Raw genomic sequence first — 168,677 nt, 5'->3', positions numbered from 1 at the left:
GGCCGACCCGCAGCGCCATGGGAAAGACGATCTGCGTGAGATCCTGCCCCCATGTCATGCCAAGCGAGCGCGCCGCACGGCGGGTGACCGAAGGCACCGCCTCGATCGCGCCGCGCACGATCTCGGTGCAATAGGCCGAGGTATAGAGCGCCAGCACGATGCAGGAGGTCACGAAGGGCGAAATCCCCCAGCCCGCGATGGCCTGAAAAGCGTTGGCAAGGATCAGTTGGATCAGCAGCGGAACCGAGCGGAAGATATCCAGCACGAAGGTCAGCGGCAGCGCCGCCCATGGGCTGATCTGGCTGCGCAGCACCCCGAAGAACACCCCCAGCAGCGTGCCGCCCACCACCGCGAAGGCGGTGACCGAAAGCGTCACCCCCGCGCCTTTGAGCATGAACAACAGGTCGTTGAAGGTCAGAGCCGTATCAAACATCTATTCTCTTCCTTCAGTAGCGAAACAGGCGGGCGGCAAGCAGCCGTGCGCCAAGCATCACGGTCTTGGCGATCACGTAGTAGATCACCGCCGCCAATGCGAAGAATTCAAAGGTTCGGAAGCTGCGCGCGTTGAGGTCTTGCGTCACCCCGGCGAGATCCGAATTCAGCCCCACCGTGACACCCAGAGAGGTCATCAAGATCGCCCAGATCATCTGGTTCGTCGTCGGCAGGAACGAGATGCGGAACATCTGCGGCAGGATGATCAAGCGAAACGCCTTGGCCTGCCCCATGCCCAGTGACCGCCCGGCGCGCAGCTGCGTGCCCGGAATGGCGCGCATCGCGCCGCGGAACGTCTCGCAAAGGTAGCCCGCGTTGTTGAAGGCGATCCCGGCCAGCAGCGCGGCGTAGGGGCTGAGATAGATCCCGAAAGACCCGAGCCCGAAATGCGCCATGTAAATCTGAAACAGCGCCGGCGTGTTGCGCGCCACTTCGACCCATGCGGTCGCAGGCGCCCGCAGCCAAGCCGATTTGGCATCCCGGCCCACGGCCAGCAGCACGGCGATGGCAATGCCGATGAGCATCGACAGGATCGATATTTGCAGCGTGACCAGCGCGCCTTCCAGCATCTCTGGTAAGGCGCGAAAGGCCTGTCGCCATTGAAAGGTATAGTTGCCCATCTCTTGCTCCGATCAGCGGTTATCGGCAGGGGGGCCGCAGGTCGCGGCCCCCGCATTCATCAGCGATAGGCTTTGGCGATGGTCAGATCCGGCGCCTCGCCGCCGACCCATTTGTCGAACAGTTCCTGATAACGGCCCGAGCGCACCTGCTGGTTCACGAAGAGGTCGAGGTAGTTCAGCAGACCGTATTCCTGACGCAGGCCGATCAGACCGACATAGTCCACGTCGAACGGCGCATCGCCCGCGATGGTCAAACCGTCGAACTTGCCGCTCGCCACGATGGAGGAGGCCACGGTGGAGGTCACGACCGTCGCGTCGATCTGGCCTTGGGCCAACGACAGGAAGACGTCCGCTTGGCTCTGGTAGGAACGGAAGCTGCCTTCGTCCCATGCGTCGACCTGCTCTTCCAGCGCGATGGCTTCGAAAGTGCCCGCGACGGAGCCCACGGTCTTGCCCTTGAGGCTTTCAAAGCTGTCGACGCCCGCGTCTTCGCGGGTCAGCACAACGTTGGTGAAGGCGAAATAGGGCACCGAGAAACCAACGGTCTTAGCGCGCTCCAGCGTGTCAGAGGTGGAGGCAACACCCACATCCGCACGGCCCGAGACGAGGGCGGGAATACGGTCGGGGAAGGGCGTCTCCACGATCTCGGCTTCGACGCCAAGGGCGGCGGCCAGGTCATTGCAATAGTCCACATCGAAGCCAACGGGCGTATTGCTGTCATCGCGCGAGCCCATGGGCGGGAAGTCCAGCACCACGGCGCAGCGCAGCGTGCCCGAAGAAATGATGTCGTCCAGTTTGTCGGCCTGAGCGGCTGTGCCGATCACGGTCGCAGCCACGAGGCTCCCGGCGAGTTGCGTGAATTTCATAGGTATCTCCCTCTTGGGTTGGTCGCCCCCGACTCTCTCTGGACGGGGTGCGGGGTGGTATGAAGGAACAATGTCTTCATTAAAAATACAATATGTATTTTTAACTTTTACCGGCATGTCGACATATTTTTGATACATTCCAGCCTGGCCAGCATGGTCGCGAAAGAGCAGCCGGTCGGGCTGCCCCCACGGCGTAACAAATGCGAAAAGCCGGGCGCGCGGCCCGGCTTTTCCGATCTTAGATTATTCCGCCGCGTCTTCCGGGAGCAGCGCCTCGGGCAGGTTCTGATAGGACACGGGCCGCAGGAAACGGCGGATCGACAGGGTGCCCACGCTGGTCGCGCCGAAGTTGGTGCTGGCCGGATACGGCCCGCCATGCACCATGGAATCCACCACCTCGACCCCTGTCGGGAAACCGTTGGCCAACAGGCGACCCGCCTTGCGCTCCAGCACCGGCATGAGGTCGCGCGCGGCGTCGACATCCGCGTCATCCATATGCAGGGTGATGGTCAATTGCCCGTCCAGTTCCAACGCCAGCGCGCGCATCTCTTCGAGCGAAGAGACCCGCACCACCAAGCCTAGAGGGCCGAAGACCTCTTCGTGCAGCGTCGGATTGGCCTTGAACTCTTCGCCCGTGGTTTCGAAGAGGGCAGGCGCGGCGGTGCGGCCTTCGCTGTCGGCCAGATGCACCTGGCGCAGGCTTGGCGCGGATTTGAACTTGTCCCGCCCTGCGCAATAGGCCTCCGCGATACCGTCTGTCAGCATGACCTGCGGGGCCACGTCTTGCAGCGCTGTTGCCGCGTTCTGCACGAAGGCGTCGGCGCCCGGCCCGTCAATCACCACGGCGATCCCGGGATTGGTGCAGAACTGGCCCGCGCCCATGGTCAGCGATGCCGCCCAGCCCTTGCCAAGCTCCTCGGCCCGTGCCGCCATCGCGGCGGGCAGCATGAACATCGGGTTGACCGAGCCCAACTCGCCAAAGAAGGGGATCGGCTCTGGCCGCGCGGCGCAGAGATCGAAGAGCGCCCGGCCCCCGGCGAGCGAGCCGGTGAAGCCCACGGCCTTGATCAGCGGATGCTGCACCACGGCCTGCCCCACGGCGCGGTTGCCGCCTTGGATCAGCGAGAAGACCCCGCGCGGCATGCCGCAGCTTTCAACCGCGGCATGGATCGCTTCGGCCACGATCTCTCCGGTGCCGGGATGGGCGGAGTGGCCTTTGACCACGACCGGGCAGCCCGCCGCCAGCGCCGCTGCGGTGTCACCGCCCGCCACGGAGAAAGCCAGCGGGAAGTTCGACGCGCCAAAGACGGCCACGGGGCCGATGGGGCGTTGGACCATAGTTATCGCGGGCCGCGGGGCGGGCTGGCGGTCGGGCATGGCGGCATCGAAGCGACGGTCCAGATAGTCACCCTTTTCGATATGCGCCGCGAAAAGGCGGAGTTGGCCCACGGTCCGGCCCCGCTCCCCTTCGAGCCGCGCTTCGGGCAGGCCGCTTTCTTGGCTGCCGATCTCGGTGATCTCGGCCCCGCGGGCGTCGATCTCATCGGCGATGGCGTTGAGGAATTTGGCGCGGGTCGCGCGGCTGGAATAGCCATAGTCCCAAAACGCAGCTTCGGCGGCTTCGCAGGCTTGGTCGACCAGTTCCACCGTGCCGACCGAGAAGTCATGCGCAGGCCCATGGGCGGGGCTAGAGCTAAAGCGATCATCCGTGGCGATCCATTCGCCAGCGATCAGGTGTTTGCCGTGGGGAGTAAAGGCCATCTTCTATCCTTTCTTGCGGGCCGCGGCCCGGTGTCAGCTTGCGTCTCTCCGCATCTGCATACATGATGTATGCATGATTGCAACCCAAGCCCTGCGAGGTTTCAGATGGCCGACACAACCCTCTCTCACGATGACCTGACCGCGATGGTCATTCGGATTTTCCAAGGCGGGGGCCTGTCGCCCCTGAATGCCGCCGCCCTCGCGCGGGTGATTGTCGCGGGCGAAGGCGATGCCTGCAAATCCCACGGCATCTACCGGATCGAAGGCTGCCTGCGCACGATCAAGGCGGGAAAGGTGGTGCCCGACGCCGTGCCACAGGTGCATCATGACGACAGCGCCGTGGTGCGCGTGAACGCAGGCGGCGGCTTCTCCAACGCGGCCTTCGAAGCAGGCGCGCCGGTGCTGGCCGAGCGTTGCCGCACCACCGGAATCGCCGCCATGGTGATCAACGATTGCACCCATTTCGCCGCCCTCTGGCCCGAGATCGAGGCGCTGACCGAGATGGGCCTTGCAGCCATGGCCATGTGCCCCAGCTATGCCAGCGTCGCCCCCTCGGGCGGAACCGACCCCTTGATGGGGACCAACCCTTTCGCCTTTGGCTGGCCCCGGGAAGGGGGCGACCCTTACGTTTTCGATTTCGCCACCAGCGTCGCCGCGCGGGGGGAGATCGAATTGCACCGCCGCGCGGGCACGCCCCTGCCCGAAGGCTGGGCCATCGCACCCGATGGCAGCCCGACGACCGACCCCGAAGCCGCCCTCGCCGGGGCTATGCTGCCCTTCGGCAGTCACAAGGGATCGGCCATCTCGACCATGATCGAATTGCTTGCCGGGGTGATGATCGGTGACCTGACCAGCCCTGAAGCGCGCGATGCCTTGGGCTCGCTCACCCTTGCGCCCGCCCATGGCGAATTGATCATCGCCTTCGACCCCAAAACGTTTGCCGCAGGCCGCCCCGGCGACCCCTTCGCGCGGGCGGAAACCCTCTTTGATGCGATCACCGGGCAAGGGGCGCGGCTGCCCTCGCAGCGCCGGTTCAAGGCGCGTGCCGAGACGCGGGCCAAGGGGATTCCCCTGACGGAGGCCGAGATGCGCAGTCTTGAGCGTTTGCTGGCCGAAGGGCTCGACGCCGTCTGACCCCCACCGCGCGCCGCCCTCCCGCGGGGGTGGGGCGCGATCCCGCCCAAACACGCCTCAAAGCGCCGCAAAATCTTGCCACCATCGCAGGGCGATTGTCACAAAAAAAGAGCCGATCCTACGGAAATCAAGGCGAAAATTTGTGCAGCCCCCGCCGCGCAGCAGCCGGATCGGCGGTTTTCCGCGCTGCCCTGCGGCAATCCGCTGATAGTTGCAATATCAAGTTTCCAGCCTCCGCAAAAAGATTAGATAGGGGAAAAATTGCACACTCTTAACGTGTCTTCTGAGGTATTGTTTTGCCGAATTTCCCGACTGCACGACCGATTGAACAGCGGTCCGAAACCCTAGAACGCCGCCAGTTCCTCACCCTCTCCGCCGCGTCCTTTGCCGCCGCGCTCATGCCGCGGCACAGCGCGGCGCAGGAGGTGCCCGCCGCCTCCTTCACCTTCGACGCACTGGTCGAAGATATGCGGCGATTGGCCCAGACCTCCTATGTGGCCCCGAAGCCGGTCGAAGGCTTCCTTGCCGATCTGGATTATGACGCCTACCAGCGCATCCGGTTCCGGCCCGAGCAGGCCCGCTGGCAGGAAAAGGGCGTGGCCTTCAGGCTGCACGCCTTCCACCCCGGCTGGCTGTTTAAGGAAGCGGTGAAGATGAACGAGGTCCGGGGCGACGCGGTGGAACCGATGGGCTTTACCACCGCCGATTTTGAGTATGACGACGAAGAACTCGCCAAGTCGATCCCGCCCAATGCCGAGATGCCGGGCGTCGCCGGTTTCCGCCTGCACACCCCGCTCAACCGGGCCGATATTTTCGATGAATTGATCGTCTTCCAAGGGGCGAGCTATTTCCGCGCCTTGGGCAAGGACACGCTCTATGGTCTCAGCGCGCGGGGATTGGCCGTCAACACCGGCCTGCCCGAAGGTGAGGAATTCCCCCGCTTCAGCGAGGTTTGGCTGCGCCGCCCCGAACCGGGTGACGATAGCGTCACGATCTATGCCGCGCTCGACAGCCCTTCGGTGACCGGGGCCTATCAATTCGTGATCACACCGGGCGAAGACACCACCGTCGAAGTCACCATGCGGCTCTTCCTGCGCGAAGACATCAAACAGCTTGGCATCGCGCCGCTGACCTCGATGTTTTTGCACAATGGCGCGGATAAGGGCAATTTCGACGACTTCCGCCCCGCGGTGCATGACAGCGAAGTCTTGGTGCTGAACACAGGCAAGGATACCACCCTCTGCCGCCCGCTGAACAATCCGCCGCGTTTGGCGAGTTCCTATTTCGGGGCGCAGAGCCCGCGGTCTTTCGGGCTGGCGCAGCGCAATCGGGACTTTGAGCATTACCTCGACGCGCAGGCCCATTACGAACGCCGCCCCTCGCTGATGATCGAACCCATGGGCGACTGGGGCAAAGGCACGCTGCGGCTGGTCGAGATACCTTCGGATCTGGAAGGCAATGACAACATCGTGGCCTATTGGATCCCCGAAGGGGAGACCCGCGCGGGCGATGAACTGGCCTACGGCTACCGCATGCACTGGGGGATGACCCCGCCGGGCGCGACGCCGCAGACCCTTGGCCGCGTGGTGCGGCTGCGCTCGGGCCATGGCGGGGTGGCGGGTGTTGAGGCAGACACCGAGACCCGCAAATTCGTCATCGACTTCGCCGGCGGACAGCTCAGCGATATGCCGAGCGACGCCGAGCTTGAACCCGTCACCAGCGCACAAAACGGCGAGATCGTGGAGGCGATCCTAAGCCGGGTGGATGGCAGGGACGAATGGCGGCTGGTGCTGGAACTGCGCGCCGAGCCTGACGCCATCGTCGAAATCAAGGCAGTTCTATCGGGATATGACCGCAATCTGACAGAGACATGGGTGTACCAATGGATCAACGCATGACCCTTCAAGACGCGACGACCCCCACTTCTGCAATGGCTGGCGAGGCCGAGAACTGGATGCCGCCCGCTGCCCCGCTTGCGATGCCACGGCAGAGCTTGGAACGGCGCGGCCATCTGGCCGGGCTGGCCGACCTTGCGCGGGCATTTCTGCTGCGGCGTAAGGCCTGAGCACCATGACACCCCAGCACAGGCAGATCGCGGCGGATGGCCCGACCCGTTTTGCACGGGCGGTCGCCCTGCTGTTGTCGCTCGGCGCCGCAGCCCTTGCCGCGACCCTTTTGGCCGAGGCTGCGGCGCGAGATGGGTTCAGCGGCTGGGACGGCCTCCGGGCCTTGCTCGTTTTCGCCACCACCGCTTGGTTGGCTTGGGGGGCGTTGCTGGCGCTGATCGGGCTTTTCGGCGGCAGATCGACGCCGCCCCGCCCCGCGCTTGAGGCACCGCAGCCGCGCACGGTGATCGCGGTGCCCATCTGCAACGAAGACCCGCTTACCACCTTCGCCCGCATCGCCGCGATTGACCGCTCCGTCGCCCGGGCCGGGGTTACGGCGGATTTCGTGGTTCTGTCGGACACACGCGATGACGCGCTGGCCGGGAAAGAGCAATTCGCCTTCGCCCGCCTGCTGCGCGAGACCGAGGGCCAAGGCCGCATCTTCTACCGCAGGCGGCAGGACAATGCGGGCCGCAAGGCGGGCAATATCGAAGAGTTCATTCGCAGCTACGGCGGGGCCTATGACTTTGCCGTGATCCTTGACGCCGACAGTCTGATGGAGGGCGAGACGATCCGCGCCATGATCGCGCGGATGCAGGCCGATCCGCAGCTGGGGCTCTTGCAGACCCTGCCCAAGATCATCGGCGCGCGGTCTTTCTTTGGCCGCGCCTTGCAGTTCGCCTCGTGGTTCCATGGGCCGATCTTCACCCGTGGCCTTGCCCGCATGCAGGGGGCCACGGGGCCGTTTTGGGGCCATAACGCGATCATCCGCGTCCGCGCCTTTGCCGAAAGCTGTGGCCTGCCCGAACTCTCTGGCCCGCCACCCTTGGGCGGGCATATCCTGAGCCATGATTATGTCGAGGCGGCCTTGCTCGCCCGCGCCGGTTGGAAGGTCGAGGTGGATGAGACCTTGGGCGGCTCCTTTGAGGAGGGCCCCGAAAACGTCCTTTCCTTCGCGCGGCGCGAGCGGCGCTGGTGCCAAGGCAACCTGCAACATGCGCGGCTGATCTTCGCGCCCGGCTTGGCGGGGTGGAGCCGCTTTGTCTTTTTGCAGAATGTGACCGCCTATGTCGTCTCGCTTCTCTGGGCGGCCTTTCTGATCACCTCGGCGATCAGCACGCTCTACGCGCCGCCGCCGGAGTATTTTCCCGGCCCCTATCAGCTTTTCCCCGTCTTCCCCGATACCAGCGCGCGCGAGATCACGCTGCTGGCCTTGGGCGTGCTGGGGCTGTTGGTGGTGCCAAAGCTGCTGATCCTGATCCATGCGCTTCTCACCGACCGGGCGCGCGACTTTGGCCGTGCTTTGCGGATGGCGCTCTCGGTGCTGACCGAGATCGTGCTAACCACGCTTCTGGCCCCTTTGATGCTGCTCTACCACAGCCGGGCAGTGATGCAGGTCCTCTCGGGCCAAGACGGCGGTTGGCCCGCCAACCAACGGAACGAGGGCCAGTTGAGTTTGGCCGATGGCTGGGCTGCGGGCCGGTGGATCGTGTTCATTGGCGCGGTGATCCTCGCGGCGGTGCAATGGGTCGCGCCCGATCTGACCGTCTGGCTGCTGCCCGTCGCGGTCCCGATGCTGCTGGCCCCGCTGCTCATCGCCTGGACCTCCCGCCCCCTGCCCCGCAGGCTTTTCGCCGTGCCCGAGGATGCCGCGCCGCGCGATGTCGTCGCGGAATACGACAGTATCTGCGACGTTTGGCGGCTGACGTGGAATGACGAACATCTGATGCCAGAACCCAAAGCGGCGGATCTGCCCCATGCCACCGCCTAACACCGGGCTGTCGCCCGCCGCGCTGGCTGCCGGCGCGGCTCCCAAATCCGCCCGCGATCCGCGCATCGACCTGTTTCGCGGGCTGGCGCTGGTGATGATTTTCATCAACCACGTCCCGGGCAACCCCTATGAGGCCCTGACCATCCGCAACCTCGGTTTCGCCGACGCGGCAGAGGCGTTCTTCCTCATGTCCGGCATCGCCGCAGGCTTGGCCTATACGCCCCGTTTCATCGCGCGAGGCAGGGTGCGTCACGGCCTCTGGCGTGCCATCGCGCCCCTGTGGAAACGGGCGTGGTCGCTTTATGTGGTGCAGCTCCTGCTCTCAGCAGTGGCCTTAGCCATCTTCGCCGCCGCCTTCCAGATCACGACAGAGGCCGCCTTCCTGACCAAGATCAACATGCGGCAGCTCTTTCAAAACCCGACCCAAAGCGTGATCGGGATACCGCTTTTGACGCATCAGTTCGGCTATGTGAACATCCTGCCCGCCTATTCGGTCCTGCTGATCTGCGCCCCGGCGGCGATCATGCTAGGGCTGCGCTGGCCGCGCCTGCTTCTCGCGCTGTCGCTGGTGCTTTGGCTGCTGACCGGTGTCTTCCGGCTTAACCTGCCGAACTACCCCAACCCGGGCGGCTGGTTCTTCAACCCCTTCGCATGGCAAGCGATCTTTGTCTGCGGGCTGCTGGTGGGTCTGAGCCAGCGGCAGGGCTGCCGCTTTTTCCCGAACTCGCAAGCGCTGTTCTGGCTGTCCGCCGCCGTCCTGCTGGGCGTCTTCGCATGGCGCTATGTGCCGGGTTTGGGCCGTTTCCTGAACCTGCAAATGCATCATTTGAGAGAGGCCGGGGTGCCCTTCAACATCACTTCGCACGACAAGACCTATCTCTCCGCCCCGCGGTTCGTTCACATTCTGGCCTTGGGATATTTCCTGTCACAGTTGCAGACCGTCACCCGCCTGTCGGCCCATGCCCTGGCCAGCCCGGTTCGGTTGATCGGGCGGCATGGTCTGCTGGTCTTTGCCAGCGGCACCGTTCTGGCGCTGATCTGTCAGGTGGCGATGATGGCGCGGCCAGAGGCGCAGTGGATGCCGTGGGTTCTGCCTCTTGTCGGAACGGCGGCGCTCTATGGCATCGCTTGGATTGCAGAGACCTCGCGGCAGGTGCTTGCCGCACCGGCTGAACCCGCACCCGTCTCGCTTAAAGCACCAACCGCCGAAGCCACCCCCTAGCCTTTACGAACGCTGGTCGTCGCTCCGCCCCCATTTGCGCCACGCAAGCCATGCAAGCCCCAGCCCGCCCGCGATCAGCGCCATGTGCCGCGGGCGAATGCCGCGCCCGGTGGCGGTGTTTTCGCCCGGATGGTAGCGCGGGTCGAGCAAGCGGGTATTGGCGAGGAATCCACCGACGACAGTCTCGCTGCCCCGGAACACCGCCCGCAGGCCACGGCCCTTCTTGCGGTTGAGGGTTTCGATGGTCCCGATCATCGACTTCTTCTCTTCCATCACCTCGGCCACACGTTCGGGCGGCAGCCCGAGGTGCTCGGCAATCAAGCGGGTTCTGAACCCTTCGATCACCTTCGCCGGGTGTTCGATCGCGACGTCACACTCGGTATCAAACCCCATGGAACGGTTGTTGAGGTTGCTGGAACCAAGACGCAAAAGATGATCGTCGATAATCATGATCTTCGCATGAACATAGATCGGCTCCCCCTCCTTGGTGACGGGGAAATAGATGCGAAAGCGGTTCTGGTGATCCGCGCGTTTTAGCTCTTCGACGAGCCGCTCCCGCAGGACATGCATGGCGTCATCTTCCAACTGGGATTCCGCATCGCGCGGGTTGATGATGACGATCTCCGGCCCATCCTCTTCGGCCAACCTGGCTTTAAGCGCATCGCAGACCGAAGCGGCGGCGAGGTACTGCGATTCAATATAGATATAGTCACGCGCCGATTGGATCCCCGCGATATAGAGGCGTTCGATCTCATTGATCAGCGGCTCTTCGTCGAAAGGCGGCTCGGTCCGGGCGATGCCCACCTCGACGCCTTCGGCATCAATCGGCAGGTCTTCGGGCCATTCGGACATGGGCGCATCCTCAGGCCGCGCGATCTCATCCCCCGTGGCGCGGAACCAACGCCGACGCGAAAGCTCACCCAAGGCCGCGGCGGCGGGGCCTGACATGGCCGAGGTTGCGTCATGCCAAGGGTCAGAGGGCGTGCCATCCTTGCGCAGGCGGCGCGGGTCGTTCGGCAAGTGATCGGGTGTGTCCCAGCGGTCCTCGGTCGCGTCGATCCCGCCGCAGAAGGCCAGAGCGTCGTCGGCCACGACAATCTTTTGGTGGTGGCAGGCGCCGAAGGGGTGATGGCCGTCCAACGCAAAATGAATCCGGTCGCCACCGAAAAGGCTGAGCGCTAACGAGGGCACCAACCGTCCCGGCGCGGCCAGCACAGCGCCGTTCCATTTCAGCAGGTAGACATGAAGATCCGGCGTCCGCTCCACCACCGCCTCGACAAAGGCGCCAAGCTGGTTGGGATAGCCGTCGGGTGCGTTGCCGTCTTCGTCACTTTCGCCCGGCAGCATCTCAAGCTCGAAATCGAAATCCCAGCCGATCAGCATCAGCTGCTGCCGCGCCCCGAGGAAAATCTCGCGCAGGACCCGGAAATAATCCGCCGCATCGACGATAAGGCCGAACCGATCGGCCCGGGCGACGCGCCATGTGGTCTTGTCATTGAACAGGCTTTGGCTGTTCGCCCCTTGGGTCGACGCCGCGTGGTTCGTCTTAGCCAGTTCCAAATCGCCCTGCACGTTTTTGCCCCTTTCCACTCGATGCTACAGGACTAAACGCGCATTGTAGCGCGAAGTTGCATCCATGCGTAAATATCGGGCGGGCTCAGACCGGTTGCGCCTCAGACAGCTCGGCCTGCAGCCGGGCTTCTTCGGCGGCTTTGGGCGTGGTGAACCGCGCCAGCAGGAAATAGGCGACCGGGGTGAGATAGAGGGTCGAGAGCGTGGCCATGCCCAGCCCCCCGACGATCACCCAGCCAAGCGCCTCGCGCGCCTCGGCCCCCGCGCCCGCCGAAAGGATCAACGGCACGCCGCCCAAGACGGTCGAGGTCATCGTCATCATCACCGGACGCAGCCGGATGGTGGAGGCGCCAAAGATCGCCGCGTGGATATCCGCCCCCTGATCGCGCAATTGGTTGGCAAATTCGACAATCAGAATACCGTTCTTGGCCATGATCCCGATCAACATGACCAGCCCGATTTGGCTGTAAACGTTCAGGCTCTGCCCCGTCATCAGCAGCGCGAAGATCGCGCAGGCCAGCCCCAAGGGCACCGTGGCCATCACCACGATGGCAGAGATGAAGCTTTCGAACTGCGCGGCGAGGACAAGGAAAACCACGAGGATCGCAAAGCCGAAGGTCACGAAAAGCCCCGAACTGGTTTGATCCAACGCGGCGGCCTCGGCCAGCGGCACGATCAGGTTTTCATCGTCCAACACCTCCTGCCCCACCGCGCGCACCTGTTCCAACGCATCGCCCAATGACAGGCCCGGCGTCAGCCCGGCGGAAATCTCGACTGAGCGGTTCTGGCCCTCCCGGTCCAACTCGGGCGCGACGGCGCGTTCTTCGAGGATCACGAAACTGGCTAGCGAAATCATCTGCCCGTTGCCCGATTGGACAAAGACGTTCTCAAGGTCGCGCGGGTCGTTCACCGGGTCCGAGGTCGACAGCATCTGCACGCCATAGCTGGTGTCGTCGATAAAGACCGATGCCACCTCGCGCCCGTCGAGCATCGCCTGCAAAGCCTGCCCCAGCCCGGTGATGTCGACGCCGAGGTCAGCGGCCAGCGTCCGGTCGATCTGCACGAAAAGCTGCGGCTGCGTGCGTTCATATTCCAGCCGCACCTGCCCCATCGCGGGGTTCGCGCTCAACCGGTCCACCATCGCCTGTGCGACTTGCGACAATTGCTCGTAGTTGTTGCCTGTGATGGCGAAAGACAGGCCGCGCCCCGCGCCGCGAATCCCGAGGGAGTTCGGCTGAATTGCAAAGGCCCGCACGCCCACGATGCCGCGCAGCTTGCCGTTGATCTCGCCCACAATCTCATCTTGGCTGCGCGCACGGTCTTCCCAACCGGCGAGCGTGAACACCATAAAACCCCGATTGTCCGCGCCAAACCCGGTGATGGAGAAGATATTCGTCACCTCTCCGGCCTCTTGCAGCGGGGTGATCAGGTCTTCGATCTCGCGCATCTTGCTTTGCGTATAATCAAGCGAGACGCCCTGCGGGGCCGAGACGCTGAGCAGCGCTACGGCGCGATCTTCGCGCGGGGTCAGCTCTTGCCGAATCTCGCCCGAGACCAGCACCGCCGTCAGCGCGACGAAGGCCGCGATCAGCACCACGACATAGGGCATCGCCAGCGCCCATCTGAGGGTCGCCGCATAGGCGCGGTAAAGCAGGTTGCCAAGCCACACGACAGGGCCGCGCGGGTTCTCTGCCGCGGGTTTGGTCAAAAGGCGGCTCGCCAAAACTGGACAAAGGCTGAGCGCCACGACCGAGGACAGCATCACCGCGATGGCGAGGGTAAAGCCAAACTCCCGAAACAGCCCGCCCGCCTGTCCGGGCAGGAACGACAGCGGGATAAAGACCGCCGCCAGCGTGGCCGTGGTGGTCACCACGGCAAAGAAGACCTGCGATGTGCCCAGCACCGCCGCCGCGCGCGGCCCCATGCCCGCCGCCCGTTGGCGCACGATATTCTCCAGCACCACAATCGCGTCATCCACGACCATCCCGGTGGCCAGAACCAGCGCCAGCAGGGTCAGGATATTGATCGAAAAGCCCACCAGATAGATCGCCGCCAAAGTGCCGATCAGCGCCACCGGTAGGGTCAGCGCCGGGATCAGCGTGGCGCGGAAATCACGCAGGAAGACAAAGATCACCGCCACCACGATGCCCACGGCAAAGGCCAGCGTTGAGAGCACCTCGCGGATCGAGCCTGAGATAAAGGTCGCATCGTCCGAGGTGACGAAAATCCGCACGTCCTCGGGCAGGGTTTCGTTCAACTCCCCCACCACGGCGCGCACATCGCGCGAGATCTCAAGCGTGTTCGACGTGGCCTGCCGGATGATGCCAATGCCGAGGCCCAATTGCCCATTGGCACGCAGGATCGTCTCCCCTTCGGCGGGGCCAAGCGTGACGCTGGCGACATCGCCGAGCCGGACGTTCTGCTTGATCTCCATCGCCTCGAACGCCTGTGTGGTGACGACGCTGGCCGTGGTGCGCACGTTAATCGACTGACGGTCGCCCGCCAGATCGCCCGCGGGCGCATCATAGGCCACATCGGCCAAGGCGCGCTGGATATCGCCCAAGGTCAGGCCCCGGCTGGCCAGTTCCAACTGGTCGATATCGACGCGGAAAAACGGCTCACGGTCGCCGTAGACCTGCAAATCCGCCACCCCGTTGACCGAGATCAGTCGATCTTCGACGCGGTCCTGCACCAGTTTGGTCAACGCCTCCGGCGAGCGGCCCATGGAGGTCACGGCGATGCGCATCACCGGCTGGGCATTGGCATCGGCCTTGACGATCTGCGGCTGGTCGGCCCCTTCGGGCAATTGGTTCACAATCCGCGCCACCGCATCGCGCACATCGGTCGCGGCCACGTCGATGTCGGTGCTGTCGTTGAACTCCAAGGTGACCCGGCTGCGCCCGAAGCGCGAGTTCGATGAAATCGCCCGCACGCCCGAGACCCGGCCCACGGCTCCTTCGATCCGCCCCGTAAGCTCCTGATCGACGGATTCCGGGGAGGCGCCCGAGAAGGTCGTGGTGACCGTGACCACGGGCCGGTCGACATTGGGCAGCTCCCGCACCTCCGCACCGAAAAGCGCGGCGATACCTGCCAGCACGATCAGCGCGTTCAGCACGAAAGCAAGGATCGGGCGACGCACGAAAAGCGCGGTGCCCGAGGCGGTGCTCGCGGGCGGCGTGGCGTCCTCGGTCGGGGCCGCGCTCATAGGGTTGTCTTCTCAGTCGGGGCGGCATCTGACTGCACGCTGCCCGCGCGGTTGACCTCGCGCACCTCGCCGCCTTCGCGCAGGGTTTGCACGCCTTCCGTCACCACCACATCATCGGCGGTCAGATCCTCCGACAGCACGAGCACGGAATTGCTGTTGCGCTGCGCGATCTCGACCGCGACTTGGTGCGCCTTGCCCTCCCGTACCGTCCAGACAAACGGCCCGTCCGAGGACCATTGCACCGCCAGCGGCGGGATCGCCAGAAACGGATCGCCGACAAAGGTCAAGCTGACCGAAAAGGCCATGCCCGCGCGCAGCTGGTCCCCTTCGTTCGGCACGCGGCCCTGCACCAGAAGCGTGCGGCTGGCACGGTCGATCACGCTGTCGATGGCGCTGACTTCACCCGTCAGGGTCAAATCGCGCATGCCAAGCGGGGTGACGGTGATTTCCTTGCCCAAGGAGAGTTTGCTCACCACCCGCTCAGGCACGCGGAAATCGATCAGGATCTCGCTGCGGTCGGTGATGGTGGCGAGTTGATCCTGCGCATTGACGCGGTCGCCTTCTTCGATATCGGTGATCCCCACCCAACCCGAGATCGGCGCGAGGATGCGGCGTTGCGACAGATCGAACTGCGCTTGGCTGAGCGCAAGCTCGGCGCTTTGCAGGGCCAGTTCCGTCTCGCGCAGGCGCACTTCGCTGACCGCGCCGGTGTTTTGCAACCGCTCCACGCGGTCTTGCTCGGTCTGGGCGTTTTCAAGCTGCAATTCGGCTTGCTTCAGGGCGATCTGCTCGGCCTCATTCTCCAACAGGGCCACAACGGTGCCCGCCTCGATCAACTGCCCGGCGGGCAGGTTGAGATCGGTGATGACCCCCACGGCGTTGGAGCGCAGCGTGACGGAGCGGCGCGCGCGCCCGTCGCCGATGGCGGTGATCCGGTCGGCCAAAGTCTCTTCGCTGACCCCGGCGGTGACGACCAGCGACGGCCCGCCGCCGCCCCAGCCCCGGCCAGAGGCCTGTGGCGCCTCCGCGACCTCCTCGATCCCCAGAAGATCGAGCAAGCCGGTCTCCGCCACATAGGGGCGGGAGGCGGGGACATAGGTTAACATCGCGTAGAGACCCGCAACGAGAACCAGCAGAAATACGAAAAATTGGCGCAGGGCTTTCACGGGGGATGCGCTTTCAAAATATGTTACGAGGCGCATAATTGAGCATCGGCCCCAAAAAGGCACGTCAATTCTGCTTGATCACTGGCTGGGCATTCCCCGAAGGGGCCGCTGGCTGCTATCACTATGGCGCGGAAGTCTGCCCGGTGGAAGGGCAATGGGGTTGATTACTAGAAATTCCGTTTCCGCCGCACATATTCTGGCCCAAGCCGGATCGAAGACCAAGGGGACATCATGCGCGCGACGGTTCTACCACTGGCGACACTGCTACTGGGCTTTTCGCTTTTGCAGATGAGCAACGGGTTGCAGGGCACGCTTTTGGCCGTGCGCGCGGGGCTTGAAGGGTTTGGCGGGGCGACCACCGGCCTTATTATGTCGGGTTTTTTCGCGGGGTTGAGCGTGGGCTCCTTCGTGGCACCCCGGCTGATCAGCGGGGTGGGCCATATCCGCACCTTTGCCGCACTCGCCTCTGTCGCGTCGGCGGCGGCGCTGATGCATTTGGCTTTCATCGACCCTTGGGTCTGGATCGCCGTGCGCTGCCTGACCGGGTTCGCTTTTGCCGGGTTGATCATCGTGACGGAAAGCTGGCTCAACGCTTCGGTCAGTTCCGCGCAGCGGGGCAAATTGCTCGCGGTCTACGGCATGGTCGGCATGGCCTCAGGCGCGGCGGGGCAGTTCCTGCTGAACCTCGGGGATCCGGCTGAGTTCATCCTCTTCGTGCTCGTCTCCATCGTGATGTCGCTGTCGCTGGTGCCAATTTCGCTTAGCCGTGTAGAGGGGCCGCGCTCGGAAGGCGCGCAGGAGCCGCCGTCGCTGCGCCGACTGTGGGGGCTGTCGCCCTACGGGGCGGTCAGTGCAGGGCTGGTCGGGGCCTCTATCGGGACGTTCTACGGGCTGGCACCGCTCTTCGCACAGGAGATGGGCTATACCCAATCGCGCATCGCCCTGCTGATCGCGGCCTTCACCATTGGCGGGCTGATGCTGCAATTCCCGTTGGGCTGGGTTTCCGACCGGATGAGCCGCCGGGGCTTGGGCGTAGGACTGGCCGCGGCGGGCGGTGCTTTGATGATGCTGACCCTGCCGATCCCCGCGCCTTCGGGGTCGATGCTGCTGGTGCTGGGCTTTGCCATTGGCGGGCTGGTTCTGCCCGCGCAATCCATCGTCATCGCCCATGTCAACGACCGCGCCCCCGGCTCGGCGGTGGTGGCCGTCTCGGGCGGGCTGGTGCTGATGCAAGGGATTGGCGCCGCGATCGGGCCGCTGCTGGCGGGTGTGCTGCTGGATACACTCGGGCCGCGGGGCCTGCCACTGGCGCTTGGCGGCTTTCAGTTGACCATCGTGGCATGGGGGCTGCTGCGCATGACCCTGCGCAGCGATCCCGAAACCCAAGAGCGTCACGCGGCACCGCCGCTAACCCCCAACTTTGTCGAAGGCGAGCTGAGCCGCGAGGAATAGCGCGGCTTAGCTCTGGGGCCAGCTCTCTGGCACGTTGCTGCGCAGCTCTTCCAGCCACGGGGTGGCAACGGAGTCCGACGGGGCGCGCCAGTCCCCGCGCGGCGACAATGCCCCCCCGGCGCTGACCTTGGGCCCATTCGGCAGGGCCGAGCGCTTGAACTGGCTGGTGGCAAAGAAGCGGTGCAGAAATTTTTCGAGCCAGTGGCGGATCGTCTCCAGATCATAGGCGTTGCGTTTGCCCTGCGGAAAGCCCTCGGGCCAGCGCCCTACCTCGACATCATGCCAAGCGTGCCAGGCCAGAAAGGCCACTTTTGACGGGGCGAGCCCGTAGCGCATGGTGTGGAAGAGAAAGAAGTCGTTCAGCTCATAGGGGCCGATCATCGACTCGGTGCTTTGAATCTCTTCATCTTCGCCCGCGGGCACCAGTTCGGGCGAAATTTCGGTGTCCAGAATGGCTTGCAAGACCTTGTCCGTCTCAGCGTCAAACTGGCCCGAGCGGGTGGCCCAACGGATGAGATACTGGATCAGCGTTTTCGGGACGCCGGTGTTCACGGCATAGTGGCTCATCTGGTCGCCCACGCCATAGGTGCACCAGCCAAGCGCCAATTCGCTCAGATCGCCGGTGCCGATGACAAAGCCCTGCCGCTGGTTGGCGAGCCGGAAGAGATAATCGGTGCGCAGCCCGGCTTGGACGTTTTCAAAGGTGATGTCATAGACCGGCTCCCCGTCCGAGAAGGGGTGATCCATATCCTCAAGCATCTGCCGGGCGGCGGGGCGAATGTCGATCTCATCCGCGGTGATCCCCATGGCCTGCATCAATTTCCACGCGTTGGATTTGGTGCCCTCGGAGGTGGCGAAACCCGGCATGGTAAAGCCGAGGATCCGGTCGCGCGGGATGCCCATACGGTCACAGGCTTTTGCCGCCACGATCAGCGCATGGGTCGAATCCAACCCGCCGGAAATGCCGATGACCATGGTCTTGCCCTTGGTCGCCTCAAAGCGGCGGCGTAGCCCTTCGACCTGAATATTGAACGCTTCATAGCAATCTTGGTCAAGATGGCTTTCGCGGTTCGGCACATAGGGGAAACGACGCACGGGGCGGATCAGCCCGGCGTTCTCGTGATGCGGTTGATGGGCAAAGGTCACCCGGCGGAATTCCGGCGCGCGGTGCCGCGCGGCGTCATGGAAACTGCCCGTTCGCATCCGCTCAGACTGGATACGCCCGCAATCTACATCGGCGATGGTCAGCTCCGGCTCCAGCGGGAAACGGGTGGATTCGGCCAGAAGATCGCCCAACTCATGGATCATCCCCTGCCCGTCCCACGCCAGATCGGTCGTACTCTCCCCCGGCCCGGCGGCGGAGTACACATAGGCCGCGAAGGCGCGCATGGATTGCGACCGGCACAGCAGGTGACGGTCAGAGGATTTGCCGATCACGATATTGGACGCCGAGAGATTGGCGAGGATCAAGGCGCCCCCGAGAGCCGCATCCGCCGAGGGCGGCGCCGGCGTCCAGAGGTCTTCGCAAATCTCGGCATGGAAAATCAGACCGGGCAGGTCCGTCGCCTCGAAAATCAGGTCATCGCCAAAAGGCACTCGCCGGCCCGCGACGGTGATCTCTCCGCCGGTGTCACGGCCATGGGCGAACCAGCGTTTCTCATAGAACTCGCGGTAATTGGGCAGGTAGGACTTCGGCACCACGCCGAGCACCTGCCCGCGTGAAATGGCAATGGCGCAATTGTAAAGCCGCCCCTCACGGCGCAGTGGCGCGCCGAGCAGGATCACGGGGGTCATCTCGGCGCTGGCCTCGATCAGGTCACCAAGCGCCTCTTCCACCGCCGTTAACAGGGCATCCTGCATGTGGAGATCGTCGATGGCGTAGGACGAGAGTGACAGTTCGGGGCAAACCAGCAAATCCACCCGCGCCGCATCGGCCCGGCGCATTTCGTCCAGCAGGCTGTCGCGGTTGAAAGCCACATCGGCGGGCCGCACATGCGGCGTGCAGGTCGCCACCCGGACAAAGCCATGACGGTGGTAGGCGGTAAAGGCGGCGGCTTGGCTTTTGCTCACGTCAGGCTCTCCTCCAACATATCCAAAATCGTTTCAAGGCATCGCTGCCGGATCGCATCCCGGCCAATGGCACCAAAGGACTCGGCCCGATGAACCGTGTTACACCCCTCGCGTGCAAGCGCAAAATGCACAAGCCCCTCTTCATCCTCGGCGCTGCCCGGCCCGGCGAACCCGGTGGTCGAGACGGCAATCTGCGCGCCGGAACGGTCCTGCGCGCCTTCGGCCATTGCAATCGCCACGGGGCGCGAAACCGCGCCGCAGCGGTCCAAAAGCGCCCGATCGACGCCCAACAGCTCATGCTTGGATTGATCCGTATAGGTGACGAAACCCCGCTCGAACGCGTGGGAGCACCCTTCAATATCCGTCAGCAACGCGGCGACCAGCCCGCCGGTGCAGCTTTCCGCCGTGGCGATGTGAATGTCGCGGTCGCAAAGCACTTCCAAAACGGATTTCGCGCGATCTGCGATGTCGGGCTGCGCTAGGGGGTCACTGTTCTGCATCTTCGCTCCGCAAATTGGTGCCTTGTTAAGCAAAACCCCCGCAGGCCGCTGTGGTTCCTTGCGTTGACCCGCCGCAAACCGCCTGCTTAACATTGCAAGAAACCGAAACGCACCTCTGCATATGGGACCGAAGCGATGATTGATTTCTACACATGGACCACCCCCAACGGCCGCAAGGTCTCGATCCTGCTCGAAGAATTGGGAATCGACTACAATGTGCACGCCATCAACATCGGCAAGGATGAGCAGCACGCGCCCGAGTTTCTAAAGATCAGCCCCAACAATAAAATCCCCGCCATCGTGGACCATGACACTGGGGTAAGCCTGATGGAATCCGGCGCGATCATGATCTACCTCGCCGAGAAATATGGCCGTTTCCTGCCCGAGGGTCAGGCCGGGCGGGCCGAGGTGATGCAATGGTTGATGTGGCAGATGGGCGGCTTTGGCCCCATGGCCGGGCAGGCGCATCACTTCTTGCATTTCAACCCCGGCAAGGCGGCCTATGCCGAAGAGCGTTTCGGGGCTGAGGTCAAACGGCTTTACGGCGTGCTCGACAAACAGCTTGAGGGGCGGGACCACATTTGCGGCGAATATTCCATCGCGGATATGGCCTGCTGGCCTTGGGTGTCGCGCTATGAATGGCAGCAGATCGACCTTGCCGACTATCCCAATGTGCGTGCGTGGTATCAGCGCCTGCGCGCGCGAGATGCGGTGCAAAAGGGCTACCATGTGCCCAAGGTGATGGGCGAGATTCCCGAGGGCTGACATCCGCCCCCCGCCGCGGTTGCAACGTAGGCGGGAACCAAGAGACAAGTTGAACGGTTGCACTCCCGAAGGCAGTGCTGCCACGCGCGTAGGCTGCCCGTTTCACGAATGGGGGGCAGTATCGTGACGCTTGATCTCAAAGGTGTATCCTTGCGCGGCTGTCGGGCACTGCCATGAACAGTGCGCCGCGTTTCGACCCTTTTCCGCCCCAGTCGCAAAGGGATATCCTTTCGCAATCTGCTCGAAAGGCCCTGCGCCACGCGGCACGGGCCGAGGAGGCGGGCGCCGCCCCCATCAGCGGCTCTATCGACATTCTGCGTGACGCGGGGCTGATGCTGGAAGATGGCGCCACGGCCCCTTTGCGCACCGCCCATGCGCTGATGCAGATCGGTGCCGCCAACCTCAGCGTCGGCCGTTTATGGGAGGGCCACGTCAACGCGCTGCGCCTGATCCGCCTATACGGCAGTGCGGCGCAGGCGGAGCGGGCGAAACAGGTGATCCGGCAGGGCGGGCTTCTGGGCGTTTGGGGGGCCGATGGCAGCAATCCGGCGCGTTCCGAAAAGGGTGTTTTGAAGGGTGAGAAGATCTTCGCTTCCGGCCTCGGCACTGTGACCCATACGCTCGTCTCGCTCAATTCCGGCCCCGAGGTGCAGCTTGCGCTGATCGATGTGACCGACCCCGCCCGCGGCGATGCCTCGCAATGGGACATGCTGGGGATGCGGGCAACGGCCTCGGGGACCTATGATTTTTCCGGCCTGCCTCTTGAGGATGACGCGCTTATCGGCGCCCCCGGCGACTATCTGAAAGAGCCGCATTTCGTCGGCGGCGTCTGGCGGATCGCAGCGCTTCAGGCGGGCGCCGCGGCGGGGTTGATTGATGCGGCAGCCACTGCGCTGCGGGACATGGACCGGCTTGAGGCCGAGGCCCAATTGAGCCGCCTGATGCAGGTGCTGATGCGGGTCTGGGCTGGTATGGCATTGGTCGAACGCGCCGCTCTCGCCGATGCGGATGACCGCGCGGAGGAGACCCTCGTCAGCACCGCCATCGCCGCGCGGATTTATACCGAGGAGGTCGCCCTCGACGCGATCAAAGCGGTGGAGCAAAGCCTCGGGTTGCGCCATTTCACCGGAACCTCCGAGACGGGCCGCATGGCGCGCGATCTTTCGGTCTATCTGCGCCAAGCCGCGCGCGACGCCTTCCTACAACGCGCCGCTCGCCATGCGCTTTCGAGTGACCAGACGGTTTGGGGTGTCTTTGGATGAGCCATAACGCCCCCCTCGCCGAGGCTCTGTCGGGCCGCGAAAAGATCGTGGTACTGGCGCCGCACCCGGACGACGAAACACTCGGCTGCGGCGGTCTTTTGGCCCGCGCTTTCGCAGGGGCCGGGGCGCATGTCATCTGCCTGACCGATGGCGGCGCAAGCCACCCCGGTTCCCGCGCATGGCCCCCGGCCCGATTGGCCGAGACGCGGCGCGCGGAATTGGCAGAGGCGCTCGATCTCCTTGGTGGCGGCGCGGCGGATTTGACATGGCTCGGCCATCCCGACAGCCAATTGCACGAGGTGCCTGCCGACGCCATCCTGACCGAGCTGATGCAGGTGATCGACGCGCAAACGGCACGTCACATCTTCGTCCCGGCCCGCGAGGACAAACACTGCGACCATAAAACCACCGCGTCACTGGCCGACGGCCTGCGCGCGCAGCGCCCCGATCTGCATTTTCATAGCTATCCGGTGTGGAGCCGTTTCGATGATCCGAACTTCGCCGAGAACACAGCAGGCTACGCCCCCCTGACCCTCGACACCGCCGCCTATCGCGACGCCAAGAGTGCTGCGATCCGCGCGCATCGCAGCCAGCTTGGCCAAGTCGTGCAAGACGATCCCGAGGGGTTCGTTCTGCCCGAGTCGATGATCAACCTCTTCGCGCAGCAAGACGAAATTTTTTGGAGGATGCCGTGATGGGTGTGGGGTTGGATCATCTTCAAGGTCTCTATGCCGAGACGAGCGATCCTTGGGGGTTCGAACATAGCGCCTATGAGCAGGCCAAATTCGCCGCGACGCGGGCGGCGCTTTCGCAGGATGGCTACCGCTCGGCCTTTGAACTCGGCTGCGGCAATGGTCAATTGGCACGCCACCTGATCGACATCTGCGCGCGCTATACCGGGATGGATGCGGTCGCCAGCGCCCTGACCGCCGCGCGCAAAGCGGTGCCGGAGGGGCGCTTCGTCCAAGGGTTCTATCCCGGCCCCCTGCCCGAGGGGGACTTCGATCTGCTGATCCTCTCCGAAGTGCTCTATTTTCTGGATCATGCGGGGCTGGACCAACTGGCGACCGACATCGCGACCCGCTGGCCGAAGGCCGAGATCATCTGCGTGACTTGGCGCGGTGACACCGGCAATCCGTTGCAAGGGGAGGAGGCGCTGAACGGCTTTGCCAAGGCGCTCGACACCCATGCCTTCACCTGCGTCAGCGCGACCGAGGACTACCGCATCGACCGCGCCTTTCCGGAGGGTGACAGATGAGTTTCGAGCGCTGGAAAGACACCGCAATCATCATCCCCGCCCGGAACGAGGCGGAGCGGATCGGCGATTGCCTCACCGCCCTTGCCCCCCAGTGCAACGACCGTGTCCACGTAATCCTTGTGGTGAACAACACCGATGACGACACCGCCAAGATCGCCACGGCGGCGGCGGGGCGGCTTGGCATCGACCTCACCGTGCTCGATCTCACCTTCCCCCCCGGAATGGGGGTCGGCGCGGCACGGCGGAAGGGCTGCGCCGTGGCCTTGGAACAGATGCCTCATCTGCGCCAGATCCTGACCACCGATGCCGATTGCCGCGTCAGCCCCGATTGGGTCGCGCGCAGCATTCACCACCTCCAACGCTTTGACGCCCTCTGCGGCAGGGTCACGCTGAACCCCGAAGAGGCCGCCTGTTTGGCGCAGCAAGACCCAATGCTTGAGGCCCATGAAATGACTTACCGCCGCTTGGTGCTCACGCTCTACGCGCGGCACGCCCCGAACTGCGCCGATTTGCAAGGCAGCCACGGCGAAGCGCCGGGGGCCAGCCTTGGCTTCACCCGCGATGCCTATGAGGCCGTCGGCGGTTTCGCCCCAATCCCCTGTGGCGAGGACCGCGCGATCATCCGTGCCCTGCGGGCCGCGGGCCGCCGGGTGCATCACGCGAATGATGTCTGGGTCGAAGCCTCTTGCAGGCTTGTCGGGCGGGCGGCAGGCGGCATGGCCGATACGCTGCGCAACCGGCTGAGCGGGGCGGGCTATCTGGCCGATGACTGTTTGCCGGATGCGGGCTGCTTGCTGGAGAAACTGCGCCGGGGGGGTTTGGGCTGCTGGCCGGTGCAGGTGCCAGAGGCTGAACGCATTCCGGTCGATGAACTGCCCGCGCATATCGCGCTGCTGCGGGGCTTTTTGGACAAGTCCGCGGTCCGTGAGACAGCCGCTCCCCTCGCATTGGAGGCCGCAGATCTCCCCCCGCGCGAGAACTTTCCTGCCCGCCCGGCAAAAGCATCGGAACCCCTCGCCGCGGGGGTGGTTGAACTCTCATAGGGTCGGGCAATCACCGCCGGCTCTGGAGCGGTCCTCTCGGCCCGCCACATATTAGCAACAAATCCTCCCGATTATATTCCGGGGGCGCTGTGGAGAAAGATCATGACAGACAAAGAACTTGGCAAAGGCGGCGAACCCCGCCAGCAAACCACGGACCGCGAAAAGACGATGACGACCGCGCAGGGCGGCCCGATCGCGGATGATCAGAACTCACTCAAAGCAGGTCCGCGCGGCCCGGTCTTGATGGAAGACCACGTATTCCGCGAGAAGATGTTTCATTTCGACCACGAGCGCATTCCAGAGCGTGTCGTTCACGCCCGCGGCTACGGCGTCCATGGGCATTTCGAGCTAAAGGAAGCGATCCCCGAACTGTCCTGCGCCGATATCTTCCAGCGCGTCGGCGAAAAGACCCCGACCTTCACCCGTTTCTCCACCGTGGCAGGCAACAAGGGCTCTTTCGATCTGGCCCGCGACGTGCGCGGGTTCGCGACGAAGTTCTACACGCAAGAGGGCAACTGGGACCTCGTCGGCAACAACATCCCCGTGTTCTTTATCCAAGACGCGATCAAGTTCCCCGATCTCATCCACTCCGTCAAACCCGCCCCTGACCGTGGCTTCCCGCAGGCCCAGTCGGCGCATGACAACTTCTGGGATTTCGTCTCGCTCTCACCCGAGGCGATCCATATGACGCTGTGGCAGATGTCCGACCGGGCGATCCCGCGCTCCTTCCGCTTTATGGAAGGCTTCGGCGTGCATACCTTCCGGCTGGTCAATGCCGAGGGCAAATCGCATTACGTCAAGTTCCACTGGAAGCCCAAGCAGGGTCTGCAATCGGTGGTCTGGAACGAGGCGCTCAAGATCAACGGCGCGGACCCGGATTTCCACCGCCGCGACATGTGGGATGCCATCGACGCGGGCGACTACCCGCAGTGGGATCTGGGCATTCAGGTCTTTGACGACGAATTCGCCGATAACTTCGAGTTCGACATCCTCGACGCCACCAAGATCATCCCCGAAGAGCAGGTGCCGGTGCGCATCATCGGGACGCTGACGCTTGACGCCAATGTCGACAACTTCTTCGCCGAGACTGAGCAGGTGGCCTTTTGCACCCAGAACATCGTCCGCGGGATCGACCACACGAATGACCCGCTGCTACAGGGGCGGAACTTCTCCTACCTCGACACGCAGCTTAAGCGTCTCGGCGGGCCGAACTTCACCCATATCCCGATCAACGCGCCGAAATGCCCGTTCCACCACTTCCAGCAAGACGGGCATATGGCGATGCACAACCCCAAGGGCCGCGTGAACTACGAGCCCAACAGCTGGGGCGAGGATGGCGGCCCGCGCGAGAACCCACAGATTGGTTTCCAGAGCTACCCGGCAGAGGTCGAAGGTACGAAACAGCGCGTGCGCTCCGAGACATTCGCCGACCACTACAGCCAAGCGCGGCAGTTCTACATCAGCCAGACCGAGATCGAGCAGCAGCATATCGCGGCGGCCTATACCTTCGAGCTGTCGAAATGTCAGGAAGAGCGCATTCGCCTGCGGATGCTCTCGCATCTGATGAACGTGCATGACGATCTGGCGAAACAGGTGGCCGAAGGCTTAGGCGTGACCGAGATGCCGGACCCCGCCAAACCCGCGCGGGAGCCGATCACCGATCTGCCGCCCTCGGATGCGCTCAGCATTCTGAAGAACGCGCCGAACAGCTTCGCGGGCCGCAAGTTGGGTCTGTTCCTGACCGAAGGCGCGGATGCCTCGGTGGTGGAAGCCTTGGAAAAATCCTTTGCCGATGAGGGCGCGATGGTCGCCATCGTGACGCCGCATATCCAAGGGGTGACCCTCTCGGACGGCAGCACCCGCGAAGCGGATGAGAAGATCGACGGTGGCCCGTCGGTGGTCTTTGACGCGGTGGCCTTGGTCTTCGGTGAAGAGAAAGCCGATAAGATCGCCAAGAACAAACCGGCGCAGGATTTCGTCTCGGACGCCTTTGCGCATAACAAGTTCATCGCTTGGACCACAGCCGCCGATCCGCTGCTCAACGCCGCCGGGATTGAGAAGGACGAAGGGACGATGGAGGTCTCTGCCGATAATGCGAACGCGTTCCTTCAGACCTGCCGCAAACTTCGGTTCTGGCAGCGCGAAGAAAAGCTGAACTGGGAATAAGAAGACACCGGCCGGAGCAGAAATGCTCCGGCCCTTTTTCTAGCGCCGATGCACCTGCGATGAGGGTGAAATGGCGTTCGCCGTGTCCTGCAGGCGCGGCAGAATCTCGGCCCTGATCCGCTCCCGCGTCCAAGTATGCGCCGAGACCGAACATTGCACCGCCGCAAAGGCCCGCCCATCGGGGCCGGTAATCGGACAGGCCACCCCGATCTCGGACAAAATCATCTGATCGCTGGAGATCGCATAGCCCTGCTGCACGGCCTCACCGATGCTGTTGCGTATCGTGGCGCGGTCCATCGTGGTGCGCGCGGTGAAGGGTTTGAGCGGCCAAGTCTCGATCGCGTCTTCCCGGTCTTCGGGCGAGAAGGTCGAGATGATCGCCCGCCCCGCCGACGTCGAAAGCGCAGGCAGCCGCCGTCCGATCACCGTCGCCGCGAAATAGGTCCGCTGGCAGGGCAATCGGCTGACGTAGATGATGTGATCGGTCGAAAGCTCGGCGAGGTTCACCGTCTCCCCGATCTCTTGGCTGAGGTCGATCAGCTTGGGAATCGCCTGCCCCACCAATTGATCCGACCAGTAATAGGCATAGGCCAGCTCCAACCAAGCATGGGACGGGCGGTAGCGCCGCGTGGCCGGATCCTTTTCCAACATGCCCTCGATATGCAGCGTATTCGCCAGCCGCTGAACCGCGCTTTTATCCAATCCGCTGCGCGCGGCAAGCTCGACCAGTGACAATTCCGTATGCGATTCATCGAAGGCGCGGAGCAGCCGCAGCCCCTTGGCAAGCGACCCGACGTAGAGGGTATTTTGCTTCTTTTCCAATCACCTACCCCGAAATCTGGCCCAATTGTTCAAACCGGGGCTTGACGTATGTCGATCTGATTGCGTTTATTAATCGTATTGCGATATAAAGTATTATTATATGATACGGTACGCAAGTCAAAAAGATACGGAACCGAATTCGTTAACCAGCAGGGGAGTTGACCATGAAATCCACGGTCCTGAAATCAACCATCACCGGGCTTGTTCTGGCCGCCGCCACGGGCGCGGCTTGGGCGGACAAAGCCAATGACACGCTGAATGTCGCCTTCACCAAAGAGCTTGAGAACGTCGACAGCTACTTCAACTCGTCCCGCGAAGGCGTGGTGCTGCAACGCGCGGTCTGGGATGGTCTGATCTACCGCGATCCGGTCACCAACGAATACATGGGCAACCTCGCCACCGAATGGGAATGGATCGACGACACGACCATCGAATTCAAACTGCGCGAAGGCGTGAAATTCCACGACGGCTCGGACTTCACCGCCGATGACGTGGTCTTTACCGTGAACTACGTCGCCGATGAGGCCAATGGCGTGAAAACGCAGCGCAACGTGAACTGGATGAAATCGGCTGAGAAGGTCGACGACTACACCGTGCGCATCATGCTGAAAGAGAAGTTCCCGGCGGCGATTGAATTCCTCTCCGGCCCCGTTTCGATGTATCCCAGCGACTATTACGAAGAAGCCGGCCCCGAAGGCATGGGCCTGAAACCCGTCGGCACCGGCCCTTACAAGGTGACCGAAGTCGTCCCCGGCCAGCACTTCAAACTGGAAGCCTATGAGGGCTACCACGACAGCCCCAAGGGCAAGCCCAGCATCAAGAACATCGACATCCGCACCATCCCGGATGTGAACACGCAGATGGCGGAACTGTTCAGCGGCTCGCTTGATCTGATCTGGCAGGTGCCATCGGACCAAGCCGAGAAACTGGCCGAGCGGGATGAGTTCCAAGTCTCCAACGAATCCACCATGCGCGTGGGCTATCTGACGCTGGACGCGGCGGGCCGCTCCGAGGACAGCCCCTTTACCGACGTGCGCGTGCGCAAGGCCGTGAACTATGCGATCAACCGTCAGGAACTGGTCGACGCGCTGCTCAAAGGCAAATCCAAAGTCGTCTACACCCCCTGCTTCCCCAGCCAGTTCGGCTGCGACGAAGACGCGGCGGTGAAGTATGAATACAACCCCGAGAAGGCCAAGGAATTGCTGGCCGAGGCGGGCTACGAAGACGGTCTGACCATCGACTTCTACGCCTACCGCGACCGTGAATATGCCGAGGCGATCACCAGCTACCTGAACGCCGTGGGCATCGATACCAACTTCAAGATGTTGCAGTATTCCGCCCTGCGGGAGCAGAACATGAAGGGCGAAACCGCCGTGTCGTTCCAGACATGGGGCAGCTATTCGATCAACGACGCCTCCGCCATGGTCAGCCAGTTCTTCAAACATGGCTCGCTCGACTACGCGATGGACGACGAGACGCTCGAATACCTCAACATCGCCGACAGCTCGACCGACCCCGAGGTCCGCAAAGAGAACTACTCCAAGGCGATCGAACGCATCACCGAGGAAGCCTATTGGGCGCCGATGTTCTCCTACAACACCAACTACGTGACCACCAATGAGGTGGAATACACGCCCACAGCCGACGAAGTCCTGCGCTTCACCACGGCCAGCTGGAAGTAAACCAATCGGCGGGGGCGCCGTGATCGGTGCCCCTGCCCTTCTCCCCTTCCGCACCCAACCCAGACCCACGCGGCAGGCCCTCGCCTGCGGCGCAGCCTCAAGGTAGTTGCACCCGTGCTTCAATTCATTCTCAAACGATTGGGACTGGCCCTTCTCGTGGCCTTCACCGTGTCGTTTATCAGCTTTAGCCTGCTGTTCCTGTCGGGCGACCCCGCCGCCGCGCTGGCCGGTGAAACCGCCAGTGGCGAAGATATCGAGGCCCTGCGCCGTCTCTATGGTTTTGACCGGCCCATGCTGGTGCAGTATGGCGAATGGCTGTTCTCGGCCCTTCAGGGCGATTTCGGCGAAAGCTACTATTTCCGCCTGCCCGTCGCCTCGCTCATCGCCGACCGATTGAGCGTGACCATGACGCTCGGCGTCTGCGGGATCACCTTCGCGTTGCTGACCGCCGTGCCCTTGGGCGTGGTCGCCGCGATCCGCCCCAATTCGATCATCGACCGTGTGGCGCTCTTCATCTCGGTTGCCGGTCAGGCGATGCCGAGCTTCTGGTTCGGCCTCATCCTGATCGTGGTCTTCGCCATCCAACTGGGCTGGCTGCCGCCTTCGGGCACCGACACATGGCGGCATTTCATCCTGCCGACCGTGGTGTTGGGCTATTACGCCATGCCCGCCATCATGCGTCTCACGCGCGCGGGCATGCTGGACGTGTTGAACTCCGACTACATCCGCACCGCGCGGGCCAAGGGCGCGAACGAGCGCCGGGTGCTGTTCCGCCATGCGCTGCGCAACGCGATCATCCCGGTGGTCAGCCTCGCCGCCGTGCAGATGGGCTTCATGCTGGGTGGCTCCATCGTGGTCGAGTCGATCTTCGCGCTGCATGGCGCGGGCTATCTGGCGTGGGAGAGCATCGCGCGTAACGACCTGCCCACGGTGCAGGCGCTGATCCTGATCTTCTCGATGTTCTACATTGTTTTCACCTTCCTCGCAGACGTGCTGAACGCATGGCTCGACCCCCGCATGAGGAGCAGCTGACATGGCCACGGCAAGCACACATGACAGCCTTTTGGACGAAATCACCGGCCCGACCCCCGGCCAGATGCTGCGCAAGCGCATCTTTGGGCACCAAGGTCTGCTGATCGGGGCGGTCGTTCTGATCATCCTCACGATCATCGCGATCCTCGCGCCCTGGATTGCACCGCATGATCCCTATGCCCAAAGTCTGATGACCCGGATGGAGCCTCCCGTGTTCATGCGCGGCACATGGGAGCATCCCTTGGGCACCGACCATCTGGGCCGCGATTACCTGTCGCGCCTCATCTACGGTGCACGGATTTCGCTGCTGATCGGGGCCGTGGCGGCGCTCATCTCGGGCCTGATCGGCACCGCCATGGGCGTGGCTGCGGGCTATTTCGGCGGCAAGGTCGACGCGGTCGTCACCTTCCTCATCAACGTGCGTCTGGCGATGCCGGTGGTACTGGTGGCACTGGCCGTGGTGGCGATCCTTGGCGGATCGCTGCAAGTGGTGATCATGGTGCTGGGCCTGCTCCTGTGGGACCGTTTCGCGGTGGTCATGCGCGCCTCGACCATGCAGGTGCGGCGGCGCGAATATGTTGCCGCGGCACAGGTCATCGGCGCCTCCACCCCGCGCATCCTCTTGTCCGAGATCATGCCCAACATCGCCAACAACCTGATCGTCGTCGTGACGCTGGAGATGGCCCATGCGATCCTTCTGGAAGCCGCACTGTCCTTCCTCGGCCTTGGGGTGCAACCGCCGACGCCGAGCTGGGGGCTCATGGTCTCCGAAGGTAAGAACATGATGCTGTTCGAGCCGTGGCTCGTGCTGATCCCGGGCGCCGTGCTTTTCGTGCTGGTGCTGGCGATCAACCTGATGGGTGACGGTCTGCGCGACGTCACCGCCCCCGAAAACCGGAGCTGACCCATGACAGAACCACTTCTGAGCGTCCGCAACCTGCGGCTCGACATTCCCACGGGCGGCGGCACCCTGCATGCGGTGCGCGGGATCGACTTCGACCTTAACCGTGGCGAAACCCTGTGCATCGTCGGCGAAAGCGGCTCGGGCAAATCGCTCACCTCGCTGGCGCTGATGGGGCTCTTGGGCAAATCCATCAAACGCCGCGCAGATCGGATGACCTTTGACGGGACCGAGTTGACCACCGCCAGCCAAGGCCAGATGCGCAAGCTGCGCGGGGCGCGGATGTCGATGATCTTCCAAGAGCCGATGACCTCGCTCAACCCCGCCTACACCATCGGCGACCAATTGGCCGAGGCGCTGCTCTTGCACCGCAAGGTCAGCCGCCAGCAGGCGCGGGACCGGGCCATCGAGCTTTTGGAAAAGGTCGGCATCACCGCCGCCGAGAGCCGTTTGTCGCAGTACCCGCACCAGCTCTCGGGCGGGTTGCGCCAGCGCGTGATGATCGCCATGGCGCTTATGTGCGAGCCGGAACTGATCATCGCGGACGAGCCGACCACCGCGCTCGACGTGACCATTCAGGCGCAGATCCTGCGACTGCTCCACGATCTGGGGCGCGAGATGAACATGGCCGTGATCCTGATCACCCATGACCTCGGCGTCGTGGCGCGGGTGGCCGATAAGGTCGCGGTGATGTATGCGGGCGAACTGGTCGAGACCGGCCCGGTCGGAGACATCTTCAACGCGCCCTCGCACCCCTACACCCGCGGACTGCTGCGCTGCATCCCGCTGCCCGGCAAGACCGACCGCGGCGCGAAACTGGGCACGATCCCGGGCATCGTGCCCTCGCTCGTGGGCGAGGTTGAGGGCTGCGTCTTCCGTACCCGCTGCCCCCATGCCGTCGCCGAATGCCGTGGCGACATTCCCAAACGCGAGGACGGCAACCACGCCTTCCGCTGCATTTTCCCCGATGGCAAACGCCAGTCCGAGAAGGAGCTGACCGTATGAAGGACAGCGTAAACACACCCCCGGTGCTGGAGCTTTCCGGCGTCAGCAAGACCTACCGGGTGAAACAGGGCATGTTCGGCAAGGTCAAACCGCTCACGGCGGTGAATGACGTGTCGCTACAATTGGGCAAGGGGGAGGTGCTGGGCCTCGTCGGTGAATCCGGCTGCGGCAAATCCACCCTCGCCAAAATCCTCTTGGGGCTGGAGCAGCCGACCGCCGGTCACGTCAAGATCGACGGCGAAGAGATCACGCAGCAGGGCCGTCTGGCGCTGGCGCGGCGGATCCAGCCGATCTTTCAGGACCCCTATTCCTCGCTCAACCCGCGCAAGAGCATCTATGACGTGATCTCTCTGCCGCTGCGGGTGCACAACATCGGTGACGAGGAGAGCCGCAAGAAAAAGGTCAAAGAGATCCTCGACGTGGTGGGCCTGCCGCAACGGGTGATCAACACCTACCCCAGCCAGATGTCGGGCGGCCAGCGCCAGCGTGTGGCCATTGCCCGCGCGCTCATCATGAAGCCCGAGGTGGTGATCTGCGATGAGCCGACCTCGGCGCTGGATGTGTCGGTGCAAAGCCAGATCCTCAACCTGCTGGGCGAGCTGCGCGAGGAGTTCGGCCTGACCTATCTCTTCATCAGCCATGATTTGGCGGTGGTCGAACATCTCGCCACCCGCGTGGCGGTGATGTATCTGGGCGAGATCGTCGAGCAGAACTCGGTCGCCGGGCTCTTTGACGCGCCGCGTCACCCTTACACCAAGGCGCTTTTGAAATCCGTGCTGACGCCCGAACCCGGTTTGGGCGTGCCGGACACGCAGCTTGGCATGGCCTACCCGAACCCGATCGCGCCGCCGCCCGGTTGCCATTTTCACCCGCGCTGCCCGCGCGCGACGGATCTGTGCAAGCAAAAGGCGCCGCGTCACACCCCGATCCCGCAGGGGCATGTCGCCTGCCATCTGCACGATCCGGAAACCCCCATGTACGAACAAGAGTAATCCCATGTCATCGAACCTGTCGCACAGCAGTCAAACCCGCAAAACCGTCATCGAAACCGAACATGGCGTCGTCGCCGCGCAGCATCGGTTGGCAGCAATCGCGGGGGCCGAGGTGCTTGCGGCAGGGGGCGATGCGGTGGATGCGGCTGTGGCCACCTCTTTCGTCATCGGCGTGTTGGAACCTTGGATGAGCGGCCCTGCGGGCGGCGGGGCGATGATGCTCTGGCGCGCCGAGGAAGCCCAAGCCCATGCACTGAACCACGGCATGCGCAGCCCCGGCGCGCTTGATCCGGCGAATTATCCGCTGAGCGGGCGGGGCAAGGCGGGCGATCTCTTCCCGTGGGAGCATGTGGAGGGGGACCGCAACGTCCAAGGCGCCACCGCCATCGCCGTGCCCGGCGTGGTCGACGGGCTGGGCCAAGCGCATGAACGTTTCGGCAAGATGCCTTGGGCCGAGCTGCTTGCCCCAGCGGTTGAACATGCCCGCAAGGGTCTGTTGGTGGATTGGTATGCCGCGTTGGTCATCGCCTCTTGCACGCGCGCCCTTGCGCAGGATGCGGATGCCGCGGACCTCTTTCTGGAAGACGGGCAGTGGCCGACGATCAGCGGCTGGACCGCGCTGGCCGAGAAACGGCTGGACCAATCGCGCATGGCCGACAGTCTTGACCAGATCGCGCGGCACGGGGCGCGCGCGCTCTATGATGGTGACCTCGGGGCCGCGATGGCGCGGGATGTGCAGGACAAGGGCGGCTGCCTCAGCCACGACGACCTGCAAGCCTACCGCGCCGAGTTCAGCGCGCCGCTCGACTTTGCCTACCGCGACGCGCGCTTCCATGTTGTGCCGGGGTTGACCGCCGGGCCGACCTTCCGCGACACCTTTGCTTCCCTCGCGACCGAAGACCTCGGGAACGTCCCCGGCCCCGACAGCTATGCCGCCATGGCCGAGGCGCTCAAAGGCGCCTATGCCCGCCGTCTGGGCTCCATGGGCGACACCGGCGAAAGCCCCGAGGCACCGGGCTGCACCACGCATTTCTCGGTCGTCGACCGTCACGGGAATATGGTGGCGCAGACGCAGACGCTCCTGTCGATCTTCGGCTCCCGCGTCGTCTCTCCCTCCACCGGCTTTTTGATGAACAACGGCATCATGTGGTTCGACCCGGTTCAGGGCCGCCCGAACTCGCTGGGCCCGAACAAGCGCTGCCTGATGAACGTCTGCCCGGTGATCGGCGAACAGGGCGACAAACGCTTTGCCTTCGGCGCTTCCGGCGGGCGCAAGATTTTGGGCGCGGTGGCGCAACTGTCCTCCTTTGTCACCGATTTTGACATGTCGCTCGAAGACAGTTTCCACGCGCCGCGCATTGACGCTTCGGACGCCAACCAGCTCATCGCCGATGAAAGCCTGCCGCGCGATGTGCTCGACCGGCTGCGCGAGAACAATGAGGTCGCCGAGACCAAACGCACGATCTTCCCCTACGCTTTCGCCTGCCCCGCAGGCGTGATGCGCGCGGGCGGGCAGAATTCCGGCTGCACCGAGATTATGTCGCCTTGGGGCGACGCCATTTCCGAAGATATGACAAAGGACATTGAAGCATGACCCGCGATCAAGCGATCGAAGCGATCTCGACCTATTTCGATGAGGGGACATTCCAAGCCGAACTGGCCAACCTCGTCTCGTACGAGACCGAGAGCCAGAACCCTGACCAAGCCCCCGAACTGAAACGCTATCTGGTCGAGACGATGGAGCCGCGGCTGACGGCGATGGGCTTTGCCTGCAGCTTTCACGACAATCCCGACCCGCGCGGCGGCCCCTTTCTGGTGGGCGAGCGCCGCGAGGGGGATGACCTGCCGACCGTGCTGACCTATGGCCACGGCGACGTGATCCGCGCCCAGACCGACCAGTGGCGCGAGGGGCTGCATCCTTTCAAACTGGTCGAAGAGGGCGACAAGCTTTATGGCCGCGGCACCGCCGACAACAAGGGCCAGCACCTGATCAACATCGCCGCCATCGAAGCCGTGCTGAAAACCCGCGGCAAGCTCGGCTTCAACTGCCGCATCGTGATCGAGATGAGCGAGGAGACCGGCAGCGCGGGCCTGCCCGAGTTCTTTGCCGAACACCGCGAGGAACTGACCGCCGACGTGCTCATCGCCTCGGACGGGCCGCGGCTGCAACCTGAAGTGCCGACCATGTTCATGGGCTCGCGCGGGGGCGTGTCGTTTGATCTGATCGTCGACAAACGCGAAGGCGCGCATCACTCGGGCAACTGGGGTGGCTTGCTTGCCGATCCGGCAATGATCTTGGCGCAGGCCCTGTCGACCATCACCGACAAACGCGGACAAATCCAGATCCCCGAGTGGCGGCCCGACAGCCTGACCCCCTCGGTCCGCGCGGCGTTGAAAGATCTGCCGATCGAAAGCGACGATGGCCCCGCCATCGACAGCGATTGGGGCGAAGAAGACCTGACCCCGGTCGAGCGCGCCTACGGCTGGAACAGCTTTGCCATCCTCGCGATGAAAAGCGGCGTGCCCGAAGCGCCGGTCAACGCGATCTCGGCCCATGCGACGGCCACCTGCCAATTGCGCTATGTGGTCGGCACCGACCCCGAAGACATCCTGCCCGCCCTGCGCCGGCACCTTGATAAACAGGGGTTCGAGGATGTCCGGATCGAACCGCATGACCGCGGCTTTTTCCGCGCGACGCGGCTGGATGCGGATCACCCTTGGGTCAAATTCGTGGCCGACTCTCTGACGAAAAGCGCCGGGAAAGCGCCGCATATCCTGCCCAACCTCGCAGGCTCGCTGCCTAATGACAGTTTCAGCGATATCTTGGGTCTGCCCACCGTCTGGGTGCCGCATTCCTACCGCAGCTGTTCGCAGCACGCGCCGGATGAACATGTGCTGAAACCCGTCTGCCGCGATGCGCTGCGGGTGATGGCGGGCGTGTTCTGGGACTTGGGCGAAGGCAATACGCCGCCGCGCGCCGCCTAAAACTGCCGGGCGGGGGCCGTGGCCCCTGCCCGCTACATTGCTGCGCGGATGCAGGCTTCGAGGGTTTCCGCCTCAAGCACGCAAGGGTTCGCACGCATGGAGGAAGAGGCCGCCGCCTCGCGGGCCGTCTCGCCCAGATCCGCATCTTCGGGGATCCATTGGTTCAACCGCTCCAGCCCCCAATCATCGAGCAAGGCGGTCAGCGCGTCGAACGTGCCTTCCTCAGGCAGGTCGAACCCATCGGAGAGCCACATCTGCACTTCCGTGAAGCGGGCCGAGACCCCGAGCGCATCCGCGTTCGCGGCCAGAACCGGCCCCAACAGCCGCCCGCAGATCAGCCCATGCGGCGCGCCGAAACGCCCGCCGATCACACCTGCCAGCCCATGCACGGCCCCGAGGCCCGCATTGGCCAGTGCCAAACCGCCCGAGAGGCTGACATAGGCCAGCGCATCCCGCGCGGCTGGATCCTCTCCCGCAGCCAGACGTTTAAGCGCGGTGATGCCCTGCGGGATCGCGGCGCGGCAGAGCGCATCTGTCAGCGGGTTGGCTTTGCTGGACAGATAGGGCTCGATCACCTGCACCAGCGCGTCGAGGCCGGAGCCCAAGGTCACCCCACGCGGCGCGCCATCGGTCAGCGCCGGGTCGACCAAGGCCAGACGCGGCAGCATACGGTCGTCGCGCAGGCTGACTTTTCGCGCGGCCTCCGGCACGGCGATGACGGCGTTTTTGGTCACCTCGGCTCCGGTGCCTGCGGTGGTAGGGATCGCGATCATCGGCAGCGGGTCGGCCTGCAAGGGCCTGCCCCCGCCCACGACTTCGAGATGCTCCATCACGTCGCACTCCGACGGGATCAACGCCGCTGCCGCCTTGGCAAGATCGATCACCGCGCCACCGCCCACGCCCAGCACCACATCCGCGCCGCGCCCCGCCGCCACGGCGGCGCGCACGTCGTCGACCGACGGCTCGCCACTGCTGCGCAACTGGCTCACCTCGCAGCCCGCCGCCGCCAAATCGCGCACCAGTTCATCGACCCATGCGACCGAACCGCCGCGCAGCAAAAGCACCTGCCGTCCATAACCCCGCGCGGCTGAGGCCGCTTCACCCGCGACCCCGCGCCCAAAGCGGATGCGCCCGGCGGTGGCGAAACCGAAAGGGGACATCCTCTGCATCAGAACTGCAACGTCGCCTGAACAGCCCGCTGCCAAGCGCCGTATTTCTCTTCGCGCGCGGCCTCGTCCATCTGGGTTTCAAACCGCCGGTCGAGCGCCCATTCGCGGGCGAAACCCTCCATATCGGGGTAGATGCCCGCCCGCTGCCCGGCCAGCCACGCGGCCCCAAGCGCGGTAGTCTCCAGCACATCGGGGCGGTCCACCGAGGCGCCGATCACGTCCGAGAGGAACTGCATCGCCCAGTCACTGGCGCTCATCCCGCCGTCGACGCGCAGGGTCGCAATCTCGCCCGGCTGGCCTTGGGCGGCCCAATCGGCCTGCATGGCTTCCAAAAGGTCGCGGGTCTGGTAGCCCACGCTTTCGAGAGCCGCCCGCGCGAGCTCCGCAGGGCCGGAGTTGCGCGTCAGCCCATAGATCGCGCCGCGGCATTCGGCGTTCCAATAGGGCGCGCCGAGGCCCACGAAAGCAGGCACCAGCACCACGTTCTGATGCGGATCGGCCTGCTCGGCCAGAGCCTGAGTCTCGCCCGCCTCGCGGATCATCTTGAGCCCGTCGCGCAGCCATTGCACCACGGCCCCGGCGACGAAGATCGAGCCTTCGAGCGCATAGGTCGGTTTGCCATCAAGCTGGTAGGCGATGGTGGTGAGCAACCGGTTGGTCGAGGTCACCGCCGTCTCGCCCGTGTTCAGCAGGGCAAAACAGCCGGTGCCATAGGTCGATTTCATCATGCCGGGCTGGAAACAGGCCTGCCCGATGGTCGCGGCCTGCTGGTCGCCCGCGACGCCGAGGATTGGGATCTCGCGGCCAAAGAGGTCGGGCCGCGTGGTGCCGAAATCGGCGGCGCAGTCCTGCACCTCGGGCAGCATTTCGAGCGGCACGTCGAACATCTTGCAGATCGTCGTGCTCCAGCGGCCTTTGTGGATGTCATAGAGCATGGTGCGGGCGGCATTGGTGGCATCAGTCACATGTCGCGCGCCGCCGGTGAGCTTCCAGATTAGATAGCTGTCGACGGTGCCGAAAAGCAGCTCGCCCGCCCGCGCCCGTTCGCGCGCGCCTTCGACATTGTCGAGGATCCATTTCAGCTTGGTGCCCGAGAAATAGGGATCGGCCAGAAGGCCGGTGCGTTCGGTGATGATCTTGTCGTCGCCGCTTTCGCGCAGCGCGCGGCAGAAATCGGCGGTGCGGCGGTCTTGCCAGACGATGGCGTTATGGACCGGCTTGCCGGTTTTCGCGTCCCAGACCAGCGTCGTCTCGCGCTGGTTGGTGATGCCGATGGCGGCGATGTCATCGGGGCGCAGACCGGCCTTTTCGATCACCGCGCGGCAGGTGCCAGCGGTGGTCGACCACAGATCGCCCGGATCATGCTCAACCCAGCCGGAGCGAGGGAAATGCTGCGGGAACTCTTCTTGGGCCGTGGCGGCGACCTTCATGTCGCCGTCAAAGATGATCGCCCGCGAGGAGGTGGTTCCCTGATCAATGGCGAGGATATGGGTCATGGCGCGGCCCCCGGATGTTGGATGAAACGAAAAAGGGGCCGGAACGCTGCTGCGTCCCGGCCCCCGAAAGTTTGGCTTACTGCCAGGACTTGATCAACTCTTCGTAGCTGATGGTCTCGGGCTCGGGGTCTTCGTTGTCGAGCTTGGCAACGGGCGAACCTTCCTGCTCAAGCCAGTAGGAGGCTTCACGCTCTTCGTTCATTTTCGGACCCAGATCACCTTGGACGCCTGCGCGCTCAAGACGTTCCATGACCTTTTCCTGCTCGGCGCAGAGGCTGTCGAGCGCTTCCTGAGGTGTTTTCGCACCCGACATCGCGTCGCCGATGTTCTGCCACCACAGCTGCGCCAGCTTGGGGTAATCCGGCACGTTCGTCCCTGTGGGCGACCATGCGGTGCGCGCGGGCGAACGGTAGAATTCCACCAGACCGCCGAGTTTCGGCGCGCGTTCGGTGAAGCTGTCGTGCTGGATGGTCGACTCGCGGATGAAGGTCAGACCGGCATGGGCCTTTTCCACGTCCACGGTTTTCGAGGTCACGAACTGCGCATAGAGCCATGCGGCCTTGGCGCGGTCGACGGGCGTGCTTTCCATCAGCGTCCAGCTGCCCACGTCTTGATAACCAACCTTCTGGCCTTCTTTCCAGTAGGCGCCATGCGGGCTGGGGGCCATGCGCCACTTGGGCGTGCCATCTTCGTTCAGCACGGCCTTGGCGCTGTCGTTCACCATGTCGGCGGTGAAGGCGGTGTACCAGAACATCTGCTGGGCGATGGCACCCTGCGCGGGCACCGGACCGGCTTCGCCGAAGGTCATGCCAGCGGCTGCGGGGGGCGTGTACTTCTCAAGCCATTCGATGGACTTGGTGATCGCATAGACCGCCGCCGCATCGTTGGTGGCACCACCACGGGTCACACAGGAACCGACCGGCTGCGAGTTTTCGTTAACGCGGATGCCCCATTCGTCGACCGGCAGGCCGTTGGGCTCACCCACGTCGCCGCCGCCCGCCATGGAGAGCCACGCATCGGTGTAGCGCCAGCCAAGGCTCGGGTCTTTCTTGCCGTAGTCCATGTTGCCGTAGACTTCGACGCCGTCGATGGTGCGGCCGGTGAAGAATTCGGCGATGTCTTCGTAAGCGGACCAGTTGACCGGCACGCCCAGGTCATAGCCGTATTTCTCTTTGAACTCGGCCATCAACTCAGGATCGGTGAACCAGTCCTGGCGGAACCAGTAAAGGTTCGCGAACTGCTGGTCGGGCAGCTGATACAGTTCGCCATCGGGCGAGGTGGTGAAATCAAGGCCGATGTAGTCATCGAGATCGAGACCGGGGTTGGTCACGTCCTTGCCTTCGTTCGCCATCCAATCGGTCAGGCTGCGCGCCTGCTTGTAGCGCCAGTGGGTGCCGATCAGGTCAGAGTCGTTGATATAGGCGTCGTAGATGTTCTCGCCCGACTGCATCTGCGTTTGCAGCTTTTCAACCACGTCGCCCTCGCCGATCAGGTCGTGGGTGATGTTGATGCCGGTGATCGCGCTGAAGGCCGGCGCCAGCACATTGGCTTCATATTCGTGGGTGGTGATGGTCTCGGACACGACTTTGATGTCCATGCCTTTGAACGGCTCGGCAGCGTCGATGAAGAATTGCATCTCCGCTTCCTGCTCTTCGCGGCTCAGCGCGGAGCGTTCGATTTCCTCGTCGAGGAACTTCTTCGCGGCTTCCATATCCGCGAATGCTGGCCCGGCGAGCAGACCGAGCGTGACCGCCAAAGCGGTACTCGATTTCATGACAGATCGTTTCATTATGTCCTCCCTAGACATTTGGTCGTGTCGTATGGCGGCCCCGGTTGCCCGGGGTCCGCCGTGATAGCGCCTAGACCCAGCGAAATACGGCTGCGGCATAGGCAAGGCAGACCAGCAGCGCATAGGGCTGCGGACCCGCCTCGAAACCCAGCCAGATCAAATTGATAAAGGCCGAGCCGAGAAGCGTGATGAACAGACGGTCACCACGGGTTGTCTCAATCCTGAGGATGCCCACACGGGGCGTCTCAGGGAATTTGATCGCGAGGATCGTGAAGGTCACGAGTAACAGCGCGATGACACCGAAGAAGATCGCGGTGGGCATGGTCCAAGCCATCCAAGACATGGGCGGTCTCCTCTCTTATACCCGCCCGAGGGCAAAGCCCTTGGCGATGTAGTTGCGGACGAAATAGATCACCAGCGCGCCCGGCACGATGGTCAGCACACCCGCCGCGGCCAAGACGCCCCAGTCGAGGCCGGAAGCGGAGACCGTACGGGTCATGGTGGCGGCGATGGGTTTGGCGTCGACGGAGGTCAGCGTGCGCGACAAGAGCAGTTCCACCCATGAGAACATGAAGCAGAAGAAGGCCGCGACCCCGATGCCGCTGGCGATCAGCGGGGTAAAGATGCGGATAAAGAAACGCGGGAAGGAATAGCCGTCGAGGTAGGCCGTCTCGTCGATCTCTTTCGGCACGCCGCGCATGAAACCTTCGAGGATCCAAACCGCGAGCGGCACGTTGAACAGGCAGTGTGCCAGCGCCACGGCGATATGCGTGTCAAAGAGATTGACCGAAGAATAGAGCTGAAAGAACGGCAACGCGAAAACGGCGGGCGGCGACATGCGGTTTGTCAGCAGCCAGAAGAACAGGTGTTTGTCGCCCAGAAACGTGTAGCGCGAGAAAGCATAGGCCGCCGGCAGCGCCACGGCGAGCGAGATCACCGTGTTCATCACCACATAAATCAGACTGTTCACATAGCCCATGTACCAGCTCGGATCGGTGAGGATCTTGGCATAGTTCGCCAGCGTCAGGTCCCGCGGATAGAGCGAGAAGGACCCGAGGATTTCGGCGTTGGTCTTGAGGCTCATGTTGATGAGCCAATAGATCGGCAGCATCAGAAACAGCAGGTACAGCGTCATCACCACCACCGAGCCCTTGGGCCGGAAGCGGCTGCGCCGGGTGCGTTTGGCAGCGGTCACGTCACCCGGAATGGGCGCGGCGCCGGGGGCTTGCACGGTTGTGTCGGTCATCACACACCATCCCTTTTGTCGAGGTTGACCATCACGGTGTAGAACACCCATGAAATCAACAGGATCACGAGGAAATACATCAGGCTGAACGCCGCTGCGGGGCCGAGGTCAAACTGGCCGATGGCCATTTTCACCAAGTCGATCGACAGGAAGGTCGTGGCATTGCCCGGCCCGCCGCCGGTCACGACGAACGGCTCTGTATAGATCATGAAGCTGTCCATGAAGCGCAGCAGAATGGCGATCATCAGCACGCCCGCCATCTTGGGCAGTTCGATGTAGCGGAACACGGCCCAACGGCTGGCTTGGTCGATCTTGGCCGCCTGATAGTAAGCGTCTGGAATGGATTGCAGACCGGCATAGGCCAAGAGCGCCACCAAAGAGGTCCAGTGCCAGACGTCCATCACCACAACCGTGATCCACGCCGAAGTGATGTCTTGGGTGTAGTTATAGGTGATACCCAGCTTGTCGAGCGTATAGCCCAGAAGGCCAATGTCGACCCGGCCAAAGATCTGCCAGATGGTGCCGACCACGTTCCACGGGATCAGCAGCGGCAGGGACATCAGGACAAGGCAGAAGCTGGCCCAGAACCCGTTTTTCGGCATGTTGAGCGCAACAAAGATGCCGAGCGGGATTTCAATTGCCAGAATGACGCCCGAGAAGATCAACTGACGGCCAAGCGCGTCCCACATCCGGTCGCTGTCGAGCATGTCGGAAAACCACTCGAGCCCGGCCCAGAAAAACTCGTTCCGGCCAAAGGTGTCTTGCACCGAGTAGTTGACCACGGTCATCAGCGGGATCACGGCCGAAAAGGCCACGAGGATCAGCACCGGCAGGACAAGGAACCATGCCTTTTGGTTGACGGTCTTGTTCATGCGGCCTCTCCCTCTGCGCTGATGCGCCAGTCGTCGTCATAGACGTTGATGCCCGCCGGATCGAAACTGATCGCGGTGTTTTCGCTCGGCACCGACGCGCCTTCTTCGGCGATGGCGCTGACCTGCTGGCCTGCGACGTCGAGACGGATGATCTTGTGACGGCCCACATCCTCGACACGGGTCACCTTGGCCGGAAGGCCCAGACCTTCGCCATTGATCCGAACGAATTCGGGCCGGACGCCCAGTTGCGTTTTCTGGCCCTTGGGGGCGTAGGTCTTGTTCAAATTGACACTCGTGCCCGCGACCTGCGCCGCATTGCCCGCGATCTGCGCGTCAAAGAGGTTCATCCCCGGCGAGCCGATGAAATAGCCCACGAAAGTATGGGCAGGCCGCTCGAAAAGCTCTTGCGGCGTGCCGATCTGCACCACGCGGCCATCATACATCACCACCACCTTATCGGCGAAGGTCAGCGCCTCGGTCTGGTCGTGGGTGACGTAGATCATCGTGTGGCCGAATTCGTGGTGCAGCGATTTGAGCTGCGTGCGCAGTTCCCACTTCATATGGGGGTCGATCACCGTGAGCGGCTCGTCGAACAAGAGCGCGTTCACGTCTTCGCGCACCATGCCGCGGCCCAGCGAAATCTTCTGCTTGGCATCTGCTGTGAGGCCCCGCGCCTTGCGGTTCAGCTCATCCTCCATGCCGATCATCTTGGCGATCTGCTGGACCCGGGACGCAACATAAGAGGCATCCGCGCCACGGTTGCGCAGCGGGAAGGCCAGATTGTCATGTACAGTCATCGTGTCGTAAACGACCGGGAACTGGAAAACCTGCGCGATGTTGCGCTCGGCGGTCGGCGCATGGGTGACGTCTACGTCATTGAATAGGATGCGCCCCTGCGAAGGCTGCAAAAGCCCCGAAATGATGTTGAGCAACGTAGATTTCCCACAGCCCGAGGCGCCCAGAAGCGCATAGGCTTCGCCGTCGATCCAATCGTGGTTCAATTCCTTGAGGGCGAAATCATCCTCACCGCTGGGATTGGGCAGATAGGAATGGGCGAGGTTATCAAGCGTGATCTTGGCCATTATGCCGCCTCCGCATAGGGCGCGGCCGAGACGAGCGCCCCGTTCGCGTCAAACAGGTAGATATGCGCCGGGTCCAGATAAACCGGCAGGGGCTGGCCGGGCTGCAAATGCTGGATGCCATGCACCAGACCGACCCATTTCGCGCCGTGGTAATCGAGGTGGATAAAGGTCTCCGACCCCGTGATCTCGGTCACGTTCAGCACCGCGTCAAAGCCGATGGCCTCGGGCGCTGCGCGCTTAGCGTGAGGTGGTTGGGGCGGAAACCGGCGGTATATTCGCCGTCGCGCAAGCTCGCCATCGTGGCGGGCGCCGCCATCTCACCGCCGTCGAACCGCAGCGTGTCGCCCGATTTGGTCATGCTGAGGAAGTTCATCGGCGGGTCAGAGAACACCCGCGCCGTGGTCGCATTCTCGGGCCGGCGGTAGACGCTCGGCGTCGGGCCGAATTGCGTAACGCGGCCTTCCCAGAGCGTCGCGGTATTGCCGCCCAGAAGCAGCGCCTCTTCCGGCTCGGTCGTGGCATAGACAAAGATCGACCCAGCCCGTTCAAAGATACGCGGGATTTCGGCGCGGAGTTCTTCGCGCAGCTTGTAGTCGAGGTTGGCCAACGGCTCATCCAAGAGCACCAGCCCGGCATTCTTGACCAGCGCGCGTGCCAAGGCGCAGCGCTGCTGCTGGCCGCCCGAAAGCTCCAGCGGCTTGCGGTCAAGCATCGGGGTGAGCTGCATCAGCTCGGCGGTTTCGCGGACGGCACGATCAATCTCATCCTTCGACTTGCCCACCAGCTTCATCGGAGAGGCGATGTTGTCGTAAACCGTCATCGAGGGGTAGTTGATGAACTGCTGATAGACCATGGCGACCTTGCGGTCCTGCACCCGCATGCCGGTCACGTCTTCGCCGTTCCAGATCACCTGCCCCGTGCCCGGCACATCGAGCCCCGCCATCAGCCGCATCAGCGACGTCTTGCCCGAGGATGTAGGGCCCAAAAGCACGTTCATCGTGCCCTTTTCCAAGGTCAGGTCGGTCGGGTAGATATGCGTTTGGCCGCCTACCGTCTTCGACACGTTCTTCAGGATCAAACTCACGTTCGACCTCCCCTCATTCCGCCGCAGAGGCGGCTTGTTTCGCCGCGCGCATCTGCATCCATTCATCAAGACGCGCGATCTGCGTCTCGTCCATTCGCAGGCCCAGCTTGCTGCGGCGCCAGACGACGTCCTCTGCGCTGAGGGCATATTCCTTGTTCATCAGCCAAGCGGCCTCGCGCGCGGTGAGGGTGGCCCCGAAATGCTCGCCCATATCCGCCAGCGTCTTGGCCTCGCCCGCCATCGCCCAAGCATCCGTACCATAGGCGCGGATCAGCCGTGCCGCCCAGCTTTCATCCAGAAAGTCATAATCCGCTTTCAGCCGCGCGATCAACTGCGCCACGCCGTCCACCGGGAAATCACCGCCGGGCAGGGCAACGCCCGCAGTCCAATGGCCCGACAGCCCGTCGAAATGCGGCGCGATCAACTCCAGCGCGTCTTCGGCCAGTTTGCGGTAGGTCGTAATCTTACCGCCAAAGACATTGAGGATCGGCGCGCCGCCGGTCTTGTCGACCTTGAGGGTATAGTCCCGCGTCGCCGCCGTGGCGCTGCTGGCGCCATCGTCATAAAGCGGTCGCACGCCGGAATAGGTCCAGACGATGTCTTTACGGGTGATGTCCTGCTTGAGATAGCCGTTCACGAAGTCGATCAGGTAGTCCTGCTCTTCGGGCGTGCATTCCGGGGTGACGGACGGATCAGGATGATCGGCGTCGGTGGTGCCGATCAGGGTGAAATCCTGCTCATAGGGGATCGTGAAGATGATCCGCCCATCGGTGCCTTGGAAGAAATAGCATTTGTCGTGATCGTAGAGCCGCTTGGTCACGATATGGCTACCGCGCACCAGCCGCACCCCTTCGGAGGAGTTCAGCCGCGCGGTGTTGTGGATAATGTCGCCGACCCACGGGCCGCCCGCGTTGACCAGCATCTTGGCATGGATCACCTCGCGCTGGCCATCCGCGCCATGCTCTACCGTGACCGCCCAGCCATCGGCGCTGCGGTCGGCAGAGACGACTTTGGTCCGTGTCATGATGCGCGCGCCGCGCAGTTCCGCGTCGCGGGCGTTCAGCACCACAAGGCGGGAGTCTTCGATCCAGCAGTCGGAGTATTCAAAAGCCTTCTCGAACCGGTCCTCCAGCGGCGCCCCTTCGGGCGTGCCGCGCAAGGACAGGCTGCGTGTGGAGGGCAGGATTTTACGCCCGCCGAGGTTGTCATAGAGAAACAGGCCCAGTCGGATCAGCCATGCCGGGCGGCGGCCCCGCATCCACGGCATGAACAACCGCAGCAGCTTAGAGGTCGGCGTGTCGCCCTCGAACCGCATGTCGCGGTGATAGGGCAGCACGAAACGCATCGGCCAAGAGATATGCGGCATCGCCTTCAGCAGCACCTCGCGCTCGGTCAGCGCGTGGCGCACGAGGCCGATCTCGAAATACTCAAGGTAGCGCAGCCCGCCGTGGAAAAGCTTGGTCGAGGCCGAAGAGGTCGCCGAGGCCAGATCGTTCATCTCGGCCAAGGTCACGCTCAGACCCCGGCCTGCCGCGTCGCGCGCAATCCCGGCGCCGTTAATGCCACCACCGATGACGAATAGATCGACCGGGGCAGCGGCCATATGGCTATCGGGCTGTTGGTTCACGATCCGGCCCTCCCCCAGCTCAGACTGTCCAATTTGGGGCAGTGTTACGAAACGACTCTCATCTGCACAAGAATTATTTTCGTTTATGTTCGTTTCTCCAGCATAGCGAACATGTTAAACGTGTCTTGCTGCGCGATTGCTTGCGTTAGCCAAAACACTGGAGATAATGCGCCAACAGCAGGCAGGAGCGACGCCCATTTCACAGACATTCCGCCATCCCGACATCCTTGAAATCGCCCGGCGCGAAGGCAAAGTCACCGTCGATGGGCTGGCCGAACATTTCGGCGTGACCCATCAGACCATCCGCCGTGACCTTACGGAACTGGCCGACAGCGGTAAGCTTGAGCGGGTCCATGGCGGCGCGGTGCTGCCCTCGGGGGCCAGCAACATCGGCTATGCCGAGCGGCGCAATCTGCATGAAGAGGCCAAGAATCGCATCGCCCGCGCCTGCGCCGAACATATCCCCGACGGCTGTTCGGTTTTTCTAAATATCGGGACCAGTACCGAGGCCGTGGCCCGCGCCCTGCTTCACCACCGCGATCTGATGGTGGTGACGAACAACATGAACGTGGCCAATATTCTGGTCGACAATCCCGAATGCCGCATCGTGCTAACCGGCGGCGCACTGCGCCGGATGGACGGCGGTCTGGTCGGCAATCTAACGATCGAGACGATCCGCCAATTCAAATTCGACATCGCGGTGATCGGCTGTTCGGCAATGGACGCGGATGGTGATCTGCTCGACTTCGACATCGAAGAAGTCGGCGTCAGCCAATGTATCATCGCGCAGTCGCGCAAGACTTTTTTTGGTGACCGATCATTCCAAATTCAAACGCTCCGCCCCCGCGCGCATTGCCTCGGCGCGGGAGGTGGATATGTTCTTTACCGATCTGGCGCTGCCTGCGGGCCTTGCCGAGAAATGCAGCGGTTGGGAGACCGCGGTGGTCTATGCGCCGGAAGAGTGACCCCCGCCGCTAGGCGTCTGTCCATTCCCGCGCCCGGGGCTTGACCACGAGCGTCGGCTTGCAGGCTTTCAAAGCGTCGACGAAATGCTGGCTCCAGAGGTTCACATCCGTGGCCCGCACCTGCGCCATGCAGCTGGCATGGCGGCGCTTGCGCTCTTCCAGCGGCAAGGCGAGCGCGGTCTTGAGCGCTTCGCTCATGTCTTCGATGTCATAGGGGTTGACCTGAATCGCATCCGTCAGGTCCTCGGCAGCGCCGGCCATATGCGACAGGATCAGCACACCGGGGTCTTCGGGGTCCTGCGCGGCGACATATTCCTTGGCCACAAGGTTCATCCCATCGGCAAAGGGCGTCACGATCCCGACCCGCGCCCGGCGATAGAGACGGGCCAAAAGGTTGCGATCAAGGTTGCGGTGGATATAGCGCAGCGGGGTCCAGTCGATCTCTCCATGCTCCCCGTTCACGCGACCGACAAGCTCTTCCAACTCGTAGCGCAACTCGCGATAGGCAGCGACTTCCTCCCGGCTGGGCGGGGCGATTTGGACCATGCTCACCCGGCGTTCCCGCTCATCCCGGGTTTCGAGATAGCGGCCAAAGGCGCGGAAGCGGTTGGGCAGACCTTTGGAGTAATCCAGCCGGTCGACGCCGATCACGATGTCACCCGCCATATCGTCGGCCAGACGGTCCTGCGCGCTGCCGCCCTGCGCGGCCTTCACAAAGGTCTCCACGTCGATGCCGATGGGGAAAGACCGCAGCGCCACCGCGCGGGAGCCGCATTTGATCGTGCCATCCATTAGGAATTCGGAATCAGTTTCAGCCCGGAACATTTCAAGACAGCGGGCCACATCGGCGCGGGTTTGCAGGCCCACAAGGTCATAATCCGCCAGCCAATGCGCCAGATTGGCCTCCCGCGGGAGGGCGCCCATATCGCCCAAGGCGGGGAAGGGAATATGCAGGAAAAACCCGATCTTACCGGTGAAGCCCAGCTTGCGCAGCTCTGTGGCGAGGGGGAAGAAATGATAGTCGTGAACCCAGATCATATCGTCCGGCTCGGCCACCTCCATCACCTGCCGGGCAAGGCGCGCGTTGACGGCGCAATAGCCCCGCTCGAACCCGCGGTCGAGCTTGACCAGATCGCCGCGGCGGTGACAGACGGGCCAAAGCACCGAGTTCGAGAAGCCGAGGTAGAAATTCTTGTAATCTTCGGGGGTTAGGCTAAAGCTTAGCCGGGTGTAATTGCCCTGATCGCCATATTCGCTGAGACTGTTGGCGGGGGTTTCCGTGGTTTCGGGGTGCGACCCGATCCAAATGCCGCCGATCTTGCGCAGGGTTTCATGCAGCGCATAAACCAGCCCACCGGAAGGGGCGGCCTCCGATGGGATGCGATTTGAGATTACAATTAATCTGCCAGCCATTTTATGCCTCGGGAACAATCATTTTCGGTCGCCGAGCCTGATTAGGCGGAACGCCGACCACCACTAACGGTTTAATGGTTTAGGTCGGTAAAGGTTCCCAGCTTGAGCGCCTTTGGTCAAATCTTTTGCAGGTGCAGAATGGCCTAGGGCCGGAATTAATTTCTCAGCGCCCAAGAAAGAACCACGCGACCCCCACAGGCAGCAGCGACATCAGGATCATCGACAGGATCACCACCCGCCCGTCGCGCATCAGATAGCCGGCCGCGAAGATGGCGATCATCGCCGACGCGATGGAGCCGGAAGTGGGCACGACCTCCATGAAGGGCATGAACATCGAGAGGGCCATCACCATGAACAGGGGCAGGTAAATCCACGGGCGGTGCAGGATGAAGGTCGAGCGCTCATGCAGATAGCGGTCCACGAAATCCACCGGGCGGCGCAGCCATCGCACCCCCTCGCGGAGTTTCTTCGCGGCGATGTCGCGGCGCATGACGAAACCGGGCAGCCAGAGGCTGTCGCGGCCAAAGATCATCTGCACCACCAGAAACAGCACCACCAATCCGATGAAAGCCGTGATCCCCGGAATGCCGCTGGCGGGTGAGGTTGAGATCAGGCTGAAAGCAAGAATAGTCGAGGCAAAGGAATGTTTGCCCAGACAATCAATGATCTCTTCCACGGTGATTTGCCGATCCGCGCCGCCGGAAAGATGCTCCATTTCATCTAGGACGCCGCTGAGGGTTGGCCGACCTGTATCGCTCATGAAATTCTGGTCCTTCTAACGTCGGGCGACAGCGCTACTCATGTTAACAGCGCTACTCATGTTAACAATGCGTGAGCGCGGTGAAAGTTCGCCCGAATTGTCAATTCAAGTTCACGTCTTCGCGCGCAGAAAGGCCAGCAGCCCCCGTTCGGCTTGGGTCATATCGTCGATATCGGGCGGGTCCGGCAAGTCTTGCGGGGTCTGGCAAAGTTCGATCACCTGCGGATGGATATAGCTGTTACGCGCGATGGTGGGCGTGTTGTGCAGCCGTTCGGCGGCGGCTTCGGCCATGGCTTTGATGCTGGGCTTGTCCTCTTTCAGCGCCACGTCGAAGGCGGCGACGGACCCGGCCCAAGTGCGAAAGGTCTTGGCCGAGAAGCCTTCGGTGCCAGCGGCCTCGGCGATGTAATCGTTCAGCGCGGTGGAGGTCAGACTGCGCGGCTGCCCCTCCTCGTCGAGCCATGTCAGCAGGTCCGCGCCGGGCAGGTCGCGAATTTTCTCCAGCGCACGCATCAGGGTGCGGTTGGCGATCTGGCGGCGGACCCGTTTGCCGCCCTTCGCCATGAAAGACGCCTGCAACTTCCCATCGCGCAGGACCAGATGCCGCCGTTTCAGGGTCAGCGTGCCATAGGTCCGGTTGGTTTCAGCATAGACCTGATTGCCGACGCGCAGCGACAGCCGGTCGATCATCGCCACGGCGGCGGCCAGCGCAAAATCACGTTCGCCCAACTCCTCCTTGAGATCACGGCGCACGCGGCGGCGGATGCGCGGCAGGGTCTCGGCAAACTCGGGCAGGCTTGCGTATTTCTCCTGCGCCTGCGCCTCGGACCAAAGCGGATGGTAACGGTATTGCTTGCGGCCCCGCGCATCGAAGCCGGTCGCCTGAAGGTGACCGTTGTCATAGGGGCTGATCCAGACCCGCTCATATGCCGGGGGCACGGCCAGTTTCACCAGCCGCGCCCGCTCGGCCTTGTCCTTGATGCAGCGGCCATCGGGCGCGTGATAGGAAAAACCCCGCCCGCAGCGCCGCCGAGCGATGCCGGGTTTGCTGTCGGGGTAGTACCTGAGCGTCGACGGTGCGGTCATCTGGGGTTCCGATTGCGATAGGCGGGGTGGCGTCTGGGGCCTGCCCCCGTTTTGATCAACGCGGGCGCATCGGCTGGGTTCCCGCGGCGCACATCGCGCATCTCTGCGCAGTTGCAGCATAAATCCGTTGATTTCGCTGCGCTGGCGCATAGGTTTCTGGGGGAACGCCCGTGCAACGAAACGGATAGACCGGCCCCTATGGATAGCACCACCCTGTCGCCCCGCAATCTGCCGCCCGTGATCCCGGTCGAGCGCCATGCGTTCTTCCTTGATCTCGACGGCACGCTCGCCCCCATTGTCGACAACCCCGAAGACGCCTGTCTGCCGGAGGCGACCCGCCATCTGCTGACCCGTCTCGTCGCAAAGACCGATGGGGCGGTGGCGGTGATCTCTGGCCGGGCCATGGCGGATGTGGACCGTATCTTGGGCGCGCTGCGCCTGCCGGTCTCGGGATCGCATGGGCTGGAGCTGCGGCTCAGCACCGCGGACGATCACGCGCCGGAGCAGAGCGCGGGCATCCCCACCCCGGTCATCGACCGGGTCGAGGAATTCGCCGTGCTGCATGGGGTAACATCCGAGCGCAAGCCCGGCGCGATCGCGCTGCATTACCGCAAGGCCCCGGATCAAGAAGACGCCTGTCGCGGCTTCGTCGATACGCTGGTCGGCGAAGACTCCAGCCTGCGCGGTCTGCATGGCAAGATGGTCAGCGAGGTCGCCTTGAAAGGTGTCGACAAGGGCGGCGCAGTGGCGCGGTTCATGGCCTCTCCCGCCTTTGCGGACCGCCTGCCCGTGATGGTCGGCGATGACGTGACGGATGAAGACGGCTTTCGCGCGGCGCAGGCCATGGGTGGCTTTGGCATCAAGATCGGCCAAGGCCCGACCGAAGCCCAACATCGCATCGAAGACGTGGCCGGTTTTGCCGATTGGCTGGAAGAGATTTTGCGCTGATCCGGCCCGCCCGGCAGGCGCATCATGAATAGAAAAGAGGGACTTATGGATCTGGGTGTCATCGGGAATTGCGCGGTTGCGGCGCTGGTCAGCCGCGAAGGGGCCATCAACTGGTTCTGCCTGCCGCGTTTCGACGGCGATCCGGTTTTTCATAGCCTGATGGGCCATGGCGCGGGCCAAGAGGGCGACGGGGAATTTGCCGTCGAACTCGAAGACATGACCGAGAGCGAGCAGAGCTATCTGCCCAATACCGCGATCCTGCGCACCGTGTTGCGCAGCCCCAAAGGCGCGGTCGAGATTGTCGACTTCTGCCCCCGTTTCACCGCCTATGGCCGCAGCTTTCGCCCGCAGATGCTGGTGCGGCAGGTGCGGCGTATCGAAGGCTCTCCCCGTGTGCGGATGCGGCTGAAGCCGCGCTTTCAATGGGGGGAAGTGGCCCCCACCCTCACCCGCGGCTCCAACCATGTGCGTTTCGTCGGGCCAGAGCAGAACATGCGCCTGACCACCGATGCGCCGATTGATCATGTGCTCGACGGGCGGATGATCAATCTCGAAGGTGAGATGACCTTCATCCTCGGCCCCGATGAGACCCTGTCGGACAGCCCTGAGCAGATCGGCACCACCTTCCGCACCAAGACGACCCGCTATTGGCAGCGCTGGACCCAGCGTTTGGCGATCCCTTTCGAGTGGCAGGAGGCCGTCATCCGCGCCGCGATCACGTTGAAACTGTGCAGCTACGAGGCCACGGGCGGGGTGATCGCCGCGATCACCACCTCGCTGCCCGAAGCACCGGATTCTGGGCGCAACTGGGATTACCGCTATTGCTGGGTCCGCGATGCGTTTTTCACCGTGCGCGCCCTCAACAGCCTCGCCGCCACCCGCACGCTGGAACATTATTTCCAATGGCTGATGAACGCCGTGGCCGATGCCGAGGGCGGGCATATCCAGCCGGTGCTGGGGCTGGGGCTTGAGACGGCGCTGACCGAACGTATCTCGCCTAGTCTACAGGGATTTCGTGGCATGGGTCCGGTGCGGATCGGCAATCAGGCGCATGAGCATTTCCAGCATGACACCTATGGCAATATCATCCTCGGCGCCGCCCCGGCATTTTTCGATCACCGGCTGCCGATGAACACCGGGCGCACCGCCTATGAGCAGTTGGAGCCGCTCGGCGAACAGGCCTGGGAGCTGCACGACCAGCCCGATGCGGGCATCTGGGAATTGCGCAGCCGGGCGCGGATTCACACCTCGTCGTCGTTGATGTGCTGGGCCGCCTGCGACCGTCTGGCCAAGATCGCACGGCATCTGAAATTGGACGACCGCGCCGCCCTTTGGGCCGAGCGGGCCAAGGTGATCCGCGACAAGATCCTCGACAACGCATGGTCCGAGGAACGCGGCGCCTTTGTCGAAAGCTTCGGCGGCAGCACCCTCGACGCGAGCGTTTTGCTGATGGGCGAGGTCGGCTTTCTGCCGCCGAAAGACCCGCGATTCATCGCCACGGTCGAACGTCTTTCCGAAGTGCTGGGCCGCGGCCCCTTCATGTTGCGATACGAAGAGGCTGATGATTTCGGCGTGCCGGAGGTGGGCTTTAACGTCTGCGCCTTCTGGCGCATCGACGCGCTGGCGCGGATTGGCCGCGAAGAGGAAGCGCGCAAACTGTTCGAAGAGCTGCTGGAGGCGCGCAACCACCTTGGCCTGATGTCCGAAGACACCGCTTTTGCCACTGGTGAGGGCTGGGGCAACTTCCCCCAGACCTACTCCATGGTCGGCATCATCAACGGCGCCATGCGCCTGTCGCGCCGGTGGGAGGCCGAACTTTAACGCGCAAGCAGCAGCCGCAGCCCCAAAAGCCCCAGCACAGCCGAGGCGATGCGGTCGAAATAGACCTTCGCGTGCAGGTAGCCTTGGCTGACGGCAGGGCGGCTCATGCCGAAGGCCAATGCGGTGTAGAAGGCCAGTTCGATGATCAGGTGATTGGCGACGATCAAGAGGTTCTCGCTCAGCCGCATCCCTTCGGGGAAGATGACGACCAGCACCGCGGCGGCGAAAAGCACCGATTTGGGGTTCAGGATATTGATCATCAGCCCCTGCCGAAACGCATGGCGGGCGGGTGTCACCGTGCTTGTCACCGGTGCCCGCGCCCCGCGCCACATGCCGTAGGCCACATAGAGCAGGTAGGCTGCGCCCACGGTTTTCACGATGGCATAGGCCCATGGGAAGGCGAGGAAGACGGCCTCCAACCCCAAGAGCGCGGCGAGGGTCCAGAACGACGCCACAAGGCCGAGGCCAGCCCCCACGGCAACGCCCGCCTGCCGCCCCGAACTCAGCGTCGTTTTCAACGCGATCAGAAAGGCCGGGCCGGGGCTGAGGATCGACGCGATGAGCGCGATGTTGAAGGCGATGAGATGTGATAGTTCCATGGCAGCGGTCCCCTTGACTGCGCCCAGCTAGGCGCGGTGCTGACCTTTGGTCAACTGCGATGCGGGCGCCGGAGGCCGCTCTGCGCATGATCCGCCCCGCGACCGCTTAGAAAACGGGCATCTCACACGAAGGATCGAACGGTCGCGATGGCCCCGTCGAGCGCCTTGCCATCCGCATCCTGCAACGCCGCCTCGCGCAGCCGCGCGATCCACTCCGCCGCGTCGTCACGCCCGCGCAGCAGGTCGACGGCATTCATCACCCGGTCGAACTTCCCCAGACCCCGCGCGTGGGTGTCAGAATAGCCCTTGATCAGGCGGCGGCATTTCAACAACTCCACGGCAAGGACGTAGTCACTCTCCACCTCGGCCAAACAACGGCGCAGCCAGTTCTCCAGATGCGCGACCTCGAGGGCATGGCGGTGGGTGCGCAACCGGTAGCCCTTCAGGCCGCCGAGGAAATGCAGCATCAGGAAGGCGGGCAGCCGGTCGGTGCGCAGACGGCGGCCCTTGTCGAACCAGCGGTTCAGCCGGGCCATCCACGTCTCGCTCGCCTCCACCTTAGCGCCGAGCCGCGCGGGCATGAGCCCCGCGATCTCTTCGGCGCGGGGGTGGAAATATTCGGTCAGTTGCAGCAGGTTCTCGTCGCCCGCGCGCATCTCTTGACGGATGTGCGACAGACGCGGGGCGCGGGTCTTGAGGTCCGCCACGCGGATGATGTCGTCATAGGCCATGGCATTGGCGATGTATTTCGCCGCCGCCGCCGAGAGCGCCCAGCCCTGCGCGGCATCATCGCGGGCCAACACGGTATCGAGCCGGTCGAGATACAGCGCGCCATAGGCGCAGTCCTGAAAGTTCACCACCTTGGCCAGCCCGGCGAGCGCGAGGTCCCGCACCGGCTCGGGCAGGCGGTCGGCCCGGTCCACCAGCGCGGCCCATTCGGCCTGCAACTTCTCCGGCCCGACGAGGCTGAACGGTTTGATCTCTTCCTCGGGGGTCTGCGGTGTTTCGGGCAGCTTGCCCTGCGCCGCGTCAAAGCCCACGGCGAAGGCGCGCAGCGAGGGCTCCACCCCCTTGCCGCCGGCACGGATCGCATTCTCATAGGCCTCACGTGGAAACGGCAGCGCGCCGGAGCCTGCAAGCGCGCCGAAGAGCGAGGCCGAGATGACCGAACCCGCGCCGACGGCCAGCCCCTCCATATCTTCAAGCACCAGCTTATGCGCCGCGATCTCGGCCGCCGCGCGGACTTCATCGGCGTCGGCGATGCCGTCGCCGGGTGCCATCTTCTCGCTCACCGCCAGCGCGCGGTGGGTCGAGCCGATCAGCGTCGTCCGGTCCGGCGTCACGAAGCCGCGCATCACGGCGCGGCCCACTTCCATCATCTCGGCGGCGACCAGCACGTCCACGTCGCCCGCCGCCGGGGCCAGCGCGAAGACCGGGTCCAGCGCGCCCTTGGGGGCCATTTCGACGTAGTAGATCGTGGCCCCCGTGCGCTGCGCCACGCCGGCGACCGAGGTCGCCTGACAAACGTAGCCCTCGGCCCGGGCCATCGCCTCGATCCAGCCGGTGAGCACGCCGCCCCCCTGCCCGCCCACGGCCATGACGGCAAGCTTGATGATCTTCTCGACCCGCGCATCGGGGGTCTTTTGCGGCAGCACCATGTTCATGTCGCCACTCCTTCGTTGCGCAGCCGTTTCGCATCGCGTCGGTCTTGCAACCAGCGAATGATTTGGCCGGTCTTTTCGGCCCGCCAACGCTCGAACTTCGTCGGGTTGTGCACCACGTCGGCCTGATAGAAGGACGGGCAGAGCACGGCGGTATCCGCCACCTCACCACAGTTGCCGCAGCCGACGCAGGTCTGGTCGATATGCGCCACCGGGTCGTCGCGCAGCGGATCATCGAGCCGTTTCAGCGACAGCGAGGGACAGCCCGAGAGACGGATACAGGCGTGATCGCCGGTGCAGACATCCGCATCGACGCCAAAGCGCGGCACCTCCATGCGGCGGCCGTCCCTAATCGCCTGATTGCGTTTCGGCTTCTCGCGGCGCTGCTTGTTGAGCATGCATTCCGAGGAGGCCACGATGACCTTCGGCCCCTTGTAATCGGTGGTCAGCGCCTCGCGCAGAACCTCGCGCAGCTTGCCCACGTCATAGGTCCGGTCGATCTGGCGCACCCATTCCACGCCGACGCCCTTGAGCGCCTTGGAGATCGGGTTGTTCGTGCTTTTCGTGTCGTTATGCGCGCGCGACGACATCACGTCCTGCCCGCCGGTGGCGGCGGAATAGTAGTTGTCGACGATCACCGCGACGCTGTCGGACTTGTTGAACACCATGTTGCCGATGGAGGTCGACAGACCATTGTGCCAAAACCCCCCGTCGCCCAAGATCGAGATCACCCGCTTGTCGCCGCCGCCATCAAAGGCCGCATTGGAGGCGGGGCCGAGGCCATAGCCCATGGTCGAGCCGCCGATCTCGAAGGGCGGCAGGCAGCCGAAGAGATGGCAACCGATGTCGCCGGTGATCTGGTGCTTGCCCAATTCCTGCTCGGTCAGTTTCATCGCCGCGAAGATCGGGCGTTCGGGGCAGCCGGTGCAGAAGCCCGGCGGGCGGATCGGCACGGTTTGCGACAGGTCCGGGATCGCGGGCGCCTCGGCATTGGGCGCGCGCACGGCACCGGGCAGCATCTCGGGCGCCGCGATCTTGAGGAAGGCCGCCAGACCATCCAGCAGCACCTGCCCGGTGTATTCCCCGGCCATCGGCAGCACGTCCTTGCCGTGCAGCTTCACCCGGCGGTCGAGCTTGTAGAGGTAGGAGCCAAGCTGCTGTTCGATGTGGTCGGGCTGGCCTTCCTCGACCACCAGCACATGCTCCTTGCCCGCGCAGAAGTCGTCGAATTCATCGCGCAAAAGCGGGTAGGTGACGTTCAGCACGTAGAGCGGCACCTCGGTCTGGCCGTGTATGTCGGCGAGCCCCAGCCGCTGCAATGCCCGGATGACAGAATTATACATGCCGCCCTGCACCACCATGCCCAGGGGCGCCTTCTCGGGGCCGAAGAATTCGTTGAGCTTGTTGTCGCGGATGAATGTCTCCGCGGCCGGCCAGCGGTTCTCGATCTTGTCCTTCTCGTGGAGGTAGGACATCGGCGGCAGCACCACGCGGTTGAAATCCGACTGCGGGTTCGCCGCCGCTTCGGCCACGGTGAGCGGCGGGCGCTGGTTGTCGCGGGTCTCGAAACTGCCCGTGACGTGGCAGGACCGGATGCGCACCATCAGCATGACCGGGGTGTTGCTGGCCTCGGACAGCTCGAACCCGTCCTTCACCGCCTTGGTGATCGAGGGCAGGTTCGGGCGCGGGTCGAGCATCCAGAACTGCGATTTCATGGCAAAGCCGTGGCTGCGCTCCTGCATGATCGAGGAGCCTTCGCCGTAGTCCTCGCCCACGATCACCAGCGCGCCGCCGGTCACGCCCGACGAGCTGAGGTTCGCGAGCGCGTCCGAGGCCACGTTGACCCCCACCGGCCCCTTGAAGGTCACCGCCCCCCGGATCGGATAGTGAACGGACGCAGCCAGCATCGCCGCCGCCGCGGCCTCGGAAGCATTGGCCTCAAAGCGCACGCCCAGCTCGCCCATCAGCTCCTCGGCGTCGGCCAGCACGTCCATCAGGTGGCTGATCGGCGCACCCTGATAGCCGCCGACGTAGCCCACGCCGTTCTCCAAGAGCGCCTTGGTGATCGCAAGGATGCCCTCGCCGGTGAAGACGTCGCCGTCTCCCTTGCGCAGATGTTCCACCTCTGCCTTGAACGAACGTTCGGCCATCGGACCCTCTCAGAAATCGTGTTTTCGAATGTTGCGCAGCATGGTCTGCAAGGTGGCCACAAAGGCCGCCTTCTCCTCGGTACCGATGCCCTTGAACATCGCCTCATAGGCCTGCGCCATATGCGGCCAGAGCCGCGCATATGCCTCGCGCCCCTGATCGGTCAGGTAGACCCGCGTGGCGCGGCTGTCGTTGGCATCGGTCTCGCGCCGGACCAGACCGTCGCGCACCAGCGCGTCGAGCGCGCGGCTCAGCGTCGATTGCTGCACCACCGCGTAAACCGCCAACTCGCGGATCAGGATGCCGTCGGTCACCGACAGCACCGCGAGCGAGCGCATCTGCGGCGTGGTCAGGCCAAGTGCCGCCATCTCCGCCGACAGGGCGGCATTGTACCGCCCCATGATCCGGTTCATCAGATAGGGCGCGAAGTTATCGAGCCCCATCCGATCCAGCGGCGCGTTCTCGGCCCCGGAAGGTGGTGTATCCGTCACCGATCAGCCCTTCGGCACCAGTGCCAGCGCCCGAATGGGGCTGCCGGTGCCGTTCTTGATCTTCAACGGCGCGGCGATCAGGATCGCCCCCTTCGGCGGCAGTTTGTCGAGGTTGGCCAGTGACGCCAGACCAAAACAATTGTTCTTATGCAGCAGGTTATGCGCCGGATAGGGCGGCTCCATCCCGCCCGCTTGCCCCGCATCGGTGCCGATGCACTGCGTGCCCCAGCCGACGATCTTCTTCTCCATCAGGTACTGGATCGCATCCGGGGTCGGCCCGGGGCTGTGCGGCCCGGTCTCATCGGCGTTGAGGAACCGCGCCTCGTCATCGACGCGCGCGTCCCAATCGGTGCGCATGACGACCCATTCGCCTTCGCCGATCTCACCATACTCGGCTTCCCATTCCTTGATGCCCTTGGCATCAAGCAGGAAATCCGTGTCTTCCTGCGCCTGCTGAGAGCAGTCGATCACATTGACCGGGGCGACCAGACGCTGCACGTCGAGCGTATCAGTGAAGCCGTCGTCGTAATCCTTGCCGGTGATCCAATGATGCGGCGCGTCGAAATGCGTGCCCGAATGTTCACCCAGCACCATCCAGTTCCAGGCAAAGAAGGGGCCGTCTTCGTCATACTCGCTGATCTTGTGAATCTCGACCTTCGGCGTCGGCTTGGCGAAATCGGCGGGCAGTTGCAGGATCGGCGTATCCGGCCCCAAAACGCCTGAGCAATCGACGACCTCAACCCCGCCCGAGGCGAGCATCGCGCCGAAATCACGCATTAAATCCGTAGCACTCATTTCAATTAATCTCCCTCAAATGGCGCACCCACTCCCGATGCGTTGTCCCTGCAAAGATGCTAGTCACATTTATATGCGTTTGCAATTATCTTCTTCGAAAGGCTTGCTACGAACGCAAAAGGCCCGCCGCAAATGCGACGGGCCTGCCCAGCCGGGGAGAGGTGGCTAAGGAGATTAAGCGGCGTATTCGGCGACCGCCCCGCCCTGCTGGCTCCAATCGGCATACCATGTGCGGAAAAGCTTATACTGCGCCTCGGCATAGCCGCGCTGGCTGTCGGTCAGCGCGTCGGTCTCATTAAAATGCAATGCATATTCCGCATGGCCTTCGAGCACCATCAGATGCTTATAATAAAGCACGAGGTCCGGCCCCTCGTCGAAGGAGGACAGAACACCAAGGGCCGCATCAAGCTCCTGTGCCCGCTGGCGCGCTTCGGCATCGCCCGCTGCCGCAGCTTGGCTGAGGGCAACCAGATGCAACACTTCGCGCGGCAGCACATTGCCGATCCCGGTGATCGCGCCAGTTGCGCCGCAATTGACAAAACCGTGGAAGACGGTGGTATCCACACCGATCATCAGCGTGACCTCATCATCCCGGCTGGTGATGTTCTCCGCCGCATAGCGCAGATCATCCGCGCCGCCGAACTCCTTGAAGCCGACAAGGTTGGAATGTTCGGCCCGCAGCGCAAAGAACAGATCGGCCCGGGTGGCGAAACCGTAATAGGGGCTGTTGTAGATCACGGCAGGAAGCTCAGGCGCCGCCGAGAGAACCTTTTTGAAGTGATCCTTCTGCGCGGCAACCGAGGTGCCGCGCGACAGGATGCGGGGGATCAACATCAGCCCCTTTGCGCCAACCTTTTGCGCATGGGCCGCATGTTCGGCGGCCAGCTTCGTATTCACGGCCCCCGTGCCCACAACCACCGGCACGCCCGCCTCAACAAGGCGCTCGACGCCTTCCATCCGCTCTGCATCGGTCAGCAGCGGCCAATCACCCATGGACCCACAGTAGACCACCGCGCTCATCCCATCGGCGATCAGCTTTTCGCCCATACGCACCAAAGCGTCGAAGTCAGGTTTCCGGTCTTCGGTGCAGGGGGTCATCAGGGCCGGGATGCAGCCGGAAAAAATCGAAGGGGTCATATATCTCTCCATCATAGAAACCGGCCGCGATACCGCCGGGCTTGGCTGCATCTTAGCTATTGTATTTTATTTGTCGACATAAAATCTGCACAGCCCCTATGACGGCCCGATAAAGGCGCGTTTACCTATAATTAAAGGTCGATCTGCTGCCGCCGATCCCGCGAAATCAGCGCCTGAATCTGCCGCACGATCTGATCCGCATGGGTCGCGGCCAAAGAATCCGCTAGGCCGATGTCGCGCGCCTCGATGGCCGCGATCAGATCCTCATGCTCCTGCACATACTCACTGGGAAGCTGATCGTCGAAGGACTGGTAATACATCCGCAGCAACCGGCGCCCTTCATCCAAAAGCCGCAGACAAAGCGATTCGTAATAGGGGTTTCGCCCCGCCCGGGCGATCTCGGCATGGAACTCCCGGTTCGTCGCGATCATCGACAGCGCGTCCTGTGCCGACACGGCCTTGGCGAACTCCACCTGCCGCGCGCGAATATTGGCCATATCCGCCGGCGTATGAAACTGCGCCGCAAGACGCGTGGTGACACGGTACATCAATGTCATCGCGTCAAAGAAAGTGTGCAGGTTCATGAAGTCGATATTCGACACCACGGTCGAACGGTTTGGCAGCGTGGTCACCAACCCCTCGCTAGCCAACCGCACCAAAGCCTCGCGGATCGGCGTGCGCGACATCGACAGCCGCTCGGAAAGACGAATCTCGTCAATCGGACTGCCCGGCAAGAGGGTCAGATCGAGTATCTCATCGCGCAGGATGGAATAGACAAATTGCGCCCCGGACCCGCGCTTGCGTTCCGCCGTTTTAGGTTTGCTGGTCATGCGGGGATGCCGCCCTTTCGATGTTCATGGCTCCCCCTCGATAAAGCAACAAATCCCCCGCCCTACAATAGCGCTATAGCCCCCAAAGCGCGCCACCCCCCTTCATTTCATCCTTTCTCAAATACCTTCCGCACTCTCCCCAAGCGCCACCCCGCGCCAACCGCGCACCCAACCGCCGCAACAAATCGCCCAAAAATCAGGCGCCAACGCCGATATATCAGGCACAATTCCCGCCAAAAGACTGACCTCAAATGGCTTTTTCAAAAACTGCAATCGCCGGATTGACAGCAAGAAAGTTGCAACCGCATACTCGACCAATCTGATATTGGTTCAAGAAAGCGGTCCATTGCCCAGCCCCGACACCGGTCCCGACAAGGTTTTGCTCGAAGTGCGCGACTTCAGCCTGCGCTTTCGCGGCGCGCCGAGCGACCAGATCAACCATGTGAATTTTACCGTCCACCCGGGCAAGACGCTCTGCGTCGTCGGGGAAAGCGGTTGTGGGAAAAGCGTGACCTCGCTGGCGATGATGGGCTTGCTGCCGGCCGGTGCGGCGACCATCCGCTCGGGCGAGATGGTTTTCGAAGGTCAGAAGCTCGACATCGCCGACCACACTGCCATGCGCAAGCTGCGCGGCAGTCGGATGACAATGATTTTTCAAGAGCCCATGACCTCGCTCAACCCCGCCTTCCGCATCGGCGACCAGATCACCGAAGCCGTGCTGGCCCATAGCGACGCCAGCAAGTCCGAGGCTGAGGACAAGGCGCTGGCGATCCTCAAGCGGGTCGGCATTCCGGCGGCAGAAAAGCGAATGCGCGACTACCCGCATCAACTCTCCGGCGGCATGCGCCAGCGGGTGATGATCGCCATGGCCTTGGTCAACGACCCCGCGCTCTTGATCGCGGATGAGCCGACGACCGCCCTCGACGTGACCATTCAGGCGCAGATCCTCGAATTGATCCGCGACCTTCAGGCCGAGACCGATATGGGCACGATCATGATCACCCATGACCTTGGCGTGGTGGCCGAAATCGCGGATACCGTGGCCGTCATGTACGCGGGCACGATCGTCGAAACCGGCCCTGCGGAACGCATCTTTAACGACCCGCAGCACCCCTACACGATCGGCCTCATGTCCTCGATCCCGCAACTCAGCGGTCCGCGTGGACGGTTGGCGACCGTGCCGGGCATGGTGCCGACGACGCAGAACATGCCCCAAGGCTGCCGTTTTGCCACGCGTTGCCCCTTCGCCCAGCCCATCTGCGCGCAGGAGCCGCCGCTTGCGCCGCTGGAGGGGGGGCATGCCGTGGCCTGCCATTTCGCCCCGCTGGAGACACATCTGGAGCAGAGCGCATGAGTGACACAATCCTGACAGCGCGCGGGCTGAAGAAACATTTCAAAACCTCGGGCGGCGGATTGGCCAAAGGGGCCACGGTCAAGGCGGTCGATGACGTTTCCTTTGACGTGCGCCGGGGCGAGACCTTTGCCATCGTCGGCGAATCCGGTTGCGGCAAATCGACCCTTGCGCGGCTGCTGATGCGCTTGCTGACGCCGACCGAGGGCGATGTGAAGTTCGACGGGGCGGATGTGCGCAGCCTTTCGGGGCGCGATCTGACCGCCCTGCGCCGGGACATGCAGTTCATCTTTCAAGACCCCTTCTCATCGCTCAACCCGCGCATGAGCGTCGGCAAGCTGGTCGGTGAGCCGCTGGAGACCCATTTCCCCCAGATGTCCGCTGCCGAGCGGCGCGGCAAAGTGGCCGAACTGCTGGCCAAGGTCGGTTTGCGCCCCGAACATGCCGAACGCTACCCGCATGAATTCTCGGGCGGCCAGCGGCAGCGAATCGGGATCGCGCGGGCGCTGGCCTCGGCCCCGAAACTGGTGATCGGGGATGAGCCGGTCTCGGCCCTCGACGTTTCGGTACAGGCGCAGGTGATCAACCTGCTTGGCGATCTGCGCGATGAATTGGGGCTCACCTTGGTCATCATCGCCCATGACCTCGCCGTGATCCGCCATATGAGCGACCGTGTGGCGGTGATGTATCTGGGGCAAATCGTCGAACAGGGCGATGTCGACACGGTCTATAACCATCCGCGCCACCCCTATACCCGCGCGCTCTTGTCGGCCATTCCGGTGGCCGCCCATGGCGCGCGCGCGCCGCAGACCGCACTTGAGGGTGAGATGCCCAGCCCGGCGAACCCGCCCGCAGGCTGCCGCTTCCACACCCGCTGCCCCTTTGCCAAAGAACGCTGCGCGAGCGAGCCGCCCTCATTGCGCGAGACCCGCGCGGGCGAGGGCCATGTCGCCGCCTGCCATTACTTCGAAGAGATCGCCGCCGCCACGCCGGACCTCGGCCTTGCCGATGCGCCCGAACGTGCCCCCGGGGCCGCCGCGCGCTTTGCGCTTTACCAAGACGCCATGCGGGACCGGACCACGCTCCGCCCCCGCCAAAACCAAGAATAACAGGCTGAACCAGACTCATTGAAACGACAGGAGAGTTCGACATGACACTGACCAAAATGACACTTGCCGCTGCATTGCTGGGGGCCACGACCCTCGGCGCGCAGGCGGCTGACCTGCGCATCGCGCTGCAATCGGACGCCGATGTGCTGGACCCCGACCAGTCGCGCACCTTCGTGGGCCGCATCGTCTACGCGTCGCTCTGCGACAAGCTGGTGGACATCACACCCGACCTCAAAATCATCCCGCAGCTGGCGACCGAATGGTCCTTTTCCGAAGACGGCAAACAGCTGACCATGAAACTGCGCGACGATGCGGTCTTCCACGATGGCACGCCCTTTGATGCCGAGGCCGTGGCCGCCAACATCGACCGCAGCCAAAACATGGAGACTTCGCGCCGCAAGTCCGAACTTTCCTCCATCACCGGCGTCGAAGTGCTGGGCAGCCATGAGATCCGCTTTGATCTGGCCGATGCCGATGCCACGCTGATGGCGCAATTCGCCGACCGCGCAGGCATGATGGTCTCCCCCACCGCTGCTGAGGCCGCGGGCGATGACTTTGGCCTGAACCCGGTCTGCTCTGGCCCCTACCAGTTCAAAGAGCGTGTGGCCCAAGACCGTATCGTGCTTGAGAAATTTGCCGAATATTACGATGCCGAGGAATACCACTTCGACACCGTCACCTATCTGCCGATCCCCGACACCACCGTGCGTCTGGCGAACCTGCAATCAGGTGACATCGACATGCTTGAGCGTCTGGCCGCGACCGACCTCGCGCAGGCCGAAGGTGACGACAGCATCAACGTGGAAAGCGCCGTGTCGCTCGGCTATCAGGGCATCACGATCAACGTGGCCAATGGCGAAAAGGGCGACAACCCTTGGGGCAACGACAAACGTCTGCGTCAGGCGCTGAGCTATGCGATCGACCGCGAGGCGATCAATCAGGTCGTCTTCAACGGCGCCTTCGCCGCGGGCAACCAGCCTTTCCCGCCAAACTCCCCTTGGTACAGCACCGACTATCCCGTGCCTGAGCGTGACGTGGAAAAAGCCAAGGAACTGCTGGCCGAAGCGGGCTTTGCCGATGGCATCGACCTTGAGGTACAGGTGCCCAACACCACGATTCCGCTGCAACTGATGCAGGTCGTCCAATCCATGGCAGCCGAGGCGGGGATCAACATCTCGATCACCTCCAAGGAATTCGCGACGCTGCTGGCCGACCAGTCGGCGGGTGACTATCAGGCGAGCCAGATCGGCTGGTCGGGCCGGGTGGACCCCGATGGCAACATCCACCAGTTCATGACCACCGAGGGCGGGATCAACGATTCCAAATATTCGAACCCCGAAGTGGATGAGCTGCTCGACAAGGCGCGCAAGTCCAACGACCAAGACGTGCGCCGCGAGAGCTATACCGCTGCCCGCGCGATCCTGAACGAAGAGATGCCGATCGTGTACCTCTACCACCAGACATGGATCTGGGCGCTTGATTCCGACATCACCGGTTTCACCCCCTATCCTGATGGCATGATCCGCCTTGCGGGCATGAAAAAAGAAGAAGGCTAACCCTTCTGCATCCGCACCGCCGGGCCGGTCCCGGCGGTGCCCCTCCCCTGAGCGAGACGTTTCAAAATGCTGTCCTTCATCCTGCGCCGTCTGGTGATCGCGATCCCGACGATCATCCTGATCTCGGTCTTTGTCTTCACCCTGCAAAAGCTGCTGCCGGGCGACCCGGTGCTGGCCATGGCCGGCGAAGAACGCGACCCGCAGGTGCTGGAGTTCCTGCGCGAGAAATACCGCCTGAACGACCCGATCCCGGTGCAATATTTCACTTGGATCGGCAACGCGCTGACCGGTGACTTGGGCATTTCGCTGCGCACCAACCAGCCGGTGCTGGAGCTGATCGGAGAGAAACTGCCCGTGACCATCCAACTGGCCACGATGGCAATGATTTTTGCCCTGTTGATCGGCGTGCCTGCGGGCATCTTCTCTGCCGTCAAGAAGGGCACCGTGACCGATTATGTGGCCAATGTCGTGGCGCTGTCGGGCCTGTCGATCCCGAACTTCTGGCTGGGCATCATGCTGATCCTGCTGGTCTCGGTGAAATGGAAACTGCTGCCCGCCTCGGGCTATGTGCCGCTGAGCGAAGACCCCATCCGCTCCATCACCGTGATGATCATGCCCGCTTTCGTGCTGGGCACGGCGCTCGCGGCCACACTGATGCGCCACACCCGGTCGGCCATGCTGAGCGTCCTGAGCAGTGACTACGTCCGCACCGCCCGCGCCAAGGGTCTGGTCGAGCGGCGGGTGATCCTGAAACACGCCTTTCGCAATGCGCTGACGCCGATCGTCACGCTGACCGCCCTGCTCTTTGGTGAGCTGATCGCGGGCGCGGTGCTGACCGAACAGATTTTCACCATCCCCGGCTTTGGCAAGCTCGTGGTCGATGCCGTGTTCAACCGCGATTACGCCGTGGTCCAAGGCATCGTCCTCGTCACCGCCGTCGGCTTCATCTTCATGAACCTGCTCGCCGATGTCGCCTATGTGCTGCTGAACCCCCGCCTGAGGAAGCAATAATGGCTCAACCTGCCACCCCCATCACCATCGACGCCGAAAGCACCGCCGATCCGGTCCTCTCCGCCCGCCCGGAAAACCGGGTTTGGAAGAAGTTCCGCACCCATCGCAGCGCCATGCTGGGCGGCGTGCTGGTGGTCTTCTTCTGCGCCATCGCGCTTTTGGCCCCGCTGCTGCCGATCCCCGACCCCGCCGCCACCGATTGGGGCGCGGTGCGCAAGGGGCCTTCGGCAGCGCATTGGATGGGCACCGATGAGTTGGGCCGCGATGTGCTGAGCCGTCTGGTCTGGGGCGCGCAGGCCTCCCTGCTGGCCGGGGTCGTCTCGGTCGCCATCGCCCTTGGGCTTGGCGTGCCTTTGGGCATCGTGGCGGGCTACTTCGGAGGCTGGACCGACGCGGTGATCTCGCGCTGCACCGAAGCATTGCTCGCGGCACCTTTCCTGATCCTCGCCATCGCGCTTGCGGCCTTCCTCGGGCCGAGCCTGACCAACGCGATGATCGCCATCGGCATCTCGGCCACGCCGATCTTCATCCGCCTGACCCGCGGTCAGGTGCTGAGCGTCGCCGCCGAGGATTACGTTGAAAGCGCCCGCGCCATTGGTCTGAGCACGCCGCGCATCCTGCGCCGCTATATCTTCCCCAACGTGCTGCCGCCCGTGTTGGTGCAGGCCACGCTGACCGTCGCCACCGCCATCATCGCCGAGGCGTCGCTCTCCTTCCTTGGTCTTGGCCAGCAGCCGCCGGCGCCCTCTTGGGGGTCGATGCTGAACACGGCGAAGAACTTCCTCAATCAGGCGCCTTGGATGGCGCTTTGGCCCGGCATCGCGATCTTCATGGTTGTGCTTGGCTTCAACCTTCTGGGCGACGGGCTGCGCGACGCGCTCGACCCACGCGAACACTGACCGGAGACGACATGACCCCCTTCACCACCCGCCCCGAGATCCGCGGCTCCTTTGGTGTCACCACTTCGACCCATTGGATCGCCTCGACCGTGGGGTTCGGCATCCTTGAAAAAGGTGGCAACGCCTTTGACGCCGCTGTCGCCGCGGGCTTTGTCCTGCAAGTGGTCGAGCCGCATTTGAACGGCCCGGCGGGCGACCTGCCGATCATCTTTCACGACGCGGAGAAACAGACGACCAAGGTTGTCTGCGCCCAAGGGGTCAGCCCCGCCGCCGCCAAGCTGGAGCATTTCGAGGCTCTGGGTCTCAAGTTGATCCCCGGTTCGGGTCTTCTCTCTACCGTGGTGCCGGGGGCATTCGACGGCTGGATGCTGATGCTGCGCGACCATGGCACGATGGGTCTGCGCGAGGTGATGCAACCGGCGATCGACTATGCCCGCGACGGCATCCGGTGCTGCCGCGCGTGTCGAACACCATCAAGGGGCTGGCCGAATATTTCGCCGCCGAATGGCCCAGCTCCGCCGCGGTCTGGACGCCCGGCGGTGCGGCGCCTGAGCCGAACGCCAACTTCAAGAACCCCGATCTGGCCGCGACCTATGAGCGTTTGGTCAGCGAGGCCGAAGCCACAAGCGAAGACCGCAGCGCACAGATCGAAGCGGCGCGCAAAATCTGGTCCGAAGGTTTCGTGGCAGATGCGATTTTCGACTATCTCGAAGATGCCTGCGTGCATGACGTGTCCGAGCAAAAGAACAGCGCCCTTCTGGCGCGCGAGGACATGGCCAAATGGCAGGCCAGCTACGAAGACACGCTGACCTACGAATACCACGGCTGGACGGTGCATAAGACCCACGCTTGGTCGCAAGGCCCGGTGTTCTTGCAGACCCTCGCCATCCTCAAACATTTCGATCTTGCCGCGATGGACCCGATGGGCGCCTCCTTTACCCATACGGTGATCGAGGCGATGAAACTCGCCTATGCCGACCGCGAGGCCTATTACGGCGACCCCGAGCAGAGCATCATCCCGATGGAAGAACTGCTTTCTGATGCCTATAACGCGGAACGCGCGAAGCTGGTGAACGGCAAGGCATCGCTTGAGCAGCGCCCCGGCGTGATCGCGGGGCTGGAGCATCTGGCCGAGCGCTATATCGAACGCGCGGCCCGTGATTTCGGCGTTCAGAACGCAGCCCCGCAAGAGCCGACGATGGCGCATTTGACCGAGAAACGCGGCGATACCGTGCATCTCGATGTGATCGACCGGTGGGGCAATATGGTCTCGGCCACGCCCTCGGGCGGGTGGTTGCAGAGCAATCCGGTGGTGCCGGGGCTTGGCTTTCCACTGAACTCCCGCGCGCAGATGTTCTGGCTTGAGCGGGGTTTGCCCACCTCCCTCGCCCCCGGACGGCGTCCGCGCACCACGCTGACCCCCTCTTTTGCCGAACATGCCGATGGGCGGCAGTTGGTCTTTGGCACGCCGGGCGGCGACCAGCAGGACCAATGGCAGCTGATCTGGTTCCTGCGTTTCGTGCACCACGGCCTCGACCTGCAAGAGGGGATGGACGCACCGCTGTTCCACACGCTGCACTTCCAAAGCAGTTTCTTCCCCCGCCAAGCCCTGCCCGGCGAGATGATGATCGAACCCAATGTCGGCCCCGCAGTGATCGACGCGCTGCGCGCCCGGGGGCATATCGTTACCGTGGCCGAGCCATGGTCGGTGGGCCGAATGACCGCTGCGCTGCGCAACCCTGATGGCAGCCTTCACGCCGCCGCGACCCCCCGCCTGATGCAGGCCTATGCCGTAGGACGCTGACCCATGACCTATTCCATCATTGCCCGTGATCCGGACAGCCAAGAGATTGGCATCGCCGTGGCCAGCCGTTTTTTCGCCTGCGGTGCCGCCGTGCCCTACATCGGGCGGCGCGTCGCCGTGGCCACACAGGCTTTCGTCAACCCGCTCTGGGGGACCGAAGGCCGGCGCATGCTGGAAAGCGGCGACCCCGCCGAAGCACTGCTGAAGGAATTCGCCGCCCGCGATGCGGGGCGCGACATCCGCCAGTGTCACATGCTCGATGCCCAAGGAAACTTCGCCGCGCATACCGGCGCGGGCTGTGTCGATTGGGCCGGGCACCGTGTGGGGACCATTCACTCCGTCGCGGGCAATATGCTGACCGGGCCGGAGGTGGTGGAGGCCACGTTCGAGACCTACGCCGCGCGCCATGACCTGCCGATGGCCGAACGTCTGCTCGCCGCCATGCGCGCGGGCGAAGAGGCGGGCGGCGACATGCGCGGGCGTCAAGCGGCGGGGCTGGTGATCCACCGCGGACAGGACCACGCTTATCTCGACCTGCGCGTCGATGATCATGGCGATCCGCTGAGCGAACTTGACCGGCTGTTCGACGTCGCCGGAGAGCGCTATCTCCATGTGGCCGAAGCGATGCCGAGCCTCGACAATTTCTCGGGCACCTCGGACCGCGCGCCGATTGATGCGGCGATCACCCGCGCCGAAGAGGCCCGCAAGGCGGCGGGCAAGCCCAGCCGGTCGCTGGCGACAGATTTAGAGACAAAGAAAGATTAACCATATGAACGCGCTCGATTTCAGCCAGCTTCTGCCCCTTCTCGCCATTGCGGTTTCCGCCGGGGTCTTTGGCGGCATCCTTGCGGGGCTGCTTGGTGTGGGCGGCGGCATCGTGATCGTGCCCGCGCTTTATCTTGCGCTGTCGACGGCGGGGATGGACCCGGCGATCACCATGCAGGTGGCGGTGGGCACCTCGCTTGCGACAATCGTCTTTACCTCGCTGTCCTCGGGCTATGGTCACTTCAAACGCGGCGCGATTGATATGGACCTTTTGAAACTCTGGGCGCCGTCGCTGCTGATCGGCGTCGTGATCGGCGCGCTTCTGGGGGGCTATGTCTCGGGGCTGATCCTTGTCGGCGTCTTTGCCACCGTGGCCGCACTCGTTGCCCTCGATATGATCTTTCGCAAAACCAAGGACGACCCCACGCCGCGCGGCTTTGCCAAACCGATCTGGGCGATTCTCGGCGTCGTCACCGGCGGGCTGTCGGCGATGATGGGCATCGGGGGCGGCACCATTGGCGTGCCGTTGTTGAACTTTCTGGGCTACGACATCCGCCGCGCCGTGGGCACCTCTGCCGCGATCGGTTTCATCATCGGCCTGCCCGGTGCGGTGGTCTATGCGCTCACCGGCCTCGGGGCCGAGGGGCTGCCGCCCTTCTCGCTAGGCTATGTGAACCTTGCGGCGGCGGCCATCATCATTCCGCTCACTTCCAGCTTTGCCCATGTAGGTGTGAAACTAGCCCATAGCATCCCGCGCCGGGCGCTTCGGTTTGCCTTTGGAATTTTCCTAATGGTAACCTCTCTGCGTATGTTCATTGATTTATTTGAAGCGTTTTCCAACTCATGACACAGACCCCCCAGTCCGCCCCAAGTGAAGATGAATTGGCCGAGCGGCTGCGCGGAGCGATCCGCCAGGGGGACATCCTGAACGACGGGCGGATGCCGCCCGAACGGGCGCTGGCCGAGCATTTCAGCGTGAGCCGGGCGCGGCTGCGGCTGGCGCTTGGCCTGTTGCAAGAGGACGGCACGATCTACCGCCGCCACGGCCAAGGCACATTCGCCACACCGCCGCCCGCGACCAATGCCGACAGCCTGCGCCACCTTGCACGACAGGTCACGCCAAGCGACGTGATGGAAGTGCGGCTAGAGGTTGAGCCTGCCCTTGCCGCCCTCGCCGCCGACCGCGCCCGCCCGCAAGAGATCGAGCGGTTGGATCAGTTGATGCGCGCCACGCTGAACCTCAGCGACCCGGACGCCTATGAGGCGGCGGATGACATGTTCCACTACAAGATCGCCGAGATGGCGCGGAATCCGCTGTTCCTTACGGTCTACGAATCCATCCGCGCGGTGCGCCGCGAAGTGGCATGGACCTCGCGCCGCCGCACCTATCACGCCCCCGAAACGCTACAGGTTCTGGGCGAGCAGCACATGACCCTGAACGACGCCATCGCCCGGCGCGATACGCTTGGCGCTGCCGCTGCGATGGAGCAGCATTTGCTGACCGTTTCCAAAACCCTGCTGCGCGACCGGGTGCGCAAGATCGAACTCGATCTCTGAAGCCCCCGTTTCGACTGGTTAAACCGCGCACTGGCCTTCCTCGCTTTGCGGTGGGAGATGTTACAGCTTTGAGACAATTTTGTCCGCCGACGCGCCGGAACAGCTTGCAAACGAAACTGTTCGATGTTCGTATCTGCGCATTATTGTATTTCGCGCCAGATGCGCGGATTCTCAGGGAGGAGAACGCAATGTCTCATAAATACCTATTCGCCGCAGGTCTCACCGCGGCCTTCACACTGACGGGCAGCCTTGCCTTCGCGCAAGAGGATTGCGAGCGCGGCGCCTTGGACAAGATGTTCTGCGACGCCGATGGCGATCTGGTCGCCGATGCGCCGACCGATCCCGATATGCTGAAAGACCCGTCGACGCTGGTCTTCGCCTATACCCCCGTCGAAGACCCGGCGATCTACGAGGACATCTGGACCCCCTTCATCGCGCACCTTGAGGACGTGACCGGCAAGGACGTGCAGTTCTTCGCCGTGCAGTCGAACTCCGCCGAGGTCGAGGCGATGCGTTCGGGCCGCCTGCATATCGCCGGTTTCTCCACCGGTCCCACGCCCTTTGCCGTGAACCTCGCAGGCGTTGAGCCCTTTGCCATCATGGGTGCCGAGGACGGTCAGTTCGGCTACAAGCTGCAGGTCTACACACAGGCCGACAGCGACATCAAGGAGATGAAGGATCTGGCCGGCAAGCGCATCGCGCATACCTCGCCGACCTCGAACTCCGGCAACCAAGCGCCGCGCGCGCTCTTCCCCGATCTGGGCGTCGTGCCGGGTGAGGATTACGAAGTGACCTATTCGGGCAGCCACGACCAGTCCATGCTGGGCGTCGTCGCGGGTGACTATGACGCGGCCCCGGTGGCCTCCGAAGTGGTCGACCGTATGGCCGAGCGTGGTCTCTACGACCCCGAGGACGTGCGCATCGTCTGGGAAAGCGATCCCTTCCCGACAACCTCCTACGGTGTCGCGCATGACCTCGCGCCCGAGCTGAAGGAAAAGATCAAGGAAGCCTTCTTCTCCTTCGACTTCGAAGGCACAGCCCTGGGTGAGGAATTCGCGGGCGTGAGCAAGTTCGTCCCGATCACCTACAAGGACCAGTGGGCGGTGATCCGTCAGATCCAGAAGGCGAACGGCGTCGAGTACACGCCGCAGGGCCTCGCGGCTGAATAATCGTTCAACACCGGGGGCGACCAAGCGGTCGGCCCCACGTTTAAGGTACATTAAATGCTGAAAATCTCCGACCTCGTGAAACGCTATGGCAGCGGTGATCCGGTGCTGAAGAACCTCGACCTGACGATCGAGGGCGAAAGCGTCGTTTCGATCATCGGTTCCTCCGGCGCGGGCAAATCGACGCTGCTGCGCTGCATCAACCGACTGGTGGAGCCGACCTCGGGGTCGATCATGCTCAACGGCACCGAACTGACCAACCTGCGCGGCAAAAACCTGCGCGCCGCGCGGCGCAAGATCGGCATGGTGTTTCAGGGCTTCAACCTCGTCGACCGCCTCACGGTGATGGAGAACGTCCAGTCCGGTCGCTTGGGCTACATCTCGACATGGTCCGCCGTGACCCGCCGCTATCCCAAAGCCGACATCCGCCGCGCCTATGAGCTGATGGAGCGTGTCGGCATCGCGCAATATGCCAACACCCGCGCCGACCAGCTTTCGGGCGGTGAACGCCAGCGCGTCGGCGTGGTCCGCGCGCTGATGCAAGACCCGGACATTCTGCTGGCGGATGAGCCGACCGCCTCGCTCGACCCCAAAACGTCAGAGCAGATCATGGGCCTGCTGCGCGATCTGGCCGGGGAGCTGAAACTGCCGGTGCTGATCAACATCCACAACGTGACCGAGGCCAAGGAATACACCGACCGTATCGTCGGCATGCGCTATGGCCGGATCATCTTCGACGACAAGCCGAGCAAGCTCGACCAAGCGGCGATGGATCAGATCTACGCGGGCAGCCCCCATGCGGACCGCGCCAAAGATGGGGCCGCGGCATGAGCGCGCCGCGGGACAGTTGGAAAAAACCACCCTTCATCGCCAACCCGGTGCTGCGGTGGGCGGTGATCTTGGGCGCGGTGGCCTATTTCGGTTGGGTCGGTCTGACCATGCCGATTGACTGGAACCGCGTCGCCGAAGGGCTGGGGCGCGCCGGGCGCATCTTCGGCGGGGCCTTCCCGCCCAGTTTCGAACGCTCGGGCCTGTTGATCGACGGTTTTCTTGAGAGCCTCAAGATCGCCATCCTCGCCACCGCGGGCGGCGTGCTTTTGTCGATCCCCATCGCTTTCATGTCCGCGCGCAACGTGGCACCCAAGCCGATCTTCTACCTTGGCCGCGCCATCATCATCGTGGCGCGCAGCTTTCACCCGGTGATCGTGGCGATCCTCTTCGTCAAGGCCGTGGGCTTTGGCCCCTTTGCGGGTGTGCTGACGCTGATCGTCTATTCCATCGGCTTCGTCGCCAAGATGCTGGCCGAACGGATCGAGGAGATCGACTTCGGTCAGGTGGAGGCAATGCGGGCCGCCGGTGCGCCCTATTTCTCGACCCTCGTCTACGCGATCTTTCCCCAGATCATGCCGCGGCAAATCGGTCTCACGATCTATCAGCTCGACAGCAACCTGCGCGCCTCAGCGGTGGTGGGCATCGTCGGCGCGGGCGGCATCGGGGCGACGCTCGCCAATGCCTTTGGCCGCTACGACTATGACTTCGCGCTGGCGATCACTATGGTCATCGTCGGTGTCATCCTTGTTTCCGAAGCCGTCAGCGGCGTGATCAGAAAGCGCATCCAATGACGACGATTGCAGAGAAATTCGGCCGCGACGACTGGACCCGTTTCACCCTGCGCCAACGCCTCACGCGCTACGGCGTGCTTCTGGGCTGCGCCCTCGCCATCGCATGGGCGCTCACTTCGATCGAGGTCATTTGGGCCTGGGTCTGGGGCGCGCCCGAGCAGATTGGCGACCTTTTCGGTCGCATGTATCCGCCCGACCCCAGCAACCTCGACACCATCCTCAAGGTGCTTTGGGACACGGTGAACATCGCCACTTTCGCGACCACCTTTGCGGTGCTGCTGTCACTGCCGGTGGCCTATATCGCGGCCCAAAACACCACGCCCAATCGGGCCACGCTCTGGCTCGGGCGGCTCATTCTCGTGACCTCGCGGTCGGTGAACACGATCATCTGGGCGCTTCTCTTCGTGGCGATCTTCGGCCCCGGCGTAGTGGCGGGGATCCTCGCGATCATGTTCCGCTCCATTGGCTTCATCGGCAAGCTTCTGGGCGAGGCGATCGAGGAGATCGACCGCCGCCCCGTGGAGGCTCTGGAGGCCACCGGCGCATCACGCTTCAAGGTCATCGCCTATGCCATCGTGCCGCAGGTCATGCCGACCTTCTGGGCTGTCTCGATCCTGCGGTGGGACATCAACCTGCGCGAATCAACCGTTCTGGGCCTCGTCGGCGCGGGCGGCATCGGGATCATCCTGCAAGGTGCCATCGACACCTTCAACTGGCCCGAGGTCGCCACGATCCTCATCGCGATCATCGTGTTGGTGATCATCGGTGAGGTGATCTCGGCCTTCCTGCGCCGCCGCATCCTGTGAGTCTCGCCATAGACTCTGCGCAGGCGCTGGCCGAATACCAGCGCCTGCGCCCCCGCCTGCCCGCCTGCGACAAGCTTGGCCATGGGGCGGAGGCCGCCCGTTTCCTCGATATCGTCGCGCCCTATGAGTTGATCCTGTTCGACGCCTATGGCGTGCTGAACGTCGGCGAAACCGCGATCACGGGGGCCGCGCAGACCATCGCCGCTCTGCGCGAGATGGGCAAATCGGTCATGGTCGTCAGCAACTCCGCCGCCTATCCCAAGGGGCATATGATGGACCGCTACGCGCGGCTTGGCTTTGATTTCGCAGCCGACGAGGTGGTCACCAGCCGCGAGGCGCTGCTGCACCGCGTCGCCGAAGAGCCCGCGCGCCGATGGGGCGTGATGCTGAATCCCGATAAGGACATGGGAGAGATCGCCGACCTCGGCGCGACCGTTCTGGCGGATGATCCGGCAGTCTATGACCGGGCCGAAGGGTTCCTCCTCGTCGGGGCGGATGGGTGGACTGAGGCGCGGCAGGCCCTGTTGGAGGCCAGTCTGAAACGCCAGCCCCGGCCCGTCTTCGTCGGCAACCCCGATCTCGTCGCCCCGCGTGAGGATGGTCTTTCGCTCGAACCCGGCTGGTTCGCGCATCGTCTGATCGACGCGACCGGTGTGGCGGTGCATTTCTGCGGCAAGCCCTTCCCCGATATCTTCGATCTGGCCCTCGCTCGGGCAAAGCCCGTCGATCCGGCGCGCGTGCTGATGGTCGGCGACACGCTGCACACCGACATCCTCGGCGGCGCGCAGGCGGGTTTCGCCACGGCACTGGTCACCGGCCACGGCTCCCTCTTGGGGTTGGAGGTTGCTGCGGCGATCCAAAGCTCGGGCATCGCGCCCGATCATATCGTCACGGAAATTTAGCGGCGCTTTGCTGTGGATTCATTGTCCACAAAGCGCCCCACCCCCATTGCCATTCTGAACATCCGCCGCTAGCAGTTTTCGTGACCTTGTTAATAAGATCGCTGGAGGATACAAAATGTTCAAAATCACCAAGCCCACCGCAATTTTCGCCACTTTGGGCGCGCTCACCGGAGGAGCCCTGAGCGCCGAGACCGAAGTCAAGATCGGCTACGCCCTTGCCCCCGACAGCCACTACGGCGTCGCGGCGCAGAAGTGGCAAAAGGTCGTCGAGGCCGAGACCGACGGCAAGTTCAGCTTCCGCCATTTCCCCTCCTCCGGTCTGGGCGGTGAGCGCGAGGTCGTCGAAGGCCTGCAACTGGGCACCGTCGAGGCGACCATCGTCTCCACCGGCACGCTGAGCAACTTCGTCCCCGCCACCGGTGTGACCGACATCCCCTTCCTGTTCCGCAGCCTCGACCACGCGCGCCGCGTGCTTGACGGGCCGATCGGTCAGGACATCTTGGCTGAGTTCGACGGCGCGGGCATGGTGGCCTTGGCTTGGGGCGAACAGGGTTTCCGCCACATCACCAACAACCGCAACGCCATTGAGACACCCGAAGACATCGCGGGCATGAAGCTGCGCACCATGGAAAACCCGGTGCACCTCGAAGCCTTCAACGCCGCTGGTGCCGCCCCCACGCCGATGGCCTGGCCCGAGGTGATCAGCTCGCTGCAACAGGGCACCATCGACGGGCAAGAAAATCCGCTCTCGGTGATCGTCTCCGTGAAGCTCGACGAGGTGCAGAAGTACCTGACCCTCTCGGGCCACGTCTATTCGCCCGCCATGCTGCTGGTCTCCAAACCCTTCTGGGAGGGTCTGTCTGATGAAGACAAAGCCGCCTTCGAGAAAGGCGCGACCGAGGCCGTCTCCGCCATGCGCGCCTTCGTCGATGACGTGGAGCAAAGCGGTGTCGAGACGCTGAAAGAGCGCGGCATGGAAGTGAACGAACTGAGCGAAGAGCAGAAGGCCGCTTTCCGCGCCTCCATCGAGAGCGCCTATGAGGGGTACTACGAGACCTACGGCAAAGAGCTGATCGACCAGATCGCCGCGACCGAGTAAGCGCCGCGACGGAAAGACGGACGGCCGGGAGCAGTGCTTCCGGCCGTTTTGCACGGGAGGGAAACCATGCGCAGATTGGAACAGCTATTCGTCAAGGTGAACGCCGCCGTGGTGATCGCCTGTTTGACGGGGATGGTCTTGGTCGTGGGGGCCAATGTCGCCCTGCGGTTCAGCACCAACCATTCGCTGTCGTGGTCCGATGAATCCGCCCGTTACCTGATGATTTGGATGGCCTTTCTGGGGGCTGGCCTTGCCCTGCGGCAGGGCGGCCATGTGGCCATCACCAATCTGCATGATGTGATGAACACGCGGATGCAGCGCATCCTGCGCGGGGTCATCATTTTGATTTTGCTGTTCTTCTTTGCCTTCATGGTCAAAGTCGGCTGGGACTATATGCAGCGCGCACAGTATCAGATGACCCCGGCGATGCGCCTGTCGTTCCGCTATGTCTATGCCGCCATGCCGGTCGGATTCACGCTGCTGATCGTACATCTGTTGCTGATCGCACGGCCCTTCATCATGGCGGGCCGCTATCACCAGCCCGAAGGTCAGACCGAAAACATGCCGGGAGCCGCCAATGGCTGAGATCCTCTTCATCTCGCTTTTCGTGCTCATGGTGCTGGGGCTGCCCGTCGCCTTTGCCATGGCCATTTCCGTCTTTGCCGCCATCGGTCTGGGCAGTTCCTACCCGCAGATCGTGGTGGTGAAGGAGATGTTCTCGGGCCTCGACAGTTTTCCACTGCTGGCCGTGCCCTTCTTCATCCTCGCCGCCGAGATCATGACCGGCGGGGCGATCACCCACACGCTTTTGCGTTTCGCGGCGCAATTCGTGGGCCATCTGCGCGGGGGGCTGGGCTATGCCAATGTGATCTCTTCGACCATGTTCGCAGGCATCTCCGGCTCGGCCCTGGCCGATGCGGCGGGCCCCGGCGCGATGATGATCCGCATGATGGAGAAAGGCGGCTACGACCGCTCCTACGCCGGGGCGTTAACGATCTCTTCCGCCGTGGTGGGGCCGATCATCCCGCCTTCGATCGTGATGATTATCTATGCCTTGCAGGATCAGGAAGTCTCGGTCGGGTCCCTGTTCATGGCGGGTGTCATTCCGGGGCTGCTGCTCGCCGGAGGGAGCCTTGCGGCCAACGGTTGGGTCAGTTGGAAACGCGATTACCGCAGCGATGAGGCCCGGCCCGAGCGTGCGCAGATGTGGCGCAACAGCCTGATGGCGCTGCCCGCGCTTGGGCTGATCGTGCTGATCGTTGGCGGTATCCGGGGTGGCATTTTCACCCCGACCGAAGCGTCGGTCATCGCCGTGTTCTATGCGCTGTTTTGCGGGTTCTTCGTCTACCGCGCTTTGCGCCTGCGCGATTTGCCGGGGTTGATCCTACGCGCGGCGCTGATCTCATCCGCGGTGTTGCTGATCCTTGGGGCCGCGCGGGCTTTCGCATGGGTCTTGGTGATCGAAGGCGTGCCGCAGTTTCTGGCCGAGACGATCATCGCGTGGGAGCTTTCGCCGATCCTGTTTCTCTTGGCGGTCAATGTGCTGTTGCTGCTCTTCGGCCTCTTCATGGATCCGCTGCCGGGGGTGATGATCCTCGTCCCGATCCTCGCGCCGATCAGTCACGCGCTCGGCATCGCGCCGGATCATTTTGCCATCGTGGTGATCGTGAATCTGACGCTGGGGCTGACGACGCCGCCGGTGGGGAGCCTGATCTTCGTGGTCTCCTCGGCGGTGAACCTGAAGCCCGCCGCACTGATCCGCGAGATGCCGCCGTTCTTTTTGGCGAATTTCGTCGTGTTGATGTTGCTGACGTTTGTGCCAGCTTTGAGCACTTGGCTACCGAGCATCAGCGGCTTCTAACTAGGTTCCGCCCGGCTAAAAGCCGGGCAGCACCACCCCGCGGGCCGGCGCTGCCCTCAGCGTTCAATCACTCCGTCTGAATCCAAACCGCCTTGGTATCCAGATACGCCTGCAGGTGCTCCACGCCACCCTCCTTGCCGTAGCCCGACATCTTCAGCCCGCCAAAGGGCACCGCCGGGTCGATCGCGTGGTACATGTTCACCCAGACCGATCCGGCCTTCAGCTTCTTCACCGACCGATGCGCCACCCCGAGATCGCGGGTGAAGATCCCCGCCGCCAGCCCGTAGGGCGTGGCATTGGCGCGGGTCACGACCTCCTCCATCGTGTCGAAGGGCAGGACCGAGATCACGGGGCCGAAAATCTCCTCCCGCGCGATGGTCATCTCGTCTTTCACATCGGCAAAGATCACCGGTTCGAGGAAGTTGCCGCCCGCGTAGCCCGCCCCCTCGGGCCGACCACCGCCGGTGACCAGCCGCGCGCCCTCGGCCTCGCCCTTGGCGATATAGTCTTCGACCTTCTCGGTCTGCACGGCATTGATGAGCGGGCCGAGATCGGTGCCTTCGTCAAGGCCATGCCCGATCCTCAGCCCCCGCGCGAAGGCGGTGAGCTTCTCGATAAACTCATCCTGAATCTCCCGCGCCACGAAGAGCCGCGAGCCCGCGATGCAGATCTGGCCCGAATGCGCATAGACCGCCATCGCCGCCACCGGCACCGCCTTGTCGAGGTCGGCATCCTTGCAGATGATCAGCGGCGACTTGCCCCCAAGTTCCAACGTGATCCGCTTGAGGTTCTCCACCCCGGCCCGGGCGATGGTCTTGCCGGTCGCGGTCGAGCCGGTGAAGACCACCTTGTTCACGTCCGGATGCTCGGCCAGCCGCGCCCCGGCCTCGCGGCCCGTGCCGGTGACCACATTGACCACGCCATCTGGCACGCCCGCCTCTTGCATTAGCCGCGCGATCATCAAGGGCGTCAGCGGCGCATCTTCGGAGGGTTTCAGAACCACGGTGCAGCCGGTGGCCAGCGCCGGGGCGATTTTCCAGATCGAGGCGGCGGTCGGGGCGTTCCACGGGATGATCGCGCCCACCACGCCGACCGGCTCGCGGGTGGTGAAGGACAGCATAGACTGCGAGATCGAGTTTTCGATCACGTCACCATGCAGCGCCACCGCCTGACCTGCGTAGAAGCGCAGCATCCCGATCACCCGCCGCTTATTCCCGAGCGTCCGTGCCAGCGGCAGCCCCATGTCGGCGGTGTCGGAGACACAGAGCTTCTCCCAATCTCGCTCCATCACATCGGCGATGCGCAACAGCACCTCCTGCCGGTCGTAGGGGGTGAAGGTGGACCAGACGCCTTCGAAGGCCCGGCGCGCGGCATCCACGGCCAGATCGACATCCCGCGCCCCGCCGCGCGGCACTTCCGCCAGCTTGCGGCCAGAGGCGGGATCTTTCACCTCGATCACCGCGCCGGAGTACGCGGGCACGTCCTGACCGTCGATGAACATCGGGCAGAACTGCCCGTGGTAAAGCGTTTCGGCAATCTGGTGGGGGTCGCGGGTCAAAGTCATTTCAGCCTCATTCCATTAATGCGCCATTCCTATCAATCGAATTGTCGGTTTCAAATATACAAAGCCCTGTTTGACCAAGAAAATCCGGCCCTGCCGCGTTGCACCGTGCCGGGCGGATCGCTAGAACTTTCCCCAAGGGAACCGCCGCAAGTGTGGCGGTGGCAAGCGAAGGAAAATCCATGAAAATCGGTATGATCGGTGTCGGCCTGATGGGCCACGGAATTGCCCGCAACGTGATGCGGCGCGGGGGTTTTGCGCTTGGCTATTTCGACCACCCCGGCAACCAGCCGACCGATGAGTTGGACGGGCTGGGGGCCACCGCCTTTGACAGTCTGAGCGATCTGGCGGCCGCATCCGACGTGATCATCCTCTGCGTTACCGGCTCGCCGCAGGTCGAAGGGATCCTGACCGGAGAGGGCGGCGTCATCGTGGGGTTGAAGCCGGGTGCTGTGGTCGTCGATTGCTCGACCTCCCTGCCCGCCTCGACGTTGAAGATGGCCGAGGCGGTCAAGGCGGCGGGGGGCGATTTTGTCGATGCGCCGATGACCCGCACCGCGCAGTTTGCCCATGAGGGCAAGCTGAACCTGCTCGTCGGCGGTGACGCGGCCACGGTCGAAAAGGTCTCTCCGGTGCTCGCCGCCTTCACCGAAGAGGTCAAACATGTGGGCGCGGTCAGCGCGGGCCATCGGCTGAAACTGCTGCACAACTATGTCTCGGTCGGCTTCATGTCCCTGCTGGCCGAGGCGGCTGCGCAATCGGCAGATGCGGGGATCGATCCGCAGAGTTTCGTGGATGTCTTGGCGGGCGGCGGCGGTGCCAGTGTCGCGCTTGATCGGCTGTCGCCCTTCATCACCAGCGGCGACCGCGAGGCGCTGCCCTTCGCGATCAGCAATGCGCTGAAGGATTTCGACTATTACCGCCAGATGTCCGCCCAAGCGGGCGCGCAGGTCGAGATTGCCGATGGGGTCTATCGCGCCCTATCCCAAGTCGTCGAAAAGGGCGCGGGCGATGCCTATGTCCCTGAATTGGTGCAACATTTCCGCAAGGGTTAAGCTTGAGGGGTCAGAGCGTCAGCGTCCCGATGCTCGACCCGCCGCAGACGAAGAGCGTCTGGCCGGTGACGAAACTATTGGCCGGATCGCAGAAGAAGAGGAAGGCGTTGGTCACGTCCTCCACCTGCCCCAACCGCCCCACGGGGATGCGCTTGGCCAGCGCCGCTTCGCGTTCGCTTTCTTTCGGGATGATGCCCCAAAAGTTATCCGTCTGCACCGGGCCGGGGGCCACCACATTGACGGTGATGCCATGCGGCGCAAGCTCCAGCGCCCAAGTGCGCGCCATGCCGATCATCCCCGCTTTAGAGGCTGAATAGGCCGTACGCGTCGGCGCACCCAAGGCGGCGCGAGAGGCGTTGAACATCACCCGGCCAAAGCCGCCTTCTTTCATCGCGGGCAGGAAGGCTTGCAGCAGTGTCAGGGCCGAACCGAGGTGCAGTTGGGCAAGGCCGGTGATGTCTTCGGGCTTGGCCTCCTCAACCAGATTGGGCCAGATCAGCCCCGCGTTATGCACCAGATGGGTCACCTCATGGCGCGCGGCGATATCCGTAGCAACGGCGGCGACGGAGGCGGGGTCGAGCAGGTCGGCTTCGATATGCTCGCAGCCTTCCGCCTCCCATTCCGACTTGCCTCGGGCGATCGAGATCACGCGATAGCCGCGTTCCAGCAGGCGCTGCGCCAGATCGGCGCCGATGCCCTTGCTGCCCCCGGTGATGACGGCGGTGTATTCGGTCATACTCTTTCTCCCGGTATCAGCGCCAGTACCCGCAAGGGGCTGCCGGTGCCGCCTTTGATCTTAAGCGGCGGTGCGATCAGCATGGCCCCGGTGGGCGGCAGTTGGTCGAGGTTGCACAGGCATTGCAGCCCATATTTCCCCGCCCCATGCAGCAGGTAATGCGCCGGGAAGGGCGGGTCGTAATGCATCCCCTGCCCCGCGTCGGTGCCGACCGTTTCCGTGCCAAAGCCGCGAATGCCGCGCTCTAGCAGCAGTTCGATGGCGGCGGGGGTGGGGCCGGGCGAATGGGCGCCATCTTCGCGCATGTTGAGGTAATCCGCGCCGCTGCGTTTCGACCAATCGGTGCGCATCAACACCCAAACGTCGGCGGGGATCGGCCCGTGCTGGGCCTCCCAATCGCGGATGATCTCGGGCGTCAGCTCAAAGTCGTCGTTCTGCGCCGCCCCCGCCGAGCAGTCGACCACCACGACAGGGCCGATGAAGGCTTCGGGCGGGATTTCATCCACCGCGCCATGGGCCACGTCCTTGCCCGAGACCCAGTGAATGGGCGCATCGAAATGGGTGCCGGTGTGTTCGTTCAGCGTGAGGTTATGCCACTTCCACGCCGGTCCACGGTGATCATAGGCCGAAACCTCCTCCATCCGGAACCGCGCACATTGGCCGAACTCTGGCGGCAGGACGATGACCGGGAAGTCCGGGTCGAGCCGATGGGTCAGATCGACGACCTTTGCCGCACCGCTTGCCAGTGCTTCGGCCAGTGTCGTAATTGCATCGCTCATGCGCCGCCCCCCCGCGTTTCGCGTTCCATCAAGGCCGGATCGTCCAGCCAGCGGGCCAGCGCATCTTTGGCCACGTCACCGCAGGCTACCTCTTCCAACCCATCGACCAGCCCGCGAACCACTGTCCGCGCCAGCGCGCGGGGGGCGACTTTGGGCGGCGGCAGAGGTTGGTGCCATTCGTCATCAACGGGGCCGGTGTAGACATTCATCACCCGCAGCCCCGATCCGGCAAATTCCGCCCGCATCGTCTGGCTGAGCGACCGCGCCGCCGCTTGTGAGGCATCGAAACCGCCGAAACCCGCCTCGGGTGCCAAGGCCCCGACCGACAAGAGATTGACCCAAGCCACCGCCGAGTTCACCCCATCTGCCGTGCGCGCGGCCATCGCGGGGCCAAAGCCCTGCGCCAATCGCATCAGGCCCAGCACATTGGTCTCCATCCCCTCGCGGGCAAAGATCGTGTCACTGCCCAGCACCCCGCCGGGGCGGATGAATTGGGCGGTGTTGATCAGGATGTCGACCTTGCCACCGATCTCTGCCGCGAGGCGCGAGACGGAGGCCCCATCGGTGACATCAAGCGGCATGAGGCTGACGCTCTCCATCCCCTCGAAGGCCGCGCGGCCTTCCCACCGGCGCCAATGTTCCGGCTCGCCCAGGAATATCTCCGCCGCGCCAGCGCTCAAAAGCGCTTGGGCCAGCGCCAGGGCCAAGGGCGAACGGGCATCGGTGATCAACACCCGCCGATGTTTCGGATCGCTCGACATTTCGCGCAGCATTGGATCGTCTTGCATCAATTCGCTTCCCTCTCGCGGCAGGGCCACCATGACCCCCTGCCCGGCCCGGTCCAGTTTCAACGCCAGCCGCACCGCATCACCGCGCCCGACTTCGCCATGCAAATGGCACACCGCCACCGGCCCCGCGGCCAGTTGCACCGTGCCGATGCGCCAGGGCAGCCGCTCGCGAAAATACGGGTCGGGCGAGACGCGGATCGTGGTTTCGGCCAAGACCTCGCCCGCGCGGTCCGTCTCGCGCCAATCCAGCGCGACGGACAGGCATTTGCAGCAGGCATCGCGCGGGGGGTATTGCACCGCCCCACAATCGGCGCAGTGTTGCAAGGCGAAGGTGCCGCGCCCGGCGGCGATGGCAAGGCCGAGGGCCGCGCGCGACCGCTGCGCGGGCGGCAGCGTCGGCACCCTGCTGCGCTTTTGCGGGTTCTTCTTTCGGGGCGGGGTCAGTGGGTCAGTCATGGCGCGCCCCCTTCGATGATCGCCGCGGCAGAACAGACGCCCCGGTCATAGTTGATCATACCAAAGCCCGAGACCAAGGCCCGCCGGGCGTTGGCCACCTGTGTGCCCTCGGCCTGACCGGTCACCTGCCGGATCGCCTCGACCAGCCCCAGATAGCCGCCCGCGGCCCCGGCTTGGCCGACCGACAACTGCCCGCCCGAGGTGTTGTGGGGGAAATCGCCGTGGATCGTCAGATCCCGCCGCCGGGCAAAGGCGGCCCCCTCCCCCTTGGCGCAGAACCCGAGGTCTTCGAACTGCATCATGGAGATCACTGGGTAGTCGTCATAGGTTTGCAGCAGATCGACCCCCTCCGGCCCATGGCCCGCCATCTCGTAGAGCTCACCGATATCCACGCCCCAGCCGCCGCGCAGTTGCATCGGGTCTTCGGGGTAGGCGTTGTGCCCCTCGATGGTGCCGCTGATCCGCGCGAAGGGCAGGTCGCGGCGCAGGGCCTCATCCTCGCGCATGACCAAAAACGCCTCGGCCCCGGCGCAGGGCATGACGCAGTCGAACAGCGCGATGGGGTCTGAGATCATGCGCGCATTCAGGTATTGGTCAAGCGTCAGCGGGGTTTTCATCAGCGCATCGGGATAGCAAAGCGCATTGGCGCGTTGCGCCACGGCAATTTGGCCAAAGTCCTCTCGCGTGGCGCCGTATTCCTGCATGTAGCGGTCCATCAGCAGGGCGAAACTCGCGTTCGGGCCGCCGAAACCATAGGGAAAGGTTGCGTCCATCGAAAAGCGCGAAAAGCCGCTGAGCAGGCTGCGAAAGCTGTCGATCCGGTTCGCGTCCCCCGCCACGCAGGCCACCAGATCCACGTCGCCCGCCTGCACCGCCCGCGCCGCGCGGCGCAGCGCGATGAGCCCGCTGGCCCCGCCCGTCGGCACGGTATCAAGCCAACGCGGGCTGAGCCCCAAATGCTGGGTCAGCCCGACCGGCGTGTCCGGCGCAAGCGAGAAGCTGGAGACCGAGAACCCGTCCAGTTCGCCCGGCGCGATCCCCGCCTTGCCCAGCATCGCGCGCAGCGCGCGGGCGATCCACCAATGGGCGGTCTCATTGCTGTAGCGGGCATAGGGCACCGAGGTGGGCGCCGCGAGGACGACGCCGTCATAGCCCCTGCGCCTCATGCCGCCGTCCGTTTCTTTAGCCCGCGCAGGTCTTGCGTGGCGGGATCGTCCAGCAGGTCGGCGGCCAGCGTTTTCAACACCCCGCGTTGGAGTTTCTGCGTCGCCGTCAGCGGCAGCGCCTCAACAAAGGCGATGAAGCCGGGGGCTTTGTAATAGGCAAGTTGGGTCAGGCACCATTCGGTGATTTCACGGGCCAAGACGGCAGGGTCAGCACCGGCGTCCTTTGGCACGATACAGGCGAAAACCTCATCCCCGCGCACCGCGTCAGGCACGGCGGCCACGGCGGCGCTGGCCACGGCGGGGTGGCGCATCAGGGTCGATTCCACCTCGACCGCCGCGATGTTCTCGCCCGAGCGGCGGATCACGTTTTTCTTGCGGTCGACGAAATACATCGCACCATCCGGCGCGCGGCGCACGATGTCGCCGGTGTGGAACCAACCGCCCGCCCAAACCTCATCCGTGGCCTCGGCATTTTTGAAGTAGCCCGCAAAGAACCCGCGCCGGGGTTCGGCACCGGCGCGGCGCACCAGCAATTCGCCTTGATCGGCCTCTTGCCCGGCATCGTCGAGCAGCCGGACCTCCAGCCCCCCTTCGGGCGCGCCGAGGCAGCTTTCGCCCACGCGGCGCGGTTCGCGGTTGGCGCAGATCACGGCCCCCGCGCCGGTTTCGGTCATGGCCCAAGCCTCGACCAATGGAAAACCGAAACGCGCCTCGAAGGCGGCGTGCAGTTTCGGGTCCACCCCCGCGCCGAAGCCAAAGCGCACGGCATGGTCGCGGTCGGCTTCGCTTGCTTCGGCCCCCATGAGCATCGAGGGCATCACGCCAAGGTAGTGCAGACAGGTCGCCCCCGAGGCCCGGACCGAGGCCCACCAGCTGCGGGGGTGGAAGCGGTCGAGCGCGGTCAGGCAGCCGCCCACGGCGATCATCGCCATGAAGGAATAGGCCATCGCGTTCATGTGAAAGATCGGCAGCGGCGTGATCATCCGCTCGCCGTCTTGCGAGAGGGCGCAAAGCCCGCCGGTGTCAGCGTACCACCGCCCGGCGTCGAGGAAATAGGTGTTCGTCAGGATGCAGCCCTTGGGCTGGCCGGTGGTGCCTGAGGTGTAGAGCAATGCGGCCTCGGCCTCCTCTGCCCCGCCTTGCCGTGTCGCGATGGTCTCACGCGTTGCGGGCGCGGGCAAGGGATCCCCCGGTGCGATCACCGGCATGTCGCGCCCCGCTTGCCGTGCCGCCGCGCGCAGATCCTCACCCCGCGCGGGGATCGCCACGGCCAAGACCGGCTCGGCATGGTCGATCATATAGCTCAGCTCTGCCGCGCGCAGATCGGGGTTCACCGGCACGACCGACAGTCCCAGACCGTTCAGCGCCAGCCACCAGAGGAAGAAGACCGGGCGGTTCTCCATCAGCAGCATGACACGTTGGCCGGGCAGATAACCCGCCGCCGAAATGCGCTTGCGCAGGGCGGCAACCTCGCGCGCGGCTTCGGCATAACTCACCTCCCCCGCCGCGATGCCGTAGATATCCGCCGTTTCCGGCAGGACATTCAGAAAGCCCCGTTCGGGGTGCCGCGCGGCGGTGTCTTCAAAGGCCGCGTGGACCGTTCCAGTCTCTGCCCCGATCATGGCAGCAACTGGATGTTGCGGAAGGCCGCGTCGCAATTCACGATATCGACCCGTTTGTTGGCGATGCGGAGCCGCCCCTCGACCAGCGCTAACTCATGCCGCGCGGTGACGGCGAGCAATTGCTGCTTGTCCAAACGGGTTTCGACGTAATGCATGAAGGTGGTCGTGACGAAACGCCCTGCCTCCGTGTCCATCTCATCCACGAAAGGGCGCTGGATCACATGGTGGCAGCGGCTTTTGGGTTTCTGGCTGAAGGTGCGCGCGCCGTTCAGACGTTCGACGCGCAGCTTGAGCATGAACATATCCTCATACATCAACGAGGTCTCGTTGATCGGGTCTTTTTGCTGATAGTCCAACGGCATCCAATAATGCCCATCCGGCAGCCAGAGGTTGAGCCATTCGGTATAGCGCCCCTCGTCCAACATGCGGACTTCACCATAGATGAAGTCGATCAGGCTTTCGCGCGTCACAGTCATTCCGCCGCCTCCGTCTTTTGGCCCATGGTCATGAACTTGACCCACGCGTGGAATTGGTTGCGCATCTGGCGTTCGGTTGTGCCGTTCTCGACTGCTTCGACCTCGAAGTCTTCGTCCTCTTCGATCAGGCGCTGGATGTTCACCCATTCCAGCCCGTCGACCATCAGCCCTTCCTGCGCGCGCTCGTACATCTCCAGATCGTCATGGCCGACGATGGAGGTGGGCGCGTTGATCATGCGGTTGTACATCGCGGTGCGTGCGGTCAGCTCATCGGGCGCGTCGACGAGGCGGTAGATGTAGCTTTCCACCACGGTCCGGTCGGCGGCGATGGGGATGAAGACCCGCAATTGCTGGATCGGCCCCTTGATCATGATGTTGGGGAAATAGACCGTGTTGTGGCGGTTCTCATCGAGGATCGCCTTGGCCTTCTCCTCTCCATAGCTGTCGCAGAGCGCTTCGAAATAACCGGGGATGGCGGAATAATCCGAGTGGATAGAGTGGTTTACGCCAGTGTGCCCATGCCCGTTGGGCCATGTGCGGATGCCCATGCCTTCGAAGAAATCGTAAGGCGACATGAAGGGGGCGATGATCTCCATCGCGGGGGGTTTAGGCGCGTCCTCGGGCAGGCCCAGTTCTTCGTAGAGCTTCACCGCTGTCCCGGCAGAGCTTTCATGCGCCACCATCGGGTGACAGGTGTCGGTCTGGTTTTCGACCAGCATCTTCCAGTTGCAATGATGCATGTAGCGCAGCGGCGGGCCGACCACTTCGAGCCGTCCGGCGGGGGAGCGGTCAACCATATTGTCGAGCGAGGACAGGCTTTCGCCAAAGAACTCTTCAAAGCTCATACCCTCTTCGGCCAGCCGCGCAAAGATGAAGCCGCGGTAGTTTTTCACATCGCCGACGCTGCGCATCCCCTTGCCGCTGTCGGTCTCTTCCAGCCCGGTGTTCTGGTAGCCCTTCTTAAGCGGGATCGCCAAGAGGCAGCCATCGGTCTTGAAGCTCCATGCGTGATAGGGGCAGCGGAAGAATTTGCCGGTGTTGCCCTGCCGGTCGATCACGATCTTGGTGCCTTTGTGGGGGCAGCGGTTCAGCAGGACATGGATGTCGCCCGTGGAATGGCGCACCTGAATGACGGGCTGGGTGCCGATATGGGTGCTGAAATAATCGCCCTTGTTCGGGGTCTGGCTTTCATGGCCGACAAAGACCCAGGCATTGGCGAAGAGATGCTTCATCTCCTGCTGGAACACCTCTGGGTCGGTGTAGATATCGCGGTGCACCTGATGTGGCTGCACGAGGGCGGCCAAGGCCGCCGGGCTGTCGTAACGTCCCATGAGTTCCTCCCTCAGATGTCGAGCACAAGGCGCGGAGATTTCGCGCGGCTGACGCAGATTTGCATGACATTGCCCGCCGCGCGCTCGGCCTCGGACAGGACCACGTCGCGGTGATCGGGGGTGCCGCTGAGCACATCGCATTGGCAGATGCCGCAGTCGCCGCGCTGGCAGTCGTACATGACATCGACACCGCCCGCCTCCAGCACGTCGATGATCGACTGGCCGGGGGGGGATGGTGAAAACCTCCCCGCTTGAGGCAACCTCAACCTCAAAGGCGCTGTCGCCCTCTTGCTCCTGCGGCGCGTCGAAGAGTTCGAAATGGATGCGCTCGGCGGCGACGCCCGCGGCTTCGGCTTTCGCCTTGGTCGCTTCGATCAACCCTTTGGGGCCGCAGACATAGAGATGCGCTTGGGGCCCAAGGCTGTCGATCACCGCGCCGAGGTCGAGCGCCGTCGCGTCATCATCGCAATGCAGATGCAGCGCCTCGCCGAAACTCTCGCGCAGGGCATCGCGGTAGGCCATAACGGGCGCGCTGCGGCCCGTATAGTGAAAGGTGAAGTCCTGCCCCGCGGCCTTGAGCGTCGCCGCCATCGAGATCATCGGCGTGATGCCAATCCCCCCCGCCAGCAGCACGGCGGGCGCGTCCGGGGACAGGGGGAAATCGTTCTTTGGCGCGGCGCAGGTGATCTCTGCCCCCGGTTTCAGCCCGTGCATATGGGTCGAGCCGCCCTTGCCCTCGGGCTCGCGCTGAACGGCGATGCGGTAGCTTTCGGGGGCCTCGGGGATCGGATCGAAGGTGATCAGGGAATAGGCGCGGCTGTCGCCATCGGGCAGATCGAAAAGCACATGCGCCCCGGCGTCCCAATGCGGCAACGGGTTGCTGTCGGCGGCTGCAATCTCGAATTCGCTGATGCGATCGGTCAGCGCTGTGACCCTGCGCACGATGGCGTTGATCTTCGACATGTGATGTCCTCCCCTGCCAAACAATATGATTTTTCATATAGTTTTGGTCAAGGGTTTTCTTGCCAAGCGCGAATTTGCCCGCCATTTAGAGAGGCCGAGGCGCAAGGAGCCCTCTTTCCATCAAAGGGTTAATTGGTGTGACGCAGCAAAAGACCGACGCAACCGCCCAAAAGGAGACGGGTCAGGAGGGGGGATTCGTCTCGGATTACCTGCTGTATCTGTTGGCGGCGGCCAGCGATGTGGCGAGCGCGCAGTTCCACGCGCAGGTGCGCAAGGCGGGGCTGCGGGTGCCGGAATGGCGCGTGTTGGCCTGCCTGTCGGACACTGATGGCGCGATGATCACGCAACTCGCGCGCCGGGCGCTGGCCGAACAATCCCGCCTCACGCGGATCATCGCCCAGATGGAAGAACGCGGCCTGCTGCTTCGCCGCAGCGATCCAGCCGATGGCCGCCGCGTGCGGGTGTATCTGACCGACGCGGGCCGCGCGCTGGCCGCCGAACTGGTGCCGCAAGCGCGCCGCCATGAGGCGGCCTTGATGGAAATGCTGAAGGGCAACGAGGGGGCGCAGTTGAAACCGGCGCTGAAATCGCTCCTCGCCGCCTTGGACGACACGGGCGATCTTCGCGGCTGATCAGCGCCCTTGCCCCGGGCGCAAAAAATGGTTCCAATCGTGCTGTAAATGTGAATACATGAAAAAGCATATACTTGGCTATACGGGTTTGGGAGAACCCCGCCAAGGCATATCGAACGGTATGGGGAGGAGCCCAAAATGACCAAATTCACCAAGTTTCTCACGACGAGTGCGCTTGCGCTCTGCACCGCGACCGGCGCTTTCGCCGCCGAGACGCTGACCATTTCCACATGGCTGCCGCCAAGCCACCCGGTCAACACCGGCATGTTCACCCAATTGACCGACATGATGGCCGAGGCCAGCGATGGGCTGATCGAGACCGAGTTGAAAAACGGCCTCGCCCCGCCGCCCGCGCAGATGGACCTGCTGCTGGACGGTGCCGCCGATATCGCCATTCTGTTCCACGGCTACACGCCCGGTCGTTTCGTCGGCACGAAACTGGTCGAAATCCCCGGCTACGAAGGCAACGCCGAGGCCGCATCGGTCGCCCATTGGCGCCTGCATGAGGCGATGCTGTCTGAATTGGACGAGCACCGCGGCGTGAAGGTGATCGCGCTCACAACCCACGGGCCGGGGCAAATCCACTCCAACAAAGAGGTCAACACCCTCGACGATCTGCAAGGGCTGAAAACCCGCCTCGGCGGTGGTGTCTCGGCGGATGTGGGGGCGGAGCTTGGCCTCGTCGGCATTCAGGTGCCCGCGCCCAAGGTTTACGAAACACTCGATTCCGGGGCCGCCGATGCCGTGGCCATGAACATGGGCGAGCGGATCAGCTTCAAGCTCAACGAAGTGGCCAAGAACGTCTATGAGATGCCCGGCGGCTTCTACCGCGGTTCCTTCTCGGTCATCATGAGCCAAGAGACCTTCGACAGCCTGCCCGAAGACGTGCAGCAAAAGCTCGACAGCGAAGTCTTTGGCGAGACGGCGAGCCGCATGATGGGTGCCGTCTGGGACCAGAGCGACGTTGACGCGCGTGAGGCGACCGAGGCCGCGGGCGACAACAAGATCGTCACCGCCTCGGAAGAGGATCAAGCCCGCTTTGCCGAGATGGCCGCCAAGGTGCGCGACAAGGTGATCGCAGAGCTCGACGAGGCCGGTGTCGATGGACAGGCCGCCTATGAGATGATGCGTGAGGAAATGGCGAAGGCCAGCCAGTAACCCCCACCGCCAAAGGGGCCGGGCGCAAACGCGGTCGGCCCCCAGCCAGGGAACCGCCATGCGCTCTTTAATCCGCCTAACCACCGCCCTCTCGGCCCTGCCGATGACGATGGCCTCTCTCGCGCTCTTCGCGCTGATGGTGCTGACCTTTGCCGATGTCATCATGCGGTCGGTCTTCAACGCGCCCATCGAAGCTGCGACCGAGCTGATCCGTATCGGCATCGCGCTGATCGTTTTCTCTGCCCTGCCGGTCCTGTCGGGCCGCGAGGGGCATATCGCCGCCGATCTTTTGGACCGCCCCTTTGAAAACTGGGGGCTGCAACGCTGGCGCGACGGGCTGGTGACTTTGGGCTGCGGGGTGATGCTGTGGTTTCCGGCGGGGCGGGTCGTCGACCTCGCCTACCGCGCGCTCAGCTATGGCGACGTGACCGAATATCTTGAAATCCCGACCTTCTACATCGGCATGTTCATCGCGGTGATGACCTATCTCACCGCTGTCGTGCTGATCCTGCGCGGGCTTCTGCGCCTCTTTGCGCCGCAACTTCTGGACCCTGCCACATGATCGCCTCTGCCATCGGCTTTGCCGCCGTTTTCGTCCTCGTCTTGCTGCGCTTGCCGATTGCCTTTGCCATGGGCCTCGTCGGGATGATCGGGCTGGTCTATGAGACCAGCTACCGCGCATCGATCTCCATGGTGTCGCGGCTGATCATCGACACCAGCCAAGACTACGGGCTGTCGGTGATCCCGCTCTTCATCCTGATGGGGCTTTTCGTCAACAAAGGCGGGATCAGCCGCGAGCTTTACCAAGTCTCTAACGCCTTTTTGGGCCACTTCCGGGGCGGTCTGGCGATGGCCACCATCGTCGCTTGCGGGGGCTTCGCCGCGATCTGCGGCTCATCGCTCGCCACCGCCGCCACGATGTCCAAGGTCGCCATGCCGGAGATGCGCAAATACGGCTATTCCGACAGCCTCTCGACCGCCTCCATCGCCGCCGGGGGCACGCTCGGGATCCTGATCCCGCCGTCGGTGATCCTCGTGATCTATGGCTTGCTGACCGAGACCTCCATCGGCGCGCTGTTCATCGCGGGCATCGTGCCGGGGGCATTGGGCATCCTGCTCTATCTCTGCGCGGTGCGCTTTTCCGTCGCCATGAACCCCGAAGCCGGCCCCGCCGGCCCCCGCGCGACATGGGGAGAGCGGCTGCGCGCGCTCAATCACGTCTGGTCGGTGCTGGCGCTTTTTGCGCTGGTCATCGGCGGGCTCTATGGGGTCTTGGACTTCTGGCCGATCCACCTCGCCTTCTCCCCGACCGAGGCCGCGGGCATGGGGGCGGCGGGGGCCTTCCTCATCGCTTGGGCGCGCGGCGGGCTCAGCTGGCGGGGCCTGCGTGAAGTGCTGGAGGAGACGACGCTCACCTCGGCCTCGCTCTTCTCGGTGTTGATCGGGGCGTGGATCTTCTCCAACTTCGTGAACCTCGCGGGGCTGCCCGAAGGGCTGCTGGCCACCGTCACCGCGCTCGACCTCGGGCCTTGGGTGGTGATGGGGCTGATCCTTCTAATCTACATCGCGCTCGGCTGCATTTTCGAGAGCATGTCGATGCTGCTGCTGACGGTGCCGATCTTCTTTCCGCTGGTCACGAGCCTTGGCTTCGATCCGGTCTGGTTCGGCATCATCGTCGTCGTCGTGACCGAGATCAGCCTGATCACCCCGCCGGTCGGCCTCAATGTCTTTGTCCTTAAAGGGGTGGTCGGCGATGTTTCCACCGGCACGATCTTTCGCGGGGTCACCCCGTTCTGGCTTGTCGATATCCTGCGGCTGATCCTGCTGCTCGTCTTTCCCGCGCTGGTGCTGTTCCTGCCGGGTCAGATGTAACCCCCTGCCCTCTCAGCCTCATCGCGCGCGCCTGTTTGCACTTCGACAGGCGCGGCGCGATAGTGCGGCCAAATCACCAAGGATGAGGCCAGCATGAACATCGACCTACTCAAAGACCTTTGCGAAACCCCCGGCGTTCCGGGGCGCGAACACCGCGTGCGCGATCTGATCACCCGTGAGATCGAAGGGCTGTTCGACCATGTGGAGACCGACGCCATGGGCTCCCTCCTCTGCCGCCGGGATGCGACGGCGGGCGACGGCAAGGCGCCCAAGATCATGCTGCTCTGCCATATGGACGAGATCGGCTTTCTGGTCAGCCATGTGTCGAAAGACGGGTTCCTATACCTCCAGCCCGTCGGCGGTTTCGATCCGCGCAACCTCTTCTCGCGCCGGGTGCTGGTCTGCACCGATCAGGGCGATCTGAAGGGCGTGATGAACCCCGGCGGCAAGCCCATTCACATCTCCTCCCCCGAAGACCGCAAGAAGATCCCCGAAGTCTCGGAATTCTTCGTCGACCTCGGGCTGGGCGAGAAGGCGAAGGAGATCGTCAAGGTCGGCGACTTCGTCGTCATGGACGAGCCTTTTCTTGAGATGGGTGAGCAGTTCGTCTCCAAAGCGCTCGACAACCGCGTGGCCTGCTGGCTGGGGATCGAGGCGATCCGCAAGCTGGCCGATAAGGGGCGTGGCGCGGAGATTCATGTGGCCTTCACCTGTCAGGAAGAAGTTGGCCTGCGGGGCGCGCGCACGGCGGCCTATAAGGTGCAGCCCGACATCGGCCTTGGCATCGACACGACGCTGGCCTGTGACACGCCCGGCGTGCCCGAGCATCTCTCTACCACGCGGCTCGGTAAAGGCTTTGGCCTGCACGTCCGCGACAGCAGCTTCATCGCCGATGTGGACCTCGTGCGCGACATCGAAAAACTGGCCGAGGCGCGCGACATCCCCTTCCAACGCACCATGCTTGCCGCAGGGGGACAAGACGGTGCTGCGGCGCAGCAAGCTGCCGCTGGCGCGCGGGCCGTGGGGATCGTGGTCGGCACCCGCTACATCCATACGGTGACCGAGATGGTGTCGAAAGGCGACCTGCAAGCCGCACTCGACATCCTCGTGGCCTATCTTGAGGGCTTCGACGGCAAGGCAGCCTAAAGCCCCCTGCCCCCCCCTGCGCATCACGCGTGTTCAGGGGGGGGCCGCATCCTCGGGGGCTTGCGGCAGCCAAACGGTAAAGGCCGCGCCCCCTTCCGCCCGATTGCGGACCGTGATGATCCCCCCGGCCCGCTGGATCAGCGTCTGAGAGATCGACAGGCCCAATCCCGTCCCCTCCCCCGGTTTGGTGGTAAAGAAGGGATCGAAAAGCGAGCCGAGCAACGCCTCAGGCACTCCCGGACCGCTGTCATGCACCGACAACGCCACACCGGCCACGCCGTCGCGGTCTTCAGGGCTAAGGTACAATGCCAACCGCCCTGCCCCCTGCATCGCCTGCACCGCATTGACCACAAGGTTCACCACGACCTGCTGAATCTCTCCGGAGTCCGCACGCACTGGCGGCACCACTTCCAGATCGCAATGCACCTCGATCCCGCCCCGGCTGATGAGGTGATCGACCAGCACGAGACAGTCCTGCACCAGAGGCCGGAGCGCAATATTATGTTCACAATCAGAAAACTCGGATGGCGCGGCGAACTTGAGCAATTTGCCGACGATGACCTCGATCCGTGACAGCTGCCGATCGATCAGGCCGAGTTCCGTCGCCACCAGCTCTGCATCCGGGCCGAGCGTCTCCCGGATGACATCGACATTGCCCATGATGACCGCGACGGGGTTGTTGATTTCATGCGCCACCCCCGCGGTGATTTCCCCGATGGAGGCGAGTTTCTCGCTCATCACCAATTGGCGAAAGGTCTGCTCCAGCTTCTCGTTCGCCTCGCGCAGTTCAGCAGTGCGCTGATCAACCCGCTGGTTCAACGCATCATTCCAGCTGCGCAGCTGCCGGTCGCGTTCCTGCACCTGCTCCAGCAACCAATCGAGGTGATGCGCCACCGCCCCGATCTCATCCCGCGCAGGGACCGCGCCGATCCGCGCCGAAAGTTCCCCCTTGCCGACCCGGTGCATGACTTTTGTCATCCGTTCAAGCGGCGAGAAGATACCGCGGGCCAGCCAAAGGAACACCGGCGCCGACAGCGCCAGCACGGCAAAGAACGCGGCCAACATCCACCAGAACGCCTCCCGCTTTGCCTGCGCGAAAGGTGCTTCGAGGAAGCCGACGTAAAGCATCCCCACCCGCTCGCCGAAACTGTCCGTGATCGGCTGGTAGCCAGAGATGTACCAATCGTTCACCACGAAGGCCCGGTCGAGCCAAGTGCGCCCATCAATCAACACGGCCTCCCGCACCTCTGCCGAGACCCGCGTGCCAAGGGCGCGCACATCTTCGAAAAGACGCACATTGGTCGAGATGCGCAGGTCATCTAGGAAAAGCGTCGCTGTGCCCTGCCTGTCGCCACCGGTCACCGCGTTGAGATAGACGAGGTCATTGATCGTATCGATAAAGTTGAGGTTGCGGTTCAACAGCATCCCGCCGACCAAGACCCCCTGCCTGCCGTCCAAATCAACCGGGCTCGCAGCGTGAACCACCATGCCGCGGTCTTCGATCTTTCGGTCCGTGGGCACGGCGGCGGGGGTATCGATCACCGGAACCTGCGCGCGGACCGCGAGGGCGTCGTTCAATCTTGTCAGCCGTGCGTTGCTGAATACGTCGATCTCCGCGCCGCTTTGACCCCGCGCGGCGCGGGCGATCACCGGCCAGTTCTCACCGTCTCCGACGGCGACGTCGATGGGGAGGAATTGTAGAAAATCCAAACCCAGCCGGTCCTGTATCTCGGCGAAGAACGCGCCCCGGTCTGCGTTCGGGTCGTCCAACTGCTGGGCGAATTCGACGGACCCGGCGACGGCGTCCAACTCATTGCCCGTCTGCGCCAACAACCGCGCGAGATATTGGTTGGCGATCCTCAGCTCGCTTTCAACATTCGCGATGAGGACTTCGTCATAATCCGCCGTCCAGCGTGACATGCCCAGAACCAAGAGAAGCGGCATCAGCACAATGAGCGGTGTGAGCGCGAGGACAAGCAGGCGGAGGCGGACAGAGGTCATGGGTTTTCCCGGAGAGCTTCACCTAAGTTAGCGGTTGAACCGAGGAGGGTGAAGCATATGGAGAGATTTTGCCCGCTAGAAAGCCCAATTTCGGAAATTGCCAGGCGTCATTTAACCTAAGTCACTGTAAAAACTATGATTTTCAAATTGTCAGCTGACAATTTCGCCGGTTTGCCAAGGCTGAGACCATCGGACCAAGGGAAAAGGCACCATTTCGAGCCATCTGCGTCAAACGCCTTAGATAAGCTCCGGGGCTACGGATCGTCGCGGCTTTCTCAAGCAAGCAAAGGACCGTCACAGCAGCGCTCTCCGGGCCCATGTCTCGTTTTGCCTCATTTAGCACAGGCGGGTCAATCCCCAGCATTGGAGCAATCTGGTCTCCGACCCGAACAACGTCTCCCCAGTTTCGCATCACATCCGGGAAAAAGCTGCGAACCTCTGTGCAGGCATCCACGACATCCGCGAATGATACGCCTTCTTCTTTCGCAGAATAATCAGGTTCGGCTTTGTCAGGCGTACGCGGGGCCACATCACCGTGATCGCGTTCTTCAGAGCCAAAATAGGATTTATCTGAATCCTGTATGTGCCGCTCATTTTCGCCGTCAGTTACGCTCATTTGACCGGTAAGCGGGGCAGGGGAGAGGGGTGCTGTTTCGCCCACAGGTTCTTCTCCACGGGCATTTTCAAGTGTCATACGGAGCGCCGTCTCAAGCTGAGACAATGCTATTTCATTCGGTTTGCGCCGCAGAATCCGGCCCGCCTCATCAGCCAATCCCTCGCCGCAACCCTTCCTGATCAGCCCATGGCGGAGGACCAGAACGCGATCCCTCAGCGCCTGCAAGCGCTCCTGCTCTGCCTCGGCTGCCTGAGCTGCCGTCTCAATCATCGCTGCCTGCACCACGAGGGGGGCGAGGTCAAAGCCAAAGGCCAGCGCAATGGCGCCCCCGTGGTTCCGTGCAAAACGCTTTCGGTTGGGGCTATCATGTCGCGCAATCAGGCCCACGCGGACCAACTGTGCCAGATGCCGCCTCAGAGTGCTCTCCGGCATACCGTGAAGCCGTTCTGAGAGCCGGGCGTTTGAGGCGAATACAATGCCCGCCGCGCCATCTGGAATATGCCGGCTTGGCAGAAAACTCAGCAAAGCCTTCAATACGGTGAGAGTGCGGTGCGACAGCTCGAAAGCCTCTGCCGCGGTTGTCAGCCGGTCGAGCAAAGCCCATTTGTCCGGCCCCTCGCATTCCACTTGGGCAGCCGATTTCGGCCGCCCGAACGCAGTTCGGAACGTGTTTTTCATTTGAAATCACGAAAGACAACAAAATACCGGCCCTATCCCATCGGGTAGAGTTGACATCGATAAATCTTTGGGGCTATCTCGAAGGTGCAAAGTTTGAGAAGGGCCTTCCGGGATTTATCCTGGGGGGCTTTTCTTTTGTGGTCTTGGATGTGCCTCCTGTTGCTACTTCCTCAATGTCTCACGCGCGGGTCTTCTGCCAGCGGTCGTGAATCTCCTGCAAAAGCTCTTCTGCATGTGCATCGAGCCATTTATCAAAACCCTCCGCTGCGCGCGCGGGAACGGTGACCGTGATACCGCGTTTGCCGCTGCGAATGTCCGCCAGCGCCTTGCCATCCCGGCTCCGCAGCGTGCGGGGCTTGGCCGATGGGGCAGGGGAGGTGGTAGACTTTTCAGGGGTCGCGAGCCTCGGCGAAAATCGCCTCAAACCGCTCATCCGAGGTGAATCCTTCCCAATCGGCCCGCGCCATTCGTTTTTCTGCCCGTTCTTTCGCGCCCGGTTGTTCAAACAATTTGACCAGCGCCATCCAGCGATCCCGCCCGATGGATGGCGCTGACCCGATCTGCCGCAGAAAGGGCAGATCGAACGCATGGCCAACCTTGAGCATCCTGCTGACCATTGGCAGGTCGATCGAAAGCGCATCCGCGATTGTCTGCCGGTCATGCCCCCCCGCATCGAGCTGAGCCGCAAAACTCGCTTTCTCGATGAAAGAAAGATCTTGGCGGGCCGTATTCTCTTGGCCCTGCGCCATTACCAAAGCGTGGTCATCCAACTGACGCACCATCGCTTTAACCGGCATCCCAAGCGCTTTCAGTGCCTGAAGTCGCCGCCGCCCGTAGACAATCTCGAACCGTCCCGGGGATTCCGGATGCGGCCGAACCAGAACCGGGACCTGCTGGCCATAGGTCTTCAGACTATCGTGAAGCTGTTTCTGAGCCTGCGTATCAGTCCCTAACCGGTCTTCGACGCCAGCCATATCAATCAGGCTGCCGTCCAATTCTTGAACTGCATTCTCTTGCATCCGGTTCAACGACGACTGAAGCGCCCCAACTGCCCCGCGGGGCATGAGGCTAGGCTTGCTCCGGCTCTTATTCGGCTCTAACGCAGGCTGTTTCGGCAGCTCCGTGTTTGGAGACTTCGTCGGCGCAGATGACAGAATACCTTTGCGTGCCATTATCGCCCCCATGCTTTCTGGATCATGCTTTCGATCTCATCATTCACAAGATTGAGTGAATCCACCGCACGGTCATAGGTCGTTCGATGAAACTGCGACCGGTCAACCTCATAAATGGTCTGATGGGTCAGCCCCGCGTCAGAAATCGCAGTGGATTTCAGCATCGGGGCCACCATGACTTCCTCGTCAAAGAGTTGCCGCAAGAAGGATAGAACCTGCTGCTGCGGCCCGTCATTCGGCTCATAGCGATTGATAAGGAAGCGCAGGAAGTCGAACTCCATGCTTGCCCCCGCATTAGAGACGACATCAAGCAGATCGGCGCTCATCTGAAGAAATTGCGACATCGATGCAACGTCAAGCATGTTCGGAACCACCGTGATCAACACACCCGTCGAGGCGCAAAGCGCGGACATGGTCAAATAGCCCAATTGCGGCGGGCAATCGAAGATCACCACGTCGTAATTCTGCTCTACATCCTGCAAAGATGTCGCCAAACGCGCGAAAAACGGTGGTTGCGTATTGTTGAGCAGTGCCTGAGGCGTTTCGTGCTCGAACTCCTGCAGCATCAACCCGCCGGGGGCCAAATCAATGCCCGTAAAGAAGGTGTTTTGGATCACATCGGCCAAGGGGACGGGATCATCATAGCGGATCGCATCGTAAATGGTGCCGGAGTTCAGGAAATCATACTCAGGCCGATAGCCAAACAGCGTTGTTAGAGACGCTTGCGGGTCGATATCGACACAAAGCACGCGATAGCCTTTGAGGGCCAACCGCTGTGCCGCGTGGATCGCGCTCGTGGTTTTGCCGCTACCGCCCTTGAAGTTCAGAAAGGACAATACTTGCAGTTTATCCCCTTCACGACGGCCGCGTTGATAGGCGCCGCGGGTTTTGGCGGTGGATTCCAATGTCCGCCGGATCGAGAGCAGATCGTCCGCACTGTAGTGCCGCCTCCCGCCGGGGCTGGTCTGGACATCGACGATCTTATTATCGAAGTGGAGTTTGCGAAGGAAGCTCGTGGAAATGCCAAGCAATTCAGCCGCTTCCCCGGCGGAGAACCGGCGCAACTCCTTGCGCGCGTCGGGCGCAAAGACCTTCAGCATGTGACTTTCCAACGCCTCGGAAAGCGTTTCCGCATTACGGCGGATCCGTGTATTGATGTGTACCGTGTCCGTCACATCTGCCCTCGCTCTCAGTAACGCTATTATTCGGTAGCGCTTTTGTTTCCGTTACTTAATGCGATTGGAGCGAAGCTTGCAATAGATTCTTGCGGAAGGAGAGGGCAAGACGGCATTAATTATCTGGGCCAGACGCAAAGATAGAATGCCGTATTCTGCATAATAGATTGTAAATAAACAGTAAAACTATTCTTGCGGCTAGAGGCACTTGCCAGCCACGAGTTGGCCCCACGGGCGAGTTCGCTTGCCCTTGTTAGAGCCACATCCTTCCTTTTGCGGGAATCGCAGGTGGGTCAAGTTGACCTTCCGTCCTTCTGAGCGAGGTAAAATCAAACCCAGCCTGTCTTACTAGGTATTTTCACGCCCACAGGCTCTGGCGTCCGAAGGATAGTCCTGACACTCTGCGCGGGCGATGGGGCCGCGGGCTCCTATTCGGAGGAGGCCTCCGCGAGATGGTCGATATTTGGAGCGGTATCACGCAGGCCTTTTGGCTTGTCTTCACCTTCGATGCCGAGCTGGTGGAGATCGCCGGCCGGTCCCTTCGTGTGACCCTCTCTGCTTTGGCTTTCGCCTGCCTGATCGCGCTGCCCCTCGCCGCTTTGGTCGCCGTCAAACGCTTCCGCGCAAGGCGGTTGGTCATTGCCATGTTGAACGCGCTCATGGGGCTGCCGCCGGTCGTGGTGGGGCTGATCGTCTATGTAGTTCTCTCCCGCTCCGGGCCGCTTGGGGTGTTTGGGTTGCTCTTCACGCCGACGGCGATGATCATCGCGCAGGTGATCATTATCGTGCCCCTGATTGCTTCCATCGCGCATCAGTCGATCCGTGAGCTTTGGCAGGAATATCATGACCTTCTGATTTCGATGAATGTCACGCAGGGCCAGAAGATACGAACTCTGCTCTGGGACTCGCGCCGCGCATTGCTGACTGCGGCACTTGCGGGGTTTGGCCGCGCGATTGGCGAGGTCGGAGCGATCATGATCGTCGGCGGCAACATCGACCATGCAACGCGCGTGTTGACCACGGCCATCGCGCTTGAAACTGGGAAGGGGGAGTTCGCCTTGGCGCTCGCCCTCGGGTTCGTGCTCATCGGGCTGGCGGTGGCGGTGAACCTCGCCATCCATTGGCTGGGCCGGACAGAGCGGGAGGGCCGGTGGTGACGCAACTTTTCCCGATGCGGGCCAAAGCGATCGAAAGCCGCAGGCGGGGGCAGCGGCTGGTGGGGCCGATTGATCTGACGCTGGACGGTCAGGGCGCTACGGTGGTGATGGGGCCGAACGGCGCGGGGAAGACCACGCTGTTGCAATTGCTGCACGGCACCGCCCGGCTCTCGGCGGGAGAGATTGAGTGGGCCTGCTCGACCGAGGAGGCGCGGCATCACCAAGCATTTGTCTTTCAGCGCCCTGTTATGCTGCGGCGGACGGTGCTTGAGAACCTCATCTACCCCTTGCGCCTGCGCGGGGTGTCAAAGGCCCACGCGCGAAAAGAAGCCAAGGAATGGGCCAACCGCGTCGGGTTAGAGCCGCTTTTGAGCCGCGCGGCCCCGGTGCTCTCGGGCGGTGAGCAGCAAAAGTTGGCCCTTGCGCGTGCGCTAATCTGCAAACCCAAATTGCTGTTTCTGGATGAGCCCTGTGCCGCATTGGACGGGCGTGCCACGCGAGAGATCGAGGCGATTTTGCAATCGGCGAAATCGACCGGCACGCGGCTGATCCTATCGACACATGACCTTGGCCAAGCCCGCCGTTTGGCCGATGACGTTTTGTTTCTGCTGGGGGGCCGTCTGCATGAGGCCGGTCCCGCGGCTGAGTTTTTCAACCAACCTGTGACCGCAGAGGCTCAGGCATTTCTAAGAGGAGATATCGTAGAATGAAACATTGGATGATCGGCGCAATTTCCGCGCTGGCGATGAGCAGTGCCGCGCAGGCCGCGGATGTGATGAAGATGGCGGTGACCACCTCGTTCAACAACTCGGGCCTTGCTGATGTGCTCCTGCCCGAGATCGCTGCGGACCTTGATCTGGACGTGCAACTGCTGGTCGTCGGCACCGGCCAAGCGATCAAACTGGGCGAGGCGGGCGACGTGGATGCGATCCTCGTCCATTCGCGCAAAGCAGAAGAAGCCTTTGTCGAAGGCGGCTATGGCAGCCACCGGACCGAGATCATGTATAACGATTTCGTCTTCATCGGGCCGAAAGACGATCCGGCGGGCATCGAAGGGTCAGAGGCGGCCACGGCTGCCTTGGGCGCAATTGCCGAGGCGGAATCTGCCTTCGTGAGCCGGGGGGACGACAGCGGCACCCATAAGAAGGAACTGTCCCTCTGGGACGAAGCGGGCCTTGACCCGGCGACATTCGGGGATTGGTACAACGCTGTCGGCGCGGGCATGGGCGCCGCGCTCAACACCGCGTCGGGGATGCCCGCCTATGTCATGTCGGACCGCGCGAGCTGGCTGAACTTCGGCAATAAGGGCGATCTGGCGCTGCTCTACGCGGGCGATCCGGTTCTGTTTAACCAGTATGCCTATCTGCCGGTGAACCCTGAAATGCATGGCCATGTGAAAAACGAACTGGCCTTGAAGTTGGAGGTTTGGCTGACATCAGACCGCGCGAAAACCCTGATCAATGACTACAAGATCAACGGTGAGACGCTCTTTGTCTTCAACGCGGCAGAGGCTGAATAGCCTTTGTTAGAGACCATCCGCGCCCGCCGGGGCGCGGGTGGTTCAGTCGGGCAGGTCGCCGTGGATGGCGAATTGCTCGAGGCCTGCGTCCTGCGGCTGGATCATGCGGAAGCTCTCGCGCACGCCCGCCTCGGTCAGTTCGCGCGCCACGGTGAGCAGGCAATTGGGCGCGTGGTCGGCGCAGAGATCGACCATCTGCGCCAGCTCCTCTTTCGCCACGGGGCGCGCGGCATCGACCGAGGGTGCGCCGTAGTAGGTCACGAAATGCTGCGCCAGCAGGGCCGTGAGCGCTTCGACCTCGGCCTCTTCGATCTGGGTGACGGCCGCGAAGGTGACGCGGCCAAAGGTTTCCAGCCCCAGCCACCCGTTGGCAAAGGCTTGGCGCGCCTTGCCGGTCAGGTCACCCTCGGTCCAGTCCGAGAACTCGAAGCCGCCCGAGATGCACCATTCGCCGGTGCGGGCGGGGGAGGCAAAGACGTTGCGGTCGCTTTCGTCGAAATGGATCGCGCGGGCGAGTTTGAGGGTCATGGGGCGGGCTCCATTAGGGTGGTGAGCGGGATCAGGCGGGTGGTCTCTCCGTCCCGCAGTAACATGCCGAAATCCTCGTCGACACCGATGAATCTACTGCTTTGGCCCTGCACGGTCACCTGTGTGTCGAGGTTGAAGACCAACCCGCGCCATTCACTATGAAGCGCTTTCGGGCCGAGGTCTTCCCAGCGGTTGATCCAATGCAAGCTGTGCCGCGCCCAGGATTCCACGAGGGCAGGGGGCTGGACCTCGGCACAGCCTTCGGCATAGAGCGCGGTTTGATCGGGGGTGAGGCCGGTCCGGGTCATCTCGGGATCGTCGGCGGGGTAGAGAGGCAGGGTGAAGCCCACGACGAGCCAGTCGGGGACCGCCTGAGCGTCATTCGTGGAGGCCGCCATGCGAAAGCGGCCACAGGAGGCGCCGTTGAGGCGGATGCCGCCGTCCCAGTCGAGCTGCACCGCCACCTCAGGCGGCGACAGCGCGCCGAGGGCGTTTTGAAATCCGACGCCGCAGAGCGGCAGCATCGCCACGGCGCGCGCCAGCGGCACCTCGGGGGCAAAGACCAGTGCGGCCTCGATCTCGGCCCCGTCCAGCCGGTAGCAAATCAGCCCCGCGTCGCAGCCCTCGGCCGCGCGGGCGCAGGCGGCGGCGAGGGCATCGCCCGTCACCGCCTCGCCCGACATCAACGGGGGAAAGGACAGGGTCTCGCTCATGCCGCGCCGCTGTCGACCAATGTCTTGGCGATGGCATGGAAGGCCGCGGCCTGCTTGCTGTCGGGCTGGCTCACGGTGATCGGCGCGCCACCGTCGGAGGCGAGGCGGATCTGCAGGTCGAGCGGCACTTCGGCGAGCAGCGGCACGCCCCATTTCTCCGCTTCCGAGGCGACACCGCCGTGACCGAAGACATGCTCTTCGTGGCCACAGTTCGAGCAGACATGGGTCGACATGTTCTCGATCATGCCGAGGATCGGGACCTTCAGCTGGTTGAACATGTCGATGCCCTTGCGCGCATCGATCAGGGCCACATCCTGCGGCGTAGAGACGATTATCGCGCCATCGACCCGCGCCTTTTGCGCCAGTGTCATCTGCACGTCGCCGGTGCCCGGCGGCAGGTCCACGATCAGCACGTCGAGCGCGCCCCATTGCACCTGCGTCATCATCTGCTGCAACGCGCCCATCAGCATCGGCCCGCGCCAGACCACGGCCTGATCCTCGTTGGTCATGAGCCCGATCGACATCATGGTGACGCCGTGGTTGCGCATCGGCAGGATGGTCTTGCCATCGGGCGAGGCCGGGCGGCCCGTGACGCCGAGCATCCGCGGTTGGCTGGGGCCGTAGACATCCGCGTCCAGCAGGCCCACGCGGCGCCCTTGCGCGGCCAGCGCACAGGCGAGGTTCGCCGAAACGGTCGATTTGCCGACACCGCCCTTGCCCGAGGCCACGGCGATGATCCGGTCAACACCGGGGATCTTCTGCGGGCCCGAAGGCTCCGTTTTGCGCTGCGGCTTGAGGTCCGGGGGCGGAGCCTTCTCGCTGTGGCCGGTCAGCACGATGGAGACTTTCGAGACCCCCTCGACCTTTGCCAGTGCGGCTTCGGCCTGCGCCTTGGCTTCCTCGTAGGCCTTGGCCTGCGCGGGCGGGATTTCCATCACGAAACGCACCGCGCCTGCGTCATCCACGTTGAGCGCGCGCATCACGCCGCTGGCCACGATATCGGTGCCCGTGGCCGGATCGGTCACGGTCTTCAAGGCGGTCAGGACCGCGTCTCTGCTGGCAGTCACGTCGCTTATGCCTCGCCCTTATCCGCGCCGGCGATGGTGCCGTCGATGGTATGTTCCAGTCCCAGTTCCGGGATCGAGATCACGGCCTTCACCGGGAAATTTTTGCCGGCGGTGTCATGCTCGCGCATGGCTTTCTCGATGGCCTGCTGCGAGGTCACGCCGACCTGTTTGAGAAACTTGCGCATCGACATGTTGAAGTCTTCGCTCATGGGTGGCTCCTGTGCTTGGGGGCGGCCTAGTGGTCGCGCCGTTTGGAGAGGTAATCGTCGGTGGTGCGGGGACGGGGGCGTTCGCCGCCCGTCATCGGGTTGTTCGTGCTGTGATACTGCGCATTGATGCGGCAGTCATCGCACATCTGGATCATCCGCAGCTTGGCCTCGTCGGCAAACATGGAATGGCTGCGCAGCTTGTCGGTGATCCGCTCGACGGTGGATTTCACGCCGAAGAGGCTGCCGCATTCCACGCAGGCAAAGGGTTCTTCCTCGTTCAGCACGCGCTGGCTCAGCGCCGCCTCGGTCAGGTCGAGGCGCGGCGCGAGGGTGATGGCATCCTCGGGGCAGACATTGGCGCAGAGGCCGCATTGCAGGCAGGCGTCCTCTTGAAAGCGCAGTTGCGGGAGGTCCGGGTTGTCGCCAAGCGCCCCTGAGGGGCAGAGCGAGACGCAGGAGAGGCAGAGCGTGCAGGCGTCCTTGTCCACGAGCACGGCACCGTAGGGAGCACCGGCGGGCAGGTCGAGCACCTCCGCCTCGGGGTTCAGCGCGCGGGCGGATTGGCGGGCGATCTGGCGGCGGCTGCCCATGGGGCGCACCGGCTGGGCGACGGGGGCAGGGGCCGCGCCATCGTAGAGGAGATCGGTCAGCGCCTCGGGATCGGGCGTGTCGATGAGGGACATCCGCGCCTCGCCCGCGATGGCGCGGGCCAGCGCGGTCTGGGTCTCGATGGCGTCGCGGTCGGCCTTGGGGCCGAGGAGTAGCGAGACATGGGCGAAACCGGCGGAGAGGGCGGCGAGTGCCTCGGCATGGCCGAAGGCGGCGAGCGCGTCGAGTTCCATCGGCACCACGTCCGCAGGCAGCCCGCGCCCGTGCCGCGCGGCGAGGCGGATCATCTCGGCGCCGTGGGCGTCGTGGACCAGCAGGCGCGGTGCGTCGCCGCCAGCTTCGAGATAGGCGCGGGCCAATGTCTGCACTCGGCGCATCGTGAAATCTACGGGCGGCGCGTCATAGCTGATCGCGCCCGAGGGGCAGGCCGAGGAACAGGCGCCGCAGCCCGCGCAGATCATCGGATCGACAGTGACGTGATCGCCGTCGGGGGTGATCGCGCCGGTAGGGCAGAGGTCGAGACAGGCGGTGCAGCCGGTCTGCCCGGCGCGGGAATGGGCGCAAAGAAGCGGCTCGATACGGACGTAGAGCGGTTGCTCGAAGGTGCCGGTGAGATGCGAGGCGGCGAGCACGGCAGCGGCCACGGCGGGCGGGTGGCCCGGATCAGCGCGCAGGTAGCCTTCGCGTTTCTCATGCGCGGGGAAAAGCGGCGTTTCGCCGCGCAGGTCGAGGATGATGTCGCACTGGCTGCGCGCGCCGTCGCGCGGCGCGGTCCAGGTCAGCGGGCCACGGCCGCGCGGGTCGACCTGCCGCAGCGCGTCGATCACCACCTCGAACTGGCCAAGCGCACCCTTGGCGCGGCGCAGCTTGCCGGAGATGAGATCGAAATCGCGGACCTCGGGCAGATTGTCCTCGGCCTCGGTCACCGCGTCGTCCATCAACAGCGTGACGCTGAGGTGGTCCTTGAGTTGCGCCGCTGCTTCCAGAGCCGCCGGGCCTCGACCGACGATCAGGCACAGACCTCCCGAGGCGACGTCGATGGTTTTTTCAGCCGGAACGTCCAGCAGCGCTTCCGTCGCGAGGGCGGACATTTTGGGTAGTTTGTCCCGGGGGTCATCGGACCATCCGGCCCGGTCGCGCAGGTCCAAGAGGGGGGCAGGGGGCAGGCCCAATTCCTCGGCCAATTCGGTAAAGACCCGCTCTTCTTGGGTGCAGCATAAAATCGCATCGCCCGCGGTGAGCGCCTTGGCCGCGCGGTCGATCTGGGTGGTGCAAAGGGCCGAACAGGGGGGGGAGACCGCCAAACCGCTACGCTCGGCCAATGCATCGGAATCGATACGCTGCGACCCTGCGCAATCGCATGTTATCAATGTCTTGGCCATGAATTTTCCCTTATCTCGCCCGTCAATCCGCGGCCTCTCCGGCGGCGGCTGAGGCCCCAAGCTAGACGGGATTTGCCACCCCCTACAACCGAAATTCGCGCCGCGCCCGCCCCGCGACAGGGGCGATCGGCGGGGCGGCGCGGCTCCTTGCCGCCCGGGTGATTCGATATCGGCGATTCGACTGTTTTCCGATCAAAATACTCAAGTTAGACAAATAGGCCGAGGCGCCATTGACGGGCAGACCCGGCGGGCCATCTTGTCTCGAAAGCCGGGTTTTTCGGGCCTCGGCGCGGATTAGCGCTTCCCCCGGACCGGGCTTTCCGGCGAAGGTCTTCGAAACGGAGGAGCGACTTGATTCACAACCCGACAATGTATCGGACGATGCCCTTGGGCATTGTACTGCGGCGCGCGCCTGGTGTGACCCGTTGGGCCAAGTGGAGCTGGAAAGCGACCGCCGTGCTGCCCGGTGCTGAAAAAGCGGATTGGCGTGAGCTGCGCCGCGAGGGTGAGACCGTCGAATACCACGCCGCGACCCTCAAGCTGGAGCTCCACGGCGCCGAGACCGAGGCCTATGTGCACGGGCTGGGCGCGGATGTGCCATGTGTCTATGTCGTCATGCGCCCCATTCCCGGCGCGACAGACCGACCCTTCAAACTCGCGCTGGTTACCGCCTCGCCCTATGAGGCGCAGGACTATTGCGACAGCGCCGAAGAGGTCGTGGAAAAGGTCGCGATGACGCCGGGGTTGATCGCTTGGGTGCAGGAATTCGTCGAAGAGTTCCACCAAGAGGAAGCCTTCGTCAAACGCCGCCGGGATCGTCTGCGCACCGATCGCAAGCAAGACGGTATCGGCGACCCGCGCATCGAAAAGCCCGCCGACATCTACGCCTCGCCCGCGTTAAAGCGAAAGCGTCTGGCATGAGCGGTTTCTGGCAAAAGCGCCGCGCCGCCGTCGCCGCCGAGGCGGAGGCCGATGCGCGCCTTCACGAAGCCCGCGCCGCTGCCGCCGAAGAGGCCGCCTTGGCCGAGCGCAGCGATGATGATCTCTTGGCCGAGTTCGACCTGCCCGCGCCTGAGGATCTGGTAAGCGGCGAACAGCTGCGTGCCTTTCTCAAGGCGCAACTGCCGCAACGGCTCAAGACCCGCGCGCTGCGCAGCTTTTGGAAAACCAACCCGGTGCTGGCCTGCCTTGACGGGTTGAACGACTATGACGACGATTACACAGCGGCGGCCACCGCTGGAAAGCCGGTCAACACGATCTACAAAGTGGGCCGGGGCATGGTCGCGAAGGTCGAAGAGGTGCTGACCGCCGAGGCTGACGCGCCGGAAGAGATGGCTGAGGCAGAAGCGCCTGCGCTAGCGCCGACCCATGATGTCGTCGTGCCGGGCCCGCGGCGGACCGAAACCGCTCTGGCTCAAGACGCGCCCCATCAGGCGCAAGCCGCGGCCCCGGAAGAAGACGCCGAGGCGCAGCCTGCGCCGACCCACCGCCGCATGCGGTTTCACTTTGCCAGCGATCTGGCACAGGACATGGAAGGTAGCAGCGCATGACCCAATTGGCCGCAACGCCCCTGCCCGAAGAAGACCGCCTGCGCGCGGACCTCTACAACTTTATGGGGCTGATCCTTTCCGGCCCGCCGGATCAGATCCTGCTGGATCAATGTGCCGCCCTGTCGGGCGACGACAGCGAATTGGGGCAGGGGTTCAAAGCGCTCTCCAAACTGGCCGCCAAGACCAAACCCGCAGGCGCCGAGAGCGAGTTCAACCGGCTCTTTATCGGTTTGGGCCGGGGCGAACTGTTGCCCTATGCCAGCTTCTACCTCACCGGCTTTCTCAACGAAAAGCCGCTCGCGGCGCTGCGCCAAGACATGGTCGCCCGCGGCTTGGAGCGGGCGGCGAATGTGTTCGAGCCCGAAGACAACATCGCCTCATTGATGGAGATGATGGGCGCGATGATCGCAGGCCGTTTCTCGGCCCCCGCCACGGTGGCACAGCAAAAGACATTCTTTAACCGGCATATCGCCCCCTGGGCCGGCCATTTCTTTGCCGACCTCGAAGGCGCGAAAAACTCGGTCTTCTACGCTCCGGTGGGCAAGATCGGACGGGCCTTCATGCAGATCGAGGCCGAAGCCTTTCGGCTGAGCAAAGACGACTAGACCGAGCGGGATGAGACAGGCGGGGCCGCGCGCCCCTGAACCAAAGACGTAACAGGAGAGAGAAGATGACACGCAAGCCAGAGGGATCCACCGACACAGCCGTTCGCAAAGATCGGCGCGACTTCCTGAAATTCGCGGGCAGCGCCGCGCCTTTGGCCGCCGTCGCCGTGGCCACCACCGGGACCGAGGCCGAAGCGGCCAAGGCGCCCGACCTGTCGTCGGACCGTATCCAAGACACCGAACACACGCGCGCCTATTACGCCGCTGCGCGGTTCTGACCAGATAACCGGGGCGCGGCCCCGAAAATTGGCAGGGCGACAACGCCCGCCGTTCAATAGCCACCTCAGGCGGGGCCAGCCCGCGCATAGGGAGTGAAGATATGTTGAGGAAAAAGACCAATGGGGTCGCGCGGTCTGCGCAGCGGACAGGCATCATGTCCGATGTGGCGCGCAGCGGTATTGACCGGCGCGCGTTCCTGCGCGGCTCGGGCCTTGCCATCGGTGGGCTTGCCGCGATCGCGGGCACCGCGGGCAGCGTGCAACAGGCCAGCGCCGCCACCGCCGCTGTCAGCGGGAAGATGGAAGTCAAGAAATCCGTCTGCACCCATTGCTCGGTCGGTTGTACCGTCATCGCCGAAGTGTCGGACGGTGTCTGGCTGGGTCAGGAACCCGGTTGGGACAGCCCCTTCAACCTCGGCGCGCATTGCGCCAAGGGCGCTTCGGTCCGTGAGCACGCCCATGGCGAGCGCCGCCTGAAGTACCCGATGAAAAAGGTCGGCGGCGAATGGCAGCGGATCTCTTGGGATCAGGCGATCAACGAGATCGGCGACAAGATGCTGTCGATCCGCGACACCTCTGGCCCGGATTCGGTTTACTGGCTGGGCTCGGCGAAACACTCCAACGAACAGGCCTATCTGTTCCGCAAGTTCGCGGCTTACTGGGGCACCAACAACGTCGACCACCAGGCGCGGATTTGCCACTCCACCACCGTGGCGGGCGTGGCGAACACATGGGGCTACGGCGCCATGACCAACAGCTACAACGACATCCACAAGTCGCGTGCGATCTTCATCATCGGCGGCAACCCTGCCGAGGCGCACCCGGTCTCGCTTCAGCACGTGCTGAAGGCGAAGGAAGAAAACAACGCGCCGCTCATCGTCTGCGACCCGCGTTTCACCCGCACCGCGGCCCATGCCGACGAATATGTGCGCATGCGTCCCGGCTCGGATGTGGCGCTGGTCTGGGGCATCCTCTACCACATCTTCGAGAACGGCTGGGAGGATGAGGAATTCATCCGCACCCGCGTTTGGGGCATGGATGAGATCCGCAAGGAAGTCGCCAACTGGACGCCCGATGAGGTCGAGCGCGTCACCGGCGTGCCGGGCGAGCAGCTCCGCCGCGTCGCGCGGACGCTGGCCAACCACCGTCCCGGCACCGTGATCTGGTGCATGGGTGGCACGCAGCACACCAACGGCAACAACAACACCCGCGCCTACTGCATCTTGCAGCTTGCCCTTGGCAACATGGGCACCGCGGGCGGCGGCACCAACATCTTCCGCGGCCACGACAACGTGCAGGGCGCCACTGACCTTGGCGTTCTGGCCGACACGCTGCCGGGCTACTACGGTCTGTCCGATGGCTCTTGGGCGCATTGGGCGCGCGTTTGGGGTGAGGATCTGGAATGGATCCAGAGCCGTTTCGCCGCTTGGACCGATGGCGCAGGCGAAGAGCAGCGCATGATCAACCTCACCGGCATCCCGGTGTCGCGTTGGATCGACGGCGTGCTTGAGGATCGTGAGAACCTCGAACAGCCCGACAACACCAAAGCGATGGTGCTCTGGGGCCACGCGCCGAACTCGCAAACCCGTCAGGGCGAGATGAAAACGGCGATGGAGAAACTCGACCTTTTGGTCGTGGTCGACCCATATCCCACCGTTTCCGCCGTTCTGCATGACCGCACCGAAGACACATATCTTCTGCCGGCCTGTACGCAGTTTGAAACCTCCGGCTCGGTCACCGCATCCAACCGCTCGCTCCAGTGGCGCGAAAAGGTCGTGGAGCCGCTGTTTGAGAGCCTGCCCGACCACACGATCCTCTATAAATTCGCCAAGAAATTCGGCTTTGAAGATCGCATGTTCCGCAACATCGAGGTGAATGGTGAAGAGCCGCTCATCGAAGACCTGACGCGCGAGTTCAACAAGGGCATGTGGACCATCGGCTACACCGGGCAGTCGCCCGAGCGGATGAAGATGCACATGCAGAACCAGCATACTTTCGACAAAACCACCCTGCGCGCCGTCGGCGGCCCGGCGGATGGCGATTACTACGGCATGCCGTGGCCCTGCTGGGGCACGCCCGAAATGAAGCACCCGGGCACGGCGAACCTTTATGACATGTCGCTGCCGGTGGCCGATGGCGGTCTGACCTTCCGCGCCCGTTTCGGTGTGGAACGTGATGGTGAGAACCTGCTGGCCGAGGGCGTCTATTCCAAAGGGTCCGAGATCAAGGATGGCTATCCCGAATTCACCATGCAAATGCTGATGGATCTGGGGTGGGACAGTGATCTGACAGCGGATGAGCGTCGCATCATCGAAGCCGTCGCCGGTTACGAAGCGCCGCAAAACGCCGATGACGGGCAGGCGGAAGTCGGTGAAACCTCGCAACAGGGTGAGATTGATTCCGATTATGTGGCTCAAGTTGGCGGCATCAACTGGAAGACCGACCTGTCGGGCGGCATCCAGCGGGTGGCGATTGCACATGGCTGCGCCCCCTTCGGCAACGCCAAGGCCCGCTGCGTGGTCTGGACCTTCCCCGATCCGGTGCCGAAACACCGCGAGCCGCTTTATTCCAACCGGCGTGATCTGGTGGCGGATTATCCGACCTATGACGACAAGACCTTCTGGCGGGTGCCAACGCTCTATGCGTCGATCCAAAAGAACGACTTCTCGCAGGAATTCCCGATCATCCTCACCTCTGGCCGTCTGGTCGAATATGAGGGCGGCGGGGATGAGACCCGGTCGAACCCATGGCTGGCCGAGCTGCAACAGAACATGTTCATCGAGATCAACACCCGTGACGCCAACAACCTCGGTGTGCGCGACGGGTCCGATGTCTGGGTCGAAGGCCCGGAGGGCGGGAAGATCAAGGTGATGGCCCTGGTCACCGAACGGGTGGGCGAGGGGGTGGCCTTCATGCCCTTCCACTTCGGCGGGCACATGGGCGGCGTCAGCCTGCGGGACAAATACCCCGATGGGGCCGACCCGATCGTGCTGGGCGAAAGCACCAACACCGTGCAGACCTACGGCTACGATTCAGTGACGCAAATGCAGGAGACCAAAGCGACTCTCTGCAAGATCATGCCAGCGTAAGGAGACAAGAGAATGGCAAGAGCAAAGTTTCTCTGCGATGCCGAGCGCTGCATCGAATGCAACGCCTGCGTCACGGCTTGTAAGAACGAACACGAGGTGCCTTGGGGCATCAACCGCCGCCGCGTGGTGACCATTCAGGACGGCCAGCCGGGCGAACGCTCGATCTCGGTCGCCTGCATGCACTGCTCGGACGCGCCCTGCATGGCGGTCTGCCCGGTGGATTGTTTCTACCAGACCGACGACGGCATCGTGCTGCACTCCAAAGACCTCTGCATCGGCTGCGGCTACTGCTTCTACGCCTGCCCCTTTGGCGCGCCGCAGTACCCGCAGGCCGGCAACTTCGGCAGCCGCGGCAAGATGGACAAATGCACCTTCTGCGCCGGCGGCCCGGAAGAGAACCACTCCCAAGCCGAGTTCCAGAAGTACGGTCGCAACCGGATCGCGGAAGGCAAGCTGCCGATCTGCGCCGAGATGTGCTCGACCAAGGCGCTGCTGGCCGGTGACGGGGACATGGTCTCGGACATCTACCGCGAGCGCGTGGTCGCGCGCGGCTTCGGCTCCGGCGCTTGGGGCTGGGGCACGGCTTACGAGCAAAAGGGCCAGTAACGGCTTGCGGGGGCGGCCTGATCGGGCCGTCCCTTTTCTCCATATCTGTCTAGCCGGGGGATTTCCCATGCTGCGCCACCTGATGGCTCTTTTCATTCTCGCCTTGGCCGCGCTGCCGGTCAGCGTCACGGCGCAGGACGTGCGCCTGCCTGAGAACGCGACCCCCTCGGCCATCGACCGCGCCAGTACCGGCGGCGCGCAGAACTTGGCCGATATCGAACGGCGTCAGAACGGCGCAGAGATCGACGATGGGTTCAGGCGCAACAATCTGGGCGGCGATGCGGCCACGGTGCCAAGCCTTGGCCCGCTCGGCGGACGCTCCGACCCCGACCTGTGGCGCGGTATCCGCTATAACGAATTGCCCGTGCGCGTGAGTACGATGAACAAGACGGGCCGCGTCCTTGTCCAAGACAACGGGATGTGGTGGCAGCAATTCCGCGAAGGCCCACTTGCGACCTATGGCGCTTGGCTGCTCACCGGGACGCTGGCCGTGCTGCTGCTCTTTTACCTTCTGCGGGGCCGGATCCGTATCGAAGGCGGCAAGGTCGGGCGCACCGTCACCCGCTTCAAAGCCGTTGAGCGTTTCGCGCATTGGATGCTGGCTGGCTCGTTCATCCTGCTCGCGCTGACGGGCTTGGCCACGCTTTTTGGCCGCAAGGTCGTCATCCCTCTGCTGGGGCATGAGTTCAACTCGACCCTGTTGACCGGGTCGAAGTTCATCCACAATAACGTCTCATGGGCCTTCATGATTGCGCTCGTCATGGTCTTCGTCATGTGGATTTGGCACAATATCCCGAACAAGACGGATTGGGTCTGGATCAAACAGGGCGGCGGTTTCATCGGTGACAAACACCCGCCCGCCAAGAAGTTTAACTTCGGCCAAAAGATCGTCTTCTGGGCCGTGATCCTGCTGGGCTTCTCGGTCTCGCTCTCGGGGCTGTCTCTGCTCTTTCCCTTCGAGATCCAGCTTTTCGGGCATACGTTCAACATCATCAATGACATCGGCATGGCCGAGGCCGCAGGCTTTGGTCCGCTTCAGGGCGATCTGACGCCGCATGCCGAAATGCAATATGCCCAGCTGTGGCACGCGATCATCGGCTTTCTGATGATGGCGGTGATCTTGGGCCATATCTACATCGGGACGCTCGGCATGGAAGGCGCCTTTGACGCCATGGGCAATGGCGAGGTCGATGAGCGTTGGGCCGAACAGCACCACTCGCTCTGGCTCGATGAGGTCAAACAAGACAAACGGACCCCCGCAGAATGACGGGCGGCGGCGTTCAAATCAAAGGAGTCGCGCGATGAAAGCCATGTTGGCAGGGTTTCTGGGCGTCGCGGTGATCGGCGTCGTGGCCTATTTCGGGCTGCATGAGATAGGCTTTTCCTCCGCCGAGGTCTATTCAGGTGAAAACGTCCGGCTGGACTGACACCAAAGAGGCATATCATGGCGGCAGGCGATGAATACGGCGGCACGCTCGAAGGTGCGTCGATCCTTGTGATCGACGATGAACCGGGGATGCGCCATTTCCTCACCAAGATCTTGGAGCCGCGCGTCAAACGCGTGGCCCAAGCGGCTTCTCCTGCGGAGGCCACCAAGCTCTTGGACGAGGCACATTTCGATGTGGTCGTGCTGGATAATGTCATGCCCGGCAAGACCGGTCTGGAATGGGTCGTCGAACAGCGCCGCAAGGGGTTCTACGCCGACACGGTCCTGATCACCGCCTATGCCGATCTTGAAACCGCCATTGCCGCACTCCGGGCGGGCGTGAGTGATTTCGTGCTGAAACCCTTCCGCGCGAACCAAATCCTCGGCGCGGTGTCGCGCACCTTGGACCGCAAGAACCTGCGCCGTGACAATACCCTGCTCAGGCGGGAGTTGCAGGGTGGCACGGCGGTGCAAATGCTCGGCAAGTCCGAGGCGCTGTCGAAGGTGCGCGGCATGCTCAACCGTCTTGCCCCGGTGCCGACGCCGGTGCTGTTCACCGGTCCCAGCGGCACGGGCAAGGAGTTGGCCGCGCGGCAGTTGCACCAGATGTCCGACCGTGCCGACAATCCTTTCGTCGCGGTGAATTGCGCCGCCATCACGCCGGACAGGATCGTGCCCGAACTCTTTGGCGCGGTGGAGGGGAATGAGACCCTGCAACCGGGGCTGTTCCTCTTGGCTGACGGCGGCACGTTGTTTCTGGACGAAGTGGCGCAGATGCCGGAGCAGCTACAGGCGGCGCTTTTGCGGGTGTTGGAAGACCAGCGCATCCGGCCCGACGGGGCAGAGCGGGAGATTCCGCTGAACCTGCGGTTCCTGTTTGCCACCAACGCCGACCTGCCCAAGGCGGTGGAAGAGGGGCGTTTCCGCGCCGACCTCTACCACCGCATGAATGTGGTCGAGGTCGCGATGCCGCCGCTCAAGGACCGGTCTGAGGATATCGTCGAACTGGCGGCGATGTTCATGCAGCAGTTTTCGACCGCGCTTGGCATGCCCGCGCTGCGTTTGGATGCGGAGACTTTGCTGAAACTGCGCCGTTACGACTGGCCCGGAAATGTGCGCGAATTGCGCAATCTGATCGAACGCTCGGTGATCCTCGGCAGTCTGCCCGAAGCCTTTGCGGGCCATGGCGCGGTCGATGGGCCACGGGCGATCGAAGATCTCGAACTGGTCACGCAGCGCCATATGCTGCACATCCTTGATCTGTCGAACGGCAACCGAGCCGAGGCCGCGCGCCGCTTGGGCGTGTCGCGCAAAACCGTCGACCGCAAGCTCGCCGCTTGGGCTGCCGAAGGGTTGGATATCGAGACGCTTTGACCGAGTTAAAGCTATGCGAAACGCGCATATCTGTTCCGCATGTGGGGAATCTTCTTCAGATTCGCAGAATACCATTCTGTCACGGGCGCTGTAGTGGGGAGGATGTCCCTGCCGGGGTCACTCCCCTAAACCCGTTATTCCATCTGAACCGATCCTGCCCGTCAAACGTTCCTGTTTCAGCGACGGTGTTGAAGCGGGCGGCGCCCGGTGACATCTGAAGCGCAAGCGTTAGAGGAGTAAATTCAATGCTGAAACAGATCGTTACCGCAACCGCGCTCGCCGCGGTCACCGGCACCGCAGCCTTTGCCCAAGACAATGACACGCTCCGCGTCGGCATGTCGGGCGGCTATTTCCCCTTCACCTTCGTGAAGCAGGACGTACTTCAGGGTTTTGAAGTCGATGTCATGAACGCCGTCGGCGAAGAGGCGGGTTTCGAGGTCGAGTTCGAGACCATGGCCTTCTCCGGCCTGATCGGCGCGCTGGACGCAGGCCGCATTGATACGATCGCCAACCAGATCACCATCACGCCCGAGCGTCAGGAAAAATTCGCCTTTACCGCGCCTTATGTCTTTGACGGTGCGCAGGTCGTGACCAAAGAGGGCAACGAAGAGATCGGCGGCGTCGAAGACCTGCGCGGCAAAACCGTGGCGGTGAACCTTGGGTCGAACTTCGAGCAGCTTTTGAACGAACTTGCCTTCGCCGATGAGATCGAGATCAAGACCTATGAGTCCAACATCGCCCAAGATACCGCGCTTGGCCGGGTCGATGCCTTTGTGATGGACCGGGTTTCTTCGGCGCAGCTTATTCAGGAAAGCCCCCTGCCGCTGCAACTGGCGGGCAAGCCCTTCTCTGAGATCCGCAACGCCCTGCCGTTCCAAGACAATGACGAAGGCCGCGCGCTGCGTGACCGTGTCGACACTGCGCTGGAATCCCTGCGCGAAGACGGTACACTGGCCGAAATCTCGGACAAGTGGTTCGGCACAGACATCACCAAAGCGGAGTAACCCATGCGGGCGCTAGACCTTGACTACATGCTGGGGCTGGTGCCCGTCATATTGGGCTACGTACCGCTGACCTTGTTCATGGCGGTGGCGGGGATGGTGTTCGCACTCATCCTCGCCTCGCTTTTGGCGGTTGAACGGGTTGTGAAAGTGCCCGTGCTCGACTGGTTCGTGATCGTTTTCATCAGTTTCTTTCGCGGCACGCCGCTGTTGGTGCAACTGTTCCTTTTCTACTTCGGTCTGCCGCAGGTGCTGTCGTTCCTGACCAATATCAGCGGCGTGACTGCCGCCATCATGGGGCTGACCCTGCATTTTGCAGCCTATATGGCCGAGAGCATCCGCGCCGCGATCATGGGGGTGGACCGCAGCCAATGGGAGGGGGCCCAGTCCATCGGCATGACCCAAGGTCAGATGATGTGGCGGATCATCCTGCCACAGGCCGCCCGGATCGCCGCGCCGACGCTGGTGAATTATTTCATCGACATGATCAAAGGCACGTCGCTCGCCTTTACCCTCGGCGTGACCGAGATGATGGGCGCGGCCCAGAAAGAAGCCGCAGGGAGCTTCCTTTATTTCGAGGCCTATCTCGTGGTCGCCATGATCTATTGGGTCATCGTCGAAGCGTTAAGCCAAGTGCAAAAGCGGCTTGAAACCTATCTGAATAAGGCGTTCGTGCGATGATTGATATCACTGGCCTGACCAAAGATTTCGGCGGCGCGCCGGTTCTGAACGGCATTGATTTGCAGATTGCCGAGGGCGAGCGGGTGGTCGTGATTGGCCCCTCGGGCACCGGCAAGTCGACCCTGCTGCGCTGCCTCAATTTCCTCGACGTGCCGCAAGAGGGGGTCATTCGCATCGGCGACGTGACCGTCGATGCCGCCAAGGCGCGCAAGGCGGATATTTTAGCGCTGCGGCGTCGGACGGCGATGGTGTTCCAGAACTACGCGCTTTTCGCCAACAAGACGGCGAAAGAGAACATCATGGAAGCGCTCGTCACGGTGCAGAAACGGCCCAAGGCCGAGGCCGAAGAACGCGCGCTCTCGGTTCTGGCTGAGACCGGCTTGGCCGATAAGGCCGACAGTTTTCCGGCGGCGTTGTCCGGTGGGCAGCAACAGCGTGTTGGCATCGGTCGCGCCATGGCGCTCGGGGCGGAACTGATGTTGTTCGACGAGCCGACCTCGGCGCTCGATCCGGAATGGGTGGGGGAGGTGCTCGACCTGATGCGCGCGGTGGCGGAGCGCAAGCAGACCATGCTGATCGTGACCCATGAGATGCAGTTCGCCCGCGAGATCGCGGATCGGGTGATCTTTATGGACGGCGGGAAAATTGTTGAGAGCGGAGCGCCGTCGGAGATTTTTGGCGCGGCGAAGGATGCGCGGTTGCAGCGGTTCCTGAAACGGGTCGAGGGGTAGGGGCCGATTTTGCCGCTGGCCCAGAATCAAGCCGCAGGCGCCGGGCCATCGCCTGCCCGCCCCCCGGGTAGGCGATTTGGTGAGGCTGGGTGCAACCTCGCGAAGGTACATCATGGCTGAGGGATAAAGTGGCAGCATCTAGCGTTTGATCGCCGACCCGCGGGCAGGCGATGGCCCTCGATCTTCTTCCCCAAACGGAAAAAAAGGCCCGCCATTTGGCGGGCCTATCCGTTTAAACCTGACTTCTCAAATCACTCCGCGCAGGCGCGGATCTTCTCGATGTCCGGACCATTCGGTGTGCGGCCAAGGTTGAACGGCGCCGAAGCGTCACGCCATTTCGCGTAGTCGTTCAGATATTCCAGCTGGCTCAGGTAAACCTTTGCGGAATCGGGGTTCTCGCAGGCGGTCTCTTCGATGGTCTCGTTGGCCATCTCCTGAACCTTGGTCAGCGTCTCGTCATCGTAGCGGTTGATTTCGATGCCCGCGTCGAGGAACTGCTGGTACGCTTCGGTCGCGCGCTTCTCGGTGAAAGACAGCGACCAAACGAGGTTGGCCTGCGCTGCAATCTCAAGCGCTTCGCGGGTCTCGTCGGACAGGGCGTCCCATGCGCCTTTGTTGATCATCACACCGAAGATCGAGGCGGACTGGTGCCAGCCCGGTGTCGCCCAGTATTTGGTGACCTGCTGGAAACCGCCCGAGAAGTCGACGTTCGGGGTCGAGAATTCCGCGCCATCGATCACGCCGCGCTCAAGCGATTGATAGATTTCGCCACCGGCCATAGAGACCTGCGACCCGCCCAGTTTCTCCAACAGACGGCCCTGCTCCAGACCCGACAGGCGCAGACGCTTGCCCTTGAGGTCTTCCAGCGTGACGATTTGCTCGTTGGTGCGGAAGCCGGATTCGTTGTTGGTCACGCCGTAGGGCAGATAGACCATGCCGAACTTGCCGTAGATCTCGTTATAAAGCTCTTTGCCGCCCCATTGCTCGATCCAGTTGACGTAGTCGACCGCGTTGAACAGGCTCGCCGTGGTCGCCAGCGGCGAGAAGGCAGAGTTGCGGCCCGCCCAGTAACCGGGCCAGTCCGCGCCAGCCTGCACGGTGTTGGATTCAACCGCGCCGAACACTTCGCCCGCGGGCACGAGGGAGCCACCTTCGAAGAATTCGATTGTCAGGTCGTCGCCGGTCAGCTTGTTGGCAAGATCGACGAAATGCTTGTCGATCTCGATCAGTTCCAGCGAAGTGGGCCATGTGGTGGTCATGGTCCAGCTGTCTTGGGCCGCGGCCTGCGTGGCAACGCCCGCGCAGAGTGCCAGACCGGCAAGGGTTGATTTCAATTTCATAATCTCTCTCCTCCGTTGATTATTTTGTATAGAGCGTTTCCGGCAGCCAGGTGACAAGCTGTGGGAACAGGGCGATGGCCACACACATCATCAGGATCAGACCGATGAAAGGCAGCACGCCGACGATGATATGCGACGTCTTGACCTCACGCGGGGCAATGGCGCGCAGGTAGAAGAGCGCATATCCAAAGGGCGGGGTCAAAAAGGACGTTTGCAGAACCACCGACATCAGGACGACGAACCACAACAGGCTCACGTCCATCTCCTGCACGATCGGCAGGAAGATCGGGAAGGACAGCAGCACGATGCCGGTCCAGTCGAGGAAGGCCCCGAGGATGAAGACGATGAACATCATCATCGCGATCAAGAGCCAAGGCGCCATGTCGAGGTTGCGGATGATCTCCTGCGTGGCGCGCAGGCCACCGGTGATGTTGAACACGCCGGTAAAGGCGGTGGCGCCCACGACGATAAACAGTATCATCGCCGAGGTGCGCCCGGTTTCCAACATCGCGCCGTAGAAAGAGGCCCAGCTGAACTTGCCGCGCATGATAACGATCACCAGTGCCAGCGCCGCACCGATGGCGGAAGCTTCAGTCGCCGTGGCGATGCCCGCGAGCAGGGAGCCCAGAATGCCGAGGATCAGCACCAGCGGCGGCACGGCTTCGATCAGCAGCATGCGCACAAGGGCGGGTTTCGAGATTTTCTCATCAGGCTCGACGGCGGGGGCCATGTCGGGCCGGACCACAGCGACGACGAAAACCCAGACCGCATAGAGCAGCCCCAGCACCACGCCCGGCACCATGGCGCCCGCGAAAAGCTCCCCCACCGAAAGGGGGGAATAAGAGGCCATGAGGATCAGCATGATCGACGGCGGGATCAGAATGCCCAAACAGCCCGAGGCGGCGATGACCCCGGTGGTCAGGGTCGGGCTATAGCCATATTGCAGCATCGGGCGCAGGGCCATCACGCCCATCACGGTGATCGAGGCGCCGATGATACCCGTGGTCGCGGCCAGCAGGATCGAGATGAAAACCACTGCCAACGCCAGACCGCCGCGAATGTTCGACATCAAAAGCCGCAGTGATTCGAACATCTTATCCGTCACGCCCGAATCGGACAGGAACCTTGCCATCAAGATAAAGAGCGGAATCGCGATCAGCGTGAAGTTGTCCAGCACATCGCCGAAAATTCGGTTGATGACGATGCCCAGCACCATCGGTTTGCCGGCGATGACAGCGCCCAAAACGGCGGTGCCGCCCAGAACGAAGGCCAGCGGGTGGCCCATGAAGAGGCCCAGCAGAAGCAGGCCAAACATGGTGAGTGCAATGAGTTCAGGCGTCACGGGGCAGTTCCTGACGGTTAAGTACGAGTTTCAAAAATTCCGACACGCCTTGCAGCAGCAAAAGACCGGCAGCGAGGGCCATGGCCATTTTCAGCGGATAGACCGGCAGCTGGACCGAGCCATATGTCGTCTCACCTTGGGCATAGGAGCGCATGGCGAATTCATAAGAGCGGGTGGTGAAGATCCACGCGAAGGGGAAGAAAAAGATCACATAGCCCGCCGCTTCGACCCAACGGCGCAGGCTGGGGCCAAGGGTTTCGGTGATCAGATCGACCCGCACATGGGCCTGATGGCGCAGCGCATAGCCGCCCAGCATCACGAAATAGAAGCCATAAAGTTGTTTCGTGACGTCAAAGGCCCAGCGGGTCGGGTCATTCAGCGCATAGCGCATGAAGACGTCATAGATGATGATTGCGGCGAAAATGACGGCGACGACCGACACGATGCGCCCGACGAATTCGTTCATCTGGTCGATGAATTTTATCAAGATCTGAGCCCTCCCTGGCAGCTCGCACATTATTTGCCTTTCTGCCGAAAACAAGGCAAAAGACCATTAATAATGCTGCTTTAAGTAGCACTACGTATGCGGCTTGGGGCGGGATTGTCCAGAAGGTGAGATTTCAATTTGCCTAAGCCATGGACATTTTCGAAAAGCGACGATTATCTGCTGCGCATGGCCCTCCGCGTCGACGTCGGGGGAGGCTAAGCAAATATCCGTTTGGGAGGAAAAACATGGATCGTCGTTCATTTATCCGCAAAGCCGGTGTAATGGGGGCAGGTGCTGCCGCCACGACACTTGCAGCGCCCGCTATTGCGCAGGGCAACATCACATGGCGCATGGTTACCACATGGCCCAAGAACTTCCCCGGTCTGGGTGTCGGCGCGCAGCGTCTGGCCGACCGGATCACCGCCGCCTCGGGTGGCGAGCTGACCATTCAGGTCTTCTCCGCCGGTGAGATGGTGCCGCCGCTGCAATCGCTCGACGCCGTGATCGACGGCACCGCCGAGATGAGCCACGGTGCCGCCTACTACTGGCAGAACAAATCCCCTGCGTTGTCCTTCTTCACCGGCGTGCCCTACGGCATGACCACGCCGGAACTGACGGCATGGATGCGCTACATGGGCGGTCAGGAGATCTGGGACGAGATTTATGACCAGTTCGGCGTTCAGGGCTTCCTGTCGGGCAACACCGGCACGCAGACCGGCGGCTGGTTCCGCGATGAGCTGAAGAGCCTCGACGATGTCAAAGGTGTGCGCTTCCGGACCCCGGGCCTTGGTGGCCGTGTGTGGGAGAAACTGGGCGCGACCGTGACCAACATGGCCGCGGGCGAAATCTTCCAAGCGCTTCAGTCGGGCACGCTCGACGCTGCGGAATTCGTGGGCCCCTACAACGATCTGGCGCTCGGCTTCCATCAGGTGGCCAAAAACTACTACATGCCGTCCTTCGTGGAATCGGGTCTGGCGACCGAGCTTGTCGTCGACAAGAAGAAGTATCAGGAACTGCCCGAGAACCTGCAGGCGATCATCCGTGACGTAAGCCAAGCGGAGTACGATCAGGTTGCTGCCGACTTCTACGCCAACGACCCGCGCGCGCTGAAGACCCTACAGGAAGAGCATGGCGTGACCGTGCGCAACTTCCCCGACGACATCATGGAAGCCGGTGCCAAAGCCTCGGTCGAAGTGGTCGAAGAACTGCGCAACAGCGACGACCCACTGGTCAAGAGGACCGCCGAGAGCTTTGTCGAAGCGCTGAACCTCGTCCGTACCCGGACCGAGAACATCGACAGCCCCTATGTGCAGGCGCGTCAGAAGTTCCTGAAGTACTAAGCTTCGCGCTGATTGGAAGGGCCCGGTGGAAACGCCGGGCCTTTTTCTATGAAACGACGGTCTCAGACCTGTCCCGCCCGGTGGCACACCGGGCATCGCCCTCCCTCCCCCCGGAGGGCGATTTTGCAGCGTTTCGACAGCCGGATCGGTTCGCGAAATGGGCTCCCGCGCAGCCCCATTTACGGGTTCGATCGCCCACCAGGGAGGGCGATGCCCTTACCGCTCAACCAAAAAGGCCCGGCATTGCTGCCGGGCCTTTGAACGTCGGGGGGCTATCTCACCCCGCGATCACCTTAGGCAACCAAGTCACGATTTGCGGGAAGGCAAAGAGGATCGCAATCGCCACCACCTGCAACATCACGAAGGGCAGGATACCTTTGTAAATCGCGCTGGTCGGCAGATCCGCCGGGGCCACCCCGCGCAGATAGAACAGCGCAAAGCCGAAGGGCGGCGTCAGGAAGGATGTCTGCAAGTTCACCCCAACCAAGACGCCCAGCCAGATCGGATCGATGTCCAGCATCAACAGCACCGGCGCGGTGATCGGGATCACGATAAAGATGATCTCAAAGGTATCGAGGATGAAGCCCAAGAAGAACATGATGATCATCACCACCGCCACCGCCGCCAAGGGGCCGCCGGGCAGGTTGCTGAGGAACTCATGCACCAGATTGTCGCCGCCCATCATGCGGAACACGATGGAAAAGACCGAAGCCCCCAGCAGAATGATAAAGACCATGCTGGTGATCGTGGCCGTGGCGATCATCGTCTCCCGCAGGATGCGGAAGGACAGACGCCAGCGCATGGCCGCAAGCACCATCGCCCCCACAGCACCGACAGAGGCCGCCTCGGTCGGGGTGGCGATGCCGCCGAGGATCGACCCCAGCACGGCGAGGATCAGCAAGAGCGGCGGCATCAGGGCGACAAAGAAATCCCGCACCAGTTGGCTTTTCTCATCCGCCGGAACCGGCGTCGCGGGGCAGGAGGCGGGCGCGGTCGCGGCTTTGAACAGAACGTAGCTCAGGTAAAGCGAGACCAGCAAAATCCCCGGCAGCAGCGCCCCAGCGAAGAGATCCCCCACAGAGACGGGCGTGGGGGCAAAGTTGCCCTTGGCCATCTGCACCTGAGAGTTAATGCCCGAAAGCATGTCGCCCATGAAGATCAACACGGTGGAGGGCGGGATGATCTGACCCAAGGTGCCGCTGGCGCAGATCACCCCGGTGGCAAGCTTGGGGTCATAGCCCGCCCGCAGCATCGCGGGCAGAGAGATCAGGCCCATGGTGACAACCGTCGCCCCCACGACGCCGGTGGATGCCGCGAGCATCGCGCCCACAAGCACCACCGAAATCCCCAGACCGCCGCGCATATTTCCGAAAAGCTTGCCCATGGTCAGCAAAAGCTGTTCGGCGATCTGGCTGCGTTCCAGCATCACCCCCATGAAGATAAAGAGCGGCACGGCGACCAAGACTTCGTTGGTCATGAAGCCGATATAGCGGTTCGGCAGCGAGCCGAAGTTGGAGGGATCGAACACGCCGAAGCCCATGCCCACGGCGCCAAACAGCAGCGACACGCCAGCAAGGGTGAAAGCCACCGGAAAGCCGAGCAACAAAAAGCCGATCACGCCAAAGAACATGAGCGCGGCGAGCATCTCGCCAATGAAAATCGGATCCATCAAACGGCTCCCTGCGGATGGTCTGCGGGGATTTGGTCCCGGCTGTATTGCATGGATTTGGGCACTAGCTCAGCATTGCCGCTGAGCACGAGGATGGAGCGGATGATCCATGCAATCCCTTGAATTGCGAGTAGAAATGCGAAGCCGATGATGAAGGCTTTGAGAATATAAAGCCCCGGCATGCCGCCCACATTGGCCGACCCTTCCTGATAGCCCCAAGCGCGGATCACGAAGGGGATCGAATAGGTGTAGACGATCCAGCAGAAGGGCAGCAGAAAGACGATGACGCCGATCAGGTCAATCAGTGCGCGGCGGGCCATAGTGGCGGGGCGGTAGAAGATGTCGACGCGCACATGGTCATCGCGCAGCAGCGCAAAACCGGCCACGGCCGTGAACATCGCGCCGTTTAGCCAGATATAAAGGTCTTGCATCCAAACGAAGCTGATCGCGAAGACATAGCGCTGCACAACCACGGTGAAACAGACCAACACGATGCCGAGTGCGAGCCATGAAAAGAGATTGCCGATGACCAAGTTCACCGCGCAGATCACCCTGGCAATTGCTGCTAAAAAACGCACCTTGTCCCCTCTCCCGTCAAGTTCGTTTGACCGTCAATCAAAGGGAGGGGACAAAATGTCAAGATTTAGATGGCGGGCGGCTCTTCGCGGCGGCATTTGTCGCCTTCCCGTGGCAGGAAGGCAACCGAAGGGCCGCACCGCTCAATAGATACTGGTCTCGGGCGCGCAGCCTTTACGCACCATGCCGCGGTACATGCCCTGCGAGTTAAACGGCATGGCGATATTGCCCGCCGCGTCCACTGCGATGACCCCGCCCGAGCCGTCGTTGGGTGCCAGATCCTGCATCACCACATGTTCGGCGGCGGTGGCCAGATCCTCGCCCGCGTGGCGCATCCGCGCGGCGATCTCCCCGGCGGCGTTCCAGCGGATGAAAATCTCGCCATGCCCGGTGGCAGAGACCGCGCAGGTCGCGTTGTCGGCGAAGGTGCCCGCGCCGATCATCGGCGTGTCGCCAACCCGGCCCGGGGCCTTGGCGGTCATGCCCCCCGTTGAGGTGGCGGCGGCGATGTTGCCCGCCGCGTCGCGCGCCACGGCCCCGACGGTGCCATGCCGCCGCGCCGGATCGTCCGAGACCTCGCCGCGGGCGCGCATCTCGAGCGTTTCCTGCAATGCATCCCAGCGGGACTGGGTGAAGAAATAGTCACGGTCGGCGAACTCGAGGCCCGCCTGCCGCGCGATCTCCAGCGCATTGGGGCCGATGAGGGTGACATGCTCGGTCCGCTCCATCACCGCACGCGCCAGTTTCACCGGGTTCTTCGGTCCGAAGACCCCGGCCACTGAGCCCGCGCGCCGGTCGGCGCCATCCATCACGGCGGCGTCCATCTCCTGCACGCCCTCGGAAGTATAGACCGCGCCGCGGCCTGCGTTGAACAGCGGTTCATCCTCCAGCGCGCAGACAGCGGCCACCACCGCATCCATCGCGCTGCCACCGTCGCGCAGCACCGCTTCGCCGGCTTCCAGCGCACGGGCGAGGCCATCGTGATAGGCGGCCTCCTTCTCGGGCGTCATGTTTTCCTTGAGGATGGTTCCGGCACCGCCGTGGATGGCAAGGGAATAGGTCATTTCCATCAACCCGCCACCCGGTGCAGCATCTGGCGGCCCGGGGTGAGCCCCTGCACCTTTTCCACGATCGAGCGCGCGTCGATCCCGAAATGCCGGTAGAGGTCGGCGATGGTGCCGGTCTGGCCGAAATGCTCGACCCCAAGCGGCACCGTCTGATGCCCCACGACCGCGCCCAGCCACGACAGTGTCGCCGGATGGCCGTCAATCACCGTCACCAGCTTGCAATCGCGCGGCAATTGGCCGAGCAGCGTTTCGATATGGCTCTGCGCCGCGTGGTTGCGCGCGCCCGGGCGCGCTGTGCCGCGGTCCAGCCGGCGTTCAGCCGGTCGGCGGAGGTCACCGCAAGCACACCCACGTCGCGGCGGCCCTCGGCGATGCTGCCCGCGGCCTTGATCGCCTCGGGCGCCACGGCACCTTGATAGGCGATCACCACGTCGCAGTTCGGCCCCGGCTTGCGCAGCCAATAGGCCCCGTCGATGGCGCCTTGGCGGAAGTCCTCGTCGACGCGCTTGCCGGGCTGTTCGATGGGATTGGTGGTGAGCCGCAGATAGACCGAGCCGCCGGTCTCGTCGCGCAGCCATGTGCGCTCGTCCGGGTCGCCTTCGCCATCGCGTTGCAGGTAGTCGAAGGCCCACTGCATGATGACCGCCAACTCGTCGGCGAAGGCAGGCTCAAAGCTCGCCAAGCCATCCTGGCTCATGCCGATGAGCGGCGTGCCGATGGATTGATGCGCCCCGCCCTCGGGCGCGAGCGTCACGCCCGAGGGGGTGCCCACGATCATGAAGCGCGCGTCCTGATAACAAGCGTAGTTCAGCGCATCCAAGCCGCGGGCGACGAAGGGATCATAGACCGTGCCGATGGGAATGACCCGCTTGCCAAAGAGCGAATGCGACAGGCCCGCCGCGCCCAGAAGCAGGAAGAGATTCATCTCGGCGATGCCCAGTTCGATGTGCTGGCCCTCGGGCGTGAATTCCCATTTCGCGGTGGAGGGGATCTTCTCGTTGATGAAAGTGTCGGCCTGTTCGCTGCGCGCGAAGAGCTTGCGCCGGTTCACCCATGGCCCGAGGTTCGTGGTCCCGGTCACGTCCGGCGACATGGTAACGATGCGGGAGGCGAGATCGCTGTCGCCCTTCGACAGATCGTCGAGAATTTTGCCAAAGGCCATCTGCGTGGAGATTTCGCGGTCGCTCGACAGTTCGATCCGCGGCACCGGCAGCGTGGCATCATTGTAGCGGCGGCGGCCCTTGGCGAAGAAGGGCACGCGATCCAGCGCCGCTTGCAGCGCTTGCGGGTCCTCGACGGTGGCGAAAGGCTCCCATTCCTCCCCCTCGGCCACGCCCATGTGTTTCTGCCAGTCGGCCATCTGGGTCTTGGTCATCAGACCGCCGTGGTTGTCCTTGTGCCCTGCGATCGGCGTGCCCCAGCCCTTGATGGTATAGGCGAGAAAACAGACCGGGCGGTCGTGGTCGATGGCGGCGAAGGTCTCGGCCATGGTCTCAACGCAATTGCCGCCAAGGTTCTCCATCAGCTCGGCCAGTTCGTCATCGCTGCGGGCGTCGATCAATGCCGTGACATCACCCTGATCGCCAAGCGCCTCCATCAACCGCTCGCGCCAGACCGCGCCGCCCTGATAGGTCAGCGCCGAATAGAGCTGGTTGGGGCAATTGTCGATCCAGTCGCGCAGCTTGTCACCGCCCGGCTCCTCGAACGCGGCGCGCTGCAGGGCGCCGTATTTCACCTTGACCACGTCCCAGCCGAAGGCGTCGAAAATCTGCTCAATGCGTTTGAACAGCCCCTCGCGCACCACCCCGTCGAGCGACTGGCGGTTGTAGTCGATGATCCACCAGGTGTTGCGCAGGTCGTTCTTCCAGCCCTCCTGCAGGGCCTCGTAGATGTTGCCCTCGTCCAACTCGGCGTCGCCCACCAAGGCGACCATGCGGCCCAGATCGACATCCGCGCCCCAGTCTTTCGCGGTGATGTAATCCTGCACCAGCGAAGCGAAGGAGGTCACCGCCACCCCAAGCCCGACCGACCCGGTGGAAAAATCCACGTCGTCCACGTCCTTGGTGCGGCTGGGGTAGCTCTGCACGCCCTGAAACCCGCGGAAATTCTCCATCTTCTCGCGGGTCTGGTTGCCCATCAGGTATTGCATCGCGTGGAAGATCGGCGAGGCATGGGGCTTCACCGCCACGCGGTCCTCTGGCCGCAGGGCGCTGAAATAAAGCGCCGTCATGATCGACACCATCGAGGCCGAAGACGCCTGATGCCCGCCCACCTTGATGCCGTCCACCTTGGGCCGAATGTGGTTCGCGTTGTGGATCATCCAGTGCGACAGCCACAGCAGACGTTGTTCGATGGTCTTCAGCTGGGCAGGGGCGAGAGCGGTCATGGCAGGTCTTTCATTCTGAGGATCCCTTGGGCGGTGCCCTCCTCGACACCGCCCGCGACTGGTCCGGTTCGTGCCGGATCAGGCTGCGCGCATGTTATGCGCCCCGAGCGCGGCGTAAAGGTCATCAATGATGTCTTCCGCCGATTCCAACCCGACCGAAAGCCGCACCAGCCCCTCGGCGATACCGTGTTCGGCGCGTTCCTCGGGCGAATAGGTGGAATGGGTCATGCTGGCGGGGTGCTGGATCAGGCTTTCCGCGTCGCCAAGGCTCACCGCGCGCTGAATGAGGTTCAGCCGGTTCATGAAAGCGATGCCGCCCGCCTTGCCGCCCTCGACCTCGAAGGGGATCATGCCGCCGAAGTTGCCCATCTGCCGCCGCGCAAGCTCGGCCTGAGGGAAGCTTGCCAGCCCCGGGTAGGCGACATGCAGCACCGCCGGGTGCTGCTCCAGCGCCTCGGCGACCTTGGCGGCGGTGGCGCAGTGGCGCTCCATGCGCAGTTCCAGCGTCTTGATCCCGCGCAAAAGCAGCATGGCGGTGAGCGGCGACATCACGGCACCGGTCATGTCTTTCAGACCCACGAGCCGCACCTGCATCATGTCCTCGGCATTGCCCACCACGAGGCCCGCCACCACGTCGCCGTGACCAGAAAGGAACTTCGTCGCCGAATGCAGCACGATGTCGGCGCCATGTTCGATGGGCCGGGTGATGACCGGCGTGGCATAGGTGTTGTCGACCACCACCTTGGCGCCCACGCGATGCGCGATGTCGGAGATGGCGGCGATGTCCACCAGCCGGTTGTTCGGGTTCGCAGGCGTCTCGAAATAGACCACCTTGGTCTGGTCGCTGATCACCTCGGCGAGGTTTGCAGGCTCGGTCATGTCGACCAGCGTCACCTTGACGCCAAAGCGCGGCAGGCCATGGGTCATGAAAGCGAAGGTGCAGCCATAAAGCGTCTTGTCGATGATGATCTCGTCGCCCGCCTGAAGGAAGGACCAGAGCGTCGAGGTGATTGCCCCCATGCCCGAGGCGGTGGCGAGGCCAGCCTCGGCGCCTTCGAGGTTGGCGATACGTTTTTCCAGATGGTCCAACGTGGGGTTGCTGATACGGGTGTAGAAATGCCCTTCGCGCTCGCCCGCGAACATGTCGCCGCCCGCCTCCGCGGTCTCGAAGGTAAAGGTCGAACTCATGTAAATCGGCGGGTTCAGCGCGCCCTGTTCGTCCTGCGCGTCATAGCCGTGGTGAATGGCGCGGGTGGCAAAGGATTTCTGGTTCTCGGTCATGGCTGGCCCCTGTCTGATTTTGCGGCATGATCCGATGGCGCAAGGGGCATTTGGTTGCTAATATATGCGCAAATTGCAGGAGATTTGGCATATCATGCCCCAAACGCCCCGATTGGACGCCACCGACCGCCGCATCATCCGCACCTTGCAGCGCAACGGCCGGATGACCAACCTCGATCTGGCGGAGGAGGTCGGCCTCTCGCCCTCGCCCTGCCTGCGGCGCCTGCGCGCGCTAGAGAAGAGCGGCGCGATCCGGGGCTACAGCGTGGAGGTCGATGCCAAGGCCTACGGGCTGCCGGTCACGGTCATGGTGCGCGTGACGCTGGACGGGCACGACGAGGGCACGGTGCAGCGTTTCGAAAGCCAAATCCGCGCGATCCCGGAAGTGCTGGAATGTTTCGTGATGAGCGGCCTGTCGGACTACCTGCTGCGCGTCGTGGTGGGCGATCTCGAGGACTATGAGCGTTTCGTGCGCGCGCGGCTGCATCCCATCGGCGGCATCGGCTCGATCGACACCAGTTTTGTCTACGGCGTGGTCAAACGCTCTCAGGTCTATCCCGACATCGGCGATTGAGGCGTGGAGACATTTAACCGGTTTACAATTCCGCCCCCCTTGGGAAATGTTCGCCCGAAGCCCCGAGGAGCCCCCATGACATTCGCCGCCACCCCCGCCCTGCAAGCCGTCGTCGACCATGCGCAAGCGCATGAGACCGACTGGCCCCGCTCGATGTACCATGCCGATGGCGCCTATGTCGGCAACCGCGAGTGGAACGAGAGCGGCCCCTGGACCGAGATCGTGGGGCCCGTTAAACCGCGCGGCGGCCCTGCCGGGGTGATCCTGCACCGCGGCCAGCGCGTGGCTGAGTGGGGCGATACGACGCGCGCCGACATGACATTCTCCATCGCCAAGAGCTATCTGTCGGTGCTGGCGGGGCTGGCGGTGAAAGACGGGCTGATCGCGGACCTCGACGCGCCGGTGGGCGACAGCGTGCCGGGGCCGCATTTTTCGGGCGATCACAACGGGCGCATCACCTGGCGGCATCTGTTGCAGATGAACAGCGAATGGCGCGGCGAGATTTTCGGCAAGGACGATCAGGTCGACCACTACCGCCAGATCGGCCCGGGTGCGGACAACAGCCGCAAGGGACAGTTGCGGCAGGTCGGCGCGCCGGGCAGCCACTATGAGTACAACGACGTGCGGGTCAACGCGCTGGCCTATGCGCTGATGATGCGCTTCCGCCGGCCCTTGCCGGAGGTGCTGCGCGCGCGGATCATGGACCCGATCGGGGCCTCCGCTGACTGGCGGTGGGAGGGCTATTCGACCTCATGGGTCGAGCTGGATGGCACCCGAATGCAATCGGTCACCGGCGGCGGGCATTGGGGTGGGGGCCTCTTCATCTCTGCCGAGGATCACGCAAAATTTGGCCAGTTCATCTGCCAGAACGGCGCGTGGAACGGCGAACAAATTCTGCCCGAGGACTGGATGCAGCGGTCCCTGACGCCAACGCCGACGCTCGACAAATACGGCTTCCTGTGGTGGCTGAACCGCGGCGCGGAGGCCGATCCGAAACTGCCCGAGAGCGCCTTCAGCGCGCAGGGCGCGGGCGGCCATACGATCTGGATCGCGCCCGAGCACGAGATCGTAGCCGTGATGCGCTGGCTCGCCCCGACCGCCACGCCGCCATTCCTCCGCCGGCTCTTCGCCGCGCTGACCGAGAGCTGACACGAAAGGAAACCCCATGCATATCAAGACCTTCGGCGTCGAAATGTGGATGAACGAATTTGAGAACCACTGCCGTTACAACCTCGCCGAGACCTGTGTGGACTCGATCACCCTAGGTGAGTTGATCGACATGGCGGACGTCGACAATTCCGTGCTGGGCGAATTGCGCGAGATGCGCATGGGCTATGGCGCGATCGAGGGCTCGGACCGTCTGCGCGACGCGGTGGCGGGGCTCTACGAAAACCAAGCCCGCGAGAACGTGCTGACCACCCACGGCACCATCGGGGCCAATGCGCTGGTGCACCAGACGCTGGTCAGCCGCGGCGACCATGTCATCGCCATCGTGCCGACCTACCAGCAGCATTACTCGATCCCCGAGAGCATCGGTGCCGAGATCGAACTGCTGCACCTGCGCCCCGAGAACGGCTTTCTGCCCGACCTTGATGAGCTGCGCGCGATGATGCGGCCCGACACGCGGATGATCGCCACCAACAACCCCAACAACCCGACCGGCGCGCTGATGGATCGCACGATGCTGGCTGAGATTGCCGAGATCGCGCGCGGCAGCGGCGCATGGGTGCTCTGCGACGAGGTCTATCGCGGCACCGATCAGGCGGGGAACGGCTATACCGCCTCGATCTGTGATCTTTACGAGCGTGGCATCAGCACGGCGGGCATGTCCAAGGCCTATTCGCTGGCCGGGCTGCGCGTGGGCTGGGTCGCGGGGCCGAAAACCCTGCTGGAAGACATCATGATCCACCGCGATTACAACACGATTTCCGTCGGGCGGATTGACGAGTATTTCGCGGCCGTCGCCCTCGAAAACCGCGCCCAAATCCTCGATCGCGCGCATCGGATCACCCGCGAGAACCTCGCGATCCTGTCGGATTGGGTCGAGGCCGAGCCGCTGATCTCATGGGTGAAGCCGCAAGCGGGCACCACGGCGCTGCTGAAATACGACCTGCCGCTGCCCTCCCGCGATTTCTGCACGCAACTGCTGGAGGAAGAGGGCGTCCTCTTCACCCCCGGCAGCGCCATGGACATGGAGGGCTGGCTGCGCATCGGTTTCGCCAATTCGACGGCGGACCTGCGCGACGGATTGGCGCGTGTCTCGGCCTTCCTCGTGCGTCACGGCGCGGCACAGTCAAGCTAGATGGAGCCCGTCATGCCGTCAGCCTCAGACCTGATCGCTCAAAGCGCCGCACGTTCCTGCGTGGTTCATCGCAAAATCGCGGGCGCGGTTTACCGCACCCCGGTGATCGCCTCCCGCTTGCCAATGGCAGAGGGCTCGCGGCTGTTCTACAAAGCCGAGAACTTCCAGCATACCGGGTCATTCAAGCTGCGCGGCGCCAGCGCGAAACTGACCACCGTGCCGCTCGACCGGCCTGTCATCACCGCATCTTCCGGCAACCACGGCATCGCCTGCTCGCTTGCGGCCCAGACCACGGGGCATGAGTTGATCGTCGTACTGCCCGAAACCGTCGTCGCCAAGAAACGCAAGATCATCGAAAGCTACGGCACGAGGGTCGTGATCCATGGGGCCGATGCCTCGCTTTCAGAGCTGCACGCGCAGAGCTTGGCCGAGGCTGAGGGCTACACCTATATCTCACCTTACAATGATGCCGAGGTGATCGCGGGGCAGGGCACCGCCGCGCTGGAACTGCTCGACCAGATCGAAGGCATCGACAATGTCTTCATCTCGATGGGCGGTGGCGGGCTGATCTCGGGCATGGGATCGGTGATCAAGGAATTCTCCCCGCGGACCCGCGTCATCGGTGTAAGCGCTGCGAATAGCTGTGCGCTGGCCGCGTCGATCAAAGCGGGCAAGATCGTCGAAACGGAACATCTCGACACGCTGGCCGATGGCGTGGCGGGCGGGGTCGATGCGGACTCGATGACCCTACCGATCGCAAGCGCGGTGATCGACGAGATCATCCATTGCGACGAGGATCAGATCGCCGAGGCGCTGAAAGTATTGGCTTGGGAAGAGAATATGCTGGTCGAAGGGGCCGCCGCTTTGGCGCTGGCGGCCTATCTGGCAGGGCCGCAGGGCGACGCGGGCCAGACCTCTGTCGTTCTGCTTTGCGGAGGCAATTATGAGGTCGAGCAATTGCGCAGGATCATCTAACGGCCACCCGGCTCGATCCTGCGGACCGGGTCCGTTTCCCCCTCAGCGCATGTCGAACCGCAGGTCGACCCAACGGCCTTCAGGAATGTCCCGCGGCGCACCGCCCGCCCAGCCGTCCTGCCAGATCACCTCGCAGGTGCGGATATCGAGCGTCCCCGCATCATAGCGGCACGCGACATGAACCAGCCGGTTGCCATTCGCATCCTGCGGCGCTTCGATCTGCCAGCCGCGGCTGGCGAGCGGCGGCACATTCGACAATCGGTAATGGCCCGGCCCGATCCGTTCGAACCCTGCACCCAAAGGCACCGCAGGCTCTTCACGGCCATCGCGGAACAGGCGCACGATCGGGCTGGCTTCCTTGATGAATCCATTGGCATCCACGGTCGTATTCGCGCCAGACCACAAAGGCTGCCACGCGCCCCATGCCCCCGTCGCCCGCACACGAATGGCCAGACCCGGCGTGTCGATGCCCAGTGCGATCTGCCACAGATAGGCGCTCTGCCCGCCCAAGGTGCTATTGCCGCAGAGCAGGCCGAAGACCCCATTCAGCGCCGGGAACGGGTTGGCCCCGGCAGGCGCCTGCGCATGGGCGCCGCCATAGCTTGAAAAACTGCCCGAAAGATCATGCGCGTTGAGGTCCGTCACCAACGGCCCCGCGTCAGCGCCGATGCCGAAATCCCCCACCCGCAGCAAACGACCCACCGTCGCATCATCCACGCCCTGCGTCAGCGCCGCGCCTGAGGCGATGCCGCTCGCTGCGTCAAAGGCCAGTGCGGTGGTCCAACTGCTGCCATCGGCGCTGACCTTGATGGCGAAATCATCCTGCCCCGCCGTGCCCATTTCGGCCCGGCCAGACCAATCGGTTTGGAACAGCAGGCTCGCGGTATCGGCGGCGCTGGCCTTGTTGAGCTTCAGCTGATGCCCCGCCCCTTCGTGGGTAAACAGGCTCGCCGGGGAGGAGACCGACAGGCGATTGCCACTGTCATGATCCGTATTAACCCCCAGCCCGGAGAGGTTCGCCAGATCGGGGGGCGAGACCTCGGTCCACGCCCCAGCCCCCCAACGGTGCAGAATCCCTGTCGATTTATCCAAGGCAACCCAGCCGTCTTGCGGGGCGGTGAACTGCCAGGTCTCTCCGACCCACGCGGCGAGTTCACCGGGATGACCTGCCCAAACCTCTGTCGGCGCGTCACCGAGCGCATGAACCTCCCCCGCCTGCGGCAGGGCGGGCGGCGTGTTGGCCTCAAAGCCTTCGACCGCAAGCTGCACCAGAAGATCGAGCCGTTGCAGCGCTTCGTTATGGGTCACATGTTTTTGCGCCTGTGCGGGCATCAAATAGGGCAGGGATAGGCGCTCAGAGGTGTCGGGCATCGGGGCTCTCCGCGTTATGGGTCGCCTGAGACTGTGAGAAGGAAGTCTTGCCAGCCTGACAACCCACCGTTCGGGCCGCGCGCAACAATCGGCGGTCCTGCACCATCGCACGGCACGGGCGGAAGGTTCGCGCTGCGGCCTTCACTTTCGCCAAACCGCCCTAACTCCCTGTCAGGCGGTGCCTTTTCAAAACGAGAGCCGCAGTTTAACATCACGCCACGCCACGCCGCGCAAGAAAGGCCCACGCTTATGTCCAAGACCAAGATCGCCGTTGTCGGTATCGGCTACGTCGGGCTTTCGAATGCGGTGCTGCTGGCGCAGCACAACGAGGTAACAGCGGTCGATTTGAACGCAGAACGGGTGGCGCAGGTGAATGCCCGCCGTGCGCCAATCGTCGATCCGGAGATCGAGCAATATCTCGCGGAAAAGCCCCTCACCCTCCGGGCCACGACCGACGCGGAGGCGGCATATCGCGACGCTGATTATGTGCTCATCGCCACGCCGACCAACTATGACCCACGCAGCAATGTCTTCGACACCTCCAGTGTTGAGGCGGTGGTGCGTGATGTTTTGGCGGTCACGAGAACGGCCACCATCGTCATCAAATCCACCGTCCCGGTGGGCTATACCGCGGGCCTCTCCGCCGAGTTGAACAGCGACCAAGTCATCTTCAGCCCGGAATTCCTGCGCGAGGGCCGCGCGCTCTACGACAACCTCCACCCCTCGCGCATCGTCGTCGGCGAAGACAGCCCGCGTGCCCGGCGCTTCGCGCAACTGCTGGCCGAGGGGGCAATCGACGACGACATTCCCATGCTCTTTACAGGCCCGTCCGAGGCGGAAGCGATCAAGCTCTTCGCCAATACCTTCCTCGCCATGCGGGTGGCCTATTTCAATGAGTTGGACAGCTACGCGTTGACCAATGGGTTGGACACGCGGCAGATCATCGACGGTGTCTGCCTCGACCCGCGCATCGGTGGGCATTACAACAACCCGTCTTTTGGGTATGGCGGTTACTGTTTGCCCAAGGATTCCAAACAGTTGCTGGCCAATTACTCTGACGTGCCGCAAAACCTGATAAACGCCGTGGTCGAGGCGAACCGCACCCGCAAGGATTTCGTCTCGGAGCAGATTCTGGCGCTTGGCCCTCAGCGGGTGGGCATCTACCGGTTGGTGATGAAGGCCGGATCGGACAACTTCCGCCAAAGCTCGGTCCAAGGGATCATGAAGCGGCTCAAGGCCAAGGGCATCGAGGTGATCGTTTACGAGCCGGTGCTGCAAGAGGAACGCTTTTTCGGCTCCGAGGTCACCCGCGATCTGGAGGCGTTCAAGGCGCGCGCGGATGTGATCGTGGCCAACCGCAGTCACCCCGATCTGGCGGATGTCCCCGACAAGGTCTTCACCCGCGATCTTTTTGGCGCGGATTGACGCACCAACGTAATCCAAACTCTCGAAGGCAAAATGCGCAATACGATCGACAGCAAGAACTGGTGGACCCTGCCCGCGGGGCCACGAAGTACCATCTGCGATGTCGCGGGGGTGCGCGTGGGCAGCCAAGACCTACGCGGGGAGGGGCTTTGCACCGGGGTGACGGCGGTTCTGCCGCATGAAGGTGATCTTTTCCGCAATCCGGTGCCTGCGGGCGTCGCCGTGTTGAACGGTTTCGGCAAAAGCGCGGGCCTGATGCAACTGGCCGAACTGGGCCAGATCGAGACGCCGATCCTGCTGACCAACACCTTTGGCGTCGGCCCCTGTAGCACGGCGCTGATCCGGCGGGCGATTGCAGAAAACCCCGAGATCGGGCGGGGCCTTTGCACGGTCAACCCGCTGGTTTTGGAATGCAACGACGGCACGGTGAACGACATTCAGGCGCTGGCGGTGACCGAGGATCACGCGCAGGCGGCGATTGCCGCTTGCGGGCCAGCGTTTGCGCAGGGCACCGTCGGGGCCGGTAGCGGGATGAAGACCTTCGGCTATGCTGGTGGTCTCGGCTCCGCTTCGCGGCGGGTCGCCCTACCGGGCGGCGCAGGGTTCGACCTTGGCGCGCTGGTCTTGTCGAACTTCGGCCAGCAAAGTGCTTTGCGGGTCTTTGGCCAACAGTTGCCGCCGCCGGGGCCGGGGGATGACCCCGACAAGGGCTCGATCATCATCATTCTGGCGACCGACGCGCCGATGGGGTCGCGGCAGTTGACCCGCATGGCCCGGCGCAGCGCCGCGGCCCTTGGCCGGTTGGGCAGCCACATCGGCCATCAAAGCGGCGACATCGCGCTGGCCTTCTCAACCGCCAACCGCATCACGCGCGGCGGGGCCGACACGCAGAACGTCGAGCGGATGAACGAAGACCGGATGGATGCCTTCTTTATCGCGGCGGTCGAAGCGGTTGAGGAGGCGATCCTCAACGCGCTTTGGCATGGCGTCCCGCATCGGGGCTATGATGGTAGCCTTCTGCCCGCCTTCCGCGACCGGATGGCCGAGGTCTATCGCGGTTAAGCCGCGCTCACCGGGTTCATGGGGGCGAGGTCGAGTCCCCCGACCTGCGCCAGATGCGCCAGCAGCGCGTCGATCCCCTCGCCGGACCTTAACGCACAGAAGACCGTCGGCAGGTCCGGGCGCATCCGCGCGCTATCGCGCTGCATGACCTCGAGCGAGGCGCCGACATGAGGGGCGAGGTCGGTCTTGTTGATGACCAGAATGTCGGATTTGGTGATCGCCGGGCCGCCCTTGCGGGGGATCTCCTCGCCCGCCGCCACGTCGATCACATAGAGCGTTACATCCGCCAATTCGGGGCTGAAGGTAGCCGACAGGTTGTCGCCGCCGCTTTCGATCAAGACCACTTCCACATCCGGATGCCGCGCCACCATCTCCGCCACGGCGGCAAGGTTGATCGAGGCATCCTCGCGAATTGCCGTATGCGGGCAGCCGCCGGTCTCGACCCCGATGATCCGGTCTTGGGGCAGCACCTGCATGCGCATCAGCGCCTCGGCGTCCTCTTGGGTGTAGATGTCATTGGTGATCACGCCGATGGACAGCCGATCACGCAGCGCGCGGCTGAGCGCGGCGGTCAGAGTGGTCTTGCCCGCGCCCACCGGGCCGCCGATGCCGACGCGCAAAGGGCCATTGTTGCGTTTCATGTGCGGAAAATCCTTGAATATTGGGTTTCGTGTTTCATCGCGGCGATGTCGCTGAGAAAGGCGGTGGAGGAGAGATCGTCGAGCGTGCCCTCCTCTGCCGCCGCGGCAACCTCAAGGCAAATCGGCGCAAGGTCGCGGATGACGATCTGCCCCTCGGTCTGCCCCAAGGGGATCAGGCGCATGCCCGCGGTGGCGAGGTTGGCGGTAAAGGCGTGCAAGAACACCTCAAGCGTTTGACGCAGCGGCAGCCCTTGCAACCGCGCGGCGCGTCCGACGGCCACGGGATAGCAAAGCGGCGGCATCTCCTGCTGCCAGATCGCGGCGCTGGCGCGGGCAAAGGCTTCGCCCTGTAGCACGGTCTCTTTCAACCGCTCGGCAGAGGCGGCAAAGGCGCGGGCCTGCGCGTCGATCTCCGATGGGTCATCCGCGTGATAAGCCGCCGCAAGGAAAAGCGCATCCGCCTGTCCCGCGCCGTGCCGCAGCACGCCGCGCAGCCAATCGGCCAAGCTGTCTTGCCCCGTTACATCCCCGTTCTGCACCGCCCATTCCAACCCATGGCTATAGGCGAAGGCCCCCACCGGGTAGGAGGGCGACAGCATCTGCACCAAGGTAAGAAGCGCGTCGGCCTGTAGGGTGTCAGCCATGCGCATGGTCATGCGGGTGGTCGTGATTGTGAACAGCGTGGTGAACATGGCCGTGATCATGCCCATGGGTGCGCCCATGGCCATAGGCACCGCCCTCGGGGCGGAAGGGGCCGGTGATCTCTCGCGTGGTGGCACCGATCTGGCCGAGCATCTTGGCGATCACATGGTCGCGCTGAATCACCAGCCGGTCGGCGTCGATTTGACAGGGGGTGTGGCGGTTGCCGATATGCCACGCGATGCGCGGCAGGTCGGGGCCGGTCACCTCCAGCAGGGCTTCGTCGGCGGCCACAACTTCGACCAAACGCCCGTCGGCCAGCACGAAGGCATCGCCATGGTCGAGCGAGGTGGTCTGTGCAAGATCCACCAGAAACGCCAGCCCGTCCGCCGTGGTCAGCACCTTGCGGCGCAGAAAGCGCCCGTCATAGGTCAGCTCGACCCGGTCACTGGCCTCGGACCACGCTCCGGCGCGACGCATCTCTTGGCAAAGAATTGGGGTCATCTCGGTCTCTTCAAAACAGGAAATAGCGCTGCGCCATGGGCAGCACGGAGGCAGGTTCACAGGTCAGCAATTCACCATCCGCGCGCACCTCATAGGTCTCGGGGTTGACCTCGACCTCGGGCAGCGCGTCGTTCAACTTCAGATCGCGCTTGCCGATCTCGCGGGTGTTGCGCACTGCAAGCGTCTGTTTGGCAAGGCCGAGGCTACCGCCCACTCCCGCGGCCTCTGCCGCTTCGCTGACAAAGACCACGGCGGAGTTTTCCACCGCCCGGCCATAGGCGCCGAACATGGGCCGCGAATAGACCGGCTGCGGCGTGGGGATCGAGGCGTTGGGGTCGCCCATCTGCGCGCAGACGATGCTGCCGCCAAGCAAGACCATCTCGGGCTTCACCCCGAAAAAGGCGGGGTTCCACAGCACCAGATCGGCACGCTTGCCCTCTCCAATGCTGCCGATATGGGTCGAGATGCCATGAGCGATAGCGGGGTTAATGGTGTATTTCGCGATGTAGCGGCGGACGCGATAATTGTCGTTGTCGCCCGTCTCTTCGGGCAACCGTCCGCGCTGCTTTTTCATCTTGTCAGCGGTCTGCCATGTGCGGATCAAGACCTCTCCGACCCGGCCCATGGCCTGACTGTCGGAGGCGATGATCGAGAAAGCCCCCATGTCATGCAGAATGTCTTCGGCGGCGATGGTCTCCCGCCGGATGCGGCTTTCGGCAAAGGCCACATCCTCGGGGATCGATTTGTCGAGGTGGTGACACACCATGAGCATATCCAGATGCTCTTCCAACGTGTTGACCGTGAAGGGCCGCGTGGGGTTGGTCGAGGAGGGCAGCACATGCTCTTCGCCGCAAATCTTGATGATGTCCGGGGCATGGCCCCGCCCGCGCCTTCGGTGTGGAAGGCGTGGATCGTGCGGCCCTTCATGGCCTTCACGGTATGTTCGACAAAGCCGCTTTCGTTCAGCGTGTCGGTGTGGATCATCACCTGCACGTCCATCGCATCGGCAACGCCAAGGCAGCAGTCGATGGCCGCCGGGGTGGTGCCCCAATCCTCATGCAGTTTCAGCGCGCAGGCGCCTGCGTTGATCTGCTCTTCCAGTGCGGCGGGTTGCGAGGCATTGCCTTTCCCTGCAAAGGCGAGGTTCATCGGAAAGGCATCGGCGGCCTGCATCATGCGCCCGATATGCCAGCCGCCCGGCGTGCAGGTGGTGGCCAATGTGCCATGCGCGGGGCCAGTGCCGCCGCCGAGCATGGTGGTCAGCCCCGAATGCAGTGCGTCTTCGATCTGTTGCGGGCAGATGAAGTGGATATGGCTGTCAAAGCCCCCGGCAGTGAGGATGCGCCCCTCGCCCGCGATCACCTCGGTGCCCGGCCCGATGATGATATCGACCCCTGGCTGCGTGTCTGGGTTGCCCGCTTTGCCGATCTTGGCGATGCGCCCGTCTTTCAGCCCGACATCGGCCTTGTAGATGCCGGTATGGTCAACGATCAGCGCATTGGTGATGACCGTGTCCACGGCGCCGCCCGCGCGGGTGACCTGCGACTGGCCCATGCCATCGCGGATCACCTTGCCGCCGCCGAACTTGACCTCTTCGCCATAGGCCCGGCCCTCCCCAGTGGTCAGGTCACGTTCGACTTCGATGATAAGGTCCGTATCGGCCAGCCGCACCCGGTCGCCCACTGTGGGGCCGAACATGGCGGCATAGTCACCGCGTTTGATCTGTGCAGGCATCAGAGGTCTCCCATCACCGCGCTGTTAAAGCCAAAGACACGCCGCGCCCCGCCGATCGGGATGAGCGCGACCTCGCGCCGTTGGCCGGGCTCGAAACGCACCGCAGTCCCCGCCGCGATGTCGAGGCGCAGGCCCCGCGCGGCGGCGCGGTCGAACTCAAGCGCCGGGTTGCTCTCGGCGAAATGGTAGTGGCTGCCGACCTGCACCGGGCGGTCGCCGGTATTGGCGACCATCAGCGTGATCGCCGTGCTGTCGGCATTGAGGGTCAACAGGCCCTCCGCCGGAATGATCTCACCGGGGATCATGCTTTGGATGTCTTCAGACGCCGCAGGACGAGGATCCCCCCCGACAGCGCAAAGGCCGCGGCGGCGATCAGGTAGACGGCGAGCGATCCGTCGCCCTCTCCGCCGTGGCTGTGGGGGAGCGGCGCGCTATGGGCGAAGGCCGCCATGGCGAGCGACATAAGCGGCAGGGCAAGAAGGGGGGCAAAACGCGGCATGGGATATCCTATCTGATGGGGTTGTGCACGGTGACCAATTTGGTCCCGTCGGGAAAAGTGGCTTCGACCTGCACCTCGGGGATCATCTCGGCCACCCCCTCCATACAGTCGTCGCGGGTGATGACATGGGCACCGGCCTGCATCATATCGGCCACGCTGCGGCCATCCCGCGCGCCTTCGACCACGGTGTCGGTGATGAGGGCGATGGCCTCCGGGTGGTTCAGCTTGACCCCGCGCGCAAGGCGCTTGCGGGCGACCTCGGCAGCCATGGAGATCAGCAGTTTGTCTTTTTCTCGCGGGGTCAGTTGCACGTCAGGTCATCCATGATCGGGGAAGGGTGTCACCGCTCAACGTGCCCAAAATCGGGACGAGCGATTGGCGAAGATCGAAACTATCTGCGGCGAGGATCCGAGCAACCAGCAGGTCAGGGCCGATCAGGCTGGCCCCGGCGATGTCGGGCAATTGGGCGCGGAGCCGGGGCAGCCGCGCTTCGGCATCGGGGGCCACATAGATCAGCGTGGCAAGGGCACCGGCCCCGGCCGCGATGTGCGGGGCCGCCAGATGCGCGGTGACATCGCCGCTGAGCGTCATCGCGTCGTGAAAAAGCGGCTGGCCCGCGCGGTTGACCTCGATCCGGTCGCGGAAATAGGCATGACGCAGCGCTTCACCCATAGCGGCGCGGCCAAAGACAAGTGGCTCCACCAGCAGGAGAGAGGCGTCTTGCGCCAGATCGACGGTCAGATGCCGCCGCAGGGCGCATCCGTCGTAGAGAATGGTCTCTTGCGGCAGCCAATGCAGCGTCGCGCCGGAGTCGACGGTGAGGGTATTGCGCAGCGCCGCTACTTGCCCCGGTTGCGCGCGATAGGCGCGTTCGGCGGCCTGCGTGGTGAGGCTGAGCGCCGCTTGCGCCTCGGCACGGGCCGTCAGGGCAAAACTATCGCCGCCGGTGATGCCGCCTGCGGAATTGATGACGATTGCTTGCAACAGCGCGGGGTCGGGGCGGGGGAAGAGCAGCTTCATCGCGCCCGACTGGCGCAATTCGCCGATTGTCGAACCGCCCCGCGCAGCCTTGGCCGAGACCATCGCAGCACCGATGGCGCGCGGCTGCACCGGGGTCGCTTGGGGGCTGTTTATGCTGCTGTCGATGAGGATGAGGAACGCTCCGCCCTGTAAAGTCTGATGATTTTTTAATCACCATAGAGACGGGGGAGAGTCATCGCCGAGGCGGTTCAGAGCCGCCTGCACGGCGGGCTTGCCTGAAAAATGGGCAGCAAATCGCGGTGCTGTCCGAAACTTGGGCATTCCGCGCATGGGGCGGCGACCCCGGGGAGGGAGGGCCGCCGCTGTCGTCAAATCCCGATCACGGGCGCAGCATGACCTTGCCGCCACGGCCCGTGGTCAGCGCGGCTTTCATCGCCTCGGTCACCTCGGCCAGCGGGTAGATGCCGCCGGTGTCGAGGGGCAGTTGGCCCTTTGCAGCCAGTTGCACCAATTCGCCAATCAGGCGGCCCCGCGTCTCTGCCGCCATCTCGCCGCTGACGCGCGAGCCCCAGAAGCCTTTGACGGTGATGTGCTTCATGATCAATTCGCCCGAGGACATGGAGAGCGGCTGGCCTGTCGCCGTGCCGAAGACGATCAACTCACCGTCCTTGCCCAGTAGTTCGACCAGTTGACCGCCCAACTCACCGCCGACGGAATCGATGGCCGAGACCGCGCCGTCTTTGCCGATCAACTCACGCGCTTTGCTCTGCCAATCCGCATCTTCGGTGGAGAGGACATGTTCCGCGCCGGTGTCGCGCATCTCTTCGGCGGCGCCTTCGCGGCGGACGAGGTTCAGCAATTTGACACCGCGCGCCTTGGCCAGACCGACCATGATCTTGCCGACCGCGCCATTGGCGGCGGTTTGGATCAGCCAATCGCCTTCGCCGACTTTGAGGGTTTCCAACAGGGACAGGGCGCTGAAGGGCATGGCAATCAACTGCGCGCCCGCTTCGTCCGAGATCGCCTCAGGCAGGGGCAGCAGGCCCGCGGCAGGGGCGGTGAAATACTCGGCCCATGCGCCGTGGAAGCCAGCGGCGGTGACGCGTTTGCCGATCAGCGCCTCATCAACGCCTTCGCCCACGGCCTCGACGATGCCAAGCGCTTCGGAGCCGCCGATGGCGCCGGGCAGTTCGGGCTTGTAGCCATAGTTGCCGCGCACGGTCCAAAGGTCGTGGTTGTGGATGGGCGAGAGCACCATGCGCAGCAGCGCTTCGCCTGCGGCGGGCGCGGGCTTGTCGGTTTCGCGGGTGGTCAGAACCTCGGCGGGCTCGCCGAATGTGTCGTGGATGGCAGCGAACATGCTGTTTCCTTTCAGGTTGGGAATTGGTCCCCGGTGGGGGAGAGTTGGGCAGAGGTTTCAGCGCGCGCCATGCGCAGCGGCGCATCGCTGCGTGCCAGTTTGGCCAGCACCGCAGCGCCGAGCCATTTGGCATAGAGCATGCGGGCTGTGGTCTCGGGGTCTTCGAGCACCCGAACGGTCCCATCCTCTGCGCCTTGGCGCAGCAATTGGGCAATTCGGGCGACCAAAGCATCGACACCCTGATCGAGGGTTTCGCGCATCGTTTCCGACAGGTCGGCGACTTCGGATCCGAGTTTCACCACCAAACAGGCGCTGGCGATCCCCGGGGCGCTGGATTGGCTGAGCCATGCATCCCAGAAATTGTCGAGCTTGCCGCCCGCCGTTCCCGGGGCCGCGATCAGCGCATCGACACGGTCGAGATAGGCCTCGACGTAATCTGCCAGCATCGCGGTGCCAAAAGCCTCTTTCGACGCGAAGTAATAGTAAAACGAGCCCTTGGGCACGCCGCTTTCGCTCAGAATGCGCGACAGGCCAACGCCAGAGAACCCGTGCCGCAGCACGAGGCTGCGCCCTATGTCCAAGATGCGTTGCCGCGTCTGATCTGATTTCTTTGCCTCTGTCATACCGGGGCATCTAAGGAATAATAGACCGGTCGTCTAGTGCGCTCGCGCGAATGTGAGACAGCCAAGTTGAACGAGGCGCCAAATCGGAAAAATAGCGAAAAAACCTATTCTTGCGCGATCATATATATTAGATTCCACACAACGGCCCGCAGGGCGATGACAGGGATGGAATGGTAAGATGGATCAAAAGATTGCTCTGATAACAGGGGCCGGAAGCGGGGTGGGCCTTGCCTGTGCGCAGCGTTTGGCGAAGGACGGTTTCACTCTCGTGCTGACGGGGCGGCAGCAGGATAAGATCGACGCAGCCTGCGCGAGGCTCGACGGGCAGGGGCATATCGCCGTGGCCGCCGATGTGGGCGTCGAGGCGGAGGTCGATGCGCTTTTCGAGCGGGTGGAGACGACCTTTGGGCGGCTGGATCTGCTGTTCAACAATGCCGGGCGCAATGGCTCGGCAGTTGAGGTAGACGCGCTCAGCGTGGCGGAGTGGAACGACATCGTCGCGACCAATCTGACCGGGTCATTCCTCTGCGCCCGTGCGGCTTTCGCCCTGATGAAACGGCAGAGCCCCAAGGGCGGGCGAATCATCAACAACGGCTCGATCAGCGCTCATGTGCCGCGCCCTCTGTCGGTGCCCTATACGGCGACGAAACACGCGATCACCGGGTTGACCCGCGCGCTGTCGCTCGACGGGCGGGCGCATGACATTGCCTGCGGGCAGATCGACATCGGCAATGCGGCGAGCGAGATGACCGAGCGGATGAAGGAGGGCATTCTGCAACCCAATGGCAGCCGCATGTCCGAGCCGCGCATGGATGTGAACGATGTGGCCGAAACGCTGTCTTACATGGCGAAGCTGTCGCTTGACTCCAACGCCATGTTCGTCACCGTGATGGCCACCAAAATGCCCTTCGCGGGGCGCGGTTAAGCGGTCAAAGCACCTTGCCCGGGTTCATCAAATGGCCCGGGTCGAGGGTGGCCTTGATCTGCTCCATCAACTCCAGCGCGACCGGGTCTTTATACCGGCGCAGCTCGGCGCGTTTGAAGGTGCCGATGCCATGTTCCGCCGAGAACGAGCCGCCCATTTCGTGCACGATATCATGCACGATTCGGTTGAACGCCCCGTATTCGGCAAGGAACGCCGCATCCGCCATATCCACCGGACGTGACAGATTGAAATGCAGGTTGCCGTCGCCGAAATGGCCAAAGGGGCAGGGGCGCAGCCCGGGCATGTGATCCATACAGGCTTGGGTCGCCTCGCGGATGAAATCCGCCACGCGGGACACCGGGACCGAAACGTCATGTTTGATCGACGCGCCTTCGGGTTTCTGCGCCTCTGACAGGTTCTCTCGCAGCGCCCAAAGCGCGTCTTTCTGCGCCTCCGAGGCGCCGATCACGGCGTCGATGATTTCCTCCGCCTCGAAAGCGGCTTCCAGCGCGGTTTCCAGCCGGGTGTCGAGGTCTGTCTGCGCGCCATTGCCGGTGAGTTCGATCAGGCAATAGGCGGGATGCACCTCGGCCATCGGATCGCTACAGCCGGGCGCGTGGTCGATCACCATTGCAGGCCCAGCCGGTCGATATACTCGAATGTCGAAAGCGTGTCGGCGGTCTGGCCGCGCATCCGCGCATAGAGCGCGAGCGCCGGATCGGGGCCGGTGCAGGCCACTAGCGCGGTGGCGCGGGCGGTGGGTTTGGGAAAGAGTTTGATCACCGCCGCCGTGATGATGCCAAGCGTGCCTTCGGCGCCGATAAAGAGGTGTTTGAGGTCAAAGCCGGTGTTGTTTTTTCGCAGGCCGTTCAGGTCATTCAGCACCCGGCCATCGGGCAGCACCGCTTCTATCCCCAGCACGAGGTCACGGGTATTGCCATAGCGCAGCACCGCCGTGCCGCCTGCGTTGGTCGAAAGGTTGCCGCCGATCTGGCATGACCCTTCGGAAGCGAGCGAGAGCGGAAAGAGCGCGTCGACCTCATCCGCCGCCGCTTGGATATTGGCAAGGATGCAGCCCGCCTCGACCGTCATCGTGGCATTGGTCGGATCGACCGCGCGGATACGGTTCAGCCGGTCTGTTGTGAGGATAATGCCGCCATCGGGCACGCCGCCCCCCGCAAGGCCGGTGTTGCCGCCCTGCGGCGTGACCGGCACCTCGGCGGCATGGCACAGACGCATGCAGGCGGCGACCTCTTCGGTTGAGCCGGGGCGGATCAGCGCCAGCGCCGTGCCGCGCCGCAGCCCGCGGTCTTCGATCAGCCGCGCGTCGAAATCCTTGGCGTCGGTCACCACATGGGCAGGGCCGATGGCATCGCGCAGCGCATCGAGCAAGGCGGCGTGGTCTTGCGCGTCCGTATCATCTGCGCGGGGCGGCGCGGTCAGGGTCGTCATCTGGGTCATCCTTCAGCGCTGGTCAGCGTCGACTTTTTTCTGGGCCGCCGCGCGCAGCTTGCTGATCGTGGTGCGGGTCGAGATCTGCTCAGGGTCGGTCACCAGTTCGATCAGGGCGGGACGGCCACTCTCGCGGGCGCGGGTGAAGGCGGCGGCGAAATCCTCGGTTTTGGTCACCCGCTCGGCATGGGCGCCCAGACCTTCGGCCATCTTTACGAAGTCTTGGTTCTGCAAGGTGGTGCCCGAGATACGCTCCGGGTGGTCGCGTTCTTGGTGCATGCGGATGGTGCCGTAGATGCCGTTGTTGAACAGCAGCACGATGGGCCGCCCGCCATATTGCGCGGCGGTGGCGAGTTCGTTGCCGCTCATCATAAAGCCGCCATCGCCGACGAAGGAGAGCGTCAGCCGTTCAGGGTCTGCGATCGAGGCTGCGACGGCGGCGGGCACGGAATAGCCCATCGCGCCACAGGTGGAGCCGACGATCCGGCCCGGACGGCCAAAGCGCAGGAACCGCTGCGCCCAGCCGGTGTGGTTGCCCGCGTCGAGCGTGACCACCACGTCGTCGGGCAGCTCATCGCGCAGTTGCGCAAGGGCCACCCCCATGTCGAGGTCCCAGTCCCCGCCATTGGGCGCTTCGGTATCGGTGAGGTAATCGGCATGCAGCTTGTCGCACCAATCGCCCCATGCCTCTGCCCGGCCAAGATCGACGCCGTCCAAGGCCGCGGCCACAGCGACGGGCGCCGCGGCGATGCCCAAATCCGGTGAATAGACGCGGCCGATCTCATCCGCCTCCGGATAGAGATGCACCAGACGGGTCTCGGGGTTGGGTGATTGCATGGTGGTGTAGGTCTTGGTCGTCATCTCGCCCAAACGCGCGCCGATCACGATGAGCAAATCCGCCTCGCGTTGATGCGCGTAAAGACTGGGCGCGGTGGAGGTGCCGAAATCGCCTGCATAGACCGGCGAGAGGTTGTTCACGATGTCCTGTCGCCGGAAAGAGGTGGTGACGGGGATCTTGTTGGCCTCGGCAAAGCGGGTGATGGCCGCCGCACTTCCATCCGACCAGCCGGAGCCGCCGAGCAGCAGCAGGGGCCGTTCGGCTTGCGCGATCTCGGTCTTGAGCATATCGAGGCTATCGGGCGACAGGCCGGCATGGGTGGCCGTATAGGGCCGCGCATCGGCGACGGAAACCACCTCGGTCAGCATGTCTTCGGGCAGGGAGATCACCACCGGGCCGGGGCGGCCCGAGGTCGCCACGCGGAAGGCGCGGGCCATATATTCCGGCACCCGCGCCGGGTCGTCGATCTGGGCGGCCCATTTGGCGATGGGGCCGAACATGGCGCGGTAGTCGACTTCCTGAAAGGCTTCGCGGTCGGTGGTGTCGCGGGCGATCTGGCCCACGAGCAGGATCATCGGCGTGCTGTCTTGCTGCGCGATATGCACGCCGATGGCCGCGTGGCAGGCCCGGGGCCGCGGGTGACCATGCAGATGCCAGGCTTGCCGGTGAGCTTGCCATAGGTCTCGGCCATATTCGCGGCTCCGGCTTCGTGCCGGGCGTTGATCAGGTTGAAACGGTCCTGCACGTCATGCAGCGCGTCCAGCACCTCAAGGTAGCTTTCGCCGGGCACGCAATAGGCGGTGTCGGCGCCGTGGATCAAAAGCTGATCCACAAGGACCTGTCCGCCGGTCCGCGCCTTGAGGGATGTTTTTTGCAGCATGGAGAAGGCTCCGTTTCGTTCTGAGATTTAAGTATGTGTGGCCGCTTGGCTTTTCGGGTTGGGGTTCCTGGCCTTTTGGAAGGCCAGGATAACGCCCGCGATGACCAGCCCCGAGGCAGTGAGCCGCAGATCGGGATAGATCAGCAAGAGCGACGCCGCGAAAAGCACCACCGACAGCACATTCGACAGTTGGCCAAAGTAGTAGCGTTGCAGGGCCGCGGCCAGCAGGATGACGCCAATGGTGGCCTGCAACAGGACCAAGGTGATCTGGGTGGCCGAACCCTGCATCAAGATCGCCGGTTCATAGACGAACATGAAGGGCACGATAAAGCCGGTGGCCCCGAGTTTCACCGCAGCCCAGCTCGCCTCGACGATCTTGGCGTGGGACAGGGTGTTGGCGGCATAGACCGCCATGGCGACGGGGGGCGTGATGGCCGACAGGATCGCGAAGTAGAACACGAAGAGATGCGCCGCTTCGACTTGGACGCCCAGTTTCACCAATGCCGGCACCAGCAGGGCGACCTGCACGATATAGGCCGGTGTGGTCGGCATCCCCATGCCAAGGATGATGCCCGCGATCATCGACAGGAAGAGCGCGATGACCAGCGTGTCTTGGGCCGCTTCGATCACGAAGTTCGAGAAGGTCAGGCCAAGGCCGGTGATGTCGATCACGCCGACGACGATGCCCGCACAGGCACAGGCCGCGGCAATCGCCAGCACGTTACGCGCGCCGCCTTCGAGCGCTTCGAGGATGTTGTCGACGGTGACGTAATGCCGTGTCGTCTTGCGCAGCGCCGCCACGGGCACGACCGAGACGATACCGCAAAGCGCCGCATAGGGGGCCGAATAGCCCAGCATCAGCACGCCCACGATGATCGCCAGTGGCAAGAACAGGTGGCCCCGCTCGACAAGAACGGTTTTCAGCGGCACTTGATCCTCTTTCGGGACCGAACCGATGCCCTTGCGCTTGGCCTCGAAATGGACCGCGGCAAAAAGGGCCACATAGAACAGGATCGCGGGCGCCAGCGCGTATTTCGCGACCGTGAGGTATCCCACGCCGAGGTATTCGGCCATGACAAAGGCCGCAGCCCCCATGACGGGCGGCATGATCTGCCCCCCGGTCGAGGCCACGGCCTCGACTGCGCCGGAGAAGGCGGGTTTGAACCCCATGCGTTTCATCAGCGGGATGGAGAAGGTCCCGGTCGTCATCACATTGGCCACGGCAGAGCCGGACACCGACCCGAAGAGGCCCGAGGTCACACAGGCCACCTTGGCCGGACCGCCGACCTGACGCCCGGTAAGCGCCACCGCGAAATCCATGAAGAGTTGGCCCACGCCCATCCGCTCGACCAAAGAGCCGAATAGGATGAAAAGCACCATATAGGTCGCGGAAACCGCGATCGGGATGCCGAAGATGCCTTCGGGCGTCATGAACAACTGCTCAAGGATCACCGAGGGCAGGGTCGAGGTGAAGGCGAGGCCGTAGCCGAGAAACAGCAGCGCCGTGATCGGCAGCATCGGCCCCAGCATCCGGCGCGTGGCCTCAAGCAACAGGACAACCAGCGTGATCCCCACCACAATGTCCATCGGCATCAGCGGATCGACGTAGAGAAAGCGCTGCGTGATGTAGTTGAGGTTGAAGGACGGATAGAGCGCCGCGCCCAAGGCAACCAGCCCGAGCACCACGTCATACCAGCGCGGCACATCGTTGCGCAGCCCCTTGCGGTTGACGGTCAGGAAGATCAGCAAAAGCGCCAGAGCGACGTGCACGCCGCGCATGATATAGGGGTTGGGCGGGCCGACGAAGGCGACATAGAGATGCCAAGCAGCCATGCCGATCAGGATCAGCCTTGCTATGCGGGTAATCAGGGGCATCTTGTCCAGAAAGATCGACAGTTGCATGGGGGTTCTCGCGTCTAGAGTGGAAAGCGGCCCTTGTGCGGCGGCGCATGCGATGCACGGGCGGTAGGGCCTATGGGGATGTGGGTCGGGCGGAGCGCTTGGCCCCGGCCGACCCGTTTCTCGTCAGGGGGAAATTACATCCCCGAGACGCCACGCTCTGCGTAGAACTCTTTCGCGGCGGGGTGGAAGGGCACGCCGATGTCGGTGGCCATTTCCTCGACCGTCAGGTTCGCCATGGATTTGCTGATCGCGGCGAAGCTGTCGTTGTTGTCGGCAATCGCGGCGAGCACGGATTTGACGATCTCACCGTCATAGTCGCAGGGCGCGACCATATGGGTGTCGTAGCTGATCGCATGCACGGTCTCATCGAAACCGGGGTAAGCGCCTGCCTTGACTTCGCGGCGCTGGAAGGCGGCGTTCTTGTCTTTGAAGTACTGGAAGGTCTCTTCATCCACGTCGATCAGGCGGATCTTGCGGGAGGAGGCCAGATCCATGACCGAACCTGTCGGCAGCGACGACCCGAGCGTGAAGAAATCGGCCTGACCGTCTTTCATCTGCGAGGCGGAGTCGGAATAGGAGGTGTTGGCGACGCTGTCGAGGTCATCAAAGGTCATGTCGGCGGTCGACAAAAGCTCGCGTGTCAGGAATTCGCCCGTGTTGCCAAGCTGCTGCGTGGTCAGGCGTTTGCCCTTCATGTCGGCGATGGTCTTGATGCCCGAATCCTCAAGCGCGACGATCTGGAAATACTGCGGATAAAGAATGCCAAGGTTGCAGACATTGGTCGTGGCCTTGCGGAACGGCTCTTTGCCCGACAGGCTGTCCACGGTCGAGATCGAGTTGGCGAAGGCGATGCCAAAGCGGCCCGCGTCCACGCCGACCACATTCGACACGCCCGCACCCGGCGTGACGGTGATGTCCATATCTGGGTTCTCACGCTCCACGATCGCCTTGATCGCGCCGCCCACGGGATACCACGAGCCGCCCTGCTGGCCGGTCGCCATGACAAAGCTCTGCGCATGGGCGGCGGCGCCTGCGACGGCGAAAAGGATGGTGGCCGCTGTGGTGCGGCGGATCGATTTGAAGAACGGTGACATAGAAACTCCTCCCGAGTTTTGACTGTGTGTCGGCAGCTACTGGATGGGTTCCGGGCTCCCCCCTGACATCCTCTTGCCGTGATCCGCAGACTGCGGGGGAATCTCTAGCCTGTCAATTAAAAATACAAATTTACGGGGATTTCATCTTACTTGTAATGTTGTATTCTGGTTGTAATGCTGGGAATGACCCTACCTTCTGATTATTGACAGCTTGTCATACAGGTGGTCCAATCGGCGAAAGGAAGTTGTTATTATGGCTGCAAATCTTCAGGCGACCGCGCCCCTCGTCGATGGTGCCACGCTGAGCGATCAGGTGACGGAGGTGCTGCGCCACAACGTGGTGAACGGCGTGTGGAACGTGGGCGATGTGCTGCCCTCCGAAACCACATTGGCCAGCGATTTCGACGTGAGCCGCACGGTGATCCGCGAGGCGGTGTCGCGCCTTAAGGCCGAAGGCATGTTGTCGAGCCGTCAGGGCCGGGGGGCCTTTGTCGCCAGCGACCGGCCCCGTCAGGGCTTTGCGATTCCCGAACGTGATATGGAAAGCCAGCGCAAGCTTGAACAGATCCTAGAGCTGCGCATGGGGCTTGAGATCGAAGCCGCTGCCATCGCCGCCGCCCGCGCCACCCCCGAGGCCCGCGCAGAGATTGAGCGTGCCGCCGCCGCCTATGACCAAAGCAACAAGATCGGCGGCCCGGCAGTGGCGGCAGGGGTCACTGCCGACCTCGATTTTCACCGCGCGGTTTGCGAGGCGACGGGCAACAGCTATTACCTCAGCCTGTTCAACTACCTTGTCGCCAGCCTGCGCGAGACGATGCTGGCCGGGCGGCTGCAAGCGCTGAAACGCGGTGGAGAAAGCCGTGACGCGATTCAAGAGCATTACGACATCGCCGCCTCTATCGCCGAGGGTGACGCGGAACGCGCCCGCCAGCGGATGCGCGACCACCTCCAGATGTCAAGCGGGCGGCTTTTGGCACAGCTCAAGACTGAGGACGGATTGGCGGAGTGACCGTTCCTGCCGCCCTCCACGCCGCCCTTGCGCGCCCCCCTTCACTGACCATCGCGCTCAGCGGGGGGATCGACAGCCTGACGCTCTCGGCCGCCGCGGCCAAGGTGCGCGGCGCGGCGGGCGTGACGCTTTGCCATGCGGTCTCACCCGCCGTTCCGGCGGCGGCAACCGCGCGGGTGAAGGATTTCGCCGCCACTTGGGACCTGCCGCTGAAGCTGGTCGACGCGGGGGAGTTCGCCGATCCCGCCTATCGCGCGAACCCGGTCAATCGCTGTTATTTCTGCAAATCGAACCTCTATGGCACCTTGGCGCGGATGGGGCCGCTGGTGGCGGCGGGCACCAATATCGATGACCTGTCGGACTACCGTCCCGGCCTACAAGCCGCGGCGGAGCACGGCGTGTTGCACCCTTTCGTCGAGGCGCAGATGTCCAAGTCGGATGTGCGCGCCTTGGCCCGCGCGCTCGGGCTGGGGGATCTGGCGGAACTGCCAGCCGCCCCCTGTTTGGCCAGCCGGATCGAGACCGGTCTGCGGGTGGAGCCGGCGGATCTGGCGGTGATCGACCGGGTAGAGACCCTGCTGCGTGAGGTCATGGGCAATATCACCCTGCGCTGCCGACGCCTGCGCGGGGGTTGGGTGGTCGAGCTTGATCCGCTTGTCTATGAGGGCCTCTCCGCCCAGAAACGTGCAGCGATATTGACGCAGGTTCGGCAGGCCACGGATGACGGGCGCGCGGTCGATCTGCGGGCCTATTTAAGAGGAAGTGCATTTGTCCATCACTAAGACCGGCCCCGACGGGCATCCAGACGTGACCTTTGACCGGGGCCGCGGGGGGCGTATCGGCATCGAAGAGGCCGTGCTTTGTGAGCATAAATCCGTGGCGCAGATCGCCGCCATCATCGGAGACGCGGCAGCAGAGGAACGGCGGCTGTTGCTGACCCGGCTGACGGCAGAGCAGTTCGCCGCGCTGCCCGCCGACGCGGCGCAACGGGTCGATTACTGCATGGCCTCGCGCACCGCCATTTTGGGAGAGATCGGGCCCTTGGCCAGCACCCCGCGCATCGCCCTCGTCAGTGCGGGCACCTCTGATTACGCTCCCATGGCCGAGGCGCGGCGCACGCTGGCCTATGGCGGGATGGCGGCGACCGAGGTTTCGGACGTGGGCGTCGCCGGGCTGTGGCGTCTGCTCGCGCGGGAAGAGTTGCTGCGCGAGATGGATGTGGTGATCGTCTTTGCCGGGATGGACGCGGCGCTGCCCTCGGTCGTGGCCGGGCTGGTGCCGGGGGTGGTCATTGGTGTGCCGACCTCTGTGGGCTATGGTGTCGCCCGCGGCGGGAGGGTCGCGCTCGATTCGATACTTGCCAGCTGCGCGCCGGGGGTGACCGTGGTGAACATCGACAACGGCTATGGGGCTGCAACATCGGCGCTGCGGCTGGCCAATATGATGCGCCGCGCCGCGGCGGGAGGGTAGCCGGTGACAGCACCGAAACTGAAGATCAAGAAGCGCCAGACTTTGGCTGACCAGCTCTACGGGCAGGTTCTTGAGCAGATCGTGTCGAACAAGCTGGTGCAGGGGGAAAAGCTGCCGTCGGAGAATCAGATCGCCACCGCCTTTGGCGTGTCGCGCCCCGTGGTGCGTGAGGCGCTGCGCAAGCTGCAAGAGGACGGTCTGGTCGAAGCGCGGCGCGGCGTGGGCACCTTCGTGCGGCGGCGGCCTTCGGAAAAGCTGATCGAATATGCCACGGCGGGTTCCGTCGCCGGGCTGATGCGCGCCATGGAGGCGCGGATCACGATCGAAAAGGCCACCGCCCGCATGGCCGCACAGCGCGCCAGCCCCAAGGATATCGCCCGGATCGAGGCAGCCTTACAGACGCTGGAGGCATCGATGCAGGCGCGCGATCCTTCCTTTGACGCCGATTACCAATTCCACCGCGCCATCGCGGCGGCCTCGGGCAATGAGGTCTTCGTGCAGATGCTCGATTGCGCCCGCGGTTCGATCGAACAGGGGATCGACGTGGCGCAAAAACTGACCCGTCAAGGCTCCCAAGCCCGGATCGACGTGGTGATCAGCGAACATCGGCAAATCCTCGAAGCGATCCGCGCGGGCGACAGCGAAGTCGCAGGCGTGTCGATGGCCTATCACCTTTTGCAGGCGCGGGCCCGGATCACCGACCACGCCGGTATCGCATGACCCAAGCAAGCAGAAAGACCACCCCATGATCTACGACCACCGCACCTATTGCTGCCGCCCCGGCACGATCAAGAAACACCTCGCGCTCTATGCCGAATTCGGCTTCCCGGCGCAGCGCCGCATCTTGGGCGAGCCGGTGATCTATGCGCAGGTCGAGACGGGGGACGTCAATTCCTTCGTGCATATCTGGGCCTATGAGGACGCTGCCGACCGTGCGGCCCGTCGGGCGCAGATGGCGGCGGATCCTGAGTGGCAGGCCTATCTCAAGAAAAGCGCCGAGGCGGGGTATTTGGTGAGCCAGACCAATAAGATCCTGTTGCCCGTACCGCTTGAGGGTTAAGCCGCGCCCCGGCCTGAGGGGTCAGGCCGGGGGTTGCCTTCAGGTCACGAGGCAGGCCTCGTCGATGCCGCGCCCTTCGTGGAAGGCGCGGATGTTGCCCGCCCAATGGCCGACCATGCGTTTGAGGTTGTCCTCACTATGGCCACCGATATGCGGCAGCGGCAGGACATTATCGAGACGCAGCAGCGGGTTGTCCGGCTCCACCGGTTCTTGGGTAAAGACATCCAATGCGGCCCCGGCGATGCGCTTGTGGGTCAGCGTGTCGATCAGGGCCGCCTCATCGATCAGCCCGCCGCGCCCGGTGTTCACCAAAAGCGCATCCGATTTCATTCGCGCCAGTTCATCCGCCCCGATGGTGTGGTGTGACGCATCGGTCAGCGGCATGTGCAGGCTGACAATATCGCAGGTCTCAAGGATTTCATCGCGGTCTGCATAGCGGGCGCTGGTGCCTTCGGCGGGCCCCGAGCGGCGGTAGTAGAGCACCTCGCAGTCAAAGCCCGTCAGCCGTTTCGCGACAAGCTGCCCGATGGCGCCAAAGCCGATCAGCCCGACCTTCTGACTGCTGAGATCCCGCGCCCCGGGGACGATCTCGGGCACGATCCATTTGCCCGCGCGGGTGTTGTTGTAATGCAGCGGGATGCGGCGTAGCGCGGCGATCATCATGCCGATGGTCAGATCGGCGATGGTGGGCGCGTTGACCCCGGGGCTGCGCGCGACCGGCACACCCATCTCGCGCGCGACATCCAAGGGGATTTTGTCATACCCGGTGCCCCATTGATGCACGAGGCGCACGCTATCGGCCCCCCGCAGCACCTCAGCCGGAAGCCCCCGCCCGCGTGGGACGATATAGGCTGCCCCCTTTACCGCTTCGGCAAAGGCTTCTTCCGAGAAGGAGGCCGCAAAGCGCAGGTCGAGCCCTTCGGCATAGCCGCGCACCTTGTCTTGCATGTCCTGCGGCATCGCGTCGAGCACGGCGACGGGGCCGATCAACCCGCCGCTCATGCCGAAGCCCCGCGCAGGTCTTCGGGCAATAGCGCCTCGGGCAGGTTTTGGTAGGACACGGGTCGCAGGAAGCGGCGGATCGCCATGGTGCCGACAGAGGTCGCGCCGAAGTTGGTGGAGGCCGGGTAGGGGCCGCCATGCACCATGGCGTCACAAACCTCGACCCCGGTGGGGAAACCGTTCACCAACACCCGGCCCGCCTTGCGCTCAAGAATGGGCATCAGCGCCTTGGCGGCGTCGGTGTCGCCTTCGTCCATCTGGAGCGTCGCGGTCAATTGCCCCTCGAACCCTTTGGCGAGCTCTTGCATCTCATCGCCCGAGGACACCCGCAGCACCAGACCCAAGGGGCCAAAGACCTCCTCCCCAAGCGCGTGGTCTTGCAGGTAGGTATCGGCGTCGGTTTCAAACAAGTTCGGCTGGGCGGCGCGGCCTTCGCTGTCGTTGCTGACCAGTGCGCGGACGGCGTTGCGCCCGGTGAAACGTTCCTTGCCGTCGCGGTAGGCTTTGGCGATGCCGTCGGTCAGCATGACCTGCGGGCCGACCTGCTCAAGCGCCTCTTTCGCGGCGGCGACGAATGCATCGCCTTCGGCCCCTTTGGCCACGACCGCGATGCCGGGGTTGGTGCAGAACTGCCCCGCGCCCATGGTCAGCGAGCCGGCCCAGCCCGCGCCGATCTCAGCGCCCCGATTGCGGGCGGCATCGGCCAAAACGAACATCGGGTTCACCGAGCCCAACTCGCCAAAGAAGGGGATCGGCTCGGGGCGTTGGGCGCAAAGATCAAAGAGCGCGCGCCCCCCGCCGAGCGATCCGGTAAAGCCCACGGCCTTGATGAGCGGATGCTGCACCAGCGTCTGCCCCACCTCGCGGCTGTTGGCGTGGATCAGAGAGAAGACGCCGGGGTGGATGCCGCATTTCTGGATCGCCGCGTGGATCGCTTCGGCAACGATCTCCCCCGTGCCGGGGTGGGCGGAGTGGCCTTTGACCACGACTGGGCAGCCCGCCGCCAGCGCCGCGGCGGTGTCGCCGCCCGCGGTAGAGAAGGCCAGCGGGAAGTTCGACGCGCCGAAGACCGCGACCGGCCCGATGGGGCGCTGGATCATGCGGATGTCGGGGCGCGGCATTGGTTGGCGTTCGGGCAGGGCGCCGTCAACGCGCCGGTCCAGATGCGCGCCTTTGCGGATGTGATCGGCAAAGAGGCGAAGCTGCCCGGTTGTCCGCCCCCGCTCGCCCTGAAGGCGGGCTTCGGGCAGGCCGGATTCGCGGGTGCCGATCTCGGTAATGGTCTCGGCTCGGGCCTCCATCTCATCCGCGATGGTGTCGAGGAAGGCGGCGCGGGTCTCGCGGCTGGCATAGGCGTAGGACCAAAAGGCCTCCTCCGCCGCTTGGCAGGCACGGTCCACATGGGCCGGGGTGCCGCTTTGGAATTGGTCGCTTTCGCCGGTGGCGGGGGAATTGGCGAAGGTCTCTCCGCCGCCGACCCATTCGCCGGCGATCAGATGTTTGCCGTGGGGGTGAAATCTCTTGCTGTCCGCGGTCATGATCAATCCTTATGGGTTTGCTGTGTCAAAGTGGGGGAGGGCCGCGCCATGGTCTGCACCAACGCATCCATCTGCCGCGTGAGCAGCCAAGCGTCGCCCGCGATGGCGACGAATTCGATACCCTCATCAAAGTACCGTTGCGCAAGATCGGCACCATAGCCGAGGATGCCCGCAGGCAGCCCGGCGGCATGGATGGCCGCGACCGCCTCACGGATCTTCTCTTGGACATCGGGGTGCATCGGGTTGCCGGTATGGCCCATCGCGGAGGATAGATCTCCCGGCCCGATAAAGATCGCATCCACCCCCGGCACGGCGGCGATGGCGGGAATTTCGGCCACCGCTTCGGGGGTTTCGACCTGCACGATCACGCATTGCGCCTCTGCATAGGTGCTGAGGTAATCGGTTTGCCGCGCGTAATCATTGGCGCGGATCGTGGCCGAGATGCCGCGCAGCCCTTCGGGCGGGTAGCGGGTCCATGATACGGCTTGGCGGGCGGCCTCGGCAGTCTGGATCATCGGGAACATCAGATTGCGCACGCCGATATCCAGCAGCCGTTTGGTCATCGTCTGGTCCGAGGACGGCAGGCGCACAATCATCTGCGCATCGGGATTGGCACTGCCTGCCGCGCGCAGATGGTCGGTGATTTGGCTGAGATCGTTGGGCGCATGCTCCATATCCAACAACAGCCAGTCGATCCCGCTGCCCGCCGCGATCTCGGTCACCGTAGGAGAGCAGAGCGAGAGCCAAAAGCCCGACAGGCGGCTGCTGGGGCGGAGCGTTTGTTTCAGTGGTTTTCCCGACATTTTCGCGGCTCCTCCCTCAAATGGTATCGACAATTGGGGTGATACGGTAATATATCAATTCGAGCAAGATGTGTTTTCCAACCTTTTTGTGATGATGTTTTAGCTGGCGAGGAATCCATGACCGAGACCAAGAAAACCGCCGATCAGCTGCGCAGCGCGCGCTGGTTCGCCCCCGACGATCTGCGCAGCTTTGGCCATCGGTCGCGCATGATGCAGATGGGTCTGGGCCCCGAGGATTGGGAAGGCCGCCCGGTGATCGGCATCCTGAACACTTGGTCCGAGATGAACCCCTGCCACCTTCATTTCCGCGACCGCGCGGAGGACGTGAAGAAGGGAATCGCGCAGGCCGGCGGGCTGGGGCTTGAGATCCCGACGATCTCGATCGACGAGAGCTTCACCAAGCCGACTTCGATGCTCTACCGCAATATGATCGCGATGGAGACCGAAGAGACGATCCGCTCGCACCCGCTTGACGGTGTGGTGCTCATGGGGGGCTGTGACAAGTCCACGCCGGGGCTGACCATGGGCGCGATCAGCGCAGGCGTGCCGTTCATCTTTTTGCCCGCGGGGCCGATGCTGCGCGGCAATTACGCGGGGCGGGCGCTTGGCTCTGGCTCGGACGCCTGGAAGTTCTGGGACGAACGCCGCGCGGGCACGATCTCGGCCGAGGAATGGGTTGGCGTCGAAGGCGGCATTGCGCGGTCCTACGGGCATTGCATGACGATGGGCACCGCCTCCACCATGACCGCGATTGCCGAGGCGATGGGGCTGACCTGCCGGGGGCGACCTCGATCCCCGCTGCGGATGCGGGGCACAAACGGATGAGCGCCTCTTGCGGGCGGCGCATTGTCGATATGGTTTGGGAGGACCTGACGCCCGACAAGATCATCACCCCCGCCGCCGTGCAAAACGCGGCGACGGTGGCCATGGCGACGGGCTGTTCGACCAATGCGGTGGTGCATCTCTTGGCCATGGCGCGCCGCGCCGGGGTGGCGCTGGAGTTGAGCGATCTCGACGCTCTGGGCCGCATCACGCCGCTGATTGCCAATATCCGGCCCTTGGGCAGCAGCGAATATCTGATGGAGGATTTCTACTTCGCGGGCGGGCTGCGGGCGCTGATGGACCAGTTGGGCGACAAGCTTGACCGGTCGGCCATCACCTGCACCGGCAAACCGCTGGAAGAAGGGATCGCGAATGCGCCTGTCTATAATGACGACGTGATCCGGCCCCTGTCGAACCCGGTCTATAAGGAAGGCTCGCTTGCCGTGCTCAAGGGCAACCTTTGCCCCAATGGCGCGGTGATCAAACCGGCGGCCTGCGATCCGAAGTTCCACCACCACGAAGGCCCGGCGTTGGTCTTTGACAGCTACCCCGAGATGAAAGCCGCCATCGACGACGAAAACCTCGATGTGACGCCCGACCATGTGCTGGTGCTGCGCAACGCCGGTCCGCAGGGCGGGCCGGGGATGCCGGAATGGGGGATGCTGCCGATGCCCAAGGCGCTGCTGAAACAGGGGCACCGTGACATGCTGCGGATCTCGGATGCGCGGATGTCGGGCACCTCTTACGGCGCTTGCATCCTGCATGTCGCGCCGGAGTCTTTCGTGGGCGGGCCGCTGGCGCTGCTGAAGACGGGGGACATCGTGCGCATGGATCTTGAGGCGCGGACCCTCGACATGCTGGTGGATGAGGACGAACTCGCCGCCCGCCGCGCTGCGTGGAAAGCGCCCGAGCCGCGGTTCGAGCGGGGGTGGGGCTATATGTTCCAGCGCCATGTGGGGCAGGCCGATCAGGGCTGCGACTTCGACTACCTCACCGCGGCCTTCGGCCAAGCGGCGGGCGAGCCGGATATCTTCTGAGAGGGGCTGGCAATGACACATGATCTTTCGAAAGCGCTTACCGGCATCTCGGGCATCCTCGTGACGCCCTATGACCCGGGCGGAGAGATCGCGCCGCGCAAGCTGGGGCCGATCATTAACCGCGCGCTTGCCGCCGGGGTGCATATCCCGGTGGTGAACGGCAATACCGGCGAATATTACGCGCTGACCAATGACGAGGCCTGCACCATGGTGCGCGAGGTGGCGCAGATGGTCGATGGGCGCGCGCCGCTGCTTGCAGGGGTCGGGCGCGGCATTCGCGATGCCTGTGCGCTGGCCAAGGCAAGCGCCGAGGCGGGGGCGGATGCGCTGATGATCCACCAACCGCCCGATCCCTTCGTCTCTCCCCGTGGTACGGTCGACTATGTGCATGCGGTGCGCGATGCCTCGGGCGGGCTGCCGGTGATGCTGTACCTGCGCAATGACGCGATGGGGCCCGAGGGCATCGCGCGACTGTGCGAGGTCGACGGGGTGAAGGGCGTCAAATGGGCCACGCCGAACCCCTTGAACCTTGCCCGCGCGATCGAAGCTGCGCCAAAAGATATCGTCTGGGTCGGCGGTCTGGCCGAGGTCTGGGCGCCGCCGCTCTATGCCGTGGGGGCGCGGGGCTTCACCTCGGGCCTTATCAACGTCTGGCCCGAGCGCTCGGTCGCCATCCACGCGGCACTCGACGCAGGCAACTACGGCGAAGCGAACCGCCTCATCGCCGGGATGCGCGCCTTTGAGGACATCCGCGCGGAAGAGCATAACGGCACCAATGTCACCGGCGTCAAAGCCGCCCTTATGGCCATCGGACAGGATTGCGGCCCCACGCGCCCGCCTTCCGCATGGCCGCTGACGGAACAGCAGCAGGCGGTGCTGGATCAATTCTTGAAAGACAATCAACTGAAGGGAGAGGCGGCATGAGCCCCGAACTACGCGAGAAACTTCAAGCGGTCTCGGTCGCGACATTGGCGACGGCGCTGTACAAGCGCGGGCTGCGCAATCAGGTGGTGCAGGGGGTCGGTCCGGTTGCCGCCAAGGGGCGCAACATGGTCGGCCCCGCCTTTACCCTGCGCTATATGCCTGCCCGCGAAGACCGCAACCAATTGGTCGAATTCCGCAATCCCGAGCATCCGCAGCGCGTCGCGATCGAGACCTGCCCCGAGGGCCATGTGCTGGTAATGGACAGCCGCAAGGATGCCCGCGCGGCAAGCGCCGGTGACATCCTGATCACACGGCTGATGATGCGCGGCGCGGCGGGTGTGGTGACCGACGGGGGCTTGCGCGATGCGGCGACCATCGGCGCGCTTGAGATCCCCGCCTATCACGCGCGCCCCTCCAGCCCTACGAACCTGACGCTGCATGAGGCGATTGAGATCAACTGCCCCGTGGGCTGCGGCGATGCCCCCGTCTTTCCCGGTGATATCGTGGTGGGCGACGACGACTGCGTGATCATCATCCCCGCGGATATCGCCGAAGAGGTGGCAGATGAGGCTGTCGAGATGACCGCCTATGAGGATTTCGTGGTGGAGCAGGTCAAGGATGGCGCCGGGATCATCGGGCTCTACCCCGGCACCAAGCAAGAGAATCTTGATAAGTTCGCCGCGTGGCGCAAGGCCAACAACCGCTGAATCAGGGCTTTTCCGGGGTGAAATACTCCGGGAAAGCCGCCCGTTTCTCGGTCATCCGGTCGACGGTGCGTTGCAGGTGCTGGCGCAGTGCCTCCATCGCCGCGGGCGCATCGCCCGCTTCGATCCCATCGAGGATGCGGCTGTGGCCGGCGATCACGTCCTTGTTGTTCAGAATGCGCCCGGCCTCATCAATGTCGTCCAGATGCAGGCGGCGCAGGCGTTCCAAGTGGCCCGCATGACTGCGCATGATGCGCTGGCTTTGCACATGGCCCGCCGCCACGAAGAGGGTCTGGTGAAACACCTCGTCCAATTCCTGAAAGGTCGGCACATCGCCGGGTTGGTCCGAGATGCTGCTTTGCAAGGCGACGATGCTGCGCAGACGGGTGAGGGCTTCGGGCGCGATCTCATCGGCCAAACGGCGCACGACCTCGGTCTCAAGCGCGATGCGCATGAACTGCGCCTCGCGGATCGCCGACATGTCGATCGGTGTGACCAGCGTGCGCGATTGCGGGTAGATCTTGACCAGCCCTTCTTTGGCCAACTGTTGCAGCGCATCGCGCAGCGGCGTCAGGCTGACGCCATGGGTCTCGGCCAGTTCGGCGCGCAACAGCGGCGTGCCGGGCGGCAGGTCCAGCCTCACGATCTGATCGCGCAGGGTGGCGTAAACCCCGCGTCCCGTCGGCCCGCCCTCAAACATACCCAAGTCGGCCCCACCGCCAAGGATGCTTTTGGCAAGGGTCTGTGCGCTCTGCGCGGCGGGTTTCTTCGATGCGGTCATGCGGGCTCTTCCATAGCTGTTAAATCTAATATATCAGTTAATGACATCTTACCGAAGCGGTTTTTTCGACACCCGAGGGAGGGGGAGCATCCGATGGACAGCCAGACCATGCAAGAGGACAGACGCGCAAAGGTGATGCTGCTGTCACCGACGGATAACGTGGTCGTGGCAACCGCGGCGGTTCCCCGTGGCGCGGTATTGCCGCAAGACGGGCTGCGTGCCAACCACGATACGCCCCAAGGTCACAAGATCGCGATCCGCCCGATCCAACGCGGCGCGCCGATCCTGAAATTCGACACGGTGATCGGCTATGCGGCAGTAGAGATCGCCGCAGGCGATTGGCTGCACAGCCATAACATCAAGTTCGACGCGGTCGACAAAGACTATGCCTTTGCCCGCGATTATACCCCGACCAAGCTGCTGCCACCGCAAGAGCGCGCCCAGTTCATGGGCATCCGCCGCGCCAATGGCCGGGTGGGCACGCGCAACTACATCGGGCTTTTCGTCACAGTGAATTGCTCGGCCACCGTGGCGCGCAAGATCGCCAATTACTTCGACGAAGAGCGGATGGAGGCATGGGAGAATGTCGACGGGGTGATCCCCTTCATCCACGAATCCGGCTGCGGGATGGAGCTTACGGGCGAGCCGATGGACCTGCTGCGCCGCACGCTCTCGGGCTATATCCGCCACCCCAATCTGGCCGGGGCCGTGGTCCTCTCGCTGGGTTGCGAGCGCAACAACCTCGCCCAATTCTTTGAAGAGGAGGGGTTGGCCGAGGGCAAGATGCTGCGCTGCGTCACCATGCAACATGTCGGCGGCACGGCCCGCGCGATTGCCGAAGGCAAAGAAGCGGTGCGCGAAATGCTGGATCAGGCCAATGCCGTCCGGCGCGCGCCCTGTTCGGCGGAACATATCACCATCGGGATGCAATGCGGCGGGTCGGACGGGCTTTCGGGGCTCTCGGCCAACCCCGGACTGGGGGCGGCGGCGGATATCCTCGTGCGCAACGGCGGCACGGCGATCCTTTCGGAAACGCCCGAGATTTTCGGTGTCGAACACCTCCTGACCCGGCGCGCCCGCAGTGAAGAGGTGGGGCGCAAGCTGGTCGAACGCATGGATTGGTGGCTGGACTATACCAAGGGCCGCGACACGCAGATCAACGGCGTTGTCAGCCCCGGCAATCAGGCAGGCGGGCTGGCGAATGTGCTGGAAAAATCGCTCGGCGGGGCCAAGAAAAGCGGCAGCACGGGGCTGATGGAGGTCTACCGCTATGCCGAACCCGTGACGCAAAAGGGGCTGGTCTTCATGGATACGCCCGGCTTCGATCCCGTCTCGGCCACCGGGCAGATCGCGGGGGGCGCGAACCTGATCTGCTTTACCACCGGGCGCGGGTCGTGCTTTGGCTCTTACCCCTCACCGACGATCAAACTCGCCTCCAACACGCCGATGTTCACCAAGATGCAGGACGATATGGACATCAACTGCGGCACCGTGATCGACGGCGAGCAGAGCCTAGAGGAGTTGGGGCAAAGGATCTTCGAGCGCATCCTCGCCATCGCCTCGGGGGAGCAAAGCAAGTCCGAAGCGCTCGGCGTGGGCGAAGAGGAATTCGCACCTTGGCCGATTGGGGTCACGGGGTAACGATGTCAGAGGGGACAGCGCAGATGAAACCGAACTATGTGAAACTGGTCGAGGATACGCCGCTGCCGCGCATGGCGCTCTGCCGTCAGACCTTTGCCGCGACCCAGATCGACGACCCGCGCGCCGCCGTGGCGGAGGCGATGCAGGCCGATTGCGCAGGCAAGATCAAACCGGGCATGTCCATCGCCATCACCGCAGGCAGCCGCGGGCTGGCGAACCTGCCGGAACTGCTGGCCGCCATCGTGGCCGAGGTCCGCGCGCGCGGGGCGCATCCCTTTGTCGTGCCCGCCATGGGCAGCCACGGCGGCGCCACCGCAGAGGGGCAGACCGCGCTGCTGGCGAAACTGGGCGTGACCGAAGAGAGCCTCGGTTGCGAAATCCGCTCTTCGATGGAAACCGATGAGATCGGCGTGCTCGACAACGGCATGTCGGTGCGGATGGACCGCCACGCCAATGCCGCCGATGGGATTATCCTGTTCAACCGGATCAAGCCGCATACCTCTTTCCGCGCGCCGAACGAAAGCGGGCTGGCCAAAATGCTCTCGATCGGGCTGGGCAAGCAATCGGGCGCCGAGACCTGCCATTCGCGCGGCATCGACAACGTCGGCATCTTCGTGGCCAAAATGGCGCGGATGAAGCTGGAACGTTGCAAGGTGCTTTTCGGCATCGGCACGATTGAGAATGCCTATGATGGGCTGGCGCAGGTTGTGGCGCTCGACAGCGACGGGATGCTGGAGGCCGAAGCGCCCTATCTGCAAGAGGCGATGCGCAACATGCCCCGTCTGCCGTTGGGGCCGCTGGACGCGCCTTCGGCCTCGGGCGATCTGGACGTGCTGGTGGTGGATGAGATCGGCAAGGAGTTCTCTGGCACCGGGATGGACCCCAATATCACCCATCGGTTTTCAAGCGAGAAGATGCAGGTCCATCTGCATATCTCGCGGCTGGTGGCGCTTGGCCTGTCGCCGCGCAGCAATGGCAACGGCAATGGCGCGGCGCGGGCGGATGTGATCACGCAGCGGTTGGAGCAGGACTTCGACCGCGAGGCGGTCTATGCCAATGCCATCACCTCACAAGTGTTGAAGCAGTCAAAAATCCCGATGGTCATGCCCTGCGACCGCACCGCGATCCAGACGGCGGTCAAGACCTGCGGGGCCGAGGATATCACCAAGGTCCGGCTGCTGCGCATCCCCAACACGCTGAAGCTTGAGTATCTCTATGCCTCCGAGGCGATGCTGCCGGAACTGCGCGACCGTCCGGGGCTTGAGGTGATTGGCGATCTGCAAGAGATGCAGTTCGACGACGGCCTGCTGCGCAACCCTTGGCCGGAGGGGCATTGATGCGGGGGCAGGGGCTTCACCTACACCTCGACCCCGTTGGCGGGGCGGCGGGGGATATGTTCATCGCCGCAATGTTGCATGCCTTCCCCAATCTGGCCGAGCGCGCCTTGGCCGATGTCGCCGCCGTCCTCCCCGCCGAGGTGGGCCATGCGGAACTGAGCGAACATGTCGCCTCGGGCATCACGTCGCGGCGGTTTGAGCTGGTGCTGACAACACCCGACGCGGGCAGGCGGCATGGGGCCGAGACGACCTATCGCGCCATGCGCAACTTGCTGGAAAACGCAGCGCTGTCCGAGGGCACGGCGGAGGCCGCCTGCGCCATCCTTCACCGGATCGCCGAGGCCGAAGCGCAGGTGCATGACATCCCCATCGACCGGGTGCATTTTCATGAGATCGCGGATTGGGACGCGCTGATGGATGTGACCGCCGCGGGCAGCATTTGCGCCGCGCTGAAGGGGGCGACATTCTCGCTAGCAGCACTGCCCCTCGGCGGCGGCTTGGTCGAAACGGCGCATGGCAAACTGCCGGTGCCCGCGCCCGCCACGGCGCTCATCTTGCAAGGCTATGATTGGCATGACGACGGCGTGCCGGGCGAGCGGGTGACACCCACCGGGGCCGCGATCCTTGCCCATCTCACCTGCGGCAGCCCCATCGCCAGCCGTCCACCGGGGCGGCTGCGCTGTACCGGATCGGGCGCGGGGATGCGGGTGATGAAAGGGCTGCCGAATATCCTGCGGGTCAGCGTCTTTGACTCCGCCACGACGGGCATCGCGCAGGACAGTCTCGTGCAATTCGCCTGCGATATCGACGACATGACGGGCGAAGAACTGGGCGCGGCGGTGGATCGGTTGCGCGAGATGGAGGGCGTGGTCGATCTCATGATGCTCAGCGGGCAGGGCAAGAAATCCCGCCCCGTCACGCGGCTTGAGTTGCTGGTCCAGCCGCAAGAGGCTGAGGCGGTCGCCGCGCGGGTCTTCGATCTGACTTCGACCCTCGGCCTCCGCCGCACTTTGGTCGACCGGTTGATCCTGCCGCGGGAAAGCGATGATAGCGGCCCGCTTCGGCGCAAGCGTGCGCAGCGCCCCGGTGGGCATGAGACGGTTAAGGTCGAAAGCGACGATCTGGCTGAGGCCGAGACCCTGCACGCCCGCCGCAGCCGCGCCCGCGCGGCGGAGGGGTAGGGGCCGGTGATCTAACTTGCTTATCACCGGCGCGCGTGTGAAAACCCTCTGACGTCAGTTCAGGGGGCCGCATGGAAACGCCACTCACCGCCACGTTGCGCCAGTATGAGGTCTTCGTCGCCATCGCGGAAACGCTGCATTTCGGTCAAGCGGCAGCCGCGCTCGGCGTGGCGCAACCGGCGCTGACGCAGCAGCTGAAACATCTCGAAACCGCCTTTGGCGGTGAGCTTCTCTTTGACCGCAACCGCCGCAGGGTGATGCTGACCGACTTCGGCAAGTCACTCCTGCCCGAGGCCCGCGCGCTGCTGCAACAGGCCCGGCGGGTCGAGACATTGGCCGAAGCGGCGCGCAGCGGACAGCGCGGGCGGATCGAATTGGCCTATGTCGGCTCGGCCTCCTACGCAGGGATCCTCGGGCGGCTCCTGCGCGAGTTGCGCGCGGGCGCGGCAGAGGTGGATCTGATCCTGCGCGAGTTGGATATGGACCTGCAAATCGCTGAGATCGTGGCCGGCAGGCTCGACGCGGGTTTCGTGCGCCTGCCGCTTTCCGGCGTGCCGGAGGATTTGGCCACCCGCACGGTTCATACCGAGGATATCCTGCTGGCCGTGCCGCCCGATCACCGCCTTGCCGAGGTGCCTTCCGTTGCCATGGCGGCGCTGCGCGAGGAGAGCTTCATCTTCAGCCACCTTGGCCCCGACATGGGCTTTGCCGCCTGTGCCTATCAACTCTGCGCCGATGCGGGTTTCGCCCCCCGCGTGGCCCATCGCGCACCGCAGTTCACCGCCATCGTGAATTTCGTCTCGGCGGGTCTCGGGGTGGCTTTCGTCCCCGCCTCCGCCGCGCGGATGAAGGATGCGGGCGTGTCCTTCCTGCCGATCCGCGACGCCAAGGTGCAAAGCCGGATCGGGCTGGCCTATCTGCGCGATGCGCGCAATCCGGTCCTACGCAGGTTGCTTGAGGCCCTCGCGCCCGAGGGCTGATTACCCGACCGCCGTGCCACCACAGACAAAGACCGTCTGCCCGGTGATAAAGCCACTGCGCGGATCGGCAAAGAAGGACACCGCCTGCGCCACATCTTCAGGTGTTCCCATCCGGCCCATCGGCACCGCATCGACGATGGCGCGGGTTTCCGGCGCGTCTTCGGGGTTGTTCTCCCAAAAGGCGGTTGTGGCGATGGGGCCGGGGGCGACGCAGTTCACGGTGATCCCGTCGCGCGCCAGCTCCAGCGCCCAAGTCCGCGCCATCGACTGGATCGCACCCTTGCTTGCGGAATAGAGCGTGCGGTCGATCTTGCCCTTGGTCACGCGGCTGGTGTTCATCACGATCCGCCCAGCCCCCGCCGCGCGCATCCCCGGCACGACCAGTCTCGCCGCCAGAATGCTGGTGCGCAGGTTTAGATGCATGATGGGGTCGAAATCGTCGAGGGCGACAGCGTCGAAAGACGCAGGTTTCACGATGCCAACGTTATTGACCAGACAGGTGACCGGCCCCTGCGCGAGGCTGTGTTGGAGGGCAGCCGTGGTCGCCGCGATGTCCGTCAGATCCACCCGCTGCGCATCCGCCCGAAGTGCTGGGTCTTCGGGCTCTTCGATATCGAGGACGAAGACACGCCAGCCATCTTCACGCAGCCTGCGCGCGATGCCGAGGCCGATGTTGCGCGCCCCGCCGGTGACGAGCGCATGGCGCGGAGAGGGGTCTTGGGTCACGGGGCGGCATCCTTTTTCCTATTCGCTGTTTACTTATCACTACGCACTGGTGATAAGTAAACAACTGATATCCGGGAGGGGGATCACATGGCCAAAGGCATCATCATCG

At 63.6% G+C, this 168,677-nt stretch carries 151 protein-coding genes and 7 pseudogenes; 81 read left to right on the top strand and 77 right to left on the bottom strand.

The window, feature by feature from the left end:
• From FCK22_RS08200 to FCK22_RS08185, 4 genes are all read right to left on the bottom strand, one after another.
• A partial coding sequence (locus FCK22_RS08200; protein ID WP_136720368.1) for an ABC transporter permease subunit occupies window positions 1–433 on the bottom strand: 433 nt, incomplete at its 3' end.
• Window positions 434–446: 13 nt separating this feature from the next.
• Entirely contained in the window at window positions 447–1,112 is a 666-nt protein-coding gene (locus FCK22_RS08195) for an amino acid ABC transporter permease (protein WP_067260891.1), read from the bottom strand.
• A gap of 59 nt (window positions 1,113–1,171) precedes the next feature.
• Window positions 1,172–1,978: a transporter substrate-binding domain-containing protein gene (locus tag FCK22_RS08190; RefSeq protein WP_067260893.1), complete on the bottom strand. Its 807-nt coding sequence runs from the start codon at window positions 1,976–1,978 to the stop codon at window positions 1,172–1,174.
• A gap of 243 nt (window positions 1,979–2,221) precedes the next feature.
• Window positions 2,222–3,739: an aldehyde dehydrogenase (NADP(+)) gene (locus FCK22_RS08185; protein ID WP_067260895.1), complete on the bottom strand. Its 1,518-nt coding sequence runs from the start codon at window positions 3,737–3,739 to the stop codon at window positions 2,222–2,224.
• 105 nt (window positions 3,740–3,844) lie between these two features.
• Between FCK22_RS08185 and FCK22_RS08180 the strand changes: the two genes are divergently transcribed.
• From FCK22_RS08180 to FCK22_RS08165, 5 genes are all read left to right on the top strand, one after another.
• Complete coding sequence (locus FCK22_RS08180; protein WP_067260898.1) at window positions 3,845–4,873, top strand: Ldh family oxidoreductase; 1,029 nt, start codon at window positions 3,845–3,847, stop codon at window positions 4,871–4,873.
• A 398-nt stretch (window positions 4,874–5,271) separates the two neighbouring features.
• Window positions 5,272–6,771 carry a glucan biosynthesis protein G gene (locus FCK22_RS08175; RefSeq protein WP_082851917.1) on the top strand — a complete coding sequence of 500 codons (1,500 nt, stop codon included), beginning with the start codon at window positions 5,272–5,274 and terminating at the stop codon, window positions 6,769–6,771.
• Complete coding sequence (locus FCK22_RS18885; RefSeq protein ID WP_156505591.1) at window positions 6,768–6,938, top strand: hypothetical protein; 171 nt, start codon at window positions 6,768–6,770, stop codon at window positions 6,936–6,938. Before FCK22_RS08175 ends, FCK22_RS18885 begins: the two co-directional genes overlap by 4 nt.
• A 5-nt stretch (window positions 6,939–6,943) precedes the next feature.
• Entirely contained in the window at window positions 6,944–8,749 is a 1,806-nt protein-coding gene (gene mdoH, locus FCK22_RS08170; protein ID WP_136720363.1) for a glucans biosynthesis glucosyltransferase MdoH, read from the top strand.
• Entirely contained in the window at window positions 8,736–9,971 is a 1,236-nt protein-coding gene (locus FCK22_RS08165; protein ID WP_067265091.1) for an OpgC domain-containing protein, read from the top strand. Before mdoH ends, FCK22_RS08165 begins: the two co-directional genes overlap by 14 nt.
• A gap of 3 nt (window positions 9,972–9,974) precedes the next feature.
• On the opposite strand, the gene FCK22_RS08160 is transcribed toward FCK22_RS08165, so the two are convergent.
• The 3 genes from FCK22_RS08160 to FCK22_RS08150 form a co-directional block, all read right to left on the bottom strand.
• The gene (locus FCK22_RS08160; RefSeq protein WP_067265094.1) at window positions 9,975–11,543 is read right to left on the bottom strand and encodes a phospholipase D-like domain-containing protein; all 1,569 of its coding nucleotides are present in this window, start codon (window positions 11,541–11,543) and stop codon (window positions 9,975–9,977) included.
• A gap of 85 nt (window positions 11,544–11,628) precedes the next feature.
• On the bottom strand, window positions 11,629–14,748 hold the full coding sequence (locus tag FCK22_RS08155) for an efflux RND transporter permease subunit (protein WP_067265096.1): 3,120 nt from the start codon (window positions 14,746–14,748) through the stop codon (window positions 11,629–11,631).
• Window positions 14,745–15,914 carry an efflux RND transporter periplasmic adaptor subunit gene (locus FCK22_RS08150; RefSeq protein WP_082852082.1) on the bottom strand — a complete coding sequence of 390 codons (1,170 nt, stop codon included), beginning with the start codon at window positions 15,912–15,914 and terminating at the stop codon, window positions 14,745–14,747. The genes FCK22_RS08155 and FCK22_RS08150 overlap by 4 nt, the downstream gene beginning before the upstream one ends.
• A 231-nt stretch (window positions 15,915–16,145) precedes the next feature.
• On the opposite strand from FCK22_RS08150, the gene FCK22_RS08145 reads away from it, so the two are divergent.
• Window positions 16,146–17,366: an MFS transporter gene (locus tag FCK22_RS08145; protein WP_067265100.1), complete on the top strand. Its 1,221-nt coding sequence runs from the start codon at window positions 16,146–16,148 to the stop codon at window positions 17,364–17,366.
• A 6-nt stretch (window positions 17,367–17,372) separates the two neighbouring features.
• Here the strand turns inward: FCK22_RS08145 and FCK22_RS08140 are convergent, their stop codons facing one another.
• Together FCK22_RS08140 and FCK22_RS08135 are read right to left on the bottom strand one after the other, a co-directional pair.
• Entirely contained in the window at window positions 17,373–19,436 is a 2,064-nt protein-coding gene (locus FCK22_RS08140) for an NAD(+) synthase (RefSeq protein ID WP_067265103.1), read from the bottom strand.
• Window positions 19,433–19,936, bottom strand: coding sequence for a CinA family protein (locus tag FCK22_RS08135; protein WP_067265105.1), 504 nt, complete (start codon window positions 19,934–19,936; stop codon window positions 19,433–19,435). Before FCK22_RS08135 ends, FCK22_RS08140 begins: the two co-directional genes overlap by 4 nt.
• Window positions 19,937–20,071: 135 nt before the next feature.
• Here FCK22_RS08135 and FCK22_RS08130 point away from each other — a divergent pair, with 135 nt between their 5' ends.
• The 6 genes from FCK22_RS08130 (at window position 20,072) to FCK22_RS08105 (ending at window position 26,430) form a co-directional block, all read left to right on the top strand.
• Window positions 20,072–20,701, top strand: coding sequence for a glutathione S-transferase N-terminal domain-containing protein (locus FCK22_RS08130; RefSeq protein ID WP_067265108.1), 630 nt, complete (start codon window positions 20,072–20,074; stop codon window positions 20,699–20,701).
• Window positions 20,702–20,874: 173 nt separating this feature from the next.
• Complete coding sequence (locus FCK22_RS08125) at window positions 20,875–21,963, top strand: hypothetical protein (protein ID WP_082852081.1); 1,089 nt, start codon at window positions 20,875–20,877, stop codon at window positions 21,961–21,963.
• A complete protein-coding gene (locus FCK22_RS08120) occupies window positions 21,960–22,658 on the top strand; it encodes a PIG-L family deacetylase (protein WP_067265111.1) in 699 nt (232 codons plus the stop codon). Before FCK22_RS08125 ends, FCK22_RS08120 begins: the two co-directional genes overlap by 4 nt.
• Window positions 22,658–23,221 (top strand): methyltransferase domain-containing protein, encoded by a 564-nt coding sequence (locus tag FCK22_RS08115; RefSeq protein WP_067265112.1) that lies wholly within the window; start codon window positions 22,658–22,660, stop codon window positions 23,219–23,221. The genes FCK22_RS08120 and FCK22_RS08115 overlap by 1 nt, the downstream gene beginning before the upstream one ends.
• Window positions 23,218–24,264, top strand: a complete 1,047-nt coding sequence (locus tag FCK22_RS08110; protein WP_067265115.1) for a glycosyltransferase — start codon at window positions 23,218–23,220, stop codon at window positions 24,262–24,264. The genes FCK22_RS08115 and FCK22_RS08110 overlap by 4 nt, the downstream gene beginning before the upstream one ends.
• Before the next feature lie 102 nt (window positions 24,265–24,366).
• Complete coding sequence (locus FCK22_RS08105; RefSeq protein ID WP_067265118.1) at window positions 24,367–26,430, top strand: catalase; 2,064 nt, start codon at window positions 24,367–24,369, stop codon at window positions 26,428–26,430.
• 39 nt (window positions 26,431–26,469) lie between these two features.
• On the opposite strand, the gene FCK22_RS08100 is transcribed toward FCK22_RS08105, so the two are convergent.
• Entirely contained in the window at window positions 26,470–27,252 is a 783-nt protein-coding gene (locus FCK22_RS08100) for an IclR family transcriptional regulator (protein ID WP_067265122.1), read from the bottom strand.
• A gap of 164 nt (window positions 27,253–27,416) precedes the next feature.
• On the opposite strand from FCK22_RS08100, the gene FCK22_RS08095 reads away from it, so the two are divergent.
• The 7 genes from FCK22_RS08095 to FCK22_RS08065 all read left to right on the top strand — a co-directional run bounded on the left by FCK22_RS08095 (window position 27,417) and on the right by FCK22_RS08065 (window position 35,849).
• A complete protein-coding gene (locus FCK22_RS08095; protein ID WP_067265130.1) occupies window positions 27,417–28,934 on the top strand; it encodes an ABC transporter substrate-binding protein in 1,518 nt (505 codons plus the stop codon).
• A 114-nt stretch (window positions 28,935–29,048) separates the two neighbouring features.
• The gene (locus FCK22_RS08090; protein WP_136720362.1) at window positions 29,049–29,966 is read left to right on the top strand and encodes an ABC transporter permease; all 918 of its coding nucleotides are present in this window, start codon (window positions 29,049–29,051) and stop codon (window positions 29,964–29,966) included.
• Between the two features lies 1 nt (window position 29,967).
• Window positions 29,968–30,870 carry an ABC transporter permease gene (locus FCK22_RS08085; RefSeq protein WP_067268444.1) on the top strand — a complete coding sequence of 301 codons (903 nt, stop codon included), beginning with the start codon at window positions 29,968–29,970 and terminating at the stop codon, window positions 30,868–30,870.
• 3 nt (window positions 30,871–30,873) lie between these two features.
• A complete protein-coding gene (locus FCK22_RS08080; protein ID WP_067268446.1) occupies window positions 30,874–31,872 on the top strand; it encodes an ABC transporter ATP-binding protein in 999 nt (332 codons plus the stop codon).
• The gene (locus FCK22_RS08075) at window positions 31,869–32,864 is read left to right on the top strand and encodes an oligopeptide/dipeptide ABC transporter ATP-binding protein (protein ID WP_067268447.1); all 996 of its coding nucleotides are present in this window, start codon (window positions 31,869–31,871) and stop codon (window positions 32,862–32,864) included. Before FCK22_RS08080 ends, FCK22_RS08075 begins: the two co-directional genes overlap by 4 nt.
• 4 nt (window positions 32,865–32,868) lie before the next feature.
• Window positions 32,869–34,458, top strand: coding sequence for a gamma-glutamyltransferase (locus FCK22_RS08070; RefSeq protein WP_067268449.1), 1,590 nt, complete (start codon window positions 32,869–32,871; stop codon window positions 34,456–34,458).
• Window positions 34,455–35,849 carry a M20 family metallopeptidase gene (locus FCK22_RS08065; RefSeq protein WP_067268451.1) on the top strand — a complete coding sequence of 465 codons (1,395 nt, stop codon included), beginning with the start codon at window positions 34,455–34,457 and terminating at the stop codon, window positions 35,847–35,849. Before FCK22_RS08070 ends, FCK22_RS08065 begins: the two co-directional genes overlap by 4 nt.
• Before the next feature lie 32 nt (window positions 35,850–35,881).
• On the opposite strand, the gene FCK22_RS08060 is transcribed toward FCK22_RS08065, so the two are convergent.
• The 9 genes and pseudogenes from FCK22_RS08060 to glpD form a co-directional block, all read right to left on the bottom strand.
• Entirely contained in the window at window positions 35,882–37,009 is a 1,128-nt protein-coding gene (locus FCK22_RS08060; protein ID WP_067268453.1) for an iron-containing alcohol dehydrogenase, read from the bottom strand.
• An 8-nt stretch (window positions 37,010–37,017) separates the two neighbouring features.
• Complete coding sequence (glpK, locus tag FCK22_RS08055) at window positions 37,018–38,514, bottom strand: glycerol kinase GlpK (RefSeq protein WP_067268454.1); 1,497 nt, start codon at window positions 38,512–38,514, stop codon at window positions 37,018–37,020.
• Between the two features lie 76 nt (window positions 38,515–38,590).
• The gene (locus tag FCK22_RS08050; RefSeq protein WP_136720367.1) at window positions 38,591–40,288 is read right to left on the bottom strand and encodes an ABC transporter substrate-binding protein; all 1,698 of its coding nucleotides are present in this window, start codon (window positions 40,286–40,288) and stop codon (window positions 38,591–38,593) included.
• A gap of 85 nt (window positions 40,289–40,373) precedes the next feature.
• On the bottom strand, window positions 40,374–40,646 hold the full coding sequence (locus FCK22_RS08045; RefSeq protein WP_067268456.1) for a DUF2160 domain-containing protein: 273 nt from the start codon (window positions 40,644–40,646) through the stop codon (window positions 40,374–40,376).
• A gap of 15 nt (window positions 40,647–40,661) precedes the next feature.
• Window positions 40,662–41,549 carry a carbohydrate ABC transporter permease gene (locus tag FCK22_RS08040; RefSeq protein WP_067268458.1) on the bottom strand — a complete coding sequence of 296 codons (888 nt, stop codon included), beginning with the start codon at window positions 41,547–41,549 and terminating at the stop codon, window positions 40,662–40,664.
• Complete coding sequence (locus FCK22_RS08035) at window positions 41,549–42,421, bottom strand: sugar ABC transporter permease (RefSeq protein WP_067268460.1); 873 nt, start codon at window positions 42,419–42,421, stop codon at window positions 41,549–41,551. The genes FCK22_RS08040 and FCK22_RS08035 overlap by 1 nt, the downstream gene beginning before the upstream one ends.
• Window positions 42,418–43,503 (bottom strand): ABC transporter ATP-binding protein, encoded by a 1,086-nt coding sequence (locus FCK22_RS08030; RefSeq protein WP_067268461.1) that lies wholly within the window; start codon window positions 43,501–43,503, stop codon window positions 42,418–42,420. The genes FCK22_RS08035 and FCK22_RS08030 overlap by 4 nt, the downstream gene beginning before the upstream one ends.
• Window positions 43,503–44,587 (bottom strand): annotated as a pseudogene (locus tag FCK22_RS08025) (ABC transporter ATP-binding protein). The gene FCK22_RS08030 and the pseudogene FCK22_RS08025 overlap by 1 nt, the downstream one beginning before the upstream one ends.
• A gap of 13 nt (window positions 44,588–44,600) precedes the next feature.
• Window positions 44,601–46,190 (bottom strand): glycerol-3-phosphate dehydrogenase, encoded by a 1,590-nt coding sequence (gene glpD / locus FCK22_RS08020; protein WP_067268464.1) that lies wholly within the window; start codon window positions 46,188–46,190, stop codon window positions 44,601–44,603.
• 220 nt (window positions 46,191–46,410) lie between these two features.
• Between glpD and FCK22_RS08015 the strand changes: the two are divergent.
• A pseudogene (locus FCK22_RS08015) lies at window positions 46,411–47,179 on the top strand (DeoR/GlpR family DNA-binding transcription regulator).
• A gap of 9 nt (window positions 47,180–47,188) precedes the next feature.
• Here FCK22_RS08015 and FCK22_RS08010 read toward each other — a convergent pair.
• The 3 genes from FCK22_RS08010 to FCK22_RS08000 all read right to left on the bottom strand — a co-directional run bounded on the left by FCK22_RS08010 (window position 47,189) and on the right by FCK22_RS08000 (window position 50,438).
• A complete protein-coding gene (locus FCK22_RS08010; RefSeq protein WP_067268466.1) occupies window positions 47,189–48,592 on the bottom strand; it encodes a trehalose-6-phosphate synthase in 1,404 nt (467 codons plus the stop codon).
• Between the two features lie 163 nt (window positions 48,593–48,755).
• Window positions 48,756–49,352 carry an exopolysaccharide biosynthesis protein gene (locus tag FCK22_RS08005; RefSeq protein ID WP_067268470.1) on the bottom strand — a complete coding sequence of 199 codons (597 nt, stop codon included), beginning with the start codon at window positions 49,350–49,352 and terminating at the stop codon, window positions 48,756–48,758.
• A 111-nt stretch (window positions 49,353–49,463) separates the two neighbouring features.
• Window positions 49,464–50,438 carry a DNA topoisomerase IB gene (locus tag FCK22_RS08000; RefSeq protein WP_067268471.1) on the bottom strand — a complete coding sequence of 325 codons (975 nt, stop codon included), beginning with the start codon at window positions 50,436–50,438 and terminating at the stop codon, window positions 49,464–49,466.
• A gap of 198 nt (window positions 50,439–50,636) precedes the next feature.
• Between FCK22_RS08000 and otsB the strand changes: the two genes are divergently transcribed.
• Both otsB and FCK22_RS07990 read left to right on the top strand, forming a co-directional pair.
• Window positions 50,637–51,386 (top strand): trehalose-phosphatase, encoded by a 750-nt coding sequence (otsB, locus tag FCK22_RS07995; RefSeq protein WP_082852176.1) that lies wholly within the window; start codon window positions 50,637–50,639, stop codon window positions 51,384–51,386.
• A gap of 45 nt (window positions 51,387–51,431) precedes the next feature.
• Window positions 51,432–53,207 (top strand): glycoside hydrolase family 15 protein, encoded by a 1,776-nt coding sequence (locus tag FCK22_RS07990; RefSeq protein ID WP_067268473.1) that lies wholly within the window; start codon window positions 51,432–51,434, stop codon window positions 53,205–53,207.
• On the opposite strand, the gene FCK22_RS07985 is transcribed toward FCK22_RS07990, so the two are convergent.
• The 7 genes from FCK22_RS07985 to FCK22_RS07955 all read right to left on the bottom strand — a co-directional run bounded on the left by FCK22_RS07985 (window position 53,204) and on the right by FCK22_RS07955 (window position 60,868).
• A complete protein-coding gene (locus FCK22_RS07985) occupies window positions 53,204–53,806 on the bottom strand; it encodes a LysE family transporter (RefSeq protein ID WP_067268474.1) in 603 nt (200 codons plus the stop codon). The two genes, FCK22_RS07990 and FCK22_RS07985, sit on opposite strands and share 4 nt — an antisense overlap.
• A 122-nt stretch (window positions 53,807–53,928) precedes the next feature.
• Window positions 53,929–55,470: an indolepyruvate oxidoreductase subunit beta family protein gene (locus tag FCK22_RS07980; RefSeq protein ID WP_067268476.1), complete on the bottom strand. Its 1,542-nt coding sequence runs from the start codon at window positions 55,468–55,470 to the stop codon at window positions 53,929–53,931.
• On the bottom strand, window positions 55,467–57,617 hold the full coding sequence (locus tag FCK22_RS07975; protein WP_067268477.1) for an indolepyruvate ferredoxin oxidoreductase subunit alpha: 2,151 nt from the start codon (window positions 57,615–57,617) through the stop codon (window positions 55,467–55,469). Before FCK22_RS07975 ends, FCK22_RS07980 begins: the two co-directional genes overlap by 4 nt.
• A 9-nt stretch (window positions 57,618–57,626) precedes the next feature.
• The gene (locus FCK22_RS07970; protein WP_231886456.1) at window positions 57,627–58,106 is read right to left on the bottom strand and encodes a MarR family transcriptional regulator; all 480 of its coding nucleotides are present in this window, start codon (window positions 58,104–58,106) and stop codon (window positions 57,627–57,629) included.
• Window positions 58,107–58,109: 3 nt separating this feature from the next.
• Window positions 58,110–58,883, bottom strand: a complete 774-nt coding sequence (locus FCK22_RS07965) for a cyclase family protein (RefSeq protein WP_248646471.1) — start codon at window positions 58,881–58,883, stop codon at window positions 58,110–58,112.
• A gap of 192 nt (window positions 58,884–59,075) precedes the next feature.
• Complete coding sequence (locus FCK22_RS07960; protein ID WP_067268481.1) at window positions 59,076–60,038, bottom strand: dihydrodipicolinate synthase family protein; 963 nt, start codon at window positions 60,036–60,038, stop codon at window positions 59,076–59,078.
• Between the two features lie 131 nt (window positions 60,039–60,169).
• Window positions 60,170–60,868 carry a GntR family transcriptional regulator gene (locus tag FCK22_RS07955; RefSeq protein WP_067268483.1) on the bottom strand — a complete coding sequence of 233 codons (699 nt, stop codon included), beginning with the start codon at window positions 60,866–60,868 and terminating at the stop codon, window positions 60,170–60,172.
• A 346-nt stretch (window positions 60,869–61,214) separates the two neighbouring features.
• Between FCK22_RS07955 and FCK22_RS07950 the strand changes: the two genes are divergently transcribed.
• The 17 genes and pseudogenes from FCK22_RS07950 (at window position 61,215) to FCK22_RS07870 (ending at window position 78,376) form a co-directional block, all read left to right on the top strand.
• Complete coding sequence (locus FCK22_RS07950; RefSeq protein ID WP_067268484.1) at window positions 61,215–62,222, top strand: ABC transporter ATP-binding protein; 1,008 nt, start codon at window positions 61,215–61,217, stop codon at window positions 62,220–62,222.
• Window positions 62,219–63,328: a dipeptide ABC transporter ATP-binding protein gene (locus FCK22_RS07945; protein WP_067268486.1), complete on the top strand. Its 1,110-nt coding sequence runs from the start codon at window positions 62,219–62,221 to the stop codon at window positions 63,326–63,328. Before FCK22_RS07950 ends, FCK22_RS07945 begins: the two co-directional genes overlap by 4 nt.
• A 41-nt stretch (window positions 63,329–63,369) precedes the next feature.
• A complete protein-coding gene (locus FCK22_RS07940; protein WP_136720361.1) occupies window positions 63,370–64,884 on the top strand; it encodes an ABC transporter substrate-binding protein in 1,515 nt (504 codons plus the stop codon).
• 66 nt (window positions 64,885–64,950) lie between these two features.
• Window positions 64,951–65,895, top strand: coding sequence for an ABC transporter permease (locus FCK22_RS07935; protein WP_067264018.1), 945 nt, complete (start codon window positions 64,951–64,953; stop codon window positions 65,893–65,895).
• On the top strand, window positions 65,895–66,794 hold the full coding sequence (locus FCK22_RS07930; protein WP_197470871.1) for an ABC transporter permease: 900 nt from the start codon (window positions 65,895–65,897) through the stop codon (window positions 66,792–66,794). The genes FCK22_RS07935 and FCK22_RS07930 overlap by 1 nt, the downstream gene beginning before the upstream one ends.
• An 11-nt stretch (window positions 66,795–66,805) precedes the next feature.
• Window positions 66,806–68,598: pseudogene (locus FCK22_RS07925) on the top strand (gamma-glutamyltransferase family protein).
• A gap of 3 nt (window positions 68,599–68,601) precedes the next feature.
• Window positions 68,602–69,363 carry a DUF1028 domain-containing protein gene (locus FCK22_RS07920; protein WP_067266469.1) on the top strand — a complete coding sequence of 254 codons (762 nt, stop codon included), beginning with the start codon at window positions 68,602–68,604 and terminating at the stop codon, window positions 69,361–69,363.
• A 4-nt stretch (window positions 69,364–69,367) separates the two neighbouring features.
• Complete coding sequence (locus FCK22_RS07915) at window positions 69,368–70,210, top strand: sulfite exporter TauE/SafE family protein (RefSeq protein ID WP_067266472.1); 843 nt, start codon at window positions 69,368–69,370, stop codon at window positions 70,208–70,210.
• Window positions 70,207–70,920, top strand: a complete 714-nt coding sequence (locus tag FCK22_RS07910) for an FCD domain-containing protein (protein WP_067266482.1) — start codon at window positions 70,207–70,209, stop codon at window positions 70,918–70,920. The genes FCK22_RS07915 and FCK22_RS07910 overlap by 4 nt, the downstream gene beginning before the upstream one ends.
• Window positions 70,921–71,108: 188 nt before the next feature.
• Window positions 71,109–72,089 carry a phosphate/phosphite/phosphonate ABC transporter substrate-binding protein gene (gene phnD / locus FCK22_RS07905; protein WP_067266484.1) on the top strand — a complete coding sequence of 327 codons (981 nt, stop codon included), beginning with the start codon at window positions 71,109–71,111 and terminating at the stop codon, window positions 72,087–72,089.
• Window positions 72,090–72,143: 54 nt separating this feature from the next.
• Window positions 72,144–72,917 (top strand): phosphonate ABC transporter ATP-binding protein, encoded by a 774-nt coding sequence (gene phnC, locus FCK22_RS07900; protein ID WP_067266488.1) that lies wholly within the window; start codon window positions 72,144–72,146, stop codon window positions 72,915–72,917.
• A complete protein-coding gene (gene phnE, locus FCK22_RS07895; protein ID WP_067266491.1) occupies window positions 72,914–73,708 on the top strand; it encodes a phosphonate ABC transporter, permease protein PhnE in 795 nt (264 codons plus the stop codon). Before phnC ends, phnE (FCK22_RS07895) begins: the two co-directional genes overlap by 4 nt.
• The gene (gene phnE / locus FCK22_RS07890) at window positions 73,705–74,514 is read left to right on the top strand and encodes a phosphonate ABC transporter, permease protein PhnE (RefSeq protein WP_067266492.1); all 810 of its coding nucleotides are present in this window, start codon (window positions 73,705–73,707) and stop codon (window positions 74,512–74,514) included. Before phnE (FCK22_RS07895) ends, phnE (FCK22_RS07890) begins: the two co-directional genes overlap by 4 nt.
• Window positions 74,511–75,416 (top strand): HAD-IIA family hydrolase, encoded by a 906-nt coding sequence (locus FCK22_RS07885; protein WP_067266500.1) that lies wholly within the window; start codon window positions 74,511–74,513, stop codon window positions 75,414–75,416. The genes phnE (FCK22_RS07890) and FCK22_RS07885 overlap by 4 nt, the downstream gene beginning before the upstream one ends.
• Window positions 75,417–75,531: 115 nt before the next feature.
• Window positions 75,532–76,515 (top strand): TRAP transporter substrate-binding protein, encoded by a 984-nt coding sequence (locus FCK22_RS07880; protein WP_136720360.1) that lies wholly within the window; start codon window positions 75,532–75,534, stop codon window positions 76,513–76,515.
• 66 nt (window positions 76,516–76,581) lie between these two features.
• A complete protein-coding gene (locus tag FCK22_RS07875) occupies window positions 76,582–77,100 on the top strand; it encodes a TRAP transporter small permease (protein WP_067266504.1) in 519 nt (172 codons plus the stop codon).
• Window positions 77,093–78,376, top strand: a complete 1,284-nt coding sequence (locus FCK22_RS07870; RefSeq protein WP_067266506.1) for a TRAP transporter large permease — start codon at window positions 77,093–77,095, stop codon at window positions 78,374–78,376. The genes FCK22_RS07875 and FCK22_RS07870 overlap by 8 nt, the downstream gene beginning before the upstream one ends.
• Before the next feature lie 67 nt (window positions 78,377–78,443).
• Here FCK22_RS07870 and FCK22_RS07865 read toward each other — a convergent pair whose 3' ends face one another.
• Window positions 78,444–79,940, bottom strand: coding sequence for an aldehyde dehydrogenase family protein (locus tag FCK22_RS07865; RefSeq protein ID WP_067266509.1), 1,497 nt, complete (start codon window positions 79,938–79,940; stop codon window positions 78,444–78,446).
• A gap of 158 nt (window positions 79,941–80,098) precedes the next feature.
• Between FCK22_RS07865 and FCK22_RS07860 the strand changes: the two genes are divergently transcribed.
• Complete coding sequence (locus FCK22_RS07860; RefSeq protein ID WP_269451600.1) at window positions 80,099–80,992, top strand: NAD(P)-dependent oxidoreductase; 894 nt, start codon at window positions 80,099–80,101, stop codon at window positions 80,990–80,992.
• Between the two features lie 10 nt (window positions 80,993–81,002).
• On the opposite strand, the gene FCK22_RS07855 is transcribed toward FCK22_RS07860, so the two are convergent.
• From FCK22_RS07855 to FCK22_RS19280, 8 genes are all read right to left on the bottom strand, one after another.
• Window positions 81,003–81,728, bottom strand: coding sequence for an SDR family oxidoreductase (locus tag FCK22_RS07855; protein WP_067266513.1), 726 nt, complete (start codon window positions 81,726–81,728; stop codon window positions 81,003–81,005).
• Entirely contained in the window at window positions 81,725–82,507 is a 783-nt protein-coding gene (locus FCK22_RS07850) for a cyclase family protein (protein WP_067266514.1), read from the bottom strand. The genes FCK22_RS07855 and FCK22_RS07850 overlap by 4 nt, the downstream gene beginning before the upstream one ends.
• Window positions 82,504–83,751, bottom strand: a complete 1,248-nt coding sequence (locus tag FCK22_RS07845) for an SDR family NAD(P)-dependent oxidoreductase (RefSeq protein ID WP_067266517.1) — start codon at window positions 83,749–83,751, stop codon at window positions 82,504–82,506. The genes FCK22_RS07850 and FCK22_RS07845 overlap by 4 nt, the downstream gene beginning before the upstream one ends.
• Window positions 83,748–84,917 (bottom strand): thiolase family protein, encoded by a 1,170-nt coding sequence (locus FCK22_RS07840; RefSeq protein ID WP_067266520.1) that lies wholly within the window; start codon window positions 84,915–84,917, stop codon window positions 83,748–83,750. Before FCK22_RS07840 ends, FCK22_RS07845 begins: the two co-directional genes overlap by 4 nt.
• Window positions 84,914–86,539 carry an AMP-binding protein gene (locus tag FCK22_RS07835; protein ID WP_067266521.1) on the bottom strand — a complete coding sequence of 542 codons (1,626 nt, stop codon included), beginning with the start codon at window positions 86,537–86,539 and terminating at the stop codon, window positions 84,914–84,916. The genes FCK22_RS07840 and FCK22_RS07835 overlap by 4 nt, the downstream gene beginning before the upstream one ends.
• Complete coding sequence (locus tag FCK22_RS07830; RefSeq protein ID WP_067266527.1) at window positions 86,536–87,015, bottom strand: aromatic-ring-hydroxylating dioxygenase subunit beta; 480 nt, start codon at window positions 87,013–87,015, stop codon at window positions 86,536–86,538. Before FCK22_RS07830 ends, FCK22_RS07835 begins: the two co-directional genes overlap by 4 nt.
• A complete protein-coding gene (locus FCK22_RS07825) occupies window positions 87,012–88,247 on the bottom strand; it encodes an aromatic ring-hydroxylating dioxygenase subunit alpha (protein ID WP_248646475.1) in 1,236 nt (411 codons plus the stop codon). The genes FCK22_RS07830 and FCK22_RS07825 overlap by 4 nt, the downstream gene beginning before the upstream one ends.
• A gap of 110 nt (window positions 88,248–88,357) precedes the next feature.
• Entirely contained in the window at window positions 88,358–88,525 is a 168-nt protein-coding gene (locus FCK22_RS19280; RefSeq protein WP_248646473.1) for a 2Fe-2S iron-sulfur cluster-binding protein, read from the bottom strand.
• Between the two features lie 139 nt (window positions 88,526–88,664).
• Between FCK22_RS19280 and FCK22_RS19275 the strand changes: the two genes are divergently transcribed.
• The 6 genes from FCK22_RS19275 (at window position 88,665) to FCK22_RS07795 (ending at window position 94,117) form a co-directional block, all read left to right on the top strand.
• On the top strand, window positions 88,665–89,441 hold the full coding sequence (locus FCK22_RS19275) for a hypothetical protein (RefSeq protein ID WP_248646468.1): 777 nt from the start codon (window positions 88,665–88,667) through the stop codon (window positions 89,439–89,441).
• A gap of 5 nt (window positions 89,442–89,446) precedes the next feature.
• Window positions 89,447–89,941 (top strand): MarR family transcriptional regulator, encoded by a 495-nt coding sequence (locus FCK22_RS07815; RefSeq protein WP_067266533.1) that lies wholly within the window; start codon window positions 89,447–89,449, stop codon window positions 89,939–89,941.
• A gap of 138 nt (window positions 89,942–90,079) precedes the next feature.
• The gene (locus FCK22_RS07810; protein ID WP_067266534.1) at window positions 90,080–91,099 is read left to right on the top strand and encodes a TRAP transporter substrate-binding protein; all 1,020 of its coding nucleotides are present in this window, start codon (window positions 90,080–90,082) and stop codon (window positions 91,097–91,099) included.
• Between the two features lie 58 nt (window positions 91,100–91,157).
• Window positions 91,158–91,661: a TRAP transporter small permease subunit gene (locus tag FCK22_RS07805; RefSeq protein ID WP_067266537.1), complete on the top strand. Its 504-nt coding sequence runs from the start codon at window positions 91,158–91,160 to the stop codon at window positions 91,659–91,661.
• Complete coding sequence (locus FCK22_RS07800; RefSeq protein WP_067266538.1) at window positions 91,658–92,971, top strand: TRAP transporter large permease; 1,314 nt, start codon at window positions 91,658–91,660, stop codon at window positions 92,969–92,971. The genes FCK22_RS07805 and FCK22_RS07800 overlap by 4 nt, the downstream gene beginning before the upstream one ends.
• A gap of 93 nt (window positions 92,972–93,064) precedes the next feature.
• Window positions 93,065–94,117: a M20/M25/M40 family metallo-hydrolase gene (locus tag FCK22_RS07795; RefSeq protein WP_067266540.1), complete on the top strand. Its 1,053-nt coding sequence runs from the start codon at window positions 93,065–93,067 to the stop codon at window positions 94,115–94,117.
• Between the two features lie 33 nt (window positions 94,118–94,150).
• On the opposite strand, the gene FCK22_RS07790 is transcribed toward FCK22_RS07795, so the two are convergent.
• The 5 genes from FCK22_RS07790 to repA all read right to left on the bottom strand — a co-directional run bounded on the left by FCK22_RS07790 (window position 94,151) and on the right by repA (window position 99,759).
• Window positions 94,151–96,118 carry a cache domain-containing protein gene (locus FCK22_RS07790; protein WP_067266542.1) on the bottom strand — a complete coding sequence of 656 codons (1,968 nt, stop codon included), beginning with the start codon at window positions 96,116–96,118 and terminating at the stop codon, window positions 94,151–94,153.
• A gap of 142 nt (window positions 96,119–96,260) precedes the next feature.
• Window positions 96,261–97,412, bottom strand: coding sequence for a plasmid replication protein RepC (gene repC / locus FCK22_RS07785; protein ID WP_067266543.1), 1,152 nt, complete (start codon window positions 97,410–97,412; stop codon window positions 96,261–96,263).
• Window positions 97,413–97,590: 178 nt separating this feature from the next.
• Complete coding sequence (locus tag FCK22_RS19270) at window positions 97,591–97,845, bottom strand: hypothetical protein (RefSeq protein WP_248646465.1); 255 nt, start codon at window positions 97,843–97,845, stop codon at window positions 97,591–97,593.
• Window positions 97,802–98,584, bottom strand: coding sequence for a plasmid partitioning protein RepB (repB, locus tag FCK22_RS07780; protein WP_248646463.1), 783 nt, complete (start codon window positions 98,582–98,584; stop codon window positions 97,802–97,804). Before repB ends, FCK22_RS19270 begins: the two co-directional genes overlap by 44 nt.
• Window positions 98,584–99,759, bottom strand: a complete 1,176-nt coding sequence (gene repA, locus FCK22_RS07775) for a plasmid partitioning protein RepA (protein ID WP_067266546.1) — start codon at window positions 99,757–99,759, stop codon at window positions 98,584–98,586. Before repA ends, repB begins: the two co-directional genes overlap by 1 nt.
• A gap of 452 nt (window positions 99,760–100,211) precedes the next feature.
• On the opposite strand from repA, the gene FCK22_RS07770 reads away from it, so the two are divergent.
• Genes FCK22_RS07770 through FCK22_RS07760 form a run of 3 tightly spaced genes read left to right on the top strand, consistent with a single transcriptional unit; the run spans window position 100,212 to window position 102,435 of the window.
• Window positions 100,212–100,916: an ABC transporter permease gene (locus FCK22_RS07770; protein ID WP_067266547.1), complete on the top strand. Its 705-nt coding sequence runs from the start codon at window positions 100,212–100,214 to the stop codon at window positions 100,914–100,916.
• Window positions 100,913–101,626 carry an ATP-binding cassette domain-containing protein gene (locus FCK22_RS07765; RefSeq protein WP_231886383.1) on the top strand — a complete coding sequence of 238 codons (714 nt, stop codon included), beginning with the start codon at window positions 100,913–100,915 and terminating at the stop codon, window positions 101,624–101,626. Before FCK22_RS07770 ends, FCK22_RS07765 begins: the two co-directional genes overlap by 4 nt.
• On the top strand, window positions 101,623–102,435 hold the full coding sequence (locus FCK22_RS07760; protein ID WP_067266553.1) for a substrate-binding domain-containing protein: 813 nt from the start codon (window positions 101,623–101,625) through the stop codon (window positions 102,433–102,435). The genes FCK22_RS07765 and FCK22_RS07760 overlap by 4 nt, the downstream gene beginning before the upstream one ends.
• Before the next feature lie 42 nt (window positions 102,436–102,477).
• Here FCK22_RS07760 and FCK22_RS07755 read toward each other — a convergent pair whose 3' ends face one another.
• Genes FCK22_RS07755 through FCK22_RS07735 form a run of 5 tightly spaced genes read right to left on the bottom strand, consistent with a single transcriptional unit; the run spans window position 102,478 to window position 106,943 of the window.
• Entirely contained in the window at window positions 102,478–102,963 is a 486-nt protein-coding gene (locus FCK22_RS07755) for a DUF6505 family protein (RefSeq protein ID WP_067266555.1), read from the bottom strand.
• Complete coding sequence (locus tag FCK22_RS07750; protein WP_136720359.1) at window positions 102,960–103,676, bottom strand: biotin/lipoate--protein ligase family protein; 717 nt, start codon at window positions 103,674–103,676, stop codon at window positions 102,960–102,962. The genes FCK22_RS07755 and FCK22_RS07750 overlap by 4 nt, the downstream gene beginning before the upstream one ends.
• A complete protein-coding gene (gene apbC, locus FCK22_RS07745) occupies window positions 103,673–104,743 on the bottom strand; it encodes an iron-sulfur cluster carrier protein ApbC (RefSeq protein ID WP_067266559.1) in 1,071 nt (356 codons plus the stop codon). Before apbC ends, FCK22_RS07750 begins: the two co-directional genes overlap by 4 nt.
• A 5-nt stretch (window positions 104,744–104,748) precedes the next feature.
• Window positions 104,749–104,952, bottom strand: a complete 204-nt coding sequence (locus FCK22_RS07740) for a DUF6494 family protein (protein WP_067266562.1) — start codon at window positions 104,950–104,952, stop codon at window positions 104,749–104,751.
• Window positions 104,953–104,978: 26 nt separating this feature from the next.
• Window positions 104,979–106,943 (bottom strand): 4Fe-4S binding protein, encoded by a 1,965-nt coding sequence (locus FCK22_RS07735; protein WP_067266565.1) that lies wholly within the window; start codon window positions 106,941–106,943, stop codon window positions 104,979–104,981.
• A gap of 381 nt (window positions 106,944–107,324) precedes the next feature.
• Here FCK22_RS07735 and FCK22_RS07730 point away from each other — a divergent pair, with 381 nt between their 5' ends.
• From FCK22_RS07730 to FCK22_RS07680, 12 genes are all read left to right on the top strand, one after another.
• The gene (locus FCK22_RS07730) at window positions 107,325–107,864 is read left to right on the top strand and encodes a DUF3305 domain-containing protein (protein WP_067266595.1); all 540 of its coding nucleotides are present in this window, start codon (window positions 107,325–107,327) and stop codon (window positions 107,862–107,864) included.
• On the top strand, window positions 107,861–108,493 hold the full coding sequence (locus tag FCK22_RS07725; protein ID WP_067266568.1) for a DUF3306 domain-containing protein: 633 nt from the start codon (window positions 107,861–107,863) through the stop codon (window positions 108,491–108,493). Before FCK22_RS07730 ends, FCK22_RS07725 begins: the two co-directional genes overlap by 4 nt.
• Window positions 108,490–109,098 carry a molecular chaperone TorD family protein gene (locus FCK22_RS07720; RefSeq protein ID WP_067266571.1) on the top strand — a complete coding sequence of 203 codons (609 nt, stop codon included), beginning with the start codon at window positions 108,490–108,492 and terminating at the stop codon, window positions 109,096–109,098. The genes FCK22_RS07725 and FCK22_RS07720 overlap by 4 nt, the downstream gene beginning before the upstream one ends.
• A 65-nt stretch (window positions 109,099–109,163) precedes the next feature.
• On the top strand, window positions 109,164–109,376 hold the full coding sequence (locus FCK22_RS07715) for a twin-arginine translocation pathway signal protein (RefSeq protein WP_067266573.1): 213 nt from the start codon (window positions 109,164–109,166) through the stop codon (window positions 109,374–109,376).
• Between the two features lie 101 nt (window positions 109,377–109,477).
• A complete protein-coding gene (locus tag FCK22_RS07710; RefSeq protein ID WP_067266576.1) occupies window positions 109,478–112,465 on the top strand; it encodes a formate dehydrogenase subunit alpha in 2,988 nt (995 codons plus the stop codon).
• A gap of 12 nt (window positions 112,466–112,477) precedes the next feature.
• Window positions 112,478–113,071, top strand: coding sequence for a formate dehydrogenase FDH3 subunit beta (fdh3B, locus tag FCK22_RS07705; RefSeq protein ID WP_067266580.1), 594 nt, complete (start codon window positions 112,478–112,480; stop codon window positions 113,069–113,071).
• 67 nt (window positions 113,072–113,138) lie between these two features.
• Window positions 113,139–114,338 (top strand): formate dehydrogenase subunit gamma, encoded by a 1,200-nt coding sequence (locus tag FCK22_RS07700; protein ID WP_067266582.1) that lies wholly within the window; start codon window positions 113,139–113,141, stop codon window positions 114,336–114,338.
• A 34-nt stretch (window positions 114,339–114,372) separates the two neighbouring features.
• Complete coding sequence (locus tag FCK22_RS19550) at window positions 114,373–114,498, top strand: hypothetical protein (RefSeq protein ID WP_259950196.1); 126 nt, start codon at window positions 114,373–114,375, stop codon at window positions 114,496–114,498.
• 17 nt (window positions 114,499–114,515) lie between these two features.
• Window positions 114,516–115,871, top strand: coding sequence for a sigma-54 dependent transcriptional regulator (locus tag FCK22_RS07695; protein WP_067266584.1), 1,356 nt, complete (start codon window positions 114,516–114,518; stop codon window positions 115,869–115,871).
• Window positions 115,872–116,116: 245 nt separating this feature from the next.
• Window positions 116,117–116,875 carry an amino acid ABC transporter substrate-binding protein gene (locus FCK22_RS07690; RefSeq protein WP_067266585.1) on the top strand — a complete coding sequence of 253 codons (759 nt, stop codon included), beginning with the start codon at window positions 116,117–116,119 and terminating at the stop codon, window positions 116,873–116,875.
• A 3-nt stretch (window positions 116,876–116,878) separates the two neighbouring features.
• Complete coding sequence (locus FCK22_RS07685) at window positions 116,879–117,553, top strand: amino acid ABC transporter permease (protein ID WP_067266587.1); 675 nt, start codon at window positions 116,879–116,881, stop codon at window positions 117,551–117,553.
• Window positions 117,550–118,284: an amino acid ABC transporter ATP-binding protein gene (locus FCK22_RS07680; protein WP_067266588.1), complete on the top strand. Its 735-nt coding sequence runs from the start codon at window positions 117,550–117,552 to the stop codon at window positions 118,282–118,284. Before FCK22_RS07685 ends, FCK22_RS07680 begins: the two co-directional genes overlap by 4 nt.
• Window positions 118,285–118,535: 251 nt before the next feature.
• Here the strand turns inward: FCK22_RS07680 and dctP are convergent, their stop codons facing one another.
• Genes dctP through FCK22_RS07665 form a run of 3 tightly spaced genes read right to left on the bottom strand, consistent with a single transcriptional unit; the run spans window position 118,536 to window position 121,456 of the window.
• Complete coding sequence (gene dctP / locus FCK22_RS07675; RefSeq protein WP_067266589.1) at window positions 118,536–119,624, bottom strand: TRAP transporter substrate-binding protein DctP; 1,089 nt, start codon at window positions 119,622–119,624, stop codon at window positions 118,536–118,538.
• A 19-nt stretch (window positions 119,625–119,643) separates the two neighbouring features.
• Window positions 119,644–120,966 (bottom strand): TRAP transporter large permease subunit, encoded by a 1,323-nt coding sequence (locus FCK22_RS07670; RefSeq protein ID WP_197470951.1) that lies wholly within the window; start codon window positions 120,964–120,966, stop codon window positions 119,644–119,646.
• A complete protein-coding gene (locus FCK22_RS07665) occupies window positions 120,956–121,456 on the bottom strand; it encodes a TRAP transporter small permease subunit (protein ID WP_067266598.1) in 501 nt (166 codons plus the stop codon). Before FCK22_RS07665 ends, FCK22_RS07670 begins: the two co-directional genes overlap by 11 nt.
• 242 nt (window positions 121,457–121,698) lie before the next feature.
• On the opposite strand from FCK22_RS07665, the gene FCK22_RS07660 reads away from it, so the two are divergent.
• The gene (locus FCK22_RS07660; protein ID WP_067266590.1) at window positions 121,699–122,793 is read left to right on the top strand and encodes a TRAP transporter substrate-binding protein; all 1,095 of its coding nucleotides are present in this window, start codon (window positions 121,699–121,701) and stop codon (window positions 122,791–122,793) included.
• A 277-nt stretch (window positions 122,794–123,070) separates the two neighbouring features.
• On the opposite strand, the gene FCK22_RS07655 is transcribed toward FCK22_RS07660, so the two are convergent.
• The 5 genes and pseudogenes from FCK22_RS07655 to FCK22_RS07635 all read right to left on the bottom strand — a co-directional run bounded on the left by FCK22_RS07655 (window position 123,071) and on the right by FCK22_RS07635 (window position 129,772).
• Window positions 123,071–124,462: a TRAP transporter large permease subunit gene (locus FCK22_RS07655; protein ID WP_067263664.1), complete on the bottom strand. Its 1,392-nt coding sequence runs from the start codon at window positions 124,460–124,462 to the stop codon at window positions 123,071–123,073.
• The gene (locus FCK22_RS07650; RefSeq protein ID WP_067263666.1) at window positions 124,462–125,040 is read right to left on the bottom strand and encodes a TRAP transporter small permease subunit; all 579 of its coding nucleotides are present in this window, start codon (window positions 125,038–125,040) and stop codon (window positions 124,462–124,464) included. Before FCK22_RS07650 ends, FCK22_RS07655 begins: the two co-directional genes overlap by 1 nt.
• Window positions 125,041–125,181: 141 nt before the next feature.
• Window positions 125,182–126,102: an isoaspartyl peptidase/L-asparaginase gene (locus tag FCK22_RS07645; RefSeq protein ID WP_082852023.1), complete on the bottom strand. Its 921-nt coding sequence runs from the start codon at window positions 126,100–126,102 to the stop codon at window positions 125,182–125,184.
• A gap of 5 nt (window positions 126,103–126,107) precedes the next feature.
• A pseudogene (locus tag FCK22_RS07640) lies at window positions 126,108–128,491 on the bottom strand (1-deoxy-D-xylulose-5-phosphate synthase N-terminal domain-containing protein).
• Between the two features lie 78 nt (window positions 128,492–128,569).
• On the bottom strand, window positions 128,570–129,772 hold the full coding sequence (locus FCK22_RS07635; RefSeq protein WP_136720358.1) for a methionine gamma-lyase: 1,203 nt from the start codon (window positions 129,770–129,772) through the stop codon (window positions 128,570–128,572).
• Window positions 129,773–129,866: 94 nt separating this feature from the next.
• On the opposite strand from FCK22_RS07635, the gene FCK22_RS07630 reads away from it, so the two are divergent.
• The 4 genes from FCK22_RS07630 to FCK22_RS07615 all read left to right on the top strand — a co-directional run bounded on the left by FCK22_RS07630 (window position 129,867) and on the right by FCK22_RS07615 (window position 133,623).
• Complete coding sequence (locus FCK22_RS07630) at window positions 129,867–130,346, top strand: Lrp/AsnC family transcriptional regulator (RefSeq protein WP_067263729.1); 480 nt, start codon at window positions 129,867–129,869, stop codon at window positions 130,344–130,346.
• A 75-nt stretch (window positions 130,347–130,421) separates the two neighbouring features.
• Entirely contained in the window at window positions 130,422–131,495 is a 1,074-nt protein-coding gene (locus FCK22_RS07625) for a serine hydrolase (protein WP_067263674.1), read from the top strand.
• A gap of 16 nt (window positions 131,496–131,511) precedes the next feature.
• A complete protein-coding gene (locus tag FCK22_RS07620; protein ID WP_067263677.1) occupies window positions 131,512–132,648 on the top strand; it encodes an aminotransferase in 1,137 nt (378 codons plus the stop codon).
• Between the two features lie 12 nt (window positions 132,649–132,660).
• Window positions 132,661–133,623 carry a pyridoxal-phosphate dependent enzyme gene (locus FCK22_RS07615; RefSeq protein ID WP_067263680.1) on the top strand — a complete coding sequence of 321 codons (963 nt, stop codon included), beginning with the start codon at window positions 132,661–132,663 and terminating at the stop codon, window positions 133,621–133,623.
• 42 nt (window positions 133,624–133,665) lie between these two features.
• On the opposite strand, the gene FCK22_RS07610 is transcribed toward FCK22_RS07615, so the two are convergent.
• Window positions 133,666–134,994, bottom strand: a complete 1,329-nt coding sequence (locus FCK22_RS07610; protein ID WP_136720357.1) for a DUF2793 domain-containing protein — start codon at window positions 134,992–134,994, stop codon at window positions 133,666–133,668.
• Window positions 134,995–135,243: 249 nt separating this feature from the next.
• Between FCK22_RS07610 and FCK22_RS07605 the strand changes: the two genes are divergently transcribed.
• A complete protein-coding gene (locus tag FCK22_RS07605) occupies window positions 135,244–136,419 on the top strand; it encodes a nucleotide sugar dehydrogenase (protein WP_067263685.1) in 1,176 nt (391 codons plus the stop codon).
• Window positions 136,420–136,452: 33 nt separating this feature from the next.
• The gene (locus FCK22_RS07600; RefSeq protein ID WP_067263688.1) at window positions 136,453–137,481 is read left to right on the top strand and encodes a P1 family peptidase; all 1,029 of its coding nucleotides are present in this window, start codon (window positions 136,453–136,455) and stop codon (window positions 137,479–137,481) included.
• Here FCK22_RS07600 and ureG read toward each other — a convergent pair.
• The 10 genes and pseudogenes from ureG to FCK22_RS07550 form a co-directional block, all read right to left on the bottom strand.
• Entirely contained in the window at window positions 137,478–138,122 is a 645-nt protein-coding gene (gene ureG / locus FCK22_RS07595; RefSeq protein ID WP_067263690.1) for an urease accessory protein UreG, read from the bottom strand. The two genes, FCK22_RS07600 and ureG, sit on opposite strands and share 4 nt — an antisense overlap.
• Window positions 138,119–138,766, bottom strand: a complete 648-nt coding sequence (locus tag FCK22_RS07590) for an urease accessory protein UreF (protein WP_067263737.1) — start codon at window positions 138,764–138,766, stop codon at window positions 138,119–138,121. Before FCK22_RS07590 ends, ureG begins: the two co-directional genes overlap by 4 nt.
• Window positions 138,759–139,265, bottom strand: a complete 507-nt coding sequence (gene ureE, locus FCK22_RS07585; protein ID WP_082852022.1) for an urease accessory protein UreE — start codon at window positions 139,263–139,265, stop codon at window positions 138,759–138,761. Before ureE ends, FCK22_RS07590 begins: the two co-directional genes overlap by 8 nt.
• A 10-nt stretch (window positions 139,266–139,275) precedes the next feature.
• Window positions 139,276–140,999, bottom strand: a pseudogene (ureC, locus tag FCK22_RS07580) (urease subunit alpha).
• Window positions 140,999–141,304 carry an urease subunit beta gene (locus FCK22_RS07575; protein ID WP_067263695.1) on the bottom strand — a complete coding sequence of 102 codons (306 nt, stop codon included), beginning with the start codon at window positions 141,302–141,304 and terminating at the stop codon, window positions 140,999–141,001. The pseudogene ureC and the gene FCK22_RS07575 overlap by 1 nt, the downstream one beginning before the upstream one ends.
• Entirely contained in the window at window positions 141,301–141,498 is a 198-nt protein-coding gene (locus tag FCK22_RS07570; RefSeq protein WP_067263698.1) for a hypothetical protein, read from the bottom strand. The genes FCK22_RS07575 and FCK22_RS07570 overlap by 4 nt, the downstream gene beginning before the upstream one ends.
• A gap of 8 nt (window positions 141,499–141,506) precedes the next feature.
• Window positions 141,507–141,809, bottom strand: coding sequence for an urease subunit gamma (locus tag FCK22_RS07565; RefSeq protein ID WP_067263701.1), 303 nt, complete (start codon window positions 141,807–141,809; stop codon window positions 141,507–141,509).
• 1 nt (window position 141,810) lies between these two features.
• Entirely contained in the window at window positions 141,811–142,581 is a 771-nt protein-coding gene (locus FCK22_RS07560) for an urease accessory protein UreD (protein WP_067263739.1), read from the bottom strand.
• Between the two features lie 277 nt (window positions 142,582–142,858).
• Window positions 142,859–143,839, bottom strand: a complete 981-nt coding sequence (locus tag FCK22_RS07555) for a zinc-binding dehydrogenase (RefSeq protein ID WP_067263705.1) — start codon at window positions 143,837–143,839, stop codon at window positions 142,859–142,861.
• 11 nt (window positions 143,840–143,850) lie between these two features.
• A complete protein-coding gene (locus FCK22_RS07550; RefSeq protein WP_067263708.1) occupies window positions 143,851–144,462 on the bottom strand; it encodes a TetR/AcrR family transcriptional regulator in 612 nt (203 codons plus the stop codon).
• 178 nt (window positions 144,463–144,640) lie between these two features.
• Here FCK22_RS07550 and FCK22_RS07545 point away from each other — a divergent pair, with 178 nt between their 5' ends.
• Window positions 144,641–145,387 (top strand): SDR family oxidoreductase, encoded by a 747-nt coding sequence (locus tag FCK22_RS07545; protein ID WP_067263711.1) that lies wholly within the window; start codon window positions 144,641–144,643, stop codon window positions 145,385–145,387.
• 4 nt (window positions 145,388–145,391) lie between these two features.
• On the opposite strand, the gene FCK22_RS19265 is transcribed toward FCK22_RS07545, so the two are convergent.
• The 5 genes and pseudogenes from FCK22_RS19265 to FCK22_RS07525 form a co-directional block, all read right to left on the bottom strand.
• Entirely contained in the window at window positions 145,392–146,018 is a 627-nt protein-coding gene (locus FCK22_RS19265) for an FAD-linked oxidase C-terminal domain-containing protein (RefSeq protein ID WP_248646460.1), read from the bottom strand.
• Window positions 146,012–146,839 carry an FAD-binding oxidoreductase gene (locus FCK22_RS19260; RefSeq protein ID WP_248646458.1) on the bottom strand — a complete coding sequence of 276 codons (828 nt, stop codon included), beginning with the start codon at window positions 146,837–146,839 and terminating at the stop codon, window positions 146,012–146,014. The genes FCK22_RS19265 and FCK22_RS19260 overlap by 7 nt, the downstream gene beginning before the upstream one ends.
• Before the next feature lie 12 nt (window positions 146,840–146,851).
• Window positions 146,852–148,557: pseudogene (locus FCK22_RS07535) on the bottom strand (thiamine pyrophosphate-binding protein).
• Window positions 148,558–148,584: 27 nt separating this feature from the next.
• The gene (locus FCK22_RS07530) at window positions 148,585–150,459 is read right to left on the bottom strand and encodes a TRAP transporter permease (protein ID WP_067263718.1); all 1,875 of its coding nucleotides are present in this window, start codon (window positions 150,457–150,459) and stop codon (window positions 148,585–148,587) included.
• A gap of 134 nt (window positions 150,460–150,593) precedes the next feature.
• Window positions 150,594–151,553: a TAXI family TRAP transporter solute-binding subunit gene (locus tag FCK22_RS07525; RefSeq protein WP_067263721.1), complete on the bottom strand. Its 960-nt coding sequence runs from the start codon at window positions 151,551–151,553 to the stop codon at window positions 150,594–150,596.
• A 253-nt stretch (window positions 151,554–151,806) separates the two neighbouring features.
• On the opposite strand from FCK22_RS07525, the gene FCK22_RS07520 reads away from it, so the two are divergent.
• Genes FCK22_RS07520 through FCK22_RS07500 form a run of 5 tightly spaced genes read left to right on the top strand, consistent with a single transcriptional unit; the run spans window position 151,807 to window position 155,092 of the window.
• A complete protein-coding gene (locus tag FCK22_RS07520; RefSeq protein WP_073037919.1) occupies window positions 151,807–152,562 on the top strand; it encodes an FCD domain-containing protein in 756 nt (251 codons plus the stop codon).
• Entirely contained in the window at window positions 152,559–153,344 is a 786-nt protein-coding gene (locus tag FCK22_RS07515; protein WP_067264862.1) for an adenine nucleotide alpha hydrolase, read from the top strand. Before FCK22_RS07520 ends, FCK22_RS07515 begins: the two co-directional genes overlap by 4 nt.
• The gene (larB, locus tag FCK22_RS07510; RefSeq protein WP_197470903.1) at window positions 153,331–154,032 is read left to right on the top strand and encodes a nickel pincer cofactor biosynthesis protein LarB; all 702 of its coding nucleotides are present in this window, start codon (window positions 153,331–153,333) and stop codon (window positions 154,030–154,032) included. The genes FCK22_RS07515 and larB overlap by 14 nt, the downstream gene beginning before the upstream one ends.
• Before the next feature lie 3 nt (window positions 154,033–154,035).
• Entirely contained in the window at window positions 154,036–154,752 is a 717-nt protein-coding gene (locus FCK22_RS07505) for a FadR/GntR family transcriptional regulator (protein WP_067264865.1), read from the top strand.
• Window positions 154,753–154,777: 25 nt separating this feature from the next.
• Window positions 154,778–155,092, top strand: a complete 315-nt coding sequence (locus FCK22_RS07500) for an NIPSNAP family protein (RefSeq protein ID WP_067264867.1) — start codon at window positions 154,778–154,780, stop codon at window positions 155,090–155,092.
• 39 nt (window positions 155,093–155,131) lie between these two features.
• Here the strand turns inward: FCK22_RS07500 and FCK22_RS07495 are convergent, their stop codons facing one another.
• From FCK22_RS07495 to FCK22_RS07485, 3 genes are read right to left on the bottom strand one after another with little or no spacing between them, the layout of a single operon-like run.
• Window positions 155,132–156,094, bottom strand: a complete 963-nt coding sequence (locus FCK22_RS07495) for a 2-hydroxyacid dehydrogenase (RefSeq protein WP_067264869.1) — start codon at window positions 156,092–156,094, stop codon at window positions 155,132–155,134.
• A complete protein-coding gene (locus tag FCK22_RS07490; protein ID WP_136720356.1) occupies window positions 156,091–157,632 on the bottom strand; it encodes an aldehyde dehydrogenase (NADP(+)) in 1,542 nt (513 codons plus the stop codon). The genes FCK22_RS07495 and FCK22_RS07490 overlap by 4 nt, the downstream gene beginning before the upstream one ends.
• Before the next feature lie 2 nt (window positions 157,633–157,634).
• Window positions 157,635–158,435 carry an aldolase/citrate lyase family protein gene (locus FCK22_RS07485; RefSeq protein ID WP_067267660.1) on the bottom strand — a complete coding sequence of 267 codons (801 nt, stop codon included), beginning with the start codon at window positions 158,433–158,435 and terminating at the stop codon, window positions 157,635–157,637.
• A gap of 117 nt (window positions 158,436–158,552) precedes the next feature.
• Here FCK22_RS07485 and araD point away from each other — a divergent pair.
• The 3 genes and pseudogenes from araD (at window position 158,553) to FCK22_RS07470 (ending at window position 161,925) form a co-directional block, all read left to right on the top strand.
• Window positions 158,553–160,294: pseudogene (araD, locus tag FCK22_RS07480) on the top strand (L-arabinonate dehydratase).
• A gap of 12 nt (window positions 160,295–160,306) precedes the next feature.
• Complete coding sequence (locus tag FCK22_RS07475) at window positions 160,307–161,218, top strand: dihydrodipicolinate synthase family protein (protein WP_067267663.1); 912 nt, start codon at window positions 160,307–160,309, stop codon at window positions 161,216–161,218.
• A complete protein-coding gene (locus FCK22_RS07470; protein WP_067267665.1) occupies window positions 161,215–161,925 on the top strand; it encodes a ribonuclease activity regulator RraA in 711 nt (236 codons plus the stop codon). Before FCK22_RS07475 ends, FCK22_RS07470 begins: the two co-directional genes overlap by 4 nt.
• A 1-nt stretch (window position 161,926) precedes the next feature.
• On the opposite strand, the gene FCK22_RS07465 is transcribed toward FCK22_RS07470, so the two are convergent.
• Entirely contained in the window at window positions 161,927–162,703 is a 777-nt protein-coding gene (locus tag FCK22_RS07465) for a GntR family transcriptional regulator (protein WP_197471012.1), read from the bottom strand.
• 93 nt (window positions 162,704–162,796) lie between these two features.
• Between FCK22_RS07465 and FCK22_RS07460 the strand changes: the two genes are divergently transcribed.
• The 4 genes from FCK22_RS07460 (at window position 162,797) to FCK22_RS07445 (ending at window position 167,842) form a co-directional block, all read left to right on the top strand.
• Window positions 162,797–164,344, top strand: a complete 1,548-nt coding sequence (locus tag FCK22_RS07460) for an altronate dehydratase family protein (RefSeq protein ID WP_231886439.1) — start codon at window positions 162,797–162,799, stop codon at window positions 164,342–164,344.
• Window positions 164,345–164,346: 2 nt separating this feature from the next.
• Window positions 164,347–165,681, top strand: a complete 1,335-nt coding sequence (locus FCK22_RS07455) for a lactate racemase domain-containing protein (protein WP_082852147.1) — start codon at window positions 164,347–164,349, stop codon at window positions 165,679–165,681.
• Window positions 165,681–166,862: a LarC family nickel insertion protein gene (locus FCK22_RS07450; RefSeq protein WP_082852148.1), complete on the top strand. Its 1,182-nt coding sequence runs from the start codon at window positions 165,681–165,683 to the stop codon at window positions 166,860–166,862. Before FCK22_RS07455 ends, FCK22_RS07450 begins: the two co-directional genes overlap by 1 nt.
• Before the next feature lie 71 nt (window positions 166,863–166,933).
• The gene (locus tag FCK22_RS07445) at window positions 166,934–167,842 is read left to right on the top strand and encodes a LysR family transcriptional regulator (protein WP_067267668.1); all 909 of its coding nucleotides are present in this window, start codon (window positions 166,934–166,936) and stop codon (window positions 167,840–167,842) included.
• Here the strand turns inward: FCK22_RS07445 and FCK22_RS07440 are convergent, their stop codons facing one another.
• Window positions 167,843–168,568, bottom strand: a complete 726-nt coding sequence (locus tag FCK22_RS07440; RefSeq protein WP_067267670.1) for an SDR family oxidoreductase — start codon at window positions 168,566–168,568, stop codon at window positions 167,843–167,845.
• Window positions 168,569–168,677 lie beyond the last annotated feature (109 nt).

Source organism: Sulfitobacter sp. 15WGC, assembly GCF_005068605.1.
GTDB classification, from domain to species: Bacteria; Pseudomonadota; Alphaproteobacteria; order Rhodobacterales; family Rhodobacteraceae; genus Sulfitobacter; species Sulfitobacter faviae.
This window is presented reverse-complemented; position numbering and strand designations above follow the sequence as displayed.

Excerpts from the sequence above, each read along its gene's own strand:
- FCK22_RS08145 (WP_067265100.1), top strand. The coding sequence starts at position 16,146 with ATGCGCGCGACGGTTCTACCACTGGCGACACTGCTACTGGGCTTTTCG.
- FCK22_RS07910 (WP_067266482.1), top strand. The coding sequence starts at position 70,207 with ATGACACAGACCCCCCAGTCCGCCCCAAGTGAAGATGAATTGGCCGAG.
- FCK22_RS07680 (WP_067266588.1), top strand. The coding sequence starts at position 117,550 with ATGATTGATATCACTGGCCTGACCAAAGATTTCGGCGGCGCGCCGGTT.
- FCK22_RS08080 (WP_067268446.1), top strand. The coding sequence starts at position 30,874 with ATGACAGAACCACTTCTGAGCGTCCGCAACCTGCGGCTCGACATTCCC.
- phnC (WP_067266488.1), top strand. The coding sequence starts at position 72,144 with ATGCTGAAAATCTCCGACCTCGTGAAACGCTATGGCAGCGGTGATCCG.
- FCK22_RS08000 (WP_067268471.1), bottom strand. The coding sequence starts at position 50,438 with ATGACCGCACCGTCGACGCTCAGGTACTACCCCGACAGCAAACCCGGC.
- FCK22_RS07715 (WP_067266573.1), top strand. The coding sequence starts at position 109,164 with ATGACACGCAAGCCAGAGGGATCCACCGACACAGCCGTTCGCAAAGAT.
- FCK22_RS07880 (WP_136720360.1), top strand. The coding sequence starts at position 75,532 with ATGTTCAAAATCACCAAGCCCACCGCAATTTTCGCCACTTTGGGCGCG.
- FCK22_RS07960 (WP_067268481.1), bottom strand. The coding sequence starts at position 60,038 with ATGACCCCTTCGATTTTTTCCGGCTGCATCCCGGCCCTGATGACCCCC.
- FCK22_RS07725 (WP_067266568.1), top strand. The coding sequence starts at position 107,861 with ATGAGCGGTTTCTGGCAAAAGCGCCGCGCCGCCGTCGCCGCCGAGGCG.
- FCK22_RS07635 (WP_136720358.1), bottom strand. The coding sequence starts at position 129,772 with ATGACCGAGAACCAGAAATCCTTTGCCACCCGCGCCATTCACCACGGC.
- FCK22_RS07660 (WP_067266590.1), top strand. The coding sequence starts at position 121,699 with ATGGATCGTCGTTCATTTATCCGCAAAGCCGGTGTAATGGGGGCAGGT.
- FCK22_RS07450 (WP_082852148.1), top strand. The coding sequence starts at position 165,681 with ATGCGGGGGCAGGGGCTTCACCTACACCTCGACCCCGTTGGCGGGGCG.
- FCK22_RS07555 (WP_067263705.1), bottom strand. The coding sequence starts at position 143,839 with ATGTTCGCTGCCATCCACGACACATTCGGCGAGCCCGCCGAGGTTCTG.
- glpK (WP_067268454.1), bottom strand. The coding sequence starts at position 38,514 with ATGACCCATATCCTCGCCATTGATCAGGGAACCACCTCCTCGCGGGCG.
- FCK22_RS08180 (WP_067260898.1), top strand. The coding sequence starts at position 3,845 with ATGGCCGACACAACCCTCTCTCACGATGACCTGACCGCGATGGTCATT.
- FCK22_RS07825 (WP_248646475.1), bottom strand. The coding sequence starts at position 88,247 with ATGAAGCATCTCTTCGCCAATGCCTGGGTCTTTGTCGGCCATGAAAGC.
- FCK22_RS07945 (WP_067268486.1), top strand. The coding sequence starts at position 62,219 with ATGAGTGACACAATCCTGACAGCGCGCGGGCTGAAGAAACATTTCAAA.
- glpD (WP_067268464.1), bottom strand. The coding sequence starts at position 46,190 with ATGGCCGCTGCCCCGGTCGATCTATTCGTCATCGGTGGTGGCATTAAC.
- FCK22_RS07645 (WP_082852023.1), bottom strand. The coding sequence starts at position 126,102 with ATGACCTATTCCCTTGCCATCCACGGCGGTGCCGGAACCATCCTCAAG.
- FCK22_RS07920 (WP_067266469.1), top strand. The coding sequence starts at position 68,602 with ATGACCTATTCCATCATTGCCCGTGATCCGGACAGCCAAGAGATTGGC.
- FCK22_RS07520 (WP_073037919.1), top strand. The coding sequence starts at position 151,807 with ATGGCTGCAAATCTTCAGGCGACCGCGCCCCTCGTCGATGGTGCCACG.
- FCK22_RS07475 (WP_067267663.1), top strand. The coding sequence starts at position 160,307 with ATGACACATGATCTTTCGAAAGCGCTTACCGGCATCTCGGGCATCCTC.
- dctP (WP_067266589.1), bottom strand. The coding sequence starts at position 119,624 with ATGAAATTGAAATCAACCCTTGCCGGTCTGGCACTCTGCGCGGGCGTT.
- FCK22_RS07710 (WP_067266576.1), top strand. The coding sequence starts at position 109,478 with ATGTTGAGGAAAAAGACCAATGGGGTCGCGCGGTCTGCGCAGCGGACA.
- FCK22_RS07730 (WP_067266595.1), top strand. The coding sequence starts at position 107,325 with ATGCCCTTGGGCATTGTACTGCGGCGCGCGCCTGGTGTGACCCGTTGG.
- FCK22_RS07830 (WP_067266527.1), bottom strand. The coding sequence starts at position 87,015 with ATGACTGTGACGCGCGAAAGCCTGATCGACTTCATCTATGGTGAAGTC.
- FCK22_RS07740 (WP_067266562.1), bottom strand. The coding sequence starts at position 104,952 with ATGAGCGAAGACTTCAACATGTCGATGCGCAAGTTTCTCAAACAGGTC.
- FCK22_RS07935 (WP_067264018.1), top strand. The coding sequence starts at position 64,951 with ATGCTGTCCTTCATCCTGCGCCGTCTGGTGATCGCGATCCCGACGATC.
- phnD (WP_067266484.1), top strand. The coding sequence starts at position 71,109 with ATGTCTCATAAATACCTATTCGCCGCAGGTCTCACCGCGGCCTTCACA.
- FCK22_RS19260 (WP_248646458.1), bottom strand. The coding sequence starts at position 146,839 with ATGACGACCCTGACCGCGCCGCCCCGCGCAGATGATACGGACGCGCAA.
- FCK22_RS07915 (WP_067266472.1), top strand. The coding sequence starts at position 69,368 with ATGAACGCGCTCGATTTCAGCCAGCTTCTGCCCCTTCTCGCCATTGCG.
- phnE (WP_067266491.1), top strand. The coding sequence starts at position 72,914 with ATGAGCGCGCCGCGGGACAGTTGGAAAAAACCACCCTTCATCGCCAAC.
- FCK22_RS07845 (WP_067266517.1), bottom strand. The coding sequence starts at position 83,751 with ATGACTGACCCACTGACCCCGCCCCGAAAGAAGAACCCGCAAAAGCGC.
- FCK22_RS08135 (WP_067265105.1), bottom strand. The coding sequence starts at position 19,936 with ATGCAGAACAGTGACCCCCTAGCGCAGCCCGACATCGCAGATCGCGCG.
- FCK22_RS07485 (WP_067267660.1), bottom strand. The coding sequence starts at position 158,435 with ATGTCGGGAAAACCACTGAAACAAACGCTCCGCCCCAGCAGCCGCCTG.
- FCK22_RS07550 (WP_067263708.1), bottom strand. The coding sequence starts at position 144,462 with ATGACAGAGGCAAAGAAATCAGATCAGACGCGGCAACGCATCTTGGAC.
- FCK22_RS07805 (WP_067266537.1), top strand. The coding sequence starts at position 91,158 with ATGCGCTCTTTAATCCGCCTAACCACCGCCCTCTCGGCCCTGCCGATG.
- repB (WP_248646463.1), bottom strand. The coding sequence starts at position 98,584 with ATGGCACGCAAAGGTATTCTGTCATCTGCGCCGACGAAGTCTCCAAAC.
- FCK22_RS08125 (WP_082852081.1), top strand. The coding sequence starts at position 20,875 with ATGAACAGTGCGCCGCGTTTCGACCCTTTTCCGCCCCAGTCGCAAAGG.
- FCK22_RS08035 (WP_067268460.1), bottom strand. The coding sequence starts at position 42,421 with ATGAACAAGACCGTCAACCAAAAGGCATGGTTCCTTGTCCTGCCGGTG.
- FCK22_RS07590 (WP_067263737.1), bottom strand. The coding sequence starts at position 138,766 with ATGGCTGACACCCTACAGGCCGACGCGCTTCTTACCTTGGTGCAGATG.
- FCK22_RS07720 (WP_067266571.1), top strand. The coding sequence starts at position 108,490 with ATGACCCAATTGGCCGCAACGCCCCTGCCCGAAGAAGACCGCCTGCGC.
- FCK22_RS07695 (WP_067266584.1), top strand. The coding sequence starts at position 114,516 with ATGGCGGCAGGCGATGAATACGGCGGCACGCTCGAAGGTGCGTCGATC.
- FCK22_RS07850 (WP_067266514.1), bottom strand. The coding sequence starts at position 82,507 with ATGAGCGATGCAATTACGACACTGGCCGAAGCACTGGCAAGCGGTGCG.
- FCK22_RS07630 (WP_067263729.1), top strand. The coding sequence starts at position 129,867 with ATGCCCCAAACGCCCCGATTGGACGCCACCGACCGCCGCATCATCCGC.
- FCK22_RS07530 (WP_067263718.1), bottom strand. The coding sequence starts at position 150,459 with ATGCAACTGTCGATCTTTCTGGACAAGATGCCCCTGATTACCCGCATA.
- FCK22_RS08110 (WP_067265115.1), top strand. The coding sequence starts at position 23,218 with ATGAGTTTCGAGCGCTGGAAAGACACCGCAATCATCATCCCCGCCCGG.
- otsB (WP_082852176.1), top strand. The coding sequence starts at position 50,637 with ATGGATAGCACCACCCTGTCGCCCCGCAATCTGCCGCCCGTGATCCCG.
- FCK22_RS19275 (WP_248646468.1), top strand. The coding sequence starts at position 88,665 with ATGGATGCGCTCGGCGGCGACGCCCGCGGCTTCGGCTTTCGCCTTGGT.
- FCK22_RS07760 (WP_067266553.1), top strand. The coding sequence starts at position 101,623 with ATGAAACATTGGATGATCGGCGCAATTTCCGCGCTGGCGATGAGCAGT.
- FCK22_RS07870 (WP_067266506.1), top strand. The coding sequence starts at position 77,093 with ATGGCTGAGATCCTCTTCATCTCGCTTTTCGTGCTCATGGTGCTGGGG.
- FCK22_RS18885 (WP_156505591.1), top strand. The coding sequence starts at position 6,768 with ATGACCCTTCAAGACGCGACGACCCCCACTTCTGCAATGGCTGGCGAG.
- FCK22_RS07655 (WP_067263664.1), bottom strand. The coding sequence starts at position 124,462 with ATGGATCCGATTTTCATTGGCGAGATGCTCGCCGCGCTCATGTTCTTT.
- FCK22_RS07465 (WP_197471012.1), bottom strand. The coding sequence starts at position 162,703 with ATGACCGCATCGAAGAAACCCGCCGCGCAGAGCGCACAGACCCTTGCC.
- mdoH (WP_136720363.1), top strand. The coding sequence starts at position 6,944 with ATGACACCCCAGCACAGGCAGATCGCGGCGGATGGCCCGACCCGTTTT.
- FCK22_RS08115 (WP_067265112.1), top strand. The coding sequence starts at position 22,658 with ATGGGTGTGGGGTTGGATCATCTTCAAGGTCTCTATGCCGAGACGAGC.
- FCK22_RS07545 (WP_067263711.1), top strand. The coding sequence starts at position 144,641 with ATGGATCAAAAGATTGCTCTGATAACAGGGGCCGGAAGCGGGGTGGGC.
- FCK22_RS07980 (WP_067268476.1), bottom strand. The coding sequence starts at position 55,470 with ATGAACATGGTGCTGCCGCAAAAGACCCCCGATGCGCGGGTCGAGAAG.
- FCK22_RS08030 (WP_067268461.1), bottom strand. The coding sequence starts at position 43,503 with ATGGCCAAGATCACGCTTGATAACCTCGCCCATTCCTATCTGCCCAAT.
- FCK22_RS08195 (WP_067260891.1), bottom strand. The coding sequence starts at position 1,112 with ATGGGCAACTATACCTTTCAATGGCGACAGGCCTTTCGCGCCTTACCA.
- FCK22_RS07455 (WP_082852147.1), top strand. The coding sequence starts at position 164,347 with ATGTCAGAGGGGACAGCGCAGATGAAACCGAACTATGTGAAACTGGTC.
- FCK22_RS07625 (WP_067263674.1), top strand. The coding sequence starts at position 130,422 with ATGACATTCGCCGCCACCCCCGCCCTGCAAGCCGTCGTCGACCATGCG.
- FCK22_RS07445 (WP_067267668.1), top strand. The coding sequence starts at position 166,934 with ATGGAAACGCCACTCACCGCCACGTTGCGCCAGTATGAGGTCTTCGTC.
- FCK22_RS07575 (WP_067263695.1), bottom strand. The coding sequence starts at position 141,304 with ATGATCCCCGGTGAGATCATTCCGGCGGAGGGCCTGTTGACCCTCAAT.
- ureG (WP_067263690.1), bottom strand. The coding sequence starts at position 138,122 with ATGAAACGCAACAATGGCCCTTTGCGCGTCGGCATCGGCGGCCCGGTG.
- FCK22_RS07610 (WP_136720357.1), bottom strand. The coding sequence starts at position 134,994 with ATGCCCGACACCTCTGAGCGCCTATCCCTGCCCTATTTGATGCCCGCA.
- FCK22_RS08120 (WP_067265111.1), top strand. The coding sequence starts at position 21,960 with ATGAGCCATAACGCCCCCCTCGCCGAGGCTCTGTCGGGCCGCGAAAAG.
- FCK22_RS07840 (WP_067266520.1), bottom strand. The coding sequence starts at position 84,917 with ATGAGGCGCAGGGGCTATGACGGCGTCGTCCTCGCGGCGCCCACCTCG.
- FCK22_RS07800 (WP_067266538.1), top strand. The coding sequence starts at position 91,658 with ATGATCGCCTCTGCCATCGGCTTTGCCGCCGTTTTCGTCCTCGTCTTG.
- FCK22_RS07985 (WP_067268474.1), bottom strand. The coding sequence starts at position 53,806 with ATGGAACTATCACATCTCATCGCCTTCAACATCGCGCTCATCGCGTCG.
- FCK22_RS19280 (WP_248646473.1), bottom strand. The coding sequence starts at position 88,525 with ATGTACGACTGCCAGCGCGGCGACTGCGGCATCTGCCAATGCGATGTG.
- FCK22_RS07600 (WP_067263688.1), top strand. The coding sequence starts at position 136,453 with ATGCGCAATACGATCGACAGCAAGAACTGGTGGACCCTGCCCGCGGGG.
- FCK22_RS07685 (WP_067266587.1), top strand. The coding sequence starts at position 116,879 with ATGCGGGCGCTAGACCTTGACTACATGCTGGGGCTGGTGCCCGTCATA.
- FCK22_RS07615 (WP_067263680.1), top strand. The coding sequence starts at position 132,661 with ATGCCGTCAGCCTCAGACCTGATCGCTCAAAGCGCCGCACGTTCCTGC.
- fdh3B (WP_067266580.1), top strand. The coding sequence starts at position 112,478 with ATGGCAAGAGCAAAGTTTCTCTGCGATGCCGAGCGCTGCATCGAATGC.
- FCK22_RS08190 (WP_067260893.1), bottom strand. The coding sequence starts at position 1,978 with ATGAAATTCACGCAACTCGCCGGGAGCCTCGTGGCTGCGACCGTGATC.
- FCK22_RS07495 (WP_067264869.1), bottom strand. The coding sequence starts at position 156,094 with ATGAGCGGCGGGTTGATCGGCCCCGTCGCCGTGCTCGACGCGATGCCG.
- FCK22_RS07975 (WP_067268477.1), bottom strand. The coding sequence starts at position 57,617 with ATGGCCGAACGTTCGTTCAAGGCAGAGGTGGAACATCTGCGCAAGGGA.
- FCK22_RS07605 (WP_067263685.1), top strand. The coding sequence starts at position 135,244 with ATGTCCAAGACCAAGATCGCCGTTGTCGGTATCGGCTACGTCGGGCTT.
- FCK22_RS07810 (WP_067266534.1), top strand. The coding sequence starts at position 90,080 with ATGACCAAATTCACCAAGTTTCTCACGACGAGTGCGCTTGCGCTCTGC.
- FCK22_RS07570 (WP_067263698.1), bottom strand. The coding sequence starts at position 141,498 with ATGCCGCGTTTTGCCCCCCTTCTTGCCCTGCCGCTTATGTCGCTCGCC.
- FCK22_RS08095 (WP_067265130.1), top strand. The coding sequence starts at position 27,417 with ATGAAATCCACGGTCCTGAAATCAACCATCACCGGGCTTGTTCTGGCC.
- FCK22_RS07470 (WP_067267665.1), top strand. The coding sequence starts at position 161,215 with ATGAGCCCCGAACTACGCGAGAAACTTCAAGCGGTCTCGGTCGCGACA.
- FCK22_RS07750 (WP_136720359.1), bottom strand. The coding sequence starts at position 103,676 with ATGAGCGAGACCCTGTCCTTTCCCCCGTTGATGTCGGGCGAGGCGGTG.
- FCK22_RS08085 (WP_067268444.1), top strand. The coding sequence starts at position 29,968 with ATGGCCACGGCAAGCACACATGACAGCCTTTTGGACGAAATCACCGGC.
- FCK22_RS07755 (WP_067266555.1), bottom strand. The coding sequence starts at position 102,963 with ATGACCCTCAAACTCGCCCGCGCGATCCATTTCGACGAAAGCGACCGC.
- FCK22_RS07855 (WP_067266513.1), bottom strand. The coding sequence starts at position 81,728 with ATGACCGAATACACCGCCGTCATCACCGGGGGCAGCAAGGGCATCGGC.
- FCK22_RS08045 (WP_067268456.1), bottom strand. The coding sequence starts at position 40,646 with ATGTCTTGGATGGCTTGGACCATGCCCACCGCGATCTTCTTCGGTGTC.
- FCK22_RS07835 (WP_067266521.1), bottom strand. The coding sequence starts at position 86,539 with ATGATCGGGGCAGAGACTGGAACGGTCCACGCGGCCTTTGAAGACACC.
- FCK22_RS08165 (WP_067265091.1), top strand. The coding sequence starts at position 8,736 with ATGCCACCGCCTAACACCGGGCTGTCGCCCGCCGCGCTGGCTGCCGGC.
- FCK22_RS08105 (WP_067265118.1), top strand. The coding sequence starts at position 24,367 with ATGACAGACAAAGAACTTGGCAAAGGCGGCGAACCCCGCCAGCAAACC.
- FCK22_RS08065 (WP_067268451.1), top strand. The coding sequence starts at position 34,455 with ATGACCCGCGATCAAGCGATCGAAGCGATCTCGACCTATTTCGATGAG.
- FCK22_RS07735 (WP_067266565.1), bottom strand. The coding sequence starts at position 106,943 with ATGGCCAAGACATTGATAACATGCGATTGCGCAGGGTCGCAGCGTATC.
- FCK22_RS07490 (WP_136720356.1), bottom strand. The coding sequence starts at position 157,632 with ATGACCGCGGACAGCAAGAGATTTCACCCCCACGGCAAACATCTGATC.
- FCK22_RS08040 (WP_067268458.1), bottom strand. The coding sequence starts at position 41,549 with ATGACCGACACAACCGTGCAAGCCCCCGGCGCCGCGCCCATTCCGGGT.
- FCK22_RS07965 (WP_248646471.1), bottom strand. The coding sequence starts at position 58,883 with ATGCGTGATTTCGGCGCGATGCTCGCCTCGGGCGGGGTTGAGGTCGTC.
- FCK22_RS07500 (WP_067264867.1), top strand. The coding sequence starts at position 154,778 with ATGATCTACGACCACCGCACCTATTGCTGCCGCCCCGGCACGATCAAG.
- FCK22_RS08175 (WP_082851917.1), top strand. The coding sequence starts at position 5,272 with ATGCCGCGGCACAGCGCGGCGCAGGAGGTGCCCGCCGCCTCCTTCACC.
- FCK22_RS07940 (WP_136720361.1), top strand. The coding sequence starts at position 63,370 with ATGACACTGACCAAAATGACACTTGCCGCTGCATTGCTGGGGGCCACG.
- FCK22_RS07770 (WP_067266547.1), top strand. The coding sequence starts at position 100,212 with ATGGTCGATATTTGGAGCGGTATCACGCAGGCCTTTTGGCTTGTCTTC.
- FCK22_RS07460 (WP_231886439.1), top strand. The coding sequence starts at position 162,797 with ATGGACAGCCAGACCATGCAAGAGGACAGACGCGCAAAGGTGATGCTG.
- FCK22_RS08185 (WP_067260895.1), bottom strand. The coding sequence starts at position 3,739 with ATGGCCTTTACTCCCCACGGCAAACACCTGATCGCTGGCGAATGGATC.
- FCK22_RS07795 (WP_067266540.1), top strand. The coding sequence starts at position 93,065 with ATGAACATCGACCTACTCAAAGACCTTTGCGAAACCCCCGGCGTTCCG.
- FCK22_RS08050 (WP_136720367.1), bottom strand. The coding sequence starts at position 40,288 with ATGAAATCGAGTACCGCTTTGGCGGTCACGCTCGGTCTGCTCGCCGGG.
- FCK22_RS08005 (WP_067268470.1), bottom strand. The coding sequence starts at position 49,352 with ATGAGCGATACAGGTCGGCCAACCCTCAGCGGCGTCCTAGATGAAATG.
- ureE (WP_082852022.1), bottom strand. The coding sequence starts at position 139,265 with ATGACCCCAATTCTTTGCCAAGAGATGCGTCGCGCCGGAGCGTGGTCC.
- FCK22_RS19265 (WP_248646460.1), bottom strand. The coding sequence starts at position 146,018 with ATGGTGATCGACCACGCGCCCGGCTGTAGCGATCCGATGGCCGAGGTG.
- FCK22_RS07560 (WP_067263739.1), bottom strand. The coding sequence starts at position 142,581 with ATGGTCTCGGCCAAGGCTGCGCGGGGCGGTTCGACAATCGGCGAATTG.
- FCK22_RS07690 (WP_067266585.1), top strand. The coding sequence starts at position 116,117 with ATGCTGAAACAGATCGTTACCGCAACCGCGCTCGCCGCGGTCACCGGC.
- FCK22_RS08075 (WP_067268447.1), top strand. The coding sequence starts at position 31,869 with ATGAAGGACAGCGTAAACACACCCCCGGTGCTGGAGCTTTCCGGCGTC.
- FCK22_RS07930 (WP_197470871.1), top strand. The coding sequence starts at position 65,895 with ATGGCTCAACCTGCCACCCCCATCACCATCGACGCCGAAAGCACCGCC.
- FCK22_RS07990 (WP_067268473.1), top strand. The coding sequence starts at position 51,432 with ATGGATCTGGGTGTCATCGGGAATTGCGCGGTTGCGGCGCTGGTCAGC.
- FCK22_RS07875 (WP_067266504.1), top strand. The coding sequence starts at position 76,582 with ATGCGCAGATTGGAACAGCTATTCGTCAAGGTGAACGCCGCCGTGGTG.
- FCK22_RS07525 (WP_067263721.1), bottom strand. The coding sequence starts at position 151,553 with ATGTCACCGTTCTTCAAATCGATCCGCCGCACCACAGCGGCCACCATC.
- FCK22_RS08130 (WP_067265108.1), top strand. The coding sequence starts at position 20,072 with ATGATTGATTTCTACACATGGACCACCCCCAACGGCCGCAAGGTCTCG.
- FCK22_RS08155 (WP_067265096.1), bottom strand. The coding sequence starts at position 14,748 with ATGAGCGCGGCCCCGACCGAGGACGCCACGCCGCCCGCGAGCACCGCC.
- FCK22_RS07790 (WP_067266542.1), bottom strand. The coding sequence starts at position 96,118 with ATGACCTCTGTCCGCCTCCGCCTGCTTGTCCTCGCGCTCACACCGCTC.
- FCK22_RS19270 (WP_248646465.1), bottom strand. The coding sequence starts at position 97,845 with ATGAGCGGTTTGAGGCGATTTTCGCCGAGGCTCGCGACCCCTGAAAAG.
- FCK22_RS07955 (WP_067268483.1), bottom strand. The coding sequence starts at position 60,868 with ATGACCAGCAAACCTAAAACGGCGGAACGCAAGCGCGGGTCCGGGGCG.
- FCK22_RS19550 (WP_259950196.1), top strand. The coding sequence starts at position 114,373 with ATGAAAGCCATGTTGGCAGGGTTTCTGGGCGTCGCGGTGATCGGCGTC.
- FCK22_RS07865 (WP_067266509.1), bottom strand. The coding sequence starts at position 79,940 with ATGACTTTGACCCGCGACCCCCACCAGATTGCCGAAACGCTTTACCAC.
- FCK22_RS08060 (WP_067268453.1), bottom strand. The coding sequence starts at position 37,009 with ATGTCCCCTTTCGGTTTCGCCACCGCCGGGCGCATCCGCTTTGGGCGC.
- FCK22_RS07700 (WP_067266582.1), top strand. The coding sequence starts at position 113,139 with ATGCTGCGCCACCTGATGGCTCTTTTCATTCTCGCCTTGGCCGCGCTG.
- repC (WP_067266543.1), bottom strand. The coding sequence starts at position 97,412 with ATGAAAAACACGTTCCGAACTGCGTTCGGGCGGCCGAAATCGGCTGCC.
- phnE (WP_067266492.1), top strand. The coding sequence starts at position 73,705 with ATGACGACGATTGCAGAGAAATTCGGCCGCGACGACTGGACCCGTTTC.
- FCK22_RS07620 (WP_067263677.1), top strand. The coding sequence starts at position 131,512 with ATGCATATCAAGACCTTCGGCGTCGAAATGTGGATGAACGAATTTGAG.
- FCK22_RS08010 (WP_067268466.1), bottom strand. The coding sequence starts at position 48,592 with ATGGCTGGCAGATTAATTGTAATCTCAAATCGCATCCCATCGGAGGCC.
- FCK22_RS08070 (WP_067268449.1), top strand. The coding sequence starts at position 32,869 with ATGTCATCGAACCTGTCGCACAGCAGTCAAACCCGCAAAACCGTCATC.